This window comes from Pararhizobium sp. DWP3-4 (genome assembly GCF_049898205.1).
Lineage (GTDB): Bacteria > Pseudomonadota > Alphaproteobacteria > Rhizobiales > Rhizobiaceae > Pararhizobium.
Window position 1 is genome coordinate 56,033 of sequence record NZ_JAFCXF010000005.1, and the last position, 230,686, is coordinate 286,718.

The window sequence follows — 230,686 nt, forward strand, 5'->3', positions numbered from 1 at the left end:
GCGAATGACGGCGTGATAGCGGGAGAAGAACTCCTGCGGGCATGTGTCCAGGCCTCGTGCCCGAGCCGCCAGCATCACGTTCTGAATGAACATCCCGAGATCGAGCCAGCTACCCTTTTCCAGGCGCCGATCGATTGTGAAAATCAGCCCCACGGGCGCGTCGAAGAAACGCAAGTTCCTTGCCGTCTGCATGGCGCGCGCGGCATGGTCGTCGGACGTGATGCCAAGCGCGCCATAGAAGACGGCGCCAAATTCTTTCCGACGCGACGCGTAAGGTTCGGAAAGATCTGAAATAAGGTAAGTGTATTCCGAGGTATGTGCCGCGGGCTCCGTCTCGTGCGCTACCTCCAGCGCTTCGATCAGACGCGCCTTTGCAAGACCTGACACCACATGCACGTGCCACGGCTGCACGTTCGCCCCGGTCCCAGCATAGCGTGAAACCTCGATGATATCCCTGACCGTTGCAGGATCCACGGGACGATCGAGATAGAAGCGATTGGCAAATCGACCCCGCATGACGCCATCGACAGTCACTACCGTATCAGAAATACTTGCTGCGTCGCTGCTCATGATCGTCGTCCATCTTTGGTTGGATCAACGCATGATTGACCCCGAGAGTCGTTTCAGGAAGTGCAATGTTGACAATATGAAAATGCATGGCATGCATTATGGTTAGGCGGGACCAAAGAGACATTGCCCATGAAAAACCTGGACCTCAATCTGTTGACGGTGTTCGATGCCGTCATGCGGGAGCGGAATGTGCTGCGCGCCGGACAATCGATTGGGCTCAGCCCGTCAGCCGTCAGTCACGGCTTGTCCCGGCTTCGCGGCATCCTGCATGATGATTTGTTTGTCCGAACAGCCGCTGGGATGGTGCCGACGGCCCGCGCGAGCGAGATGGCACCTCTCATCCGAGACGCGCTCGTAACGGTCGACAGAGCTTTTGGGCCGCCGGAGTTCAGAGCCGATACATCAACCAGCACCTTTTGCCTCGCCGCTACCGACTACATAACTGCGGTTTTGCTTCCACAATTCCTGCGAGACCTCTTGGACAGCGCGCCGGGCGTTTCAATCACGATCCTGCCCGCAACGAGAATCGACCTAACGGCGCAGATTGATGTCGGACGCGTAGACCTTGCTCTTGGCTCCTTCCTCGATATTCCCCATCGCCTCCGCGCGCAGTCGCTTTTCGATGAGCGGGATGTGCTCATTATGGCTCCCGATCATGCGCTTGCTGGCGGGCCTGTCACGATCGAGCAGCTTTCCGCGCTGCCATTGTTCGTGGTGGCTGCCGGTGGCACTGAGGATGGGCACATCTCCGAGCGCGGCTTGATCCGCCGCATGGAGATGTTCGACCGAACCACGCTGGAAGCCCAGTTTGCAAAAATTGGTGCGAACCCCAACCTGCGGCTTGTCCAGCCCCATTTCCTCGCGCTGCCGGCGCTCGTCTCAGGGACTTCAGCAGTAGCGATTGCGCCGGCGAGGCTCGCGGATGTCTTTCGCAAATCGGGTCTGGTGGCGGTCTGCGAACTTCCTTGGACCGCGCCGGCTGCTTCAGTCCAGATGATATGGCACAACCGACTGAGCAAAAATCCGGCGCATCTATGGCTGCGATCCAAGCTTGCAGAAGCGGCGCGGGCAGAGGGAGATTTGGTGTAGAGGACGAACTGACCGCCGGGTTCCGAACTGGCGATCCCGATCTCCCTCTCCTACCCCCAGGATAGGCTTTCTCCATTGCAGCTACCGTCACTCCGGGCTGACAACAGCGATCAATCGCGCGGGGGTAGAGATCCAGCTCCAACAATGTCACCTCGCCCCGTCACGTGGATACGGAGGCTTGATGGCAGATTTCCGCCCCTCAATGGCAGGATCGAGCCCCTGAAGCGAATTGATCGAACACCCTAAACAGACGGAATATAGGGTTGGCGGCGATTGATCGCCCGCCCCGGCGCAGGTGTGCCGCTCACCTTTAAAAACAGGAGGTTTTCCAATGACAAACGAACCCAAGGTCGTCGCCGGCGTTAAAATCCCTGATAGCGCGATGGCGAAAGCTGCAACAGAACTGGTCCGCGACACCGAGACGGATCTTCTCTTCCATCACTCCAGCCGCGTCTTCCTTTTCGGCGCCCTGACTGGCGAACGCAATAAGCTTAACTACGATCCCGAGCTTCTTTATATCGGAGCGATGTTCCATGACATGGGGATCATGGATCAGTATGCCAGCGACACCGAACGTTTCGAAGTTGACGGCGCCAATGCCGCGCGTGACTTTCTCTCGGGCTACGCCATGTCGGAACGCGACGTCGATGACGTCTGGGACTCGATCGCCTTGCACACGACACCGGGAATTCCCCAGCATAAGCGACCGACGGTCGCGCTCGTGACCGCCGGCGTCGAAATGGACGTTCTCGGAATTGCCTATGACAGTTTCACCGATGCGCAGCGCCACGAGGTCTGCACATGCCATCCGCGCGGACTGAAGTTCAAGCACGGCATTCTGTCTTCCTTCTGCCTGGGCACGATGAGAAAGCCGGAGACCACATTCGGCAATGTGAAGGCCGACGTGCTCGGCTACATGGACCCAACCTACAAGCGCGAGAACTTTGTCGATCTCATCCTGAACTCGAAGTGGGAAAGCTGATTGGCATCGTCATTTGATCAAAAACTGATCCCGGTACTGGGTGGGCAGGATTCCGAGGCGCTTTACAAAGACCTCGCGCATGCGCTTGGGATTGCCAAATCCGCATTCGTGGGCAATGAGTTTCAAGGGTTTTCTGGTTCCTTCCAGCATGGAGCGCGCCGCATCGACGCGCGCTCTTTCAACGAACTGGGCCGGTGTGGAGCCGGTCGTTGCGACGAATGCCCTGGCAAAATTACGCTCGCTCATCGCGGTTGCAGTTGCGAGTTCGCCGACAGACAGATCTCGACCGAGGTGTCCCATGACGTAAGTAATGACCCCGGAAATTGGCGATCCGGCGTCCAAAGTGAATTCGATGTAAGGGCTGAACTGCGACTGCCCACCCAATCTCTGAGCAACTACGACAAGCCGCTTGGCTACAGCCAGTGAGACGGCCGGTCCATGATCCTCACGAACCAATGCCAGCGCCAAATCGATGCCTGCAGTCACCCCAGCCGACGTCACCAGAGGACCGTCACGCAGGTAAATCCGGTCATAATCAACATCTGCATATGGATATCGCATGGCCAGTTGTTTGGCATTTTGCCAATGGGTCGTGACTTTCCGGCCATCGAGAAGGCCTGCCGCGCCAAGCAAAAAAGCGCCGGTACACACGGAGCCATAAACCCCGCTGAGCGCTGCCAGACGCTGAATGCAATCGACAATTTCGGCCGGTGCCTCAGAGGTCGGCAATGACGGGCCACCCGGCACGAGAAACAGATCAATGCGACCCTTGGTTTCCGCATAGCCAAGGTTCGACGCTAGGATCATGCCATTCGAAGCCGTAACATACCGATCGGACGGCCCGATCGTCCTAATCTCATAATGCTGATCCGGCTCGATAAAAGCGTTGGCCTCGGCAAAGACATCCAGCGGTCCGGCAACATCCAGTGATTGGACGCCCTCAAAAACTAGCATGCCGATTGTCTTCATCGACGCGTCCTCTCGTAAAACAATCCACACGCCAATACAACCAAGCGTTCCGGCGTTCAATTTTGAATTTTGGCGACCAATATCAAGGAGGGTACGTGCGTCCCTCGATTTCTTCGCGGATTTCGAAGCCGCGTCGACCGATGGTGTCGTCGGACAAGGGCTCGGCACGGCGAGTTAAAGAGTGTCTTTGTTCAAGAGAGGGACAAAATTGGCAATCTGGTGTCCTTAAATTGGAGGCTGCCGAAGAGGCGCGTGATGAACTACAGTCCGACGGGCCCCGTCGTTTGGCTTTTGCGGGATGTCGAAACCTGGCTCATCACCAATCGACCACGCTACAGGACAAAACTCTGTTGGAATCAGGAGGGGGACGGCCGTCGGACATTAGGCGTCGCGCGTTCCCACTTGTAGCTTCAGGAGTTGAGTGGGAGTAACGACAGCGTTAGCCTGCCTAATGGCCGGGCCTGTAGCTAAGCATTAGCGAATAGAACGCGGTTAAAAGCAAGGAGGGAAATGCAAAGCAGAAGGCCCATAAGCTTCGATTTCAATGAGCTCGTTGCGCGACCCCCCCATTTTTTCATAATTTGAAGAACGGTTGGGATTTACCGCTCACGCGCTGTGCGGGCTACCTCACGTTTAGTCGAGATGGGACCGTCAGTGGCAGTGTACGCGGGCTGTGCTCCGATCCGTAGGGCAACACGGCGGGCGGGCGAGCTCTTCCGGCATCCCCCTCCCTGTGCGGAAGCGGAATTTTAAGCGCTTACCCTATCAATACGACAACAGGAGAGCTGCGAACTTGAATCATGTCGGGTTCAAACCCTATCGATGGATTTCGCAGCCAGAGCTCGTTGGTCGCATTTGCTACACAATAGCGCGATTATACTGGATTAATCCGTGACGCAATGAGGCGATACAGCCGCTCGCAGGATTTTTCCGCGTTTCTCTCGTGAACATTTGTTATGCCCAGCAGCAGACCCTTACGTCGCGTGTCGCCCATGTACCACGGTGACAGCGGTACGGGAGCGAGGCCGAAGGGCAGCGCCTCAAGTACCGCTTTCGCGTCATCGAAAGTGTCAGGCAGGTCGAGGCGAACCGACAATCCGCTTATTCGGTGTACCGGACGACCGAACAACTTATCCAGTCGGTTGGCGACGTCTATTTGTCGAAACCGGTACAGACGCTTCATCCGCCTTAGGTGACGAAGGTAATGCCCATCGGCCATAAATTCCGTGACGGCGCACTGCACAGCCGAATTAGGTGAAGGTGCCAGACAAGCGGCAACTTCACCGAACAACTCCGCTGCGCGCACTGGTACGACTAGGAATCCCAGCCGCAAGGAAGGTGAGATCGTCTTGCTGAAAGTGCCGATATGGAGGACATGTCCGTTCTTGTCAGCGGACGCTAGCGCGGGTGCCGCCCTGCCCTGAAGTTGGAGTTCGCCGAGATAGTCGTCCTCGATGATCCAGGCATCGCGTTCGCCGGCCCACTCCAGAAGCTCGTGCCTGCGAGATGCGGACATCGTAACGCCAAGAGGAGCTTGCTGCCCCGGTGTGACTAAGGCAAGTGTGGCTTCGCCAGCGACTTGCCTGCCTTTGGCCACGCTCAAGCCGTCGGCGTCTACGGGAACGGCGCGGACGTCTACGCCCAAATGGGCGAGTGCAATCCGGGTCAACGGAAAGCCAGGCTCCTCGAACCATGCTATCCTCCCTTCGAGACGCAACGCTCCGGCGATCAGACCAAGCGCTCCTGAAAATCCGGCGGTGACGATAACCTGCGACGGATTGCAATGGAGGTTCCGGGCTATAGCCAGATAGGCTGCGATCTCTTTTCTCAGGTCAATATCACCTCTTGGATCGGGATAGCTGACCGGAGACGCCGCGGCTATGCGCGCGCTTCGCGCCATGAGCCGGGACCACAGCTTAAACGGAAAGGCATCCTGTGACGGCACGCCCATCTGAAATGGCAAGGGCACGGTGCCGAAGTCGTAGAAGAGTTGTGGCAGTGGAGGACGTACCGCAGTGGGGGCACTTGGTTTCCCTCCAAATGAATGTTCCGCCACCCACGTGCCGGCAGGCCCACGGGAGACGATGAGCTGCTCGTCGATCAGTCGTTCATAAGCCACCCGCACGGTGCCCCTCGAAACGCCAAGCTGAACGGCAAGATCCTTCCAGGACGGCATCCGGCTGCCAGCCTGCATGACGCCGTCCGAGATGGCATCACGGATCCCGGAATAGATCTGGCCAGCCAACGGCGACTTCAAGGACTGATCGAGGAAGAACGGCAGCGTCGGTTTCATGTGGCGATGGTACAGGATTTCTCTCAAGTCATGGTGCTGTTTTTCGCACCCTGGAAGATTGAATGTCTCGTCACAAGATCAGCGAAAGGAACAGACAAGACATGCGTACATTCCCTAATATAATCGGGACTGCCGCCATTGCCCTGATGGCGACGACGTCGGCGCAGGCGCACGATCCTGTAGCCAAGAGCGAGACCGTCTCACCGGTGTTCAACAAGGAACTCCCTAACATTCCCGGCAAACGCATCGTTGCCGCGGTCGTGAGCTATGAGCCTGGTGCAAAGTCGCCATCCCACACTCACGCCAACTCGGCGTTCATCTACGCATTCGTCCTCTCCGGGGAGATCCGCAGCCAGGTCGGCGACGAGGCAGCCAAGGTCTACAAGACCGGGGAAAGCTTCTTCGAGAACCCCGGCAGCCATCACCGCATCAGCGAGAATGCCAGCAACGAACAGCCGGCATCCCTGCTCGCGGTGTTCGTCCTCGATGTCGACGACAACCAGCTCACAACTCCAGACAAGAAGTGAACCGACCCATGAACGCTCGTATGGACTACACGGCTATCGCCCCTGGTGGGATGAAGGCGCTCGGATCCGTCTACGGCTACGTCAGCCAGTGCGGCTTGCCGACATCGCTCGTCGACCTCGTCTACCTCCGGATTTCACAGCTCAACGGTTGCGCCTACTGCATCGACATGCATTCGCGCGATTTGATCAAGAACGGTACCACGGTCGAGAAGCTCGTCCTTGTTCCCGCTTGGGCAGAAGGTGGCAGCCTGTTCACTGAAAAGGAAAAGGCCGCTCTGAAGTGGGCCGAGACCGTCACCCGCGTCAGCGACACCCACGTTGAGGATGCCGCCTACGACGAAGCTGCCTTGGCCTTCACGGAAAAGGAACTTGTAGACCTGACGATCGCCATCGGTTTGATGAATACGTACAATCGCATGGCCATCAGCTTTCGCACGACGCCCGCTGCGGCCGAGTAGCTGATCGGGCCGGAGCCTCGGATGCCTCGTCCACAATTAGCGAGGCATCGACTACCGCCCCACAACGTGATTCTATTATTGTGAATTCACGACTGCGCTTACGCCTGTTGAGACAAGATCGTATCGACGCATTTTGCGTGGTGCCGGGGCTGCAGATGCCGGCTGCACCGAGGTTGGATCAATTTAATTCGGTCACGCTGCACGAAGCAGAAACGGGCCGAGACCAAACACTGTTTCACATTAGAAATGGGAGATTGTCATGAATGATGACCGAGCTGCCGCCCCCCAGAACTCTTTGCCTTCCAAAATCAGGGCGGTCCGCGTCCATGAGTTCGGCGGAATTTCCGCGATGAATGAAGAAGAAATCGACTGTCCTGTTCCGACCGCCGGGCAGGTTCTCGTGAAAGTAGCCGCGGCTGGCGTCGGCCCATGGGACGGTTGGATCCGAAGCGGCAATAGTGTCCTGCCGCAGCCATTACCATTGACCTTGGGTTCCGATCTCGCAGGAACCGTCGTGCAGCTTGGCCCAGACGTGACTGCGTTTGCCGTTGGAGATGAGATTTTCGGCGTGACCAATCCACGGTTTACCAACGCCTACGCACAGTACGCGCTTGCCGACGCGAACATGATATCGAAGAAGCCAGGCATACTGAGTTTTGTGGAGGCCGCGTCCGTCCCCGTCGTTGCCTCGACTGCGTGGCAGATGCTGTTTGATCGCGGCGGTGCGGTGACAGGAACGACAGTGTTAGTCCTCGGAGGAGCAGGTAATGTTGGCGCATACGCTGTGCAGTTCGCTGCCCAGGCTGGAGCGCGGGTGCTGGCATCAGCGTTGCCGGACAAGGTCGAATACGTCAAGAGGCTGGGCGCGGTCGTTGTGATCGAAAGCACCGCGGCAGGGTTACCCGAACCCATTGAACAAGTCGACCTCGTAGTTGATGCGGTCGGGGGACAGTCCCTCCCGGACAGCTTCAACTGGGTGAAATCAGGAGGCCGTATCGTCTCTGCAGTTTCCGTGCCTGATCGGGAAATCGCTAAACAGAAAAACGTGGATGCATTCTTCCACCTGGTCCGGGTTAATTCACCCGGCCTGGAAAAGATTGCCGAAATGATCGGCGGTGGCAAGATCGCAACCCGTGTCGGAGACGTCCTTGAATTGAAGAACGCTCGGCTAGCGCACGAAATGCTCGAGGGAAAGCGGCACAAGCCCGGAAAGATCGTCCTCACAATACCGCACTGACTTTAGCCTCAACATAACGATGTAACCGAAGGGAGATACCGATGAATATCCTCCTCAGATCGCTTGCAATCATGACTTTAGCGCTTTCCGGGACGGCGTTCGCCTTTTTCGCGCAGGAGCCCAAGGCCGAGACTGTGACGCCCGTCTTCAACAAGGCATTGCCAAATGTTGAAGGCAAGAACCTGACCGCGGCACTGGTGAGCTATCCTCCAGGGGCGAAGTCGCCGTCGCACAGGCATGCGAGCTCGGCGTTCATCTTCGCATACGTTCTCTCTGGCGAGATTCGCAGTCAGGTCGATGGCGGCGAAATCTAGGTCTATAAGGTCGGAGAGACCTTCTTCGAGAACCCTGGCTCCCACCACACCGTCAGTGAAAATGCGAGCGAGACGGTTCCCGCGAGCCTTCTCGCAGTGTTCATCGTCGACGCCGGTGATGCGGCGCTGACAACACCAGACGCCAGCTAGCAGTCGAACGGCCGCTCGGCACGACACTGAATCCGATGCTCGGATTGCAGGGCCGCACGGCGGGCCTGCCTTTTATGCAACAGCCGTTGGTCGGCACTGTGGGCTGCCTGCTGCCCAAATTGCCTTGAGGATCAATCCGCGGACATCCTGTTCCAACTCGGACTTTACAGTGAGGCGGCTGTGCTTCTCGAGCAGAGAACCTTCGATTCCCCCGATAAGGCATCCGCGAGACATGACTTGGCGGGCGGCGGCCTATGGTCATCTAGGCAGGATCGAAGAGGCGAAGGGGTGGTGTGGGGACGTATTTGTCCAGGCAGTGCGCACTCTGTGGATCGGTGACCCCGTCGCAGGACCAGCGGAATACGTCGACTGGCATATCGATGTGTCATATCTGCGCGAGCCGAAGGATGTGGAGCGCCTACGCGCTGGTCTACGTCTTGCCGGCTTGCCGGCCTGAAGCGGCGTGGGGGCCTTAGGACATTCACCCTTCTGCCAAAGTAGCGGAGCTCAATTCTAGCCCGCCTTGCCTGGTCTGATAGGTATATCCATAAAGACGATGTAGGGCATGAGGTCGTCGGGATAATCGTTGTAGGCGGGACAGTCGCGGAAACCGACCGACCTATACAAAGCGATCGCCTCGTTGAACAAGTTGGCGGTGTCGAGGCGCATGAGTGCGTAGCCGTCGCTTCGTGCAGCATCGATCGATGCCATGCAAAGCCGTCGCCCCGTGCCGCGACCCTGACCGCCCTTCCGAACGAAAAGCCGCTTCATCTCACACACAGTGTCGGACAGCTCCCGGTAGGCGATACACCCAACCACCTCGTCTCGTGAGAGCGCGAGAAACGCTCGGCCGCTCGGCGGACCGTAGTAGGACGACAACTCTTGCAATTCCTGCTCAAGCGACTGATGGCTGAACGCGGCGTCAACGAACCAACTATCCGCGGCATATCGTTCGCGACACCAGTCGACATACTCGCGTATCAGCGTCGCAAACTCGCGATAGTGCTGGCTCGTCGTGGCAGAGATGACTACGTCCCTCGACATTTGCATGCCTCCCCAAAAGCTCCCAACGTAGCTTACCAGAGACGCCCACGGCTGTCGTAGCGTCTCGTGAATGACCGCAATTCGCTCGGTCCGGACGTGACCGCTCGAATAGCAGACTGACTGCTTCCAGGAACTAAAGCGCGTGCTGTGGACGACCGGCATGAAGGCGCGTTTCGGACCGGCTGCTAAAGCCAGGATCGGTCGGCAAGTCTGGGGCCGTGAGGGGACCGTCCGATGTTGGAGTGCGGAAGGGAGAGAGCGGACATCCAAACATCTGGCGATGTGGTCCCAGTTCGGCCAGCAGCGGACTGGCAACTTCAGGCTGCGGATATTCAAAGAACGGACGTTCGGGTGGGCACGGACATCGTTGTAACCTGACCCTGAGTGGGCTTTACGAACGACCGCGTTGGACGCCCCGAGAGTATTACAGAGCAGTCATTGCGTGGGGCTACAACGTCGGCTGCGTCCACATGAGCCATGGCCAACTCGATCGCAACCAAGATCGCTCTGAGCAGCGGCTAAAGTTCTTTCTTGCCCTCTGTCTCCCTGCTATCGTGGAAGTTAGGAGACAGCGCCATGAGCGAGAACCGAAAGCTGGCTGCAATCCTGGCCGCGGACGTGGTTGGGTACAGCCGGCTTGCCGGCGCCGACGAGGACCTTACCCTGGCGAGGTTGCGGACACTGCGCAGCGATCTCATCGATCCGACGATCGCCGTGCACCATGGCCGGGTGGTGAAGCGCACCGGCGATGGTGCGCTGGTCGAGTTCCGCAGCGTGGTGGACGCCGTGCGCTGCGCCATTGAGGTGCAGAACGGTATGGCGGAGCGCAATGACGGCGTCCCGCAGGACCGTCGCATTGAGTTCAGGATCGGTATTCATTTGGGCGACGTCGTCGAGGAAAGCGACGGCGACCTGATGGGCGATGGCGTCAACATCGCCGCGCGATTGGAGGGCGTCGCGGCGGCGGGCGCGATCTGCCTATCCGAGGATGCCTATCGCCAAGTCAAGGCGAGGCTCGACCTCTCGGTCAGCGATCTCGGCAGCACGCAGCTCAAGAACATCGCCGAGCCGATCCGGATCTATTCGCTGCAAGTCGGCAGCGCAGGGACCAAGTTGGCCGCGACCTCGGAAACCGCGACGAGCCAGCCGGCGACGGCAGCGTCGCCGAAGCTGTCGATCGCCGTCCTGCCCTTCGCCAACATGAGCGGTGACGCCGAACAGGAATACTTCGCCGACGGCATCTCGGAAGACATCATCACAGCGCTATCGAAGCTGTCGCAGCTCTTCGTCATCGCTCGCAATTCGTCGTTCATCTTCAAGGGCAAGAACGTCCATGTGCAGGAGGTGGGCACGAGGCTGGGCGTGCGGTATGTGCTTGAGGGCAGCGTACGCAAATCGGGGAACAGGGTACGCATCACCGCGCAGCTCATCGACGCGACCACCGGCGGGCATCTATGGGCGGAACGGTTCGATCGCGACCTCACCGACATATTCGCGGTTCAGGACGATGTCACGCAGCAGATCGTCGGCGCGCTGGCGGTCAACCTGACAGAGGGCGACCGGCAAAGACTTGCGCCGGGGCAGACCCGGCACCCCGAGGCGTATGACTGCTTCTTGCGTGGCCGGGAACTGTGGCACCGGCTGACGAAGCAAACGAACAGCGACGCCCGCGACCTTTTGCAACGTGCCGTCGAACTTGATCCGAACTTCGCCTCGGCGCACGCGGTCCTCGCCCTTACCCACGCGCTCGACTACCTGAACCGGTGGAGCGCGTTGCCGCAGCGCTCGATCGAGCAAGCCGAAGAGGCTGCGACGCTGGCGGTAGCGCGGGATGATAGCGATCCCGTGGCGCACTGGTCGCTGAGTCTGGTCAACCTTTACTCGCGACAGCACGATGGAGCCATCAGCGAGGCCGAGCGTGCGATAGTCCTCAATCCGAACTTCGCCGAAGGGCAGGTCAGCCTCGGCGAGGCACTTGTCTATTCAGGCAGATCCGAGGAGGCACTCGCCTATTTCGATCGGGCGAGGGTCCTGAACCCCTACTTTCCGGATATCGTTCTTCACTTTCAGGCCTGGGCCTTGTTTCAACTGCTAAGGTACGAAGAGGCCGTCGAACTGTTGCTGCAGCGCGTGAGCCGCAACCCCGTCACCGATGTCTCGCGCGCGCTTCTGGCTGCCTGTTACGGGCACCTCGGCCGTTTCGAAGAGGCTCGCGCGACGTGGCAAGAGGTGCTCCACGTCAATCCCGACTACTCCTTGGAATACCGTCGCAAAGTCTTGCCCTTCAAGAACCCCGCCGATTTCGAGCTCGTCATGGAGGGGCTACGCAAGGCCGGTGTCGTACAATGACGGTGATTAATGTCCGATCTTGAAACTGTTGCCCATTTGCACAGAGGACGAAATAGTCAGTGCCGGCGCAACAACGACCTCCAGCGTGATCGCCAGCAAGATCTGCTTTCAGGAAGCTGCGAAACCACCCTCTATGGCCGACGTGGGGGCGCTTTCGAGCCATGACGGCAGTCGGCCGGAAGCGGGCGTTCGCCGTGCGCTTGACACCAATGCGCCCTCGCTGGATCATCCGGCCTTGGAGAATACTCATGGACATGGTTACGCTGGACTACTTCCGAGAGCCGGGCCCGCATTCCACGGCGAAGAAGAATAAGGTCGGGCTGGCAGGCGCTCCAACGGACATCGCCGACCTAGCCGCCTGGATTCAGGGAAGAATGCTTCACGAACACTGGGCGTCGAGATATGGCGAAGAGCTGACCCCGGAGCGGCGTGAACTCTCGCAAAGGAGATCGGTGGACGCCGTACTGGACGGCCTCCTTGCGGGGGGCAATTCACACCGTCCTGCTGCGGGTCGCGCGGTTGGTGTCTGCAGCCATTTCTCGCTGCTCGCGGTGTCGGCCTTGCGAGCGAACGGCCGTGCGGCTAGGTCGCGGTGCGGTTTCGGCACTTATTTTGCTCCCGACAAGGCGATCGACCACTGGGTGGTGGAGGTCTGGAATGGTGATCGCTGGCGGATGGTCGATTTTCAGATCGATGACTTTCAGCGTGCAGAACTGGGGCTGGTCTTCGACACTCTCGACTTGCCGTCGGGTGAGTTCCTGCTGGCCGCCCAGGCCTGGCAACTCTGCCGGCGTGGCGAGGACGACCCCAATCGCTTTGGCATCTTCGATGAAGGCGGCTTCTGGTTCATCTCCTCAAATATGATCCGTGACCTCGCCAGCCTGAACAAGGTCGAGATGCTGCCGTGGGACGACTGGGGGGCGATGCCATCCCCAGACGCGGAGAGCAGCACCGAGGAACTGCGACGCTTCGATCATTTGGCGGAGGTCCTGCTCGACCCCGACCGTCATAGGGAAGAGCTCCGTTTATTCTATGGCGCTCCAGGGTTCGGCATGCCTGGAGAGGTCTTCAATGCTGTCAGGCAGGTTCGTGAGACGGTTTCGGTCGCGCAGTAGGTACTCAAAGCTCGTCGGCTGAAGTTCTGCATGCTCGGGTACTATGCGACCGCAGATTCCAATGACCGCTGTGCAGACGCAATCCGGACGTTGGTCATCCGAACAACGCGGCGGATTTATTCGCCTGGAATTTAAATCGCCGAAATCCTCAGGCGGATTGAGCGAATGTTTTCGCTTCCGCAACGGGAGCCAGTCCGAAATGATCCCGTAGTGTGGTGCCTTGGTACTCCTTCCGGAACAGCCCTCGCTTCTGAAGGATAGGTACCACCTCCTGGGCGAACAGTTCCAGTTGGCTGTTGATGATCGGCGGCATAACGTTGAAACCGTCCGCCGCAGCCGAGGCGAACCAGTCTTCCACAATATCAGCAATTTCCTCCGGGGTGCCTGCGACCGCAAAATGCCCGCGCGCGCCTGCGAGCTTGCGCAAAAGCTGCCTGAGCGATAGTCCCTCCCGCAGTGAAATGTCGACGTAGCCAATCACTCTGCTTTTGGACGCCTCGACCTGGTTGGGATCCGGAAAATCATCCCGCTTCAGCGGACGATCAAGCGGTAGACCTGTGAAGTCATGCCCGCCGAATCTCGCGGACAGGCGCGCCAGCCCGACATCTGTGCTCGTGAGTGCGTCGAGCTCTTCCCAGACCAGCTCGGCTTCGCGTTTCGTAGATCCGATTGCCGCGCTGATACCTGGCAGAATGACGATATCCTGTGGGCGACGCCCATACGCCACACTGCGGTTCTTGATGTCAGAATAGAACGTCTGCGCGGATTCTTTAGTCATATGCGCAGTGAAGATCGCCTCGGCCCGTCGTGCGGCAAAGGCTCTACCGGCATCGGACTGGCCTGCCTGGATATAAACAGGGCGTCCCTGCGGACTGCCAGGAACATTCAGTGGACCCTTAGTGCGGTAATGCTCGCCTTCGAAGTTCACGGGGATGACCCGGTCTGTGTCCAGATATTGGCCGCGTTCGCGGTCATCCAAAACGGCGTCCGACGGAAAGCTCCGCCAAAGCGCATCGACGGCCTCGACGAATTCTTCGGCGAGCTTGTACCGGTCTCCATGTTCGATGTTTTGCTGCAAGCCGTAGTTTGCACCGGCTTCAGCCGCCCACGATGTGACGATGTTCCAGCCCGCCCTGCCGCCTGACAGGTGATCGAGCGTGGCGAACTGCCGTGCCAGCGTGTACGGCAAACTATATGTCGTGGACGCCGTTCCGATCAGGCCGATTTTTTGAGTTTTCGCAGACAGAAGCGAGAGGAGGACGATCGGCTCAAGCGAGCCGGATGCCGCCAACCCGCTGCTGTTGGGAGCAACAAGCGTGTCTGCGAGAAATACGGCATCGAATTTCGCGGCTTCCGCGATGTGAGCCGCCTCGACGTATAAGTCGAGGTCGGTGAGCGCCTTGTGGTTGGATGCCGGATGTCGCCATGCGCCTTCGTGGTGGCCGCGAGACATCAAGAACAGATTGAGGTGCAACTGTCGCGACATGACGGTTCCTTTCAAACAGTGTCCGCCTCGACGCCAAGACTTTTCAGCAGCTTAGCGCGAAGGGTTGAGATTTCACTTTGATAATTGCGCCGCGGGTGCGGTAGGGAGACGAGATGATCCTCGGCGATCCCGCCATCCTTCAGCACGAGGATTCGGTCCGAAAGCAAAAGCGCCTCGTCGACATCATGCGTAACCAGAATGATTGTAGGCCTGCGGCGCTCGACCAGTTTCAGCAGTAGATTCTGCATGCGAAGCCGCGTCAGAGCGTCCAGCGCCCCGAAAGGCTCGTCGGCGAGCAACAACTCTGGCTCCCGAAGAAGAGATCGCGCCAGAGATGCCCGCTGCTTTTGCCCACCCGACAATGTCGATGGCCAGACATCCACCTTGTCGGCGAGACCGACCAGGCCCAATATGTCCACTGCCGCCGATCTCGCATCTGGCCGACGGAGGCCCAGAGTGACATTGTCGATCACAGTCTTCCATGGCAGAAGCCGCGAATCCTGAAACAGAACCGATGTGCTGTCCGGCTTGGTGAAGCTGCCTTGTGTCTCGGCCTCGTCGTCCAGCCCAGCGAGCGCTCGCAACAGCGTTGTCTTGCCGGACCCCGACTCGCCGAGCAATGCGACGAACTGGCCGTGCGGTATCTCGAGCGATATCCGGTCGAGGACCATTTCTCCCTTAAAACTGCGGGACAACTCCCGCAAAACGACCGAAGGTGAATAGGGCCGATAGACGTTCATGATCCGAGCGCCCTTCGATATGAAAGCGCCCGTGTCTCGATTGCCCTGACGACGGCATCCGACACAAGCCCGAGGACGGCGTAGATGATGATGCCGACCACGATGATTTCAGTTTGACCCCAGTCGCGTGCGCGGTTCATCAAGTAGCCAATCCCGGTCTGGGTATTGATAAGCTCAAGGACGACGAGCGCCGTCCAGCACAAGGCCACGGCAAGCCTCAGCGCGACGAAGAATCCAGGCAGCGCTCCTGGCAACGCAACGTGGCGCACGAATTCGCTGCGAGTTAGCCCGAGCGTTCTTGCCAGCTCGACGTGACCGATGTCGATGCTGCGGAGCGCAGCATGCGTGTTGATGTAGACCGGGACCAGGACCGCCGTGAAAATCAGAAAGATCTTCATCGCCTCGCCGATCCCGAGCCAGATGATCACCAGCGGGATAAGAGCTAGCGTGGGGACGGCCCTTTTAATCTGGACCAGGCCGTCGATGAGCGCCTCGCCGCTGCGCGTCAAACCTGCAAGCAGCGCGAGCACGACGCCGACGACAATCCCAAGGAAAAGTCCTGCGTAGGCACGTCCGGCTGATGCGAGCAGATGAGGCAAGAGGCTGCCATCCGCAAACATCTCGTATCCGGTTTTCAACGCAGTCGACGGTGCCGCGAGCGTTGCGGGCGACAAGTACCCGAGGCGCGAAGCAGCTTCCCAAGCCAGAAGTACCAACACGGGTCCAAGCAATCTGACGCCCGCCGGAAGCCGCTTTGGTGTAAGACGGGTTCCCTTGCTGGCTCGCACGGGTTCGGCCGTCCTGACAGCGCTGTCCCAATGTTTGGCAGACGACCCTATGAAGTCCTGATTTGTCGCGTCCGTCATATCAGCTCCTGAAGTATGTCTGGAGATTACCGGGCGTCCAGAACGACCTGATCGAAATCACTTACGAATGATTGTTTCGCGTCGAACTGCTCCTTGATCGAGCCGGCCTGGTAGAGAATATCGATGAGCTTCTGATGATGCGGGATCGCCTCGATCGAGGTCTGGAACACGAGAGGCGACTGTCCCTCGAGAATGGCTGCAGTGTCCTCCGGCGACACGCGCTGGAAGTCGGTGTAATAGAACTTCGACCAGGCGGCCTCGTTATCGTTGCTCCATTTCCCGGCGCGAACAAATGCTCCGAGGAAGGCTTTGATCGCTTCTGCCTTCTGGGGATCAGCGAGCACCTCAGGCCGCGCGTAGAAGTATGAGGTACTTGGCAAAAGCTTCCGCTCCTCCGGATCAAGGACGTGGGACGCTCCGACCTGCTTGACCAGTCGGGTGACGTGCGGTTCCTGGAGAACGGCGACATCCACGGCACTGGCCCGGATCGCATCGGGCAGATCGGCGACGCGCAGCTTGACGAGCTCCACGTCCTTCAACGTCAGTCCGGCCCGGTTCAAAGCCTCGATCAGGAATACCTGCCGCCCCGACCCCTCTATGTAGCTCACCTTCTTGCCCTTGAGTTCGGAGAGCTTGTTGATGACCAGTCCGGGTCGCGTGGTGAGACGATACTGTGCGACGCCGCGCGTGAAGGTGCCAACGATCGGAAGCAGTGTACCAGCCGCGCGCGCCTGGATCGGTGGCGTGTCGCCGACGTAAGCAATATCGAGAGCCCCTGCCCTGATCGCTTCATAGATCGCTGGTCCGCCAGCGAAGTTTGGAAATTCGACTTGGAACTTCAGCTTATCGCGCTCGCCGCTTGCCTCCAGAAGATTGCGAAGAAATTCGCTCTGGTCGGCGACGATCAGCTTTGTCGTCGGGTCAACCGTTTCGGCGGCGATGGCCATATTTGCTGCCGTCGCGAAGAAACCGATCGACGCCACCAAGTGGAAGAAAATTCTACGTTTCATGTCGTCGGCCCATTTGATTTTCGTATTTCTGTCAAAACCATATAAGCCGAGAAATTGCATTTCAATGTCTATAATCACTATAGAATACATTTAGATTGACGTGCTCGAAACCGCGAAATTGCCAGTAGATTATTTCCTCAGCGATGGGCGGCTCGGATAACAAGTTCCAAATTCGATCGTCGCTTTGAGATTGCCGCATGTGCCGAAGCGCCTCAAGCCCCTGAGTTTTCCGTTTGCATTAAAGGGTCTGCCATCTACTCGTCGCCTTAACCCGCGGTTGCCGTTTTCCTCCCCCGCGAATCGTTCGAGGTTGCGCGAACGACGGGGGACACAGGCCCAAAGCGGAAAACAATTTCCGCTCTCGGCTATTGGCGGATATCCGATGCTTGCCTTCGGCATTGGCTGGCAGACCGTTCCTAGCAGCGACATACGGATGGTTCCGAACGTGGCTAAGTCAGAGAAGCGGACGGACCGCTTCCAGGAATTTCATCGGGTGGTGCGAACGACCGAAACGCGGGCGCAATGCGGAATTTATTCCGACTTGGGGCCGTTTGCTGGCCCCCAGGTTTCGGGCCGATGAGTCAATGTCATGTGACGAGCTGTCCTTCTGAACGGTTGCCCTCTGGGCGGATCGTGACGGTAGGGCGCTTTGATCGCTAGCAGTTCCATCGATCGCAGCAATCACACATGGCGCTTTCACTCGCGATTGAAGAGCCGGAAGGCGGGTTTAGCTTCAAGGCCTGACCATTATTAGAACAAGCATGAAACAGTTGTCGCACTAACGCTTCGTGCCTTATCCGGGGTAATTGCGAAGTCCTGCCACTGCAAACGAAACCAGAGCATGAGCAGATATCTTATCCGCTGTCGAAGGAGCTCCGATTAACCGTGGGTCCCACAAGGAGATGACCGAGGCGCAAAAGCAAGATGCGGCTAGATCGACATTACACGGCGCGAATTCTCCGCTTGTGACCCCGGCGCGGATCAACTTTCCCACATCGGCCTCGAGTCCCTTGAGATACTGGATGAACGACGGCCAACTTCCTTCTGCAGCGAGAACAACAAGGCTGAACATTTGGGCGTCGCCATTGCGTGCCTCCGACATCAATCGAAGTTGACCGAGAGCGGCTTCCTCAAGGCATCTCGCCGCGTCGCCTCGTTCACCAATAGCAAGTGCAGGCACGCGCAGAGAGGTCTCCAGGAAATTTCCGGCGATGGCATCCCATATCGCAGCCTTGGAGGGGAAGATTTTATATACGCGGGCCGGGGAATTCCCGAGTAGCCGGGCGATGTCCGCAACGTTTGTCTTCGACGGCCCGTACAGCCGACACGCGGCCGTGCCGGCTTGTACGATCCGGGACACGATTTCAGGCCCTGGCGGGTGTCTTGCAGTCGTGGTGAGTTCCATCGTCCTATCCCAACGAATCCTTGCCATTGGTCGCGAAGGTTCAGTACGCAATCTGCCCATCCTTGATTGGCGCACCGTCGGAGGAGAACTCCCTCTTCAGGATCTCTCGCGCCTCCGGGCTAATGACGGCGACTGGCGCCGCCACTGCAAGCCTCGTCGCCGTGCCGGCGAAATTTGCCGCAGTCACGCCGATCTGATCGGCAACGCTTGTCTTTCCGCCCTCAAGGCTCTGCCCGGCCAGCCGCCGCCCGAGCAGGCGCACGATCTCGGGGCTGTCGGCGAAGGCGTTATGCCCAAGCGCATCGTTCGTCGCGACACCGCTGGTGTCGATGACGGAAACGCCAAGTTCGTCGAGAAGAGGCGCATAGGGTCTGAGATCGGTTCCGCCCAGGCGATTGACGCCGCCCGATAGCCAGCCCGAGACCTCCAGTGCCTTGTCGCGTGTCGATGTCAGAATCACAAAGTGCGGCCGCTTAGGCCCCATCTCGGTGAACTGACGACGGAACACATCGATGTCGATGTCTGGCGATGCGAGAACGACGTTCTTGACCTTCGCCGGGACCGACTTCTCGCGCATAGCGACGCCGCGCAGCGCTTCGGCCGCAAGCCAGCCGCCCATGGAATGGGCGAGGATGGTCACGTCGGATACGTCGGGACTGTTCACAGCCTGCAGTATTAGATCCTCCAGAGCGCGACGGGAATAATTGGCGCTCTCCTTGTCGTAGAGGTAGTCAAAGGCACGTCCCCTTGAGGGCCAGGTGAAGAGGATGGGCGCGGCGTCGGTTCTCGAGTCGTGGACGATCTGCGCGAAGCGGAAGACCGCGTCGGCGTAGGTGTTGTTGAATCCATGTACGAAAATAATGACCTGATGCTTTGAATTTCGGTTCCTGCGGTACCAGTCCAGGACGTGGCTCTCGGACTGCACCTTGGCGACCTCGGTGACCGCAAACTCCTTTTGTGGGTTGGGCGGCATGCGAGACGGCCACTGGACCTCTCCGATCTTGCGGTTCCGATCGGGCGGAATGGATACGTCGACACTGTTAAGCGAGATCGCCGTTCCGCGGTCGCCCGAATAGAGCTTGCCGGGATCCTCCGACGGTTTTCGTGTCGTGGCAACGAGCATGGTGACCCGGCTCGTATCCTTCGGGGCCACGGCGAGAGGTTGGAGGACATCCTGCACCCGGCTGGCGCAACCCGATGTTACCACAGATAGGGCTAGAAGGACCGGAACGGCTCGGCCCATGCGGCCGGCAATCGCCTTGGTGAAGCCATGCCCGTTGAGACCCTGGGCAATACGCCCAAGGAAGGAGTGCAAAGTTGTCATCTCAGTTTTGCTCGACTTCACGAGGAATCCGGAACCAGGCGACGTAGAGCGCCGGCAGGAAGAGAAGCGTCAGCGCCGTGCCGACGACGATACCGCCCATCATCGCGTAGGCCATGGGACCCCAGAAAATCTCGTGAGAGATCGGGATCAGGGCCAGGGTCGCGGCCGCCGCGGTCAGCATGATCGGGCGCATGCGGTGTTCGGTCGCCTCCACCACCGCCTTCCACGCGGACATCCCCTCGGCACGCAACTCCTCGATCTGGACGATCAGAATCACAGAATTGCGTATGAGAATTCCGACCAGCGCAAGGACCCCCAGAAGTGCGACGAATCCCAGCGGAGAGTTGCTGGCGAGGAGCGCCACGACGACGCCGATCAGGGCCAGCGGCGCTACCGAGAAGACCAGGAACAGCCTGTGGAAGCTCTGAAGCTGGATCATCAGCAGCGTCGCCATGATGACGAACATGGCCGGAGCGACCTTGGCGATCGGTCCCTGTGATTTGGCGCTTTCCTCGACCGCACCCCCGACCTTCAGCGAATACCCGGCCGGCAGCGCCTGTTCGAAGGCCGAAACCTTGTCAGCCAGCGCCTTCACAACGGTCGCCGGCTGTGTCGCATCGCCGATCCCGGCCTTGATCGTGATGGTCGGAACTCTATCGCGCCGCCAGATCGTCGGCTGTTCGAGTTCGTAGCGGAAGGTTGCCACCGATGACAGCGGGACAGATTGACCGCTGCTGCTCTGCAGTTGCAGATCAAGTAGGGTGTCGATTGAGCCGCGCTCCTTTTCTGCGGCACGGCCGATGACATCGACCAGGTAGATGTCGTCCCGGACCTGCGTCACGGCATTCCCTTGAACGACGGTGTTGAGCGCCGTAGCGATGTCCTGGGAAGAGACGCCGAGCTGTCTGGCCTTGTCCTGCAGCACGTCGATCTTCACGACACGGGCCGGTTCGTTCCAATCGAAGGCAATGTTCCTGAGGGACGGATATGTGCCGACGATCGAACCCAGCTTCTGTGACAGGTTGCGCAGCGTCTGCAGATTTTCGCCGGACACACGGTACTGGATCGGCTTGCCAACCGGAGGCCCGATGTCCAGAAGCTTCACGTAAGCGTCAGTTCCCGGGAAAGTCTTCTGAAGGTAGGTCTCCATCTCGCGCTTCAGCTTGTCCCTGACATCGAGGCCCTTGGTGACAATGACCGTCTGGCCGAAAGACACATCAGCCGGCTGCACGTCGAAGGAAAGTACGAAGCGCGGCGCACCCCTGCCAACATATGTCGACCAGTGCTCAACACCAGGGTTGTCGGCCAGCATCTCATGCTCGAACTGGGCCATCTGGCGGCTCGTCTCAGTGATCGAACTATTCTGCGGCAGGTTCCAGTCGACGATCAGTTCTGGGCGGTCGGAGCTCGGGAAGAACTGCTGTTGCACCATCGATAGGCCGCCGATCGACCCAGCAAAGAGAACGACTGTTGCGATGATCGTCATCCAGCGCCAGCGCAGGCAGAACTGCAGCAGGCTCGAAAACGCCTTGGCAAACCGACCCTTGTGCTCGGCATGCTTCTTCATCGACTTCGGTAGAATGGTCACGCCGATCAGGGGCGTGAACACAACTGCGACCACCCACGAAACGATGAGTGAAACCGCGATGACGACAAAAAGGGTGAAGGTGAACTCGCCCGCGTTGCTCTTGTTGAAAGCGACGGGGATGAAACCCGCGACGGTGACAAGCGTGCCAGTCAGCATCGGGAAGGCCGTAGATGTGTAGACGTAGGTGGCGGCTTTCGTGAGACTGTCACCCATTTCCAGTCGCGCCACCATCATCTCGACGGCGATCATGGCATCGTCGACGAGGAGGCCGAGCGCGATGATCAGAGCTCCGAGCGAGATGCGCTGCAGCGAGATGCCGGTGTAGAACATGACCATGAAGGTGATGGCGAGAACGAGCGGGATCGCGATTGCCACCACCAGGCCTGCCCTCATCCCCAGACTGATGAAGCTGATCGCAAGCACGATGGCGACCGCCTCGAACAGAGCTTTTGTGAAGCCGCCGACTGCCTCCTCAACCACTTTTGGCTGGTCGGAGACCTGTTCGACGGAGACACCGACCGGAAGCTCCTGGGTGATTTTGGTCATCGTCTTTTCAAGCGATTCGCCGAAGGCAAGCACATTGCCGCCCGTCTTCATACCAATCGCGAGCCCAATGGCCGGCTTTCCGTTGAAGCGGAAGAGTGACATCGGCGGATCGACGTATCCACGTGTGATGGTGGCGACATCCGTCAGCGGGAAGAAGCGGTCATTTACCCGCAGATTGATACCACGCAACGTGTCCTCGGAGATGAACCGCCCGCCGACCCGCAACGCGACGCGCTCCGGTCCTGTTTCGACGAAGCCGGACTGGGTGACGGCGTTCTGCGCCTGCAACGTGGCGATGATGGCGGCGCGGTCGATGCCCAGGGCGGCAATCTTGCGGGTCGAGAATTCAAGGTAGATCACTTCGTTCTGCGCACCGACGATATCGACCTTGCCGACATCGGGGATGCTGAGAATCTGCGTCCGTGTGTTCTCGGCAAAGTCGCGTAGTTCCCTTTGGCTAAGTCCGTTGTCGCCCGTGAAGGCAAAGATATTGCCGTAGACGTCGCCGAACTGGTCATCGAAGAAGGGGCCGACCACGCCTTGCGGGAATTCGTGCTTGATGTCGTCGACCAGGTTGCGGACCCGCGACCAGGTCGGCTTTACGTCCTGCGCGTTCGTATCCGGCAGCAGATCGACGAAGACGATCGTCTGGCCCGCAGTCGTAATGCTTCGGCTATGCTCCAGTCTGTCGAGCTCCTGGAGCTTCTTTTCGATACGATCGGTAACCTGCTGTGTCACTTCCTCGGCTGAAGCGCCGGGCCATTGGGCCTGGATCACCATCGTCTTGATCGTGAAAGACGGATCCTCCTCGCGGCCGAGTCCGAGATAGGCAAAGGCGCCCGCTACCGCGAACATGATCATGAAATACCAGACGAGAGACCGATGCTCGAGCGCCCAGTCCGAAAGGTTGAATTTATTCACGGGCGTAGCTCCTGACCTAGTTTCACTTTCTGTCCATCGACAAGTTCATCAACACCGGCGACGACAATCTCTTCCCCTTCCCGCAACCCGGATAGAATCCTGACGGAAGGGGCATCGGATGCCGGGCCATCGAGCTCAACCGCCCTCAGGGCCACTTGGGCTGTGGAGCGATCCAGCACCCAGACCTGGCTGGCACCGCCTTCATGGCGGATGGCCGAGAGGGGTAGCGCGATCGTCTGCTTCTTTTCTTCGACAAGCGGCTTCGCGGTGACCACAGCGCCGAGACGAAAGATATCCGGAGCACGATCGATGGCGATCTTCAGCCGATAGGTGCGGGTATTGGTATCGGCTTGAGGCGAGATTTCGCGGACGGCGCCAATGATCTGAATCTTTGCATCGAGCTGGAGGGCGACGCTGAAGCGGTCGTCCAGGCGGATGTTACTGAACTGCGCTTCCGGCACGTCGACCACCACGTCGCGCTGCTCGAGGCGCGCCAGTTTCAGGATCGGCTGGCCGGCCGAGATGGTCTGGCCCATTTCCGCGGAGGTGGCGGTCACGACACCATCGAACTCAGCCCTCAGCTCCGAGTAGCCTAGCTGCTCGTGCGCCTTGGCGAGGCTGGCCGTCGCTTTTGCAGCATTGGCGGTAGCGGATTTGAGCTGCTGTTCGGCAAGATCGTGGTCGGCAATGCTCACCGCTTTGCTCTGGATGAGCCTTCGCTTGCGCGTTTCGTTCGTCGCAGCGTTCGCCAACTGCGCCTGGGCGTTGCGCAGTTCGGCTTCCGCGCTCCTGACCGCGAGTTGCAGAGCGAGAGGGTCGATCTCCGCGAGAACATCACCCTTGTGGACGAGATCGCCGACATCGACCTTGCGAGACATCATCCGTCCGAGCGTTCGGAACGCCAGGTCGGTCTCGATGCGGGCGCGCACCACGCCGGGCGAGCTTGCTACTTTGTCCTGTTCGGCCGCAGCGATGACGACTTTCACGGGACGGGGCACCGCCTGCTCTCCCGCGACAGAGTTCTGGTCGCAGCCCGCAAGTAGCGACACTGACAGAAGAAGAGGGAGAGAGGTGCATATGCGATTGAGGATCATCTCACTTGCCTTTCCAGGCGACTGCCTGGCCTTCCTTGAGGAACTTTCCGCCTTCGGTGACGATCAGGTCTTGTGCCGCGATGCCGGCGGTGACGACGAAGTCGCCCTGGCGGTATCGGCCAACAGAAATCTTCCGGAGCGAAACGGATTGGTCTTTGGTGTTGACGAGCCAGACGGCTGGTTCGCCGTCGGCTGATGCGATCGCGGTGTAGGGCAGCACGATCCCGTCACGCGGCGAGGCCCGTAGCTCGCCGACCACAGGCGTCCCAAGGGACCATGGCGTGCCCTCCTGGAGCCCCACCTTGATCCGGATCGTGCCCTCCTTCGTGTCTATGACGGGAGAGACCTCGCGTATGCTGGCGTGGATGTCGAGCGAGGGGTCGGAGACCGAAGCGACATCCACATCGCTCAGCGGCTGGCCATCCAGAAAGAACGCCTCGAAGACATCAAACACCGCATCTCTCGGACCATCGTGGGCGAGCGTGTAGGCGGACTGGGCCGCTGAGACCACCTGCCCCGCTTCAATACCGCGGGCCGTGATAATACCGTCCGCGGTCGCCTTCAATGCGGTGTAGGACAGCGCGTCCTCAGCCATCGCGAGGGCGGCCTCGGAGGCCTCGAGGGCAGCCTGCGCGCTCAGCAACTCCTGTTGCGCATCGTCAAGGATCGACCGCGGAATAGCCCCCGACTGAAGGAGCGTCCTCGCCCGGTTGAAGGCCAGGGTCCTCTGTGCGAGGACGGCCTGAGCCGACTCCTGGGCGGCGCGGGCGACGCTGACATCTGCCTGTTGTTCCGTGTCGTTGAGCCGCGCAAGGACGTCGCCGGCTTTGACATGCGATCCCACCTCCACCCTTCTCTCAAGAATTCGGCCGCCGATCCGAAAGGAAAGTTCGGTCTGGACCCGTGCCATCACCTCTCCGGTGATTTCCGCGCCCGGTTGATACCGAGCGGCGGCCGCCGCAACGGCGCGGACCTGCTGAGGCGGCGGTGCCACTTCGGCTTTCTCCTCGCAGGCAGCCAGAACTGCGCAGACGAGACCAATTCCCAGCAATCGAAAGGACTGCATTTTTGCTCCGGTATGGTTTGGGTCACAGAGAGAGCCGGGTTGTCCGGCAGCTCAAATTTGACGCGTTTAGCGAGGCATCTAATGTTGACAGCGACCACTTACGCTCCCGAGTGGACAATGTCAACATTGTTGAGCCGAAAAGTTGACAGGAGCAACACTCATTCGAAAAAACGGGTGCCGAGCCTCTTCCGACAAATCAGCGCTACAATTGAAGATCGCTCGAGATCTCCAGAACAGCGACCTTGACGACCGGCATGCCGTCGTGCTCCGTGATCCAATTTGAACGCTGATCCGTGTTGTCGAGCGGAGGTGTCGGCCAATCCGCGCGGGCTGTCCGCTCCTCGGCCGATCCTACGAATATGTCCCGCAGCAGACTGGGCGGCATTTGCCGAAGCTTGCCCGCCCCGACCAACTCCCAGCTCGGACGGATCGACGATCAGCCGTCCGCTGCGGAGGTAGGTGGTTATAAGGCGAGTGAGTTGCACATATGGGATCGGCGTCCTACCTCCGGACGCTCTTTGGGTTGCAAGCTCATAGGATCGTCGCCATCTCGTCGAACGATAACCGCGGGCTGCGAGGGTGCAGCTTGGCGTCGTTGCCGTACCCAATGTTGATAACGACGTTGGCCTTGATCTTGCCGCGGGGAAAGAATTCCTGCTCGACCTTGGCGGGGTCAAAGCCGCCGATCGGCCCCGCATCCAGGCCCAGGGCGCGTAGCGCGAGAATGAAATAGGCGACCTGAAGGGTGCCGTTTTGCCCGGCGCTTCGCGCAGCCAGGTCCGGATTTCCAGCGAACCAGCTCTTCGCATCGGCGTGCGGAAGAAGAAACGGCAGGTGTTCATAAAACTCCAGATCATAGCCCATGATCGCGACGACCGGTGCAGCCATGGTCTTTTCGACATTGCCGGGCATGAGCGCCGGACGCAGTCGCTCCTTGGCTGCCGTCGAGCGCAGAAAAAGCGCGCGTAGCGGCTGCTGGTTCACCGAGGTCGGCCCCATCTTCGCGAGGTCGAGCGCTTTGCGCAGGAGCGCGTCAGGAACGGGAAGTTCGTGAAAAGCGTTGTAGGTCCGCGCTTCTGTAAAGAGCTGGGCCATGGCGGCGGCTCCAAGCGGTTCGCCACGCCGTAGACCGTGGCTTTCGACATTGACATTCATTTTGTTTTCCTTTGCGGTTTGAGGATCCGTGAGGAGTGCTCAGTTTCCGAGGTGGTCGTAGACGACGTCACTCTCGTTGCGCGTCATGACGGATGGGGCCAGCGTGGCGGATGATTTGCAGTATTGGTCGGTAAATAATGTTGACATCGCCCACTTAATGCTTAGTGTTGGCAATGTCAACTTCGTTTGCGAAAAAAGTTGACATGAGCAACTTAGAAACATAAATGGACGGATATGACCCAAGACATTTCCACTAAGGAACAGCGGCCCTATCACCACGGCGACCTTCACAGGGTGATCGTCGAGACCGCGCTGGACGTTCTCAGCGAGTCCCAGAGCACGGAGTTTTCGCTTCGGGAGCTCGCGCGTCGGGCGGGCGTCAGTCACAACGCCCCGTACAAGCACTTCGCCGACAAGCGCGAACTGCTGGCCGCCGTCTCGGCAATTGGATTTGAATTGCTGGCGAAGCGCATGGCTGAAGCGACCAGGGAACTCGATAGTCCTCGTCAGAGACTTTCAGCAATGGCGCGAGCATATGTCTTCGGGGGCGTCAACAATCCGGCGCTCTACAGATTGATGTTCGGTGGCTACCTTGCCGGACAGGGCGAGAGCCGTCCGGTGATCGAAAGAACCGCGGCCTACAATATGAAAGCTCTCATCGTTAGCGCGATCTCCGACGGCGCTCTCGGGCATCAAATTGCTGACACCCAGGCCAATACTAACAAAATCGATGGGGCGATCCTTGTTTTCTGGTCCCAGATGCACGGTCTAACTTTGTTGCTTGTTGACCGCCTCGTCGGTCCCGGCGACAAGATGGAGGAACTCACCGAGAGCGTCTTGCAAGGAATGCTCGAAGGACTGGTGAACAGCATCCCGGCAGTGCCGGAAGGTATCTGGGTGGGGCCTCCGCTAGAAGGGTAGCAGAACCGATGTTGATCCCGTCGGCCGCGGAGCCTGCGGCGAGCGGCCTCGTCGATTTTCTGTGCCGCCGGGATCGTTCCGAGAGGAGAATTCTCATGGAAGCATACATCTCTGCCCTGACGGGTCTCGCAGGCGTCGCGATCGGCGGGCTAGCCTCGTTCGCCACTGCCTGGATGACGCATCGGTCACAGGTGAGGGAAAAGCTTCGCGAGGTCGAGGCGGCCAAGCGCGAGAAGCTGTTTTCGGATTTCATTGCCGAAGCCACGAGACTCTATGGCGATGCACTAAGCCATCAGAAGGACGATGTCTCCGATCTCGTTCTGCTTTATGCACTGGTCGCACAAATGCGTCTGATCTCGTCTCGACCAGTTGTGGACGCAGCGGAATTAGCGATGGAACGAATTGTAGAAACCTACCTGACCCCCAATCGCTCCCTCTCCCAGATACGGGACCTCGCGCGTTCCGGCGCGATGAATTTTCTTCTCGATTTCGGCGAGGCTTGCCGCGAAGAATTGACGAGTGGGCGAGCATCCTCTTCCGCGAGCTTTATTGAACCTCGCGGGCAGGAAAATGCTCGACCTCCCACGCCTTCGCTCGCATCTGCTCGTTGACGCTCCGGGATAAGAGGGCACAAGGACTCCTCCGCGGAGTTTAGCAGACTGACGGCTTCCAGGAGCTCGAGCGGATAAGGTGCATGACGGCAACAAGGGCGCATTGCGGCCTTGAAATTCTGGTGTAAGAATGCCGGGAGTTTAAAAAAGCGGAGCCCCAGGTCCGGAGCGCTCGCTCGGTTCTTCGGCCTGACCCACGGCGTCTCGTAGCTGCAGTTCAAGCGCTTCAAGCGTAAACAGACTGCGAGTCAAGGCCAATCTTATTGGACATCGACGGACTGATAGACAGCAACGACACGCATATCCGCGCCGTGCATCACACGGAGGTCTGGCCCCAGAAGAAAGATACACAAGATGGACATTAGATACCCCAAAGCACGGCCCCTTTTGTTTGAAGCGGTCCGAGTGCTAGCCTCATCTCCTGAAAGTATTCAGACCCGGCTGATCGACGCGACCGAAAGCCTGCTGAGCGTGACAATCGACGAGTTCGCTTGCGATCCTGAACTGACAATCAAGTTTGCAAGAATACTCGACCTGATCGCCGTCGATCGGGGTGACGTGGAGGCAACCGCAGTGGAAACGGCCGCCCACATGAGCGACGCCCAAGCCGGTCTCATCGCGGATCTCGTCTGCGACTTCCTTTATGAAATTGCGTAAGCCGACATCGGCCGGACAAGGGACAGCCATGTTCAGAGCTGGATTTGGGGGGGGGCCGCATGGCTAGCTAGACTAATACACGTCTCTGCGAATATCAGAGGCTTACGTCACCCGAGCGGCAGAACCTATTATCTTTCGAACAAACGAAGGGTCTCATCTATGTCGTTTTCCCGCCGCAATAACGCGAAGATTACCGGCAACGGTACCCGTACAATGGTGTTCGCTCATGGGTTCGGTTGCGATCAGAATATGTGGCGCAATGTAGCACCACAGTTTGAGGACGATTTCCGTGTCGTCACCTTCGACCATGTCGGGGCCGGCGGCTCCGACCATTCTTCCTATGATTTTCAGAAGTACGGGACGCTTGAGGGATATGCCTCCGACATCGTTGAGCTCGGGCATGAGCTAGGAATCCACGACGGCATTTTCGTCGGCCATTCCGTGAGTGCCATGATGGGCGTGCTCGCCTCGTCGAGGGCACCGATCATGTTCTCCAGGCTCGTGCTGGTCGGCCCATCGCCGCGCTATATCAACGACGGTGACTATCACGGCGGCTTTACCCAGGGACAAGTGGACGAATTGTTGGAGTTCCTGGACAGCAATCATATGGGCTGGTCGCAGGCGATGGCGCCTGTGATTATGGGCAATCCGGAGCATCCAGAGTTGTCGGAGGAATTGACCAACAGTTTTTGCAAGACTGACCCGGAAATCGCCAAGCATTTCGCACGAGCGACCTTCATGGCCGACAATCGAGCCGATCTCGACAACGTGACGGTTCCTTCCCTAATCCTGCAATGTGCTGAGGATGTGATCGCTCCCGTATCCGTCGGTCACTACCTGCATGCCAAACTGCCGGACAGTAAGCTGGTCTTGATGAAAGCAACGGGTCATTGCCCTAACCTTAGCCATCCCAAAGAGACGACTGAGGCCATTCGGTCGTTTGTGAACATCGAATGAACCAGCAGATTGGCAGCGAGGTCGACGATCTCGTCGATCTCTTCGAGAACGCGCCTTGCGGTTACATCTCGGCAGCACCTGACGGGCGCATCATGCTTGCCAACAGAACGCTGTCTTCTTGGCTCGGCCTATCCAGTGATAAGATCGTTGGCCGCAGGTTCATCGATTTCCTGACCATGCCTGGGAAGATCTACTTCGAGACCCATTTCGCGCCATTGGTGACGATGCAGGGCGCATTCAACGAAGTCGCTCTCGACATGGTAAAGGCGGATGGGACTCGCCTACCTGTGCTCGTGAACGCTGTCGCACGGATTGCAGAAGAGGGAGCTGTCCGGTTTATTCGGATTACCATCTTTAACGCTACCTACCGGCGCCACTATGAAAAGGAACTTCTCGAAGCTAGAGCGGTGGCAGAGCGCGCGGCAACGGCGCTGAAAGACCTGAACGCAAGCCTCGAGGAGCGTATCGCGAAGGCAGTGCAGGAAAAAGTCGCCGCTGAAACTGCATTGCATCAGGCTCAGAAGATTGAGGCGCTTGGTCGCCTCACCGGTGGTGTTGCCCACGATTTCAACAATATGCTCGCCGTAGTAATCGGCGGCCTTAACATGGCGCAACGCCGTATCGATCGTGGCGCGCTTGACGAAGTTCCTAAATTGTTAGCAGCCGCCCTGGATGGCGCAAACCGTGCCGCGACGCTGACACAGCGGCTTCCGGCCTTCTCGCGGCAGCAGCCACTTTCACCAGAAACCGTAGATGCCAACAAGCTGGTGGCGAACATGGCGGAGATCCTTGCCTCTACTCTTGGCGAGGTTATCCAGAAAGAGACTGTTCTGACCTCAGGACTGTGGCCCACGAAGGCCGACGCGAACCAGCTCGAAAACGCTGTGCTCAATCTCGCTGTCAATGCGCGCGACGCCATGCCAGATGGTGGCAAACTGACGATCGAAACGGCTAATGCCCATATCGATGATGCCTATGCTGCGGATCATGAAATCGAACCTGGCCAGTACGTCATGATTGCCGTTACTGACACGGGCTGCGGAATGCCGCAGGACGTTATCAAAAAGGCGATCGACCCATTTTTCACGACGAAGCCGGTGGGCAAGGGAACGGGCCTCGGCCTCAGCCAGGTATTCGGATTTGCGAAGCAGTCCGGCGGGCATATGAAGATATACTCCGAAGTGGGTATCGGCACGACGATGAAGATCTACCTGCCACGTGAATACGGCATGGACAACATTGCGCAACATGTGAGAAACGACAGCGTACCTCGTGGGTCTCCAAGCGAAGTCGTTCTTCTGGTTGAAGATGATGCCAGCGTCCGGGAGGTCCACACTCGAATGCTAGAAGAGCTCGCTTATACGGTTATTGCCGTCGACGGACCCATTGCGGCTCTCGCCACTATCGAGCAGCGCCCAGATGTGGCGGTGCTGTTCACCGACATTGTCATGGCGCAGATGAATGGCCGCCAGCTTGCGGACGAGGCAAGGATTAAGCGACTGTGACTGCCGGTGGTGTTTACAACTGGATATAGCCGCAATGCGGTCGTCCATAACGGTGTGCTGGATCCAGGAGTCATTTTCCTTCAAAAGCCGGCGACGCTTGGCGATCTTGCACGGAAAGTTCGTGCCGCGCTCCATGCGTGAAGTGAGACAGAAAGCGATCGCTGTCTCACACGACTCGATTGACAAGGTTCTCGTACTCCGCAATTAAACTCCGACAACACCCCCGCTACTTAATCGATCTGTTTGCCTCCATACCGCCGATCCTGGTAACTAGTAATCCGGCCCCATCACTCGATTCGCGCTCGTAGCGCCATCCCGCGCCAGAAGCGCGGGGACTGTGTTGAGGGGTATCCCGAGGGTTCGAGTTCTGCTTTCACCTGCGCCAGTCAGCGGCATTGACGGGCCTAGCTGTGCGTGTGGTAACAAAGATTCCACCGCAGTCGCTAGCAGAGCGGCACCGTTGACCTTGCAGGGTCAAGCTGCAAAAAAGTCCGAGATTTGTTCAACAGCGCGATGAGCCCGAAATGCAAAGTCATATCCAACCCGTAGACCTCGATCGAGGGGGCCGATTGATAAATCACGGGCCAACGGTGTTGGTCTCCGCGAGACATGACGACGTCGAGAATGTGATGTCCGTTGCCTGGTGCTGCGGGTTGGATTTCGATCCTCCGAAGCTCACGGTTGTCTTGGACAAGACCGCGCAAACCCGGACGCTTGTGGAGAATAGCGGGCGTTTCGTCGTGCAGGTGCCTACGATCGAGCAAGTTGGGTTGACCAACAAGCTGGGTACAATGAGCCTGTATGACGATCGGGACAAACTTGTGCATTCCGGCGCCTCTTTCTTCGAAATGCCTGGATATGAAATGCCATTCTTGACCGGGTGCTCAGCGTGGCTCGCATGCAGCTTGATCCCTGAGCCTCACATGCAGGAGGAGTACGATCTTTTTGTCGCAGAGGTGACGGCGGCTTGGGCCGACGATCGCGTGTTCCGCAACGGGCGATGGCACTTCGAGACGTCCGATCCGAAGTTTCGAAGCATCCACCACGTCGCAGGGGGCCAGTTCTATGCGATCGGGGAAGCAAGGAACGCGAAAGATCTGTGAGTAGTACCGAGGGCGGCTCAACAAAGCTGCAGCCGGCGCATGCGCACACTCCTCTAAATGAGTCGGGGAGGACCGCACCGGATGGAAAGAGGACCCACAATACGGGCGTTCGCGATCAATAAAATGCGTTCTTCGCGCGCGGCGATGGCCACGCGAATGGACCATTTTGAAAGAAAGCTTTCCTGCTAGTGCATAAGTTCTCGAATCAAAATCTATTTTAGAGTAAATTGGGCAGCGCACTTAAAGGGCTACAGCGTCCTTGCGCGCCGTATTCGACGCGAGGCGCTTAGAGGAAAGGTGAAGCCAATGAAAAGGTTCGCAATCTTTGCCCTGTCGATGTTGACGGCGCTGACGAGCGTCCCGCCGGCCATGGCGTTTCCCACCGTTGCCGTGCCGAAGATCGAACTCCAAGAGGCGCAGCCGGTCCAGTACAGGCGTTACCGCGGCGGTTACAACCGTGGATATCGGGGCGGCTATCGAGGCTACCGCGGGTATGGACACCACCATGGTGGTGACGATTGGGCTTGGGCACTCGGCGGGCTCGCGACTGGCGCAATCATCGGCGGATTGCTGGCACAGCCGAGGTATTATGGCCCCAGCTACTCCGATCAGGGCTACTACGGGTCGACCTATTACCGTCCGCGCTATTACGTGCCACGCTATAACCGCCAGGTCCAGTATGGCGGCAACACACATGCGCGCTGGTGCTATGCCCGCTATCGGTCCTACAGGGATTTCGACAACACGTTCCAGCCCTTCCACGGACCGCGACGGGCGTGCGTCTCCCCCTACTATTGATTTCAGGAGTAGTTGGCGGGCCACCTCGCGCTTTTCCTGCACGCGCAGGCTATCGGGTCTTCGGCTTTCTCCGGAGCTACGTCTGCTTTCGGGCGGTCGCTAAAGCTTCCGGAATGACGGAAATAAGGGCGCGAAGCGGAAATGATTTCCGCGTCGTAGGAGTCACCCAAGGATTGCCTGTGAATGTCAGTTCGGCGTGAAGTGCTCACTCCAGATCCTTCTGAGCTACCAGTCATCTTCTGCGAACACGATCTCGCGGTTTCGACAATTACCATTCAAGAGAGGTGGCCAGAAGGCCACCTCTCCCTTGACCGCAACCTGTGGAGGTTGGCACGGTCGGTAAACTCTTGCGGCATCAATAATGGATAACAGAACGGATGGATTTGCCCTCATGCATGAGGTCGAAGCCGTCGTTGATGGCCTCGATATCCATCGTATGGGTGACAAACGCGGACAGTTCAATATCGCCTCTCATCGCATCCTTGACCATTCCAGGCAATTGGGTACGGCCTTCACCCCGCCAAATGCCGTCCCTTTCCAGGTTCGACCAGTCACAAGCTGGAATGTTCGGGTCGAGATCTCCTGACCGGTGCCAGCAACACCAACGACGACCGACTGTCCCCAACCCCGATGAGTGCATTCCAGCGCAGCTCGCATGAAGCCAACATTACCGATGCACTCAAAAGAGTGATCGACACCCCATTCGGTCATATCGACGATAAGCTCCTGGATCGGCTTGGCGTGATCCTTGGGATTGATGCATTCGGTTGCACCAAAAGTCTGTGCCAGCTCGAACTTCGAAGGATTGGTATCGATCGCAATGATACGTCCTGCCTTGGCCTGTCTCGCGCCTTGAATGACAGCTAGGCCAATGCCTCCCAGACCGAACACCGCGACACTGTCCCCCTCCTGCACCTTGGCAGTGTTATGGACGGCACCAATTCCGGTAGTGACGCCACACCCTAGGAGGCAGACATGTTCGGGATTTGCCTCAGGGTTGATTTTCGCGAGGGAAACCTCGGCGACCACCGTATACTCGCTAAAGGTCGAGCATCCCATGTAGTGGTAGATCGGCTGGCCGTTGTAGGAAAATCGCGTTGTGCCGTCTGGCATCAGGCCTTTCCCCTGAGTTGCGCGTACTGCCACACAAAGGTTGGTTTTCCCCGACTTGCAAAATAGGCACTCGCGGCACTCAGCCGTGTATAGGGGGTATCACGTGATCGCCGGCCTGGACGCTCGTCACGCCCTGACCGACCTCGACCACGATGCCAGCACCCTCTTGGCCGAGTACAATGGGAAAGATGCCTTCTGGATCCGCCCCGGAAAGCGTGAAGCATCGGTGTGGCAAACCCCCGTGTGGGTAATCCTGATGAGGACCTCGCCCTTTTCCGGGGGGCAACATCCAGTTCGACAATTTGCAGAGGCTCTCCAGGAGCGAAGGCGACAGCGGCGCGTGATTTCATGATATTACCCATTCCATTCGCGAAGAGATTGGACGCTTCGCAGGTCATTGTTCGTATTTTAAAGTGGTGCCGTGCTTGCCCATAGCTTGTGGATCATGTCCTTAAGCTGAAGCGCCTCGGACCACCGATCCGTTGAATCGTTGCCGTCCCTGCCCGTAATTGCATACGGTTTGGGACCGAGCTCACAGGTAAAAACCAATTCTGCGTTACCCCTGGCGCGGGAGCGCCAGGTCCGGAAGCCTTCTTCCCACCAGCCGAGGAACAGATCGACCCAAGGGCGGTGATGTGGAAATGACAATTCGATCTGCACCTGTTCACGAGATGCAACTCGACCATGAAAGGAACGCGCATTTTGCAGAATACGGCGGATGAACCCGTGATTTTCTTCATCGACTGGAAATGAAAATTCTCGTCCGACTAGGAAATGCGAAAGGTCGGCTAGCAGCGGAAGACCGGGCCGTTGATCGAGCAGATCGAGCGTGAAAAAGAGATCGGTGGTCATGCGATCGCGATGGGTTTCAATGAAGACCGGAATGCCGGCGTCATCGGCGAGTCGCATCCATCCGTCGAGCAGCGGCAGGCAGTCCTCGATGCGACGCAACCGGACATCTGGTTGCAGATTGATATGGCTGACGGGATACTCGGCTGCCAATTCCAGAGGAAGGATCAGGTCTTCCACCTTTCGCGGGAAGCACACGCCCTCGATCTTCAAGGCGGTTCCGGCAATAGTCTGGTTCAATATCCCCACGTCTTTTCGGTTAGTGTAATGGGCACTGACCCCGTCAAATCCGGCTTTCGCGATCATGGCGATGTTCTCGTCAAGACTGCGTTCAAAGCCGTCGGTATGGCGTCGTTCCATGGCCCAGAGCGACTGGAAAACGTTCAGTTTCTGCATCATGCAGATTTCGCGGTTTTGAGCATGGTTTTCAGATTGACCCCAGGATCGGCCAGAGCGGCCGGGTCTGGGCTGACGCCAGCAGCAATCAACATCTCGGAGAGCTTGATGTCCTTCGCAACGCTGTTTCCTATCCCGAGACCGGCGGCCGCAACCAACGTTCCCTCATCGAGATAAAACTCAAGCTCTCCCATCGGCAGAGCGCGCACCACACTTTGATGATGAGGCTGCGGTAACCCAGCGACCTGAAGACCCAGATCATATTGATCTGTCCAGAACCAGGGGATGGCCGAAAATGCTTCACCGGCCCCAGCCATGTTTCGTGCAGCGGTCTGGGCCTGGCTCCTAGCATTGCGCCAGCTCTCGAACCGAACATACCCACCGCCATGCTGTTCGACCGCGGCGCAGTCTCCAGCAGCGAAGATATGGCGATAGCTCGTCTGCAGGAATGGATTGGTCAGGATCCCGTTTCCGGTCGCGAGGCCCGCTTTTTCAGCCAGAAAAATCTCCGGCTGGACGCCGATTGCGGCAACAACAACATCCGCTGGCACTTCCGCACCGTTGCTTAGAAGGACCGTGTTATCAAGAATTTCGGAAATGCCGACGCCGAGATGAAAGTCGACGCCTTCGTCAACATGACGCGTGTGCATTTTTGCGGCAAATCGCAGTGGTACGGCTCGGCCGAGCGGTTTCGGTGCTGTTTCGATGACACTGACGATCACGTCTTTGCCACGCAGCATCGCTGCGAGCTCCATCCCGATCAAACCACCTCCGATAATCGCGACCCTCTGGCTGGCGTAGGCGCTGTCGAAAATGACCTTCGCATCATCATAGGTGCGGAAGTCCAGCGCTCGTCCGGCGCCAGGGCATGACAGCTTCCGGGGACGTGCACCGGTGGCTAAGAGAAGTTTGTCATAAGCCAACGACCGGCCATCGCTCAGGATTATAGCCTGCCCCGCACCATCGAGCTCCGCTACTTCCGCGCCGGAAAGGTAGGTAATACCCGCATTCAAGAGAGCTTCGTCAGAACAAATCACCTTCATCGCTACGGCGCCGTTGTCCGGCTTTGAAAGAGGTGGGCGCTCATAAGGCAAGTGAGTTTCCGCCCCGATCAGCTTTATGGGCCCGTAATAACCCGCTTCCCGAAGCGTGAAAGCCGCTCTGGTTCCCGCTTCTCCCGCTCCGACAATAATGAAACCGCCCATAGTTTGCTCCTCTCCCGAAGGGACTGGCGCGCGAAACGCGCCAGTCAGTAATGGTTAGTTGCGGTGAGCGTACTCGTTCATGTTTGCGGGCGTGACGAGCTCAAATGGCACCATCACCTGCTGCTCCAACGGCTTTCCGCTGATGAGGGCTACCGCCGCATCAATTGCGCTCGCAGACTGGGCTTTCGCATTCTGGAACACCGTTGCATCCAGATCGCCGGCCGTCATGGCTGCCAGAGCGTCCTGCGTCGCGTCGATGCCGATGACGATGACATCGTCCATAAACACACCCGAAGATTTGAGCGCCTGGATCGCGCCAAGGGCCATTTCATCGTTATTGGCGTAAACCACATCGATCGGCCGGCCGGCCGTGATCCAGTTCGTGGTCATGTCCATTGCGTTGGTCCGTGTCCAGGCGGCCGACTGTTCATCGGCGATGGTTACACCCTTGCAGTCTCCGGCGGCCAGTGTGTCCTTGAAAGACGACGTGCGGTCGCGCGAGGCTTGATGAGAGAGATCGCCCATCAGGATATAGACCTGGGCTGTGCTCTCCTTGCCATTCTTCTTCAGAAGGTCGCACGCGGCTTGTGCTGCCTGTGTGCCAGCGTCCGTTTCCTTTGAGCCGACATAGGCTTGCTTGTCAGGAAGCTGGCCGACATTGCCGGGTTCGAGATTGAGGTAGACCAGGGGAATGTTGGCTTTCTGAGCGGCTTCACTAATCCCCGGCGCTGCAGACGCGTCTGCAAGGGTGAGAATGATTCCGTCCACGCCGGCAGCAATGAAATTGTTGATCTGGTTGAGCTGCTTGGAAATGTCGGTCTGGGCGTCTTCGAACTGAACATTTGTGCCCTTCACTTCGGAAGCTCGCGCCTGCAGGCCCTCCCGGAGCAACGTTTGAAAATTGTTATCAAAACTCTGCATAGAAATGCCGAGGGTCTCGGCCGAAACCGTACCCGTCAAAAGTCCGGCCATCACGGCCGCTGCTAAAGCTAATTTCATGTCTTCCTCCCAAATGGGCGCCGGATCACCCAGGTACGTTCCGGAGGCCCACGGGGCCCTGATGTTTCGGTGGCCTTAGTTCAAAGCCACGCGAACTTCTCCATCGACCACCTCGGCGGGAAACGTTTTCAGGTTCACACAGGCAGGCAGGCGAATGGCTTCGCCAGTGCGATAGTCGAAGGCGCCGGAATGCTTGGGACATTCCACTTCGAAATCCATCACCAAGCCGTCGGCAAGGTGGACAGCTTCATGAGTGCAAAGACCGGCGGTGCAGTAAACGCTGTCATCCGGGCCACGGTAGATCGCATAGGAGCGTCCGCCGTGATCGAAGCGAATGGCACCCTCCTGTTCGATGTCTTCGAGTTGGCACGCGGAAACCCAGCTCATTCCGCAGCCTCCCCGACACTCCCACGCGTTTTGCGTGCTGCCAGCTTCTCTTTCCGTTTGCGATAGCGATCCTGCATTTGTGCCTCACCTTCCGGCGAGCCGTCATGCCAGGTGCCGAACCACTTATCGAGCGGGATCAGCGCATCCCCGTAGTTCACCTCGAAGTACTTGTGGTGGAGGTAATGCGCATAGGCATGGCTATCGACCAGCTTGTCCCGGCCAACTTCAACCTTGTCGAACCCGACATGGCCTGGGATCGCCCCGAAGCCTGCGTAGTGAAGCTGGTACAGCAACAGGATGGGGTTAGACGGCAGTATCAGGTGGTAAAATGCCGTCCCGAAGTAGAGCAAGTGCTCGACCGGATGCATGGACAGGGACGACCATGGCGACGGATTGACCGAGTTGTGATGGACCGAATGGACCCACTTATAGAGCAGTGGCGTGTGGATCAGCCGGTGCACGCAGAAAAAGTGAAACTCATGGATGATTGGAACGACGAGCGCGACAAGAGCCAGCGTCCAGGGGTTTTCGGCCACGGTCAGCCAAGGCGCGTAGCCATTGGCGTAGGCCCAGAGCATTCCGGCTTCGATGGCTGTCCAGATGGTGACGCCTGACAAAAACGTGCGCAGAATATTGTCTTTGTTCTGATTTTCGAACCAGAATGCCTGGTTTTTATGCTCGGACGGAAATTTTCCGTTATATTTGAAGCGGTTTTCCTGCCGCTTCAGTACGTACAGATGCAGCTCAAATGCTCCGTAAAACAGGAATACGCAGACGGCATTAACGGCATACAGCCAACCGATCCAGCCGAAACCGAGCGTGCGCATGGTTTCAACTGAAGGGATAAGCCAGGCCCAATATGCGACCGCGGAAGCCGCGAAAATCGCGTTCCACGGAAAAAAATAATGGGGCAACCATTTCAGGATCGCCATGATCCGGGTTGGGAACTGAAACAGGGGTGCATATTGAACCGGCTGCGTCGGTGCCCAGTCGCCGCGCTTGTTCCGCCTTCCATACTTGAGATCATCCATTAGCTTCTCCCTGAGGCGAAATCACGTTTCCCGTGCCCGCACAAAGTTTCATTTGGAGGAGAGCGAATGACGCCTTTTGCAGTTGTTCAGATGAACTTCCTGCCCTCCTCCCTTGCGCCGTAATTAGCAGCAGGAGGGCCAAACGCCGAAGACTTCGTTGATCAGATTAGATCAAAGCCCTTCGGCCGTGATGGTGATGAAGCGGATCGGTTTTTCGTCCGGGTGGATCTTCGTCAGGCCAATTCGGAAGAGTATCCAGTCAAGCGCACGTTGAGCCTGGGCTTCAGGTGCTTGATCAAGAACGACGTCAACGAGCCCATTGCGGAGGGCGGAGCGAGTATAGTCCGTTAATTCGTGGGCGACGAAGAGTATGTCGCGGCCGCGCTGATTTCGTCCCAATACGTCAATCAGAGCAGAATTGGCGCCGCCCGCGTTATAGATCCCGACCAAATCTGGATACTGTTTGAGGGCATAAGACAGCGACTCTTTGCCGTACCGCTCTTCGTCCCTGCTGAAACCGATCCACTCGAAGCTAACGCCAGTAGGATACTCGCGAAAGTAATCAGAGAACCCCCGCATACGTTCCCGATGGACCTGATAAATCGGGTGGCAAAGTCCGATGACCGGCCCCGACTGCCGTGCCATCCGAGTTATGAAATACCCAGCCGTTCGTCCCGCTGCATAGTTGTCGATCCCGACAAATTCTCCGATCGTCTCCGACGCTCTTGTCACCACGTGCACGATCGGAACACCACGTTCTGCAACCGCTTCCACAGCGGCGCTGACCTGGAGACTATTCGGTACCGCAAGGATGAGGCCGGCACGCGAGCTATCGACGGAGAGGATTCGTTTCGCAATCTCCTCAGGGTTCATCTCGTCTGTAAAGCTTCGATGCACGAGTACGAAAGGATCGAGCGTTGCTGCAATCGCCTCGAATGCATGGGACAGGCGCCGATAGAACGTCGTCTCCGGACGCACCATGAGCACCTCGATGCGCAACATCTTGTGGTAGGCGTCAGGGATGATCCGTGGGTAATTCAACGCCCGCGCGGCCAGCGTGACCTTTTCAATAAGCTCCGATCGGACACCGCCTCTTCCATTTAAAACCCGTTCGACTGTTGCCGTGCCTACCCCGGCCAGCGCAGCGATGTCCTGATAATTCGGCCTGCCCATTTGTACTCTCACGAAGCATCGGTTGTCGCCGACATCACGCGGCGCCTAGCTTGAATTGAAACTTAGCTTGTGGTGGCAGTAATAACCAGCCGCACGTTTTTCCTCGGTAACTCCCGCCGGGTGCGTAACGCCCGCACACCAGACTGGCTGCTCTAAGGATTCGCAACGGGTAGCGTGGAAGGCTGGAATAAGGGCGCGAAGCGGAAATAATCTCCGCTCTCGGCTGCTGACAGGTGCGGGGCTGAGTTCGAACTGTCCGCACCGGCGACACTCAACAGGAACAGCTGACATCGAAGCTCTTACCGCTGAGGTCTTCTGCCGTCCTACTGGCCCGGTCATACCTTACAAACCACACGGAGTGCCACTGACGGCTGCGGCCCATGGCGGGTAAGAAAATCCTGTTATGGAACTATCCGCTGCGATATTCTCACGCCATGAGACTTACCCAGACCATAGGTTTCTGCCATTCGGCAGATGGCACCCGGATCGCCGTTGCGTCCTGCGGAAAGGGACCTGTGATCCTGCGGGCTGCGCACTGGCTCAGCCATGTCGACTACGATCTCCAGAGCCCGGTATGGCGACCGTGGGTCCATGCGCTTTCGGCCGGCAACCAGTTCGTACGCTACGATCCGCGTGGCTGCGGCCTGTCCGATCGGTATGTCGCGGACCTCTCGGTTGACGCTTGGCACAGTGACCTCGACGCCGTGGCAGCATCGATCGGGGAGCCTCAGTTCGTCCTCCTCGGCCTGTCGCAGGGCGGCGCTCTTGCCATCGCCTATGCCGCAAGGCATCCCGAGCGGGTATCGCACTTGGTACTGCTGAATGCCTACGGCCAAGGGGCCCGGACCAGGGCACAAACGGACGGGGAGCTGCTGGAAGCCGAGACCCTTGTCAATTTCATTCGTGTTGGCTGGGGACGCGACAATCCGGCGTTCGCGCAGTTCTTCACCAATCTTTTCATCCCGGACGGGACGCCTGAACAGCATCGCTGGTGGGGCGAGCTCGAGCGACAGACGGCAACAGGCGATGTTGCTGCGCAACTGCTTTGGAACATGCAGGGGATCGATGTGCTGGACGTCGCGGCGAAGCTACGCGTCCCGACCTTGATCGCGCATAGCCGTGGCGACATGCGCGTCCCGTTCGAACAGGGCTGCAAGCTCGCAGCCGCGGTTCCAGGAGTACGCTTCGTACCGCTTGAGAGCAAGAACCACGTATTGCTGCCGGACGAACCCGCCTGGATGGTTTTTCAGGCCGAACTGGCTGCCTTCCTTGGGCAGGATAAGCCCACGCGTCCACGTGCGGTCAGCGAGGCGGGTTTGACACAAGCCGAGGCGACACTGCTCGACCTGGTGGCGGAGGGGCTCGACAACCGTACGATCGCCGAGCGTGTCGGCAAGAGCGTGAAGACGGTACGCAACCAACTGTCGATCATCTTTGGCAAGCTTCGCGTTCGCAGCCGATCGCAAGCTATCGTCATTGCGCTGTCCAGATAGGGGGCGCCACGGCCGGACGTCTTTCTTCAGGTGGCGGAGCGGGACATCTGTCCCCCATGTGAACAGATTTCCTCACCAGCACGGGACTTACGCCTCATGCCATCCACCCGGATGGCGCCCATGCTCCGGTTGTGGGCGGCAGGACGCCGTCGGGAAACCGGAGGAATCCACATGACTGAACTCAACGAAGGCGCTCTCAATGAACTCGTGGGCCGCGTGCTTGGCGACCTGGGTGGGGCAGTCAGCGTGCCGCTGGTGCGGATCGGCGATGCCCTCGATCTCTACAAGACCCTCAAGGAGATCGGACCGGCGACATCGGAGAAGCTTGCCGATGCAGCGGGATGCTCGCCTCGCTATATGCGTGAGTGGCTGTCGGCCCAAGTGGCCTCGGGTTACGTGCATTACGCGGAGGGGCGGTTCTCACTGACTGCCGAGCAGGCATTCGTGTTTGCTGAACCCGATAGCCCCGTCAACCTGATCGGCGCGTTCGATACCGCTGCTGCGATGGTCGAAAACCAGCCGAAGGTGCAGTCAGCCTTTAAGACCGGGCGAGGCGTTGCCTGGAGCGAGCAGGCCGGATGCATGTTCTGCGCCGTGGCACGGCTGTTCCGGCCGGGCTATGTCAATGCCCTCGTGCAGGATTGGCTTCCGGCGATGGACGGCGTCGTCGACAAACTGAGGGCCGGGGCGAATGTCGCCGACGTGGGATGCGGGCACGGACTGTCGACGATCCTGATGGCCCAAGCCTTCCCCAACTCCCAATTCACAGGCTACGATTTTCATGCGGGTTCGATCGCTGCTGCGACCGCGCATGCCCGATCGCATGGGTTGATGAACCTGCATTTCGAAGTGGGCCGGGCCCAAAACTTCGGCGGGCGCGACTTCGATCTTATTACCTGCTTCGACTGCCTGCACGACATGGGCGACCCCCAGGCAGCGGCAACGCATATACGCAAGGCGCTGAAGGCCGACGGCACGTGGATGGTGGTTGAGCCGATGGCCGGGGATAAGCTGGAAGACAACATTAATCCCATCGGGCGACTTTACTACTCTGCCTCCACGATGATCTGCGTTCCCACGTCTCTGGCGCAAGAGACCGGGCTCGCGCTTGGTGCCCAGGCGGGTGAGAAGCGGCTGGCAGAGGTGATCCGGTCAGGTGGCTTCACACATGTTCGGCGGGCGGCTGCGACTCCACTCAACATGGTTCTCGAAGCCACCTGAGGGCAGCGATGGCGCGTGGCGGTTCCGTAGCGCGAGTTCTAATGCCCAAGGCACTTTCTGCAGCGCACCGAATCGTCTCAACGAGGCTATTTGGAGATTCCGTCCACTGCAAGGCGACGGCAGTAGCTCGGCCTCGTGGCGAACTTCCGAACCGCCAAGCTAGCATGCTTTGGGAAGGGAGCGTTTCATGGATACCCTGATCTCTGTCGCACTCATCACCGGGGCAGGCTTTTGCTTCATGCTCGCGAATCTGGTTATGAAAACGATGGGGGGCACGCCGTTTTATGTGCTCTACCCAGCAATTACCATCACTTTTGCTGCAGGCGCCTATTTCGAGGTTGAGGCACTAAAGCAAGCCCAACTCGGCTATGCCATAACGTTTATCCTCGGCTGCGAACTATTGTTGTCGCTGGCAATCGCGATCCTATTCCTTGGGGAAGCCTATTCGGCAAGCAATCTTGTCGGAATCGCCTTGGTCGTGATTGGTATCGCGTTACTGCATCTACCAAACGAACGAGACGTCGCCCAACGCGACGACCCGATCCGCTCTCAGACGTTTCCTTAAAGCCAATCCATGTCGCTGCTATTGAGTGATCGCTATTAGCGAATTGTATTGAAAAACTTGCGGGGTCGATTTTGGCTTTGTGTCTTGCGGATTGAAATTGCGGCGAGCGTGCTCGTTGCAATTTTGGCGCAAACGCTTTCCCCTAATTAAGCAGTGGAAATCTCATCCTGGATTCCAGGCTACGGATGATGTCGTTGGTCGAGCCACTCTGGATCTAGAGCTGGATGTCCGGATACTTGCGGGCAATTTTCGACAGGAATGCCGGCAGTACACCGATCGTTGCCGGATAGATCGTACCGATCCTGATTTTGCGCACTGTCTTGCCGGCGGCGGCGCCCGTTGCCTGCGCACCCATATCGATATCGCTCAGGATTCGCACCGACTTTCCATAGAAGGTTTCACCCGCAACGGTCAGTTCGACCCGTCGTGTGAAACGGACAAACAACTGCACGGCCGGAGGCTTCGCGGGGGGAAGCCGGCTTTTCCCAGAAAACGCTGGCGCTTGAGGCAGACATCGACCGCTCCTATGTGGGGCGTATCGAGCGGGGCATGGAGAACGTTACCGTTTCCGCCTTAGACGCAATGGCAGGTGTTCTTGGCGTCAATGTTTCGGAATTCTTCGTCGAGGTAGATGCGACCTCTTTGCGCCCGCATCCAATAAGGTCCGGCAGAAAACCCAAGCGATAATCACGTTACTTTTGGTGTAGTCTCACAGGTGATCGAGACAATTTGTCCAAGGACCGGCGGCAGCGATCGATCCTGACAATCTGTGTTGCCTGCGCGCCTAGAGCTGGGAGCACCGTCACGACTTCCACAATAAAACGTCGCCCCGCCAAGCTTAGATGGTCCAGCCAGTTTGGAACTGATACGCTTGAAAAACAGTCGACAATCCGCTTGACGGAATTCACCTGGATAGTAGGTATTCAACCGCCCCGCCATCGGCGTCGAATTCGCGCAAGGCCCTCCGTCAGTCTGAAAGCTCATCCATGTCAGAGAAAAGTTCCCATCGCGGGCTTGTTGTTGTCGCGGTCATGGCAAGCATGGCGATGATCGCTATCGAGGCAACGATCGTTTCCACGGCAATGCCGCAGATTGCTGCCCAACTTCGACAGATCAATCTCTATTCCTGGGTTTTTTCGTCTTTCCTGCTGACCCAAACAGCGACGACCGTCTTTTTTGGTAAGCTCGCGGATATTTATGGTCGCAAACCGATGATCCTTATCGGCATCGCACTGTTTCTGTTTGCCTCGGTACTCGCAGGGTTCGCATGGTCGATGCCGTCGATGATCGCCTTCCGTCTCCTGCAAGGGATCGGAGCGGGGGCAATTCAACCTGTCACCATGACGGTTGTTGCCGATCTCTTTCCCGGCAATCAGAGAGGCAAGGTCCAAGGCTATCTAGCTAGTGTCTGGGCGCTGTCTGCCGTTGTTGGGCCGCTTCTCGGCAGCCTCATCATCCATAATCTCCCATGGGCATGGGTTTTCTGGATCAACGTACCGGTCGGAATTTTTGCAGCCTTTGCATTCATGTTCTTTTTGCATGAAGAAAAGAGCACCCGGGTTGTATCGATCGACATCCTCGGAGCCGGACTGTTCGCCATCTCCATATCTGCCCTGATGATTGCGTTGACGGAAATGGAGACGACAGTGTCCGGTTATGCAATCGTAGCCCTTACCGTCTTTGTCATCGCTCTTGCTGCTTTCATCTGGCAGGAGCGCCGCGCAGAAGCGCCGATGGTCGCGCCGGACCTATGGCTGACGCGGCCGATAGCATTTGCGAATTTGGCTGTGTTTTTCGCGAGCATGTCGATTATGGGGTTAACGACTTTCTTGCCGATTTACGTCCAGACTGTTCTCAACCGCTCACCGCTCGTGGCAGGTTTTGCATTGACAATGCTGCTCCTAGGCTGGCCATGCGGTGCGACAATCGCATCACGCACGTTTGCACGCTTTGGCTTGCGACCGATCATGATCACCGGCAGTATCTGCATTCCTGCCGGCACGTGCTTGCTCGTCCTGCTTACTTCCTCGAGTTCGGCGTTATTGGCTGGTGCGGGTTCGCTTGTCATGGGCTTTGGTATGGGATTGCTCAATATCAGCGCCTTGATTCTCACCCAGGATAGCGTGAGTTGGTCTGAGCGCGGCAGTGCCACTGCTTCAAACGTCTTTTCCCGCAACCTTGGAAGCACGCTAGGCGCGGCAGTGCTCGGCGCGGTAATGACATATGGCCTTGCACACTCCACCAATGGCCAGCCGATAACGCCGGAGCAACTGCGAGGTCTCCTGAATGGAACTGGCGCAATCATGGCTGAAAGAGAAGCAATTCGGCTTGCCTTGCAGCACGCGCTGCATTCCACATTCGTGGTGATGCTGTTGATTGCTGTGTTGATCGTGCCCGTCTGCCTGCTTGTTCCAAGGCACGACGCCCGCCGAGGAATTCAGCAAAATGCGTGATCTCGTTCGGAAAGGGCTCCTAGAACAGCTGAAGCAGGACCCAGGCCTCTCGTGTTAGCCGAACTACGCGCCAGGCGATTTTCGCCACCTACGTTACAAGCGGCCCTTTGCTGTCAAACTCACTCGCCTTGATCCAGTTCGAACCAACGACCCGTTGTTTCTCAGCACCGAGAAAAAAGTCTAGCTCGTTGGCAAAGTATCTGGCCATTTCTGCGCGCCATAGAGGACGCAAAGACTACGGACCACTGTATCGGTAATTGCATACGCCGCGAGACCAAGTAAGTTGAGCGCCAGAAATCCCCGCTTCTCATCCTCGTTGCACGCAATATTCCAGCGTTATGGAGCAAGTGCCACAAGCTCAAATACGCGGCTCGCAATTTCGCGTTCATCCCGCGACGAACCGGTATCCCGTGCCGTCGCGCTCGACGTAACCGACGCCGGGATAGCTCCAGTGATAGCCAAGGATACGAAGTTTCTCGTTCGCTGCCTTGTCCAACAGTGCCGCACGGCTCGCGAGAGCAATTTCCTGTTCGGTGTCGAAGCCGAAGTGCCATTTTGTATTGCCGAAAGAGACAATTTCGTTCGGGATGACGTCGCCCGCTATCAGCAAGTTTCCGTTACCTGCCAGCTCCAGCGAGATGTGGCCTGGAGTGTGGCCGCGTGTGCTTACGACATTCATCCCTGACACGATCTCATCTCCCGGCTTGACGAGCGTCAGCCTGTCCCTCACGGCGAACAGGTCGCGCTGCGACCCACGGGCAAAGGCGTGCAGCGCTTCCGGTATGGACGTCTCGTAGCTCGGGTCCGTCCAGAACGACCACTCGGCTTCGCTGACGTAGTACTGGGCGTTCGGAAACAGCAGGGAGCCGTCGGGCAATGTGGTTCCCCCTGAATGATCCGGATGCGCATGGGTGAAGACTACCTTCGTAATCGACGCCGGGTCAACGCCTATCGATGCGAGGTTGGCCGCTAACTTTCCATCGGTCGGCTGGAAGTTCGTCCCCGCCCCGCTATCGACAAGGATGAGGTCATCCCCGTGTCTGACAAGAGGTATGTTCGTCTGAAGCGCGGAACTGTCGTGCGTTCCACCCAGGAGCCCGAGGACACGCTCCACCTCCTCGGCGTCGGCATCCGGCATTAGTATGCTTGATGGGAGCGTTATAAAGCCGTCGCTCAATACGGAGACGTCGAAGCTTCCGTGCTTCAACTTGTGAAAGCCGTCTGCGGGAACGCCCCGTGGAAGCGTCGTTTTCTCGGAAGTCATAAGGGTCTCCTTTGTTCACGCTCTCGGACTATGCCTGTCCACTTTTAGAAAGCCATCGCCCATCAGGGGGGTACCAAGCAAGCGGATCGCCTTTCCATGAAACTCTCACGTTGTTCCCAACTGATGTCGGAGGAGGCTATGCCCGTTGCCTGTCGAGCACCAAGGAGTTTGGATGAGAGCCTGTGAGTTGTCGTGAAAGAGCGCAAACGCATGCAGACGCCGGATCCAAACTGGGTTATCCCGGACATGATCCAGGGAGGTGGCATGGCCAAGTCTCGACAGCACGTTTCGGAGATGACGAGGTTCTCCGTGCCTGCAACGGTTTCTCCCGAGGCCGCTGCGGTTCTCAGAACGATCTACGATGCCGGGCGAGATCTCCCGCCAATTGCGACGCCTCGGTCGGCTTTCGAATTCCAGCGACTTCACGAAGAAATGGAGACCGTGTTTGGCGCGCCGAACGCGCGGCTCGCCGAGGAGCTTGGGACCCTGATCCAGCGCGGCGAACTTGGCGGCGTGCCGGTCTTGCGTCTGTATCCGGAGGGCTACAAGCCAGGTGGACGTACCCTCGTCTATCTGCACGGCGGCTCCCACGTGTTCCTGTCGGCTGCGAGCACGGTGGGCACGCCGGCGCGTGTCGCGAAGGCCACTGGCGCTGAGGTCGTGTCGGTCGACTTCACCCGCGCGCCCGCGGCACGTTGGCGGACCGTGACGAACGAGGTCCTTGCCGTCTGCCAGGCACTGATCGTTGGCGGGACTGAGCCTTCATCCGTCGGTCTGCTGGGCGAGTCGGCGGGCGGCGGGCTTGCGGCCGGCAGCGTCCTGATGCGCGAGCAAGGATTGCCCCTACCCGGCGCTCTTTGGCTTCTTTCGCCGTGGGCTGATCTCAGCGGCGCCGGAGACAGCCGCGATACGCTGCAGGACTGGGATCCCGCGCTAACCGCCGAACTGATGGCGGCATGCGCCGAGGCCTACGCCGATCCAACCGAGCAGCGGTGTATGGCGACTTCGGGGGCGCCTATCCGCCGACGCTCATCCAAGGTGGCACTCGCGAATTGCTGTTCAGCGATTTTGTGAGGCTGTATCAAGGCATCCGAGGCGCGGGACACGAAGCTGTCCTTGATATTTATGAAGGCATGCCGCACACGTTCGCGGGCATTCTCGGCGACACGCCGGAATCCAGGACGGCCATCGGAAGAGGCGCCGAATTCTTCCAACGGCACCTTGGAAGCTGATGTTCCTGTGGCAATACCCGTCACGTCAGTTCCGAGGCGTGGACAGGCCGGGTAGCTGAAAGCGGAAGGTACATCCGCGAGGGGCGTTTGGCGACGCCGTTATTCGACCGCCGTGATTTTCAACGATGGACCGGCAGATCGCCAGGCCCATGCCTATGCCATTCACCTTCGTGGTGAAGAAAGCGTCGAACACACGGTCGGCCTCCTCCGTTGCAAGGCCCTTTCCGTTGTCCGAGACGGCGACTTCAATGCGTCCCTCTTCGATGCGCTCCGTTGAAACGGAGAGGATGCGAGGAGAGCTCTCCGCGTCCATCGCCTCGATACCGTTCATGATAAGATTAAGGATCACCTGCTGGACTTGCACATGGTCGCAGCTCGCGAGACACCCCTCCTCTGCAAATGACTTCCGGAGGGATATTTCGTGTCGGTCGAGCTCGTTAGCCGCGATGGCGAGCACTTCCTTGATCACTTCGTTGACGTCGATCTCAACGAACTTAGGCGGCGCCTTCTTGGCCATCGAGCGTATGCTGGCGATGACCTCGCCGGCCCGATGTCCATCATTAATGATGCGCTCCGCGGCTTCACGCGCCTCGGCGATATCGGGCGGTGAGCCTTCGAGCCAGCGGAGGCACCCGGCGGCGTTGGTAACGATTGCCATCAGCGGCTGGTTGACCTCGTGCGCGATCGAAACCGCGAGCTCGCCCAGCGCGGTCAACCGCCCCACGCGGGAGAGAGCGGCCTGCGCCTGTTCGGCCCGCTTGATCTCTTCGATGTCCACGGTCGTGCCATGCCATCTGATGACGTTGCCGTCCTCGTCCCGCAGCGGCGCAGCCCGAGCGAGGACGTGATGATAGACGCCGTCGAACCGACGCATCCTACATTCGACTTGTCCAGGGACGCCGGCGTCGCGCAGCCGCGCGAACAGCCCAAAAACCTTCTCGCGATCGTCCGGGTGGCATGTCTCCTGATGGTTCAAGGCCTCTTCGAACGTCGTGTAGCCAGTATAGTCCCACCACTCCTTGTTCGCTGCCTCGAAGACGCCGTTCGCATCAGTGCGCCACACCTGAACCGGAGTGAGATCGAACTCCTGCTGCAGCTCGTCGCGTGCCTGACGCGCCTCCTGCTCCGCCCGCTGCAAGCTCTCAAACAAGACCGCGTTTTCGATCGCGATCGCGCCTTGCGAGGCAAGCAGATCGAGAAGCAATAGCCTTTGTTCCGTAAACCACGCAGGCTGCTTCTCGGACTCGAGGTAAATCAAGCCCACCAGCCGCTTCTGTGCGACGAGTGGCAAACAGATCGCGGCCCTCGCCGTTACGGAGGACGTAATTCCTAGCGATGTCCGGTCCGGCTGAAGATCAAGCACCGTTCTCTGTCTGGTTTCCGCGACCCGCGTCAGCACGGCGGTAGGCAACTCGGAGAGAGTACCGTCTTCAAGATAAAGAACCTGACCGGCGGAAACCTCACCCTTGGCGACCGGCTGCATCTGCCCGGCCCGCAGCAACAGCAGGCCGGCACGGCACGCTCCTGCGTGCTGCATGGCCGTCAGTGTCAGTTTTTCGACCAGACGATCGAGTACCATTTCCTGCGACAGGGCCTGCGATGCACCTATCAGGTCGCGCAGGTCGTTGTCCGTCTCGATCATTCGACGCTCCAGGCCCCCAAGACGCCGGAAACTCAACGGACCCGTCGTGCCCGCTCCTTCCGGCGAAATATTCGCGACCTTGTGCCCGAAGAAAAGCAATGTCCAGTGAGATTCCGTGAGGTTTGTCGGAAGGGCGCCGATGCTCAGGATCGACGAGCGCCAGGATGTCGGAGTTCAGCTCCTCGGCGTGCATTGACAGCATTCCATGCCAGGAGGCCTAAGCGGCGGTCGCTTTGAGGCCGACGGTCGCCTTTTCGAACGGCACGAACCCAGGAAGCATTTCGATCCTTCCGAGCCATGCCTCGACATAGGGGAATTCGATCAGGTCGATGCCGCCTTCCGGCGCGCGGGCGACATATCCATAGAGCGATAGGTCTGCCAGCGTGGGACGCCCTGCAACGAGCCAGTCCGCTTGCTTGAGCTCGGAGTCCAGCAACTTCAGCAGTCGATAGGATCGGCCCAGCACGTCCTCGGGGACCTGCTTCCTGCCGAACAGGCTGACACGCCGCGCAGCAGCGGGACCGTAGGCCACTTCCCCGGCGGCGATCGAAAACCATTTCTGAACCTGCGCGGCCCCGAGTGGATCTCCGGGGAGCCAGTCGTCCCTGCGATACTTCATCGCGAGGTAGACGAGGATGGCGTTCGAGTCCGAAACAACGGCTCCGTCGTCGACGAGTACTGGAACCTGGCCGAACGAGTTCAACTTCAGAAACTCCGAGGACTTCTGCTCGGCTTTTGCAAAATCGACCAGCACCAATTCCACAGGCACTTCGAGCAAGGAGAGCAGCAGCCTTACCCTGTGCGAGTGACCCGACCGAGGGTTGTGATAGAGTTGCATCGGCGTCCTCCAGTTAAGAGTGAGGGCGGTGTGTCGCCCTCCGGATCCCGAGTAGCTCTGGGAACGGAGACGGTCTTTCGAAAAAGTCCGTTATGAGGAAGCTGCTATGTCGTACGACGGCCCTGGTGAGGAAGGAGCCACAGGCGACGTCCGCTATCGAGTGCTGGATCTCGTCGAACCGGGCGGGCCTGCGAGTTCACGCCCAGAGTACCCGTGTCGAGGATCATCTTGGAAAGCCGGCACGCAATCGTACTTTGAGGAAGTCCGCCGTATTGCCGATAGTTCGCGTCCTGCTACGTTAAGCTTGAAATTTTCGGGTGGAACGATCATGGACAGCATTGCAGGCCTGCGGAGGCTCCGCGCCCTTTCGGCGGTCGGAGATCGCGAGACGATCGCCGCCGCTCTCGTCGAAGCATGTCTGAGCTCGGATGCCGTCAGTCAGGCGGACGTGATATTCCTTCCCGATACCTTTTCGCCTCCGGACGTGCCGACGTCAGCCCTATTGTCCCTTCGGAGCAGCCGGATGCCCGTCGTTGCAACGCTCGGCGATGCGGTGACCGTCCTGTTCGTCCCGCTCGTCGTCGGCGACACCATCCTGGCGATCTTGAAACTTCACGGCCATTCGCCATTCAGTACCGACGCCACCACCGCGTTCGAGCTCCTTGCGTCGTACGCGGCGGCGCTCCTGGAAAGGTGCGACCTCGCGCTCAAACTGGAGGAAGAAAGTGAGAAGGTCCGCATCGCCGAGCTCGAACGTCGGCGATTTTGGGACACGCTACCCGCCCACGCCTGGCATTGCGAACCCAATGGAAACCTCGTGGCGGTAAATGAGGCTTTTGCTGAGTTCTTTGGTCTGAAGGACCAGAAGGTCGCGGAGTTCGGATATCATAACATCTTTCATCCCGACGACTATGAAAGGGTCATGGGGATCTGGATCGAGGCGATATCCAAAGAGCTTCCTGGGCAAGCCGAAAGCCGCATGGTTGGTGCGGACGGTACGAGCCGTACGTTCCTGATCCGTGTCGTTCCTATACGCGACGAAGATGGGACTATCATCCGCTGGTACGGCGTCAACACCGATGTCGAGGACCTGAAGCTGGCCCAGCGCGAAATCGCCAAGACCGCGGAGGCGCTAGCGGAGGCGCAAAAGATAAGCCACACGGGAAGTTGGTCATGGCGTTGCGAAGACGATGTGTTCTCGTGCTCCACCGAGTGCGCACGCATCTTCGGGTTGGAACCGGACGACACGCCAACCTTCGAGGCGATGCTCAAAAGACTGCATCCCCACGACAGGCCGGGGCTGGACCCCGTTCAAAACTCTCTCGACCCCTCGATCGAAGAGATGGATAACGAGCTGAGGGTCGTACTTCCCACGGGGCTCACGACCATCGCGGAAAGTCGCATACGCATCGTCCGTGACGACAAGGGCCACGTCACGGATTATGTCGGGACAGTGCGGGATGTCACGGAGTACCGACTTGCTCAGAACAGACTTCGGGAAAGCGAGCGACGTTATGCGGCGACCCTGTCGAGCATTGCAGACGCCGTCATCTCCGCCGACGACCGAAATCGCCTTACCTTCATCAATCCCGTTGCCGAACGCCTCACGGGCTGGAACCACGAAGATGCGGTAGGACGCCCCGTCGAAGACGTCTTCCGGCTCGTTGACCGGGGACGGGGAACCGTCGTCGATCCGGTTTCCGAACTTCTGCGACAGGAGGTCGATCCCGCCCATGAAATTCATTACGAGCTTCGCACGAGGGCGGGTTCAAACCTCGTCGTCGAGGCCTCGGGAGCGCCCATCATCGATGGTGACGGCGAACTGAAAGGTGCTGTAATCGTGTTCCGCGATATGACTCAGCGCAACGAAATCGCGGAAGCTCTGCGGCGATCGCACGAGGATCTGGCGAGAATGGCGCGCCTGACGGCCGTTGGAGAGCTGGCTGTCTCGATTGCCCACGAAATGAACCAGCCTCTGATGGCGATCGTCACAAACGCTGCTGCCTCCCGAGCCTGGCTTCAAAACAGTGATCCGGACATCAAGGAAGCGGTGGAGGCAATCGGATCGGTCATCGAGGACGGACATCGCGCCGGGGAGGTCTTGCGCGGGATCATGACCCTCGCCCGCAACGCTCGACCCAAGATCGAAAGACTGAGCCTCAGGTCCGTGATGGACGAGGTCCTTCAATTGACAAGGAGCGAGCTACGTCAGCGGGGCGTGGAAATCCTCATCGATATCGACGACACCGCAGACGCCGTGAGCGGCGACCGCGTGCAGCTTCAGCAGGTTCTTATCAACATGATTATAAACGGCGCCGACGCCATGGCCGTCACGGGCGACAAGCGTACGATCAACGTCGCGTCAAAGGGGCGATCCGACGAGTTTACCCAGATAAGCGTCTCTGACAATGGGGTCGGGCTCGCGCCTGAAACGGCGGAGCGAGTGTTCGAGTCCTTTTTCACCACCAAGGCGACCGGAATTGGCATGGGACTGTCGATCTGTCGTTCGATCATCGAAGCTCATGACGGTCGGATCTGGGTCGATAGCGAACCTGCAAAGGGTACGACGTTCAGCTTTACACTACAGCGTCTGCCATCGGAGACAGGGCAATCCGAAGCTTCTGCAAGATAGGGGGTGGGGATCGAAACTCGTGTAGGAGAGATGGATGCGGCTGTTCAGCTCGCACACGCCGAAGCACTGCTCCTGCTCGAAACCTAGACTTACGAACGGCCCGCAGACCGATTCGAGCCGGAGCGCCGTAGTCGTGCGGAGCTGAAGCCTGCCACGGCCGACTCCTTCCGGCGGTTACCAGACTGACATCATGTCTCTAAGGTTTGGCCGCCACAGGCGTCCATCGGTCGGGCGAATTGTTGAGCGAGTGGTCGAAGCCGCATCGCGCTGTCTTCAGAATCCATAGTGACAAAGGCCCCAATGTCCGTCGGGCCTTCTGCCGAGCGGCCAATGGAATGCGCGGTCCTCGGACGCGATCGGATGCTCGTTGATCGAGGCGTGACGATAGGTCATGAGGCCGTCGGCGTTGAATTCCCAGTTTTCGTTGCCGTACGCTCGAAACCACGTACCGCTATCGACATGGAATTCGTAGGCGAACCGCACCGCAATCCGGTTTCCACGGAAAGCCCACAGCTCTTTTATGAGGCGGTAGTCGAGCTCCCTCGCCCATTTCCTGGCGAGGAAGGATTCGATGGCCGGGCGACCGTGGACGAACTCGTCGCGGTTCCGCCAGTGGCTGTCGGCGCTGTAGGCAAGCGACACCTTGTGGGGATCGCGGGAATTCCAGCCGTCCTCCGCCTGGCGGACTGCAATGTCAAATGGTCGAGCGGCGGACGCGTCATGTTCAATCCTCGCAGCTCACCTTTTGGACGCGGCAGCTTTCAACGCTGCGATCTCGGCTTCCAATTCCTTGATCCGGACGTCCCTGCTCTCCATTGCTTTCAGCACCTCGTTCGCCTCGAACCTTAACGGGATGTGCTGGGGGCAGTTCGCGTCCCAGGCGTCGACGTTGAACTGGATGACCTGTTCGGGTCGTGCCTGATAACCTTTGGGCATTAGATTGTTGATTAGCGCCTGGTCTCCCTCGACGACGCTTGCCGTTCCCCAAATTTTGACGCGGGACCGGCTGCCATAGTCGATCAGAAACAGATAGGCCTTGTCGTTGTCGGCGAGGTTCCCCTGTGTGATGTATTGCCTGTTGCCAACGTAGTCGACGAACGCGATCGTCTTATCGTTGACAACCCTGAGAAACCCCGGCGGTCCGCCTCGATGCTGGATATAAGGCTGGCAGTCCTTGTTGGCGGTCGCCATGAAGAAGCTGATCTGGCTTTCGACGAAAACCTTCAGCTCCGGCGTGATCGCCGTCGCCCATCCACCGCGTTCCTCAACACGGGCGTAGGACCGTCGCGACCCTTTTCGGGTCTGTATCTCTTTCACGGAGGGAGTGAAAGCGACGTCGCTCGAGTAGTGTGTGTCCGCGTCCATTGATCCTGCTCGTTTTACGCGCGCAGCGCAGCGCTGCGGTTCCGCAGTCTCCTATCAAACACCCCCGTAGACAAGGCGGGCGAGTTTCGGTTCGTGCTCTAACATTTCCGGCATCACGTAGCTGAGGGGCGCCACCACGCAGGGAGGATGCGTGGTGGCGTATCCTCGATCTAGTTCCGGCCGAGTTTTCGATCGAGGAAATCGTGAATGAGAGGCGCCATCACCGGAAGCTTGTCCTCGAGAGCGAAGTGGCCGGTGTCGAGAAGATGCATCTCGGCGTGCGGCAGGTCTCGCAGATAGGGCGAGGCCCCGTCGGCGGGGAAGATCTTGTCGTTCTTGCCCCATACGATCAGGGTCGGCGGCTTCTTCTCTCGAAAAAATTTCTGAAATGCCGGATAGAGAGGGACGTTGGTGCCGTAGTCGCGGAAGAGGTCCAACTGGATGTCGCGGTTGCCGGGACGATCAAGCAACGGCTGGTCATGTCCCCAGTTGTCAGGATCGATATGCGCGAGGTCGCTCATGCCGTCCGTATATTGGAACTTCGTAGTCTCAGGCTTTACCAGCACTGAAAGAGCTTCGCGGTTGGCCGGCGTATCGTCCTTCCAATACGCCTTGATAGGATCCCAGAACGCAGTCAGTCCCTCTTCATACGCGTTGCCGTTCTGAACGATCAACGCCGAGACGCGGTCAGGATGCTTGAGCGCGAGGCGGTAACCCACTGGGGCGCCGTAGTCCATCACGTACATTGCATATTCCTTGACGTTCAACTGGCCGAGGAGGCTGTCGACGATGTCGGCGTAGTGCTGGAACGTGTAGGCAAACTGCTTGTGGTCGGGAGCGTCGCTCTGGCCGAAGCCCGGATAGTCCGGAGCAATCACGTGATACTTGTCGGCAAGGATCGGGATGAGGTTTCTGAACATGTGCGACGACGTCGGAAACCCGTGCAGCAGGAGCACGACCGGCGCGTCCGCGGGGCCGGCCTCCCGATAGAAAACCTTCGTCCCGTCAACGTCGGCGGTATGGTAGGTGACCTGGGGAACGACGAGCTTTTCTTCAGCAACAACCTTCTTCGCGGCATAGGAGATAGTGGGCAGGGCCGTGGATGCGGAGAAGGCCAATGCGAACGCCAACGCTGTCCGGCTCAAGATCATGGTTTGCATAGTATCCTCCGATTTGAGTGTTTAACGATGGTCCAAACCCATCTAGTTCGTCGGTCGGCTCCGGGAGTAGGTTCTTCGGGACGCCTGTTGGATTGCTACGCTCAATGAAGCTGAAGGACGAGCAAGTTGCGGTAAGCCGACGTGAGTTCCCGTGAAGTCCTGTCGCCCGGAGTCGACCAGACAGGGAAATTCCTAGACGATGGTATAGTTTTTCACGACTTACTCCGACCTAGCATGGCCATAAGGCGAATTGTCGTGCCTCGAACGCGCGCGTACGTTTCCTGCATGACAGCAGTGCAGTGAACATTTGCAGCAGGCGGGGAGACAGCCATGCAAGTCCAGTTCGATACGCGCCGGCAGACGGCTTACGAACATTCGAACAGATCATCGGGCGAGCAGTCACGAGACGGTATGGACGGCGCGATCCAATTTGGGCGCTTCTGCGCCATTCCTCATTCCCGGCAGCTCCTGATGGATGGAAGACCTCAGGAGATCGGCGGCCGCGCCTTTGACCTACTCATGGTGCTCCTGAAATCGAACGGCGGCATAGTCAGCAAGGACGAAATCCTAAACAAGGTCTGGCCCTCGATGATCGTCGAAGAGTGCAACCTCCGCTTCCAGGTGAAGTCGCTGAGGCGGGCGCTCGGCCCCGACGGCGACAAGATCAAGACTGTCGTAAGACGGGGCTACATGCTGATCCGAGAAGACTCCGGCGACCGTAGCCCCGGAATAGAAATCGCACCCTTGCCGACGCTTTTGAAGGCCGCCCCGACCCCGGTGGCGACGCCTCACACCCCTCTAGTCGCACTGATCGAAGACGACGAAAGCGTCCGCCGCGCCATCTCCTCGCTTCTCCGGTCGGTAGGTCTGCGAGTTGGCTCGTATGAATCCGTGCAGTCGTTCCAAGATCGCGGCAAGGATGAAAGCCCGGACTGCCTGATCCTCGACGTCTGTCTTCCCGGACGGAATGGTCTGGACTTTCAAGCGGATCTTCTAAAGACGGGTTTGTTCTGCCCTATCATCTTCATCAGCGGTCACGCGGACATCCAGATGTCGGTGCGCGCGATGAAGGCCGGAGCGGTGGAATTCCTGACGAAGCCGGTTCGGCACCAGGATCTGCTGACTGCGGTGGACAGCGCGGTCGGGCGCTGACGCGACGGACAATCGGGGAGCGAAATGCAAAGGGGAGCCCGCAGCAGTTGTCGGCCGGCTCCCTTTTTGCACAGCTTCGCATTGCAACAACGCTGCACGCTTGCCCCTGCAGCGCGTTCAAGATGCACGCGCGTGGAGCGCTGATTAACGCGGCTGTTCATGCGCGTCCCCACCGGATCTCACAATGCATCGTGACAACTCACACCGATGGAATCCGACCCGTAGTAACCTCGTGGGCAGATGAGTTAGACGCCATGTCGGCTCCAAAACCAAGCGAGGTGAATGCGATGAACAAGTGGCTCACAAGTACGGCTATCCTGGCCTATCTGCTGTTTACGACGGGCGCGGAGGCTGCGTCCAAGCCGACCATTGTCCTCGTCCACGGCGCGTTTGCCGAGTCCGCAAGCTGGGACGGCGTCGCGGAGAAGCTTCTGAAGGACGGCTATCCGGTGATCGCCGTGGCAAACCCTCTGCGGGGACTGAAGTTCGATTCTGACTACGTGACGGCGGTCGTTAAATCTATCGACGGACCGATTGTTTTGGTCGGCCACTCGTATGGGGGGTCGGTCATAACGGACGTCGAAACCGAAGGTACGGGCGTCAAGTCGTTGGTCTTCGTCGCTGGGTTTGCTCCCGACGCGGGAGAAACCGCAAGCGAACTAGGCAAGCGATTTCCTACGGGGACCTTGGGCCCGACGCTTTCCACCCCCGTTCTTCAGCCGGACGGGAAGCACGACGTGTACATTCAGCAGAGTAAGTTCTGGAAGCAGTTTGCTGCGGACGTGCCGGAGGAGAAAGCGTCGCTCATGGCGGCAGCCCAACGCCCCATTACGGTCGAGACATTCGATGAGAAGTCCGGCGAACCGTCGTGGAAGCGGCTGCCGTCGCATTTCATCTACGGGACGGCCGACAACAACATTCCTGCTGACCTCCACCAATACATGGCCAAACGTGCGAAGGCCAAGAAGACCATCGCCGTCGAAGGCGCGTCACACGTCGTGATGATCTCACATCCGGACATGGTGTCGGCGATGATCGAACGCGCAGCAGAGGACAAATAGGCGCGCTACGCTGCACCCAACATCCTGAATGGAGCATGAAATGCAGACCAGTATCGCCATAAAGGTGAGCTTAAGACTGATAAGGAACGCATTCGGAACCATCGACGACTGCCTGCATGTCGAACATTTTCGCGTCCCCGATCCCAACATCTCCCTCTCGAAATTGACGCGGGAGAACGGGCACACGGCAATCACGACGTCGTTGGGGTCGGGGGCCGGGACTTTCGTGGTCGCGGCGCAGGACTCAGAACTGCGCCTCGAACAGAGGGGGCGCGTTCTGTTTCAAGGACTCATGGTCGAGGAGAGCGTGTCCTTCGTCGAAGGGCCGGCCCCTATCACCGTCGAACTTCACCCCGACGCCTGCCTCTACGTCCTGACGTTCCTCAAGACGCCGCATGGCGGACCTTGCTCCGTCACTGGCGGACGGTTCAACCTTCGCGACTTGCGTCTGGCCGAACTCGTTGCCGAGATAACTGAGTGCTCCGTAGAGAAACGGACGGAACTGACGAGAGAGTTCGCGCGCCTGGCATTCGAGCGTTACTCGTCCCTCCCTCGCGTCCATCCTCTTTCGGCGTGGAGGTTGAATCGCGTCCGGCGCTATGCGGAAACGCGTCTGGACCAGCGCATTACACTGGAGGAGTTGGCAGACGTGGCCGGTTTCTCCCGCGCGCATTTCGCGGCGACCTTCAAGGCGGCCACCTCAGTGAGCGCGCACGAGTTCCTGCTGAGAATGCGTATCCAAGCGGCGATGAGGCTGCTTGCCTTCTCGGATCTCGCCCTCGTTCAGGTGGCGCTGCAGACCGGTTTTCAAAACCAGCCGCATTTCACGACTGTCTTCAGAAGGATTATGTCGGTGACTCCTGGCAGATGGCGGGACAGCCGTCGAGGGCCAGGCCCAGCCGCCGATGGCCCGGCTCGGCGTCCCCCGCTCGTCATCGATCACCGGCGGAATGAGCCAGATGGCAAACCTGCCTCCGATCTTCACTAGAACGCACAACCCACGGAAGGAGAAAATCATGGCACGCATTCCAATCCCAGCCACCCTGGAGGCTGCACCGGAAGCATCGAAAGCAACGCTAGAGGCGGTCAGGACGCAGATCGGCTCGCTTCCAAACGTCTTCAGGATGATGTCCAACAGTCCTGCGGTCCTGGACGCCTACGTGGCGCTAAACGGAGCGCTCGGTAAAGGTAGGCTCGACAAGAAGATCCGCGAGCGGATCGCGTTGGCCATCGCGCAAAAAAACGGGTGCGAATATTGTCTTGCCGCTCATACCTACACCGGGACGCATGTCACCAAGCTTAGCCTCGAGGAGATCGCGGCCGCGAGGCGCGGCGGGTCGTCTGAGGCGAGAGCCGGCGCCGCAGTCAAGTTCGCAGTGAGGATCGCCGAGGCGCGAGGTGGCATCTCGACTGAGGACGTCGATGACGTAAAGGCAGCAGGATTCGACGACGGCGAGCTGCTGGAGATCGTCGCGCATGTCGCCGCGAACACGTTCACCAACTATCTCAACGAAGTCTTCAAGACGGACATCGATTTCCCGAAAGTGGAACGCGACGCCGCGTGACCACTCCTCCGCCAATATCTTGAAAATAGAACCCCGGCAGGCGCCCAACGCCTGCCGGGGTTTTGGCGATGGACACGATTCAGGCATATGAGATGCAACGACTCCAGACCGGTCGCAAAAGAACAGGCCCTCGCGGTGGGGGATCGCGAGGGCCTGCTTTCGGAGATCGCGGCCTGTTAGGGGATCAGGCGGTGCGTGGTTGGCGGGTTCCGCGAGCGATCTCCGTGGAGCTAGATGTTCGGACTAGACCCTTCCGGTATGTCGAAGCTGACCGTCTTCGCCGCGAGGACACGATGACTGGGATCGGCGAGTTCGACGAAAACCTTATGCCTGCCCCGCCGGAGACCGACGATGATCAAAGTCTCGCCGCTGGCGTCGACGAAGTGCCAGGGCAGATCGTCGACCTTACTTGAACGTGACCGATCCGCGGCGAGACCTGAAGGGCGGCCCTTCCGAAGACTGGGACGATACGAAGGTTTTCCGCCCAGTACTGAATGAACACCTAGCCGCGCGACAGAGGATCGGACAACGGCTGGTCGACAATGAGTTCCGGCGCTGGCTCGTCCTCGATGGGGATCAGCGGGCACGGACCGCGTATGTCGCGAGCGCTGGGTGTTGTAACTGTCTCTCGGGCCATGACGATCTCCAAACTGACTTGCCGGATCGGCGACCGCCGGGACCTTCCCTAAGCGGCAACCATCTCATGGCCGAGTGTCGTCCTTGTAGCCGTCAAAGTCGAAAGAGTTCGCGTGAGAGACCGTGGTATACGCTTGGAGACGGCTGCGACCGTCCTAAGGCCGCGATTGCCCTGTGCCGATGACTTGCCACTTGTACGTCGTGAGCCCCTCGAGTGCGACTGGGCCTCTCGCGTGGAGACGCCCGGTCGAGATGCCGATCTCGGCGCCCAGCCCGAATTCGCCACCGTCGGCGAACTGGGTCGAAGCGTTCCACATGACGATCGCGCTGTCGACACCCGACAGGAAGCGAGACGCGGCCTCCTCGTCCGCTGTGATGATCGCATCTGTGTGCTGAGATGAATGCCGCCCTATATGCGCGATCGCCCCTTCCACCCCATCGACCATCGCGACCGAACATATCGCGTCGAGATACTCGGTATCCCAGTCTTCAGACGTCGCTGGAACCATCCGGGGGTCTAGGTCGATTGACAAGTCGTCGGCGCGCAATGCACAGCCGGCGTCGGCAAGCGCGGCGACAAGCTTGCGCGCATAAGGATATCGGCGGTCGATCAACAGGGTCTCCGTTGAACCGCATACGATCGTTCTCCGCATCTTCGCGTTGACGACGATCCTTTCGGCCATGTCCGGATCGGCTGCGGCATGGACGAAGGAGTGATTGATGCCGTCACGATGGGCGAGGACCGGCACGCGCGCATCTGCCAGTACCCGCTCGACGAGCCCTTTCCCACCGCGCGGGATGATTACGTCGATGAGACCTTGTGCTCGCAGCAATGCTCCTACTATCGCGCGATCAGTCGTCGGCGCCACCTGAACCGCGTTGCGCGGCAGCCCTGCTTCGACGATGCCATCCGTCAAGGCTGCATGGAGCGCGAAATTGGTGCGCTCGGCGTCGGAGCCTCCTCTCAGCAACGCGGCATTGCCAGACATCAGGGCGAGACCACCGGCGTCCATGGTGACGTTCGGGCGACTTTCGAAAATGATGCCGACCACTCCGAGCGGAACTCTGATCCGCTTCAGCAACAGCCCGTTCGGCTGCACCTTGCTGTCGATCACCTTTCCGACGGGATCGTCGAGCGAGGCAACGGACTCGAGTGCGGCCGCGATCTGCTCGACGCGGGCTGCATCCAGCTTCAGCCGATCCCGCATAGGTGGCGTGATTCCAACCTGGTCGGCTTCGTGGACGTCTTCGGCGTTCGCGGCAAGAATATCCGACTTCGCCTCACGGGTCAGACGAGCTGCGGCTCGAAGCGCTTCCGCTTTCTGTACGGTGGGCGCTAGCGACAGGATTGCCGATGCGCCCCTTGCTCGTTTTCCCATTTCGGCAACAAGTGCGTCCGCCTCCCGATCGGAAACCGACGGTCGACGGTCCGACGCAGCCCTCGCGCCGGAAGACGGTTCACCTCTAACCATGGTTTCGCGCATCTCAAGCATTTATCGCTCCGTTGATCACCGAGACCTTGCTCCCTAGCAACGTCTCGTAGTAACTACCATAATAGTAGTTAACTCCTAGCCTTCCCACGCACGCCTTTCAAGTCTGGACTTCGCCTTGAAGCACAAGAGTTTTGAGACCATGCAATGCCCCGTCGCACGGAGCCTCGAGCAGCTTGGCGAGTGGTGGTCGATGCTGATCCTCCGCGACGCTCTGCACGGATATTCGCGTTTCGAGGAGTTCGAGCGCAGCCTTGGAATTGCACCGGGCATGCTCGCCAGACGTCTTAAATCTCTGGTCGAAGCGGGGATGCTCGAGCGCCGTCGTTACAGCGCGTCGCCGCCCCGCTACGAATACATCGCCACAGAACGATGCCGCGACTTCGAGACGGTTCTCCATGCCATGCTCGCGTTTGGCAACCGGCACTTCGCCCCCGAGGGCAAGAGCGTTGTGATCGTCGACGCCGAGACCGGAGCGGAGGCGGAACCCGTCCTTACGGACGCCGTGAGCGGTCGACCGATGTCGCACCCCAATTTCCGCTGGACGGCAGGGCCTGCGGCCGCGGAAGACGTACGCCAACGCTACGCTTTGAAGCGTTAGGCCTTATACCGGGTCGGCCTTCAATGCGACCCGGACGGCGTCAAGCAGATCGGAAGGATTGACCGGCTTGAGGAACACGTTGGTCGCGCTGGAGCTGCGAGATCGGCTTCCGTTCGCGGCGTCTGCGTGAGCGGTTATCAGGATCGATGGAATGGTGAGCGCCATGTCCGAAAGCTTGTCGAGCAGATCCAGTCCTGAAATCCCGGCAAGGTGTATATCGGTGATCAAGCAACGCGCGGCGGCCAGTTCCGCCGAGGCGAGAAACTCTTCGGCGGAGGCGAATGCGGCTACGCGAAACCCGGATGCCCGCAGCAGGCCCCTGAGGGCGTCGCGAACCGACGCGTCGTCCTCGACGCAGATTACGAGAGGCGGATTGACAGTTTCAGTCATCGAACGATCCTGTTGCCCCGATCCCCAGGGTGGGGCGCCCGCTGCCAACTCACGTGCGAGCGCACGTGGGTCGAATGCTAGTTTCCAATCGATGGGCTGCCTCTCCCGCCCAGCTCGAGAAGGTCATAGTGGCGTACGAGTTCGGGTAGCGTCTGCACATGCATCTTCTGCATGACGTTTCCGCGGTGCAACTTCACTGTCGCTTCAGTGATACCTAGCATCGATGAAATCTGCTTGTTGCGCTTTCCCTCCACGACGAGCACGAGGACCTCCTGCTCCCGCTTCGTGAGCCTGTCGAAGTTGGCGCGCGCGCCCGCGGCCGCCGCCTCTTTCTTCACCGAGCCGCTCTCTCGTCTCAGCGCGGCATGGACGGCATCAAGCAGATCCTGCTCTCTGACGGGCTTGGTGAGGAATTCCGCCGCGCCGGCCTTCATTGCGCGAACGGCGATCGGCACGTCGGCATGCCCGGACATGAAGATCACCGGCTTGAGGAAACCGCGCGAGCGCACTTCCTCGTAGAATTCGATGCCGCTCTGGCCGGGAAGCCTGACGTCCAGGATCATGCATCCCACAGATGCCAGTTGCCCCTTCGCCCAGAACTCACCCACGGAGGAAAATGCCTCCACGTCGAACCTCATGGACCGGAGTAGGCCGACGAGAGACTCGCGAACGCCCCGGTCGTCCTCGATGACGACCACCAGCGAAGAACCTTCCCCACCCTGTCTTTGGCTCATGTGTCCCCCATCGCTCCAGACACCCGGGTCGAAAGGTGAGAATGCTATGCCTGGAACGTGTTGAACGCCAGAGCGGACATCGTCGGCGTCATGCGTTTGGTATTCCATGATGCAAATGGTCCGTGGGCCGTCGAGCGAGGAGATGTTCGGCGACCTGGCCAAAGAGAAGGGCCAGGCGCCCCTTATGATCGACCAAATGATCCGACGTTTACGAGAAACTCGAGAAGCAAGCATCTCTGGAATGTAGGTCATGAGCGATCCTAGTTGGGCCTAACTTCATCATGACGACGCCCCCGACCTGCGTTTATCGAAAGCGTACGATTTCGCGCGCGTCTCCTTTCCCGGCGCATGGGCCATCATCGCACGAATTCGAAATATGCGTGCGAACTCCCACCATAGTGTGCTCGGAATGGGGTTCGGAGCCTCAGGAATGGAGATCGCTAGAACACCCCTCAAATACACGCGGTTGGAGCCGTCAGCGTGAACTCACTCTGATTCGGAGGTTAAAATGCAAAAAGCCCCAAGACTATGGATATCGTTCCTGGGCGTTTCCGCGGTCTCGATCGCCGCAGCGGCCATCGGCGGCGCGGTGGAAAACGTTTCGCCGGTCTACGGCGTCAGTCTTCCCGGAGGGTACCGGAACTGGCGCATGATCACCGTCGCCCACGAGGCGGGCAAGAACAACGACATTCGCGCTATCCTTGGAAATGACGTCGCCTATGAGGCGTTCCGCTCGGGCAAGAAGCCTTTTCCAGACGGTTCGATAATCGCCCGCCTGGCATACGTCTACAAGTCGTCGCCGGAAAACGACGCCGTATTTCCGGCGCCCCAATCCTTTGTCGCCGGCGATCCGACGAACGTCCAGATCAGCGTGAAGGACTCGAAGAAATATGCCGAAAGCGGCGGCTGGGGCTACGGACAATTCGAAAATGGGATCGCCAACCGAAGCGAGCCGCTCTTGAAGAGCTGTTTTGCCTGTCACCAGAAACTGAACGGGTCGAAGGACCTCGTGTTCAGCCACTACTCCCCGTGAGCGTGGACGCGGACGTCAATAGAGAAAGGTAGTTCAATGCGAACGAAGTACCTGCGGATCATCCTCGCCATGCTTGCCGCCGAAACCCTCTTCATCAATCCCGTCGCTGCCGAAGACGCGGTCCATGGCAGCATGGCGCACATGAATGTCAGCGGACACGAAGCGGCCTACATGGCCGAAAATGCGGCCGCGATGAGCAAGATGATGACAGAGATGGATGTGAAGCCGACGGGAGACGTTGATCGCGACTTCGTGGCAATGATGACGCCGCACCATCAGGGCGCCATCGACATGGCGGCCGCGGTCGTGAAACACGGCAAGAACCAGAGGATTCGAGAGATCGCGCAGAAGATCATCGCCGATCAGCGGCAGGAGATAGCTGCAATGAAGCTCGCAGTCGGCGACCCCGCGTCGCCTTCGGCAGAGGGCGCGACCTGCGCGACCACATGCGCGCAATCTCTCCCGTAGTGACGGATCGAAATCGCCACGCCGATTTGTAGCTGCCGGTCAGCGGTCAGGTGATGTTAGGACCGGGCCATCCTCTCGGGGTGGTTTTGATCGCGCAGGAAAGCGACGAATGCCCGCATGGAGGCATTCAGATGGCGGTGTCTGGGGTAATAGAGATGCAGTCCCGGATAGGGCGGTGTCCACTCTCCTAGCAGTTCCACCAGAGCTCCGGCTTCCAGGGCGGGTGAAGCCATCCACTTCGTCACGTATGCAAGGCCGTAGCCATGGACCGCCGCTGCAAGAATGAGCCTAGAATTGTCAAGCACGAGGCCGCCCGTTGTTTCGACGACCAGTGGTTCCCCTCTCCGTTCGAACTCCCAGCGGTACAGGCCGCCTCCGGGCATTCGTAGCTGAACGCAACGATGGTCTTGTAGGTCAGCTGGCGATCGTAACGCAGGACGGCCTGCAACATACCCTGGTGCGGCGACGACGATATGCTGCTGCATCGGCCCGACTGGGATTGCGACCATGTCCTCCGAGATGATTTCGCTGGAACGGATGCCGCAATCGAACCCGTTTTCAGCGATGTCGACAAGCCGTCGTTCACTGACGATTTCGACCCGCACGTCAGGAAACGCCGCCATGAATTCGAGCATCAAAGGAGCCAGGACCTGCTCTGCGGCCGCCGCATCCGCGTTGATCCGCAACGTTCCAGAAGGCTTGGAATTGAACTCGCCAAGTTCGTCGGCGGCGTCGGCGATCTCAGCAAGTGCTGGGCGAAGTCGGGCGAAAAATCGTCTGCCGGCGTCGGTGAGCGATACGTTGCGGGTGGAGCGGTGGAAAAGCTGCACATTGAGGCGGGTCTCCAGGCTCGCGACGCTGTGGCTGAGAGCGGAAGGACTGAGACCGCTTCGTCGAGCCGCAGCTCGAAAACCGCCGTACTCCGCGACCCCAGCGAAAGCTGCCAGCTCGGCGGGCGACAAGGCGCCTACCGTTCGAAATCTCTCAGCATGCCGTTGGTCGTTGTCCATCTAATCAGCACAATGACTAAATGCTATCTCAAACACAACCCAACGAAAGGAACTAAAATGTCTAAGCAAATTCCATTCGGCTTCACATCGACCGCATCTGAGGTTCTCGCTGGCGTCGATCTGTTCGGCAAGACAATAGTCGTGACTGGCGGGGCTAGCGGCATAGGCATTGAAACGGTGAAGAGCCTCGCTGCGGCGGGTGCGTCTGTGACCATAGCGGCAAGGCGTGTCGACGCCGCTGAGGAAGTTGCAAGCGGCCTGAGGGCGGAGACCGGCAACTCGAAAATTGACGTCCGTCCGCTAGACGTCGCCGACCTGCAGTCGGTACACAGGTTCGTGTCCGACTGGGACAAACCAATTCACGCTCTTGTGAACAATGCTGGCGTCATGATGGTGCCGGAACTCGAGCGGACCGATGAAGGATGCGAGCTTCAGTTCGGCACGAACTTCCTGGGCCACTTCGCGCTGACGGTCGGGCTACGTCGTTACCTCGCCGCCGCCAACGGCGCTCGAGTCGTATCCGTAAGCTCGAACGGCAGCCTCTTTGGCCCAGTCATCTGGGATGATCCGCACTTCCACTTCGCACAGTACAATCCGCTGCTGGGATACGCTCAATCAAAAACGGCCTGCATCCTTCTGTCGGTTGGGATCAAAGATCGATGGTCGTCCGATGGCATCGTCTCAAACTCCCTCAATCCTGGTGCCATCGCAACAAACCTTCAGAGGCACACCGGTGGTCTCAAGACTCCTGAACACCTTCGCAAGAACCCTGAGCAAGGCGCCTCGACGTCCGTGCTGCTTGCAGCGTCGCCCCTCGTCGAGGGCGTCAACGGCCGATATTTCGACAATTGCCAAGAGGCGCCCGTGATCGCTCGGCGGCTGGATGGAAAGCTCGAAGGCGTCGCGCCCTACGCGCTCGACAGCGCCAATGCGGATCGACTGTGGGAAATGGCGCTCCGGATCGTGGGGGAAGCGAAATGAGCGACGCCGTTCGGGTAGGCTTCATCGGCCTCGGCGATCAAGGTGCGCCGATGGCCATAGCGATCGCGAAGAAGTTCGATCTGCACGTCTGGGCGCGACGGGCCGTCTCCTATGACGGGCTTCGGGGCGCCCGGCACATGAAAGAGAACGATCCTGTCGAACTTGCAGGAAAAGTGGACGTTCTCTGCCTGTGCCTTCGTGGCGATTCCGACCTGCATGACCTTCTGTCTGACCCCTCCCTGCTCCCCGCATTAGGCAAGGGAGGGACAGTCGTGAGCCATGCGACCGGCGATCCCGCCGAGGCCGAAGGCTTCGAACGAATGACCGAAGAACAGGGCGTGCATTTCCTGGACGCGCCGGTCAGCGGCGGGCGTCCTGGCGCGGAGGCGCGATCCATGACCTGTTTCGTCGGCGGGCGGACCGATGCGCTGGATCGAACCCGGCCGGTCATCGAGTGCCATAGCAAGCATATCGTGGCGATGGGAGCGGCCGGATCCGGACAGATGGCGAAACTATGCAACAACGCTCTCACCGTCTCGAACATGCGAAACGTTGTCGAGGTGTTCGCAATGGCTGACAAGCTGGGCGTCTCCCTCGCTGGCCTCCGCGACGCGTTCGCGCACAGCAGCGGCGGAAGCTTCATCCTGCAGACTCTGGGCACCCGAGTGACGGTCGGGAATGCGGCACACATCGCCGAGTTGAACCGGGTGGACGTCGACGAATTCGCGGAGGCAATGCGTCGGAAGGGCGTCGATCCGACGGCGATCCAGGAATGGGCGACAAAGGGTCCGGACGCGCTGGAGGCGTTGGTGCAGAGACTGCAGTAGCAGTGCGGGGAACGAGGCGTCAGCCTCGTTCCCCGCCCGGCGATTTCTTGCACGAAATCGCCGGGCCATTGTTTTTTACTGTCCCAGCCATTGGTACTCTGCGATGGACGCCTTGCCGGACTTCTTGTCGTACAGGCAGATGAGGTTCACCACCTTCTTCGACTTACCGATCTTCTCACGAAGAAGAATCGCAATCTTGCCCGCCGCATCGTCGAAGACCACCGGCGCGGTCGTTCGGGAGACACCATTCGCGATTGGCCGATGCAGGTGCCATTCGCCTTGGCGAACAAGGCATTCCATGCGCTGTCGCTGGAAGCGCTGGCGACTTGGGTCAAAGCAACTACGGTGACGGTGGCGGCAAACGTGGTCTTCAACAAATCAAAACTCCTTGTATCATTCAGAATCACGCCTCGGCGTGGCGTGGGTGATCGCGAAAAAGCATGGCAGGATCACGACCGCTGCTTTAGGGTCGAGACTCAATCGGCCCACCATATGAAGATGGCGGCGATGTAGCATGTTGCTGTGAAGTTGGTTGCAAGCTTGTCATATCGAGTTGCGACGCGTCTTCAATCCTTGAGGCGGCAGAAGGTGCGTTCGATGATGTTTCTACGTTTGTACGCCACAGGATCGAAAGGCTGGATTCGTTTTCTGGTTGGATTGTTGGGGATCACAGGTTCGGTGCCGCGCGCGATGAGGAAGGCGCGCAGAGCGTTGCTGTCATAGGCCGTGTCAGCGGCGCATAGGCGGCTTGGCGGCAGGGTTGCGAGCAGAGGCACGGCAATGGGTGCGTCGCCTCGCTGGCCCGGAGTTATCCTGAGTGCGACGGGACGGCCGCGACTATCGACAACAGCATGAATTTTTGTCGATCTACCGCCCCGCGAGCGGCCGATTGCTTCGCCATCCGCCCCCCTTTTCCTCCTGCTGCCGATCGATGGGCCTTGGACGTGGTGCTGTCGATCATGTGGATATCCCGGTCGGTCGTTTGCACCAAGGCGTCAAACAACCGTCGCCATATTCCGCGTGCCGACCAGCGATGGAACCGGTTGTAGATTGTCGTTGGCGGTCCGTAGCAGGCAGGGCAATCCCGCCACCGGCAACCCGACCGCAGCACATGAATAATGCCACTGATGACCCGGCGGTCATCGATGCGATGAGCGCCAGGCTGGTTGATTGGAAGCAAAGGCGCAATGTTGGACCACTGCCGATCATCAAGCCAGAATTCACCTGCCATGACCAAAACTCCTCTTGTGGAGCGATTGAATCACAATTGTCAATCCAGATCAATGTGTTGAGTGGGTTCTAGCCCTAGAGGAACAGGGTAGTCGACAACGCGAGAGATGAGAATTTGGAACGGCAGCTTTCATCACTCTCCTTGTGACTATCGAAAGGATTCACAGGTCTACTGTGGCGCGATCTCAAGGCGCTGCTTCAAAAGCCAATCCCAAAGCGCAGGATCGTTTAAGGCGGCCCACTCGACGCCCGAGTGGTCCACGCCCTCCAGAACACTCAAACGAGCATTGCGCTTCAGGCCGACAAGACGCTCGTAAAGCACGACCGAATCCGACAATGGAATGACGTCGTCATTGGTGCCGTGGAACACCCAAAAGGCCGCCTTCTCATTTGTTCTGCTCAGATAGTGGCGATTGCCGCCACCAGCGATCGGAACGACAGCGGCAAATTTATCTGGAAACTGTTCCGCCCTCCCCAAAGTCCCGAAACCGCCGCGGCTGAAGCCCACGACATAGACCCGCGTGCGATCGACCTGGTATTTAGACATGACCTCGTCAAGGGCCGCTTCCACTTTCTCGATCGGATACAGCAGTTCCTCACTCGGATTCTGAGGCGAAAATAGGAAGGGGAACGTCCTTCCTTCCTCGATCAATTTCGGAATGCCGTTCGATCTAACCTTCTCGATGTCGCCGGTCGCCCACCGACTAGCGCCAGGTTCGAAAGCCAAATCGACCTCCATCCTGAGGTATCTTTCGACTGCGGAACGACACGAATTATGCCAGTTCGTCTAATAGTTTTTTGGCCAGTTTGACCCTCGGCGCAAAGAATCCCTCACTAAGACGACCATATACAGGCGCAAGGACCTCAAGAGCCTCGTCGTGTTTTTGCACAACTCGCAATCGCTCTGCCAAAGACACAGCCGCAGACAGTTCCCAGTAAACCGCTTGCTGCGCACTAGCCTGCGCCATGGATTGGCGTAGGAGACTCTCGATCAACGCCGGATCACCGGAACCCCGCAGGACGAGAAGTCCAGCTTGTACCCTAAGAATTTCAGGTACGAACCAGCGGTATTCTGTCTCGACCGCAAAGCGCAGCGCCTTGCCGATTTCCTCAAGGCTCTCATCGAACCGACCGATCGCTCCTAATGCGGCGGCAAGCTCCGTGGAAAAAAAGGGATAGAACAGAAGATAAATTGTTTGTTGCATTTCCGCGAGGCCTGAGCGGAGAGGATCGATCCCCGCCTCTGGGTTGTCACTCCTAGCCGCCAGGCTGCCTCGGATACAGAGACCTACTGCGTAGAACGGGCGCAACCCGTGTTTGTACGCGAGATGCACGAGTTCCTCGCCTAAGGTTCTTGCCTTGTCGAATTCACCAAGGCTTAACGCGACGAAGCCGGCTGCCCACGCAAGGGCTACACATAGCACGAATGGTTGATTTGTCTCACGCGCCTCACTAATCGCGCTGTCTGCCGTTCGAGACGCTGCATCCAAAAAACCTTGCGACAGAAGGTTGACGGTATTGTGCGCTCTTGCCGACGTTCGCACATCGGCGCCAAGGCGCATCATATCGCGCCGCCGCCTGGCGGAAGGATACTGGTCAATCGCCCGCTGCAGCCGCTCATTGGCCTCGCCATGCATCGCCATATAAGTTTGCGGTATTCCAATCATCCAAGCAGCCGTTGCGTGAGACTGGAGGTAATCTCCTCTGGCAACCTTCTCATACTTGCGAGCAAAGGCGAGCGCTTCCTTCAATGCCATCGAGCGAGCGGAAAATAGCCACAGTCCACCGCTGGCGCGCTGCTGGTAGTCGAAATCCTGAAATGCATGGGCAAGCGCCAGCCCCCCGAGAAGCATGTCGCGCGCGTGAGGGCTCATTCCCTGAGTATAGATCAGGGCGTAGCCGAGGCTGCATCGCAGAACCATTTCCGAGCGGGTTCCGGTGGCGTCGCCAAGCTGTCCGAGCGCCTTTCCGGCCCACTCGCCTGCCTCGGCGACCAGCGAAACACCGAGCCAGAAATCGCTTGCAGCGGCTGCAAGCGCGACTCCAAGAGCAGAGTCTCCACCAGGCGACAACGCCCAATTTAATGCCGCACGAAGATTGCCAATCTCGCGGCGGTACTCTTCAAGGTCGTCGACCATCACGGCGGACTCGCTCCCTAATGCGAGCGGTGAAAACAGCAGCAGGCAAAATTCCACGAGGCGGCGCATGGCCCGCCCATGTTCATCTAAGGCCGCAAGCTTCTCGAGCGAGTAAACTCGAACGGATTCGAGCAGCCGCCACCGTCGTGCCGCCTCCGATCCCTCCAGCACTACCAGTGACTTGGAAACCAGGCTGGAAATACCAAGTGCGACACTCGATTCCATCTCATCAACCACTGCGGTGGCCGCCTCGATCGTGAACCCCGCAGGGAATATTCCAAGGTGCCGGAGGAGCCGGCGCTCGGCCTCGGGCAGGAGATCGTAACTCCAATCCAGCGTCGCGCGTAGCGTCTGATGTCGCGGCAGGGCGGTGCGACGGCCGCCAGTAAGCAACGCAAAGCGATCGTCAAGGCGTCCTGCGACCTGCTGGATACCGAGCGTTGCCGCCCGAGCAGCTGCTAACTCTATAGCGAGTGGAATGCCGTCGAGTTGACGGCAGATCGAAGCCATCGCCGAAAGTTTCTCACCCGACGGCTCAAAATCTGTCCGCAGTGAACGCGTCCGAGCAACGAACAATTGCACGGCGCTATGATCCAAAGCGTCCTGCGAGCCCTCAAATTCCAATGCCGGCACCTCCAGTGCAAGCACGGAGTAGGCAAATTCACCGTCGATGCGAAGGAGCTCCCGGCTGGTCGCTAACACGCAGACATTCGGACACCCGCGAACGATGTTTTCGGTGAGCGCGGCTGCGGCCTCGATGACGTGCTCGCAGTTGTCGAAGACCAGCATGGCCCTCCTGTCGCCGATCGCCCTGGCCACCAATTCCGGCGAGAGATTTTCACCGTGTGTTTGCAAATTGAGGACATGAGCAACTGTCGACGGAACCAAGTCGGGATCTGATAACGACACCAGCTCAATAAATAAGACGTCGCCCTGGAACTTTGGAAACAACCTGCGTCCAACTTCCAATGCCAGCACTGTCTTTCCGATGCCGCCCGGCCCGGTCAGTGTCACTACACGATGGGCTGAGACAAGGTCGCTGAGTTGTTCGACTGCAGTCTCGCGCCCTACGAGCGGCGATGTTGCCATCGGAATATTGGTCGTGAAGGGAAACACCGGGGACTGCGCCCGCTCGTGCAGATGGTGCTGCGTGGTAGAATTTTCTTGCCGCGCGGTCCAGTCGCCGAGCAGCCGGTAGCCCCGGCCGGCAATTGTCTTGAGGATATCTCGATCGTCGGCGAGAACCTTCCGGATCGCAGAAATATGGACCTGAATCGTGTTGTCTTCGACGACGAGACCGGGCCACACCCGCTTCATCAAATCGTCCTTCGTTACCAGTTCGCCGTCCGATGCTAACAATGTCTCGATAATCTCGAAGGCGCGGCTGCCGATCGGTACCACGGAGCCAAAAGAGCGCAATTCTCGACGCGCGAGATCGACCTCCCAACCGCGGAACTCAAACACGCGTAGTTCGATCTGTCCCACCACGATGACCGTCTCAATTTGTTCAGGTCCGCCAATTTATAATTTAGGCATCGCTTACGCGCAATGGCCGCCGCTTATCGCGTGCATGGAACGGTATCGACCCCTATCGGCAACAATCAGACGGTTTCAGGATATTTCAGGTTTGCTCACGGAGCTTAAGTGGCGCCCCAATTGGACTGCGCCTACCATCTCTTCATCACGAAGACGGGCCGCCGGCCACCGACGATTCCAACGTAACCGTCTGAGAGTTGGCGATTCAATACAGGAGCGCGACATGTCATCAGTATCACTTTCAACTGTACCGCACGGGCGATTGGAGAAGTCGCCGCTTCGTGCCGCAGCAATAGAGAAGAATGTCCCGACCCAGCGAAACTTCATTGGAGCACACCGACACAGTGCTGTCTCAGCAGGAATATTGGCCGTCGCCATCATGAGTGCCAGCGCGGCCCCGGCGGTCGGCGCGGAATTGAGCGCTACCGCACTCGCTCAAATCGCGACAACCCAAGTGACGGCAAAAACTATGCCCCAAAGCGCGACGTCATCCACAAATCAGGTTCTTGTGGAGCGCCGCACGCCTTCCTACTGGCGTGTAACATTCAATAATCCGCCATTCAACATCTTCGGCCCGGAAACCATCCCGCAGCTTAACACCGTGATCACCGCGATCGAAAATGATCCGAACCTCAAGGTCGTCGTATTCGATAGCGCGGTTCCCGGGTTCTTCCTCACCCACTATGATTTTGTTCCTCCGCTGTCGGATTCCACTGGCTTGCCCTCCGGGCCTACAGGTCTTCATCCTCTCCCAGATATGTTGGTACGGTTGTCTCGGGCGCCGGTCGTATCGATCAGTTTGATCCGTGGAAGAGCGACCGGCGTCGGGAGCGAACTTGCGTTAGCGAGCGATATGCGTTTCGCAAGCCGCGAAAAGGCCATCCTGTCTCAATGGGAAGTCGGCGCGGCGCTCGTGCCGGGTGGCGGACCGATGGCAAGGCTTCCAAGATTGGTGGGCCGCGGGCGGGCACTGGAAATTCTGCTAGGCGCCGACGACATCGACGGCGAACTGGCCGAGAGATATGGCTACGTTAACCGCTCGATGCCGGATGATCAGCTTGACGGTTTCGTGAATGCGCTCGCCATGCGCATCTCGAACTTTAACGGCAAAGCGATTGCCGACACCAAGCGGCTGGTCGATTTCGCAAGCCTTCCCAGTGATCCGGAGATCGCCGCTGGATGGGATGCATTCATAACATCCGTTCAACGTCCTGAGGCGCAAGCCAAAATCACCCAACTTATGAAACTGGGTCTGCAAACCAACGGCGAGATCGAACGCAAGCTTGGTCATTACACCGAGGCCCTCACCCAAGACTAACTGGCGGTTCCTCGGACGGATCGAACCACGCAAATCAAACAGGGGAATTTCCAATGACAACCTCCAAAAAAGGTATCGCCGTGATCACAGGCGCCTCGGCGGGTATCGGAGCGATCTACGCCGATCGCCTGGCGCATCGCGGGTACGATCTCATCCTCGTGGCACGCAACCAAAGCGCGTTGGCCGACGTGGCCCACCGCCTGGTCAGCGCAACGGGTCGTAACGTGAAGACAGTCGCTGCCGACCTCAACGACAAGGCGGATCTGAAGGGAATCGAGACGCTGTTGGCCACCAATCCCGCCATCACCATGCTGGTCAACAACGCCGGCGTCGGCGCCCTGGTATCGCTGCTTGAATCAAACGTCGATGAGATGGAGGCGATGATCGCCTTGAATATCATCGCGCTGACACGGCTTACATACGCTGTTGTTCCGGCTTTCGTGGCCAGCGGACGTGGCACGATCATCAACATCTCCTCGGCCGTCGCCATCGCGCCGGAGATTTTGAACGGAGTCTATGGCGGTACCAAATCCTTTGTACTGGCGTTCGGCCAATCCCTTCACAAGGAGCTTTCCGACAGGAATATCCGTATCCAAACCGTGCTCCCCGGAGCCACCGCGACCAAATTCTGGGTCGCGGCCGGTGGCTCCTTGGAACACCTGCCCAGCAAGATGGTCATGCAATCGGATGACCTCGTCGATGCAGCACTTGCCGGCCTGGACCAGGGCGAACACGTCACGATTCCCTCACTTCCGGATGGGGCCGATTGGGACGCATACGAAGCGGCACGGCAAAGACTGATCCCGAGCCTTTCCCTTAGCACCCCGTCGGCTCGCTACCGCACCCCGGCCACCGTTTAGTGCCGATGCACATCAACCAACCAACAAGAGAAGAGGAAACGACAATGCCACAGATAGAAGAAGCCCATCAGGGAGACAAAAATTCCAAACCCACAATTGAGACCGCACACGGCCGATCTCTGGACATGAAGCTCGAGGTCGTCACCATCCCGGTTTCGGATGTGGAACGCGCCAAGACTTTCTACACAGGCCTTGGCTGGAGACTGGATGCCGACTTTACTGTCGGAGACGCGTTCAGGGTCGTGCAGGTTACACCTTCCGGCTCACCCAGTTCCGTGCACTTTGGAACGAATGCTACTTCAGCTGAGCCAGGCTCTGCTCAGGGCCTCTTTCTTATCGTCTCGGACATCGAAACGACGCGGGCCGAACTTATAGTCCGCGGCGTCGCGGTAAGCGACGTGTTTCACCGTGCAGGTCCGGGAAAGCCTGCGATCAGCGGCCGAGACCCGCAGCGGCGCAGCTACGGGTCGTTCGCCACATTCAGTGACCCGGACGGCAACACCTGGCTCCTGCAGGAGGTGACCGACAGGCTGCCAGGCCGCGTGGACACGAACACAACGAACTTCACGTCATCGACCGAGCTTGCGGCCGCGCTTCGACGCGCCGCCTCCGCACACGGCGAGCACGAAAAGCGGAACGGTGATCAACATGATGCAAACTGGTCAGACTGGTACGCCGCATACATCGTAGCGGAACAGGCCGGTCAGCCCCTGCCGCTCTGAGACAGAGCTTGGGCAACCCGCCCTCGCCGTCTTATCGGCAACATCTGAAACCTAAAAGGTAAAAACAAATGAACACTCACATGATGATCATCTCAGCCATTGCGCTGTCCATTATGCCGTTTTCGACGGTCCAGGCCCAGCAATTGCAGGTGCAGCGAACCGATCTCATCAAAAGCGACATCAGCGTCCCCGGAAAGGAAGTTGTCCAGGTCAGGGTCGACTTCGCGCCAGGCGTCTTCGCGGTCAGCCATAGGCATCCCGGAGAGGAAGTCGCCTATGTAATCGAGGGTACGCTTGAGTACGAGCTCGAGGGGCAAAAGCCTGTCACGCTCAGAGCAGGCCAGTCGCTCTTCATTCCTGCTGGAACACCGCATTCCGCCAGGAACGTCGGTGCCGCCAAGGCGTCGGAACTTGCCACCTACATCGTCAGTAAGGGCGTCGCCCTCGTCGAACTGGTCAAATAGGCCCCAACAAAAGAAGGATGGCAGCCATGACAGTACAAAAATCAAATCATGCACTGCAGATGTCCCGACGCTCTCTGTTGGTCGGCAGTGCTGCGATAGGACTGTCCACCGCCATCCTCCCACTGGTGGCAATCGCAGCTGACGCGGTCGATGCAGTGCCCGCCGCCGGGGCGATCCGGCCGTTCCAGGCTGTCATTCCTGAGACCGCACTCACCGATTTGCGGCAGCGTCTTGCCGTGACCCGCTGGCCGCATGACGAAACGGTGATCGACGGGTCTCAGGGCGTGCAATCGGCGCAACTGAGGGAGCTCGTCAATTATTGGCGGACGTCCTACGACTGGCGAAAGGCCGAAGAGCAGCTCAACGCGGTACCCCAGTTCTTGACCAACATTGATGGGCTGGACATCCATTTCATCCATGTACGTTCAAGACATGAAAACGCCCTGCCGCTCATAATGACGCATGGCTGGCCAGGGTCTGTCTTCGAACTCCTGAACGTTATCGGGCCACTCACCAATCCGACGGCGCATGGCGGCAAGGCAGACGAAGCGTTCCATCTGGTGCTCCCGTCGATACCCGGCTTTGGTTTTTCGCAGAAACCGACCAGTACGGGCTGGAATCCTCAACGCATCGCTGCCGCATGGGACATGTTGATGAAGCGTCTCGGCTATGACCGTTACGTCTCCCAAGGCGGCGACTGGGGCGCTATCATCAGTGATGCCCTTGGCCGTCACGCACCTGTTGGTCTCTTGGGCATCCACGTCAACCGGGTCGAACGCGCGACAACGTTTCCCACCGCAGCAGCACAGGCGCTCATGAACGGCGCACCAGCACCAGACACTCTCTCGCCGGAAGAAAAGATGGTTTTTGGAGAGGTTCGTGATTTCGTGAACAACGGCTTCGGCTACGCTGCCATCATGAATACTCGTCCCCAGACGATAGGCTACGGACTCGCGGACTCGCCTGTGGGCCTTGCGGCATGGCTGTACGACAAGATAGCTGACTGGGTTTTTACGGCGGGCGATCCGCAGACTGCCCTGGGTAAGGACGCATTGCTCGACAATATCACGCTGTACTGGCTGACGAATACCGGCCCTTCGAGCGGACGGATCTACTGGGAGAACACCGCGTCTGGAGCGAAGTTGACTCCCATCAAAGTTCCCGTCGGAGTCACCGTCTTTCCCGGCGAAGTCTACAAGCCACCGAAGAAATGGCTTTCCAAGGCCTACCCTCACCTCGTCTATTACAACCAGGTTTCCAAGGGCGGACACTTTGCAGCTTGGGAGGAACCCGAATTGTTTAGCCAAGAGATTAGAGCCGCATTCAAGGCTATGCGGCCTTAAGCGCCCGCAATCGACGAGTACTGGAAGCGCAAACCATTTGGCACAAAACCCCAAGCTCTTTGCTGCGCTTCGCCCCCAACAAACATGCATCGAACTGACGATGCACTCAACCTCCGTGAAAGGATCAGATTATGAGCACTGAACAGAAAATCGCCATCGTCACCGGCGCTTCGCAAGGGATCGGCGCAGCCCTGGTGCGCGCCTACCGCGACCGGAACTACCGCGTCATCGCCACCTCCCGATCCGTCGAGGCCTATTCCGACGCTGATATTCTCGCAGTGCCCGGCGATATCAGCAAGCCCGAGACTGCCGAGCGCGTTGTGCGCAAAGCGCTGGAGCACTTCGGCCGTATCGACACGCTGGTGAACAATGCGGGTGTCTTCGTTGCCAAGCCGTTCGTCGAGTTCACCCAGGAAGACTACGACAGAAACATGGGTGTCAACGTCGCCGGGTTCTTCCACATTACCCAGCGCGTCGCCGCCGAAATGCTGAAACAGGGCTCCGGCCATATCGTCACGATCACCACAAGCCTGGTCAATCAGCCAATTGCTGGTGTACCAGCAGCGCTTGCCTCCCTGACCAAGGGTGGCCTGAACGCCGTTACCAAAGAGCTTGCCATCGAGTTTGCCAAGAGCGGCGTCCGCGTCAACGCCGTCTCGCCGGGGATCATTAAGACGCCGATGAACCCGCCCGAAACGCACGCGGCCCTAGCCGGCCTTCATCCGGTCGGGCGAATGGGCGAAATCCACGATATCGTCGATGCCGTCCTCTATTTGGAGACGGCGAGCTTCGTCACCGGCGAGATCCTGCATGTCGATGGCGGCCAGAGCGCCGGACGCTGGTGAGCACCTGATGGTAGTGCGGTCAGGTGCCGAACAACACATCAAGAGTTCGAAAAGGAGACTACAATGCCTATCGTCACCGTACAGGTCACCCGCGAGGGAACTGCGCCTGGTCGCAATTCGGTATCCGCCGAGGAAAAGGCGGCCATTATCGCGGGCGTTAGTCAGGTTCTACTCGACGTACTGAACAAGCCACTTGAATCGACCTACGTCGTCATCGAAGAGGTCGAGCTCGATAACTGGGGTTGGGGCGGGCTTCCGACAGCGCAGTATCGCAAGCTGCGCGCCGCCGCCAAGCCTTGAACAGCTGTCCTGCGTGGAGCAGACACCCCACTTGAACCTTTTGCGCGAAAACCGGTGTTGCTTCGAGTGCATGGTCGGTGCGCCAGGACAGACAATGTAGTGTGATAACTTGGTCTGAAGCGAGAAGCTGCGACGAGACGCTTCCTCGAGGATCAACGTCTCGATAGTTCGGAGCACTGAGACGCAACGGTTCGATGCGATTTTCATTGGCGCTGGTCGGGCCGGCCGCGCGAATGGCCGAACGCCGTACGAAAGTTGCGCTTATTGAACGAAGGTTTCTCGGCGAAACCTGTGTCAATGCCGTTCGCACGCCTGCGAAAACGCTGGTTGCAAGCGCCCGCGCGGCATATATCAGCTGGCGCGCTCAGAGTTGTGGGTCAAAAATCGAGGGGGCAGTCTCCGTCGATATGCAAGTCCTTCGACATCGCGCAAACAAGGGTTCCTTGATGCGCGCAATGGTCTGGAAGATTGGCTCGGCAATATGGATGGCGTCACCATCGTCAATGGCCACGCTCGGTCCAAGGCAGCCGACAGTGTCAGCGTCATCGGCGAGAACCTCACCGCCCCCCAGATATTCCGCAACGACGGAGCTCACCCAGTCATTCCAGACTTCCCTGGAGACAACGACATCGACTATCTGACCAGTACTTAATCCGCGACCTCGACACCCTGCCTCCCTACCTCGCTGTCATAGGCGGCAGCTATATTGGCATGGAGTTCGCGCAGATGTATCGACGATACGGCTCGTCAGTCACCGTGAACGAGCGCGCAATCCATGTGGCTTCGCGCGAGGACGAGGACACTTCGGAAGCCTTTCGGGTAATCCTTTAGGCTGAGGAAATTCAGGTCCGCACAGAAAGGCGCATATCTGCGTTGTATCCTGTCACCGGATAAACAAGCGTTCACGCTGAGTGAAGCCGGAGAACGGGCGGGTCGCGGGTTAGCGGGCGCGGCAGACGTACTCCGCCAACACAGGTTATAGTTTTGACATGGGCAATACATCGATAACCAATTAGCGGTTCACTTGATCAGGCGCTCGACCTGGGTTTGCACGCGCGGGCCGATCAGTAGGATCGCGGGGATGACGATTACGTAGCCAATGCCCCATGAACGCAGCCACGCGAGGGCAAATTTTTCAGAGAAACCCAAATTCAATGCGAGGATGACGAACGAGATGATCCCTGTCGTCACGACGCCCATCAAAAGCGCGAAGGCAATTTTTCGTTTCAGTTGTGTGCTCATTGAATTCTCCATGACTTAGACTTGTTGAAAGGACGGGCAGTGCCATCGATCACAGCATGACGAGTGGATTCACCTCCGGTTTCGGCGGTTGCCGAAACCGATGTCATAAATAGCGCTCGTTAGCCGCATTAAGCTGGTGTGACGTATCCCGGGTATGTCAGAGCTCGCCAGTTATGTAACACATTGTAGGCAGCCAAGGCCGGGCGTCGGAGACAGCATGGCCTTGGCGCGGCGTAGTGCCCGGAATGCTTTTGGGCCGCTTGGTGCAATTCAAGCGAGGGAAGCTGCAGGGCGGGCCGCGAGGGCGCGCGATGCTAGGCGCTCATGAAAAATCCTATTGCATGAATCCTGCTAACATATAGTTCGTGGATCATCCTGAAGTCCGCAAGGTGCACGCTTAACCCATGCCCTTGATGAGATTCGATTTCGCCACCAACACACAAAACTGGTCGACAAAACAATGGGCTCTTAGCGTCCGTTGGAGCAAGTTATTGTTAAAAGGGCTTACATTGCCTTCAAGGCCTAGGGCAATATGTGCCTGGTCCGGATCCAACGGCGAACCTGAGTAGTTTGCCGCGCATCAGCTTCCGGCGGCTACGGCAGGTGTAAGGAGATGGGCGATAGCCTGCATCTTTTTAGGCAAAGTGAGCGGCGTCGAATATGGAGCCGCTGGATCTTCTCGGCCGGAATGCCCAATGCGATAAAATCCACCAATGGGTCGCGAAGGATTCCAATGATCGCCGTCAGTAAGTAGCCGTTATTTTTCTCGACATTTCCGACGTCGCACTGCGGGTAACTTGCAGCCGGGTGGGGCGGTCAGACAGGAGCACGACGGGTCTGATGATGCGGCCGCCCTCTGTATCCGACCTCGAAATCAATGCTCGACTACCTTCTTCTGAAAGCCGGTTCCTCGACGCTTGAGGCTGCGGTTGTACTTGAGGACGAAGCCCACAAGTCCTGACGGTAAAAGGGAGCGGCTTTTTCCGCAGTCGCTCCCTCTCCGGTTTCAGGTCTATCTACCCTTGAAGGCCAACGGCTGTGGCGACAGCGACCAAAGGCGATGGTTCCGGCGAGACCACGTCATAGACGCAAGGCGCTGCAAAGACGGCAAGCGCCAGCATGCCAACGATCAAGCGTTTCATCGTACACTCCATGGATTCTGAGCCTGCTCAGGCAAGCTTCAGCTCGACCGAGATGTTGCCACGCGTGGCCAACGAATAGGGGCAGGTTTGGTGGGCTTCATCCGTCAGCGCGCGTGCGAGCTCCGGATCAAGGCCTGGCAGGCTGATGTTCAAGCGTGCCTGCAGGTGGTAGGCGTCTCCGGTCATGCCGAGATCAACTTCCGCGTCGATTGCGGTCTCGGCCGGCAACCGGATCTTGCGCTTGGCTGCAGCCAGGCTCAGGGCGCCGATGAAGCATGCGGACCAGCCGGCGGCAAAGAGCTGTTCGGGATTAGTACCGGGCTTGCCGCTACCGGGAGGCGACAGCTTGACGTCAAGCTGCGCGTCGTCGCTTCTAGCCGAGCCGTCGCGACCGCCCGTGGTATGGGTCTTGCCGGTATAGAGGACCTTCTCGATCGTCGTCATGGAACACTCCTTCGTTCTGTCGCGTAGGGCGACGTTGTTGACCGGAGTGGTTTGCCGCTTTGACGTATCCGGCATGTTTTCGAAAAGGTCGGAGTTGTATCAGACCGTAGCGGCTGCGCGCCAAGCTACCTTTTCATACAAATGCCCACGAAACCGGCATTCCTCAAGGCAGCGATATCTCCGCAGCAAGTCCCCCGCCCGGGCGATTGTAGATCCGCACTGCACCGCCAACCGAGACGGAAAGCTGCTGGGCGATGGCCAGTCCAAGCCCTGTGCCCCCTGTGTCGCGATTGCGCGAAGTCTCGAGACGGTAGAACGGCTGCATGGCGGCCTCCAGCTTGTCGTCCGGAATGCCCGGCCCACGGTCGGTCACCGTAATGATGGTTTTTCCTTCACCCGTCCGTTCGACGCTGATCTCGGCAGCACCCGCAAACTTGAGGGCGTTGTCGATGAAGTTGGTCAGGATACGCCGCAACGCATGCGGTTTCGTCACGGCCGTGCCGTGGACGATGCCTGCAACCGTGACCGCCTTGCCGGTGTCCTGGTAATCGTAGGCAATGCTGTCGATGAAGGAAGCAAGATCGATACGAGATGTGTTTTCGCCATTGCCGTGCGAACTGCGCGCATAGGCGATACCGTCCTGCACCAGTCGCCCGATCTCGCGCAGATCGCTGATCAGCTTGTCCTTTTCGGGGCTATCGTCCGTCATATCGGCGCGCAGCCGCATGCGCGTGATCGGCGTCTGCAGGTCATGCGAGATCGCCGCGAGGATTTGCACCCGTTCTTCCAGGTAATGGGCGATACGGTCGCGCATGGCGTTGAAGGCGCGCGCCGCATTGGCGACCTCGCTCGGTCCACCTTCGTTCAATGGGGAACCTTTCTTGCTGGGATCGAGCGCATCGGCGGCGGCGGCGAGATCGCCAAGCGGACGAACTGCCTGACGCACGGCAAACCAGGTGCAGAAGATGAGCAGAACCATCTGTGCGGCAAAGACATAAGGCAGCCATTCGGCCAAGGGCATCACTCCGCGCGGCGTCACGTCGATCGTGAGTGGTGAACCGTCCGAAAGCGTCAGATGCCCCTGCAGCCGCTTTCCGTCACCTGGAATGGCTTCGACGCGGAGCGGGAACTTGTAGCCTGCCGCCTCCTCGATCCGGTCTGCAATCTCGGAACCACGGCCCGACAAATCCGGCACACCGGGAAGTCCCGGCCCCAGAACAAGGCGGTAGCTGCCACGGCTCAGGCGATCCAGCCATTCGGCCCGCTCGTTGGCGGGAAGCCGGTCAAGAACTGCGATCGACGTTGCCAGATCGCTTTCAAATGTCCCGAGCATGACTGCCTTGGCCGACATGTAGCGCTCTGCAAAAAGAATGCTGAAAGACAGGCCATAGGCAACCGCCAGTCCGGTAAACAGGATGACAAACAGCCGCGAGCGCAGCGTGCTTGGCCACCAGCCCGAATTGAACTTGCCGGCCTCATTCATGTCCTGGGCACCGAAATCTCGACCGGTACGGAGAACACATAGCCTTCGGCCCTGACCGTCTTGATGTAGGTCGGCTCGCGTGCGTCGTCGCCGAGCCGCTGGCGCAGACGGCTCACCAGGAGGTCGATCGAGCGGTCAAACAGTTCGGCATCGCGGCCTTGTGTGAGGTTCAGGATCTGGTCACGGTTCAGCACACGTTGGGGATGATCGATGAAAACCCGCAACAGCCGGTATTCAGCACCACTCAACGCAATCTCCGTCCCGTCCCTGTCAAGAAGATGCCGGCCCACAGTGTCGAGCCGCCAATCGCCGAACGTCAGCAGTTGCCCTGCCTCGCTGATCTGAAGGTTTGGCGGCAGCATTCGGGTGCGCCGCAGCACCGCCTTGATGCGGGCGAGAAGCTCGCGTGCCGCGAAGGGCTTAGGCAGATAGTCGTCCGCGCCCATTTCGAGCCCGATGATCCGGTCCATCTCGTCGTCTCGTGCTGTCAGCATGATGACCGGTGTCGCCTTATGCTTGCCAGCGCGAAGCTCCCGGCACAACACGAGGCCGTCATCGCCCGGCATCATCACATCGAGCACGATCAGATCGACTGTGTTGCCTTCGAGAAAGCTGCGCATTTGGCGGCCGTCGGCGGCAACCGCCGTCCGAAGACCATTCTTCGTCAGATAGCTCGATACCAATTCGCGAATTTCCCGGTCGTCATCGACGATAAGGATATGGTCGATATGCTCCATCTTTTGTCTTTCAAACAATATTACTGGCCATTTTGAAGCCGTTATTTGTGCGCGTCGGAAGCCGCGAGTAAAGGGGTTTCTCGCGGCAGCCTGACGGTTCAGAATGTTGCGACATCAAGGATGGCTTGGGCGAACGCCTGCGGCGCTTCCTGCGGCAAATTATGCCCGATACCACCCGTTACATTTCGATGCTCGTATTTTCCCGAAAACCTCTTCGCATAGGACGATGGCTGCGGATGCGGCGCGGCGTTTTCATCGGCTTCCATGGTGATCGTTGGAACAGTGATGATCGGCCCCAACGCGAGCTGTTTCTCGTAGGCATCGTATTTCGCTTCGCCTTCGGCGAGACCAAGCCGCCAGCGATAATTATGAATGGTGATGTCCACGTGGTCCGGATTATCGAATGCGGCAGCCGAACGATCGAACGTTGCGTCGTCGAACTTCCATGTTGGCGAGGCCGTCTGCCAGATCAGCTTTGCAAACTCGTGCGTGTTGGCGGCATAGCCGAGCCGGCCGCGCTCGGTGGCGAAATAGAACTGGTACCACCAGGAGAGCTCTGCTTTCGGGGCTAAAGGCTTCTTGTTGATGTCCTGGCTGCCGATCAAATAGCCGCTGACGGAAACCATCGCCTTGCAGCGCTCGGGCCAGAGAGCTGCCATGATGTTGACGGTGCGCGCGCCCCAGTCATATCCGCCGAGGATCGCCTTTTCGATGCCGAGCGCATCCATGAAGGCGATCATATCAGCGGCCAGCGCCGCCTGTTGGCCGTTACGCGGCGTCTCGTCGACAAGGAAGCGCGTCGTACCGTACCCGCGCAGGTAGGGAATGATGACGCGGTAGCCTGCATCGGCCAGGATCGGTGCGACATCGACATAGCTGTAGATGTCGTATGGCCAGCCGTGAACCAGCAGGACGACGGGACCATCCCCTGGGCCGGCTTCTGCGTATCCGATATCCAGCACACCTGCCTTGATCTGCTTCAGCGCTGCGAAGGAAGTGTGCGCTACCGCGTTGGCGGAACCCGACGTTGCGCCGGACGACTGGGCATTGGCTATCGAGGCCATGCCGAATTCGGCGGCAGCCACAGTCATCGCGGCGATACCGAAGAAGCGGCGGCGCTGGTGATTGAATTCAGGGGACATCGTTCTCTCCATCTCGATTGATCGTGATTGCAAGAAAGCCGGCCGGATGTATCCCCCACATGTTCCGTCAAGCCCGGAATTGAAAGCGGATGTAGCATCCGGCGCCCTCGATACAGTCTGATACAATCGGCCCTCCCGCTGGTCCGGGCTGCCGGCAATTTGTGTCACACTTCCATAGACCCGGCAGTTTGCTACACAGCGGTACACTTCTCATTGAAGCCGGACACATCCGGGATACGTCGCGCCGACCAGATTGGCTCCGTTGCTGGTCGTGCCCATCGCCGTCCAGAACCCGACCAACCGGTTTCAAGGAAACGTAGATGACACTTCTCATCATTGCCTATCTCGGAGGGGCGCTGACCATATTCAGCCCGTGCATCCTTCCCATTCTTCCCTTCGTCTTTGCCCGGGCGGGACAGCCCTTTATCCGAAGCACGCTGCCCATGCTGATCGGCATGAGTGTGACCTTCGCGCTGGTCGCGACGCTTGCAGCGGTCGGCGGAAGCTGGGTGATCCATGCCAATGAATACGGCCGCCTCGCCGCTATCCTGCTGCTTGCCGTCTTCGGGGTCAGCCTCTTGTCGCCACGCGCTGCGAGCATCATCACCCAGCCGGTCGTTGACTTTGGCAACAGGTTGCTGAATGCGTCGGGCAAACCCGGGTCCGTATCGACTTCAACAAGCTCTTTCATACTCGGCGTGGCGACCGGGCTGCTCTGGGCTCCCTGCGCAGGGCCGATCCTCGGCATCGTGCTTACTGGCGCGGCACTAAATGGCGCCAGTCTCCAGACAACTTTTCTGCTCGTCGCCTATGCCGTAGGTGCCGCGACATCGCTGGCCTTTGCCCTTCTTGTCGGAGGCAAGATCTTTGCCGGCATGAAGCGGTCGCTCGGCGTCAGCGAGCGTATTCGCCAGGTGCTGGGTGCCGCGGTTCTGGCCGGGGTTGCCGTCATTGCACTTGGCCTTGATACCGGCCTTTTGGCTCGGCTTTCCTATACCAGTACATCATCTCTCGAACAGGCCGTGCTTGATCGACTGCACGAGAAGCCTGCAATCGAACCATCGTCGGAGATCGCCAGCAATGGCATGGTGTCTGCTGTGGTCGATACAACACAGCCGTTTCGCAGCAATTTGCCGATCGAAGGCCGTGCACCGACTTTGAACGGCGCCGTCGAATGGCTGAACTCGCCGCCGCTGACGACGGAACAGCTGCGCGGCAAGGTCGTCCTGGTCGATTTCTGGACCTACTCCTGCATCAATTGCATCCGCACCGTGCCCTACGTCCGCGCCTGGGCTGAGAAGTACAAGGATCAGGGCCTGGTTGTGATCGGCGTGCATGCCCCGGAATTCGCATTCGAAAAGAAAGTCGAAAATGTCAAAAAGGCGGTCAACGATTTCAAGATCGGCTATCCGGTTGCGATCGACAACGACTACAAGATCTGGCGCGCCTTCGAAAACAGCTATTGGCCGGCACACTACCTGATCGATGCCAAGGGCCAGATCCGCTACCATCATTTCGGCGAAGGCAACTATCGCCAGTCCGAGCAGGCAATCCAGGACCTTTTGCGCGAAGTCGGCAGCGAGATGGGCTCAACTGCTCCAGTGACGCCGGACGCCAAAGGTGCCGAGGCAAGCCCCGACCTCAAGAACGTCCGTTCTGGCGAAACCTATCTCGGCTACAAACGCGCCGCGAGCTTCGTCTCCCCGGAAGGCCTGCGTATTGACGCCGCCAATGCGTATTCCATCGACGAACCGGGCCTGAACGAATGGGGCCTCTCCGGAACATGGACAGTCGGCGCTGAACAGGCCGTGCTGGACCAGGCGGATGGCAGCATTGTCTACCATTTCAGCGCCCGCGACCTGCATCTGGTCCTTGGACCCAGCGCCGCCGGCAAACCTATCCGCTTCCAGGTGACCATCGACGGTAGGGCTCCCGGAACCAGTCATGGCGCCGATACCGATGCCGACGGCTACGGCACGGTGACCTCAACAAAACTCTACCAGCTCGTCCGCCAGTCCGGCGACGTGGAGGAACGGACGTTCGAAATCCGTTTCCTCGATCCCGGTGTCGAAGCCTACGCCTTCACCTTCGGCTGAAACCCTCCCTTGCCCAACCACCCACAAACGACAGGAGTCAAACCCATGAACCGTCACTACATCTCGACCCTCGCTCTCGCCTTCGCCACGAGCGTGATTGCCTTCGCCGCACAGGCCGCCGAAGTCAAAAATATCGTCATCGTCCATGGCGCACTTGCCGATGGTTCGGGCTGGCGCAAGGCATCGGATATCCTCGTCCAACGCGGCTTCAACGTCACGATCGTACAAGAGCCGATCACGTCGCTTGCCGACGATCTCGCAGCCACCAATCGCGTGCTCGACCTGCAGGACGGCCCGACGCTTCTCGTCGGTCACAGCTATGGCGGCATGGTGATCACCGAAGCTGGCCACAGCCCTGTTGTCGCGGGCCTCGTCTACGTCGCAGCTTTCCAGCCGGACAAGGGGGAAAGCCTGCTCAGCCTTGCTAGCTCCAGGCCAGCTGGCGGCATGAATATCCGCGAAACGAAGGACGGGAAATATCTCTATCTCGACCCCGCCGCGTTCGCCAACGACTTCGCCGCGGACCTACCGAAAGACGACGCGTCGTTTCTGGCAAGGTCGCAGGTCTTCGCCTCGAAGGAAGCCTTTTCCGCCAAGGTCGGGGATCCCGCTTGGAAGAAAAAGCGGAGCTGGTCAATTGTCGCTTCCGAGGACCGATCCATCAATCCCGAACTGGAACGCGAGATGGCGAAGCGGGCCGGCAGCGTGGTGACCGAGATCAAGGCAAGCCACGCCGTGTTCGCGTCGCAGCCCGAGAAGGTTGCCGACGTCATCGAAACGGCGACGAAGGCACTGTAGTGCTGATCGCAAAGGGGCGGCCCGAACAACAGGCCGCCTCACACTCCGCGGTGTCCATCCGCTTCAAGTCCCGCCGAATGATCGATGACCATGCGGCCCTCGACGCCACCTACGCGACGCGGCCTAGTCCGGGTGGCTGCGGCGACGAGTACACGTCCAGAGCGCCTTGCTCGGCAGCGCAGGGCGTACGGGCAAAACCGGGCCGCTGAACCCTGCCGGCTTTTCAAAGACGTCAAATCTCCATTCGACTATCCGGCATTTAACAGCTGACGGGCAGCGCTATTGTCTATGAGGCCTGTTCAGTGGGTTCAGCTCTGGCGGAGCCTATCGAGGGGTCCGGCAACGCAGCATCTAAACCCGCTCGGATCGAAAGCGATCTGAGGGGGTGAACCAAACAAGGAGCCTAGTGCCGAGCGAACATACCTTGTGCCATACCCTTGGCGGGTCGGCTCGATAACCTTGGGGCCGTTAGTTTCAGTCCAATGCAGCGAGAACATTGGCGGGGAATGTTCTGAGATCGTCCAGACAACATTGACGCTGCCATCGTTTTCAAGGAGCGCACCGTACTTGATGGCATTCGTGATCAGTTCATGGATACAAAGAGCAATCGTCGTCGCGGCGTTTCGGCTGACGGCGACGTCTGGTCCGCTTACATGAATACGGATTAGTCCGTTGCTGTTGTATGGTGACACAATCAGATCTGTGACAGACGACAGAGAGACCTCTTCACCGCCGGCTTCAAAGACCGCCGTGTGGACGCTGGCGAGTGCTTGCAACCGGCCGGTAAAATCCTTTGAAAGATCGTCAATGGTGGAAGCACCGCGGCGCGTCATTTGAAAAATCGACGTCACGCTGGCGAGAATATTCTTGATACGATGATTGAGCTCCAGACGCAGTTCGACCTCGCGATCGATGGCATCACGAACCTGTTTCTGTCGCAACCGCACAAGCAGGTTCGATTGAATGCTGTTGACCAGCTCCAATTGCGCAATCGGGCGCATATGAAATACGAGCCGTGCGCCCGGCCACTTGCGTTCGAGCTGGCTACGGATGCGAACAACAGGGGCCGCCCGCTCCAACAAAACCAGAACCGGCACTTCAGACCAGTCGGGCTGCGCTGCCAGATGTTTAGCGATTGCCGCTACGACCCCCGGGCTCAGAGCCTCGTGAGTAATGACGATGAGGCCTGGCGAGGAAGACAGATGCGGAACCAAATCCTCGTCTGCCCTGACATGATTGACTGCCACCTTTTGCTCACGCAGGAACGCCGCGATATAGTCTGCATCCTTGCGAAACGGAGCAAGGACGAGCACCCAATCCAGCGCGTTTCCGCTTGGCGCCTCATTCATTTGGGATCGGGAAGTGGGTTGTAAGAAACGACACTGACCTTTCCGCTTTCGATCAGGAGCTCTTGGATGTTAAGGTCGTGCGGACCATGGCGTTTTTTGACCACGGTAATGTTCCGACGCAAGCGGCCTTCGTGTTCCATGATCCGCAACAGAAGAACGGTGTCTCCAAGAAAGCTGACATCGACATCGATACCGACATTCTGGCCGATCAGACCGTGCTGTGCAACGATCAGCATTGTCAGCACGCCCGAACGCGCGAGGAATTTGAGCAACGACTGTATATCGCGCACCGCTTTTTCGCGGTGCGGCAAGGAGTTCAGATATCCGGTCAGACTATCGATGACAACGACGCGGACCTTGTTCTGCGTGACGGCGTCCTGAACGATCTGGCCAAACTCACCCGGCGAGATTTCATTCGGATTGAAGTCACGCAAAATGAGCTTTCCGTCCTTGTGGAATTGCCTGAGTTGCATGCCCAAACCCTCGGAGCGGCGGAAGAATGTCTCCAGCCGCTCTTCAAACAGAAACAACGCGACACTCTCGCCGCGTTCGAGTGCGGCGGTCGCGTAGAGCGACGACATTGTAGACTTTCCGGTGCCCGACTGTCCGATCACCAGCGTCGTGGTTCCGGCCTCCTGGCCACCACCGAACATGTCGTCCAGTGCCGCGACGCCGGACTTGATCAATTCTGGCTTGATCGTTTCCGATACCATGTTGGGCATGATTCGGGGGAAAACGACGATGCCTTCTCCTTCGCGGATGGCCATGTCGTGGTAACCGTCGGCGACGGGAATGCCACGCATTTTGGACACCTCGACACGACGGCGGACGCCGCCATACTCTTCCAACGCTTTGTCGAAGCGGATGACGCCGTGGGCCAAACCTTCAACCTCCTCGCCGCTACGGTCATAGGCAGGTGTTTGCGTGTCTAACAAAAGTGCAACAACGCTGCGTTTTGCCAGGAAGGACTTGAAGCCGATCAACTCGCGGCGAAACCGCGGAGAATCACCAGTGATCAAACGGATCTCCAGAAGCGAGTCGTAGACTAGGCGACGCGGCTTGTGTTCTTCGATTGCGGCCTCGATCGCCTTACGCGTCTCGTCGAGCCGAAGGTCTGCCGTGAGGAATATGCTCTGGTCGTCGGCCTCGCTGACCGTGCCGGATGTCGCCAGCTCTTCGACACGAATACCGTCCAGCGTCCAGCCATGCGAAACAGCGATTGCTTCAAGCTCGGCTTTCGTCTGCGACAGCGTCACATAAATGCAGCTTTCGCCTGCGTCCACGCCTGCGCGAAGAAACTGCAGCGCGGCGGTCGTTTTTCCTGAGCCCGGCGCTCCCTGCAACATGTAGAGATTGGATGCCGGCAGGCCGCCGCGCAGGATCTCATTCAGTCCTGTAATGCCGGTGCTGGCGACAGCGGGAATTTTCCGTTTTGGCATGTCTCATCTTCCAAAAAGTCGTTTGCGTATTCCCGAGAGAATTCGCGCATCATCGATGATAAATGCCCCGCTGTTATATTTGGGTTTTTAAAAACATCAATGACTACGCGTGGCGCTTGCGGACGTTGGCGCTCGGTGGGGCATGATGGAGAGAGGACGGGCAGTTATAGTTCTGTTTCTGAAGATGTTCAGCATCACATGGCGACAGTTCTCACGCCGGACAACGTTGCCGCCGTGCGTTTTTCTGCAGCGCCCCTCCCCCGCTTGAACATATTTCTCCACGCGCTACATGGCGCGGGGCGAGTTGCTGATGGCAATAGTAGTGATGAAAATAATCGTGCGTTTGCGATCGACGGGGTTGCGCTTTCGTATGACGACCTGCCCAATATCAACATGTTCCTCCAATACTGACCGAGACCATTCATGAAGCAGACTAAAACGCCCGACGCTTCCAATCGAGAGTTGGGTCTGGATCCGATTGTCGCGTTCAGCCTGATGGGTGCTATCGCCTTCTTCCTGATCAGCGGGGCAGTTGCTTACCTCAATCTCCAGAGCCTGCGGGAAAACAACGCGAAGGTCGTCCATTCCCACGATGTCATTGTCGCGTTGGATGAGTTGCTATCGAAAACTCAGGATGCCGAGACGGGACAACGGGGATTTTTGCTGACAAACAACGAGCGATACCTCGAACCCTACAATTCTGCATTGGTCGCGATCCCGCAAAAACTCAATGAAATTATTGAGCTGACGCGGGACAACACCGCACAACAACGGAGGCTGGGAACGCTTCAAACCCATGTGCAGGCCAAGCTCGCGGAACTCGAGGAGACTATCAATCTTCGCCGGACCCAGAGCATTGAGGCTGCGGTCGCGGTGGTCAATTCAGACCGCGGCAAGGGCGAAATGGATGCGATTCGCGCACAACTTGCCGCTATGGGCAAGGAAGAGGCCGATTTGCGCGCGCAACGTCTTGCAGAAATGGACAGCGCCTACAGCACTGCATTCGCAAGCAGCTTTCTCTCTGGCCTCCTTGGCATTCTCCTGACGGCCGCGATCGGAGTTCTGATCCGAAGGACAACACTCGCTCGTCGGCGCGAGGAATGGCTCCAGTCCGGGCATGTCGGGTTAGGTTCGGCGATCATAGGCGATAAACGAACCGACCAGCTTGGCGACAGCATACTTGAGTTTTTGGCGCGATACACCGGGGCGATCGCCGGTGCAGTTTTCGTTGAAGATCAAGGCGTGTACCGCCGGGCGTCGACATATGGGGTTTCGCAGATTTCGACCGTCCCGGCACAATTCAAGTTGCAAGAGGGCCTACTTGGACAATCTGCTGTCGAGGCGCGGCAAGTTGTCGTCAGCGAGGTTCCCGATGGTTACATCACGTTTGGATCGGCACTTGGACAGGACAAGCCGCGCCACCTGATCATCTCTCCTGCCAGTGTGGACGGTAACGTCAATACGGTCATCGAACTCGGCTTCTTGCGTTCTGTCGATGAAAGCGTTCTCGCCCTCCTGGGCCAAGTTTCTTCGTCGATCGGGACAGCGATACGCTCCGCAAACTATCGCGTGGAGCTTCAGAACCTGGTCGAGGAAACACAGCGGCAATCCGAAGAGCTACAGGTCCAGAGCGAAGAGCTGCGTGTCTCGAACGAAGAGCTGGAGGAACAAAGCCGGGCATTGAAGGAGTCTCAAGCGCGTCTCGAGCAGCAACAGGTAGAACTGGAGCAGACAAACTCGCAGCTTGAGGAGCAAACCCAGCAGCTGGAAGGGCAACGCGATAACCTGGAGCGCGCGAACGCTTCTGTTCAACTCAAGGCTAGAGAACTCGAACAGGCGAGCCAGTACAAGTCGGACTTCCTCGCCAATATGTCCCATGAGTTAAGGACGCCGCTTAACTCATCCCTCATCCTTGCCAAACTTTTGGCGGACAATCCCGACGACAACTTGACGGCGGAGCAGGTCAAATATGCTCAAACCATTCAGTCGTCGGGCAATGACCTGTTGAATTTGATCAACGACATTCTTGATCTTTCGAAGATTGAGGCGGGCCATGTCGATATCCGGCCGGAAGCCATTTCTGTTGAGCGGTTGTGCAATAACCTCAGGCAGCTTTTCATTCCGGTCGCTGAAAACAAGCGACTTAAGTTTGACATCGACGTAGCGGCGGAATGCCCTGCCATCATCGAGACCGATCTGCAGCGGCTCGAACAGGTTTTGAAGAACTTGCTGTCGAACGCCTTCAAGTTTACTGAGGCCGGGACGGTAGGGCTATCCATCCGGAGAGCTGCTGACGGGCAAATCGCATTTGCTGTTTCAGACACGGGCATAGGGATACACGAGGAACAACAGCGCAGTATTTTTGAGGCATTCCACCAGGCGGACGGCACGATCAGCCGCAAATACGGCGGCACTGGCCTTGGCCTCTCGATTTCGCGAGAACTGGTTCGCTTGCTTGGCGGCGCGATCCACCTCAGCAGCCGTCAGGGCCAAGGTAGCACCTTCACGATCACAATCCCGCAATCATACAACCCCGCCACCGTCGCGCCGCGCAATGGCGGAAGCAGCGTTTTGGCTTTGCCGGCTGTTCCGCCTCAGGCAGAACACCACGTTGTATCGGTCGAGCGGCGCAGTTTGGTTGAGGATGACCGTGCCGCGCCTTCTGACGAAAAACGCATCCTGCTTGTTGTCGAAGACGATGAAACGTTTGCAGCAATCCTTCGCGACCTGTCCCGCGAAATGGGTTTCAGAACATTGGTGGCGGGAACAGCACATGAGGCCCTTGACCTCGCAACGCAGTTCATGCCGAGCGCGATCGTTCTGGATGTTGGGCTTCCGGACCAGTCCGGCCTTTCTGTGCTCGACAGGCTGAAACGTGACGTCCGCACGCGCCACATTCCCATACACATCGTCTCCGCCGACGATCACGCCGAAACAGCATTTTCTCTCGGCGCGGTTGGCTATATGCTCAAGCCTGTGAAGCGCGAGCAACTGACCGAGGTTTTGCAAAAGCTCGAAGCGAAGCTGTCGCAGCGCGTTCACCGGGTTCTGGTCGTCGAGGACAACGAAATCCAACGCGATGCTGTGGCAAAGCTCTTGAGCTCCCACGACGTCCAGACAGTTGTCGCCGGCACGGCTGCGGAATGCCTGACGCTTCTCAAGGAGCAGACTTTCGACTGCATGGTACTGGATCTTTCCTTGCCGGACGCGTCGGGCTATTCGCTACTGGAGACGTTGAGCAAAGAGAGTGCTTACGCTTTCCCGCCGGTCATCGTCTATACGGGCCGCGTACTCTCGGCCGATGATGAACAAAAGCTGCGGCGCTATTCCAAGTCGATCATTATCAAGGGCGCGAAATCTCCGGAGCGTCTTCTTGACGAGGTTACCCTGTTCCTCCATCAGGTTGTCGCCGAACTACCAGACGAACAGCAGAAGATGATCCGCAAGGCGAGAAACAGAGACTCCCTCCTCGAAGGGCGCCGCATTCTTGTGGTCGAGGACGATGTCAGAAACGTCTACGCGCTTACCAATATCCTTGAACCTCGCGGCGCGATTATCGAGATCGCAAGGAACGGTCAAGAGGCACTGGACGCGCTCGCAAACGCAAGGCAGCAAGGCTCCGCGATCGATCTCGTCCTCATGGATGTTATGATGCCGGTCATGGACGGACTAACCGCCACACGCGAGATTCGAAAGAATACCGATTGGAAAAAGCTACCTGTTATTGCCCTGACAGCCAAAGCCATGCCTGACGACCAGAAGAGATGCATCGATGCTGGCGCTAACGACTACATGGCCAAACCGCTGGACGTCGAAAAACTCCTGTCGCTTGTTCGTGTCTGGATGCCCCGGTGAAGGAGATCTCAACTCCTGAAAAGATAGAGGACATTGAAATCCGGCTTTTGCTGGAAGCGCTGTATGTCCGCTATCATTATGACTTCCGCAATTATGCGATGGCTTCGATCAAGCGGCGCCTCAGGCAGGCCCGCGAACAATTGGGATTCGCGACCATTTCTGCGCTACAGGAAAGAGTGTTGCATGACGAGCAAATGCTCCCCCGGCTGTTGGGGTACCTGACAATACAGGTCAGCGAGATGTTCCGGGATCCAAGCTATTTCCAAGCCATTCGGGAACAGGTGGTCCCACATCTGCGCACTTATCCTTCGTTAAAAATTTGGATTGCTGGATGCAGTGGTGGCGAGGAGGTTTACTCAATGGTTATTCTGTTCCGCGAGGAAGGTCTTGAGAGCCGTACCATCTTTTATGCCACAGACATCAGTCAGGAAGCGCTCCACACTGCCGAAGCGGGGGTCTATTCACTCGACCGCATCCAACTATTTACGGAAAACCATCGGAAATCCGGTGGTAAGTCATCATTGTCCGACTACTACAGTGCCGCTTACGGGAGGGCGTCGTTTGACAAGACATTGCGTCAGAATGTGGTGTTCTCCGACCACAGTCTGGTGACCGACGCAGTTTTTGGCGAAATGCACCTTGTGTCCTGCCGTAACGTATTGATCTATTTCGACCGGCCACTCCAAGATCGTGCAATCGGTCTGTTCAAGCATTCGCTCGCAAGGAAGGGTTTTCTGGGCTTGGGTGCCAAGGAAAGCCTGCGATTTTCTGATCATTCAGGATCCTTCAAGGATTTCGTCCGTGAGGAAAAAATCTATCAGAGGGCGGGCGAATGACCGAAGGGCGAGCCCAGGCCGTTGTAATTGGGGCCTCAGCAGGCGCGCTGGAGGCTTTGTCCGTGATCCTCCCCGGCCTGCCCGCGAGCTTCGATCTTCCAATCATCGTGGTTGTGCATATTCCGCCCGATAAACGCAGCGTCCTGGCAGAAATCCTCCAGGCAAAATGCAAAATTCTTGTTCTAGAGGCCGACGACAAGGAACCGATCTGTGGTGGCACTGCGTACTTCGCACCGCCAAATTATCATTTGCTCGTCGAAGCTAACAGAAGCCTTTCTTTGTCCAGTGACGAGGCCGTTCTCTTTTCGCGCCCTTCTATCGACGTCATGTTTGAAAGTGCGGCAGATGCCTATGGGGCTGGCCTGATTGCCATTGTTTTGACGGGTGCCAACCAGGACGGCGCTTCCGGCCTGCGTGCCGTCGTTAACGCAGGCGGAACGGCAATTGTTCAAACGCCGAAGGGCGCGTTTGCGTCCGCGATGCCGGAGGCGGCGATAAAGATGTGCCCCACCGCCCACATTATGTCGCTTGATGCCATCCTATCATTTTTGCATGAGGTTTAACCCGAAGATGAAGTCCGTATCCTTTCTCCTAGTCGACGATCTTGAGGAAAATCTCCTGTCGCTTGAAGCGCTGTTACGGCGCGAGGGTCTTGTTCTACTAAAGGCACGTTCCGGAGATCAGGCGCTTGAGTTGCTTCTTCAAAACGATGTAGCTCTGGCCCTTGTCGACGTTCAAATGCCGGGGCTGAATGGTTTCGAGCTCGCTGAACTGATGCGCGGAAACGAACGAACGCGACGTGTTCCGATCATCTTCGTTACAGCTGGCAGTACCGATGGCCAGCGGCGGTTTCGCGGCTATGAGGCCGGTGCTGTTGATTTTATCCAGAAGCCGATTGAGCCTGACATTTTGCGGAGTAAGGCCGATGTGTTTTTCGAGCTTTACCGGCAGCGCCAGCAAATCTCAGCTCAACGCGATGAGTTGGAAGCTCAAGCGGAGGCGTTGAAGCAGGCCGACCGCCGCAAGGATGAGTTCCTGGCAACCCTAGCGCACGAATTGCGAAATCCGCTCGCGCCTTTGCGCCACGGATTGGATCTCCTGCGCAGAGATCCCAATGGGCAAGGCGCTGGCGATATTCGCGATATGATGGATCGCCAGATGTTGCATCTCGTGCGGTTGATTGACGACTTGTTGGACGTCTCGCGTGTCAGTCAAGGAAAAATCGAACTTCGCAAGGGTCTGATCGCGGTTGAGGATGTCGTGCGATCGGCCATCGAGGCCAGCCGTCCCCTGATCGATGCGGCGCAGCATTCGCTTACCGTCTTTATCCCCCCACAGCGGTTGTGGCTTGACGCCGATCATACGCGTCTTTCACAAGTGGTCGCTAACCTTCTCAATAATGCCACCAAATACACACCAACCGGCGGCCGGATTGGCGTGTCGGTTCAAGCTACTGGAGGGGAGGTCGTCATTGAAGTTTCTGATAACGGCATCGGAATACCTGCCGAAATGCGATCGGAAGTTTTCCAACTGTTTACTCAGGTCGAGGATCACCTGGATCGAGCCCAGGGTGGCCTGGGAATCGGTCTTTCTCTGGTCAAACAACTTGTTAGCCTGCATGGCGGAACCGTTGAAGCAAGAGGCCGCGATAATAGCAGCGGCAGCGTCTTCAGCATCCGCTTGCCACTGTCGGTAAACCCGGGAACGGAAGCCACTTCTTCACAGGCTCCGTTAAACCCTTCATCATCAGGTGCCCGCAAGGTCCTGGTCGTCGATGATAACAGAGAGCTCGCCTTCATGCTCGGCCTGATGCTTGAAGAAATGGGACATGATTTCGAGATTGCACACGATGGGCCAATGGCCCTTCAAGCCGCACAGCGATATAGACCCGATGTCATCCTACTTGATATCGGCTTACCCGGCATGGACGGCTATGAGGTTTGCCGCGCGTTTCGCAAGGATGAGCTGTTCAAGACGACGTCGATCATCGCCCAGACGGGTTGGGGTCAAAGCCGGGACAAAGCATTAGCTGGCGAAGCGGGGTTTAACCATCATCTGACGAAGCCCGTGGCATTCGAGGATCTTGAAAAACTCCTCTCCAACGCTGCGACGGAGTCGGCGCAAGGCGAGAGCGTACCATAGAATTTGGCGGCGGATACGCTGGCAGGGACTCGCATGCCTCACGGGCCGTATACCCAAACTCCGCTTTGACGATGTAAGCGAACGCGCAAGCATTTCTTCAGCCGTCAGCCGAGCCTATTTATTAATCAATCTGCATTGTGCCACTTTTTTAGACCAATCAATATTGCGCAATCTGCTGCACTGCGGCATGAATGAGCGATGACCTATCTGGATCTCACCATTCTTGTGATCGACGAGAACACAATTCGCGCCTCGATCATTGAGGAAGGATTGCGAGAGGCCGGGCATGCGAAGGTCACTGTCGTTCACGAAGTGCACGGTATTGCCCGCATCATCGAGACGCTGCAACCGGATGTGATCTTCATCGATCTCGAAAATCCCAATCGCGACATGATGGAGCACCTGTTCCAGCTGACGCGGACGGTCGGCCGGCCGATCGCCATGTTCGTTGACCGATCGGACACAGCATCGATCGAGGCAGCGGTCGACGCCGGCGTGTCCGCCTATATCGTCGACGGCTTGAAGAAAGAGCGCGTCAAACCGATCCTCCACATGGCCGTCAGCCGGTTTAACGCCTTTTCGAGGCTACAACGGGAACTGGCCGACGCCAAGTCGGCGCTGGAGGAGCGCAAAATTGTCGAACGCGCCAAGGGCATCCTAATGAAGATGCGCGGCATTTCAGAAGAGCAGGCCTTTGCCTTGCTGCGCCAGACGGCCATGAACGAAAAGAAGAAGATGTCGGACATCGCGCAGAGTGTCGTCACTGCGGCCGGGTTGCTGACGTCATGAGCAGGCACCAGTCGGACATTTTTCGGTGGGAGGCATTGGAGTGAATATGGTCACGAAAACCACGCGTACGGCCAATGCTCCGCGCGGCGGCGACAGCCGACTTGCCGCGCCCGCAGGATTGGCTGGCGAAGGCTCGCGAACACTGCGTGCCGGCTTCATTCCGCTCGTCGATGCGTCCGTGCTGATTGCAGCCGCCGAATTCGGCTTCGCGCGGAAGGAAGGTATCGTCCTCGATCTGGTCAAGGATGTCTCCTGGGCCAATGTGCGCGACCGGCTTGCTTTCCGCCAATTTGACATTGCCCACATGCTGTCGCCCATGCCGGTTGCCTCGATGCTGGGCCTGGGCTCCAATCCGTCGCCGACGATAACGCCGTTTTCTCTCGGCGGCGGCGGCAATGCCATCACACTGTCGACGCGTCTCTACGCCCGCATGCGGCAAGAGGCGTCCTTGACCGAAACGGAGAGCGCGCTGGAAAACGCGCAGGCACTGGCAAAGGTCATCCTCGGGATGAAAGCACGCGGCGAGCCGTTGCCGACACTTGGCGTCACATATCCCTTTTCCTCGCACAACTACGAATTCCGCTTCTGGCTGGCAGCCGGCGGCATCGATCCGGACCGCGACGTCAAGCTGGTCGTCGTGCCGCCGCCGATGACGGCCGACGCGCTCGCTGCTGGCGCCATCGACGGCTTCTGCGTCGGCGCGCCGTGGAACATGGTCGCCTCAGGACGCGGCGTCGGCCGCATCGTCGCCGCCAAGCAGGATATCTGGCCATCCGCTCCGGAAAAGGTGATCGGCATGCGGCCGGAATGGGCCGAAACGCATCCGGAAACCGTCTCCCGACTGATCGTCGCGCTGGATGCAGCCGCCCGCTGGTGCGACCGCCCGGAAAATCATGATGCATTATCGGAGGCGTTGGCGGATACCCGTTACCTCGCGGCTCCCGTCGATATCATTCGTCGCGTGCTGGCCGGCGAATTCAATCTCGACGATCAAGGCAATCGACGCATCATCGATGGCTATTTCAAGTTTCATGACGGCTTTGCCAACTATCCGCGTCCGAGCCAGGCGCTGTGGATCTACAGCCAGATGATCCGCTGGGGCCAGGCCAATCTTTCGTCTACCGGCATGGCGGCGGCGGCGGCCGCCTATCGGCCCGATATCTATCGCCTGGCGCTTGGAGCGGACGCAGCACCTCTGCTGGATGACGATATTCGCGTCGAAGGCGCCGTCGATGGCGACCGGTTCATGGACGGGCACGTTTTCGATCCGGCCCGGATCGCAGACTATATCGCCGGATTTGCCGTCAAAAGCGTTATGCGCAGCGGGTCGCGCGCCGAGGAAAACTGACGGCGGCGAATTTTGCATTGCACAAAATTTCCCACCGGGATGGGAGAGCGCCAAAGCAGACGCTGAAATTTTTTGCACATGCAGGACATGATCAAAATTTACGCGCGACCCCGCGATCGATGAATAAACGTTCAATTTCAGAAGGCTAACATTTTCCTTAGAAACTGGCACAGGCTTTGCTTAGTATAATTCGCTGCGGTCAATGGCGATCGCAGTAAGCCGAGCCCAAGACAGGCGCTCGCAAAGACATCGACGTCGCAAGGGTTTTGCAGTCCGGGATTCTTAATTCCCGAAGACGCAAATCTCCGAGCGGCGTTTTTTATTGCCCAAAATTCCAACCGGCCACTGTTTAAGGGAACCTGTTCATGACGATGACTTTGAGCAACGGCATCACCCGTCGCAACCTTCTCAAGACGACCACGACCGCAGCACTCTTCACCGCCGTCAAGACGGCTTTTCCTTCCGGCGCCTGTGCCGCCACGGCCGGCCCGGAAGTGACCGGTGTAAAACTCGGCTACATCGCGCTAACAGATTCGGCGGCGCTGATCATCGCCAAGGAAAAGGGCTTTTTCGAAAAGCACGGACTGCCGGATGTCGAAGTTGCCAAGCAGGCATCCTGGGGTGCGACCCGCGACAACCTCGTGCTCGGCGGCGCAGCCAACGGCATCGATGGCGCCCATATTCTCTCGCCGATGCCCTACTTGATGCACACCGGCAAGGTGACTCAGAACAATGTTCCGGTTCCCATGGCGATCCTCGCACGCCTGAACTGTGACAGCCAGGCGATTTCCGTCGCCAAGGAATATGCCGACACCGGCGTCCAACTCGACGCAACCAAGCTAAAGGCCGCCTTTGAAAAAAAGAAAGCCGATGGCGGCGAAGTGAAGGTCGCGATGACCTTCCCAGGCGGCACGCACGATCTGTGGATCCGCTATTGGCTGGCCGCCGGCGGCATCGACCCAGACAAAGATGTCTCCACCATTGTCGTACCCCCACCCCAGATGGTCGCCAACATGAAGGTCGGCAACATGGATGCCTTCTGTGTCGGCGAACCCTGGAACGAGCAGCTCGTCAATCAGGGCATCGGCTTTACAGCAGCTTCGACGGGCGAGCTGTGGAAGGGGCATCCGGAAAAGGCCCTCGGAATGCGCGCCGACTGGGTGGAGAAGAACCCGAACGCCGCCAAGGCGTTGATGATGGCCGTCATGGAAGCCCAGCAATGGTGCGAAAGCATGGGCAACAAGGACGAGATGGCGGCGATCGTCGGCAAGCGCCAATGGTTCAACGTTCCGGTGAAAGACATCATCGGCCGGCTGAAGGGCGACATCAACTACGGCAATGGTCGGGTGGTGCACGGCACCGACCTCTACATGAAGTTCTGGGCGAACGGTGCATCCTACCCGTTCAAGAGCCACGACACCTGGTTCATGGCCGAGAACATCCGTTGGGGCAAACTGGCGCCCGATACCGACATCAAGGCGCTGGTCAATCAGGTGAACCGCGAAGACATCTGGCGTGCCGCCGCCGCCGATCTGGGCGTGGCCACCGCCGACATCCCGGCCACGACCTCCCGCGGCAAGGAAACCTTTTTCGACGGCAAGGTCTTCGATCCGGAAAATCCGGCTGCCTATCTCGATAGCCTGTCGATCAAGGCGACGTCCTGATCAAAACAATCCCGGCACATGACCGTTTGCGCCGGATTCCTCTTTACCTTCAGGAGACATTCCATGCCAGCACTGGCCCGCACGGAAAAAATCGCACCTGCCGTATCGCAAAAGAAAAGTGCAAGCGTCGTCGCCCTGCCCGGCCGGCGGGCCTCAAAATTCAAGCCGAAACAGGTCGCGCTTGCCGCTGCCCGCAACGTCCTGCCGCCGCTGACCGTGCTCACCTTCATTCTGGTGATCTGGCAAGTTCTCTGTTCGGGAGCGGGCGCTACACTGCCGCCGCCAACGCAGGTCTGGCAGGAAAGCTACGACCTGATTGCCTATCCGTTCTTCAAATACGGGTCGCAGGATATCGGGCTTGGATGGCGAGTGCTGATCTCGCTGCAGCGCGTCGCTTATGGCTTCGGGCTTGCAGCCGTCGCCGGCATCCTGATCGGCGCCCTGATCGGCCAGTCGATCTGGGCGATGCGCGGTCTCGACCCGATCTTCCAGATCCTGCGCACCGTTCCGCCGCTCGCCTGGCTGCCGCTATCTCTGGCGGCCTTCCAGGACTCGAACCCCTCGGCCATCTTCGTCATCTTCATCACATCTATCTGGCCGGTGATCATCAACACCGCCGTCGGCGTCCGCAACATCCCGCAGGATTATCGCAACGTCGCCAAGGTGCTTTGCCTCAATCAGTTCGAATTCTTCTTCAAGATCATGCTGCCGTCGGCGGCCCCCTACATCTTCACCGGCCTTCGCATCGGCATCGGCCTGTCATGGCTTGCCATCGTCGCGGCAGAAATGCTCACCGGTGGCGTCGGCATCGGCTTCTTCATCTGGGATGCGTGGAACTCGTCGCGCCTGCCCGACATCATCGTCGCGCTGGCCTATATCGGCGTCGTCGGCTTCATCCTCGACAAGCTGGTCTCAGCCGTCGGCACCATCGTAACCCGCGGCGCATCCGCATCTTGAGGGACCCGATCATGAACGCCTATTTGAAACTCGATCATATCGAAAAGCATTTCGACCGGGGCGGCCAACGCGCCGAAGTGCTTAAGGGGATCAACCTGACGATCGCCAAAGGCGAGTTCGTGTCGATCATCGGCCATTCCGGCTGCGGAAAATCGACACTGCTCAATCTTATCGCCGGCCTGACGCCGGTCTCGTCCGGCGCCGTGCTGCTGGAAAACCGCGAGGTCAATGCGCCCGGTCCGGAACGCGCTGTCGTGTTCCAGAACCACAGCCTGCTGCCCTGGCTGACTGTCTATGAAAACGTCAATCTCGCCGTCTCCAAGGTTTTCGGCAGGACCAAGAGCAAGACCGAGCGCCATGACTGGGTGATTGCCAATCTGGACCTGGTCCAGATGGCGCACGCCAAGGACAAGCGGCCATCCGAGATCTCTGGTGGCATGAAGCAGCGCGTCGGCATCGCTCGCGCCCTTGCCATGGAGCCGAAGATCCTGCTGCTCGATGAGCCCTTCGGCGCGCTCGATGCCCTGACGCGGGCACATCTGCAGGATGCGGTGATGGAGATCCACCTCCGTCTCGGCAACACCATGCTGATGATCACCCACGACGTCGACGAGGCCGTACTCTTGTCCGACCGCATCGTCATGATGACCAACGGTCCTGCTGCCTGCATCGGCGAGGTGCTCGATGTGCCGATCGCCCGGCCGCGCAACCGTATCGAGCTTGCCTCCGACCGGACCTATCTCAAATGCCGCGAGGCGGTGCTGAAATTCCTCTACGAGCGCCACCGCTTCGTCGAAGCCGCGGAGTGACCGGCATGACCCAGAAACTCGTCATCATCGGCAATGGCATGGCGCCCGGCCGGATGTTGGAGCACCTGTTCGAACAGGCACCCGGCCAATACGACGTCACGATCTTCAACGCCGAGCCCCGCGTCAACTACGACCGCATCATGCTCTCGCCTGTCCTATCCGGCGAGAAGACCTACGAGCAAATCGTCATCCATGGTGACGGCTGGTACATCGAAAACGGTATCACCCTCTACAAGGGTCACAAGATCATCGCGATCGACCGTGCCGCCAAGACCGTTACCTCTGATCACGGCGTGACCGAGAGCTACGACAAGCTGGTGATCGCCACCGGCTCCATGCCCTTCATCATTCCGGTACCCGGCAAGGATCTGCCGGGTGTCATCACTTATCGTGACATCGACGACGTGCAAGCCATGCTACTGGCCGCCCAGTCGCGCGAAAAGGCCATCGTCATCGGCGGCGGCCTTCTCGGCCTCGAAGCGGCGGCAGGCCTCAATTCGCGCGGCATGGACGTCACCGTGCTGCATGTCATGCCGACGCTGATGGACCGCCAGCTCGATCCGGCGGCCGGTTACCTGTTGCAGCGCGCCTTCGAGGAACGCGGCATCAAGGTCGTCACCAAGGCCAACACCAAGCAGATCGTCGGCAACAGCAAGGTCGAAGGCATCGAGCTGGACGATGGTACGATCATGCCGGCAAGCCTCGTTGTCATGGCCGTTGGTATCCGCCCGAATGCGGCAATTGCCAAGGAAGCAGGCCTTGCGGTCAACCGCGGCATCGTCGTCGATTCCGGCATGCAGACCTCGGATGGCGATATCCTGGCGCTTGGCGAGTGCGCCGAAGTCGGCGGCATGGTCTACGGTCTCGTCGCGCCCCTCTACGAAATGGCGCGTATTGCCGCATCGCATCTGGCCGGCGACCGCACGCCCGCCTTCGTCCATTCGGACACGCCGACGAAACTCAAGGTCACCGGCATCAACCTTTTCTCGCTTGGCGACTTTTCCGAAGGCGAAGACCGTGAGGAGATTGTGCTGCGCGACGCCGCCGCCGGCGTCTACAAGAGGCTTGTACTGAGGGACAACCGTATCATCGGCACGGTGCTCTACGGTGAAACCGCCGACGGCGCCTGGTTCAACGACCTGAAGAAAAAAGCCACTGATATCTCCGAAATGCGCGAAACGCTCATTTTTGGCCAGGCCTACCAGGGAGGGTCCCCGCTGGACCCTACGGCGGCCGTTGCAGCCTTGCCGGATGATGCGGAAATCTGCGGCTGCAACGGCGTCTGCAAGGGCAAGATCACATCGACAATCGCCGGCAAGGACCTGACATCGCTGGACGAGGTGCGCGCCCACACCAAGGCGTCCGCCTCCTGCGGTTCCTGCACCGGCCTCGTCGAACAGCTGATGAGCATCACGCTGGGCGACGCCTACAATCCGAAGGCCGTGCAACCCATGTGCGGCTGCACCGATCTCGGCCATGACGACGTGCGCCGCCTGATCATGGCCAAGGGGCTGAAAACCATTCCGGCGGTCATGCAGGAACTGGAGTGGAAGACCTCCTGCGGCTGCGCCAAATGCCGACCGGCGCTCAACTATTACCTCGTCTGCGACTGGCCGAATGAGTATGCCGACGACTATCAGTCGCGTTTCATCAACGAGCGCGTCCATGCCAATATCCAGAAGGACGGCACCTATTCCGTCGTGCCGCGCATGTGGGGCGGCGTGACCAATGCGGGCGAACTGCGGGCGATCGCCGATGTCGTCGACAGGTTCGAGATCCCGATGGTGAAAGTCACCGGCGGCCAGCGTATCGATCTGCTCGGCATCGAGAAGGAAGATCTGCCCGCCGTCTGGGCTGATCTCGGCAAGGCCGGCTTCGTCTCCGGCCAGGCCTATGCCAAGGGCCTGCGCACGGTAAAAACCTGCGTCGGCTCCGACTGGTGCCGCTTTGGCACGCAGGATTCGACCGGGCTCGGCATCCGCATCGAGAAGTTCATGTGGGGCTCCTGGACACCGGCGAAGCTGAAGCTGGCCGTCTCTGGCTGTCCGCGCAACTGCGCCGAGGCGACCTGCAAGGATATCGGCGTCATCTGCGTCGATTCAGGCTTCGAGATCCATTTCGCCGGTGCCGCCGGTCTCGACATCAAGGGCACGGAAGTACTTGGCCTCGTCAAAACCGAGGACGAGGCGCTGCGCTACATCGTGGCGCTGACGCAGATGTACCGCGAGCAAGGACGCTATCTCGAGCGCATCTATAAATGGGCTAAACGCATCGGGCTGGACGAAATCCGCCGCCAGATCATGGGCGATGCCGACAAGCGCCAGGCCTATTACGAGCGCTTCGTATTTTCCCAGAAGTTCGCCCAGGTCGATCCCTGGTCGGAGCGCGTCTCCGGTAAGGACAAGCATGAATTCCGGCCGATGGCGACGGTCGGCTATCCGGAGGCGGCGGAATGATGGAGATGGACATGAACTGGGTTGGTATCGGCGATATCACCGAAATCCCGCTGCGTGGCGCGCGCTGCGTCAAGACCCCGCAAGGCAAGATCGCCGTATTCCGTACGGCCGACAATGAAGTGTTTGCCATCGAGGACCATTGCCCGCACAAGGGCGGGCCGCTCAGCCAGGGTATCGTTCACGGAACGGCTGTCACCTGCCCGCTGCACAACTGGGTCATCTCGCTCGAAACCGGCAAGGCGCTAGGCGCCGATCAGGGCGAGGTACGAACGATCCGGGTGCGCAACGACAATGGTGCTCTCTCCATCGCGCTCGAAAGCCTGATGATGGCGGCGGAATAGGCCTATGTCAGAGTTTGCGGCAGCCCCCTCCTCCATCAGTTTCGCTGACATCTGCCCCACAAGGGGGGAGATCATTCTATTCCCTCTTGGTCTAGTAAGCGAGGGACGCAAGAAGCGTACGGTCAATCTCGCCCCTTGTGGGGGAGATGTCCCGGAGGGACAGAGGGGTGTAACGCACCTCAACGTCGAAATGCGGATACGGGGCACCTCTCATGTCCACTGAGACCAAGACCACTTGCCCCTATTGCGGCGTCGGTTGCGGCGTCATCGCAAAAATCGACGCCAACGGCACGGTCAGCGTCAAGGGTGACCCGGATCATCCAGCCAATTTCGGAAGGCTCTGTTCCAAGGGTTCGGCGCTGGCCGAAACCGTCGATCTTGACGGACGGGTTCTTCACCCGCAAATCAGTGGAGAGCGTGCAAGCTGGGACAAGGCGCTGGATCTGGTGGCCTCGCGCTTCTCGGAAACCATCGCAGAACATGGCCCGGATTCGGTGGCCTTCTACGTCTCCGGCCAGTTGCTGACCGAAGATTATTATGTCGCCAACAAGCTGATGAAAGGCTTCATCGGCTCGGCCAATATCGACACAAATTCCCGGCTCTGCATGTCCTCCTCCGTCGCGGGCCATCGCCGTGCTTTCGGCGCCGATACCGTGCCGGGCACCTACGAGGATATCGAGCTTGCAGATCTCGTCATCCTAACCGGCTCCAACCTCGCCTGGTGCCATCCGGTGATCTACCAGCGCCTCGCCGCCGCCAAGGCCGCCCGCCCATCGATGAAAGTCGTGGTCATCGACCCGCGCCGCACGATGACGGCCGATATCGCCGACCTGCATCTGGCCATCCGACCGGATGGCGACGTGTCGCTGTTCATGGGCCTGCTGGCCCATCTGGCCGGCACTTCTGCGATCGATCAGAACTATATCGGAACGCACACCAACGGTTTTGCCGAAACCTTTGCTGCTGCATCGGCCCTCGGCATCGCAGACCTGATGGAGCGCACAGGCCTGCCCTCCATGCAGTTGCGCCAGTTCTTCCGGATGTTTCAAGAAACGCAGAAAGTCGTCACCTGCTATAGCCAGGGCGTCAACCAGTCGGCATCGGGCACCGACAAGGTCAACGCCATCATCAATTGCCACCTGGCGACAGGACGCATCGGCCAGCCAGGCATGGGCCCGTTCTCGCTGACCGGCCAGCCGAACGCTATGGGCGGTCGCGAGGTCGGCGGTCTGGCCAACATGCTGGCCGCCCATATGGCGATCGAAAGTCCTGAAGATTGCGACCGCGTCAAGCGCTTCTGGAAATCGCCAGACATTGCCCGCAAACCCGGCCTCAAGGCCGTCGAGATGTTCCGCGCCGTGGCCGATGGCAGGATCAAGGCGCTCTGGATCATGGCCACCAACCCGGTTGTCTCGATGCCTGACGCGGATGCGGTGGCCGCTGCAATCGCTGCCTGTCCCTTCGTCGTGGTCTCGGACGTCCTTCAGGAAACCGACACGACGCAATACGCCCATGTCCTTTTGCCTTCTCTCGGCTGGGGCGAGAAGGACGGCACGGTCACCAATTCCGAACGTCGCATTTCCCGCCAACGTACGTTTCTTCCCGCGCTTGCCGAAGCCAAGCCCGACTGGTGGCAAATGGCCGAAGTCGGACGTCGCATGGGCTTTGCCGACCCCTTTTCCTTCCCCGCCGCAGCCGATGTCTTTGCCGAGCACGCTGCCCTCTCGGCTTTCGAAAACGACGGCAGCCGGGATTTCGATATCGGCGCTCACGCGAGGACCGATACTGCTACCTACGACGCCTTGGCACCGTTTCAATGGCCGCAGCAGGCAGACACAGACGCGCGGATCACGCGTTTCTTCAGTGATGGCGGCTTCTTCCACGCCGATCGTAAGGCGCGCTTCATTGCCGTTAGCGCTCCCGTTTCCGATCGAACCAATGCCGACTTCCCGCTGACGCTCAATACCGGCCGCATCCGCGACCAGTGGCACACGATGACGCGGACCGGCAAAAGCGCCCGCCTCTCCGCCCATATCGCCGAGCCCTTCGCCGAAATCCACCCGCGCGACGCAATGGAGATCGGTGTCTCCAGCGCGTCGCTCGTCGAGATCGAAAGCCCCTACGGGAAGGCCGTAGTGCGTGCCCTGGTCACCGACCGGCAGGCGCGCGGCAGCCTGTTCGTGCCGATGCACTGGAACGACCAGTTTGCCGCGAAAGCCCGTATCGACGCGGTCGTCGCGCCAGTGACAGACCCTATATCCGGCCAGCCGGCTTCCAAGAACGTCGCCATCGCTGCCCGGCCGCTGAAGGTGGAAAGCTACGGCTTTGCCGTCTCCTTCGCCAAACCGCAAAACCTCGACACCGCTTACTGGGCTCTGGCGAAGGCGGTCGGCGGCTGGCGGCTGGAGCTTGCATTCAATGCTGCACCAAGCAGCTGGACCGAATGGTGCCGTGCCCATTTCGGCATTCCCGATCATATCGAGCCGCTCGGTTATGCGGACGCCCAATCCGGCGACCTGCGCCTTGCCTTCTTTGACGGCGACCAGCTGCTCGCTGCCTTCTTCCTCGCCCGCCGCCCCGTCGCCGTCGCCCGCAACTGGGCGATCGAACAGCTCACCGTCCAACATGCCGAACTCGCCAAACGCTTCGCCGTCGTTGCCGGACGTCCGGGCGCCGGACGCGTGGACCCGGGCGCCACCGTCTGCTCGTGTTTCGGCGTCGGCGTCAACCAGATCGTCGCCGCTGTGCGGAGCGGCTGTCACAGCGTCGAGGCGGTCGGCAAGGAATTGAACGCCGGAACCAATTGCGGCTCGTGCCGCGCGGAAATCAGGGGGATCATCGATGGATGTCTTGCAGCTGCTGCCGAGTGACCGCAACGCCACCCCGTCCCGCATGGCGCCGCTTGCCAAGCTGCCGGTCTTCTGGGCGCTCGACGGAAAACGCGTCCTTGTCGCCGGCGGATCGGACGCCGCCGCCTGGAAGGCGGAGCTGCTGGCCGCCTGCGGCGCCGAAATCCATGTCTATGCCGAAGACCTGAGCGAGACGTTTTCGACCCTCATCGCTCAGGGTTCGGAATCCGAAAACGGGCGTTTCGTTCATCACGGCCATGAGTGGAATGCTGCCGCGTTCGACGATACAGCCATTGCCATCGCCGACTGCGAAGACGGTGAGGCAGCCGCGGCCTTCTTCGATGCCGCCTGCAAGGCCGGCGTCCCGGTCAACGTCATCGACAAACCAAGATACTGCCAGTTCCAGTTCGGCGCGATCGTCAACCGCTCCCCTGTAGTCGTCGCCATCTCTACCGACGGCGCGGCCCCGATCCTCGCCCAAGCCATCCGCCGCAGGATCGAGACATTGTTGCCGCCGTCGCTAAAATCATGGGCGGCGCTGGCGCATTCTATCCGCGACAAGGTTAATGCTAAGGTAAGCCCCGGAGCGCCAAGACGCGCCTTCTGGGAAAGCTTCGTCGATCGCGCTTTCGGCGCGCCGCCAGAGGCAAGCACGGAGGCCAATCTGATCTCCAACGCTCGCCGCAGTGTCCACAACATGAAATCGCCCATCGGGCGCGTGACCCTCGTCGGCGCCGGTCCCGGCGATGCGGAACTTTTGACGCTGAAAGCTGTGCGCGCCCTTCAGGCCGCCGACGTCATCTTGTTTGATGATCTGGTCTCCGATGAGGTGTTGGAACTCGCCCGCCGCGAGGCAAAGCGAATGCTAGTAGGAAAACGCGGCGGCCGGACGAGCTGCAAGCAGGAAGACATTAACGCCATGATGGTCACGCTTGCCAAGGCCGGCAAGCGCGTCGTGCGGCTGAAATCCGGCGACCCAATGATCTTCGGCCGCGCTGGCGAGGAGATCGCCTGTCTCGAAGAGGCGGGCATCCCCGTCGATGTCGTACCCGGCATCACCTCGGCTAGCGCCATGGCAGCAAGGCTCGGCGTCTCGCTGACGCACCGCGACCATGCGCAGGCGGTCCGTTTCGTCACAGGCCACTCGCGGTTCGGCTCCTTGCCAGCCGACATGAACTGGCACGATCTCGCTCATGCACGGACAACGACGATCTTCTACATGGGCGGTCGTACCGCAGGCCAGATCCGGATCCGGCTGTTGGAAGCCGGGATGAATGCTGACACACCCGTTGTAGTCGTCAGTGCAGTGACCCGCAACAATGAAGCCCGATGGTGTGGACGATTGAACGATCTGGCTTCAGCCGTCGTGGGCATGGGCGTCGACCATCCGATCCTGATCGGAGTGGGGCATGTATTCGCTCAGCTAGAATCCGCGCACAAGGCGTCAACGAAGCACCGGCGATCGGGAAAATACAAAGTCGTGGGGGAGCGCGCATGATCCTCTTGGACACTGTTGCCCCCTTCGCCCTGAGCTTGGCAATCGGGTTGAGCTGGGGAGGTTTTCGTCCAATTTTCTCGCGCGCGACCAGCGAAGCCACGCTGCGCTCGCCGGTGACAACGCTGGCGAGTGCAATCTGCGTAACTTCATTAGGAATGGCATTCAATGCTGAATCTACTGGACTTATGGGAATTGTTGCAGCAAGCGGTTTGTTTTTGGGAGTACTACTCGAAAAGTCTCCCGTGCACCCACCAAAGGTCTTCGCCCTGAGCCTAGCTGGCGCCCTTTTGGTTTTCCACCTGTCCATTATGGCTTGAGTATTAGAAATGTTCAATCCTGGGATGTCCTACCAAGTGGGTACCTTAACCGGTTTCCAGGCAACGGAACACATTTGCCTGTCACTGTTCCTTGTTTGCAGGCCCGGGCTCTTGGCGAGGTAGGTCGATATGAGCAATGCGGCAATTGCTGAGGCGACCGTGTTTGTGACGGCGAACACGTATGACCCGAAGGAATTTCTATCGCTTTCTCCGACTGAATCTCGAAAAGCCGATGACATACCGCTTCCGAGCCCTAGTTCACGCTGAACACCATGGCCACCGGCATCGACTTGCCCGGCCATTCGAAAGGAAAGGGAGAAAACAATGGCAAGCAATGCTTTGAAAGCACTTCTCGGCGTATTAGCCGTCGCTGGCTACCAAAACCGGGACAAGATCACGGAAATACTTCGCGGCCTTCGTAATCCATCGCAACTAGGCCCCGACGGCCAAACTCAATCGGGGGGGCTTGGGGATATTTTGGGCGGTCTGTCCGGAGGCAGTTTGGGTGGGCTGGGCGACCTTTTCCGAGGTGGTGCGAGTGGCGGATCGCTAAGCGGCGGACTGGGCGACCTCCTCAAGCAATTTGAACAAAAAGGTCAGGGCGAAACGGCAAAGTCGTGGGTCGAGCCCGGCCCAAACAAAGACATCGACGACAGCCAGCTTTCCGAAGTCCTCGGGCCGGAGATCTTGGATGACCTGGCGGCCAAGACGGGGTTGTCGCGCGACGAAATTCTCAGCCGCCTGAGCCGCGATCTGCCCAAGGCAGTGGACGACATGACGCCCGGTGGTCAACTGCCGGCAGACGACGTAGACGATTTGAATCCGACAGCGATGACGTCCGTCCCTCCCATAAAGCCGCAAATGGTTTGACCAGGCAACTCATCGCGGAAATCTCCACCGAGCGGGTATTGCTTGCAAAACAACAGTCTGCGCCGGGTCATTGACCCGGCGACACTGCAACATACTGGTAATAAGCCCATACGATAAGCACGACCGCGATCGCAGCGAGCCAGATCAGCGTCTTTTTCTGTCCGGAAGAGACTGTTCTCGGCTGCTTTTTCGGTTTCGGGCGCTGGAATTTTACAATGTTATCGTCGTTCATGCTGGTTCCTCTCGAAGATCGCTTTTTCGATAGCATGGGAACGGGTGGCGACGATACGCACTCTCCACACAGCGTTCCCTTGTTCCGTCGTGGCGGCTCCTTGGTCCGTGCGGTTTCAACGCGCGCCCTCCAAAGCGACGTCGCGCCCAGGGTTGGACGCTCTGCAAGGCAATGGTCTGCCTGATCATCGGCGACGACGGTGTGCAAGGTCGGCCTGGTGGAAAAGCGCCGTTGAAACCACCAGCACAAACTGCTCTACGCCGCCTCGTCAGCGCCGTGCTTTAACATGATTGCAGGGGAGATCGGGCCAGCCAGATAAAACGCAGAGCCGGCCTTATTGGTCGCTTCTCAGGTACTCCCAACGCATCTCAATGAACGCGATTTGGATGCGCATCAGTCAAGTAGAAGCGTTGCTGCGTCGATGCGCAATAAAGCGTGGGCGCCATCTGCTCGAACCACTGCCCGCATCATCAAATAGCCCCGTTTGGTAGAGGATAGTGAAATTCGAACGGCAGCACCTATGTCTGCCAAGCGAACACCGACGTGAGGGATAGATGTCAGCGGAAGTCAGACGACGCGCTGCGGAGAACGCGTTTCAACGTGCGCAGCAGGCCGGCCATGTTATTGAGCAGGATCAAAGGTTCCACACGTGGATCGAGGAATGGATTTCCGGACGAATGACGATGCCGGAAGTTGCAATGCGGTACCGTGCCTTAGTCATCGAACGATCGGCCGCCCGTCGTGCTGGCACCGCTCCTCACCTGTCTGAGATCTTGCAAAAAACAAAGACGGCGAGCGGAGCGGAGCCTGAACAGCCCTTCGACCTGGAAACCGAGATCAACCGCCTCATGGCGGAAGACCAGCGATAGCCAACGGTTTGACGTGGTATCGGGCCGATTTTGCAACGTGGCTTGACGGCAGCCATACGGGCGAGGACGTCAATGAAGATGTTCAGGTCAAGGGCTACCAGCGTGGGCGCGCTGGCACTCTGGGTTCGCCTCTTTGGGCCAAGTCGAACTAACCCAAAACAGCTTAGGCTGATCTGCGAACCCTAGACACAATGCCAAGATTTGATTGTGACAGTTAAATGACATTTTCTTCTCAGAACAAGCATGAAAAAAATTGTGAAAGTGTCGGACAACACGAATTAAATCCATCACGCGCTGGTCGATGGCGCTCAGGCTGGGCGGAGTGACAAAGCCCTATTTCAACACGTTGTTGAAGAGTGTCCCAAGGCGACAAGCAAGAAGATCGTGAAGGCGTCGCTGCTGGCGTTAAGTGACCCTATTTGAAAGACGCGAAGATACTTCACACAGTTTATGCGCTTGCCATCAAGCACCGTCTCGATCCCTGGTCGAAGGACGATATGGAGGAGCCGGATACAGGCATGGTCGGCGCCCCCAAAGCAAGCAAGCGATCATCGTAAAAAGCAGTTGGGGATCGGGTAACATCAGTCTGGACTCGCTGCGTGGAAAGAGCGGTCGCCGCTGTCCTTGGTGTGAGGAAAGCGTGAATATTGTCTGCGGTGGTTTGAATACCCGCCACTTTGCCCCGCGCATGCTAATTTCGACGGCCTGCGGACGGTAATCTCAGCGTTCCCGGGAGCGGAGGCCGTAGAGGCCGGCGCTCTGCCGTAAAGATTGCCCAAAAGCCCGCCGATCGTGCCGCCATTGTCATCGAAGTACGGAACCATGAACCTTATAGTGGTCGTGAGCGTTCCAATGCCGATAACAGGAAGGTGCGAATATGACCGAAACAGAGTTAAAACTCGAATTCCTCCCGGCCGACATTGAAAGATTGCTAGGATCCGACCTGCTCGGCGAACCAGCCGACAGCATCAGGCAGGATTCAACTTACTTCGATACGGGTGACTACCGTCTTCGCGCCGCTGGGTTTAGTCTTCGTATTCGCCGTTCGGGAGGCCAAAGCGTGCAGACGGTGAAGGCGACAGGGCCAGGTGCCTCCCTGTTTGCCCGCAGTGAATGGGAGACGTCTATCACACGCGACATGCCAGTCTTTGATCACTCCACTCCACTCCTTAACGAATTCGGACCGGTCGCTGCGGATTTATCACCGCAGTTTGAAATCTCGATCCACAGGCGCGTCTGGAGCTTGACTGAGGATGGGTCTAATATCGAGGCTGTTATCGACACGGGGCACGTCGATGCGTGGGATCGTCAGACATCCATTCTCGAATTAAAGCTTGAGCTTAAGGATGGCAACGCACGTGATCTCTTCACTTTCGCACGGAAAATAGAAGCGGTCGCATCGTTCAAATTCGCCGTGCTTTCCAAAGCAGAGCGAGGCTATCGATTGCTGGAGGCGCAGCTGTCCGTTTACAAAGTCGAGCCAATCGAGCTGGAGCCCGGCTCATCAGTGACCGAAGCGTTCCAAGCGATCGCCGCGTCGTGTTTCAGACAGTTCCGTTTAAACGAGACCCTATTGCTGGAAAGAAAGAATGCCGCGGCGCTTCACCAAGCGCGCGTGGCGCTCAGACGTTTGCGCTCGGCAATTTCTTTGTTCACGCCGATCTTTACAGATGACACAGCAAAACGGATGTCGGACGAATTCCGCTGGCTCGCTGGCGTGCTTGGCGAAGCCCGCAACCTCGACGTCCTGACTGCGCAGGCACACGAGCTGCGGGATCGGCTTGTTGAAGCCGGCACAGCCGCCTATGCGGATGTTGAAGACGCTCTGTCCTCCTTTCGTGCTAGGGCACTCATGGTGGATTTCAACGAATGGCTGCAATGCGGCGAGTATCTAGCCTCCGCCGCTGTGCTAGAGGCGCCGCGCAGCTCAGCGACCGATTTTGCGTGCGAGGCGATGGACAGGCTACGCAGGAAACTGAAGAAACGTGGACGCAATCTTGCAGGGGGGGAAGATGAACACCGGCACGAGGCGCGAAAGAATGCAAAGAAACTTCGTTACGCCGCCGAGTTTTTCGGCTCCCTGTTTGCCGGCAAGCGGGCAGCTCGTCGATACAAGCGTTTTATTGATGCTGTGGAAAAGCTCCAGGACCAACTTGGCGCGTTGAACGATCTCGCCACTGGACCCGACGTTCTGGACAAGTATGGATTGCGCGATCACCCAGAGGCCGATCGGCTTGTCTCTCATGCTGATAAGTCAGCACTCATTCATAAGGCTCAAGACGCGCTCGACGACGTGCTCGACGCCAAGAGGTTCTGGAAGTGACAGTCACCCGTCATTGAGCGGTCGCAAATACGCGGTAAATTCAAGGGGAGCACATCCCCTTCATTGTGCCATTCATTTGGACCTCGCGTTTGCGAGGTCTTTTTTTGGATAGCTGTTAAAGTCCGAATAGCCCTTCTCGGAGAGGGCGAGAAGGGCTGAAGGTTTTCGTGCTGAAAAGGCCACGCTTACAAAGGTCCGCCCTAGGCCACATTCAATATTACTAATTTATGTGAATGCCTGATGTCAGCCTGGTGTGATGCGACAACAACGCCGCAAGGTAGCTAAGGCCGGAGGCTTGGAGTCACCAAAGAACGCTTAAAAGTCGCTGTGAACTCAGTTCCGGTGTGCGTCTCCCGCTCATCTGTTCACCGTCCTGTGGATTGAACATCTTGCTACAATTTGTAAGATAATCGCGACTACGCACGTTCCGCACGACTTCAGCTCAATCTCGGTCTATGGCCAGTCTAATATTCGTCCAAGGCGTTGTTCTGCAAAGGTTCAGCTTCGGGGCTGACGCAGTCGGCGCCTACCACACCGGCTTTGCCCGGAGCAGAGGGAGCGGTCAATCAGCGCGCCAACACGAGATCGAGCGAGGTGCGGCCGTGAGGAGCTTGAGAGCTTCACCTATTAGGTAGATATCATTACGGACGTTGCCGACCATTTCGGTCGGTACCGCCTCAAGCGTCGGGAAAGCGGCGACCTCCGCAAACCACAACGGCGGGAACGGAAGTTTATTTTGTTCCCGAGGATCATTTTCCGTCACCCTGCGTTGTACCTGTTGGGATTCTGTACCTTTGGTGGTCTACAGAAGCCGAGACATTCGTGCAGCGCGTGGATTTTTCAAGCGGTTGAGAAGCAACCGCAAGATTCCCGCTGGGTTTGAATAACGCGCAGGTGCTGCCGCAAAACTCCTTTGTGCGCTGCCACAGATTGCCTGGGCAGCTTGGCAGCACTTACCGAGAAGGGATCATATGACGATGTCGAAATCCGAGGCACACCAGCCTGTAAAAGATGGTTGGCTTGCCGAGCGCCAGTTGCTCAGGGCCATGATCGACCAGGTGCCTGATTACCTTTTCGTCAAGGACCTAGATGGCCGCTTTGTCATGGTGAACCAAGCCGTCGTTCATATCCACGGCTTCGACACGCCTGAGCAGTTGATCGGCAAAAATGACTTCGATCTGCATGATGCCGGAAGTGCCGCGATATTTTTCGACATAGAGCAAAACGTCATTCACTCGACCCACGCGATGATCGACATGGAAGAGCTTGTCGTCGATGCCAACACCGGCGCAAAAAAGTGGCTTTCGACAACGAAAGTGCCCATGCGCAACGAGAACAATGTTGTCGTTGGCCTCGTTGGTATTTCCCGCGATATCACCGCCCGCAAGAAGGACGATTTTTTAAGGGACGAGCAAGCGGCGGTCCTCGAAATGATCGCCTTGAACTTGCCGCTGGAGGCAATTTTAGACCGGCTCGTTCTTTTGATGGAAAGCCAGCTAGAAGGTATTCTCGGCGCGATTTCGTTGGTGGACGAATCGGGCAAATATCTAAGGCACGGGGCAGCACCAACGCTGCCAATGGCGTACTGCCGAGCGTTTGATGGCAACGAAATCGGCTCGGGCATCGGCGCAACGTTCGCACCTCACCGCGAAAGCGTGGTTACATCGGACATTGCCGACGATCCACTCTGGACGGATCTTCGGAACCTGGCCCTACGGCCTAATCTGCGATCCTGCTGGTCGAGCCCCATCCTGTCGCATCATGGAGCGGTGCTGGGTACCTTAGCGATGTACTCCGATGTTGCCCGTCATCCCGGAACAACAGAGAAAAATCTTCTCCAAATGACAACGCGGATTGCCGCCATTGCTATCGAACGGCAGCATGCGGAAGATCGGATCAGCTTCATGGCACATCACGATATGCTCACCGGACTTCCCAACCGCAGTTTGCTCACGGATCGTCTCACTCAAGCCATGCTGCAGACCGAGCGCCATAATCCGTGGGTTTCGGTCGTCTTTGTCGATCTCGACAATTTCAAACTCGTGAACGATAGCCTTGGTCACAACGTCGGTGATAAAGTCCTGAAAACAGTTGCCCAACGCATGTTGGATTGTGTCCGTTCAACAGATGCCGTGGTCCGCCTCGGCGGTGACGAGTTCATTATCTTGCTGACTGACATGCCCGCCAACACGGACGCAATTTCTGCGAGCCTGCATCAGATCAAGATGGCGATAGCAGAACCGATCAGCATCAACGACCAAGTCTTACATGTCACCTGCAGCATGGGCGTTGCAACCTTTCCACATGACGGAACCGAGGCGGAAATGTTGATCGCGAACGCAGACGCCGCGATGTATAAGGCCAAGGATGCCGGCCGCGACAACTTCGAGTTCTTTACCGCCGAAATGAACACGCGGGTACATGAGCGTTTGGCACTACAGGACGGTATCCGCCAAGGCATTGCGCGCTCCGAATTCCATTTGGTCTATCAGCCCCAGGTAGACTTGAAATCTGGAAAGATGTTCGCGGTGGAAGCTCTCGTCCGTTGGCACCATCCCACCCTCGGCATCATATCTCCAATCCAGTTTATTCCCCTTGCCGAGGAGACGGGGCTAATCGTGCCGCTAGGGAATTGGGTGCTGCATGAAGCATGTCGGCAGAACAAACAATGGCAGGATGAGGGTCATGCGCCCATCACGGTCTGTGTCAACGTGTCGGCGCGCCAGTTTCAGGACGAGAACTGGACAGATCGTGTACTGCGCACCTTGTCCGAGACCGGACTGGATCCAAAATACCTTGAGCTGGAGCTGACGGAGAGCCTTGTCATGCGTGACGTTGAACGGGCGATAGCAACCATGAAAGATCTTCAGGTCGCCGGAATTGCTTTCGCCATCGATGACTTTGGGACGGGTTATTCCAGCTTAAGTGCGTTGAAGAACTTACCAGTCTCCCGGCTTAAGATCGATCAGTCGTTCGTACGCAATCTGGTCGAGGACGAAGACGACAGGACGATCGCCGCTGCGGTCATCTCGCTTGGGCAGAAGCTCAATTTGAAAGTCATTGCCGAGGGGGTCGAGACGGATGAACAGTTGGCGTTCCTGCGCGAAAACCAATGCGACGAAATCCAGGGTTACCATTTCAGCAAGCCGGTAGACGCAAAGGCAATCGAGGCGTTGCTCGCTGTACAAGCATCAGGGCGACCGCAGGTTGATACCGAGGCTTCAGAATGACGGCCTCAGCGCTAAACAGAACGGGCTTTGCGGTCGCTGTGATCGATGCCCTTTCGGCGCACATTTGCGTCTTGGATCGCCAAGGGGTGATCATGGCAGTCAATCGGGCCTGGCGAAAGTTTGGCGCGGAAAACGCGCATGGGGTCGAATTTTCCGATATCGGGCAGGATTACCTGCAGATTTGTCGAAACTCATCTGGGCCAGGCGCTATAGAGGCAGACGACTTTGCAGTTGGCGTGCGAGCGGTCCTTGACCGTAGAACTCCGCTTTTTCAGTTGGAGTATCCGTGTCATTCGCCGACAGCCTTCAGATGGTTTTTGGGTCGCGTGACCCCGCTGAACTTGCCAGACGGGGGCGCGGTCATTTCGCATGAGAACATCACCAGTCGCCGGGTTCTGGAAATCGAACTCGCCAAGCTCGCGGACACGGATCCTTTGACCGGGCTTCCCAATCGACGCTATTTTCTGGACAGGGCCAACATCCAGCTCGAGAAAGTGCACATGTTTTACACAAAGGCCTCGCTTGTTATGATCGATGTCGATCATTTTAAAACGGTCAATGATACCCACGGCCATCCGGCTGGGGATGAGGTCCTGAAATCTATCAGCCGTGGCTGCTTTGAACGTCTGCGGCAGAGTGATGTCATGGCTCGGTTCGGAGGGGAGGAGTTTATCATCCTGCTGCCCGAGACCGGTGTGATGGACGCTGCCGTCCTCGCAGAGAAACTCCGCAAATCGGTAGAGGAAAACGTTATCGAGATTGACGGCGGGGTAGTTTCCGTCACTGCTAGCTTTGGCGTCGCTGAAATCAGAATTGAAGATCTGACGATAGATACGGCATTGGCCCGCGCGGACAGGGCCCTTTATAAAGCTAAGCGCGCTGGCAGAAATTGCGTGAGGCAGGAGGACTTGCGGACGTCTTCAACGACCTGAAGTGGAAGTGGTGAGTTTTCTGATACTTAGTAAACAATCTTGGCATCTGCGTCGCGGAGGGCATCGGGCCGAACAGTTGCTTGGAATGGGTTGTTCTTGGCAAGGGTACCGATGCTCCAACGCCGTCGATCGAAAGGCTGAAACTGCGCTCCTGAGCAGTTCGGTCAACTGGAGTTGTCCGGAGACGGACGTCAGAAATCCGGAAGCTAAGCAAGAGTTATTGACCAAGATATCATTGCGGGCGGATTAAAGCGGCGCTGGTAGTCCTCTTATCAACCCTTGTAGAATGGGCCTTGAGCTTTGGGGTTATCGAACCATTAACCATTTCCAATGACTGTATTCGTTGGGCGGTTTTCGCCTGCTCCAGAGGAATACGACCATGTCGCCATCGTTCGGCTCGCTGATTTTTAGAGGTGCAATGCTGTGGGTGTCTATGGGCGCTGTATTCCCTGCGGCAGCGAGTTCTCTGACGCCAGAAGCGATCAATACTGCACCATTGGATGTTTTTCCCGCGATCTACACGCCAATGTCAAAAGAGATCGATCCGGTGGTTACGGCCGGCATAACGCCGGTATCTGTCGATGCGGATGCAGTTGCACTACCGTTCGACACGAACACGCCATCCGCGTCTGTCGCGCGTCTTCAGGTCCTGCTTGACCGCGCCGGAGCGTCTCCGGGCATCATCGATGGGCTGGATGGGGGGAACTTGCGGAGTGCGCTTTCAGCATTCGAAGCCATGCACGGTCTTTCTGCAGATGGCAAAATCGGGTCGCAGGTAATTGCTGCCATCGATGACCCCAACCAGGTGATCGGCAGCTATGTCATTACAAGCAAGGATATTTCTGCGGTTGTCGGTCCGATCCCCAAGGACTATGCGCAAATGGCAAAGATGAAATATCTCGGCTATGCAACCGTGACCGAGGGGCTGGCCGAACGGTTTCACATGGGAGAAGATCTTCTGACGGCACTCAATTCAAGCGCTCGATTTGTCGAAGGCGAAACGATATTCGTTGCTGATCTTGGGGGAAACAAAACGGGCAAGGCGGTCAGGCTTGAAGTCGACAAAGCCCGAGGCCAGGTTAGAGCCTACGCGGCTGACGGATCGTTGCTGGTTGCATATCCCGCGACAATCGGCAGCGAAACCAACCCTTCGCCATCCGGAACGCATACGGTTAAGACAGTCGTCGTGAACCCTGACTATACGTACAATCCCAAAATCAACTTTCAACAGGGAAACAACGACACTGTCCTGACCCTTCCTCCTGGTCCCAATGGCCCGGTTGGAACCGTGTGGATCGACTTGTCTGAGCCAACCTTCGGAATTCACGGTACACCGGAGCCGAGCCGTATCGACAAGACAGGCTCGCACGGATGTGTTCGTTTGACCAATTGGGATGCGGAAGAGCTTGCCAAATTGCTGACAAAAGACGTTCCGGTTGAATTTATGTGAGCCTAAGCCGCGGACCGCTGATCGGGACGATCCCAGTTGCGGTTCTGAGGCGAAAGAACGACTGCTCGCCCTGAAAGTATATGAACCGCAGACACACCAAATCCCACAGCTCCATCAAGGTGCACTAAACTGAATTACTTGCCCAATCTTCATGCCCGTGGCGAATTCGTACTACAAAAATTGTCTCATCGTCATCGATCCGATAAATGATTAGATGCGCTTTGAAGGGATGAATTCTGACGGGCGGATCAATCTCATCCCGTTCGCGCGCGATGCTTGGATTGACAGATATCAGATCAAATAATGCGAAAAGTTCATCGTGATAGCGCTTTGCCTGGTCTACTCCGAACATGCGGGCACCTTGCTCGGTGATCGCAATAATGTCCTCTTCCGCCTCGACAGAAAGCTTAAAACTCATGACTTGCTGGCACGAGCCATCGCCTCAGCAAAGAGTTCATCCTTTGATCGAATGCCAACGCCGCTTTGGAACCCGGCCTCCACGAAACTTTGCATGGCGGCAATCTTGTCGTTTCGTGTCTGGTCGCGTCGGATCAGGTCGCGCACGTAGTCGCTAGCGTTGGAATATCGCCCGGTCCTGGCTTGGGCCTCTACCCAGTCCTTCATCGGTTCTGGAAGAGATACGTTCATCGTGGCCATCGATAACCTCCATTTGAAGACACCATTATCGATTTTGGCAAAGTTTGTCAAAAAGTTCGAATGGCTCAACATACCAACGCCTTAACGCTTACCGCTGTGATGATGGATCGGACATCAAATCACACCAGCTTTCCCGAGCACCTTAGGCGTAGTCGGAGATCATAGGGCACACGTTCGGGACGACACCAAGCGGAAATGCGCTGGATGGGAGAACCTCACGCGCGTTGACGGGGAGATCGCCAAAGGAACAAAAAATTGCTGCCAGCGGCCGCAGAGAAGGCCGCTTCGATATTCCTCCCGCCATCGAGCCGGCTATGATCGCGACAGTCCGTAGCGGCCCGCATCGGAGAACCTTTCTGAGAACTCCGAGCGGGTGGAATGAGTCTTAGTGCATAAGCCATGACCCAGGCTAATCAGGCTGCTTTCGGCGGTGGGATGGATCGTATGGCTGCGCGACATTTATCAGTCGGGTCGCGATCGTTGTTAACGTCGCCGCAATGTCCGTCCAGCTTAGATTTCGTGATGGATCTGACCTAAAGTCGCGACATGCCCGAAGTCGAAAACTGCCGCCAACATTGTAGGCTGGAGAGACCAGACCACTAACAGGCAGCTTTGATAGCCGCTCCGACCTCATCAAAAAGCGACAAGCGGAGATCGTCGATACGAATTCCCACTGTCTCGCCAATGCCGTAGACGTTATCAGCTGGCGCGCTGACATTGATCAAGCCAAGCTTGGGATTACGCACGAACACGGAAGTCGTGCCGCCAAGATATTCGCTTGCCTCGACTGTTCCACGGCAGTGGCCGCTTTCTGGGGCAACCAGCGACAAATGTTCGGGTCGCGCCCCGAGTTGCACCGGAGCCGCATTGCTTGTCAGAGGCACCTCCATCAGACCTTCGCCAGACAGATCAATCTGGCCATGGCCGTTTCGACGGCAGGGCAGAACGTTCATCTTGGGGCTACCGATGAATTGAGCGACAAACAGATTGGCCGGCTTTTGATACAGCTCGTTTGGAGTTCCCTGCTGCATGACACTGCCGTCTTTCAGTACGACGATACGGTCTGCCAATGTCATCGCCTCGACTTGGTCGTGGGTGACGTAGATCATGGTCGCACCAAGCGTCCGGTGAAGCTTGGCGATCTCAAGCCGCATATCGACGCGAAGGGCCGCATCAAGATTGGACAACGGTTCGTCGAACAGAAAGCCGACCGGTTCGCGCACGATCGCCCGCCCGATGGCAACGCGCTGGCGCTGGCCGCCGGAAAGCTCTTTCGGATAACGGTCTAGCAGCGGAGTCAACTTTAGCGTATCGGCTGCCGCATCCACTTTCGCCTTGACAGTGCCGGCCGGAAGCTTGGCGAGTTTCAATCCAAATCCCATGTTCTGACGAACGGTCATGTGCGGGTAAAGGGCGTAGGACTGGAACACCATGGCGAGCTTGCGCTCGACCGGTGAGGCTGCGGTGACGTCGTCGCCGTCGATGAGGATCTGGCCGGACGTCGTCTGCTCCAACCCCGCAATCATCCGCAGAAGGGTGGATTTTCCGCAGCCGGATGGGCCGACGATCACGACAAACTCACCATTGGCAATCTCCAAATCGAGATCCCTGATGATCTCAACGGTGCCGTATTGCTTGCCAGCCTTGCGCAGCGAAATCGTACCCATGGTTATCTCCTAAAGAAACAAGTCAGCCCTTGACCGCTCCGGCCGTCATCGACCCGCTGATCTGGCGATACATGATGAGGCCCAAAAGGACCGGGGGCAGTGCGCCGACGATCATGACTGCAGACGCAACACCCCATTGCACGCCGCCGCCACTGGCGGCGAAGAAGAACGAGGCCCCAACGGTAATTGGCACAGCCTTGGAGGTGGTAAGCATCAGGCCGAACAAAAATTCGTTCCACGCGGTGATGAAACCGAAGATCAAGCTGGTGACGATGGCTGGGCGGCAAACGGGCGCGATTACGTGTAGAAGAATCTGCGTCCGGCTGGCCCCGTCCATCAGGGCTGCTTCGTCGAGTTCGCCGGGCAGGTCGCGAATGGCGTTGACCAGGATAACAAGTGCCAGTGGCAGATTGACGATCGTAAGGATCAGTCCAAGGCCAAGGCGGGTATCCAGCAGCGCCAGCCACTGGAACATCATGTAGAGCGGAATGGCAAAGATGATGAGCGGCATGGCGCGCAAATTGACGATGAAGGGCAAAAGCGTTCGTTCGCCGATCCTGCCACGGGCAATCGCATATGCTGCCGGGAGAGCGAGAAAAACCGCTAGCGTAGTGCCAATGAAGGCAACCGTGATGCTATTAAACAGGTAGAGGAAGATATTCAACCTGTCGGACACCTGAAAGACTGCGAGATAATTGTCCAGTGTCGGTGCCTCCACCCACAGGCCCGAATTGGCCGATAGTTCGCGCGTGCTTTTGAAGGACGTGACAACCGTAACCAGGATCGGAAAGTTCATCGCAAAAGCAGCAACGGCGAAGACGAGCCAGCGAAGAGCATTGATCATTTGAGCGCTCCCTTACGTCGGCTGGCAATAATATTCAGGCCGTAAAGTACTGTGAAGGAGACCGCAAACAGGATGACCGAGGCGGCCACTGCTTTGCCGATGGCGCCCTGCTTGAAGAAAGCTTCATAAATATAGATTGAAAGTGAAGCTGTGGAGCCGCCGGGACCGCTGCCGGTCAAAACATAGACGTTGTCGAAAACACGGAAACCATCGATGAAACGGATGAGGAGGGCAACGACGATCGTCGGCGCCATCAGCGGCAGTTCGATATACCACAGCAAATGGAAGCGGCGGGCTCCGTCCATTGCAGAGGCTTCGACGACCTCGGTCGGGATCGCTCTATAGGCCATGTAGAACAGCAACAGGGCAAACGGCGTCCACTGCAAGGTTTCCACGATGATGAGGGTCCAGAATGCCGAGGTTGGGCCGAGGAAGGAAACACTGGCGCCGAACCACGCCCAGAGATAGTAGGGCACCGGGCCAGCGAATTCGTGCAGCACAAGGCGGTACATCAGGCCGATGAGTGCTGGTGCCACCATTAACGGCATCATCAGGATCGCCATTAACCAGCTCCGCTTTTCGATCAGCGGGGAGAGAAAGATGGCTAGAAACAGCCCGAGCGTGCATTCGAGCAGAGCTGTCAGCGCGCCGAAGCGCAGCGAAAACCAGCTTGCCTGCCAAAACGCGCTGTCGTTCCAAACAGCGGCGAAGTTGGACAGGCCGGTGATCTTGGGCTGCCGTAGCGTTTCAAACGACACGTCAGAGATCGAATAGATCAAGTTGACGATCGCCGGAAAGCCGAGAAATAGCAGCAAGAACAGCACCAACGGAGTGGCCAGCAGTCTAAACTCGGAAATATTGGCGCGTTGTGTGGTCATCAAACCGGTCTGCATCTGATGGCAACTGGATAAGCGATCATCTGGACTTTTCCATTCGGTAAGAGATTGCCTGCTCGCCCAACGCCGCTACGCCGGCGTCCGGCCGGGGGGATAGCGGCGATACCGCCGCTATCCGTTTTGGCTATTTGAGCAAACCGGCCATGCCCTGTTCAGTGTGAGCAAGGGCCTCATCCAGAGATTGTTGGCCGGACCAGTAACCGGTGAACTCCTTGGCCTGCAGTTCGTAGACGGAGAGCGCCTTGGCTGAGGTGCCACCATTCATGACATAGCCGTATTTTGAGGCGAATTCGCCGAGCTTGACGAGGTCAGGGCGCTCCTTTGCGACTTGGGTAACGACTTCCGGCGTTAGTGCTGGGGCGCCGTTATGCCTCGCGTAGGTCAGAGCTGCTTCCTTCGAGGAGAGCCACTTGATGAAGGCCTGCGCGCCAGCCTTGTTTTCGGCGTTTTTGTTCAGGCCGAAGCCCAGGCCGTGAATGTGCGTGAAGCGGCCTTCGGGGCCGGCCGGTGGGGCGACAGTGTCGGTCACATCGGCAACGGCAGGTGACTTTTCCTTGTTTGTCAGATCAGAGGCCGCGGCGTTCCATTGCATCATCGCGGCAACCTGGCCCGACGTATAGGCGGCGTTGGCTTCGGCAAACTCATAGGACAGTGAATCGCGTGGCGTGGCGCCGGCATCATAGAGAAGCTTGTATGTTTCAAGGCCTTTGCGATAGGCATCGGAATTGACCGTGATCTTGCCGGCATCGTCCATCCAGTTGCCGCCATAAGCGCGTGGTATGGACTGGAATACCATCATGTTGAACAGCAGGTTTTTGAGCTGCAGGACCGTGCCGTAGCGCGTTGGGCTATCCGGATTGACGGACTGGCTAAAATACAGCGCGGTCGCTGCATAGTCGTCCCAGGTCCATTCGTCCGGGGTTTTCGGCTCAAGCTTCTTGCCCAGGTGCTTTTCAGAAATCTCTGCGTACTTGGCCTTGCCCGCGTCGTCCTTCATAAGGCCGTCAATCAGGTCCTTGCGATAATACATGAAGTGCAGCGAGAGGTCGGTCGGGACGCCGAACTGCTTGCTTTCGTATTGCATCGTCTTGAGCACGGCATCGCCATAAACGGACGCAGCCTCCTCTGACAACGCGACCGGCTCCATGAACGGCGCGTAGCGGCCAATGGAATAGGTTGCGAGCAGATTGACGTCGAAGGCCTTGGAGCCGGCGGCAAGGTCTGCCTGAAGTTTGTCCCAGAAGCCATCGCGGTTGAAGAACAACAGCTCGACCTTGTCATTTTCGGAGACTCCGGGTTTGGCGTTGTAGACATCTGCGGCGGCGCGCAATGCTGTTTCTTCGGGGCCGCCGGGCCAGCCGAGTACTGTCACCTTGGCGAATGCGGGGCCTGCAAGAAGCCCGGCGATGGCGACTGCGAGAAGGCCGCCCTTTCTGATCCTCGAAAATATCATTTTAGTTCTCCTCTATGGTGATTTTTCTGTTGGTTTTTTGCAAGATCGGCGATGCCCACGACGCCAGCGCTTTCCCCAAGTGCGGCGGCGTGGAGTTTCGGTGTAAGCCGCGGCGGCAGGCCTTCAAGTGCGTGCCGGACGGTGTCGAGATAGTTAGGTGCAAGCCCGATGCCGCCGCCGATGACGATGCGCACGGGGTCGAGTGCAAGGTGGACATTGCGGCAAAGCTGGGCTGTTTGGCGTGCAGACGCATTGATAATATTTTTTGCCCATTCTTTACCAGCGGCTGCAGCTTCGAATACCTCGCGTGCAGTGGCATCCGGCTGATGATCTGCCGCTTGGCTGGCAATCCAGCGGCCGGAAACCTGATCTTCCAGTGTGCCGGCAACATTGTCGGCGACGCGGAACTGTCCGAAATGACCGGCGAGCCCAAACATGGGTTTGCCATTGACGACGAGTCCACCGCCGATTCCTGTCGAGATTGTCAGGAAGACCATGTCTTCGTTTCGGCCAGCACCGAAACGGTACTCGCCCCAGGCTGCGGCCTGAGCATCGTTGGCCGTAAGTACCGGCATTCCGCCTGAAAGCTGCATGATTGTCTCTCTCAGCGGAAACCGATCGGGTATGTCGAGCGTGTTTCGGTTGAGCGCCGACCAATGGCCGTCATCGATGATACCAGTGACGGCGGCACCGATAGTGGCGTATCGACCCTGCCAGGATATGATCGCTGCAAAAAGCGCCTCAAGCCACAGTGCGGGATCGCCACTACGCGGTGTGGGTAGCGTGTGGGCGTCCAACACCGTGCTGCCGCGTACCAGTGCAGCGAGCATCTTGGTGCCGCCTATATCGAGTGCGAGAACAGTGTCAGGGGACGCCATACCGGTCATGCCTTGATGGTAGTGAGGGTTTCGTCGAGGGCGGCTCGGAACCATGAGGTCACGTATTCCGGCCGGGTGATGGCCGAGCCGACAACAACCATGAAAGCGCCGCTCGCAAGCGCCTTGGACGCCTGCTCGGGCGTGCGAACATTGCCTTCGGCGATGACGTGAGGCGTAAGCTTTGAAGCTTCAGCGATCAGCGAGAAATCCGGTTCCGTGGGTTCAACCGGCCCAGTATAGCCGGCAAGCGTGGTGCCGACGATCTCGGCGCCCTCGGCGATCGCCTGTTCAGCGTCCGGCAGAACCGAGCAATCTGCCATGGCGATGCGGCCGTGTGCATGAATTCGGTCGACCAGTGTCTTGGTATCGATCGGACGGATGCGTTGCGTCGCGTCGTAGGCAATGATATCGGCGCCGGCTGCTGCCAAAGCATCGACATCCTCAAGCCAGGGTGTGATGCGCACCGGCGTGTCTTCAAGGTCGCGCTTGACCAAGCCGATAATCGGCTTGTCGGTGGCCGCACGGACAGCCCGGACATAATCTGCCGATTCGATACGCAGCCCCGCAGCGCCACCATCCAGCGCCGCCAGCCCGAATCCGACGACCATTGCGGCGTTGTCCATCGCGCCGCCCTTCACCGGCTGGCACGATACGATAAGTCCATTTTTCAAGGCCTGAATGTCAAGCGCCACGTCCGGCTCTCCTGTTGTGCCATCACGGTAACAGGACAAGACCAGATTGCAACAGGACTTTAACTGGTATTATCGCATTAGCTCGATGACGAAGTCGTAGACATCACCGCGATATTTGGTTTGCGTGAATTCGACAATCTGGCCATCGGCAAGGAAGCAACGGCGCTCCATGATCAACAAACTCGCATCTTCGGGCGTACCGAGCAGACGGCGCTCCTCTTCGCTTGCGGGCTTTGCCTGCATGCGCTGCAGGGCGCGAACGGGGAGCGCGCTATTGGCTTCCAGGTATTCATAAAGCGAGTCCTGGATCGAATGCGGATCCGGCACAAAGCGAGCCGGCAAGGTCGCTGTCTCGATGGCGATAGGGACGTTGTCCGCTGTACGCAGGCGCCGGAGACGAACGATCTTTTCGCTGCCGGAAATACCCAGCGCCATCATTTCGGCCGGCGATGGGCGTGAAATATCGCGCGAAATCCACCTGCATCCGGGCTCGAGGCCGCGCGAGCGCATGTCTTCTGAAAAGCTCGTCATCGTAGCCAGGGACTTTTCGAGGCGCGAAGAAACCACCGTCTTGGCGCCTTGGCGGCGATCGAGAAAGCCGTCGGAGACCAGGCCATCTATTGCTTTGCGTACCGTGACACGCGAGATATTCAACGCCTCACATAACATGCGTTCGCTCGGGATAACGGCGCCGTGCCTAATCTGTGCCGCCCCGATGGCCGCCTTGATGCCGTCTTCCAGCTTGCGGTAAAGCGGCTCATTGCTTTCGATCGCGAGCGCCTGTTTGAGAAGATCAAATGTTGTCTGGTCACCCATTGGAATACTCACTTAAAAGAGAGCACTCTTATGCAAATTTTTTTTCTACAGGTAAACTGGTATTGTTCTTGTCGTCTCTTCGAAAATTAATTCGCAGCGCGGTCACATTGGTCCGGCATTGTCGATGGGAGATTTGGCCAGATTGGCCAATGCCATTCAAGGCGTTCAATCGCACTCTTCGAAAGCCTTGCCCGGGTCACGCTGTTTTTGATTTGCTACTAGACCGGACTTACCCGCGCCAAACCAGTGACACAATATGACCTTAGCATGAAACGTGCGGAGGCATCCCGGGAGGCCTTCGGATGCAAGATCCGTCCAATCCGCGTAAGCAGCCGTAATACAATACTCCTCCTGGAGCGGCTCTGCTGCGCGACGGGAACTGGCGTCATAGACCTGCGCTGGTCTTCAAACCCGCCGATGGTGGGCGCGGCACGCCAAAGAGTGAAAGAATCTCGTCCAGAAGATCGTTTGCACTGTCCTCGTCAATTTCGACACGCGCCTGCCCTTTGTCGGTATCCATGACCAGCAAACCGCGCAGTGGATCGTTCGACAGCAGTGTCAATTGCGACTTGATCAGCTTGGGGTTATTCACATCTACAATCATTTGAGACATCCGTTGAAACAAGGCTGAACTACCAAAAAAATATTTTAGACACACCTAATTAACACGTGGATCGGGTGAGAATTTCAATCCGAGTAACTGCAAGGGATCTGTCCTGTCCTGCAGCCAGCGAACGCTGGTAAAGGCGCCATAACGCAATGGAGTAGCGGCTAAACACTGAAGTCGGACTTACCCTGATCATTAGAATTGTACTCATGGGAAAGACACGGCAATATATATTAACATTTTCTAAAATAAAATGGAACAATCCGCACTTTTCGGCGTTTGCGCCTCAACCGGAGGGGGTGCAGTTATGGCGCAAAAGTTTTTTTTCCATCTGAGAGATGGCGAGAGTTTTGACGAAGATACCGTAGGTGTCGATTTGCCGAACTCCAATGAGGCACGTCGCCAGGGAAGGCTGGCACTGCACGAATTGATCATCGAAGAAATTGCCACCGGCTTGCCCGTTGGTGATCGGTCATTCGAGGTGACCGACGAGGAAGGCTTTATGCACTTCAAGTTGGCATTCCGCGACATCGTGCATCGCTGAGGCGGCCCGTGCCGATCAGGCTGGGCAATCCACGGAACATTCCCGACCGTAGAACAGTTCATGGCGAACACGGTAAGGAGTGACCCATGCCAATGTTCTACTAGAACCTACGCTCCGGCGATTACCTCGCGGAAGGCACAGTAGGCGTACATTCACCGGACATGGAATCAGCTCGGAAATCCGCCATAATTGCTGCTCGGCACGTGCTGAACCAGTCGGCTGCGATGCGCTTACCTGCGAACGGCGGAATAGTCGAAGTCTGCGACGATCAAGGCTCTACCCTCTTCAGCATTAGCCTCAAGGACGTGCTGCATAGTTGATTGTCAGCGTTCCTAATCTGCATCGGTTCGCGCATTCGGTAGCCTGAGCTGGAATTCCCGTTGACCCCATGGTCGGCTATCCTCTTGAACGACCGATTTCAGGCGCAGGCTGAGACCTTGGCTTCCTTGATGCGGGGATAATCATAGGCGTTTACTTTCGAGGTCGTATAGCCGGCACCAACCAGTGCCTCCGCAAGTTTTATGGCCGCCGTCACGCCGTCAATGACCGGTATGCCTGTCGCGTGTCTCAGCCGGTCGCACAGGGTCGACATACCGGCGCAGCCGAGGATGATGGCCTCCGCCCGGTCCACGCGTTTGGCCGCTTCGATCTCGATTGTCAGCAGACGCTCCGCCTCGACAGGATCCTCCTCCAGCCCAAGTACTGGGAGGTTGATGGCGCGCACGTTGCGGCAATGGCGCTCCGCCCCATAGTTGCTCACCAGATCCTCGATGATAGGGATCGAGCGTGGTAGCGTGGTGACGATTGAAAACCGGCGGCTGATGGTCATGGCGACCTGAACGGCTGCCTGGCAAATACCAATGACCGGTCCGCGCGCCACTTCGCGCGCAGCATGCAAACCTGGATCATCGAAACAGGCCACCACATAGGCATCGATGCCCAGGCGTTCACCCCTTCGGATTTCGTCCAGCATGCCCGGCACCGCTATGGCCTCGTCGGCGCCGCCTTCGATGCTAACAGGCGTGCCAAGCGGATTGACGGCGGAAACATCCGTATCCCCATGCTTGACGCGCAGCGCGCTCGCCAGTGCCTGAGCGGTCATGGATGCGGTTGAGTTGGGATTGATAAGACGGATATGCATGGAATGGAACCTTTCAGCGCCCCTCAATCGCCCTGCGGCTTGATGAAATCGGCAATTGACGGAGCCTTCAGAACGAACTGGCGGTCCGAGGTGATGTAGTTGTCGGCATGCAGCCGGGCGATCGGCTGGTACTGTTCCGGGTCGACATAATGTCCCTCGCGATCCAGGCATTCGCGCCGGACGTGCATATGAACGACTTCGCCCAGAACCAGGGTGCGGCGCGGGTAGTCGATAAAGCGCTCGACCCTGCATTCAAAAACGCAGGGCGATTGCGCCGCATAGGCTGCGTCGATACTGGTGCATGGGGCCGCGGTGAGACCGGCCATGGACAGCTCATCCACCTCGCTGTCAAAGCCAAGGCCGCAGACCAGCATCTGCTGCGAGAGAGCCATGTCCACCATGTTGATGGCGAATTCCTTACTGCGGCGGATATTTGCCGTCGTATCCTTTTCCTCGCCCGTAAGGCGCGGCTGGATGCCGAGAACAACGATAGCCGGATCATGGGAGAATACGTTGAAAAAGCTCATCGGCGCTGCATTGTTATGTCCGGCCCGAGAGCGTGTCGTCACCAACGCGATCGGCCGCGGTCCGATGAAGTTCGTCAGCAAGCGGTAGCGGCTTTGCGGATCAAGGTGGGTGAAGTCAAATTCCATCGCGCCGTTCCAAATGAATAATCAACAATATCATTTCATATTGTTGACAATCCTGCAATCAAAATTCTGCTGTTACGGTTGACTTTTTCTGCCGTTTCACGCTTGTCTAACCCCAATGGGGAGTGAATTTGATGACCGAACAAAGCGGCCCTTCTACGCAGCAGATTGTCGAGAAAGTCTGGCTCTCCATTGCCGAGCGGAGGCTGCGGCCAGGTGTCCAGCTCAAGGAAGAGCAACTGGCTACAATTTTCAATGTCAGCCGCGCCAGAATTCGCCAGGCTCTTTCGGTTCTTGAACGAGACGGGCTCGTTACGATTATTCCAAATCGGGGCGCCTTCATTTGCAAACCCTCTGTCGAAGAGGCCCGGGATGTGTTCTTCGTGCGAAGAACGGTAGAACGCTGCGTCATCGAGCGGTTGTGCGTATCGGTCTCCAAGCCCAATCTGAAGCGTCTGCGCGAGCATGTCGCCAAGGAGCGCATCGCCAACGCCCAGGATGTCACTACCGACATTATCAAACTCTCGGGCGGTTTTCACCTGCTACTCGCCGAGACCGTCGGCTCCGACTTCCTATTTACGACCATGCGGGACCTGATCTCCAGATCGTCGCTGATTACAGCCGTCTACCGCAATACCAACCGCTTCAACTGCGGACCGGACGAACATGCCGAGATCGTCGAGGCGATCGCCAGCAATGATGTTGAAAAGGCAACCCATCTGATGGCCCATCATCTGGACCACGTGGAATCCGAACTCGATCTCAGCGAAATCCGCGACCTTTCCCACGACCTGCGCGCAGCGTTGAGCTGAGCCACCGGTCAGGCGCTCGCCGTTGCATCGGTCGCAAGATGGCAGGCGACGCGCGTACCGTTGGCAAGTGCCCGAACGGCCGGCACTTCCGCCGAACAGCGCGCCGTTGCGATCGGGCAGCGTGGGTGGAAGGTGCATCCGGAGGGCGGTTTGAGCGGGCTTGGCACTTCGCCGGTTGCCAGTTCCCGGTCGCGCTGCGGCGCGTCGATGTTGGGAATGGTCTGCAGCAGAAGCTGCGTGTAGGGATGACGAGGGCGAGCAAAAAGCTCCTCGGTATCGCCCTCTTCGACGATGCGGCCCAGATACATGACCGCGATGCGATCCGACATGTGTCGCACCACGCTCATGTCGTGGCTGATGAAGAGGTAGGTGAGGCCCAATTCATCCTGAAGACGCCGCATGAGGTTGAGAACTTGAGCCTGAACCGAGACGTCGAGCGCCGAGGTCGGTTCGTCGCACACGAGAAATTCCGGCTCGCCTGCCAGAGCGCGGGCAATCGATATACGCTGGCGCTGACCACCGGAAAACTCGTGCGGAAATTTATCTCCGTCGGACGCAGAAAGCCCGACAGTCAGGAGAAGCTCCTCGACGCGCTCGGTGACTTCGGCAGCAGTGTCGCGCAGCTTCAGTTCGCGCAAGGGCTCGGCGATGATGTTCTTTACCCGCCAGCGCGGATTGAGCGAAGCGTAGGGATCCTGGAAAATCATCTGGGCGGAGAGTGGTGCCCCTGTCCGGCCAGGCGCAAACCTGATCTCTCCGGCGCTTGCCTTGTGCAATCCCGTGACCAACCGGGCAACTGTTGATTTGCCGCAGCCGCTCTCTCCGACGATGCTGAGGCAGCCGCCGGCGGGCACGGTAAAATCGATATCGTTGACCGCCTGCACGAACTGGCGCGGCTTACGCTCAATCACCCGGTTGAGCCAAGGGGCGGAAACGTCGAAAGTCTTGACCAGACCGTTGACGGTCAAGGCCGGCTTTTTCTGAGCAGATACGGTCATGTTGTTCCTCCCGCGTTAAGCCAGCAGGCGCTGGCGCCATCGCCAATGGCTATGAGTTCGGGTCTCTGGCGCAGACACCGCGAGCCGACGGAAACGCAACGCGGATTGAAGGCGCAACCTGCGGGAATGGCGTCCAGGCGCGGCATCGAGCCGTCGATCTGATTGAGCTTTTCAACGCGTGCGCCAAGCGATGGGATCGATGCCATCAGCCCTTGCGTATAGGGATGACGCGGTGCATGCAGCACTTGTTCGACCGGCCCAATTTCGATGAGGCGGCCAGCATACATGACAGCGACGCGGTCTGCGGCTTCGGCAATGACTCCCATGTCATGGGTCACCAGCATGACTGCCGTCCGCTTCTCCTTGCAGAGCCTGCGAAGCAGCGAAATGATCTGCGCCTGGATCGAGACGTCGAGCGCGGTGGTCGGCTCGTCGGCAATAATGAGCTTGGGCGACGCCGCGAGGGCGAGCGCGATAACCACGCGCTGTCGCATACCGCCTGAAAACTGGTGCGGATAATGGTCAACCCGCAGCTCAGGCGCCGGAATGCCGACATCGCGCAAAAGCTGCACGGCTCGGGCGCGCGCCTCGACCTTACCCATTGAAAGATGCAGGCGGATCGTTTCCGTAAGTTGCGAGCCGACAGTGAACAACGGATTGAGCGACGTCAGCGGATCCTGAAAGATCGCCCCGATCTCCCGGCCTCTGATCTGCTCCATGGCGCGATCGTCGAGCGTGTCGATCCGGCGGTCGCCGAGCCAGATTTCACCGCCGCTAATCCGGCCAGGTCGCTCGAGCAAGCCCTGAATCGCCAGACCCGTCATCGATTTACCGGCGCCGGATTCACCGACGACGCCGAGGATCTCGCCTGCACGGATGGACAGGCTGATATCCGACAGCGGTGTCACGGCGCCACGGCGGCCTGGAAACTCCACCTGAAGATTGCGGACGTCAATGACCGATTTTTCTACTTCACCCATGGGTATCAACCTCGATCGGATAGCTCGGCGAGAAGATTTCGGAAACTGGCGGATTGTTCCAGCTCCGTTCCGGATATTTGGCGATCAGCCCCTCATACTGCGTCTGCGCCTCGACGCGGGCTTGCTCCATGTCGATGCCTGCAAGCTTGCGGTTCAGCATCGAGACACGGCCATCGACGAAGACGGCGCGGGTGACCTTGCCGGAGCCGCCGGTTACCAGCGTCGTGATGGGGTCGATGGACGGCGCCATAATGGTATCGTCGAGATCGAAGACCGCAATGTCGGCGCGGGCACCCGGCGAAAGATGGCCTAGATCCGGACGCCCGAGCGCACGGGCACCGCCAAGCGTTGCAGCGTTGTAGAGGTCGGCCGACCTCACATGATCTGGTGTACCGTCGTTGATGCGGCAGGTGATAAGCCCGACGAGCAGGTTCATCAGCATGTCCGCAGGTGCCGTATCCGTGCCCATGGCAATGTTGATGCCACGCTTGCGGCAGGCAGAGAAGGAATTCAGCGTGCTGCCGCCACGGCTGGAAACCAGCGGACAGTGCACGATTGAAACACCATTTTGCGCATAAAGCTCCAGGTCTTCCTCGGTGGCGTTCGTGGCATGCGGGGCGATCAGCCGGTCGCTGAGGAGGCCAGCCTTGGCGAGCCATACCGGTGCGGTCGAACCGTGCAGCATGCGGACTGTATCCACCTCCATGGCGCCCTGCGCCATGTGCAGGCGAAACTTGACGCCCAGATCGCGTGCGGCGGCGTCTGTCCGTTGCAGAAGGTTTAGCGTCGATGTCTCGACCCGATCCGGCGCCAGCATTCCGCGCACGAGATCCCCATGGCTTCCGTGCTGCCGTTCGATATAGGCGATGGCGCCGTTCAGCCCGTGGAAGCCTCGCTCCTCGTCGAACACCGGAACTATCTTGCCGGGCTTTTCCAGAACCATGCCGCCCGAGCGATAGGCCGGGCTCAGATAGACACGCAAGCCGAGCTCGCCGGCGGCATCTGCTGCTGCGTCAAATTCAGCGGCAGTTTCGCCCCATTCGCGATAGAACAGCGAGGCGATGGGTGCCGCTGTCGTGATGCCGTTAAGGAGCAGTTGGCCGAAAGCAAAACGCTTCTGGAAGGCCAACTCGTCCTGGCTGTACATTTCATAAGGGCCTGCCTCGACATAGGAGCGCGGCCAGACGCGGCCTTTGGTCCAGCCGGGATGATTGTCGATGCCCAGAATGGTCGTGTCGAGGTCGGACAACGCATCGAGATCGATCAGACCGGGGCTGATCAGCGCGTTGCCGAAATCGATGCGGCGGGCTACCTCTCCGGCAAAACGGTGACCAACGAAAAGGATCTCGCCATTTTCGAAAACAACTTCACCGTTCTGCAGAAGCCGGTGATTGCCATCCTTATAGCCAACCACCCAGCTTGCGGTAATAAGCGTGCGGCGTTCCGGACGGCTGCCAAGCGCGAGGGATGCAAGGTCTTTCCTCATCACGGCATCTCCACCAAGGCTTCGCCTTGACGGGCAGTGACCTTGCCTGCCTTCAGGACCAATGGCCGAGGCGCGATATCAACCACAGCATGGGCGAGCGTCTCGCCGGTCAAGAGGGTCAAATCGGCATTGCATCCAATCTGCAGGCCGTAGTTTTCCAGCCGCATCACGTCGGCTCCCCCTTGGGAGACGACATGCAGAACATGAGCAAGCTCGATGTCGGAACGCAGCCCGTTTTTCATGCCTATGACCTTGGCGCGGTCCAGCATATCCGGCTGACCCCACGGACCCCAGGTGTCGCGGATACCGTCACAGCCGCCGCCAACGCGCACACCGGCCTCCTTCAACCGCATGATGGAAGGCACGTTGGCCGAGGGCGCTCCGGTCGTCAGAATCGCGACATCGAGCCGGGCGATCTCGTCGATCAGCTTGCCGACGCGCAGATAGTCATTCATGCCGAGTGCGAAGGCGTGGCTGATCGCAACTTTGCCTTCCATGCCATGGGCACGGATGCGCTCGAAAATCAGCTCCATGGTGAAGGCGCCGAGATCGGCTGCTTCATGCAGGTGAATGTCGATCGGAACGCCATGCTTGACGGCAAGGGCAAAGAGGATGTCGAGCTGGCCCTTCGGATCGCGGTCGATGCCGCACGGGTCGATGCCACCCAGCACTTCGCAACCCTGGCGCAGGGCTTCGTCCAGAAGCTCCACCGTACCGGCCATGACCATCACGCCGGACTGTGGGAAGGCAACGATTTCGATATCGATGACACCCTTCAGCTTTTCGCGGGTTTCCCAGACACCTTCGACAAGCGAAAGGCCGTGGGTTGGATCAATATCGACATGGCTACGGATATGCGTGCCGCCGTTAGCGGCGAGCCCGATCGCGTGGCGCATGGACTGGCGATGCGGATCCATGCCGATTTCAAGCCGGTTTTCCCGTTCGAAATCGATCCGCTCGCGCAGGACTGCGGCGCGGTTGTTTACATGCCAGGGCATGCCCCAGGTGGTCTTGTCGAGATGGGTATGGGCATCGATCAAACCGGGAACTGCGATGGCGTTGCCGCCGTCCTCGACGGACATGCCGGGCTCGGGCTCAAACGTTCCAAAACCTGCAATCTTCCCGGCCTTGATCAGGACATCGCAGCTTTCACCGGCCTTCGGCCTGACATTGCGGAGCAAGAGATCGTGCATGGAACTTACCTCAGTTTCGGATTGAGCGCATCGCGCAGCCAATCGCCGAGCACATTGACGGTGACGACCAGCAGGCAGAGTTGAGCGACGGGGAACAGGACGATCCACCAGGAACCAGAAAACAGGAATTGATTGCCGATGCGGATCAGCGTTCCAAGCGAAGGTTGACTTGGCGGCATGCCTATACCCAGAAACGACAGCGTCGCCTCCGTCAGGATAGCCATGCCGAAATTCAGCGTGGCAGCGACCATGATCGGTGTCAGCGTATTGGGCAAAATATGGTGAGCCATGATGCGCCGGGACGGTACGCCAATGAGTTTGGCCGCCTGCACGTAGTCCTTGCCGCTCTCAACAATCGCCTGGGCGCGCACCGTTCGGGCATATTGCACCCATGCCGAAAGAGCGATGGCGAGGACGAGCACGGCCGATGCGCCGATCTCGCGCAGGCTTTCTGGCAGCATCTGGCGCACGACGGTCGAAACGAGGATCGCAACGAGGATCGTTGGAATAGAGAGCATAATGTCGCCGATGCGCATCAATAGATTGTCGATGAACCCGCCGAAATATCCGGCAATCAGACCGGCGGTCAAACCGATGACCAGGGACAGTGCCACGGAGGCGATGCCGATGACGATCGAAATGCGCGTGCCGTAGAGAATGGCCGAGAGCATGTCGCGGCCCTGCGTGTCGGTTCCCAGCAAATAGGGCCACTCGCCGCCGTCCTGCCAGATCGGCGGCAGCTCAGCTTTCCACATATCGAGGAGTGCCCCGTCATACGGGTTCTGCGGCGCGATCAACGGCGCAAAAATTGCCGTCAGGATGAGTACCGCCAACAGAATGGCGCTGATCTGCGCTGATCTGCTCTGACTGAAAGACCAACAGAGATCGCTGTTGCGGATACGTTTGAACAGAGACGGACGGACGGCCTTGGCCGCTTGCGAAACTTCAGTGGTCATCGAACAGGCCCCGTTTCTCAGTGTGCGTTGCGCAGGCGGGGATCAATCACCGCGTAGGCGATATCAACCAGCATGTTGAGGACAACAAAGATGAAGGAAATAATGCAGAGATACGCTGCCATGACCGGGATATCGAGAAAGGTCACAGCCTGGATGAAGAGCATGCCCATGCCAGGCCACTGAAAGACTGTCTCGGTGATCAGCGCGAAGGCAATCAGCGCCCCGACATTCATGGCTGTCATCGTGACAACCGGCATGAGACAGTTACGCAAGGCATGACGGAAGTAGATGCGCCAGCGCGGGATACCGCGTGCCCGGGCAAACTTGACATAGTCGGAGCGTAGCACTTCGAGCATTTCCGCCCGCACCAGCCGCATCACCAGCGTGATCTGATAGAGCGACAAGGCGATCGAGGGCAGGATCAGCGCCGCCAGACCAGAGGAGGTCAGGAAGCCGGTGGACCACCATCCGATCTGCACCACTTCGCCGCGCCCAAAGGCGGGCGCCCAACCCAGGATCACCGAAAAGACAAGGATCAATAGGATGCCGACAACGAAGCTCGGCAGGGATACCCCGACAATGGACAGGAATTGCAGACTTTCCGTGTACCACTTGCCGCGCTTGATCGCGGTCAGGATGCCCAGCGGAAGACCGAACAGCAAGGAGAGGACCGTCGCGACCAGAACCAGTTCCAGCGTCGCCGGAAACCGCTCGGCAATCACGGGCAGTACTTTTTGGCCATTGCGGTAGGACACACCGAAATCACCCTGCACCGCGTTGGTGACGAAACGGATATATTGCGTCGGCAGGCTGTCGTTCAGGCCGAGACGTTCGCGAAGAGCCGCGCGGTCGGCCTGAGACGTCTGCTCCCCCACCATCAACTCGACGGGGTCGCCGGCAAGCCGGAAGATCAGAAAGGCGAGCAAGGCGACGGACAGCATCACCAGAACGGCATTCCCGAGACGTTTGATGATGAAGACTAGCATGGTGACCTCTCCGCTTCGCTTCAGCCACGGGCAGACCCTGCCCGGATGATTCGATCAATGACGCTTACAGACAGGGATGGCCGCTTGGCAGCAAATGCAAAGCTGATCGGCGTGCCCTTCAGTATCCGGGACGCAAGTCAGCACCACCACGAGACGTACGCTCCTCACGTACAACCTCCCCTGTTCTCGTCGCACCCCCATTAAGACAAGGTTTCAAAAGTTGTCAACGTAATTGTAGACAATTTTGTGGATTTCGAACGTCGTCACCTCTACATTTTGCCGACGCCACCCGGCCGCAACGGATAGCTTGGCGTAAACTGGGCCTTAACCGGCATATGGCCCCGCCCGGGCGGCACCGAAGTTGATCCGGCGAACAAACTCGCGGAGAAGCGAGAGACCGGCAAAATTACGGCTCCCTCTTCCATGACGATCGCGCCATGTGGCACGAGATGAGGCGTACCGTTACGCCAGGCGAGAACCCGACCCGCGGTCAAATGGGTACGGCCTGACGGCGGTTGGCCGAGCGCCGGCCCGCGTAGGAGACCAGCTGTGCTGGTAGTTATGAAAAGAGCGCTTCATGGGTCCATGAAGCGCTCTTTCCTGTTAAAACTGGTCTTTGGCCGACTATTTGCCCATCATCGTATGCCAATGACGCGGCTTGTTGTCGGCGCGGAAATCGACGCTCTTGACCGTGCTCAGCATGGCCCAGGCAATCGGCTGCTGATGCAGAGGAATAAGCATGGTCTCATCCTTGGCGATCTTCAGGGCCGCTTCTTCCAGCGCCAGGCGCTTGGTATTGTCCGGCTCGTGGGCTGCCTGATCGACTAGCTTGTCGATTTCCGGATTTGACCAGCTGCCATAGTTGGAGACGCCCATCGCGCCCTTGCGGGTCGAAAGGACCTGCGACAGCAGCGAGTAAGCGTCGAGCGTCGGCTCGTTTGCCCAGCTGAGATTGAACACGTCGGCCTTACCGTTGCTGCGTTTTGGCGTCTGGACGGCGCGCGGAGCGATATCCATGGTCGGCTGGAAGCCGCCGCGCTTTAACATGTTGACGATACCCGAGCAGATATCTTCTTCGTTGATGCTTTCGTCGTTCATGCACATGTAGGTGAAGGCGAGATCCTTCATGCCGGCGTCAACCAGCAACTGCTGGGCGCGCGCCGGATCGGCGGGGCTGTAGGTATCGAGCGACTTGGCATAACCGGAAATTTCCGGGGCGATGAGCGAACCGGAAGGACGCGCAAGACCGCGCATCACCTTTTTATTGATGAGATCACGGTCAACCGACGCTTCGAATGCTTGGCGCACACGCAGGTCGTTGAACGGGTTCGGACGACCGTCTTCGAGCTTTTCCTGGCGGTTGAACGCGACGAACACTGTACGCAGTTCCGTGCGCTTCTTGACGGTGATCCCCGGCGAGGATTCCAGACGCGGCAGATCCTGGATCGGCGCGGAATCGATCACGTCGATCTCACCGGAGAGAACGGCAGCCACACGCGTCGCAGCCGACGAGATCGGCATGAACTCGATGCGATCGAGATTGTGCTTCTTTTCATCCCACCAGCCATCATTGACGACGAGAACGGTCTTGCTGTCCGGGACGCGGCTTTCCAGCTTGAAGGGGCCTGTGCCATTGGTGTGCTGCGTGGTGTAGCCTTCAACCTTTGATGCAAAATCAGTGGGCTTTTCGCTGTTGTTGTCCTTTAGCCACGTCGCATCGAATATGAAAATATTGGTGATGTCGTTGAGAAACAGCGAGGTCGGTGCAGTCACTTCGATATCGACAGTGTGGTCATCGACTTTGCTGACGCCGGCGAACAGCGGGATATTGCCGCGCAGCGGCGAGGTCGCATCCGATGCGCGCTTGAAGGAGGCCACCACGTCGTCGGCGGTGAAATCGGCGCCGTCATGGAACTTCACACCCTTGCGCAGGGTGAAGCGCCAGTGTTTGTCATCGATGAGCTTCCACTCGGTGGCGAGCGCCGGCTCGATCTTGAAGTCCGGATCGTAGCGCACCAGCCCCTCATAAACATGGTTGAGGAAGGCGAGGTTCGACGTCGATGGAACCGAATAAGGATCAAGCGAGAAGATATCGGCTCGCCCGCCCCAGCGAAGCGTTTCTGCGCTGGCAGGCGCAGCAATGGCAGCCGCAGTCAGCGCGGCAAGAATGAAGCTTTTCACATGGGACATGTTTCCCCCCTTATTGATCGTTGATGCGCCTGCATATCCAAGCACCCAGGCAGAAGGGAGTATTGTTTCACCTATTTCTATTGTCAATGATATTGTTGACAATTATCGTAGCCAAAAGTCGCCCCTCCGGTCAGAGGGGCGGCGGTTATGAAAATAGGGGGAAACGGGATGGGAAATTTTCTACTGCTTCACGGCACGATTGTCACAGTCGATCCGGAGCGTCGCATTATTGAAGACGGAGCGCTGGCCTTCGCAGGTGACAGAATTGTCGACATCGGCACAGCAGAGGCGCTTGAGCCCCGTCACACCGATAAGACAGTCATAGACTGCCGCGGCAAGCTGATCATCCCAGGGCTGATCGACGCCCATGGCCACGCGGGGCATGCCCTCATCCGCAGCGTTGCGGCCGACACCAATGCGATGTGGATGCGCGTGGTCACACCGACCTATTATCACTATGTTACCCGCGACTACTGGTATGCCGACGGCCTTGTCTCCGGCCTCGAACGGCTTCGTGCCGGCGTGACCACCGGTGCCAGCATCATCACATCGATGCCGCGCGCCGACGATCCGATCTTTGCCATCAACCATGCCCGCGCCTATAGCGAAATCGGACTGCGCGAGATCATCTGCGTCGGCCCTTCGGGTCTGCCCTGGCCACATCCGGTAACACGCTGGGAAAGCGGCAAGCCCGAACGACGCCACATCGCTTTCGAAGAGATGATCGAGGGCAGCGAAGCCGTCATCGAGGCGTTGAACGGCAGCTCCGATGGCCGCATCAGTGTTTTCCTGACGCCTTTTACCATCGTTCCGTCGGTCGAGCCGTCGAATGCATCCTCACCGGATCAGGCGGTAAAGCTGACGGCAAATGACCGGTACCAGGCGCGCCGCGTGCGTGAAACCGCCCGCAAATGGGGTGTGCGCCTGCATTCCGATGCCTTTGCCGGACAGATCCGCATGGCCTTTCAGGACAAGGAAAATGCACTGCTGGGACCTGACATTCACCTCCAGCATTGCTGGGGCATCTCGCACGAGGAAATGGCATCCTGGCCGAAACCGGCACTCACGTCTCTCACGCGCCTCCCGGACGCTCGACGCCGATCATGGAAATGATGTCCAAGGGAATCCGGGTGGCAATCACCACCGATGGAGCAGCCCCCAACCGGCATTTCGACATGCTCCAGACCGCACGATTGGCGCAGTTTACCCAGCATCTCCTCCACAACCATGACCGCTACCTGCTGCCGCCAGGTAAGATCTTCGAGATGATCACCATCGATGCGGCCCGCGCCATCGGCATGGAGCATGAGATCGGATCCCTCGAAATCGGCAAGAAGGCAGACATGGCCATTATCGACATGCGCAAACCGCACCTGATGCCGATGTGGATGCCGGTCCACCGGCTCGTCCATCAGGTGTTGGGAAGCGATGTTGATACCGTCATCGTCGACGGCAAAATCCTCATGAAAGACGGCAAGGTGCTGACAACCGACGTGGAGGCGGCGATCACTTTTGGACAGGAGGAGGCGCTGGCACTGGCCGCGCGTGCCGGGCTGCACGCCCATATGCACGAACCCGGCTGGGGAAAACTCCAGCGCACCTTCGACGAACCCGTCATTCCGCCCCAACCGCCAGAATGCTGAGGAAAAATGGATGCGGCGTCCGTATTTGCTGCCGACTTTAGTAGCCGGTTCACAAGGGAAATCGCCACCGACCCTGCCTTGGTACCGACGTCGGAATTCCAAACGGCATGCAATGCCGACGCCGCCCTCCAATCCCGCCTTCAGCTTGAGGTTCTGTCCATCACAAACTGCGCCGGGAACACGGTGCCATGGTCATCTCTACCAAGGTGATATGTCACGACCAAGCCGCTTTAGATGGACATTTTCTCGCGCCGGTGAAGGCATTATGGGCTGCACAAGCAGAACCTGGCGGTGTGCACGCGAATGGCGTTACGGATTTTACGCCGCCAGATGTTCAAACAGCCGCGCCACCGCCTCCGCACCCGGATCGATATGGCCCTTGAGTTGCTTTGCATTGATGTAAGCGGCACGGCCGGCCTTAGCCTTGACCATTGTTGCCGTAAGGTTTGCACCAGCGCGTGCGGCCGCAGCCGCCGTTTTAATGCCTTTTTCAAGCGTATCGAGAGCCGGTGAAAGTGCATCCACCATCGTCCGGTCGCCGAGGTTGGCGCCGCCGATTTCCTGCATGCGGGCAAGCCCCGCCTTCAGGGAATCTGCCATCGGCAAACCGCTTGAGGCTGCGTCTCCTGCGGCTGCAAAGAAGATGGCAAGCAGGACACCGGACGATCCGCCCATTGTCTGGCTTAATTCCTGGCCGATGGCGCGATAAAGCTGGGTATGGTCTGAAAGCGGCAACCGGTCGATCGCATTGATGAGCGCACGCGCGGCACCTGCAAGCGTTGACCCAGTATCGCCATCGCCCGATTTGGCATCCAGTGCATTCAGGTCCTCTTCCGCAGCGATCAATACCTTGCAGCAATTGATGAGGAAGTCCCGCGTCTCCTGGTGATTGGACGGCTGCGGCGTGATGGGCGTCAAGCCGTCCGGTAGAACGTCAATCACGATGGGCTTGACGGCGGACAATCCGGGCCAGGCCGCGATCGAGACCGGGGAGCCCAACGACTGGATATCAGCTTCATCCGCCGGATAGAGGGAGATGGAAAAGCCCTGCATGTCGAGCGACGTCATCATCGGCGCCGGTCCGACAACATGGGAAATCCGGTTTCCGATCGACGAGGCTATCAGCTCGTGCGTAAGCACCGACATTTCAAGCGCCGAAGTACCGCCAAGATTGTTGATTAGCGCAACATGCGGCCGGTCCTCGATGGCGGCGGCCAATTTGCTCACCACGGCCTCCATTGCCGTTCTTGCGTCGAAGAACGCGATCTGATCAACACCGGCTTCGCCGTGGATGCCGAGCCCAAGCTCGGCCATGCCGGCGGGAATACGATCTTCCTTCGGCGATCCCGGAACCGTACAGGTATCGAGCGACATGCCGATGCTCTTTGCCCCGGCAATCACCCGCTTGGCGGCTGCCGTTACTGTTTCAAGATCGGCGCCAGCCTGCGCAAGCGCGCCCGCGATCTTGTGGACGAAGAGCGTTCCCGCCACGCCACGCGCTTGCGGCAGCTCTGGCAGAGCAACGTCATCGCCAACGATGACCATGTTAACATTGAGGCCAAAGGCACGCGCGCGCTCTGCCGCCAGGCCGAAGTTCAACCGGTCGCCGGTATAGTTCTTGACGATCAAAAGGCATCCGGCCGGACCTGTAACGGCCAGGATACCGGCGAGAACCGCATCGACACTCGGAGAGGCAAAGACGTCGCCGCACACCGCTGCAGTCAGCATTCCCTTACCGACGAAACCGGCGTGAGCCGGCTCATGGCCGGAGCCGCCGCCGGAAACCAGCGCCACCTGCGACTTGTCCCAATCGCTACGCAATACCACGCGAATATGCGGGTAGCCGTCAAGACGCACCAAAGAACCGCCGCTGATGGCCAGCAGGCCATCGATCGCTTCGGTGACCACGTTTTCCCGCTTGTTGATGAACTGTGCCATTTCTGCTCCCTTAACCTAAGCGCATGCCGTCCGCGTCAAAATAGAGCGGCTTGTCGGGCTGGATTTTGACGATGTCTCCGCCCTTCAGCCTGGTATGGGCGTCGGTTACGGTGACGATGTCGTTTTTCTTGAATTCCAAATGAAGACGCGTCTGATCACCGAGATGCTCGACACGTTTGACCAGTGCCTCCTGCCCCTCGCCTTGGGTGATATGTTCGGGGCGCATCCCAATGTTCACCGCCTTGGGCGGCGAGCCGGGAAAGGTATCGGCGGCGAGAACATTGATCCGAGGCTGACCAAGCCTTGTCGCGGTATAGAGGCTCACCGGCCGCTCATAGATTTCGCGCGGCGATCCGAACTGCACCAGCCTGCCCTCATGAAGGACGCCGATATGTGTCGCCATCGTCATCGCCTCGATCTGGTCATGGGTGACGTACAAGAGGGTGGCGCCGGAATTGGCCTGAATACTCTTCAATTCGATGCGCAGGTCGGCCCGCAGCTTGGCGTCGAGCGAGCTGAGCGGCTCGTCCATGAGGTAAATCTGCGGATTGCGCACCAAGGCCCTGCCGATCGAGACACGCTGCATCTCGCCGCCCGAAAGATTGGTGGCCTTATTGTCGAGCTTGTGGGAAATCTGGAGCATCTCCGCGACCGACGTCACCTTGCGGTCGATATCCGCCTTCGGCGTCCGCAGCAGTGGTGACTTCAGCGGGAATTCGAGATTCTGGCGCACGGTCAAATGCGGATACAGGGAGTATTGCTGAAACACCAACGCAACATTTCGCTCGGCAGGCGCAAGATCCCTGACAGAGCGGCCGGCGAAATAGATGTCGCCACTATCCGGCTTATCCAGTCCCGACACCATGCGCAGCGTCGTCGTCTTTCCCGCGCCGGTCGGCCCCAAGAGTACGACGAAGGAACCGCTCGGGATCGTCAGCGACAGGTTGTCGAGCGCAGCACGGCCGGCGAAGGTCTTCGTCACGTTTTCGAGGATGACGTCAACCATGGCGCAGGATTCCCTCATTGGCCTCAGACAGCATCGCCTGCCCCTTCACGCCATCGAAGATGGTCAGCGTCTGCGTATCGAATTCAAGCCCGATGGTTTCGCCAGTGTTCACCGATTGCTTGGCGGAAGTGCGTGCCTTGATCTCGCCGTTGGGCGTTGCAATTGTGACGATCTGCGTCGTGCCGAGATATTCCGTGGCGAGCACCCGTCCGCGATAGGTCGACGCATCGGAGAAGCGGATATGCTCGGGCCTGACACCCATTGTCAGCTTGCCGCTGGCACCCTGCCGCGACACAGGAACAGCAACCCGGTGTCCGGAAAGCTCGATAGCATCGCTTCCGATACCGATCATGCCGTCAAAATCGAAGAAATTCATTGCCGGGGAACCGATGAATTTGGCGACGAATTTGGTCGCCGGCCAATCATAGATGTCCTGTGGCTTTCCAAACTGTTCAACGACGCCATGGTTCATGACGACGATTTTGTCGCCCATCTGCATGGCTTCCAGCTGGTCATGGGTGACATAAACCGTTGTCGCACCAATGCGATCGTGGAGTGCGCGCAGTTCCTCGGCCGTATGCTCGCGAAACTCCGCGTCAAGCGCACCCAAAGGCTCGTCCATGAAGAAGGCTTTCGGACGGCGCACGATGGCACGGCCGAGCGCGACGCGCTGCCGGTCACCGCCCGACAATCCCCCAACCGGGCGGTCGAGGATACCCTCGATCTTGAGGATGCGCGCCACCTCTTCCACCCGTACCCTCGCCTCGGCGCGAGGCATCCCTTGGCTGAGCAGTGGATAGGAAATATTCTTGCGCACGTTCATATGCGGGTAGAGGGCGAACATCTGGAAGACGAAGGCGATATCGCGCTGGCTCGCCGGCTTCATGCCGACTTCCTCTCCATCGATATAGATTTCACCGCTGGTCGGTAGTTCGAGGCCCGCCATCATGCGCAACGTCGTCGTCTTGCCGCAACCGGACGGTCCAAGCAGCATGAAGAACTCGCCGTCCTCCACGGTGAAAGATGAGGACTGGACGGCGGTGAATGCTCCGAACTCCTTACGCACATTCTGAATTCTGATCTGTGCCATGGTTACTCCGGAAAATGACTGACGATGATGAACATCACTGTGCCCACCAGGGTGACGATGAAGGATGCGGAGTACAGTGACAGGGAGAACGGCTGCATCAGCATGAAAACGCCGAGCGCGATGAGAATCGATGCGACCATCTCCCAGGCGCCGCGACGGAAACCACGCAGTCCGTTTACGAATTCCGTCATTTGCGGACTGCTCCAAAAGTTATGCCACGCAGCAGATGCTTGCGAAGGACAATTGTAAAAATCATCACGGGAACGAGAAACAGCGTCGCGCCTGCGGCAACGGCCGGCCAATCCTGGCCGCCGACACCGATGATGGTGGGAATGAAAGGCGGCGCGGTCTGGGCGGTGCCTGAGGTCAAAAGAACCGCAAAGGCATATTCATTCCAGGCAAAGATCAGGCAGAAGATCGCTGTCGATGCGATGCCGGTCATCGCCTGCGGCAGCACGACCTTGTAAAACGCCTGGAAGCGCGTGTAGCCGTCGATCAGCGCCGCCTCTTCGTACTCGATTGGGATCTCGTCGATGAACCCCTTGAGGAGCCAGACCGCCAGTGAAAGGTTGACGGCCGTATAGAGCAGGATCATGCCGGCATGGGTGTCGTTGAGCCCGAGAGACCGGAACATCAAGAAGATCGGGATGGCAACGGCAATCGGCGGCATCATGCGCGTCGACAGGATGAAGAAAAGCAGGTCGTCCTTGAGCGGGACTTTGAAACGGGAGAAGGCATAGGCTGCCGCCGTGCCAAGCACGATGCAAAGAATGGTCGAGCCGAAACCGATGATCATGGAATTGGAGAACCGTTCCAGGAAGCGCGACGGTCCGGCTATGATGAAACCATCCTTGCGCACGATCCGGTCATACCAGGTGTTCGGCTCGCCGAGTTCCTTCAAGTCCTGCTCTGTCGCCCGGGTGCGGGTGGTGAACAGGTTGACATAGCCTTCCAGGGTCGGCTCGAAGAGGGTCTTGGGCGGATAGGCAATGGCGTCCGACGGCGACTTGAAGCTCGTCGCGATGATCCACAGTAGCGGCAGGATCGTGATCAGGGCATAGAGGACGACAAGCGTTCCGGCAGCCCATTTCTGACGAGCCGAAGGTTCTGTAGCGGAATAGCTGCTCATCTTTGTTTCACCTTGTTCAGGGCTTTGACATAGATCGAAGCGAGGCCGAAGACTGTTACGAAAAGGATGACCGCGTAGGCCGACGCATATCCCGTGCGCCACTTCTCAAAGGCTTCTCGCTTGAGATTGATCGACGTCAGTTCAGTGATCGACCCCGGCCCTCCCCCGGTCAGCTGAACCACGAGGTCGAACATCTTGAAGTTTTCGATGCCGCGGAAAAGCACCGCCAGCATCAGGAACGGCAACACCATCGGGATGGTAATTGTCCAAAACTGCCGCCATTTGCTGGCGCGGTCGCACTCGGCCGCTTCATAGATACTGCTGGGAATGGAACGCAGGCCCGCCAGGCAGATCAGCATGACGAACGGTGTCCACATCCACGTATCGACGATGATGATCGCCCAGGGCGCGAGGGAGACGTCGCCGATCATCGAGAAGGCGGAAGGATCCGTTCCGGTGAGGTAGCCGACCGCGTAGTTGAACAGGCCGATTTGCGGTTGGTAGAGGAATGTCCAGAAGTTTCCGACGACTGCCGGGCTCAACATCATCGGCAGGACGATAATCGTCGTCCACATGTCGTTGCCGCGGAATTTCTTGTTGATGAGGTAGGCGAGTGCGAAGCCGATCAGGACCTGGAGGACGATCGTCCAGATCAGGAAATGGGCCGTCGCCTGCATCGTCTGCCAGATATCCCCGTCGGTGAGGACGCTGATGTAATTTTTCAACCCGACGAACTGGACCTCGGCATTGGGGCGATTGACGCGGAAATTGGTAAAGCTCAGCCGTACTGTCCAGATCAAAGGGAAGATGTTGACGGCGAGCAGCAGAAAGATCGATGGCGCTACGAACAGCCAGGCGATCGCTCTGTCCGAAAGCCCTTGACTGCGCTTGGACACGACAGGCGACTTTTCGCCCACGGCCCGATCAGCCGGTGAATCGAGCATCTTATTCCCCTAAGTCAGAAGAAGCATAGTTCGCAGGACCGGCTGCTATCGGCCGGTCCTGCACAGACACCCCGCAGGGAGGTCACGCGGTCAGTGTCTAGTATTTGCCTTCGTCTTCGAAGATCGTCTTCCAGTCGGCGGCAAGCCCGTCAAGCGCGTCCTTGGCCGTGTCTTGCCCGGCGACTACGTAGTTGTGGAAGCGTTTTTGCGATGCCTGCAGCAGCGAGGCATAGGACGGCTCGGCCCAGAAGTCCTTTACGATTGCCATGGAATCGAGGAAGGTCTGGGCGTAAGGCTGACTTTTGGCAAAGCCTGGATCCTCGACCACCGCACGCAAAGCCGAATAACCACCCAACTGCCACCATTTGGCCTGGACGTCAGGCTGGGCAAACCACTTGATGTATTCAAGGGCTGCATCCTGCTTTTCGGAAACGGCGACCACCGAAATGCCCTGGCCGCCGAGTTGGGCAAACTGCTTGCCATCCGGGCCTGCGGGATTGGGGAAATAGCCGGACTTGTCGCCGCCGACATTGGGGTCGGCATTGATGCCAGGCCAGGTAAAAGCAAAGTTCATCTGCAACGCTACCTGACCGGATTTATAGGCGTCGATGTTTTCTGACATATAGGCGTCGGACGAGCCGGGAGGAGCGCAGCAATTGTAGAGCTCCTTGTAGAATTCCAGGCCCTTTACCGACTTGTCGGAATTGACGTATCCTTCGAGTTCGTAAGGCTTGTCGGGGTTCTGGTATTCGAAACCATAGCTGTAGAGCACGTCCATCGCGCCCATGGTGATGCCTTCGGAGCCGCGCTCGGTATAGATCGCGGCGCCATAGACCGTCTTGCCGTCAATCACACGACCTTGGAAGAATTCCGCAATATGCTTCAGCTCTTCGAAGGTTTTCGGGACGGCGAGCTCGTGGCCATATTTCTGCTTGAACTCCGCCTGTAGCTCGGGCCGCGAGAACCAGTCCTTGCGGTAGCTCCAGCCGACGACATCACCGAAGGCGGGAAGCGCCCAATAGTTCGGTGTTCCCTTGGGCCATTCGGAATAGCCGGTAACCGTCGCCGGAATGAAATCGCTCATCTTGATGCCTTCTTTGTCAAAGAAGTCATTGAGCTTTACATATTGACCGTTTTCGGCGGCGCCGCCGATCCACTGGCTGTCACCGATCATCAGATCGCACAGCTTGCCGCCGGAGTTCAGCTCGTTGAGCATGCGGTCTGCGAAGTTTGGCCAGGGCACGAATTCGAAACTCATTTTGTGGCCGGACTTGGCCTCAAAATCCTTGCTGAGCGAAACCAGGGCATTGGCCGGATCCCAAGCTGCCCAGCACAAAGTCAAATCTTCCGACTGCGCCGAAGTTGTGGCTCCCAGTGACACAAGCCCGGTCACGACGCCTGCCGCAAATGCCGATTTCAGAAATGAACGTGGCATGAAATCTCCTCCCTAGTGACACTCCGACCTCCATCGGCACGTGCCTGAGCGCTCTTGACGAGCACGATGCAAAGGCCGGCCCTGCGACCAAACCTTCCCTCCAACACCAGCTTTGCGGCCAGTCGGCCCTCTTTGCCGCCGTCGTTGTCATGGTATAACTGAGGTGCGCACCTCAACGCAAGTCGATTTTGAGGTGCGCACTTCAATTTCTTGCTTTTTTGCGCGGACTGTTGGAAAACGAGAACGGTCAAAGCGTAGGAACGGAAGGCATCAGATGATACGACCCACCGCGAAGGATCTGGCAGAAGCCGCCGGTGTCAGCCTGGCAACTGTCGACCGGGTATTGAACGACAGGCCGAATGTCAGTGCCAAGGCCGCGCGCAGGGTGCATGAGGCCATTGAAAAAATTGGCTTTGTCCGCAATCTTGCTGCGGTGGCTCTTGCCCGCAATAAAATCTACCGGTTTCGCTTCGTCTTACCGAGCAAGGGAGATCAGTATCTGCAGGAATTGCTGCACCGTGTCAGCGAAGCCCGCCGGACGCTCAAGTCCGATCTGACGGAAATTACCGTTGATCAGATTCCAACCGACGATCCCTACCAGCTGTCGCGGCATCTGGCGGCGATAGAAACCGATGAAGTGGATGGCGTCGCCGTCATGGCGCCGGAATCACCGCAGGTGCGCGACGCTTTGAGCCGTCTGATGACGCGGGGAATTCATCTTGTGCAGTTTCTGTCCGGCCAGGAAAAGTTGAAGACGGCCGATTTTGTCGGCGTCGACAATTTCGCTGCCGGGGCGACGGCCGGCCGGATCATCGGACGCTTCCTCGGCAACGAGCCCGGAAAGATCATGATTGTCGCCGAAACCATGGTGGCACGAGACAGCATCGAACGCCGTCGCGGTTTCGACAGCATCATTAACGAGCAGTTCCCGCACCTGCGCGCCTTGCCATCGCTTGAGACCTATGGTGACCAGGGCCGGGCTGCGGCAATCATTCAAAATGTCGTCGAACGCCATCACGACATCAGGGCTGCCTATGTGCTCAGTCCGGAAAGCCGGATTCCGGTCTCGGCCATCTCGCAACACGCCGACCTGCAAAAAGTCACTGTCGTCGTTCACGAACGCACACCTTTCAGCGAGGAAGCCCTGCGCACAGGCCGCATCGACGCCATCATTGCGCAGGACCCCGGCCATGCCGTGCGCAGCGCTGTCCGTATCATGCGCGCCCGCGCCGACCTGCGCGACCCGATTGCCGCCCAGGAAAAAATCAGGATCGAAGTCTTGCTGAAGGAGAACCTCTGAGATTGCCGTGCCGCTCACCGTTGAGCCGATTGTTACTGCCGGCGACGCCTGCCCCTGATTGCCGGCCGAATTCGCCTTTGTCCAAATGCGCTCCGAAAACCTCAAACTTCGCATCTCCAGTTCGGTCCTTGCGTTAATGGCTCTGCGTCCCGCACCAGACTGGCTGGCTCATTGCAGTCCCTGCGCTTGTTTCCGGGTGGTGTTGCACAAAATCGCCCAGTTTTGCGCACCATTCGAGAAGCGCGTCGCCCCTCACGCACCCACCGTCTTAAGCTTGTGCTCGGCCTGCAGCTCGCGCCGCTTGACCGCCTCGATGTCGCGGTAGCCGTCGGCCGGATGGGTCTTAGGCAGATAGGGGCCCTCCCCGAAGAGCTTTTCTCTCAGTGTTCCCGGCTTATAGACTGTCGGGTATGCACCGCGCTTTTGCAGTTCCGGCACGATATGGCCGACGACATCCTCGAAGCTGTCCGGTGTCACAGCATAGGCGATGTTGAAGCCATCTACGCCGGTATCCTCGACCCATTCCTGCAAAATATCGGCAATCCGCTCAGGCGAGCCGACAAAGACGGGGCCCATGCCGCCGATACCGCCGAACTGCGCGAGTTCATCGATCGTCCACGATTTGTCACCGCCGGCAATGTGCTCGACGAAGGAATGAATCGCGTTTGTCTCGATCTTCTCCACTACATCCGTCGGCGCATACTGGCCAAAATCGATGCCGCTCCAGCCAGACATGAAGGTCAGCGAGCCATCATAGGAGACGTAGCTCTTGTATTCCTCGAACTTTCTCTGCGCCTTCTCTTCGGTGTCGTCGGTAATGATGGTAATTAGCGTGTAGATGAACACTTTGTTCGGATCGCGGCCCGCCTGAGCGATGCGTTCGCGAATGTCGGCGACATAGCCCTTGAGCACCGATTTCGTCGGGGCCGCGACGAAGATGCATTCGGCATGGCCAGCGGCGAAAGTCTTGCCCGGTCCCGACGCTCCGGCTTGATAGAGAACCGGTGTCCGCTGCGGTGAAGGCTCGCTGAGGTGATACCCGGGCACATCAAAATACTTGCCCTTGTGGCCGATCTCGTGAACCTTGGTCGGGTCTGTGAATATCCGCTTGTCCCGGTCGCGCAGAACCGCGCCTTCCTCCCAACTGCCTTCGAACAGCTTGTAGAGCACCTCAACATATTCGTTGGCGACCTCGTAGCGATTGTCATGGCCACGCAGCCCGCCTTGGCCGATATTCTTGGCGCCGCTCTCCAGGTAGGACGTCACGATGTTCCAGCCGACCCGGCCCTTGGTGTGGTGGTCGGCCGTCGCCAACCGGCGGGCGAAGGTGTAGGGGTGTTCGAACGATGTCGATGCCGTGATGCCGATACCGAGGTGCTCGGTGGCGAGCGCGATCGGTGCAGCGAGCTGCAGCGGATCGTTCACCGGAATCTGGGCCGCCTGGTGGATCGCGTGATAGTTCGAGCCCTTGTAGACATCGTAGTAGCCGATGACGTCGGCAATGAAGACACCATCAAAGATGCCGCGCTCAAGCGTGCGGGCCAGATCCTGCCAATAGTCGAGATCCTTGTATTTCCACGACTTGTCGCGCGGATGCGACCACAATCCCGGCGATTGGTGGCCAACGCAATTCATGTCGAAGGCGTTGAAGCGGATTTGACGGGCCATGGATATCTCCGGTTTCCAAAGGCAGCATTCGAATGCAGCCACAACCGGACAAAATAGCCACAAACGTCCATCAATACAGACACTCTATGTTTTTTATGCTCTAATAAGTGAAATCGATTTCCAGTTCACCCTGACCTCATTCAAAGCGGCAAGCTCAGGAGGCCGAGCCGCCGGCGCATCAGTGCTGTCGTGCCGCATAAACGATAAGAGGATGGCAAGCTTCAAGGCTCGCGAATGGCGGTGTCCAGCCCGCGCAGCAGGGGATACAGGAAATAGGAAATAACCGTACGGCTCCCGACCTTGAGCTCGGCCGTGACGGTCATGCCTGGCAAAAGCCGGACAGGTTCGCCGGGGGCCTGCAGAAGCGTGCTGGAAAGCAAGACCCGCGCTTTGAAAAATGTACCTGCAGGCTGGTCGGCGCCAGCTGCTTTTTCAGGCGGAGGGAAAGCATCGCGGCTGATGGTCCTGACCGTGCCTGTGACGGTACCGTATTTCTGGAATGGATAGGCATCCAGCTTGACCCGCGCCTCCTTGTCGACGGCGACCCGGCCGATATCCTGCGAACTGATAGAGACCTCCGCCTCGAGTGGAACGTTCAGTGGAACGAGCGTTACGATCGGTTCGGCTTCGCGCACTACGGAACCGACCGATCGTTGCGCAAGGTCCAGGACGACGGCGTCTTCAGGCGCCGTTAACGTGACCATGTTGCGGCGCAGTTCCATCTTCTTTAGTTCTTCGCCCACCGTATCGCGCTGGTTGCGCAATTCAACGAGCTTGTCCATCGATGCGCGCCGGAAGTCTTCAATGAACGCTTGCCGATCGGCTGTCAGCTTGGCCAGAGAATGCCCCGCCTCCGCAGCCTTGCCGTGCAGCGCGGAGATATCCGTATCGACATCAAGCCGGGCATCGCGCGATACGAGGAACGCCACGAGGGACCCTGTGTCGTTTTTGTAGAGCGTCTCGCGGGCGTTTTCGATCAGGATCAGGTTTTCGCGGCGGCTCGTAAGGACCGTCTCTTGGTTCTTACCGGCTTCAATCGCGGCAGCCTGCCCAGCGATTTGCTGATCGAAATTCTGCAATTGGGCGGTGTAGAAGGCGTGGCGCTGGGCAAAAAGCTGGACCTGCAGCTGTTCGTCAGGGGAGCCTCCAGCCAATTTCGCGTAGTCCGCATGGCCGATCTCGGCGGTGATCCGCTTGACCTGGGCATCAAGGGCCGCATATTGGGCACGCCGCTGATCGACGTCGGATTGGCTGAACGTTGCGTCCAGCGTTGCCAGCGTCTGACCCGCCTTGACGATCTCGCCGGTGGTGACATCGATCGTGCGGATGATCGAGGTTTCGAGCGGTTGAACGATGATGGTCGGACGGGTGGTAATCAACTTACCGGGCGCGATCACCACCTCGTCGATCTTGGAGACGGATGCCCAGGTGACGGCAGTGCAGATCAGCGCTGTGATGCCATAGAGCGTCATTCGAGCAATTTTCGGAGGGACGCGCTCCTCCAGTTCGACCGCGTCGGACTGGAACTCAGCGAAAGCGGGCGGCAGTGGCTGTTTGTTGACGATTTCCCTGCCCGGCTTTGGGACCGGAACAGGGAGATTCTCATGGAGCTTTTCCGGGCGCGCGTTCATGCGGATTGCCTTGTTTGCTGCGACCAAAGGTGGCGATAGGTTATGCAGCGAGAAACGAGTTGATCGTGGCGGCCGATATCGGCGATCTTCCCGCGATCGACCACCAGAATCGCATCGGCATCGACGAGCGTCGATAGGCGATGCGAGACGATGATCACGGTACGACCCTCGGCGATCTTGCTCAAATTCTGCCGCAATATCGCTTCGCTGTCTGGGTCTAGCGCGCTGGTCGCCTCGTCCAGGATCAGCAGTTTTGGATTGGTAATCAGTGCGCGGGCGATGGCCAAGCGCTGCTTTTGACCACCGGAAAGGTTCGAGGCATTTTCCTCCAACATGGATTCAAAGCCTCGCGGCAGCCGTTCGATGAATTCTTCGGCGCCGGCAATGCGCGCGACCTCGATGATCTCTTCGATGCTTGCATCGGGCTTGGCGGCGGCGATGTTTTCGCGAACAGATCCACGGAAAAGGAAATTGTCCTGTAGCACTACGCCGATGCTGGAGCGCAGATGGACCAGATCGATTTCCCGGCTGTCATAGCCGTCGATCCGGACCAACCCCTGCTGGTTCTGATACAGGCCCTGGATTAAGCGGGTGACGGTCGTTTTTCCGGATCCGCTTCTTCCAACGATGCCGAAGACCGAGCCGGCGGGAACCGTGAAAGACACGTCGTCAAGCGCCGGCGCGCCATCCGGCCCGTAGCGGAACGTCACCTTGTCAAACTCGATGCGGCCCTTCAGTTGGGGCCTGATCCCCCGGCCTCGCCCGAACTGTTCGGGGCGCTGATTCATGATTTCACCGAGCATGCGCACTGAGAGTGCCACTTCCTGATACTCGTGCACCATCGTGACGATCTGGACGAGCGGACCGGAAACCCGTCCGGCAAGCATGTTGAAGGCGACCAGCGCGCCGATCGTCATGGTGCCGCTGAACACGTCAAGCGCGCCAAGGCCGATGATGGCGACGCTCATCAATTTCTCCAGAAGCCCCGTCAGTGCCTGTGCGACGGTCGAAATCTTATCGACGCGAAAGCGCACGGAGATCGCCTGGGCGGAACGGTCATCCCACACCTGGCGCTGACGCGGTTCAAGCGCCAGAGACTTGACGGTGCGCATTCCGTGGACGGTTTCGACCAACAGCGCCTGCCGCTCGCCTTCGGCCTGGTAGAGAGCCTGGAGACGCCGCTGAAACGGTCCGACAAGCAACATGACCACAAGGCCGACAAGCGCAGCGAAACCCAGCACGACAAAGGTCAGCTTGACGCTGTAGAGAACCAGGATCGGTATGAAGACCAAAAGCGAAAGCGCGTCGAGAAGCGTTAGAAACAGGCGGCCCGTGAGAAATTCACGGATACGTCCCGTCTGTTGCATATGCTTCACCAGTACCCCGGCCGAGGCGTGCTCGAACAGCGCGATCGGAAGATTGAGGAGGTGGCCGAAGGTGCGTGTCGCGATCCTGATGTCGATCTTGTTGGTGGCATAAAGCAGCAGATAGCGGCGCAGGAAAGTGAAGGCTGCGTCGAAGACGAGAGCAATGGCGATGCCGATGGTCAGAACTGCAAGCGTCGCGTAGCTCTGATGGACGAGAACCTTGTCGATGACGAGTTGAAAAAAGATCGGTGTTGCAAGACCGAGCCCGTAAAGGACGAACGCGGCCAGCGCAACATCGCGAAGCAGGCTGCGCTGACGCACGATTTCCGGAACAAACCAGCGAAAGCCAAATGGCTGATCGGTGTCGGACAGACGATAGTTGCGTTTGACCAGAATTGCTGAGCCGCGCCAGTGTTTGAGAAATTGCTCCTGGTTCAGCAAGAGGAATTCCGGACGTTGTGCCAACGGGTCGAGAACACGGACCATCTCGTCCTCGCCGCTGCCCGTCGCGCCGGCGATAACGACCCAATTGCCGTTTTCTAGCTCGGCAAGCACCGGAAAGGCGTCGCCGAGTTGAAACAGCGACCGCCAGGTCATTTTGAGGTTTTTTGCTTTCAGCCCGGCATCTTTCGCCATCCGCAGGAGTTGCCGCATGGGCACCGCCTGTTCGCCGACGGCGTAGTCGTGCAACAACCTTTCGGGTGAAAGATCGACCCCATGATGGCGGCCAACCAGTGCCAAGCACTGGAGATTTGTGTGCGCGAGTGTACTCATGGCCTCACTTGAGCGATGGCTCTGTTACCGGTCAGTTGAAATTAGGGGACGCGTTTGCCGACAGCGGCGGTTGTTGCGCGGCATCGCTCTGCGGAATTTGCGCGATGTCTGCAACCCTGCGAACCGCACCCGCCTCGACCAGACCGCCCAATGCTTTCTGCATGAGGTCGACGGCATTGGCGAAAGCGTCTACCGGCATGATGATCCGCTGGCGAAAGACGGGTTTGGGATTGTTGTTGGCATCGCGTTCGGTCGGTGAAAGCGACATCAGGTCGATCCGCACAATCGTTCCGGTAACGGTGATTTCACCGATGCCATCGGCATATAGTTCGTTGTTCATTGTCGTCTCCCAGGTTGAGGGTTAGGTCCTTCAGGCGGCGTGAGCGTGCTCCCAAGGCGGGAACGGGTCGTGGAGATCGTGCGCGGCCTGCGGATCAAATCCATTCTCTGATCCGATCAGGCAGTCATCGAGCGCAGCGCGGATGGCACTTTCGCAAAGACCCGCTCCTATGAAGACAAGCTCCTGCCGGCGGTCACCCCAAAGGGCGCTCCAGTTCTTGTCCAGCAACGCAAGAAATTGCGGATGACGAGGCCAGTGCCCCTTCGGAACTGTCGCCCACCATAGCCCCTTCGATTCGATCCGATGTTGCACGCCTGCGATCGACAACAGGCCGATCCAGTCGGGCCGGGTGGCGAGCCAGAAGTGTCCCTTAGCCCGGATGAGGCCAGGCCATTCCCGGCCGAGGAAATCCTTGAGTTTGGACGGATCGAAAGGCCGGCGGGCCCTGTAGACAAAGCTCGATATGCCATATTCTTCAGTTTCGGGCACGTGGTCTCCCCACCCGTAAAGCTCCTTGTGCCACAGCGGATGGCGGGCCGATTTGGCCTCGCTGAAAAGGCCAGTATCGAGAATCACCGACAGCGGCAGATGGCCGAAGTCCGTTTCGATCACGCGCGCATCGGGATTGAGCGCCGCAACGACGCGGCGAAGAGCGTTTCGCGTCTCTTGGGTCACCTCGGAAATCTTGTTTATAATGACGACATCCGCGAATTCGATCTGTTCGACCAGAAGATCGACCAGCGTTCGCTTGTCGTCATCAGCGCGCGTTTCGCCGCGATCGCTGAGGAGGTCGGCGCTGGAATAGTCTGTCATCAGATTGACCGCATCGACGACCGAGACCATCGTGTCGAGGCGGGCGATATCGCTAAGTGCCGCACCCGTTTCATCTCGGAAGGAGAAGGTAGCCGCGATCGGCAAGGGTTCCGCAATGCCCGTTGCCTCGATTAACAGGTAGTCGAACCGGCCCTCCACCGCGAGCCGGCGGACTTCACTCAGCAGGTCATCGCGTAGAGTGCAGCAAATGCAGCCGTTCGTAAGCTCGACCAATGTCTCATCCGTTCGCGAAAGTTCAGCACCGCCGTCGCGAACAAGGTCTGCATCGATATTGATCTCGCTCATGTCGTTGACCAGAACCGCCACACGCAGGCCATCGCGATTGCGCAAGACATGATTGAGGATGGTGGTCTTTCCTGCGCCAAGAAAGCCTGCAAGGACGGTCACAGGCAGCCGGTTATCACCGTTCATCCGAGCCCGTTCCTCTCTCGTTTCGCCGCCCGCTTCGGTCGGAAGGTGGCATAAACGTGGGTCCGATTTGCAATATTTGCCCGCCTTGAACAGGCCGGCTGCTCCATAGGCGGACACACGATTGCCGCCGAGAGATGACGAAAGCCCGCCCGGATTGACGGTTGTGGTTCAGGAGGTGAAAAAGCTGTCCCGGCATTACCGACATACTCAGACGCTTGTCACTCTTCACGTGGCTTCTCAACATGTGGAACCGCCCCCTGGTCCGTGTGAGACTGATTTACTTCGCCTATCTTGCCAACTTTCTCGCGTTCGCGAACCGCACCAATCGGGAGTAGTCTCTACCGTGTAGGTATCCCCCGATGTGATGAGGGTTGCCAGCTTAACAACGATGGCAAACCAGCCCAGGCGAGAAACCCGGCTTTGGCACACGTCAAATCGCCGCCGGAAAGGCAGCGTTCGAACACGCGTCGATTCGAGGAACTGCGGGCTAGTTGATACCCCATGCCAGCTTCAGTTCCCGGGGTCGGCGCTCGTATCCGTTCCGCCGGAAAGAAAGCCCGGAATGACGAGATTTTTTTGAACGCCTGCCAAGGCCGATTTTGCAGCAAAAGGGCCGTAAGCGATGGCTCTGATGACAGCGTCGAAAGAGACCGCGCAATATCTCGTTAACCTTCCGTTAACCACTTTCTCACTACACCGGAGCAACAGAAAATTTACCAAGTTGAATGATGTGTTAACAGAACCCCGACCGATCCGTCTCAAGGGACGTTCCTTCCTCGCGCTTGCGCTGACACCCGAACTGCCGCTTGACGCCTGGCTGGTCCAGCTCGACCACCTAGCCGCCCGTTCCGCCGGATTCTTCTTGCGCCGGCCGATTGTACTCGACGTGCAAGGACTGGAGATCGAGCGCGCCGAGCTACGAGATCTCGTCAATCAGCTTGGTATGCGGAATGTCCGAATCATGGGGATCGAAGGCGCTCGATCCTCATTACTCGGCCCGGACCTACCGCCCGCGATGACGGACGGGCGCCCGGCTTCAGACGTCGAAGTACCTGCCAGCGAAAACGCTGAAAAGGAAGATCCTCCCGAAAACCCGCTCACCTGTGCCCCGATATTGCCCAAAGCGATGCCGTCGATTGTTGTCAGTCAACCGGTGCGCTCGGGACAATCGCGCCACTACCCTGAAGGGGACGTGACCATCGTTGGTTCGGTCGCCTCGGGCGCAGAAGTGGTCGCGGGCGGATCAATCCATATTTACGGCGCACTGCGTGGACGTGCGATGGCGGGGACCATGGGCAATTCTTCTGCGCGCATCTTTTGCCGGAAACTTGAAGCTGAGCTGATTGCAATCGACGGTTTTTATCTAACTGCCGAGGACATGGAGCCAGGGCTGCGCGGAAAAGCAGTCCACATCTGGCTCGAAGGCGAAACGATCAAAGCTGAAGCTCTCAGCTAATCAAAGACGTATTCCTACTGAATTGGAGAGGTAAATGGGCAAGGTAATCGTGGTGACGTCGGGCAAGGGTGGCGTCGGCAAGACGACATCGACTGCTGCATTGGGCGCAGCACTGGCACAGAGTGGCGACAAGGTCGTGGTGGTCGATTTCGACGTCGGGCTACGCAATCTTGACCTGGTGATGGGGGCGGAAAGACGCGTGGTTTATGACCTCGTCAACGTCATCCAGGGCGAAGCCAAGCTGACGCAAGCGCTGATCCGGGACAAGCGGGTGGAAACACTCTATCTGCTGCCGGCGTCGCAAACCCGTGACAAGGAGAATCTCACTGCTGAAGGCGTCGAGAAGGTTATCTCCTCACTCAGAAGTGCTTTCGACTGGGTTATCTGTGACAGCCCTGCCGGCATCGAGCGTGGCGCAACCCTTGCCATGCGTCATGCTGACGTGGCGATCGTCGTAACCAACCCCGAAGTTTCTTCGGTCCGCGATTCAGACCGTATCATTGGTCTGCTCGATTCCAAGACGTTGAAAGCCGAGAATGGCGAGCCGATGGAGAAACACCTGCTGCTGACCCGCTACGACTCGGCGCGCGCAGATCGTGGCGACATGCTCAAGGTGGATGACGTGCTTGAGATTTTGTCGATCCCGCTCCTCGGTATCATCCCAGAGAGCATGGATGTCCTGCGCGCCTCCAACGTGGGCGCTCCTGTTACTCTGGCGGATGGGCGTAGCGCCCCGGCGATGGCCTATTTCGAGGCCGCCCGGCGGCTGAAAGGTGAAACACTGCCGGTCACCATTCCGGGAGAGAAGCGAGGTTTCTTCGGCAAGATCTTCGGAAGGAAAGCGGCATGAACCTTTTCGGATTGTTTTCCCGATCGCAATCTGCACCTGCCGCTCGCGAGCGGCTCCAAGTGCTTCTTGCCCATGACCGTGCCTCAACCGGAGATTCAGACCTCGTCACCAAGTTGCGCGACGAGATCCTTCGTGCGATCTCCAAGCATATGCAGGTCGACAGCGACAAAGTCAGCGTCAAATTGGAGCGCGGCATCCAGGTCTCGACGCTCGTTGTCGATGTCGAAATTCCGTTTGATGCAGCAAGGAAGGCGGCCTGACGGCCGCCGACTACACTGTCCACCGGCGCGCTGAAACGCTGAAAAATTCCTGAAAATGGCAGCTTTCCAAAAGGCGCCGTCCAGTCGCATTTACTTTTTCAGCTAGATTCCGTCGCTGCAGACAAAGCGCTCCCTCGCGGCCTGGGACACAGCTGGATAGCGAAATTTTAACATACCGCATTTCTGCGGCGTCAATCGCGCCGTGCCCCGAGCATGCCAGGCAAGAACAGTCTGCAAAGCACCCGCAGGGCGCTTTGCAGTTATCGACCTCAGCTCCAGGCGTGGAGGGGGGCTTTTCACCGTTGAGGGGTCCCACGCGCCGCGTTGCCGTTCTTTCAAGCCTCCCCCATTCAGCATCTTATTGCTGCCGCGCCGCGCGCAACGCACGAGCCAGCGGCTCATACTCCTGTCGCCCTGATTTTTCGAACTGCGCCGACAACAGGCCGTTATCGCAAGGCCGCTCGTCGTCCCATCCAAGATGACTGATAATGGGGTAAAGACATATGCCTTCGATTGGGACCCCGGCCTTCATCGCCGCACGGACCTCGGCGTAGACGTAGGTAATCCAGCTTGCACGCCGCTCCGCCTCGATCCCTGTCTCCGCGATAAAGACCGGCTTGCCATACCGGGCGTAGGTTTCGATCAAGATCGTCCGCAGCGGCTTGTAAAGCGGGTGATCCATGTCGATAGGCGGCCCGCCATGAATCCATTGGTTGTTGTGGTAGTAGTTGACCCCAACGATATCGAGATATTTTTCCGCACCCCCGATCTGCGGCCACATCCGGCCGGCGATCAGGTCCCAACCTTGATATTGGGATTGACGGTGACCTTCGGCAACGCGCCGCTCCCATTGACGGGCCGGATCGGTGACGACGTTGATGACCGGGTCGCAGTGAACGAACCGGGCTCTCGGATCGACCGCAAGAACAGCCTCCATAGCAGCAACCGAACCGCGCGCCAGTTGAACCTTCAATTCGAAACCGCGTCCATTGGCAAATGGATTGAGGTAACCGGCATCCCCGCCGCCCCAGGAGAAAAATGAGATTTCGTTGACGGGAGAGTAAAACGGCACCGCATCGCTATTGTCGCGAACGACCCTTGCTGCAGCCCCGGCAAAATGCGCAAAACGCGCGATGAAATTCGGTGACCAGACATCGACGTCGTCAGGCCAGCCGTAATGCAGCAGATCCCAGATCACCTGGGTTCCGGTCTCGTTTGCCGCCTTAAGCATGGGCAGGAAGCTCGACCAGTCGTATTCTCCAGCGCTCGTTTCGATCAGATGCCAGCGCAGCCCGTCTCGAACGGTGCGGATTGAGTGCCGGGCAAGCTGCGAATAGTCGCTTGCGGCGTAGACGTCATGGCCGGTTGCCGCGATCACATCCAGCCGCTTTCCGACCGTCTCGCCCTCACGTGCACGCAGCCGGTGCGTGGAACACTCGAATCCGCCTTGCAAAAAGGACTTGAAAAGCCCGGTTGGCCCACCCTGTTTTCGCTCTGACGCAACCTGCTCAATGAGCCTCTCCCACTGTGGTACGACGGCGCCAGCACTGTAATAGGTTTCCACTTTGGAACGTAAAGTCTGGCCAAGCCTGCTGCGCAACGCGGCCGACGAAATCAACTTTTTCATAGCCGCAGCCACGGAGTCCGGATCTCCATAGGGTACAAACAAACCGGATACGCCGTCGTCAATCTGTTGCAAGGCGCCATTGTCTGGCGTTGCGATCACTGGCAGGCATGCAGCACCAGCCTCTGCGATCACATGCGGCATGCCCTCGCCCCTCGACAGCCAGGTGAAAATATCAGCGGCCGACAGTAGGGCCGGAATGTCCTTGCGGTCCCCCAGGAAAGTCAGCACGCCGGCCAATCCACGGGCGACTGCGAGCGATTTCAATTTCACGGCATAGTCCGGCATGAATGCGTCCGGTCCGCCGACGATCATGAATCGCGCATTTACATCTTGGACATGCACGATCGCCGCAGCTTCGATGAAATCCTCAACGTTTTTCTTGGGGTCGAGACGGCCCACCCATGCGATTAGGATGTCGCTTTCCGCAATGCCCAGCGACGCGCGCATGCCAGCCCGTTGAAAAGGATCGAACTCCGACAGATCGACCATCGAAGGGATTTCGATAGCGTCGTTCTCCCGCCCCCGCATCCCCGAGGCTGCGGCGTCGCGGATGGACCGGCATACACCGACATAGCGATGGGTAAAATGCTTCGGCCCTGCGAGGGCTTCCGACACAAGGCCGCCATGCTCTATCAAAGGCGGGCGCAGGTGAATGCGTTCGAGCGCCGGATAGATGTCGGCAACATTCTGACAGGAAACGACAACATCGTATCCCGATATCTTGCTTGCAAGATAGGACACCGTATCCTGGAACGACAGTTCGTAGGGCGTCGTGTCCACGTCAACACCGAGTGCCTGCAGTTGTGCATGTGTTTGTTCCGGCATGTTTGGTTTGCGGAAACACGCCACAACATCGAGCTTGTAGCGGGCACGGTCGAGGTTGCGGGCGAGGAGGCGGACCTCGGTTTCCTCGCCGCCGACCACCAACCATGCGAAGACGAACAGGATACGAATGGGCGGATCGATCGGACTCATTCCTGGACCTTGAAAACGATCTGCAAAAATTCGGGCCGGTTTTCTACAAGATCGGCGAGGAATCTTGGACCGTCGTCGAATGGCACGATATGGGTAATCATATGTTCACGGATCAGGCTACCGTGGCTCCTCATAAGTTGCACGGTTTCTCCTGAGAGCCGGCGTCTGTCCCAAAGCGGCGCCAGACCACGCGGCACGCGATTGATCTGGGCGCAGCGAATGTTAAGGCCGTTGTGATGAAATTCCTCGCCCAGCCGCAGCGCATCGGCCCCATCCTGATAGAAGGCAAGATCGATTACGGTACCCTGGGGACGCAACGCTTTCAGCGCCACATGCAGGCTGCGGGAATGGGCGCGCGTCTGGAAGACGACATCGGCGCCTCGGTCACTGCCACCGTTGTGCCAGCTTGCTTTCGCGTGCTGCCAGACGTCCTCCTCACTCATGGCCATCAGGCCCATAGCCTTGGCTTTGCCGCGTCGAAACTCCGAAGGGTCGGCGATGATGACACCTGACGCGCCCAGTTTCTGTGCGAACAGCGCCGTCATCAAACCGACCGTGCCGGCACCGAGGACCACCACCTGACGGCCCGCAATACCGGCTCCGAGACTGTGAACGTTGCTCCCGAGCACATCCGCATCGGCATGCAGAATGCCATTGGCCGCAATCGGCCCCATCTGCGCGACGAAAACGCCGAGAATGGGATCGACGTCGGCCGGCAGCGGCACGAGCATGTCATGGAACGGATCGGCCGTGTGGCCGCTCTTGTGCGCATAGGTCGTGGCAAGAACGCCACCGTTTTCAAAACCGGTGGCTTTCGATTCCGATACCCGGGCCACTTCCATATAGCCAAGGAATGGAACGGGATAATGCAGATCAGGCTGGTTTTCGATGAATACGCCACGGCCGCCGTCGAAACGGGAGTGGAAATATGGGTTGGTATTCTTCATGAAGGTCAATTCGGTTCCAGCGGAAAAACCGGTGTAGAGCGTATCCAGCCGGACCTGGCCGTCGGCGGGTGGCCCCTCTTCGTACTCTGTAAAGAATGCCCTTCCCGGGCTTTGGATCCCCAGCGAGCGAATATGACGATGGCCGGGCGGCAGCCCTCGAGGAGCCTGCGTTTGTACCTGGTGCTGAAGCGGCGCGGTCGAGTTGCGGCCCACGACAGGTGCGTCGAGCCTGATCGGCTCGCCGCTGCGTGCTGAAGTTTCAACTGCGAGCGCCAGCCGGTGTGTTGCCAGCGCATCTTCGTAGGTGCAGCGAATGTGATTTTCTCCACCGCGCACGGCATCGATGAAATCGCGATCTTCGCGCCAGACCGGATCGCCTTCGGCATGCCTCACGGGCCTGCCGGAACCCACATCGACCATGATATCATGGTCGGTCAGTTCTATTGCCAGCCGGTCGGCAAAGATATTCAAGCCAACCTTGTGGCTCCAGCCGAGGAGGCATGTCGAGGATATGTTGGCAATAACCCCGGACTGAAAGGTGAGGCTTGCCGTAGTGACGGCTGGTACATTGAGGCCGGGGAATTCAGGGCGGTCCTTGAACCCTACGCGACCATAAACCTCCGTCACTTCTCCGATCAGATAGCGCGCAAGATCGACGATATGCGTCGTCTGCTCGACCATCTGGCCGCCGGACCGATCGGACTTCCACCACCATTGCGGCGGGGGGGTCTGGTCCAGCCAATAGCCAGAAAGAAGCTGGGCAGGGTTGTCGGCCAAAAGCGTGCGCGCCTCTTCGACGGTATCGAGGTATCGCCAGTGGTATCCCACAGCTGTGATCAGCGTTGCCTTTTGGATCGCGGCCGACAATTCTTCTGCCAGGCCGATATCGAGCGTGATCGGTTTTTCGACAAAGAACGGGATACTGCGGGCAATCAAATCCCGTTCGGCTTCGCCATGGGCGAAGGGCGGAATGCAGATATAGACCGCGTCGAGAACCTCTTGTTCCAGCATCGTGCCATGGCTTTCGAATGCCTTCGCGCCAAATCGAGATGCGGCTTGTGCGGCACGCCCGAAGTCCGGGTCGGCAAAGGCCACCAGTGACACATCCTCGAAACCGGCCAGAATATCGAGGTGCCGCTGGGCAATGCCACCGACGCCAATGAAGCCGATGCGTATCTTGTTCATGGAAGCATGTCCTTGTGTTTCGTCTTCTTGGTCTGACAGAAAGCGCCGGTAGACAGTGGCGGTCTGATCCGCCATCCGCTGCGCTGAAAATTCGGTCTGGAAACGCTGCCGGGCGTCTTGCGCTGCTGTCTTCGCCTGATCGGGGTGATCTAGAGCCTTAATGATCGCACCAGCCAAAGAAGCGGGATTTCCGCTGTCCGCAAAGAACGGATAATCCGGTCCCAGTGCCTCGACAGTACCGCCAATCCGGGTTGCAACGACAGGCAGTGCGAGCGACATCGCTTCGAGCAGCGCCAACGGTAGTCCCTCAAATTGCGATGGGAGGACAAAGAGATCAGCACTGGCCATCAGCTCGGCGATATCGGTGCGATGCCCCAGAAACCGGACATGCGGATCGAGTCCCAAATCCTCGACGAGCGCCTGAACAATCTCCATTTCCTCGCCCCTCCCGACAAGAAGCAGGACGGCTGAAGGGCATCTTGCAAGAACCGTTGGCATTGCCCTGATCAGAGTAGCGTGATCCTTCTGCTTGGAAAAACGCGCGACCGTAAGAAGCACCGTTTTTCCAGCGAGCTCCGGCGCGGCCTTTTCTGGCCTGCCGTCTGCTTCCAATGCGAAAATCCCGTTCCGAACGACGGTCATGCGACGAGGGTCGGTACCATTATTTGTGAAACTTGAACGCGATGCGTCTGAAACGACGATATGGTGCGAGAGAATCTGGCTTTCGCGCTCGTAGTCTGCCTTCTGGTCGCTATCGGTCAGAAGATAGGGAAGATGGTCCGTGCGGATGACAGGGATACCGCCCGCAGCCCCAGCTCTGGCGACCTCGTGGCCTTCCCAACCAATGCCGGCGTGGACGTGGAGCAAAGATGCGCCATGGGAGCGCAGCCAAGCCGTGAAGGTGTCATTGTCGTCGATAGCTTTGATCGTAAGCCCGCAACGAGCGGCTCGGCTGAGCAATTCGGCGTCAACGCCCGCCAGCGTTACGTCGAATTGCAGTTGAAGCGCCCGCCCAAGCAACAGCATGTGCTCGCCCATGCCGGATGGATCGAGGCTATCCGTCGCAAGAACAATCCGGGGACGTGTGCTGATCATTGGACGTTGGCAGCCACGGCATCGCTTGACACGGCCTTCGTCATCCGGCGATACGTCGCCAGCGCCTGGCCCACAACCTGATCCATATTGTAATATTTATAAGTTCCCAGCCGGCCGACAAAAGTGACGTCACTGCGCTCACGAGCCAACGCCTCGTATTGCTTGTAGAGTGCCTGGTTTTCCGGCCTGGGGATCGGGTAGTAGGGATCTCCGTCAGCACAGGCGAATTCATAGCAAATACTGGTCTTCGGATGAACCTGCCCTGTCAGGTGCTTATACTCGGTTATCCGGGTGTAGGGTACGGACTCGGAGGGATAGTTGACGACGCCGACCGGCAGTATGCGCCGGGTGTCGCGTGTTTCGTGCTGGAACTTCAGGCTGCGATAAGGCAATCGGCCGAAACGATAACCGAAATACTCGTCGATCGGTCCGGTAAAGATCGTATGTGCCGCCAGATTTTCTCTGCGGATGTCCACATATTCCGTGCCGGTCATGACCGTAATGTTCTCGTGGTCGAGCATTTTTTCGAACATGTGGGTATAACCATGAAGCGGCATAGCCTGATAAGTATCGAGAAAATAGCGGTCATCCGTACTGGTCCGTGTCGGCACCCGCGCCGTCACGGCTTTGTCGAGCTGCGAGGGATCTAGCCCCCATTGCTTGCGGGTGTAACCCTCGAAGAACGTCCGGTAGAGATCGCTGCCAACCTGCGACACCACCACATCCTTCGACGTCACGATCGGATTGCAGGGCTCGGCCCGGCCGGCTAGAAACTGTGCTGCCTGCTCCTCGTCGCGGAGATCGACGCCGTAAAGCTCATTCAGCGTCGTTCTGTTGATAGGCACAGGCAGTTGACGACCGCCAACATCGGCGAGCACCCGGTGCTCGTAGGGTCTCCAGGCAGTGAAGCGCGATAGGTAATTGAAAATCTCTTCGCTGTTGGTGTGGAAGATATGCGGACCATATTGGTGAATGAGAATGCCGTCGTCATTGTGGAAATCATAGGCATTACCGGCGATGTGCGGGCGCCGGTCGCAGACAAGCACCCGCTTGTTGTCGGCGGACGCAAGCCTCTCGGCCAGGACCGAACCGGCAAACCCTGCCCCGACAATCATGTAATCGTAATTGGCTGCAGGCTTGGTCCCGGATCGATCGCGATAGTTCCGTTTTGCAGGTTGCTCCGGTACGAGGCGCCGCGTCACGGCCTCGTCAATCAACGCATTCATTGCCAAAAACATTTGGTCCCAGGATGAACCTGTCAGCATGGTATCGACCGATGCAAGCCAATCGGTACCGGACGTCTTCAGAGCAAGCGCCTCATCGCACGCAGCTGCAAAGCTATCCGCATCTTCAGCAATGAACACGCCTTCACAACTTGCGTAATGGCGCACGACGTCCCTAATCGGGGTACTGACGACCGGACGTCCGGCAGCAAGATATTCAGGAGTCTTGGTCGGGCTGATGAACTTTGTCGCTTCGTTCATGGCAAACGGCATCAGGGCGGCATCCCATCCCGAAAGATAGGCCGGCAATTCATCATACCTCTTTTGGCCGAGATAATGAATGTTCGAAGCCTTGGGCAGGTCCTCGGAAGCAATCTTGGCGACGGGGCCGATGAGGATGAACGACATGTTAGGTCTGGATTTCGCCACGGCACCGATCAGGGCAAGATCGAGGCGCTCGTCGATGACACCATAGTAGCCAAGCTTCGGGCCTGTGACGGATCCTTGATCGGATGGCTCCTTGCGGTCACGTCTGGCCGCTTGAAAATGGTTGACATCGACGCTCGACGGAAAAGGGTGAATGTTGTCGTGCAGATGGCGCTTGGCCTCGTACAGACTGTGTCCTCCGGTGAAAACCACATCGGCGCGGGCAATCAAGGCCGCTTCTGTTTCCTTCAGGCGGAGCGGTGCGAATTTGAAGTTTGCCAATTCGTCCATGCAGTCGTACACGACCGCCGCCGCATCCACATGACGGGCAAAATTGTACATCATCGGCGTATAGAACCACAGGATCGGACGTGTCGCGTTGTTCAGCGTCAGCAGGTCATCAAGGAGTTTACTCAGCGCCTTTTCACGGTCGGATTCGTTCCACCCATGCGGAATACGCGGACGAACGGCCTTGACAGTCGTACCTTCGAAAGGGTGGATTTCCAGATAGGCAAGATGATGGTCTGTCGGAATGAACTCTTCAAAGAAGAAGACCTGGCGATCGCTGGCAAAGCGACCCATCAGATGTTGCGGACGCTGCAACACGAAGTCCCAGCGTAAATGAGAGAAACAAATCAGCGGCGCGTTGCGGTCAGATTCTGCGTGCGACGCTTGAAAAAACGAACTGGAGAGATTCATTGCACATCCGCTGTTGAGAGACGGAGACAAACTGTATTTCCGGAGCTTTGTTCCGCGTTTTTCTTAAAACATTTCTAATGTGCTTCAAAACCGATCAGCGCCTGCAACTTTCGCACCGAATGCGGCCAGGTCCAGTTGTCGATGACCATCTGTCTTGGCGAAAACACGGAGAGTGTCGCCAGCATTTCCGAAATACTCTCGTGAAATTCATCAGACGAGGCCGCTCGCCCGGTCTGTGGCGTAATATATTGCAGTCCACAACTGAGCGCGCTGTTTGCAAGGACTGGCAAGCCGGCGAGCATATACTCGGTCAAGATCGCGGGCGCCCCATCGTCGATACCGCAGACGACGCCGATCTTAGCCTGGTTCATCAAGCGGTTGACTTCAACGAATGGCACTCCGGGTGGACCGATAAAGTCGACGTTAATCTGCATGTCGCTCGCGCGCGCCCGCAAATCACTGGCCATTTCCCCATAGCCAAAGACGCACAGCGCGCGAACGGAACGCGGCAGCCTTGCCAAGGCGTGAAAGAGGATGTCGTGGCGCTTGTAGTTTTGCGCCGCCGCCACATAAATGATGTCGTAGGGCTTTGGACCATCAATCGGGAAGAACATAGTGTCAGATGCGAATTCCGGTCCGATCGGCAGAATAGCGGTCTTCATCCCCGGGTGCCGGCTACTTACCTCGTCTGACTGCCACGCGGCACCGGTGAGCACCAGATCGAAATGTCGACTGACCTCAGGCGGAATTCGCAATGCCGGCGCATCGATGGAGTTATAGATTTTGAAACTGTTTTTGCAGGCCGTGAGGAGGTCTTGCGAAACACCAAGTCCCCAGACGCAAAGGATATCCGGTGGCCCGAATGTCAGGATGTGAGCCATCATGTCGTTGGAAGAAATCGGTTCTTCCGGGCCATTCATCTGAAACGAGCGCCGGATGAGGCGCGGCGCGGCGCGCAGATCCGCCTGTGGAGCGTGATCTCCGCGCCAATGCGTCCATACCTCGACCGCATCCACGATGCCTGCTTTCAGGCAAGCCAGAGGCAGGCGCTCGATATATCCGCCCTCCACTGCGAAACCATGGCGCTCATTCACAGTATCGACAGGCTGGCCGCGGGCACCGCTCCCCCATTGATGGCAAAATTCTTCGATTGTTGGCACGCTTGCAGAAAACGTGTCCCCTGCCTGAAAATCGCTGATGACGACAAGCCGTCTGAGTTTCGTACTGTGCGTCATGATAAGGTTCGGACCTCCCGCTTGTCGCTCTTTCGACCCAGCGCGACCGCGTCGATCGGCAGCCAGCGATTTGTAAATTTCACTACGACCGGAGCCGAGGATCGCAATGCTGGCAAGCTTGCAACTGGCGACTTGACGTCGGGGCAATTGGCGATGGTCACAGCCTGGGAATTTCATCGGCTTTAGAGCCGATCGATCCAGTTTGATCAAGCTCGCGCTCCTCGTCGATGGCGGCCATCCGGCTGGTGGCGGCCTCGACGATCGCAGTGAGGAACTCTACGCGCGTCCAGCCGACAAGGTGTGCTTCTTCGACGAGAAGCTGCACTGCGTAATCCACGGTTTGATCGAGTTCTACCTTCCGCTCTGGGTGACCCGTCTGCTGGCTCGGAGGATCGATCATCATATCGCCTTTCGAAACTTGGATAAGGGCGCAAGCTTACCGGTTGGACACTCAACACCAAGAAAGATCTCGTCTTCACCGTCACATCATTGGCCGCGCGGGGCGCAGGTCTTGCCTCATGAAACCGGCGCTCGAACAAATTGTTCCACGGTCTCCGCCCGCCCGCGCCTAAGGCTCTCGCACACCGAAATTGAGAACGGAACCGACCGCCCCGTGGAACGTTGAGGATGGCGGCGCGGCCCGCCAATTTCCTCAGCGCCGCAGGGACAAAAAATGACCAGGAAGAACTTTCTGACAGCAGCTGCGTTGTCCATGCTCATGGTAGGACCCGCACTTGCACAAACGGCCGAGGACCCGGCGGTGACGGCATGTCGATCTACCGGGCTGGTCGCTCTACAAGCCCAATCATCAGAGATCACAGGGCTGGTCTTCGATGCTGAAAGTCTCGCCATAAGCGCAGCAGATACAAATGTCGAGGACGTTGCCATCAAGACCGTCATCCTCGGAGAGGCCTATATCGAGCGGAAGGGTGTCGCCGGGAAGGCCGATCGTTTCGTCTGCCTCGTCGGTGAAAAAGGCAAGGTGCTGCTCACCTTCTTTACGGCGAAATAGCAGCCTTCGTGCGTGGCCGGGTGCGGAACATTTAGCCGCCGTCAACGGTTGCGCCACAGTATTTAGAAAGGAATGACGATGGCAACTTACAAGGACGAACGCGGCGATACCGTTTCAAGTGCGCAAACGGAAAAGGTCGTACAGGCAACTCCCGTGCAGGCGCGTCAGGGGCTGCTTGGAAGGCCGGTATTGATGGTGTTGATCGGCGGCCTTCTTTTGGCGGTGATAGCGTGGGCGGTGGCAGGCAGCTACGGCGAGGCGATCGACAACGACGCCGCCACCGACAGCAAGCAGACCACGACGGGCGATATCAACGCGGTCGTGACGCCAAAGGATCAAACTGTCATCGATAACACGCCGCCTGCCGGAGAGAAAATGCAGCCTGCGCCGACTGATAGGGATCCCACGCCGGAATCCGGTTCAGGTGGCGAATCGCAATCCACTGCCCCGGCGGGCACCGAAAAAACACAGTAGAAGGTCTTCAGCATGGACGATAAATTCACACCTGATCCGAACGTAGAGCCAGCGCCGCTCGTAGACGAAGCGCTCGCAGCAACCGGCCGCACGGCCGATGACCACGAAGAGTTTACAGCGTTGCGGGTGGAGGTGGCACGCTTGAAAGAGGCGGCGCGGGAAACCGCATCTGGAGCGGGACGTTTGGCGATGGAAGACGTTCGCGAACGCGTCAGGGCGCAGCCGCTCACATCGGCTATCATCATTGGCTTTCTTGCTTTTGTCTACGGAGCTACGCGATAAGTGTGCTGTCATTTGATGCGATGATCGCCTGGTAGCTGGCCAAAGCTCTCTTTGTACCTACGGGCAAAATGCGAACGCGAAGAGTAGCCGGCTGCCTCGGCGGCGGCAAAGCTGGACGCTCCCGAGGCAAGGGCGCTTTGGCCTGCCCGAAGCCGCTCGTTTAGCACAATCGTGCGGAAGGACGTGCCTTCGGCTGCAAGCCTTCGGCGAAGGGTTGAGGCCCCAAGCCCAAGATGGGCGGCGACGCGCTCCACTGTCCAAGCTTCTGATGGAGCGCTGCCGATCAACCAGGCCACCTCGTCTGGCACGCTCGCTTCAAACAGAGGCCGGGCAGCGGGCATTGGCCGCAGGATTGTCAGCACTTCCGTAAGCCGCACTGCCTTGACCGCTTCTCCCAGTGTTTCGCTGGCGATCGCCGTGGCCGCGTGAGCCAGCGTATCTACAAGATCCTGGTCTAATGAGATGCGGAACTGCCTGTCGCCATTGCGCATGCTTTTCTTCTCGTCTCCCAAAAGTGGTGCCATGCCCGCTGGTAGTGCCGGCACTTCGAGCAGCAAGGACTCATATGGCGCGCTCCGTCCCGCCGGTATATTGACGACATCCATCGGCACCCGTCCGGGCAAAACGAAGACGGTGCCTGGTTCGAACACATGGGTCGTATTGCCGAGCCAGACCTCCTTCAGGCCGCGCAACAGGATACCAATGATAGGGCAAGGCAGTTCAATCGCCTTCAGCCGTTCCCGGTCCAGCGTGCAATACGAAAAGAGCTGCCGGCCGTGCGCGTATCGCCCCGCGATTCCGTTCGGAGCCATCATTGGTCTCAAACGCTCTACCAGCATGGAACGCAGATAGGTGTCATCAGCATGTTTGTCATGAACGTTCATGACCGGAACGATACCGCAGGACCAATCGGAAAAAAACCGCATCCTCGAGCGTTTCGGGCTCACAATCGATCGAACCGGAGCCTCCGCCGTCGGCAGGATACGTCACAACCTATCTGTACAGTTAATGGAGTCTGACATGAACACAACTGCCACGATCCTATTCGGCGCCTTTGCCGCCATGGCCTCAACCGCCCATTCCGCTGATGTCGAACTTTGGCGGCTTGATTGCGGCGAGATCGAGGTCCGCGACCTCTCGCTATTTTCCGATACCTTCAATCATGCCGGGGAGAAGCGGACTCTAACCGACAGCTGCTACCTGATCCGACATGATCAGGACTACATGCTTTGGGACGCCGGACTGCCGGCAGCCCTCCTGGGAGCGAAGCTGGATCCGACCGCGGTCCTGGCGCCAACGCTTGCCCGGGATATTCCCGCCCAACTCGCCGAGATCGGTGTGAACGCCGGACAGATCGGCCGGGTCGGCATCAGCCACAACCATTTCGACCATGTCGGCCAGGCGGCGGCGTTTCCACAGGCGACCTTGCTGATGGGCGCCGCGGACCTCGCTCAGTTCAAAGCTGATCCCCTTCCGTTTGCTGTCGATCCTGCATTCATCAAACCCTGGCTCGACGGCGCCTCGAAGATCGATGCCATCTCCGGCGATCGTGACGTCTTCGGCGACGGGACCGTCACCATTCTGTCCACCCCTGGTCACACACCCGGCGAGACGAGCCTTCTCGTTCGCCTGGCAAAGACCGGTGCCGTTGTGCTCTCTGGTGATGTCGCGCACTTCGAGGAGCAGTTTGAGAGCCGGGGCGTTCCAACCTTCAACCACGACCGTGCGGAAACACTCGCTTCGATGGAGCGGCTGACAGGCATTGCCAAGGCACTCAACGCCACCCTCATCGTTCAACACGATGCACGCGATATCGCCAAGCTGCCGATTTTCCCGAAAAGTGCCAAATAGACATTCGAAACCCCGGCCAGCCGACGCGCTGGCCGGGTTGGCTACCAGGCGTTGCGAATGGGTTAAGCATTCTCGGTTCCTTCAGCTGAAATCGGTTTTAAACACGGGTTTATTGCTCGATCTTGAGACCGACCCTGACCTCCGCTGAGGCAAGCAGTTCCGTTTTTCGCACTCCATAGTCTTTCTTGCCGGCGGCTGGCGCAGTGGCGGATCGCTGAAGACCCATTCAGATGACGACGAAATCATTCGCGGTCAGTGCCAGGCCCGCGGTAAGCGTCGCGAAATGTACCCCGCTATAGGACCCGCCGTTTCCGTCCCCGTCATAATAAAGTTTGCCTGTACAGGTTTCGTAGACGACGCGGTCGGAGGTGTCACCGGCCAGTCCGGTTGCATTCGCCGCAAACGCTGAGGCTTGAAGCACACCGGTGCTGGTTAGCGCGGTGAAGACTGCATTTTCCAGCTGAATCGTATCGTTGATCACATTATAGTCGGTGATTACATCAGTGTTGGTTGCAGCATCCACCACCGTGTTGAACAAAAATGTGTCACTGCCGACGCCGCCGGTCAGGATATCGTTGCCGGCTAGGCCCTTGATAATGTCATTGCCAGCGCCACCGTTGAGATCGTCGCTGCCGATCCCACCGGTCAGTTTGTCGTTGCCATTTCCGCCGCTCAAGGTATTGCCTGAACCGCCGAAAACGGTGAGTTGGTCATTGCCAGCGCCGCCGGCGAGGACGCTTGATCCAAACGAGCCGGGGGCGACCGTTGCCACCAGCACATCATCGCCAGCACCGCCATCCAAACGGTTCTCGGCGAGGGAACCATCTGCGGTGAACGGCGCGGATATGATCGACAGGAAGGCGTCGAGCGTGTCGTTGCCGATACCGCCGCTGAGTAGATTGACCACATTATACAGGCTGAGGCCAAGAGAACTGGGGCCGCCATGGGCATCGGCCACTATGCGCGCCGTCAGGACATCTTTTCCGTCGCCGCCAGTCAAGTCGTTCAGGGCAGAGACAAAGCCGCCAAGGGCCGTGGCATCCGCCTTTAAATGATCGTCTTCGGTGCCGCCGTCCAGCCGGTTGACGACGTTGGTGACCACATTTTCACCATCGGTCGTCTGCGTCGCCTCCAAGGTATCGTTGCCCGCATCGCCCCACAGGCTGTTGATCCCGACCGGGGAGCGGGAATTGGAATCTGTGAAACTAAAGGCACGCAGCACATCGTCACCGCCGCCACCATTGAGCCAATTCGACACCAGTTCCGTGGAGTTGGAGACACCTCTCGCCGTGGCTTCAAGAATATCGTTTCCGGCGCCACCACTTAGAATATTGATGGCAGTGGCCGTCGATCCGTTAAACTCGGTTTCGGCGAGAGCGGTGATGTGGTCGTTTCCATCTCCCCCATCGACCTCGTTCTTGGCGTAGTTGTCGTCCAGGGTGTTTCGTGTGCTGGCGATGACTTTGATCGTGTCGTCACCACTGCCGCCAAGAACATGGGTTATGGCTGCCACGTTGGCAAAGACCGGTTGCGCCACTTTGGCAACTGCGTTGATCGTATCGTTGCCGGCGCCGCCATCGGCCAGAACCTCGGCGCGCAATTGCCGGTCCAGCACAGTCGTGACCCCGCCTTGCAGCGTCACGATAGCGCTCATATTGTCTTTACCGGCACCACCGAACTGGACTGAAAGACCTTCGACTTCGTTGTCACCGTTTATCGGCACGAGCACATCCGTGACCAGGGTATCATTGCCGCCGCCGGCAATCAGCGCCGTCCGGTTGAAGGTGCTGTTCAAGCGATCGTTACCATCAAACGCGAAGATCAATGTCCCCTCGGTCGCAGCACTGAAAATCTCGTTGCGGCTGCTGCCGATCATCACAGCGTTGACGGGTGCTGTCCGCGCAAGCCAATCAAGCGTGGTCAGATTGTCAGTACCTTGGACAATAGTCGCTGCCCACTGCGCAACTTGAGTTTCCGTCGGTTCGAGAAATGCCATTTTCTCCTCCTTGCAATGGTTGCAAGCACGCCGAAGATCTTGGACTGTTAGTGCGGTCGTGCCATGTGTCCGCCTTCGAATCCACTGGAGCGTGTTTTCGACCCTGCCATATTGTGCAAAGGGACAGCATAGGTCCACGCCTTCTAATTCATGCGCGACATTTCAAGTGCCCTCCGCCGAAAGGCTTACCTGTTGCCCGGGCAAATCGTATTTGGGAAAAAGGAAGTTGTCCGGCGGGTTAAAAAAGGTCATCCGCCGCGCCGATATCGAGGAGCTGTCGCGCCGACAATAAATTTGTGCACCGCAGCAACAAGTTCTGTGTCCGCGCGTTACCTTATTATACGTCAATAAGACGTCGGAAGCCGGAGCGAATTTTATGAGATCGATGGCCGATACGCTGGAGCGCCTTGCGCGGCTTCGGGGAAAGCAAGCTGGGCCAACTCCCGCTTCGCGCCTGAAGCGACTTGATGGATTTGGGTCAAATCCCGGAGCGCTCTCCGGGTGGTGCCATGTGCCGTCTCAATTACCGAAAGCGCCAGCACTCGTCGTCGTGCTCCATGGTTGCACACAGACCGCCGCTGGCTATGACACGGGGTCCGGTTGGTCGAAGCTGGCCGACGATTTCGGTTTTGCGGTGCTGTTTCCGGAGCAAACTCGCGCCAACAATGCCAATCTTTGTTTCAATTGGTTCAATCGGGACGATATCGCAAGAGACAGCGGCGAGGCGCTTTCGATACGGCAGATGATCGCTGCTATGATAGCGGCTCACGCGATTGACCAGAGACGGGTCTACGTCACCGGCTTGTCGGCGGGCGGCGCAATGGCCAACGTCCTGCTTGCCTGCTATCCGGATCTGTTCGCAGGCGGGGCCATCATTGCAGGTCTGCCGTATGCCATCGCCGAAACGGTTCCGGAGGCATTCGACCGGATGAGAGGGCATGGTCTTCCAGGGACTGCCGTTTTGCAGGAGCGACTGAAGAGTGCATCGACGCACCAGGGGCCCTGGCCAACCGTTTCGATCTGGCATGGCTCCAGCGATCAGACCGTTGCGATGGCGAATGCGACAGCGACCGTTGAACAATGGCGCGGCGTTCATGGCGCGGCCGCAAAACCGGCTGCATCCGAGTCGATCGGCGGTCATAAGTGCACAACGTGGCGCGATCACGGTGGCGAGGATGCAATCACACTCTATCAGATTACAGGAATGGCGCACGGCACCCCGATCGATGGAAAAACGGGCTACGGCACCTCCGCTCCGTTCATGCTCGACGTGGGCTTCTCATCGACCTTGCACATCGCGCGATCCTGGGGGCTGATAGCATCCTTCGATCGTATGGAAACAAGCACCAACGACGGCCGTAACGAGGGTTCTGCCGATGTTGCGCAAACGTCTCCACCGGCAAGGACTGACGCTATCACGTCAGTTATAGAACGTGCGCTGCGCTCGGCTGGACTGATGCGCTAACGCCCGGATGTTATTCCGATCGACGCCACCTGCGTGGTGAGCTTCTGGACGGAATAACAGGGCGAACCCAGACAGGGAGGATTCCGGGGACTTGCTGCCTGTATCTTAAGAGCACGTCGGGACGCAGTTAACCTTGCGCAGTCGACCTATAAGCCACTTGAACCTGCTCAAAAATCAGATGGGCAGGCCTTGCTCAGATTGCCGGCGCCTGATTTCCCGATGCTTGGCGATATCTGCGTCCTTGACCTGAAAGTGGTCCAGGATGAGTTGGACATTTCGCTTGTGGGATTTGAAATAGACATCGAAGACGTCGCCAACGACAGGCACGGCTCCAAAGACCGTGTCGATGCCGAGATTATACACCATTCTGGCCAGCGTCGTCCTCGGTAGTCCGAGATCCCGGGCCTCGTTGACGATGTAAAGGCCAATCAGCGCACCGGCGGCGTCGCCGATCCCCGGCAGCAACCCGAGGATGGAATCCGCGCCGACCCGGATACCGGTGCCTGGAATTTGTATAGCCGTATCCATCACCCTGGCAATAGCGGCGAGACGCACGATGCGTGGCATTATGATCGTTTGGTCGTGATTGATTTTGGTCATGTTTAAGTCACGGCCCTTGCGTCTGTTTCACTATTTTCAGGCAGCAGGATCTCACCTGGGCCTGTCGGTACGTTTCCCAGCGCCGGTTGGTCCGCCGGGGTAATTCCCATGCGCTTCACTTTTGCTTTTCCGCTTTATACCAGTGTTCCTGGTCAAAGCGGTCCATCATCGCGTTTCTCCTCTTCCTGGAGAACCAGAAAGTTCGAGCAATGTTCCTCTTCAGGTGAGGAATGCTTCGGCGAACCGGATGAAACATCGGTGACGGAAACAGATCCGGTGGTGTGTAAAAGGGAACCAAGGGTAATCTGCATCGTTCTCCGATCAGCAAAAGGAGATTTAGATGTCGGATCCGAAACGCCCCCTGCCCCCTCAGCCCGAGCAAGAGCAATCTCCACCCGGCCTGACCTCGCTCATGAGACCGGTTCCCGATCACGGCGAGAAAAGCTATAAAGGCAATGGCAAGCTTGAAGGAAAGGTTGCGCTGATTACCGGCGCGGATTCCGGCATTGGACGCGCTGTGGCCATCGCCTTTGCTCGCGAAGGCGCCGATATCGTCATTTCCTATTTGAGCGAGGATGAAGACGCCGAAGAAACGGCAAAATGGGTGGAAGAAGCGGGCAGTAAAGCCATTGTCGTTCCTGGCGACATCACGTCGGAGAGCCATTGCAACGCAATCGTCGAGCAAACCTTGCGGGAGCTGGGCGGGATTGACATTCTGGTCAACAATGCCGCCTTCCAGCGGACCTATTCCTCCATTACAGAAATCACGGCGGATGAATGGGACGAAACATTCCGCACCAACATCTATGCGCCCTTCTTTCTTTGCAAAGCCGCAATCCCCCACATGAAAGCCGGTGCATCCATCATCAACACAACATCAATCCAATCCCGTCAACCTTCCTCGCATCTGCTCGCCTATGCGGCCACCAAGGGTGCTGTGTCGAATTTCACGGCTGGCCTTGCCGAAATGGTCGCGGAGAAGGGCATACGTGTGAACGCAGTTGCGCCCGGGCCGATTTGGACACCATTGATCCCTTCGACGATGCCGCCGGAGAAATCCGCATCGTTCGGTGAAAAAACGTTGATCGGCCGCGCTGGACAACCTGCCGAACTTGCCGGAGCCTACGTCCTGTTGGCGTCAAAAGAAGGAAGCTACATGACCGGTGCCGTCATTCCAGTCACGGGCGGGGAGATCATGATTTAAGCTGCCATTCAACATTGGCGCCCTCATGCTACCAGCCTTGACCCGACGTGCGGTCAGGAAAACCTGATAGCCGTGGAGACGGCCATCAGATGAAGCTGGATGGGATGGCGACGACAATGCGAAGCGCTCATCTCGATAAGGAGGCCTTGGAACCATTCGCCTCTGATTTCGGCTTAGCCAACCGAAGGCGCTCAAGTCTGGTAGCGCCATATTCCCTGGCTTCATCTTCTGTGCGAAACGATTTGTGCTCAGTGTGATTGCCGGCGAAGATCACAACCTCCCAAACTCCATTGACGAAGCTGACGTCGAGCTTGAGCTTTGATGGCTTTGTTGCGTTCATGGCATCCTCCGCCTGCGGCACTATTGCCAAAATAATAGCTAGGCTCGTTTGTCCCGGCATTTAAATTTCTCTATGGGCCAAGCAATCGCTTCGCAGGCCTCTTGATTTTCCCTCGTCGGCGATCGGGATCCTTCAAGAAGAACTCCACCATCGTCGACGTCTTTGCTGATGTCGTCACCCGTATGGGCCATAAGCGTAATAATTAGGTACGACCTTGGCAGGAAAGCCGGACCGACGCCGGCCCTCAGGGACATGACGCGAGGATCGCTCCCGGCCAAAATAATGGTGCTTAAGGGATTGTCCGCAGGAATCTCCAAGCCTGGGCCGGCTCACCGTCCATCGTCCGCTCGGAGGAGCTCTTCAACGCGATTGCTGTGGAAAACACACGATGTCTGGCTATAGGCTAGATTCAACATATTGCAGCCTTTCTAAAGGGCCGACACACTGTTGTAACATTTGGTAGGGGGCGGCATGGACCATCGTATTCTGTCGGATAGTGATATCGATATGCTCAAACGCGCACTCATTCATCGCTGCAAATATCTCGGAATAAGCCCCGACGGCGCTGCGGCTCATACCGCCGCCGGAGAATTGCTGGAAATGTTTCAGCTCGGCTGGAGCGACGAACGGCAATTGGCAACGGGACCGATCGCTATCCCCATCGGCAACAATTCTCACTGACTTTGGGCGATGAGCCTCTGATATCTGGTGGGCGCTTTTGGAAGTGTTTGCCCGCCACACTTTATATTCCGCCTTGCCTGGGAGTGAGCCAGAGCAAACGGCTGTCGTGCCACCTCCAAGACCGATCGTTATGGCAAGCAAAGCCCCGAAAACGAGGGCTACGCTTCAATGCCGGTCAGGATACGGCTCGCTGCCGAGCAACATCGCTGACCCCTTCCGCATCCGGCGCATGGCCGTAGCTCATCTTGCGCATCTGTTCGATCACCCGCGCCATTTCATCGTCGGGCAGCACCGGCGGCTCACCGAGCGTCAGGACCTGCACATACATGCGCGACAGGGTCTCGATCTCGATAGCCAGCCAAAGTGCGGATTCCAATGTCTTGCCAAGCGATATCTGACCATGCTGGCCCAAGAGGCAGGCCAGCCGGTCTTTCAACGCCACCAGCGCATGATCCGACAGCGCCTGCGTGCCGAACGTGGCGTATTCAGCGCAGCGTACCGTCGTGCCGCCGGCAACACCTGTCATGTAGTGAAAGCTCGGTATCGTCTTGTGATGGCAGGCCAATGTCGTGGCATAGATCGAATGGCAATGCAGCACGACATTGATATCCGGCCGGTTCTTCAGGATGTCGCGATGGAAGCGCCATTCCGACGACGGACGGCGGCCGGTATAGCTGCCGTCGAAATCCATCTCCACCAGATCGTCCGGGGTCATCGTGTCATAGGCCAGCGAGGACGGCGTGACGAGGAAACCATTTTGTGTGCGCACCGACAGGTTTCCTGCCGTTCCCTGGTTGATGCCGCTGGAATTCATCCTGCGGCAGGTTTCGACCATATCGCCGCGTAGCGCCGCGATATCCGTATGGTGAGAGCTCATTGGGAGGACCTTTCATATATCGTGCTGAAATAAGTGGCCTGACTGGCCTTGTCCCGCCAATGACGGGTATAAGCCGCCAGATCGGCGGATGGATGCTGGAAAACCGGCGGCTTTTCGAGTGCGATCGCCGCACGCGCTGACCGGGTTCCGTGGCTGGCAAGAAGCGCGGTGCCGGAGGCAACGCCATAGGTGTCGAGATTGGAAACCGTGTCGCCCTGCGGCCGCAAGGCTGCCACCAGCCCCGCATAGAGCGGATCGCGCAGGAAACTGCCGTCTAGGATGACGCGTCCGCCGCTTCCCAGCGCATCGAGGCATTCGACCGTCAAAAGCGCGGTGTAGAGAACCGCCAACGCCTTGCGCCCGGCCGCATCGGCAGGCGGCGGACCGGCAATATGCCCCTCGCCGGCCCTGCCGGGAAACAGGCCGTCGTCATCGCCAAAGGATGGCAGCGCCATGGTGCCCTGCGTGATCATCAGGCTGACCAGTGCGGCATCGGCGTTGAGATGATCGTCGTCACCGGCGACATGGGTGAATTCGCGTCCACCCATCGTCAAGATGCCGCCGATAGGGTTGCCGTTGACGTCGCTGTTGCAGGTCATGCCCCGGTGTTCATTCAGCCGGTCAAGCGGCGTCTTTCCGCTGAGCGCAACGATCCAGGTGCCGGTGGAAACCACGGTCGCCTCATCGAACCCGGCCGCCTGGTAGCGATAGAAATTGGCGCTGCTGTCATGAATGCCTGCAAGAACCTTGATACCGGCCGGCAACCCATAGCGATCGGACAGGACCGGCCGGATCGTCCCGACCGTTGCCCACGCCTTGGCAAACGGCGGCAGCAGGTCTCTCCACCGCTGCGAGTGAACAATCGGCGACCAGCGCCGTTCGACCACATTCCACAGATGCGACTGCGCGCCAAGCACAGTCGCCTCCGACACCGCCACGCCCGACAGACGCCAGGCCCAGTATTGCGGCACGCCGAGAAACCAGCGCGCCCGGGAAAAGCCTTGCGGCTCCGCCTGCTGCATCCAGAACATCTGGCGGGCATGGTGGGTGGCGCCGTGCATCATCGCACTGCCCTTGTCAAAAAACGAACCGGACAACGCCGAGTAACGCATGCGGATATCGTCCGGAAGCGGCTGCTCGTAGTCGATCATCGGCAAGGCGGTGCCATCGCCCGCATCGGGATCCGGTCCCACGAGAACTCCCCCGGAGCCATGGCCCGATGAGACGAAGGTCGTCAGCGGATGGCGTTTGGCAAGACCTGCGAGATTGTCGAACACCCAGTCACCGAGCGCATCCAGATCATGATGACGCCACGGCCCGTCCGGGAGCACGGGATTGGGAATGGACAAAGTCTCAAGGATCGTGCCGGATGCCGTGACGGCATTAAGCTTCACATTGGTCTTGCCAACATCGAGGACAGCGACAGTCGCCGGCTGCAAGCCATCCCTTCGATCGTTCCGTAGCCCGTCCGCCATGTCCGTATCCCGCGCCCGCATACCCGTGCGGCTGTCCTCGCGATTGCGCGAACAGCCTCGATCGTCATATCAAACCGTATTGCCGCGCCTTATTGCGCAGGAACGGCAGGCCGTTGCCCATCACTTCGGCTTCGTCCTTGGCGACCGGCCGCCAGACGGCGAGGCCATAGGCCACCTGCGGCGGCATGTTGATGAAGCTTTCCATGGCAAGACCGCCCTTGAAGCCGATAGCGGCGAGCGCTGCATAGATTTCGTCCCACGGCACGTTGCCGTAGCCGGGCGTCCCCCGGTCGCTTTCTGAGAGGTGGATATATCTGATGTGGTCGCGGGCATCGAGAATGCCGTTGGCGGCACCCTTCTCCTCGATATTCATGTGATAGGTATCGAGATGCACAAAGACATTGTCGGCGCCGACGCGCTCGATCATGTCGACGGCCTGCTTGGCCGTGTTGATCAGGTGGTTCTCGTAGCGGTTGACCGCCTCGACGCCGAGTTCAATGCCGCGGGTCTTGGCATGTTTCGCCGCCGCCTGCAGGGCGCGGGCGATGTTGTCATATTCCTTTTCGGTCGGCGGAACGCCGGTGCGCTCGCCGATGCCGCCGAAGATGACGCCGGACAAGGCTTCGGCACCCATGTCCGCCGTCTTGTCGATCGCGACCTTGAGATATTCGACGGCCTTTTCGGGATGCACCGAGGCCCAGGCATGTTCCGGCAAGCCAAGCGAGCAGACAGAACGCAGCTTATGTTTCTCCAAGAGCTTGCGGCTATGCCCGGCATCGACGGCCGGCGCATCGAGAAGCGCGATCTCGATGAAATCCATCTCGTATTTGACGGCGGCGGCAATCGCCTTTTCCGCCCCTGCGTGGTCCCATGTCATGGTCCACATGCTGGTATGAACGCCAAAACCTTCCATGGTTTTATCCTTTTTTTCGCTTGAGAGATTTGAAGTGGCCTGCGGCAAAACGCAGGATCATCACCGTGATGAGCAGGATGCCCCAGACGGCTGTCGCCAGGTGCTGGTTGGCACCGAGAATGTTGAGGCCGGAGGACAGGAGCTGCAGGACCAGCAGCGCCACGGCCACCGGAATGACCCGGCCAAAACCGCCGAACGGATTGACACCGCCAAGGAAGCAGGCAAGCACCGTGATCAGCAGATAGGATTCGCCGTGGCCGACGCGCACCGAGTTGAAGCGGGCAAGCATAATGATGCCGGCAATCGCGCACATCGCGCCTGAAAGCGCATAGACAAGCACCAGCACCTTGCGGGTATTGACACCGGAATAGCGCGCCGCCTCGATATTCGAGCCGATCATATAGGTGTTGAAACCGAGCTTCATCCGCGTCAGCAGAAGATGCCAGATCAAGACGCAGCTGAAGAAGACAAGGAGCGGGATTGGAAAGCCGAAAATGCTGCCATGGCCAAGCGGCTGCAGAAATGCTGGAAACCCGGAGACGTCGCCGCCCCGCGTCAAGAATTCGCCGAGCCCGCGCAGAAAGATCATCATCGACAGAGAGACAAGGATCGGGTGGGCGCGGGTATAGGCGATCACCAGCCCCATGACCAGGCCACTCAACGCCCCGACGCCGATCCCAAGGACGGAGCCGAGGAAGAAGGCGAACGGGCCGGCATCGGCACCGCCATTCTGCTGCAGCACCCAGGCAACCGTCAGTCCGGCAATATTGGCGGTGAAGGTGATGGCAAGGTTGAGGCCACCGGTCAGCACCGGCAAAAGCATCGCAAGGGTCAAAAGACCGAGTTCCGGCAGCTGGAAAGCGACGGAGCCGAAGGTTGCCCAGCTGAAGAATTGCGGCGAGGCAAGACTGAAAACCACCAGCACGGCGATCAGCGCAAATCCCGGCCCGGCCATGTCCGGCCCCAGCGCCGTCCTGATGCGATTAAGGATTGCGGTCATTTGCGGCCCTCCTCCTGGCGCATGAACGGCAGCAGTTTTTCGATGCTGGTATTGGACAGGGTGATGGCGACGAGGATGATGGCGCCGACGATCATCTTGAACGCATAGGGGGAAACACCCGCCAGATTGAGCCCGTTCTGGGTGATCGAGATCAAAAGCACGCCGAGCACGCAGCCGAGCACCGATCCCTTGCCGCCGCCGAGCCGGGCACCGCCCAGAACTACCGCCGCCAACACATCCAGTTCGCGGCCGTAAAGCGCATTCGGAACCACTTCCTGCGCATAATGCGCCTGGATCAGCCCGCCGATCCCGGCCATCAGGCCAAGCCACCCAAAGGCAATGAACTGCATCGCGCCGATGTTGATGCCGAAACGGCGCGCGCCCTCCGGATTGTCACCGAAGGCATAGAGCTGGCGCCCGGTCGTGGTGCGGGTGATGAACACCCAGGTGGCGACCACGCAGATCAGCATGACCAGCACCGGCAGGGTGATCTCGATCCAGCTGCCATCGGCCATTTCGTGCTCGAACAGCACGACGCGCGACGTCAGCCAGTCCGGCAGATTGTAGATCGACACCCCGCGGGTGAAAAACATCAACAGGCCGAAATAGATATTGAAGGTGGCGATGGTCGCGACGATCGAGATGATCCGGAATTTATGGATCAGGAAGGCGTTGATGGCGCCTAGCAGCACGCCGAGTGCTCCGGCGATCAAAAGTCCGCTGATCCAACCTCCTCCGTCCATCCAGCCGAGCGCGAGGGCTGCGATATACTGGACAACGGAGGCGGCCACCGCAAATGAAATGTCGATGCCGCCGGCAATCAGCACAACCAGTAGGCCGACGGCGAAAATGATGTTGACCGAACTGGTATTGAGCAGATCGAACGCGTTGCCGAGCGAGAAAAACCGGTCGGTGATGACGGACAGAATGATGCTGATGATCGCGATGACGGCGAGCAGCGCGAATTCCGTCGCATGGGATTGAACGGCCTTACGCATAGACAGCTGCCTCTATATCCGCGAGCAAGCAGTCCGCTGGCATGAACTGGTTGACGACCCGCCCTTTTGCCATGTGCAGCACGCGGTCGGCATTGAAATAGACTTCCGGCACCTCGTCGGAGATCAAGACGATCGCGAGACCGGTCTCGGCGAGCTTGGCGACAATATCGAAAATGCCCGCCCGCGCGCCGACATCGACGCCGACGGTCGGCGCATCAAGGATGAGCAGCTTCGGATCGGTCGCCAGCCATTTGGCGATGGCAATGCGCTGCTGGTTACCACCAGACAAAGTAGAGATCGCATCGCCTTGCTTGCCGATCTTGACACCGAGATCGGCGATCCAACGGGCGACAAGATCGCGCTTGCGGCTGTCGGACAACAGCCCACCGGAGGTGATCTTGTCGAGCGAGGCAATGACCAGATTGTCGGCGATCGATTGCGGCTGGATCAGCCCAAGCGACAGCCGGTCCTCGGAGAGATAAGCGATCCCCGCCTCGATGGCGTCGCGGTTGGACGAAAAATGAACCGGCTTGCCTTCGAGTTTGACGGTACCGGACCGCGGTTTCAGCATGCCGAACAGAGACAGGGCCAGTTCGGTGCGCCCGGCCCCGAGCAATCCGGTAATCCCGAGTGTCTCGCCCCGCCGCACGGTAAAGGAAATGTCCTCGAACTGGCCGGGCCGGGACAGCCCCTCGACCTCCAGCACCACCGGATTGGCGCTGACATTACGGGCGCGCACCGTCTGGTCGAAAGTCTTGCCGGTCATCAATTCGGTAATGCGCGACTGGGTCATGCCTTCGGTCGAATAAGCCCCGACCAGCGCACCGTCGCGCAGCACCGTCAGCCGGCTGGAAATCTCCAGCACCTCGGCCAGCCGGTGGCTGACGAAAACGACGGCGACGCCGGAGGCAGAGAGCGTGCGAACGATTTCAAGAAGATGGTCGGTCTCCGACTGGGTCAGCGATGCCGTCGGCTCATCCATGAAGACGAGCTTTGCCTCGCCGACCAGGGCGCGGGCGATCGCCACGATCTGGCGCTGGGCGATGGCATAATCTTTGAGGGGCCGATCGACGTCGAGCGTCACGCCGAGCCGCGCCAGAGCCTTGATCGCCTTCTCTCGCATGCTGCTATAATTGACGAAACGCGGCCAGCGGCCGAGCAGCGTCTGGAATGCAATGTTTTCGGCAACCGTCATTTCCGGAAACAGCGCCAGGTCCTGCCAGATTACCTGGATTCCGGAATTCTGCGCCGTCACCGGCGACATATGCGAATAGGTCTGCCCGTCGAACTCGATCACCGCGCCATCCTGCGGGCGGTAAACGCCGGTGATGATCTTGATCAGCGTGCTCTTGCCCGAGCCGTTTTCACCGGCCAGGCAATGCACCTCGCCCGGCAGAACATCGAAGCTGACATCCTTCAAGGCTCTGACGCCACCGAACGTCATGTTGATGTTGCGCAGGGACAGAAGCGGCTTTTGGCCACTCTTAGCGCTCTCGCGTCCAGTCATCGGATCAACCTGTGAAAATGCGGATCTTTTAGAACTTCCGGGCACCGCCGAGCCGACCGAAGTCAGCCCAGCAGCCCGGGAGAACCTTTTTGGAAAAATTACAGGCCCATGCCTGCAAGCTCGTCCACGGTATCCTTGTTGATCGGCAAAAGCTGATCGACGATGATGTCGTTTCCGGCCGGCTTGATCACGCCGAGACCAGGAATGTCGTCGCCTTCCTTGACGCTTTCGCCCTTGATCAGGCGATCGGCCATGGTGACGAAGACTTCACCGGCCTGTTTTGGATTCCACATGAACCCGCCGGAGATTGCTCCGGACTTGATCAATTTCTGGCCCTGGCCGGGCGAGAATGGACCGAGCACGAAGATTTCACCGGTCTTGCGGCGCTCTTCGACGGCACGGCCGGCCCCGATCGGACCTTGGCTGCCGAAGGCAAGGAAGCCTTTCAGATCCGGATGAGCGGAGATCAGGTCGAGCGCCGTCGATCGGCTCTTGTCGACATCCTCGGCGACGCCGTAGCGTTCGCCGACGAGCTTCATGTCGGGATAGTTGGCCTTGAGATAGGCCACTGCTGCATCGGCCCAGGCATTGTGCAGGGGAACGGTCAGTGAGCCGACGAAGACGGCATATTCGCCCTTGCCGCCCGTCTTTTCGGCCAGAAGCTTGGCATGCGCTTCGCCGAAACCGGTCGAAGAGGCCAGTTCGAAATTCCAGTCCGCACCTTTCTGGCTCGGCGATTCATGGGTAATGACGAAAATGCCGGCTGCTTTTGCCTTGGCAAGAACCGGCTCAAGCACCTTGGCATCGTTCGGCACGACGCCGATGACCTTGACGCCTTGCGCGATCAGATCCTCGATGGCACGCACCTGCAGCGCCGGGTCGGCGCTGGTCGGACCGACCATGAAGGCATCGAGACCGAGCTTGGCACCCTGCTCCTTGATGCCTGCATCCATGGCGTTGAACCAAGGAATACCACCGATCTTGACGACGACGCCCACCTTGTCGGCGGCCAGCGCCGCAAACGACACGCCAAGCGACAGCGATGCAGCAAGCGCTGCAATCATAAACTTTTTCATGCTCTTCCTCCTCCAAACGTTTTCCGCGCAGGCAACAGGACCAGGCCGTGAAATGGCGGTCGCAGTTTCACCTCAGGTCGGCGCTGGAAATCGCATCCTCCACGTTGCCGCCTCCTCAAGCGGACCTCGCTGCACAATCGATATTTCTTTTTGCACAATCGATGGTGCAAATAATATGTTTTGGTTTTAAACTTTCGTCAAGGGGAAATTGGCACTAAGCAGATGAACGGAGGATTGGATGAAGCACCAGGGCAAAAAGAAGGCGACGATCTACGATCTTTCGGTCCTGTCCGGCTGTTCTGCCTCGACCGTCAGCGCCGTTCTCAACGGCACATGGCGCAAGCGGCGGATCAAGGAAAGCACGGCAGAACTGATCCAGGACCTTGCCGAACAGCACCAGTATACCGCCAACCTGCAGGCAAGAGGCCTGCGCAGTTCCCGCTCCGGCCTAGTCGGCCTGCTTCTACCCGTACACGACAACCGCTATTTCTCCTCGATGGCGCAGACCTTCGAGGCGCAGGTGCGCAGCCACGGCAAATGCCCGGTCGTCGTTAGCGCCTCGCGCGATCCGCAGGAAGAACTGGCAACAGTCGCAACGCTGATATCCTATTCGATCGACGAACTGTTCATCGCCGGCGCCACCGATCCCGACAGCGTTCATGACCTCTGCGATGCCGCCGGCATTCGCCACATCAATATCGACCTTCCCGGGACCAAGGCGCCGTCGGTGATCAGCGACAACTACCAGGGCGCGCGAATGCTGACGCAGGCAATCATCAAGCGGTTCGACGATGCTGCCATGCCGCTGGAGCCGGAGGAGCTTTTCCTGTTCGGCGGGCGCAACGACCATGCCAGCCGCGAGCGCATCAAGGGTTTTCGCGATATCAAGACCGAACTGCTCGGCCATGACAGCGACGCCTGTATCCAGCCGACCGGCTATTCGCCGAACATGACGCAGAAGGCTTTCGAGGCTTTCTACGAGCGCGAAGGAAAACTGCCGCGCGGACTGTTCATCAACTCTTCAATTAACTTCGAAGGCCTGCTGCGCTTCATGGCGCAGCACCCGCACGAGACCTTCGCCGACATCGTCGTCGGCTGCTATGACTACGATCCCTTCGGCTCTTTCCTGCCCTTCCCGGTCATCATGATCCGACAGGACAGCGAAAGCATGCTGGCCAAAGCCTTCGAACTCATCGAAGAAGTTCGTCCTGCCGTGAAGATCCACCTGATCCAGCCCGAACTTGTCCATCCCCGCACGGCCCTCAAGGGGCCGCTCGATTCCATCCGTGACATCGACGCCTGATCCGCCGCCGCCATAAAAAGCGGTGCCTTATCGTTGGAAGGACCTCCCTTGGTGAACATCCTGGAGGGGTCCGAGCGGACGCAAGAATGCGCGTTGCGAAAAGGCCCCGTGCTCGGATCGCCGGCCTGATGGCACGGATCTTAGTCTGCGGTGACCTCCCAATGATCGTCTGGATTGAACGTTTTAATGCCGGCCGCCATCGATTCCGTTTTCTCACCAAGGTTGGCCTGGTACACCGTCCCGTTCGCATTCACCGTGAAAGTGTGCACGCCGGTCTCGCCGTACCGGATCGGCCAGGCGATCAGGGCAAATCCGGCGATCATATTGCCGTTGATCACGTAGTCGAACTTGCCACCGGCGATGTTCGGTCCCTGGCTCTCGATGATCCTGTAGCGGTAGCCGTAATAGCCTTCCCCGGCCTTGGCTTTATCGAGCGCGGCATTGCCGTCGAGCGCATTGCCGGCCGGACTTTCGCCCTCACCGAGGTCTGGCGACCAGAATAACCCGTCGGTCTTGCCCGGGCTGCTGATTAGTTTTCGCGCGTATTCCAGCACGCCGTCCCCGTCGTGGTCGGCGGCGGCATATTCCTTCTGTGCGTCAACATAGGCCCGCATCGTTTCGATCGTCTGCAGTTCGTTCTCGCCGACGCGGCGGTTGATTATCTCCTCGAAGCCGGCATAGGTGTCGAACGACCACTTGCCGTCCTTGCCCTTGACGACCGGGAACGGCAGCGGCCAAAGCTTCTCGCCGATCTCGACGATCTTCCGGCCATCGATCTCTTGGATGATTGACTTGATCTTCGCGCCGTCGCGTATCTCCGCATAGGTGTCCAGAACGCCCTCACCCGCCTTCAACTTGGCTGGGTTAAGGCCGAGCAGCGCCGCGAACCTGTCGAAATCGTCGGCCGTGAGCGCGGCCTTCAATGCATCGACAGCTTGTTCAGGTGTATCGAACACGGGTGGATCGGTCGGAGAGGCAAAGGATGAAATGGATGCTGCGTCCGATGGTTCGGCCGCTGCCGAAACGGCTGCCGGCCCGAGCAGGATCACCGAAAATATCGGACCCAGGACCACGTTTCTGAAGGACATTGTCATGGCTGTCTTCCTTGTTTGTGCGGTCAGCGGCGACGGCCACCGCCTCGGTGGACCTGGCGATTGCCGCCGCCGCGGTTGCCGCCACTCATGGCCTGCCTGCCGCGGTTGGACTGGATCTGCGCGCGCCTGCCGCTGTCCACATTTCCAAGGGCGGGGGGTCTCCTTGCTCGGTTGTCTACCCGGGCTGCGGGCTTGGCCTTAGCCACCGGGCGCTTGGCGTTTGGCTGCGGCTTGATTTTTCCGGAGGCCTTGTTGACCTTGGCTTCCGGCCTGCGGTTTTGAGCTGCTTGAGCCGCTTTCTTCTCCGGCCGGTTCCGGTTGATCCGGTCGGCGTCGATTTTGCTCTTGCGGACGTCGTTGACGCTGATGTTGCCCGGCTTGTTACGGGTGTTCGTCAGGCGGTCATTGCCGATGATGTTGCCCTTGTTGCGGTTGCCGTCGGCCTGGATGTTGTTACGGAAGGCCGTTCGATCGATGTTGTTGAACTGGTTCTTGTCGAACTTGATCTTGCTGCGATCGACGTTCTTCCAATCAAGATCGTTGATGTTCACCTTGCCGTTGATGTTGTTGAAGCAGTTGTTGCAATCGATATCGACATTGCCGTTCCAGCGCCCCCCCGCGACGCCCCAGCGGTTCCAGTCAACGGCTGCGACCCAAACCGCTCCTGTCACTACCCCCGCGAAAAAGGTTGCGGTCGGGTAGTAGTAGTTCGGATAGGGTTCCGGATAATAGGCGATCGGCGCTGCGACGTAGCCCGGCTGGTAGAGCATCTCGGGCTCATATTGCGGGACGTAGATCTTCTCCGGGTTCGCCGCCACGATAACGACGTTGTCGTTTTCCTGGCTGACCTTGATCTTGTCATCGGTCTTGATGATGCCATCGGCGACAGCCTTGTCGCGCAATTGCTGGATCGCGATCAGCACGTCCTTTTGCTGGTAGGACAGCGCATCTCCGAGCGACTGCGTCCAGTCCAGATCATCGCTCATCATAGTGACGATCTGCGGATAGTTCAAAAGCGAGACGATACTGCCATCCCATGTCGACTTCGGCTTTAGCTTGGCGTTCTTTTTAAGCTGGCCTTGAAAGCGGGCCGCCTCAACGATCTGCAAGGGATAGAGCGAGGCTGATGAAATCAGTGCAACAAGTTCGTCTGGATAAAGCGCGATCCGCGCGACGAGGATCTCGAGTTCGTCCTCGGTCAGCGGAGCCGGGGTGTCATCCTGCGTGGCGTCCGAAACGGCTGCAGCGGTATCCTGGGCGAAGGCCGACGGCCATCCGAAGCGTTCAATCGGTATTCCGGCCAGAGACAGGCACAGTCCCGTGGCGATTAGCAGTCGATACCGTCCGGTCATCTCAAATGCTCCTATTCTGCTCCAGCCGATCAAGCCGCAATGGCCCTCGATCGACGCTGCGTTTTCGGACGGCGATCCGGTTCCCCAGGCTCCCCCCGTGATAAATCCAGGTGCTGACATCGTGTCCGAAATGCGAAAAGCGAAACGTGTCTCTGCCACTGGATGTTCAAAAGCATCCTCCGATGCTGCCAACCGTCAGGCAATTCCTTTTCCGGGCGTGTGTCAATGCCATATCGGGCATTGGTGAAGTCCTTCATTCAGCCCCTTTGAGGCGCGGCTGGATACCCAGGACCACGTTGTGCCACCATTGTTCAATCGCGCGGATGGCTGATCCATCTGCCAGTTCGGGTGTTCCAGATGGAGACCTGATGACGAAGGCTTGAAAGCAATCCGGGAACATTGCATTACCGGCACCGATACGATCGAACCCGGAACGCACCATGAAGACCCTAGAGAGCCGGCCCATCCAGGCCAATCCGCTTGTTTTCGCAATCGCGCTTGGTACGGGTGGGTTGCTGAGCTTGATGGTGCATTTGAATGGCGAGCTCGCCCAATTCGGCAATCCGCTTTTTTCATCCTGGGTTGCTCATGGGACCGGAACGGTTGCAGCGCTTGTGCTTCTTGCCGTGTTTTACCGGATTGCGAGAAAAAGCGGGATGAACCCCCCTGCGCCCTTCTGGGCTTATCTTGGAGGCATATCGGGCGCTGCGACCGTCATCCTGTCTTCTCTTACCGTCAATTCGCCGGTCGGACTTCCGGGCACCCTGGCCCTTGGCCTTGCCGGTCAGCTGGCCTTCAGCTTTTCCGCAGACAAATGGGGTCTGTTCGGCTTGCCGAAACGGCCGTTGGCAGGGCGGGATTTCGTCGCGCTCGCCCTTGTTCTTTCAGGCAGCACGCTCATCATTTTTTCGAGTTCGATATGACCCTGTTCGTTTTCTACGCCTGTATGGCCGGCATCCTCATCGGTCTCAGCCGGCAACTCAATGGGCGGCTCAGCTTGTCCACGTCACCCCTCATTGCATCCTTCTGGAACCACGCCGTCGGCTTCGGGTTTCTGACGATTATCGGGCTTTCCATCGGCGGGCTCATACCCGGCGGCGCCTTTGAGGCCCCGTGGTATGCCTATCTTGGCGGCCCTGTCGGCGTTGTCTTCGTTGCCTCCGGCAGCTGGTTGATCACGCGCATCGGCGCCACGAATACCGCTCTCATGATCATCGGAGGTCAAATGTCTGGTGGGGTGGCGATAAACCTGCTGCAGTCGGCGACATCGGCATTCTGGCTGGCAAGCCTTGGGGTCGTCCTCATCATGAGCGGTATGGTCATCTCGCAACGCCGGACCAAGGGTTGACAAGGGGGTCTGCGGCGATGGCCGGACGAAAAGACAATCCGTGCGAGGCGGGTCCATCAGGCTCCGCTACCATGTCGCAAAAGGTAAATTTGTTTCCCGAAGACCCCATCTAAGAAACAGAATTACTCTACAATTGATGTGGACCATATCAAACTGATGGCGCGCATCCGATAACTTTACTCCCACCTTCACAGGAGCATGGCGCCGGACCGCTCTCCTTGGCCGGACAGGGATGGTCGGCTGCGCGCGCGGCAGAACGGATTACTGAAGTGAAGGCAGCGACAGTCTGACGAACGGCTCCAAGCGACCGCGGGTGCTCCGGTGCCCTGCTTCCGGGAAGCCGTCGTCACATCACCACGCATAACCGTTCATTCGAAAGACAAAGTCGATGCCAACCCGCCAGCTTCACCTCGGCGCCTTCATGCGGCCGGTCAGCCTTCACACAGCCGCTTGGCGCTATCCCGGCGCGTATCCGGATGCCAACTTCAATTTCCGTCATCTGAAGGTTTTTGCGGAAACGCTGGAACGCGCGAAATTCGACGCCTTCTTCATGGCTGATCACCTCGCCGTTCTCAACATGCCGATCGATGCGTTACGGCGCAGCCATACGGTCACATCTTTCGAACCTTTCACCCTGCTATCGGCATTGGCGACAGCCACCAGCCGGATTGGGCTCGTGGCGACGGCATCGACGACGTTCGATGAGCCGTATCATATCGCGCGCCGCTTCGCTTCACTCGACCATATCAGCGAGGGGCGCGCCGGCTGGAACATCGTCACGACATCGAACCCGGATGCTGCCCTCAATTTCGGGCTTGAGGATCATGTCGAGCACGCGGAACGTTATCGTCGTGCCCGCGAATTCTACGATGTCGTCACCGGTTTATGGGACAGTTTTGCCGACGATGCTTTTATCCGCAATGCGGCTTCCGGGCTCTATTTCGACCCGGAAAAACTGCATGTCCTCGACCACAAGGGCGACTACCTTTCAGTGCGCGGTCCGCTCAATATCGCCCGGCCGCCGCAGGGTTGGCCGGTGATCGTCCAGGCCGGAGCATCCGAGCCGGGCCGCCAGCTTGCAGCCGAAACGGCAGAGGTGATCTTCGGTTCTTCGCCGGATCTGGAGGTGGGCAAGAGCTTCTATGCCGATGTCAAAGGCCGCATGGAGAAGATCGGACGCAACCGCGATCATCTGAAAGTGCTGCCGGGTGCCTTCGTGGTCGTCGGCGATACCATTCACGAGGCAAAGGCCAAACGCGCCCATCTAGACAGCCTGGTGCACTACGAGAGCGCCATTGCCTCGCTGTCCATCGCGCTTGGACACGATGCTTCAAGCTTCGATCCCGACGCACCATTGCCGCGCGACATTCCCGATACCAACGCCAGCAAGACCGGGCGCGCGCATGTTCTGCAGCTGGCGGAGCGGGAGGGCCTGACCGTGCGGCAACTCGCGCAGCGCTACGGCGGCTATTCGGGCCTTTCCTTTGTCGGAACGCCAGCCAGCATCGCCGACGAGATGGAGACTTGGCTTTTCGAAAACGGTTGCGACGGGTTCAACGTGGTATTCCCGTATCTCCCACAGGGGCTGACCGACGTTGCCGAAAAGTTGGTACCCGAACTGCAACGGCGCGGCCTGTTCAGACGCGAATATGAAGGTACGACGCTGCGCGAACATCTCGGACTGCCCCGGCCGGCCAACCGTTTCTTCGATAAGAGAGGCGCCGCACAGGCTCCGGGCTGAGGGCCTGCCAACCACCCTGTCGCACCATCAAGAATGCCCCCAGGAAAGGATCTTCACCATGGCAACCAAGCCAACCACCCTAACGGTGCTGAAGACCGACACTTGGCCGGCCGTGCACCGGCTGTGGGAAGCTCTATGCGAAGAGGCGACGGCGGCGGCAAAAAAGGACGCGGCGCTGGTGCGGCCGATGAACTCCGCCGTGCTCTATCATTCCAGCTTCGCCTATGCGCTTGCCCACCGGCTGGCATTGAAACTCGCCAATCACGATATGGACCAGGAAGAGCTCCTGTCTTTGATCCATCAGGCGTTCCTGACCGATCCGGAGCTGCTCCACGCGGCGGCGGCTGATCTGGAGGCTGTAAAAGATCGCGATCCGAGCAATACTGAAATTCTGACGCCATTTCTTTATTTCAAGGGATTTCTGGCCCTGCAGGCGCATCGCGTGGCGCATGGGCTTTGGCTTGGCGATCGGCCTCATCTGGCCCGCCATATGCAGAGCCGTATCTCCGAAGTCTTCGGTATCGACATTCATCCCGCCGCCAAGATGGGCAAGGGCATCATGCTTGACCACGGGAACGGCCTGGTGATCGGCGAAACGGCCGTAGTCGAGGATGATGTGTCCATTCTCCAGAACGTCACGCTCGGCGGTACCGGCAAGGACACCGGAGACCGTCATCCGAAGATCCGGCGCGGCGCGTTGATCGGCGCGGGTGCCAATATTCTCGGCAATATCGAGATCGGGACCGGCGCCAAGGTCGGAGCCGGCAGCGTCGTGGTATCGCACGTGCTGCCCTATACCTCCGTGGTCGGCGTCCCGGCCCGCCCAATCGGCCAGCGCCATTCCGTTCTGCCGGGCGTGACCATGGATCAGGCCCTGCCGGAGCCGGAATACGTGATCTGAGCGTGGCTGCAGTACTTGTTTATGGTAACGCTCGGCGATTCCCGCACCCAGTAGCTGCGCCAATCTCGACAGCGGTACTTTTCGTGCCTGACACGGATATCCGGCACTGCGGCTATTTCCCAGAACTGCCCGGACGGCAACGCGCTGACATCTGTAGTAAACTTGCTGTCGCTCCGGAGCGGTTGCACCGTTCCTGCCAGTTCAAGCTTCTCACTTCGCGAATCGAGATTCTCCCCCAGGCCGTAGTAGGCCTGGGGGAGAATTGCAGAGTTTACCTCAGGAACGACCCGGCAAATCCTGTCTGCAAATCGACTAGGCAGCTGCCAGTGCCTTTTCGATATCCTGTATGGAATGGCCGGTCAGGTCCTTGTCGATCTCGCCGACAAGGATTTCGGACAGGGATTTGTGGTAGCCCTTGCGAAGTTCGCCGAGTGTCCGCGGCGCTGCGATGATGACAAGGTTTTTGATCTTGCCGTCCAGAACCTGCTTGTTCAGCATTTCAGCAATGCCCCTGCCGAAGCCATCTTCCTCCTGCTGGCTGTCATCCGGGTTGGCCGCGCTGCTGGAATGGCGACCACCGGAGGATATTTTCGAGCTGTCGATATCAGGCTCCGCCATTGCCCTGAGCTTGATATTGGAAGCGTCGCCCTCGTTTTGAAACAGGCTAAACTTTTCTCCGTCTGCCACGGCGATAACGGTGTTCTCGGGAAGGTTCATTTTGGTCTCCACGTTTTGCCGGCTTTATGCTGGCGGGACGGCCGAATATTTTTTCAGCTCTGCGTCAACCGTTTCAGCCGGACTAATGTTCCGAGATAATTCGATCGTTCAGCGGCATGATGCGACCGCCGGCGGCTTTCACCCGGGCCGTGCACTGGCACAGGTGGGTCCTGCAGCGTTTTCTCTGCCAAGCTCAGGTCAGTGCAAACTGTTGCCCCCGCGGCGATCTATTGAAGGCTGCTTACCCTTCGTAGCGGCCAGCGCGCAGCGGCGTGCACGACGAGGCAGGTGCCAGACACTCATCGCAGATGCCGCAACCATCGTCGTCTATCAATTCGCTCGGGCGCTGGCAGCATATACAAGTACGCGTATGAGCCCGGTCGCCAGAATGTTTCGGAGGAATGATCTCGACTGCCGCGTCGAACACAAAATCAGCTACAAGTTCCGCCATCTCGCCGCTCCATCAGTGTGGTGCAAATGAGATAGGAGCGCCAATTGCTGACGACAAGGTCAGGCCATTGAATGCCTTGTTAAAATCCGTAGTCCGTTCACTTGGCCAGTCTCTCGCCACTCAACTTCAAAACGACCACGACACCCTTGGGCGACCAGTCGTATGCAATCGATCCTCCCAACTGTCCGGAGACACTTCGGTTGAGCAGCCTGCTTCCATAGCCCTGCGCGCCGTCTGGATCTTCAACGGCAGGCCCGCCGCGTTCCGTCCAGGTCAACATCACTTCGTCGTCCTCGGTCGAGCCCGAAAGATCCAACGTCCCCGTGTCGACGGAAAGCGCACCATACTTCATGGAATTGGTCGCGAGTTCGTGGAAAACCAGTGCCAATGCGGTTGCAGCGGCTTCGCCCACGCCCATGCGGGGCACGGCGACCCTGATACGTCCTTTGAACGCCCCCAGATCCTCATAGGGCGACAGCAGGACGGACAACAGGTCGCCCAGCAAGGTGGCGTGCCCCTGCCCGCCCGGAATTGGGCGTACGAGATCATGCGCCCGGCCAAGGGCAGCCAGTCGTCCGGTAAGCTCCTTCGCCATTTCCTTGGCGGTGGTGGTCGATTGCGAGGTGATATTGGTGAGACCCATGGCGATGGCCAAAAGGTTCTTGACCCGATGGCTCATCTCGCCGGCGAGCAGTTCGTTGCCCTCTTCAGCTTGCTTGCGTCCGGTGACATCCAAGAACACCCCGAACATCTGGCCGTTGTGGAGCGCGGCGTCGTCGCCCAGACCGCGTGCGGAAATCCACCGAATTTCGTCTGCCACCAGAATGCGGAAATCGATCTCGTAGGCGCCAACGATCCCGCGCGTCGCTGTAAATGCAGCCCGTACGCGATCCCGGTCGGAAGGATGAATGTGGGCCGAGAGGTCTTCGAATTTCACTTCACCGCTTTTGACAAGACCCCACAGCTTGAAGGCCTGCTCGTCCATTGCAAAACGATCGTTGGTGACGTCCCATGACCAAAGCGCCACCCCCGCCGCATGGATGGCGCGACGCAGGTTCTCTGGTTTCCAAAGAGGATGGTGTGGGTCGCTGAATGGCATCGCGGCGTCTCCAAGAATATTTGTTTCACTTACTATCCCAGGAGCCAAAAGACTATCCTTTCTCGTCGATTTCAAAGCGAGATCGACTGTGTTCAGACGAGTGCGACAACGGCCATTTTCGCGACTTCACTCCAGATCTAAGCGAGAGAGGCCGCCTGAGGCTTGGACTGCTGGTCCAGCGCTCTCGAAGGGGAGCGTCTATTATGCCGTTGCTTCTTCTAACCCGCCGCCACCATCTCCCTGATGGCATTAATAACGCGGGCGTGATCGTACGGCTTGCTGAAGAACCGGCCATGAACTGGCAGCAGTTCGTCGCTCAACTGCCGGTGGCCTGATGTTACGATAATCTGCACCGGTGGCCACCGATCGCGCACCGCCGCTGCCAGTTTTAACCCATCCATTGTGCCCGGCATGTCAATGTCGGTAAACATGAGCTTGATGTCCGGGCTGGAATTCAGCAGAGCTATAGCTTCGTCCGCATTCGATGCTTCGTGCACCTTGAAGCCCTCGTCCTCCAAGAATGCGGCAATATCCATTCGGATGAGCAACTCATCTTCGACAACAAGCACCGTGATCCCATTATAAGCCATCCCTCACCATCCCATGCCCTTTTGTGCCGCAGTATGTCTTTTTTTAATAAGCTGGACGAACACGGGTAACGCGCGGGACCTTAAAATGATCCGGCGGTCCGGCGATGTTTCGATGAAACCGGACCACCGCGCTCAATGAAGGATGTTGTCACGCAGAATAGTACATGCCGGTGCATTGCCTTGGCGTGCGGCAATATGCACCGCAACCACTATGAAGACGGGAGAAGCGCTAGCATTTGAGCCACATCCGTTCGTGGAGTTTGGCCTGTGCGAAAACTAAAAGTTGACGGGCTCCGATAAACAGCGTATGTCTGTGTTCGTCGATATTTTCTTGCTGAGCTTTGGTTATTGCGCGATTAGCACCGCGCCCTGAACGAACCCTCCCTTTAAAACAATCGCTATCATCATCCGCAGCGTTTTCGCGCCGCGGTCACTTATATTGCTATGAAAGGGTTCATCATGACCACTGGCACAGTTAAATGGTTCAATTCCACCAAAGGCTTCGGCTTCATTCAGCCTGACAACGGCGGCGCTGATGCCTTCGTTCACATTTCTGCCGTCGAGCGCGCTGGAATGCGCGAAATCGTAGAAGGCCAGAAGATCGGCTTCGACCTCGAGCGCGACAACAAGTCGGGCAAGATGTCTGCTTGCAACCTGCAGGCCGTATAATCGGTTACTGCTTTCCTTTGACCACGGATGTACTGGCACTGTTGAAAGCAAACGACCAAGCGAGGTCAGGCAGATTGCCTGGCCTTTTTTTGTGCCTGACCGCCGTGCGGTACGCGCTGGCTGGCGATACAGCCGGCTGTGACAGGAGGATTCGATGACGGACCAAGCCAACGAGCTTCAAGCAATCAATACCGCATGGCAGATCGCCATTCAGGAAATCCTGAGGATGGTCGTCCGGGACCTGTACAAGTCTGGAGACGAGGCGTCTTTCAGTGCGCATATCAAACGCATCGAAGAGGCAGCAGTCGATAGCATCTACACTGGGCTGATGCTGCGCGGCACGGACGAATGGACCGAAGTTCTGGTCAAGGAAAAGGCGAGCAATTTCGTGACGACGCTCTTGACCTCGTTCACCTACGATCGGGTCTGACGGGCTCGCTGGCGCCTTGCCGTCGCTTGCCGCCGATGATCGCGCATAGGCCGGCAGGCTCTCAGGCCCGGCTTCAATCGCATTCCGGGGATGCTGCAGACCCGCACCTCCGAAGCGGGGTAAATCTAGGTCCCGCGCCCTATATGAGAACGTGTTCCTCACGCCAACGTCAATTCGATCGAGGCCGACAGATCCGCAGCGCGTCACGCTTACGATGTTCTCGATACGACCCGGCAGTTCTTCAAGGCGGAGGTCGGTCTCGGCGTCCGATCGACACCGCTTGAGACGGCGTTCCGTTTCCACGCCCTGCGTGAAGACGACATGCTGGTCATTCTCGATGCGGCCAAGGATGCCCGGCTGGACTGCAACTGACGCCCGTCAGACTACCGTTCCCAGCAGGCTTTATGGAAAACAGACACTTACACGATTTGTCACCCGAGTTTTTTTCGGAAAACCTCAGACTTTCGTGGTCAACTTTGCAAAATCATCCGTTAGCTCTTTTGAGGGAGCGGGGCACCGCAGGTCGACAACTCCGGAGCGATTTAGCATCTCCATGAAAGGATGTTCACGCCTAAGGAGGCTCCACCTTCCATGCTCCGCCTCAAAAGTGATTGCTGCCGCGGCACGGCTCCTTATCGCCTCGTAGCGCTCGCCGAAATTTCCGCGTGTCACGTTGGCGAAAATGGGGTCCGAAATTTCGAATCCCAGCTGGAGTTCAGGTATTGCTCCGCATTCCTCGTCAAAAAGTAGTGATTCCGACTATGTCGTTCAAACGTTCATCGTCCGCATCGCGGCGTTCGCCAGCGGGACGTTGCGTTCTAACCGATGCTGTTTGGGACATTGTCATCTTAATCGTTTCAAGAGTGACGGATGATATGGCCGGCGCAAGTTAGCGTTGTCTGCTGCGGTTGGCCGCAAGTACCGGGTCGCCCGCTCAGCATTTCGGGGACCAAACACGAAGGGCGCTCGATCCTTTTCTGGAGAGCACCCTTCGCAGACCGGATAGCATGGCGCGCGACGAAGTCACTGCGGCAAGCCATCGAAACGGGTGATGGCCCGTAGATGTGATCGCATCACCCCGATTTCACGGCCTTTGGTGAACATTCGTCAGCCCGTAACAGAGGCTATGTGATATCGGACTGATGACATCCTGTTCTCTGGTTCGACGAGGTTTCCATCCGGTAGGGCTAGAAAGTAGGCCCGCCCGCCCTCAATGTCGGCTGCGATATAGCGACTCAGGGAGGCGCTTTGTCTTTTACCAGGAGTTCCAGCGTCCGCGCATCGGCCTCGCCGCCAAAATAAAGTTCGATCGCCGTCCGGAACGGCTCGGGATCGTTGGCCGTCTCCCGAAACAGCGTCATTGACGAGTGCAGTTTCACATCGTCGGGAGAACCGAATATCTCATGGGCAGTCCGATTTCGCACAGCGTTAATCGTGCGGGTGCAGTGGACAAGACGGTCGCCGAGCAACGGGTGGGCGAGATATGCATGGGCCTCGTCCAGCCCGGATATGGCAAACCGGATCGCGGTTGGAGAATGGCCCAGACCAGCGAGCTGCGGGAAGATGAACCACATCCAGTGGCTTTGTTTGCGGCCCTTCTCCAATTCGCAAAGGGCTGTGTCATAGGCAGATGCCTGTGCCTCGATGAAGCGTAAGAGGTGATAGGGGTCGCTCATGGGTTTACTCCAAGCCCGATAAAGAGCTGTGCAATGCTACGGCGCGCGGTCCGCAGATACTACCATTTCTAATGTATCTCGGAGAATTGAATCAAGGAAACATCCAAGTGCATTGCGCTCCGAGGCCGCCAAGGGGAGGCCTCGGGCTGCCAGAATTACAAACCGCGCTTAGGGTAACCGTTGGAGGACGATGTCGTAACCGCACAAGCGGAGATCCGGCATCGGAGGCGTGACAGGGCCGTGACATCTCTGATTTCCAAAATTCATCAAGTTGCGTCATGATGGTATCTGACAGCCTGGAAATTTAGCGAAAGCAAAAACAGGGGAAGGTTTTTAGGATGCCGAATACAAAAGAGGCCGAACTTTCACGGCTTGCTGAAGATTTCTACCAGGCCGCTTTGGATGGCGGGAGATGGAAACCGGCCATGGCGAGGCTGAGAAAGATCGCCAACGGCTCGAAGGTTCATTTTGCGCGCGTACGCTCCAACGGTGATTGGCAACACTTTCACAGGGACTGCGATCCTTACTACCAGGCGACGTTCCTTGAACCGCAGCTCAAAAATCCCTTTCTGCCATATCTGACCGAGGTTGGTTCACTGACTGTATTCACCGACCAGTCGGTGATGCCAAAACATGAATTCCGCAAGACGGCGCTGTTCAACGAATGGTACCTGCCTCAAGGCGACCATAGCAGCATCGTCTGCAAGGTCTCCGTTGCCGGCAACCTTGGTGTCCTAGCCGTTCAGCGAGGTGGATCACAGCCGGACTTTGACGACCGGGACATATCCCTTTTTCGGGCACTGGCCCCCGTCATGGCCCGGGCAGCCGAATTTCATGTCCGGTTCGGCCACATAGCGAACAAGAACGAGACACTCGGCGGCGGCGCGGTGGGTCAAATCGTGGTCGATGGCTTGGGCAGGGTGTTGACCATGAACGCCAGCGCCGAGACACTTCTTGCCCGACCCGGGAATGATCTGGTACTGGCACACGGGCGTCTTTCGGCCGCCGGCTCTGCGAGCGGGGAAGCCTTGCGAAAAGAGATCTCTCTTGTTTGTGGAGCCGGTGGACAAAACCAGCGCACGAGTGGCGACATCCTGATCCGATGCCTGGCCACGGGACTACCGCGCCTGGCTTTGACGATCGTTCCCTTTGTTTCGGAAATGTCGTCGGATCTGCCGGTTGCGCGAGCGGCCCTTATCCTCGTCCAAGACCTTTCTCCAAGCGTGGCACCAGGCTTCTCGCAGCACCTGCGTGGGTTGTTCGAACTGACGCAAAAGGAAGCCGAACTTGGAGCGGTCCTCGTGTCGGGACATTCCCTGCAACATTACGCGTCTGAGCACCGGGTATCGTATGAAACCGCCCGCACCCACTTGCGCAATATCTTTCTGAAGACAGCCACTTCGCGCCAGGGCGAACTCGTGGCTCTCCTCAACCGCGTCATGCGGGTCTCCCACTACGCCACTTGAGGATGCAGTGCGGGCCGAACCGTCCCCCAGACATTGCCGCATCTGTGTCCTCATCTCTGCAAAAGCGTGAGCCTAGTCTGCGCGTCAAACAGATGCGGCAGGTCGTTGACGGTCTTGCCACCGATAATCACATCGCCACCGGAACTATCTTCAAGCGCGGCGTCAAATCTCCCCATCATTCATCAGAATCTGCAGTTTCACGTCGGAGGGAATGGCCGCCACCGCGCGATCGAACGCCTTGATACTGTCCTTGAAATCGAATGTGCCGGTAATCAGCGGCTTTAGGTCCACTTTTCCCGATGCGATCAGGGCCAAAGCCCGATCGAAGATGTTGGCATAGCGGAATACCGTTTCGATCCGGACCTCCTTGGAGATCGCACCGGGCACGTCGAATGCGACCGGTTCGACCGGCAATCCGACCAGAACGACCGCGCCACCGGGCCGGACGAGATCGAAGATGCCGTTGAACGCCTTGGGGCTGCCGCTTGCCTCGAACACCAGATCCGCACCCCAGCCTGCGGTTTCCCGCTGCACGACGTCCGCGAAGGATTGATCCGCGATATTGACCGGCGCGATGCCTGGATATCGGCCAGCGATGGCAAGCTTTTCGGCACTGAAATCCGCTATCAACACCCGGCTGCAGCCGCCGGCCAGAGCCGCCAGCGCCACCATGATGCCGATCGGCCCGCAGCCGATGACGGCGGCAACATCCCCCGGCGCAATACGTGCCCGCGCCGCCGCCTGCATGCCGATGGCAAAAGGCTCGACCATCGCACCTTCCGCAAAGGAGACATTGTCCGGCAGCCTGTAGGTGAAGGCAGCCGGATGCACGGCATAGGGCGTTAGGATGCCGTGGATCGGGGGCGTCGCCCAGAAGCGGACATCCGGATCGACATTGTAGAGGCCGAGCTTTGACGCCCGTGAGGACAGATCCGGCACGCCGGGTTCCATGCAAACGCGGTCCCCGACGGCCAGATCGCGGACATTGCTGCCGATCTCGACGATCGTTCCGGCCGCCTCATGGCCAAGCACCATGGGTTGGCGCAGCACATAGGGACCGATGGCACCATGCGTATAGTAGTGCACGTCGCTGCCGCAGACGCCGACGGTGTGAATGGCGATCTTGACGTCATCGGCACCTACATCCAGTGGAAGATCGATCTCCCGCAGTTTGAGCACGCCTTTTTGCTCGAGAACCAACGCTTTCATTGTATATTCCTTTGAATTTTCAGGATGTCTTGCGCTTGAAGATACTGTTGAGCATGCCGCTGAGACCGCCGATGAACAGAGGCGGTATCGACAATAGCACGACCGGGGCATTGAGAATGCCCCATGGCACGTTGCGCCCCAGTTGGGTGAGCTTCGAAGCCACGATCGGAAGCGTCTCGGACGCGGTCAGCATCAGCGCAATCAGGAAGCCGTTCCAGACCGAAACAAAGCTGAAGGCGACCGCCCCGATCAGCGCCAGCAAGGTGATCGGCAGGGCGATGAGGAAGGTGGATTGGCCAGCGGACCGCCCATTCGGTAACGTGTAAAGTGGGATAGGCAGCAGGTCCGACGGCTGCCGTGCCGCCTCAATTGATTGCCTGGGCGGCCCTCGGGAAAGGGGCAGGCTTTCGCGTTCTAGCTCCGCTTCTCGCCGACACGGGCGAGAACAAAATCGTGCTCGACCTCCCAGAAGTCCCCGCCGAATTGGTAAGCAATGGCGCGATCCGGATCGTGCGTGCGCTTGAAGTCGGCCAGCAGGCTTTCCTTGACGCCGAACACCGCGTCCGAATTGATATAGGGATCGTCAGGATCGAAGATGTGGGTGATCAGCGTTTCGAAGCCATCGGCCTTGATGATGTAGTGCAGGTGGGCGGGCCGGTTCGGGTGGCGGCCAAGATGATCGAGCATCTGGCCGACCGGGCCGTCGTTAGGGATTGGATAGTATTTCGGTTTCACGGCACGGAACCAGTAATGGCCGTCGGTGCCGGTGCGGAAGACGCCGCGCAGGTTGAAGTTGGGCTGGATGCCTTGCTGCTGCACATCGTAGAAGCCCTCGTCATTGGCCTGCCAGACGTCGATCACGGCGTCCTTGATCGGTTGCCCCGCCGTGTCGAGAATGCGGCCGCCGATCACCATGTCTTCGCCTTTGGCATCGAGGCAGATATTGGCGCCCATCTCCAGCTCCGGCGCGCCGTCGACATGGAATGGCCCAAGCACCGTGCTTTCGGATGCTCCCGATGGCTTGCGGTTGTTGATGGCGTCCACCAGCATCGAGACACCCAACGAATCCGACAGCAGGATGAACTCCTGCCGCCACTCGTTGCACATCTGTCCGGTGCGTGTCAGGAACAGGATCGCCTGCATCCATTCGTCCTGGGTCGGCTCGATCTCCTTGACCGCCTCATGCAGCTTGCGCGTCACCACTTCCATGATCTGCTTCAGCCGTGCATCCTGGGCGTTCTTGTTGCGGCCGGTGACGACCTCGACGGAGTTCTGTTCGGTGAAGAAACCGTTTTCGTGTGCGTCGATCATCGTCCTACTTCCCCAGAACAGCGGTCAGCACGCGGCGCAGTTCGGCGGCCGGATCATCGACCATCGCCACGCTGCGCCAGGCAACGTGATGATCCGGGCGGACCAGCAGCAATCCACCGTCGCGGATTTCACGGATATTGGCCCAGTCACCGGTAAAATCCTGCCACTGCTGGCGCGGCCCGATGAGATGGGCGGCGATATCGATCCCGAACTCCTTGCCAAGGCTGCGGGCCGCATCGATCCAGCCCCGGCCGCCGATGCCGGTCAGCACCGTGAATTTGCCATGGCCGGCGAGATCGAGCGTCGAGACCTTCTCGCCGGTGACAGAGAACACCCAGGCATGCGGTAGCCGCGCGCCCGGCCAGCTCGTCTGCTGGCAATGCAGCTCCGGATCCTTGGTGAAGGCCGGCTCCTCCTGCCCGTCGGTGATCGCCGCAGCAGAGCGGTAGCGCTGGTTCATCTCGACGCCGTGACAATCGAACTCGTAGACCTTGTCGGCAATGGCCTTGCGGATTGCCGCACGCTGCTCTTCGGAGGCGACCGTGTTATTGCAACGGGCATCCATGTTCTGCTGCATCTTCACCGGGTCGATGGAATCCAAGAGACCGAGTGCCTTGAAGATCGGGCCGAACTCCTCGATCGACTTGTTGGCGCGGGTAACGATCTGCTTGGCGACCGGGGCGCGTTCGGCCTGATAGCTGTCGAGCAGTTTGGGGCCAGCGGTCCCCTTGAGGACGAAAGCCAGCTTCCAGGCGAGGTTGAAGGCATCTTGGATCGAGGTGTTGGAACCGAGCCCGTTCGACGGCGGATGGCGGTGGATGGCATCGCCCATGCAGAAGACGCGGCCGTTGGACAGCGTGGTTGCGTACATGTTGTTGACGGTCCAGGTCGAGACCGACTTGATGGTCATTTCGAGATCCGGGTCGCCGACGAGATCGCGCACCACCTTTTTCGCATGGGCTTCATCGACTGCAGGGGCCGGCTGGTTGATGTCATAGCCCCAGACGATCAGCCACTCGTCCCATGGCCGCACCATGCGCACCAGCCCCATGCCGATGCCGCCGACATCGGCGCCAGGCTGCAACACCCAATAGAGCACCGACGGCCGGTGGGCGACGAGGCGCGAAAGGTCCGCCTTGAACAGGATGTTCATCGAACCGGCGACACCCATCTTGCCCTCGAACGACAGGCCCGCATGTTCCGCTACCTTGGAATTGCCGCCATCGGCGCCGACAAGATATTTTGAGCGGACGGTGAACGCCTTGCCGGTCAACCGGTCGAGGCAGGTCGTCGTCACGCCCACTTCATCCTGCACATGGCTCAGATATTCCGTCGACATGCGCGGCTGGCTGCCGCGCGAGCAAGCCGTCTTGAACAGGAGTGGTTCCATGAAGGTCTGCGGCAGGTCGTTCATATGGGTCGGTGACGACAGCTGGTGCTCAGCGCGCGATAGCGGGTGTTTGCCCCAGCTCTTCATCCGGCCGATTTCCTCGCCGGTGAGCGAGGTGCAGAAGACGTTCTCGCCCATCAGATCCTGTTCGGCGGCGAACATATAGGCTTCGTCCTCCACGTCGCGTCCGAGATCGCGCAACACTTCCATGGTACGCTGGTTGGTGATGTGGGCACGCGGGGTGCTGGCGAGCCAGCGGTAGCGGTTGATCACCAGGTTTTCGATCCCATAGGAGGAAAGCAGGGCGGCGGTGGCAGAGCCCGCCGGGCCGGTGCCGATGATGAGGATGTCGGTGGTAATGTCAGCCATGAGGCCCTCCCTTATGCGTGAGATTGAGCGGTCCGCCCTTGAGAACGCGGCGAACCGGGAAAAGCTGGATGCCGGTGCGAGTGGAGAACAATCCCCAGAGGCCGCGCGGTGCAAAAAGCATGATGGCGATGCCGAGCAGACCCAGCACCAGCAGATACCAGGAGCCATAGTCGGCGAGCAGATTCTGCAAGAGAAAGAAGATGATGACGCCGAGGATCGGGCCTTCAATGGTGCCAATGCCGCCGATCACGACGATGAAGATGACATAGGCTGTCCAGTCGGTAACCGAGAAGGCGGCGTCCGGAGAGATGCGCGCCTTCTGCACGTAGATCAGCGCCCCGGCGACACCTGTGATGAAGGCGGTTGCGAGATAGACAAGTGTCTTCATCCGCCGCGCATCGACACCGACGGCCCGGGCCGCCTGTTCGTTGTCACGGACGGCGGCAAGCCCGAGACCCTGCTTGCTGCGCAGCAGTCCATAGATGAAGCCGATGGTGGCAATGACGAGGATCAGCGCCAGCCAATAGGTCAGGGCGTCGCCTGCCTGTGACGCCTTCATGCCGAAGAGATCACGCATCCATGCGACACCCATCATGTCGCGGGTCGCATCGCGCGGCAGCGATGTGCCTGTGCCGCCGCCAAGCGCCTTCCATTGCGCCAGCAGCAAGCGCACCACTTCGGCCACCACCCAGGTGCCGATGGCGAAATAGGGGCCATAAAGCCGGAAAGTGAAGAACGCGGTCGGGATGGCAAGCGCGACGGAAAACAGCCCGGCGATCAGAATGGCCACGACCGGATCGGCGCCAAAGAGGATGACGGCGCCGAACATCGTATAGGCGCCAAAACCGACGAAAACCTGCTGACCGACCGAGATCAGCCCGGCATAACCGGCGAGCAGGTTCCAGTTCTGCGCCAGCACCAGCATGGTGAGGATGAAGAACAGGTCCTGAATGACGCCGCGTGACACAATGAAGGGCGCGGCAAAGGCTAGCACCAGGAGAGCGGCGACAGCTATAGCCGAATATGCGGATGTCCGAGTTCGCGTCTCGACGGTGAAGGAGGGAATGGCCATGGTCATCGTCGCACCTCAATCGACCGCGCGCGGGAAAAGGCCGCGCGGCTTGAACAGAAGAACGGCAAGGAATGCCAGATGTCCGGCAAGGATCTGCCATTCGGGATTGATCGCCGCCCCCACCGTCTGCGCCACGCCGAGGATGATGCCACCGGCCAGCGTGCCCCAAAGAGAGCCGAGCCCGCCGATGATCACCGCCTCGAAGGCATAGATCAGCCGCGAGGGTCCGGAGGTCGGATCGAAGTTGGCGCGCGTGCCGAGATAGAGTGCGGCTATCGTCACCACGACCATGGCAAGCCCTGTTGCCATCGCGAAAATGCGCTGCGGCCGGATGCCCATCAGCCCGGCCGTGACCGGATCGTCCGACGTCGCCCGGAACGCCCGGCCAACGGAGGTACGGTAGATCAGCTGGTTGAGACAGACGATGACGGCAACGGCCGAAAAGAAGGTCATTAGAGGCATGATGCCAGCGGTGACGGGGCCGAGATTGACCGAGGCGCTCTCCAGACTGCCAGCGAAGATGCGGCGGCTATCGGCGGAAAAACTCTCGAGCAAGCCATTCTGGATGACGATCGACAGGCCGAAGGTAACGAGAAGTGGCGGCAGGATGTCCTTGCCCAGGGTGCGATTAAGCAGGAAATACTGCAGGCCCCAGCCAATGGCGAACATCAGCGGCATAGCGACGAGTGCGGCGATGAACGGGTTGAGCCCGAGTGTCGTCACCAGCACCAAAACGAGGAAGGCGGCAAGGACGATCAGGTCGCCATGTGCGAGATTGACCAGCCGCATGATGCCGAAGACGAGGCTCAAGCCTGCCGCGAACAGGGCATAAAGCCCGCCGAGCAGTACGCCCTGGAGAATGGTATCAAGCCAATTCATGATGGTCCGTCCCAAAATAGGCCCTGTGGATGTCGTCGCGGCTGAGATCGGCAGCACGGCCGGAGAGCGTCACCCGCCCCTCCATCATGCAATAGACACGGTCGGCCACCCTCAGTGCCTGTGCAATATCCTGCTCGACGATGACGATCGAGGCGCCGGTGTCTCGGATGCGCGGAAAGGCCGCGTAGATATCGCGCACCACAACCGGTGCCAGCCCGAGGCTGATCTCGTCGCAGAGCAGCACTTGCGGATTGGACATAAGCGCGCGGCCGATCGCCACCATTTGCTGCTGCCCGCCGGAGAGCGCCGTGGAGGGGTTGTTGCGCCGTTCCTTCAGGATCGGAAAGAGCGCGAAGACACTGTCAAGCGTCCACGGCCCGTCGATCCTTCGGCCATACCTTCCGATCAGCAGGTTTTCCTCGACGCTGAGAGACGGAAAGAGTTTTCGCCCTTCCGGCACCATCGCGATGCCGCACGCGAGGATATCCGGCGCCGCCAGCGCTCCGATCGGCTCGTCGCGAAAAAGGATCGACGCCGGTGCATTGGCAAGCACGCCCGAGATCGAGCGCATCAGCGTCGTCTTGCCCGCGCCGTTTGCACCGATGATGGCGATGGTTTCGCCGGCGCCGACCATGATATCGACGCCGAACAGCGCCTGGAAATCGCCGTAGGAGGCAGTCAGCCCTTTAGTCTCGATCAGTGCCATCAGATCTCGATCCCCAGGTAGATTTCGCGGACATCGCGCGATGCCATGATATCGTCGGGCTTGCCGATGCCGATGACCTTGCCGAAATGCAGCACCAGCAGACGTTCGACGACTGAATTCAATGCGTGCAGCACATGCTCGATCCAGATGACGGCGACGCCGCGGGCGTGAATGGCGCGGATGGTAGCGACCAGCGAGCGGCATTCGCCCTCGGTCAGTCCGCCGGCAATTTCATCGAGCAGCAGCAGCTTCGGCTCAGTCGCCAGCGCGCGGGCCAATTCCAGCCGCTTGCGCTGCAGAAGCGATAAGCCGCCGGCCAGCACATTCGCCTTGTCGATCAGCCCCGTATCCACGAGAATTTCGGCGCATCGGTCCGAAACGGCGGCCTCAGTCTGTCGCGAGCCGAAAGCCCCTGCCACCAGCAGGTTTTCAAACACCGTCAGTTTCTCGAACGGCTGCGGGATCTGGAATGTCCGGCCCATGCCGGACAGACAGCGCGCCATCGGCGGCGTGCGCGTCACATCGCTGCCGAGAAACCGGATGCTGCCGCTGTCGGCGGAAATATTGCCGGTGATCAAGTTGAACAGCGTCGATTTGCCGGCGCCGTTTGGCCCGATGATGCCCAACGCCTCGCCTTCGTTGACGGCAAAGCAGATCTGCTCGGCGACTGTCAGCGCGCCGAACTTCTTCGAGATCCCTTCAAGTTCAAGAATAGCCATGGTTCCGTTCCAGTCCGTTTGCCGCATTGCCTCTCACTTCCCGCTTTTCTCAGGAGATCAAATGGGAGTGGGGAGGCGCCGCTTCGTCGCTTCTCCCCGCAAGCGGGGAGAAGATGGCTGCCCTCTTGTTCGAAGGAGAGCCGGATGAGGGCTATGCGCTCACCCGATCGCTTCCATCTTTCCGCCGACCGGAATGTTCGGCGCCGTCTTGTTGTCGGTGATCACAAGATCATACCCGCCGCCGTCCTTCAGCCGCCATTGGCCGCCGACAAGCGGGGTCTTGGCGATGTTTTTGGCAGCAAACGGCGGCAGACCCTTGCCGTCCCACGCAATCGGTCCGACCAGCGTATCGAGCTTGGTGGCGGCGATCGCCTGCGCAACGACATCACCGTCGGTCGGATCGCCAGCGCGCTTCATCACGTCCACCGCCAGTTCGAAGAGGGCATGGGCAAAGCCGATCGGCTGCGTCCAGGGCCGGCTTGTCGCCTTGGTGAAGGCTGCCGCCACCTGCGCAGCGCTCTCCCCCGTCAGCGACGACTTGAAGGGATGGCTCGGGGTCCACCAGACTTCCGACGAGAGATTATGTCCGGCATTGCCCAGCGCTTCCACCGTCTGCGGGAAGAGCAGTGCCTTGCCGATCGAGGCGATTTTTGGCGCAAAGCCCTGCTGCTTGGCCTGGTTCCAGAAGGTGGTGAAATCCGGCGGGATGACGACGCCGGTGATGATCTCGCACTGGCCGGACTTGAAGGCGTTGATCTGCGCGGAAAAATCGTCGGTCATGTTCTGGTAGCGCCCAGGATCTACCAGGCCGTAACCCATCTTTTCCAGGACAGGCGGGAAACCAACGGTCTTGTCGCCCCAGGCATTGCCGTCGCCGTCGTTGGGGAACAGCCCGCCGACCTTTTTGTTGGTCTCGATCTGCGCCCACATATTGGTGAAGACGGCGATGACGTCCTCCAGGCCCCAGAAAAAGTGATAGGCGTAGTTGAATGGTTTCCACGAGGCCGGGTCGCCCGGATTGCCCTGCTGGCCTATGAACCATGGCTGCCAGGGGGCGACCGTAGAAATGCACGGCATTTCCTCAGCCTCGCAGGTGGTCGCTACCGGATTGGTTGTTTCCGGCGTCGAGGCGACCAGAACGAGGTTTACCTCGTCATCGACGATCAGTTCTTTGGCGACCTCCGCCGCCCGGTTCGGATTGGACTGGCTGTCCTTGACGACGACCTCGTATTTGAGGCCCTTCGACTTGGTGGCTGCCAGGAAGCTGTCGATGACGAACTTGTCGGCCTCGCCGAACGCTGCAAGCGGTCCAGTCTGCGGACTGACATAGCCGAGCTTGATGGCCGCGCCTTGAGCGATCGCAGGGGCGGCAAGCCCGGATGTCGCTGCCAGTGCACCGGTTGCAGCCGTCGTCTTCAGAAAATCGCGTCTCGTAAACATGTTTCCTCCTCCCATTGTCCTCTCCTCCCAGAGATTGACGTGTCTGCGTTCAGTCTATTCCGGCCGCCTGCCCTCCCAGGCATCCTGCAGCAGGGCACGAATGGATTTCCGGTCGATCGGCCGTGGATTCCAATAGGGATTTTCCGTGGCGATCTCAGCCGCCCGGTCGAGGTCGGCCTCGGTGAGCCCCAGATCCCGCAAGCCCAGCGGCGCGCCGATCTCCCTGGCAAAGTCCCACAGTCCGCCGCCCACCGAACCGCCGAAGATCCCGGCGACAGGCGCCAGCAGATCGGACACCGAAACGGCGTTGTAGGCGGCCGTGTGCGCCAGCATGATCGCGTGCGTATCGGCATGCGGCGTATCGAACGTGCCGCCGAGCGTGTGGCAGATCTTGTGGTGCAGCGCCATGCCGACTGTGCCGAGCACCGTGCCGCAAAGCCATGCACCATAGAGCGCATCGCCGCGCAGATCCGGCGCCGCTGGCGTCGCGATGATCCCCGGCAGGCTGGTCTTGAAGGCGCGCAGCCCCTCGACCGCCATCAGCGTCGAAATCGGGTTTCGATCCTGGGCATAGAGCCCCTCGACCGCATGGGCCATGGCGTTCAGGCCCGACGTGACGCTCATGCCGACCGGCAGGCCCAGCGTCAGCGCCGGGTCATAGATCACCACTTCCGGCAGGATGCTTTCATGCCGCACGGTGGTTTTGCGCCCGCCTTCGGTTTGACCCAGGATCGCCGTCACTTCCGATCCGGCATAGGTTGTCGGAATGACGATCTGCGGCATGTCTGTCCGGTAGGCGATCGCCTTGCCGAGCCCGGTGGTCGATCCGCCGCCGAGCGCCACGACGCAATCCGCCCTGGTCTCGGCCACGACCTTCATTGCCGTTTCGGTCACATCGACCGGCGTATGCATGACGGCACCGGCAAAGACGCCGGCAGCCAGCGGTCCGAGCTTTGCGGCGAGTGCTTCCGCATCCCCCTTCTGTTGCGGCGTCGACAGGACCAGCGCCCGGCTGCATCCAAGTTTGTTTACCCAATCAGCGGCGGTGGCGCTCTTGCCTTGGCCAAAGACGATATGGGCTGGACTGCCGCCATAGGTGAAATCCCGGCTCATGTTTCGGTCCCCTGTCTGGCGCGAACCATCACGAAGGTCAGGTCCAGCTTCCATGCCGGTGCGCCCTTGCCCTGTCGCTCGAAACTGTGCACCAGCTCGGGTTTGACACCGAAGATCGCATCCTCGGCCAGGTGCGGATCGCTGCCGTCATAGATATGCGTGACGATCGTTTCGAAGCCCGGTGCCTTGATCATGAAGTGAAGGTGCGCTGGGCGGTGCAGCGGATAGCCCGCCTGCCGCAAAAGCTCGCCGACAGGCCCATCGTCCGGCACGCCGTAGCCGCAGGGTTTGATGGTTCGATAGTGGAAACGTCCCTCCGTATCCGTGCGGAACAGTCCGCGCAGGTTGAATTCCGGCTGCAGGTCCGGTTGCTGGTTCTCGTACAGGCCTTGAGCGTTGGCCTGCCAGGTGATGATCTCCGCGTCTGCAATGGGATTGCCATCGAGATCCCGTACGCCTCCGGACACGTCCAGCCTTTCGCCGATACCATCGAGCGAGATGGTGCTGCCAAGGGCCAGTTGCGGAATATCGGCGCGAAAAAAAGGGCCGCGCACGGTGTTGGGCGTCGCCGCTTTTGGCCGGCGCGAGTTAATTTCCTCGACCAGGGCCGAAGCACCAAGCAGATCCGACAGTAGCACCCATTCCTGGCGCCGATCGTCGCTGGCGTGGCCGACCTCGGTGAGAAACGCGATCACCTTGCGCCAGTCCGAAGGGGTTGGGCGCAATTCGCGGATCAAGGCATGCAGATGCGACACGGCCACCGCCAAGACTTTCGGCAGGCTGTCATCTTTCGATTGCGAAAGTCGTTGCGCGAAAATGTCGTGCGAGGTTCTCTCGCTGAAATTCAGCGCCGTCGGACCCAACATCGTGCGTCTCCTCCAAGGCGTAGCTGGTAAGATCAATCTAACCCGGATGCGATATGTCTTTGATGATTTTATTCGAAATTAGTATACCATATCGCTATGAAGATAGATGAACGCCATCTTGTCCAGCTTGCTGCCGTGGTCAAAACCGGTGGCGTCACCGAGGGGGCGGCTCTGCTTGGCCTGTCGCAACCGGCTGTCTCGCGGACGCTATCCATGCTGGAAGCCCGGATCGGCGAGGCGCTGTTCGTCAAGGGCCGAAGACCACTGCAGCCGACGTCGCTGGGAAGAGCCTTGGCCGATCACGGCCAGACCATGCTGTCTGCATCGCGCAAGGCTTCCGATGTCGTCGAAAGCTTTCGGGTCGGCAAAAGCGGCGTCGTGCGGGTTGGAGGCACGCCGTTCTTTATGGATGCGTTGATTGCCGGCATGATCGCCGAGTTCCAGAATCTGCATCCAGACGTGCGTATCGACCAGACCTATGGCTATTTCCCGGACCTGCGGGCAGCACTCAACGCCGACCAGATCGATTTGGCCATCTGCCCGACCGATATTCTCGACGAAGGCTCCGGGCTTGAATTCCAGCAGATCCTCCCGGGCCGCAATGTGATCGCCTGCCGCGTCACCCATCCCCTGCTCATGAAGCGCAAGCCGCAGCCGGCGCACCTGCTCGATTTCCCCTGGGTCGCGCCGCCCCCGGGCAGCCCGCTGCTCGCCGACCTACGCAGCATGCTGCTCTCATTCGGCGCAACCGAAATCAAGATCCGTTATTCCGGCGGTTCTCTGATGAGCGTCGTCAACTATATGAGGGCCGCCGACGCGCTGACGATCATGCCGCACAGTGTCGTGTTTGGCTTGCGCAACGAAAAGTCGATTACAGCCCTCCCCGTCTCAATCCCGCATCCGGAACGCGCCCTTGGCCTGCTCAAGCGGGCCGACGCCGCCCGCGCACCCGCAGTCGATCATTTCGCCCGTCATATCCGCACCAGCTTCGATAACCTCAAGCATCTGATCAAGCGGCACGAGCAGTCGGTGGTGTGGGAATCGTAGTCCTCGGCGAAAAATTGCCAATTCGCCTTGGCGGGGCCTAAGACCCGTCTGGCGTGCCGTCGCCTGATCGGAAAAGCGGCCATGGCGAGCCTGGTGGTGACAGCTGCCCTTGCTGGCGCGTGGTTCAGGCCGCGATGGGAGAGCTGCCCGCTCTGCCGAAAATATAGGTAAAAAGACTATGGTCCTGCATATCACGGATCGGCTTGTCTGATGCGGCGCGGTCCGGACAGCTTCAACTGTCCTCGATGCGATAGGGGAGAACCGTGCGCATATCGTGATCGACATGGAGTTTTCTCATGAGCGGTGGGACGGCCCGTTGGAAACATTGCGTCCGCTCGCAGATACGGCAGGAAATTCCGATCGGGTCGAAGCTCGAACGCTGCGAAAGATCCAGATCGTCGGCATAGATGAAAGCCGGGGCATAGGAAATTTCGCAGCCAAATGCGATCGCGTATTGAGGCTGGGAACTCTTGAAGCCGCCGCCACCCTTGGTGATCTGGGTCGCCAGGCACAGAAAGCGCGCACCGTCCGGTGTTTCCGCCAGTTGCCTGATGATCCGCCCGGGGGCTTCGAATGCCTGATGGACATTCCACAACGGACAGGCTGCTCCAAATCTGGCAAATTGCAGTTTTGTCGCGCTGTGCCGCTTGGTGATGTTCCCCGCCCTGTCGACCCGTGCAAAGAACACCGGGATACCCTTCTCTCCTGGCCTCTGCAATGTGCTGAGCCGGTGGCAGACCTGCTCCAAACTGGCGCCGAAGCGCGAGGCAAGCAGTTCGAGATCGTGGCGCAGCAACGTCGCCGCAGCCTGGAACGCCCGGTAGGGAAAGAGCAGGGCGCCGGCAAAATAATTGTGCAGGCCGATGCGACAGATGTCTGCGGCTTCCTTGGTCCGGAAGTTCCCCGTCTTGACCACCCGATCGACCGTATCGGCGGCCTGCAATTGAGCGATCTGCAATGCCAACTGGAAATCCCGGCTGGTCGCTGGAATATAGGCGTTGAGAGACAGGACCCGCGTCGCCGGATCGAAATGGCGCAGAATGTCCCGTCCGGGTTCTGCCCGGGCAATTTTGACGTTGTGCACCCTTTGAAGGTAGCTGGTGAGCGCGGCATGGCGATCGTCGTGTGCCAGCCCCAGCTCGATCGAAAGCTCTTCGGCCTGCACATCCAGGTCGTGAATATAGTTGTCGACGAAATGAAAGAAGTCCCGGACTTCTTCGTATGGCGTCGCTTCCGCAGCCTGTGTCGATCGTCCCATGCTGTCATTGAGGCTCGCAAGCTGCTCGCTGTTTCGCCTGTAGGCTTGGTGGGCCCGCACCAGCGCATGCGCCAGAGACGGGGCGTTCTGGGTAATGAGCTTGAGCTCCTGCAGATTGGGGTTGTACGATTCGAACAAGGGATCGGTCAGTGCTTCCGAGAGCGCCGACAGCAGCCGATCGCCCTCGCCCGCCGAAAGCTCGCCCAGATCGATCTGAAACTTGTCGACCAAGGCCAGCAGAACGGAGGCCGAAACCGGCCTTTGGTTGTTTTCGATCTGATTGAGATAGCTTGTTGAAATGCCGATCCGGTCCGCAAATTGGCTCTGGGTGGCCTTGTGGGCTTCACGCAGGGACCGGATTTTTCGGCCGATAAAGAGCTTCCGCATCGCCATGTTGCACTTTCGCAAAAGAGAGTTTGCAACAACCTAAATTAAGCAATGCCACACGATCAACCGTTTTCTAGAGCATGACAAGGCCGTATGAACGGTGACGTTGAAGCAGCTGGATGGAGTGAGAATGCGTTCAATACTTGACCAACTCGGTGTGCGCCGCACTGAAGCGCGTCTTGGCGGCGGGCAGAAGCGCATCGATGCCCAGCATGCCAAGGGCAAGCTGACGGCGCGCGAGCGCATCGAGGTGCTGCTCGACGAAGGCTCGTTCGAAGAATACGACATGTACGTCACCCACCGCGCCGTCGATTTCGGCATGGCCGAACAGAAGGTGGCCGGCGACGGCGTCGTTACCGGCTGGGGCACGATCAACGGCCGCCAGGTCTATGTCTTTTCCCAGGATTTCACCGTGCTCGGCGGCTCGCTGTCTGAAACCCATGCGCAAAAGATCTGCAAGATCATGGACATGGCGGTGCGCAACGGTGCGCCGGTGATCGGACTGAACGATTCCGGCGGTGCCCGCATCCAGGAAGGCGTCGCCTCGCTTGCCGGCTATGCCGAAGTGTTCCGCCGCAATGCCGAGGCGTCCGGTGTCATCCCGCAGATCTCCGTGATCATGGGACCTTGTGCCGGCGGTGCGGTCTATTCGCCGGCGATGACCGACTTCATCTTCATGGTGCGCGACAGTTCCTACATGTTCGTCACCGGCCCGGATGTGGTGAAGACCGTCACCAACGAGATCGTCACGGCCGAGGAACTTGGCGGCGCCGGTACCCATACGAAGAAATCCTCGGTCGCCGACGCGGCCTATGAAAACGACATCGAGACCTTGGAACAGGTCCGCCTGCTGTTTGATTTTCTGCCGCTCAACAACCGCGAAAAGCCGCCGGTCCGCCCGTTCCACGACGATCCGGCCCGCCTTGAAAACCGGCTCGACACGCTGATCCCGGACAGCTCGGCAAAACCCTACGACATGAAGGAGCTCATTCATGCGATCGCCGACGAAGGCGATTTCTTCGAGCTGCAGGAAGCCTTTGCCCGTAACATCATCACCGGCTTCATCCGGCTCGAGGGCCAGTCGGTCGGCGTCGTCGCCAACCAGCCGATGGTGCTGGCCGGCTGCCTGGATATCGACTCATCGCGAAAGGCTGCCCGCTTCGTGCGCTTTTGCGATGCCTTCTCGATCCCGATCCTGACGCTGGTCGACGTGCCCGGCTTCCTGCCCGGCGTGGCGCAGGAATATGGCGGCGTCATCAAGCACGGCGCCAAGCTTCTGTTCGCCTATAGCCAGGCGACGGTGCCGATGGTGACGCTGATCACGCGAAAAGCCTATGGCGGCGCCTATGACGTGATGGCCTCCAAGCATATCGGCGCCGACGTCAACTATGCCTGGCCGACCGCCGAAATCGCCGTGATGGGCGCCAAGGGGGCGACCGAAATCCTCTACCGCTCCGAACTCGGCGACGCAGACAAGATCGCCGCCCGGACGAAGGAATACGAGGAGCGCTTCGCCAACCCGTTTGTCGCCGCCGAACGCGGCTTCATCGACGAAGTGATCATGCCGCACTCTTCCCGCCGCCGCCTTTCCCGCGCCTTTGCCTCGTTGCGCGGCAAACGGAAAGAGCAACTGTGGCGCAAGCACGACACGATACCGCTATAGCCTTCGCAGGCGTTTGACCCCACAATCGTCATCCTCGGGCCAACCGTATTCGGGCTTGACCGGGGGATGACGGAAACAAGAGCAAGATCGAACAGATCGAGAAGCAAATGATCCAGAAAATCCTAATCGCCAATCGGGGCGAGATCGCCTGCCGGGTGATCAAGACGGCCCGGAAGATGGGCATCGCCACCGTTGCCGTCTATTCCGATGCGGATGCCGATGCGCTGCATGTGAAGATGGCCGACGAGGCCGTGCATATCGGGCCGTCGCCGTCGAGCCAGTCCTATATCGTCATCGACAAAATCCTCGAGGCGATCAAAAAGACCGGCGCCGATGCGGTGCATCCGGGCTATGGCTTCCTGTCGGAAAATGCCATGTTTGCGCAGGCGTTGGAAAAGGCAGGGGTCGCCTTCATCGGCCCGCCGGTCGGCGCCATCCAGGCGATGGGCGACAAGATCACCTCCAAAAAGCTGGCAGCAGAGGCCGGCGTCTCCACCGTGCCCGGCCATATGGGCCTGATTGCCGATGCCGAGGAGGCAGTGACGATTTCGGCCTCCATCGGCTATCCCGTGATGATCAAGGCGTCTGCGGGTGGTGGCGGCAAGGGCATGCGCATCGCCTGGAACGATGCTGAGGCCCGCGAGGGTTTCCAGTCCTCGAAGAACGAGGCCAAGGCTTCGTTCGGCGACGACCGCATCTTCATCGAAAAGTTCGTCACCCAGCCGCGCCATATCGAAATCCAGGTGCTGGGCGACAAACACGGCACCGTGCTCTATCTCGGTGAGCGTGAGTGCTCGATCCAGCGGCGCAACCAGAAGGTCATCGAGGAAGCCCCGTCACCATTCCTCGACGAGGCCACCCGTCGCGCCATGGGCGAACAGGCCGTGGCGCTATCCAAGGCGGTCGGCTATCATTCTGCCGGTACCGTCGAATTCATCGTCGATGGCGAGCGCAATTTCTACTTCCTCGAGATGAACACCCGCCTGCAGGTCGAGCATCCCGTCACCGAGCTGATCACCGGCGTCGATCTGGTCGAGCAGATGATCCGCGTCGCTTCCGGCGAAAAGCTGGCCTTCGGCCAGGACGAGATCAAGCTGAATGGCTGGGCGATCGAAAGCCGGCTCTATGCCGAGGATCCCTATCGCAGCTTCCTGCCCTCGATCGGGCGTCTCACACGCTACCGGCCGCCGGTCGAAGGCAAGACCGCCGATGGCACCATCGTGCGCAACGATACCGGCGTCTTCGAGGGCGGCGAAATCTCGATGTATTACGACCCGATGGTGGCAAAGCTCTGCACGTGGGCACCGGAAAACGACGGGTCACCCGCCCGGCTCACGGCCATCGACGCCATGTCGGCGGCACTCGACGATTTCGAGGTCGAGGGCATCGGCCATAACCTTCCTTTCCTGTCCGCCGTGATGCAGCACGAGCGGTTCCGCTCCGGCAACATCACCACGGCCTTCATCGCCGAGGAGTTCCCGGATGGTTTCCACGGTGTCGAGCCTGATCCGGCATCGGCGCGGAAACTGGCGGCCGTCGCGACGCTGGTGCATCAGGTGCTGCAGGACCGCGCCGTGCAGATTTCCGGCACCATCGGCAATCATCGCCGGGTAATCGGCAAGGACTGGGTCGTCACATTCGCCGGACAGGAGCATGCCGTGACGCTCGACACATCCCCCGGCGGCGCCACTGTCCGGCTGGCCGATGGCAGCGTCTTTACTGCTGCGGGCGACTGGACGCCCGGCCGCAGCCACGCCACGTTCGATGTCGACGGCACGGCCATGGGCGTCAAGATCGACCTTTCGGGCACCGCCATCCGCCTGCGCTGGCGCGGCATCGATATCGCCGCCCATGTGCGCAGCCCGCGCATTGCCGAGCTTGCCCGGCTGATGCCGAAGAAGCTGCCGCCGGACACCTCGAAAATGCTGCTCTGCCCGATGCCGGGCGTCATCACCACCATCACGGTTGTTCAGGGCGAGACCGTGGAAGCTGGCCAGGCACTGGCGACGGTGGAAGCGATGAAGATGGAAAATATCTTGCGCGCCGAACGGCGGGGCGTGGTCAAACGGGTGGCCGCCGCCGTCGGCGCCAGCCTAGCCGTGGACGAGCTGATCCTGGAGTTCGAATAGGGGCAATAAATACCCCTCACCTGCAGACGGAGAGGTACGATGCAGGAAGCTTTGCGTTCTACCTCTCCCCTTGCGGGAGAGGATACAAAATCAAGATCTTAGCTTTAGCTAAGTCTTAGAGTTTGTTGGTGAGGGGTAGGAGGGAGTTCTACCCGTTCTCGAAAAACGGATATCTTAGAGAAAACCGAATGGCTTTTTTTCCCCGTCCAAAGCACCCGTGCCATACTCGTTCCCCGTCATCGGATACGCTGCCAGGCGTGGCAGTGAGGCGGGACTGGCGCTTGGTGCAAGGGGATGACGTAAACCCTGACATCGGGGGTCTGCTGAAAATGGTCTCCCTCCGGCGACAGGGGAGAAGCGGACAGGCTGCGGATCGGCCTTTGCGCTTCGGATGCCCGAAAGAGCGCGCCGGGCGTGCCTGTGCGGCACACAGGGTGGCAGACGGAATGGTTTCGCCGGACGTGCCGAACGTCCGTCCGATTCCTCAGCTGCGTCTCGGGTTGATCCTCGGATCTACCCCGGCGACGGGGAGATCGGAGACACCGGCGGCGGCCGTGTGGAGTGTTGCCGATAAATTGGTTCGGCCGGGCTCCATCAGGTCAGACGAACGCCATTCTGGCGAGCCACCTCATAGCGACCCAGGTCGCAGGCAAAAACCGCTGAACGGGGCGCTAAAGGGTGCCATCTATTCTACTCACTCGCGGCAGCCTCCAGCGCCCCGTCCGAGTATCGTTCCAGCAAACCCACGGCGAGTGCTTCGCACGTGGTCAAAGCCGGTTGAGGCATGTTTCTACCTCCCCCTTGAGGGGGGAGGTCGCCGCAAAGCGGCGGGTGGGGGTGACGGTCAGGGACGTTTCAAACGTCACCCCACCCCGGCACTGCGCGCCGACCCTCCCCCTCAAGGGGAGGGTGTACGTCCGATCGATGCAAGGAGACTTTCCAATGTCCGATAAAAAAACCCTCGCCGACTGGGCAGCGCTTGCCGAACGCGAGCTCAAATCCTCGCCCGACAGTCTCACCTGGCAGACGCCGGAGGGCATTGCCGTCAAGCCGCTCTATACCGAGGCCGATCTCAAAGCCGCCGGTCATCTCGGCTCGCTACCCGGCCTCACGCCGTTCACCCGCGGTCCGCGCGCCACCATGTATGCAGGCCGCCCCTGGACCATCCGGCAATATTCCGGCTTTTCCACTGCCGAAGCCTCGAATGCCTTCTACCGCAAGGCGCTGGCCAGCGGCCAGCAGGGTGTTTCGGTCGCCTTCGATCTCGCCACCCATCGCGGTTACGATTCGGATCATCCGCGCGTCGTCGGCGATGTCGGCAAGGCCGGCGTGGCGATCGATTCGGTCGAGGACATGAAGATTCTTTTCGACGGCATTCCGCTCGAAGAGATTTCGGTATCGATGACCATGAACGGCGCCGTCATCCCGATCCTCGCCGCGTTCATCATCGCGGGCGAGGAGCAGGGCGTGCCGCGCGCGCAGCTTTCCGGCACGATCCAGAACGACATCCTCAAGGAATTCATGGTCCGTAACACCTATATCTATCCGCCGGAACCCTCGATGCGGATCGTTGCCGACATCATCGACTACACCGCCCGCGAAATGCCGAAATTCAACTCGATCTCGATCTCCGGCTATCACATGCAGGAGGCCGGCGCGACACTGGTCCAGGAGCTGGCCTTCACGCTCGCCGACGGCCGTGAATATGTTCGTGCCGCCATCGCCAAGGGCTTGAGCGTCGACGAATTCGCCGGCCGCCTGTCGTTCTTCTTTGCCATCGGCATGAACTTCTTCATGGAGGCCGCCAAACTGCGCGCCGCACGGCTGTTGTGGACGCGGATCATGGAAGGCTTCCACCCGAAGAAGCAATCCTCGCTGATGCTCAGAACGCATTGCCAGACATCCGGCGTCTCTTTGCAGGAACAAGACCCCTACAACAACATCATCCGCACCGCTTTCGAGGCGATGTCGGCGGTGCTCGGCGGCACCCAGTCGCTGCATACCAATTCTTTCGACGAGGCGATCGCGCTGCCGACGGAATTCTCCTCGCGCATCGCCCGCAACACCCAGCTGATCCTGCGGCACGAGACCGGCGTCACCAGGGTGGTCGATCCCTTGGCCGGTTCCTATTATGTCGAGAGCCTGACGGCGGAGCTTGCCAACAAGGCCTGGGCGCTGATGGAAGAGGTCGAAGCGCTGGGGGGCATGACCAAGGCGGTGGCCGACGGCCTGCCGAAGCGGCTGATCGAGCAGGCCGCCACCCGCCGCCAGGCTGCCGTCGACAAGGGCGAGGAGGTCATCGTCGGCGTCAACAAATACCGGCTGGAGACCGAGGACGATCTCGACATTCTCGATATCGACAATGCCGCCGTTCGCGTCGCCCAGATCAGCCGCATCGAGGAGACCCGCAAGCGCCGCGACACCGCCGAGGTGACGGCAGCACTGGAAGCGTTGACCAAGGTCGCCCGTACCGGCGACGGAAATATCCTCGAAACGGCCGTGAGAGCGGCCCGCGCCCGCGCCACCGTCGGCGAAATTTCCGATGCGATGCGCATCGTCTTTGGCGATCACACTGCCGTGCCGGAAGTCGTCAGCGATATCTATGGCGAAGCCTATAAGGACGAGCCAGAACTGGCGACGCTGTCTGCCCGGCTCTCCGACTTTTCCCGCACCACCGGCCGCAAGCCGAAGATCATGGTCGCCAAGCTTGGTCAGGACGGCCATGACCGCGGCGCCAAGATCATCGCCTCGGCCTTTGGCGATATCGGCTTCGACGTCTTGGCCGGTCCGCTGTTCCAGACGCCGGAGGAAGCAGCCGGCATGGCGGTCGATGCCAAGGTACACGTCATCGGCATGTCGTCGCTGGCCGCCGGTCACAAGACGCTGGCACCGCAACTGATCGAGGCGCTGAAAGCCAAGGGCGGAGGCGATGTGATCGTCGTCGTCGGCGGGGTCGTGCCGCGCCAGGATTACCAGTTCCTGCTCGACAATGGCGTCGCTGCCGTCTTCGGTCCCGGCACCAATGTCATGGAGGCTGGCCGCGCCGTGCTCGACCTCATGGAAGGCAAGCTGCGCAATGCGTGAGGATTCGGTTTCGAACGCAGCCCGGGTCTGTCATTGCGCGCGGTCACAGCCGGCCCCTTCCCTGCGGCATTGGAAGTACAGCGCGTAGCGCACGTATCGCAGCTGCCTGTAATTTTCCCTTATTGTGACGACCGGAGTTCGAACGACTGCCACCTTCCAGACACCCAGACGGCGAACTGAGCCTGCGAACATTGGCCATGCCGGCGGACGCCAATGCCGCAGGCGACATTTTCGGGGGATGGGTCATGGCCCAGATGGACGTTTCCTGAGGCATAAGGGCGGCGGAGCGTGCCCGGGGTCGCGGTCTCGGCCGCCGTCCAGGAGATGGCCTTCGCGCTACCGGTCAAGATCGGTGATACGCTGTGGATCTACACCGAGGTCATTGCCGTCGGTCGCGCCTCGATGAATTTGAAGGTGGAAGCCTGGGCTCGCCAATATCTCTCCGACCGAATCGACAAAGTAACCGACGCCATTTTCGTTATGGTGGCGCTGGACTACAACGGCCGTCCGACAGCCGTTCCAGAAGCAGGGGATGCCGTCAGCCAGGACCCATCGTTTACGGATGACAGTCCCGTTCGATCGATGAACGCAGAAATTACGGGGCCATCGTCGGTGGCATCCGATCACAAGGCAAACACAACCAGGAGGCGATTTTGGAAACAGATCACGACACGACGCAGCTCGAGATGGTTGTCCTGATGACGCCGGACATGGCGAATTTTAGCGGCAAGGTCCATGGCGGTGCCCTCCTCAATCTGCTTGATCGGGTGGCTTTTTCCTGTGCGTCGCGGTTTTCGCAGGAATATGCCGTGACCCTGTCGGTCGATCAGGTGGTTTTCCGTCAACCCATCCATGTCGGCGAACTTGTCACGTTTCGGGCCTCGATCAATTATGCCGGTCGCACGTCCATGGAAGTCGGCATCAGGGTCGAAGCCGAAAACATTCGGACTGGCGAGCGCCGGCATACCAATTCCTGTTATTTCACCATGGTCGCCGTCGACGCCGAAGGGCGCCCGACCACTGTCCCCCTGCATCAACCGGACAGTGCAGTCGGAAAACGCCGTGAGCAGGCCGCGCAGGTGAGGCGCAACTTGCGTCGCGAATTCGAGGCTCGCTTCCAGGCGGCAGGCTCTGGCTCAGGCGACGGAAATTCCTGAGCATGGTTTTTGAACCGCTCCCACGAAACTTGCGGCCCCTTGGGCCTGCAACGCCGCGTGGCACTCGGTTCGGTTGGGAACCATCATCCACCCGGTGCTGCGCGCCACCGGTCATCACAACCGGAAAGCCGTCACCAACCCATTGGGTCGGTGCGCTGCTATATGTGCCGACAACTGCTCTCAACACGCTCTCTTGGACGCCCGTTGCAATTCGTCCTTGGCAACGGCCCGCGTAAGTCCTGTTGTTGGTTTTGTGAAAGGACCGTAAATCTGGTGTAGGCCGGCCGTAGATCGGCAGTATGCTAGATACGACATGGCAGACTTGAACGATCTCAGCTTGTTCGTCGAAATCGTCGAGCAGCATGGTTTCTCTGCTGCCGCCAGAAGCTGGACATGCCGCGTTCGCGACTGAGCTGCGGGATAACGCACCTGGAAGACAATCTCGGCGTCAGGCTTATCCAGCGCACCACCCATGCTACATTTCCCGCCGCGGCCTGTTACCTTCGGTGCGCAGGTTGCTGAATTTCCTTGCGGAAGAGTATGCAATTCTCTCGGAGCTGGAACATCGCGACCACTCTTAACCTTTGTTCGATATTTCGCCGCGGCATGAACGTCTTGCAATGCCGGCTTCACCGTGACTCAAAATCTGCATATCCAAAGACAATAGGCAGGATAGCGCGGACGGGACCTCTGCTCCCATCTGGTTTGACCTTGCGACCTCAGGCCGGCATTCATCTCTGATCTCTGCTGAACGCGTCGTTGATGCTAACCGGCACAGGTTCCCAGTATCGGTGTCATCAAGCTCACATGGGCGTCGATTCGCTCAAGCACCTGCTCGGGAATGACTGTGCGCTCGGGCAGGGTCCACCAATGCTGGTTCACGCGTTCGGTAACGTCGACCACCGCGTTGAGAACGGCCGGCTCCGGTAATCGCGCACGATTGGCAAAAGCCTTCCACCGTTGCGCGGTCAGTGCCTTAAATGAGCGCTCAGCTGCCAGCGACAGTGCCATGGCATCGGCCGGAATATAGGGGATCGTCGAGAGCACATCATACACCGGCGCGAGCGCCGGCTTGTTGCCGATGCCGCGGTAGATCAGGGACCAATTCTTTAGGTGCATGTCGCCATTACCGGTAATGACCGCGAGAGCCAGTCGGCGCACGAATTCAAGCGACGCGGCAGAAGAGACGGCAATGCCAAGTGCCGAGGCGATATCATGATAGGCGGCACCGTCATATTTGCGCGAGGGATAGATGCCGAATACCTGAGCGAAATCCTCGATGTGGATGCGCTCGCCCGTGATAGCACGGTCAAAGCGTCTGACGAGAAGTACCTTGCCGTCCGACAGCGTTCGGAATTCTTCCGGGATCCCCTCAAACTCGGTCTGCGCAACAAGTTCACGCTCCGGCACTTCCATTCCGATCGCTTCGGCCAGAGCGAGATTGGCATATTCGTTCTCGGAGACCCCAGGAAACGAGGTCGATGGGAATTTGGCGATGTACGCTCCCTCCCCATCGCCCATTGGCAGGGTCAAGCCACCGCCCTTGCCGGTATTTTTGATCACAGAGAGCTTCATCTGAACACCTGCGAGCGAGAACCGGGCTTTCGGCTTTGGGCTGGAGGCTTCTCTCAAAGAAGTTATGGTGCCCTCGCTCGGCACGGCACGGACAGCACCGGGCAGATCGGACCCGAGTGCAGCCAACAGATCGAAATCATTTCCGGTGCGTACATTGCCTGCATGATGTTTCTCCATCGCCTCGCGCAATTTGTCCTCGGGAAGAAGGTTGGCAAAAAATGCCGGCAGGGCTCCAGCAACAGGCTTGGGATTCTTGCGTAAGTCTCCTGTTGCTGCCCGAAAGGACAGGCTGAGAACGGGGAAGCCGCCTGTCTTGCGGTACGTTTCGTCAAAGCTGAACGCGTTGAAATCCCCAGGTGTCCTCACTATCGTGCCAACCTTCCGATTATTGAGCAGCACGTCCAGCGATGATATGGTTTTAGGAGCCTGAAACATCTCAGCCATGATCGTTATCTTCGGCTGTGGAAACAAACGCGGGCAAATCGTCATCGTCATATGGGCGCATCAACGCCTCGACGGCTGGGACCATTACCTTGGGGATCAGCATCATCTCCAGTCCGAGCGCGCGCGCGATATTGATCAGAGTTGTCGTGCGCGCTGCCGCGGACCCTGTTTCTATGTCGCGGTATCGAGGGCGCGATATTCCGGCCATGTCGGCGACCTGTTCCTGGGTCATTGCCGCTGCGATGCGCGTTCTCCTCAACAGGCGCCCGATCTCGAGCAAAGCTTCTGACTCGGATTTCACAAAAAGATCCCCAAACGGTTCATTTACTGAAGTATGATACGTAGAGATATCTTTTACAATCGTTAATCGGGACTATGATGCGTAAAAGTATCAATATCGGTGAAAAGATATGTTTAAGGATCACGCTTGTTAAATCAAAGTGGAGTGAGGCGCCTGGAGACCCTTTCTTTCATCGCCTCTTCGACCAAGCGGGAGCCACTTCAAGGGAGTTATTGCGGTTCCAGTCAGAACGCTTCATATGTGCCTGCATTGCGCCGCACAAAATGGCTCTGAATGACCTGGAGACAACATGATCTCGTCCGCCGGCCAGGCGCCTGGCCTCATAACAGACACGCGAAAGTTTCTTGTCCTTTTTCTCGGATCGGTGGGCGTTGTCTATGGCGACATCGGCACCAGCCCGCTTTACGCGTTCCGAGAAGCTCTGCGGCCGTTTGCTCACGACGGCGTGACGCATGACGAGGTTATTGGCGTCATCTCGTTGATGATCTGGACGCTGACGATCATCGTGACGTTCAAATATGTCCTGTTTTTGCTGAGAGCAGACAATGATGGCGAAGGCGGCACATTGTCGCTGCTGGCCCTTCTCATGAAAAAGACCAGCCGTTACACGACGATACTGTTTTTCGCGGGGATCATCGGCGCAGCGCTTTTTATCGGTGATGCGATGATAACCCCCGCCCTCTCGGTATTATCTGCGGTCGAGGGTCTGAAGCTTGTAACGCCTACACTTGCCGACTACGTATTGCCAATCTCTGCCACGATCATGATCGTGTTGTTCGCCGTTCAATCCCGGGGAACGGCGGCAGTTTCCAATTTTTTCGGTCCAATCACGGTGCTGTGGTTCCTGGTCATGGCTGCCGGTGGCATTGCGCATATTGCTGACGACCTCACAATACTAAACGCGCTAAATCCCATCTACGCCTTTTGGTTCGTGTGGAAGGCAGGCTTCGTCGGATTGGTTGTGCTTGGCGCGGTCTTTCTGACCGTCACCGGCGCTGAGGCACTTTACGCCGACCTTGGCCATTTTGGCAGACGGCCGATCCAATGGGCATGGTTCATCATCGTTTTTCCGGCTCTTGCACTAAACTATCTCGGCCAGGGGGCCTTGGTGCTTTCTAACCCATCCACGGCAAGCAATCCGTTCTATCTCATGTTCCCGGAATGGGCGTTGCTGCCCGTGGTGATTTTGGCGACTGCTGCGACAATCATCGCCAGTCAGGCAGTGATCACTGGCGCCTTTTCGCTCGCCCGTCAGGCAATTCACCTAGGGTTCCTGCCGCGCCTGGAAATTTGCTTCACGTCTGAAACAAATACGGGTCAAATTTACGTCCCGGCCGTGAATACGCTTCTGCTTTCCGGTGTCCTCCTTCTCATCTTCGTTTTCGGCGATTCTGAATCTCTCGCGACCGCCTATGGCATTTCGGTAACGGGCGCCATGGTGGTCACGACGCTGCTGGCCTTCCAGTTTGTTCGAGTACTGTGGGGCTGGTCTGCACTGACGTCAGTGGTGATTCTGCTTCCGCTTCTCCTGCTCGAGTGCATATTCCTGGGAGCAAACCTCCTCAAGATTCACGACGGCGGCTATGTTCCGGTGATGATTGCGGCCACGATCATGGTAATGATGTGGACATGGCGAAAGGGCTCTTTGCTGTTGCGCGACAAATCCGCACGCAACCATGTTCCTCTCGACAGGTTCATCGCGTCCATCGAACGCAAGTCGGAGCACGCCCCCATAGCAGTGCCCGGCACGGCCGTTTTCCTGACGAGCGTTCCCGACAAGGTGCCAGGCGTGCTACTTCACAACATCAAGCACAACCACGTGCTTCACGCGCAAAATGTCATTTTGACAATCAAGACGGCCGGCATTCCCGTTGTTCCCGACGAACAGCGCTTCGTCATTACCAAACTTTCCGAGCGCTTCAGCAAGCTGGAGCTCACATTCGGGTTCATGGAGACGCAGAATGTCTCGAAAGCGCTGGGCCTTTGCCGTAAAGCCGGCTTCAAGTTCGAGATTATGTCGACATCGTTCTATCTAGGTCGGCGCAAGCTGGTCAGCGACCCCAATTCCGGACTGCCTGGCTGGCAGGACCGGCTGTATATCGCGATGGCCGAGACGGCTATCGACCCGTCCGACTATTTCTATCTGCCGACGAATAGGGTGGTGGAGATTGGCGAACACGTTACCATATAGGAGCGCCGCCGCTGGGAAGGCATAGGTTGAATGCCTTCGTAGTTCCAAAAAAGAGTGTTTTGGCCTCGGGACAGGACACTGCGCCGCCATCCCGACCGCAGCGGCTATTTCAACATCCGACGGCGGGAAGGATGGTTCGGGTGCTCGCTGTGCAGGCCCATCATGGCAGAACAATCAACAGTGTCTTAAAGGCCCGTCGCACTTCAAACACCAACCGGCGAGAAATCCGCCATCGCACCCGCATAGTGCTTGGCGAATGGCGTGACGTAAGAGCCGCGCTTGCTGGTGGTCAGGCGCTGGGCGACCAGTGCTTCCGCCTGCTTGACCGCTGCCGAAACGCCATCGACGACGGGCACGCCATATTCCCCTTGCAGCGCATAAGCGAGATCGGCCATGCCGGCACAGCCGAGAACGATCGCTTCGGCGCCATCCTCAGCAAGTGCTCGCTCAATCTGCCTTCGCAACTTGCCAAGCGCTCCGGAAACGGGATCTTCCAGTTCAAGTACGGGAATATCTGCCGCCCTAACCCGTACCCGCGCGCCAAAACCGTAGTGGCGCACGAGGTTTTCCAACAGGGCGCGCGAGCGCTCCAACGTCGTTACGACGGTGAAGCGCTGGGCCAGGAAGCCTGCCGTCACAAGCGCTGATTCGCACAGGCCCAGCACCGGAAACCCGGCGAGCGAGCGGGCCGCATCCAGTCCCGTATCGTCGAAGCACGCGATGACGGCAGCATCAATTTTCTCCGCTGCGGCAATCTCTTTGAGCAAGCCCGGCAATGCGAGAGCGCCGTCATAATGGCCTTCGATTGAAGCTGGTCCCATCTTTGCGGTGGCCGTGATGATTTCCGTACCGCTGCCGGCGACGGCACGGGCCGCTTCGGCCGCCTTGTCCGTCATGGATCGGGTGGTGTTGGGATTGACGACGAGGATGCGCATGCGGATCAGATCACTTTCGCCTGCCGTCGGCGCAGAGCGAGAATGATCGCGAGCGCCAAAAGGATGATGGAGAAGGAAAACAGCGTGGTGACGGTGCCCAGCGCATAGAGCACCGGCGTCGTGACGTTGGTCGTCATGCCGTAGATCTCCAGGGGCAGCGTGTTGTAAGTTCCGGATGTCATCAGAGTACGGGCGAATTCGTCATAGGAGAGCGTAAAGCCGAACAGGCCGACGCCGATCAGGCTTGGCGCAATCATCGGCAGGACGACATGGGCAAAGGTCTGCCAGGATGTCGCCCCGAGATCGCGCGCCGCCTCCTCATAGGCCGGCGAAAAGCGGTTGAAGACCGCAAACATGATCAGCACGCCGAACGGTAGCGTCCACGTCAGGTGCGCTCCAAAGCCGGAGGAGTACCAGGCGGGTTTCAGGCCGAATTGCTGGAAGACGACGCCGATGCCGAGGGATATGATGATCGATGGCACGACAAGGCTGGCGACCGTCAGATAGAACAGCACCGTCGAGCCACGGAACTTGCGGCGGAAAGCCAAACCCGCCAGAAGCGATACCGCCACATTGACGACCATCACCATCAGCCCGAGGGTGAAGGACCGCTTGAACGACGCTCCGAAATCACCGACAGCTTGCTGCTCGAACAGGTTGAAGAACCAGTGCACCGAGACACCATTGAGCGGAAAGGTCAGACCGCCA

192 protein-coding genes and 16 pseudogenes (2 of these 208 cut by a window edge) are annotated in these 230,686 nt (G+C 58.7%); 94 read left to right on the forward strand and 114 right to left on the reverse strand.

Annotated elements, in window-relative coordinates; genetic code table 11:
• Positions 1–570 carry the 5' portion of a nitroreductase gene (locus tag ACP7E6_RS14290; RefSeq protein ID WP_426230390.1) on the reverse strand. Its footprint begins 156 nt before the window's first position, so the window shows 570 of its 726 coding nt (coding positions 1–570); its start codon is at positions 568–570; its stop codon lies off the left edge, out of view.
• Between the two features lie 129 nt (positions 571–699).
• Here ACP7E6_RS14290 and ACP7E6_RS14295 point away from each other — a divergent pair, with 129 nt between their 5' ends.
• Both ACP7E6_RS14295 and ACP7E6_RS14300 read left to right on the forward strand, forming a co-directional pair.
• Positions 700–1,659: a LysR family transcriptional regulator gene (locus ACP7E6_RS14295; RefSeq protein WP_426230391.1), complete on the forward strand. Its 960-nt coding sequence runs from the start codon at positions 700–702 to the stop codon at positions 1,657–1,659.
• A 331-nt stretch (positions 1,660–1,990) separates the two neighbouring features.
• Positions 1,991–2,641, forward strand: a complete 651-nt coding sequence (locus ACP7E6_RS14300; protein ID WP_426230392.1) for an HD domain-containing protein — start codon at positions 1,991–1,993, stop codon at positions 2,639–2,641.
• Positions 2,642–2,650: 9 nt separating this feature from the next.
• Here ACP7E6_RS14300 and ACP7E6_RS14305 read toward each other — a convergent pair whose 3' ends face one another.
• Entirely contained in the window at positions 2,651–3,610 is a 960-nt protein-coding gene (locus ACP7E6_RS14305; protein ID WP_426230393.1) for a GlxA family transcriptional regulator, read from the reverse strand.
• An 874-nt stretch (positions 3,611–4,484) separates the two neighbouring features.
• Positions 4,485–5,903, reverse strand: a complete 1,419-nt coding sequence (locus tag ACP7E6_RS14310; protein WP_426230394.1) for a PLP-dependent aminotransferase family protein — start codon at positions 5,901–5,903, stop codon at positions 4,485–4,487.
• A 101-nt stretch (positions 5,904–6,004) separates the two neighbouring features.
• Here ACP7E6_RS14310 and ACP7E6_RS14315 point away from each other — a divergent pair, with 101 nt between their 5' ends.
• The 4 genes and pseudogenes from ACP7E6_RS14315 to ACP7E6_RS14330 all read left to right on the forward strand — a co-directional run bounded on the left by ACP7E6_RS14315 (position 6,005) and on the right by ACP7E6_RS14330 (position 8,589).
• The gene (locus tag ACP7E6_RS14315; protein WP_426230395.1) at positions 6,005–6,430 is read left to right on the forward strand and encodes a cupin domain-containing protein; all 426 of its coding nucleotides are present in this window, start codon (positions 6,005–6,007) and stop codon (positions 6,428–6,430) included.
• Between the two features lie 8 nt (positions 6,431–6,438).
• Positions 6,439–6,888 (forward strand): carboxymuconolactone decarboxylase family protein, encoded by a 450-nt coding sequence (locus ACP7E6_RS14320; protein WP_426230396.1) that lies wholly within the window; start codon positions 6,439–6,441, stop codon positions 6,886–6,888.
• A 259-nt stretch (positions 6,889–7,147) separates the two neighbouring features.
• Positions 7,148–8,125: an NADP-dependent oxidoreductase gene (locus ACP7E6_RS14325; RefSeq protein WP_426230397.1), complete on the forward strand. Its 978-nt coding sequence runs from the start codon at positions 7,148–7,150 to the stop codon at positions 8,123–8,125.
• A 47-nt stretch (positions 8,126–8,172) separates the two neighbouring features.
• Positions 8,173–8,589 (forward strand): annotated as a pseudogene (locus tag ACP7E6_RS14330) (cupin domain-containing protein).
• Between the two features lie 513 nt (positions 8,590–9,102).
• Here ACP7E6_RS14330 and ACP7E6_RS14335 read toward each other — a convergent pair.
• Positions 9,103–9,633 (reverse strand): GNAT family N-acetyltransferase, encoded by a 531-nt coding sequence (locus ACP7E6_RS14335; protein WP_426230398.1) that lies wholly within the window; start codon positions 9,631–9,633, stop codon positions 9,103–9,105.
• Between the two features lie 576 nt (positions 9,634–10,209).
• Here ACP7E6_RS14335 and ACP7E6_RS14340 point away from each other — a divergent pair.
• Both ACP7E6_RS14340 and ACP7E6_RS14345 read left to right on the forward strand, forming a co-directional pair.
• Positions 10,210–11,982 (forward strand): adenylate/guanylate cyclase domain-containing protein, encoded by a 1,773-nt coding sequence (locus ACP7E6_RS14340; RefSeq protein WP_426230399.1) that lies wholly within the window; start codon positions 10,210–10,212, stop codon positions 11,980–11,982.
• Positions 11,983–12,230: 248 nt separating this feature from the next.
• Positions 12,231–13,097 carry a transglutaminase-like domain-containing protein gene (locus ACP7E6_RS14345; RefSeq protein WP_426230400.1) on the forward strand — a complete coding sequence of 289 codons (867 nt, stop codon included), beginning with the start codon at positions 12,231–12,233 and terminating at the stop codon, positions 13,095–13,097.
• Between the two features lie 148 nt (positions 13,098–13,245).
• On the opposite strand, the gene ACP7E6_RS14350 is transcribed toward ACP7E6_RS14345, so the two are convergent.
• The 10 genes from ACP7E6_RS14350 to ACP7E6_RS14395 form a co-directional block, all read right to left on the reverse strand.
• Positions 13,246–14,583 carry an LLM class flavin-dependent oxidoreductase gene (locus tag ACP7E6_RS14350; RefSeq protein WP_426230401.1) on the reverse strand — a complete coding sequence of 446 codons (1,338 nt, stop codon included), beginning with the start codon at positions 14,581–14,583 and terminating at the stop codon, positions 13,246–13,248.
• Positions 14,584–14,594: 11 nt separating this feature from the next.
• Positions 14,595–15,323 carry an ABC transporter ATP-binding protein gene (locus ACP7E6_RS14355; RefSeq protein WP_426230402.1) on the reverse strand — a complete coding sequence of 243 codons (729 nt, stop codon included), beginning with the start codon at positions 15,321–15,323 and terminating at the stop codon, positions 14,595–14,597.
• The gene (locus tag ACP7E6_RS14360; RefSeq protein WP_426230403.1) at positions 15,320–16,189 is read right to left on the reverse strand and encodes an ABC transporter permease; all 870 of its coding nucleotides are present in this window, start codon (positions 16,187–16,189) and stop codon (positions 15,320–15,322) included. The genes ACP7E6_RS14355 and ACP7E6_RS14360 overlap by 4 nt, the downstream gene beginning before the upstream one ends.
• 26 nt (positions 16,190–16,215) lie before the next feature.
• Entirely contained in the window at positions 16,216–17,199 is a 984-nt protein-coding gene (locus ACP7E6_RS14365; RefSeq protein ID WP_426230404.1) for an ABC transporter substrate-binding protein, read from the reverse strand.
• A gap of 793 nt (positions 17,200–17,992) precedes the next feature.
• Positions 17,993–18,604, reverse strand: a complete 612-nt coding sequence (locus tag ACP7E6_RS14370; protein WP_426230405.1) for a TetR family transcriptional regulator — start codon at positions 18,602–18,604, stop codon at positions 17,993–17,995.
• Between the two features lie 40 nt (positions 18,605–18,644).
• Positions 18,645–19,928, reverse strand: coding sequence for an alpha/beta hydrolase (locus ACP7E6_RS14375; RefSeq protein ID WP_426230406.1), 1,284 nt, complete (start codon positions 19,926–19,928; stop codon positions 18,645–18,647).
• 1 nt (position 19,929) lies between these two features.
• On the reverse strand, positions 19,930–22,983 hold the full coding sequence (locus tag ACP7E6_RS14380; RefSeq protein ID WP_426230407.1) for an efflux RND transporter permease subunit: 3,054 nt from the start codon (positions 22,981–22,983) through the stop codon (positions 19,930–19,932).
• Positions 22,980–24,077 (reverse strand): efflux RND transporter periplasmic adaptor subunit, encoded by a 1,098-nt coding sequence (locus ACP7E6_RS14385; RefSeq protein ID WP_426230408.1) that lies wholly within the window; start codon positions 24,075–24,077, stop codon positions 22,980–22,982. Before ACP7E6_RS14385 ends, ACP7E6_RS14380 begins: the two co-directional genes overlap by 4 nt.
• Position 24,078: 1 nt before the next feature.
• A complete protein-coding gene (locus ACP7E6_RS14390; RefSeq protein ID WP_426230409.1) occupies positions 24,079–25,143 on the reverse strand; it encodes an efflux RND transporter periplasmic adaptor subunit in 1,065 nt (354 codons plus the stop codon).
• 531 nt (positions 25,144–25,674) lie between these two features.
• A complete protein-coding gene (locus ACP7E6_RS14395; RefSeq protein WP_426230410.1) occupies positions 25,675–26,298 on the reverse strand; it encodes a malonic semialdehyde reductase in 624 nt (207 codons plus the stop codon).
• A 234-nt stretch (positions 26,299–26,532) separates the two neighbouring features.
• Here ACP7E6_RS14395 and ACP7E6_RS14400 point away from each other — a divergent pair, with 234 nt between their 5' ends.
• The 7 genes from ACP7E6_RS14400 to ACP7E6_RS14430 all read left to right on the forward strand — a co-directional run bounded on the left by ACP7E6_RS14400 (position 26,533) and on the right by ACP7E6_RS14430 (position 32,850).
• Positions 26,533–27,219 carry a TetR/AcrR family transcriptional regulator gene (locus tag ACP7E6_RS14400; protein ID WP_426230411.1) on the forward strand — a complete coding sequence of 229 codons (687 nt, stop codon included), beginning with the start codon at positions 26,533–26,535 and terminating at the stop codon, positions 27,217–27,219.
• Positions 27,220–27,314: 95 nt separating this feature from the next.
• Positions 27,315–27,830, forward strand: coding sequence for a hypothetical protein (locus ACP7E6_RS14405; RefSeq protein ID WP_426230412.1), 516 nt, complete (start codon positions 27,315–27,317; stop codon positions 27,828–27,830).
• 354 nt (positions 27,831–28,184) lie between these two features.
• Positions 28,185–28,487, forward strand: coding sequence for a hypothetical protein (locus ACP7E6_RS14410; RefSeq protein WP_426230413.1), 303 nt, complete (start codon positions 28,185–28,187; stop codon positions 28,485–28,487).
• Between the two features lie 159 nt (positions 28,488–28,646).
• Entirely contained in the window at positions 28,647–29,444 is a 798-nt protein-coding gene (locus ACP7E6_RS14415) for an alpha/beta fold hydrolase (protein WP_426230414.1), read from the forward strand.
• The gene (locus ACP7E6_RS14420; RefSeq protein WP_426230415.1) at positions 29,441–30,949 is read left to right on the forward strand and encodes an ATP-binding protein; all 1,509 of its coding nucleotides are present in this window, start codon (positions 29,441–29,443) and stop codon (positions 30,947–30,949) included. The genes ACP7E6_RS14415 and ACP7E6_RS14420 overlap by 4 nt, the downstream gene beginning before the upstream one ends.
• A gap of 524 nt (positions 30,950–31,473) precedes the next feature.
• Positions 31,474–32,052, forward strand: a complete 579-nt coding sequence (locus ACP7E6_RS14425) for a flavin reductase family protein (RefSeq protein WP_426230416.1) — start codon at positions 31,474–31,476, stop codon at positions 32,050–32,052.
• 306 nt (positions 32,053–32,358) lie between these two features.
• Complete coding sequence (locus ACP7E6_RS14430) at positions 32,359–32,850, forward strand: BA14K family protein (protein ID WP_426230417.1); 492 nt, start codon at positions 32,359–32,361, stop codon at positions 32,848–32,850.
• A gap of 355 nt (positions 32,851–33,205) precedes the next feature.
• Here the strand turns inward: ACP7E6_RS14430 and ACP7E6_RS14435 are convergent.
• From ACP7E6_RS14435 to ACP7E6_RS14465, 7 genes and pseudogenes are all read right to left on the reverse strand, one after another.
• A pseudogene (locus tag ACP7E6_RS14435) lies at positions 33,206–34,313 on the reverse strand (S-(hydroxymethyl)glutathione dehydrogenase/class III alcohol dehydrogenase).
• A 58-nt stretch (positions 34,314–34,371) separates the two neighbouring features.
• Complete coding sequence (locus tag ACP7E6_RS14440; protein ID WP_426230418.1) at positions 34,372–35,211, reverse strand: sugar phosphate isomerase/epimerase family protein; 840 nt, start codon at positions 35,209–35,211, stop codon at positions 34,372–34,374.
• Positions 35,208–36,413 carry an NAD(P)/FAD-dependent oxidoreductase gene (locus tag ACP7E6_RS14445; protein WP_426230419.1) on the reverse strand — a complete coding sequence of 402 codons (1,206 nt, stop codon included), beginning with the start codon at positions 36,411–36,413 and terminating at the stop codon, positions 35,208–35,210. The genes ACP7E6_RS14440 and ACP7E6_RS14445 overlap by 4 nt, the downstream gene beginning before the upstream one ends.
• A 54-nt stretch (positions 36,414–36,467) precedes the next feature.
• The gene (locus tag ACP7E6_RS14450; protein ID WP_426230420.1) at positions 36,468–37,412 is read right to left on the reverse strand and encodes a substrate-binding domain-containing protein; all 945 of its coding nucleotides are present in this window, start codon (positions 37,410–37,412) and stop codon (positions 36,468–36,470) included.
• A gap of 75 nt (positions 37,413–37,487) precedes the next feature.
• Positions 37,488–37,799, reverse strand: coding sequence for a MocE family 2Fe-2S type ferredoxin (locus ACP7E6_RS14455; protein ID WP_426230421.1), 312 nt, complete (start codon positions 37,797–37,799; stop codon positions 37,488–37,490).
• Positions 37,796–38,830: a sterol desaturase family protein gene (locus tag ACP7E6_RS14460; protein WP_426230422.1), complete on the reverse strand. Its 1,035-nt coding sequence runs from the start codon at positions 38,828–38,830 to the stop codon at positions 37,796–37,798. The genes ACP7E6_RS14455 and ACP7E6_RS14460 overlap by 4 nt, the downstream gene beginning before the upstream one ends.
• Before the next feature lie 171 nt (positions 38,831–39,001).
• Entirely contained in the window at positions 39,002–40,003 is a 1,002-nt protein-coding gene (locus tag ACP7E6_RS14465; protein WP_426230423.1) for a LacI family DNA-binding transcriptional regulator, read from the reverse strand.
• 434 nt (positions 40,004–40,437) lie between these two features.
• Between ACP7E6_RS14465 and ACP7E6_RS14470 the strand changes: the two genes are divergently transcribed.
• The 3 genes from ACP7E6_RS14470 (at position 40,438) to ACP7E6_RS14480 (ending at position 43,282) form a co-directional block, all read left to right on the forward strand.
• Positions 40,438–41,496, forward strand: coding sequence for an alpha/beta fold hydrolase (locus ACP7E6_RS14470; protein WP_426230755.1), 1,059 nt, complete (start codon positions 40,438–40,440; stop codon positions 41,494–41,496).
• A gap of 171 nt (positions 41,497–41,667) precedes the next feature.
• A complete protein-coding gene (locus ACP7E6_RS14475; RefSeq protein WP_426230424.1) occupies positions 41,668–42,717 on the forward strand; it encodes a class I SAM-dependent methyltransferase in 1,050 nt (349 codons plus the stop codon).
• 187 nt (positions 42,718–42,904) lie between these two features.
• Positions 42,905–43,282 carry a hypothetical protein gene (locus ACP7E6_RS14480; protein ID WP_426230425.1) on the forward strand — a complete coding sequence of 126 codons (378 nt, stop codon included), beginning with the start codon at positions 42,905–42,907 and terminating at the stop codon, positions 43,280–43,282.
• Between the two features lie 217 nt (positions 43,283–43,499).
• Here ACP7E6_RS14480 and ACP7E6_RS14485 read toward each other — a convergent pair.
• A pseudogene (locus tag ACP7E6_RS14485) lies at positions 43,500–43,733 on the reverse strand (LysR family transcriptional regulator); the annotation flags it as partial.
• Between the two features lie 20 nt (positions 43,734–43,753).
• Between ACP7E6_RS14485 and ACP7E6_RS14490 the strand changes: the two are divergent.
• A pseudogene (locus ACP7E6_RS14490) lies at positions 43,754–43,969 on the forward strand (helix-turn-helix domain-containing protein); the annotation flags it as partial.
• Between the two features lie 299 nt (positions 43,970–44,268).
• Positions 44,269–45,735, forward strand: coding sequence for an MFS transporter (locus ACP7E6_RS14495; protein WP_426230426.1), 1,467 nt, complete (start codon positions 44,269–44,271; stop codon positions 45,733–45,735).
• 385 nt (positions 45,736–46,120) lie between these two features.
• Here ACP7E6_RS14495 and ACP7E6_RS14500 read toward each other — a convergent pair whose 3' ends face one another.
• Positions 46,121–46,999 (reverse strand): MBL fold metallo-hydrolase, encoded by an 879-nt coding sequence (locus tag ACP7E6_RS14500; RefSeq protein WP_426230427.1) that lies wholly within the window; start codon positions 46,997–46,999, stop codon positions 46,121–46,123.
• 192 nt (positions 47,000–47,191) lie between these two features.
• On the opposite strand from ACP7E6_RS14500, the gene ACP7E6_RS14505 reads away from it, so the two are divergent.
• On the forward strand, positions 47,192–48,073 hold the full coding sequence (locus tag ACP7E6_RS14505; RefSeq protein ID WP_426230428.1) for an alpha/beta hydrolase fold domain-containing protein: 882 nt from the start codon (positions 47,192–47,194) through the stop codon (positions 48,071–48,073).
• Between the two features lie 183 nt (positions 48,074–48,256).
• Here ACP7E6_RS14505 and ACP7E6_RS14510 read toward each other — a convergent pair whose 3' ends face one another.
• Positions 48,257–49,873, reverse strand: a complete 1,617-nt coding sequence (locus ACP7E6_RS14510; RefSeq protein WP_426230429.1) for a GAF domain-containing sensor histidine kinase — start codon at positions 49,871–49,873, stop codon at positions 48,257–48,259.
• A gap of 217 nt (positions 49,874–50,090) precedes the next feature.
• On the reverse strand, positions 50,091–50,711 hold the full coding sequence (locus tag ACP7E6_RS14515; protein ID WP_426230430.1) for a glutathione S-transferase family protein: 621 nt from the start codon (positions 50,709–50,711) through the stop codon (positions 50,091–50,093).
• A 328-nt stretch (positions 50,712–51,039) separates the two neighbouring features.
• On the opposite strand from ACP7E6_RS14515, the gene ACP7E6_RS14520 reads away from it, so the two are divergent.
• The gene (locus tag ACP7E6_RS14520) at positions 51,040–53,343 is read left to right on the forward strand and encodes a PAS domain S-box protein (protein WP_426230431.1); all 2,304 of its coding nucleotides are present in this window, start codon (positions 51,040–51,042) and stop codon (positions 53,341–53,343) included.
• A 273-nt stretch (positions 53,344–53,616) separates the two neighbouring features.
• Here the strand turns inward: ACP7E6_RS14520 and ACP7E6_RS14525 are convergent.
• The 3 genes and pseudogenes from ACP7E6_RS14525 to ACP7E6_RS14535 form a co-directional block, all read right to left on the reverse strand.
• A pseudogene (locus tag ACP7E6_RS14525) lies at positions 53,617–54,065 on the reverse strand (DUF1348 family protein).
• 16 nt (positions 54,066–54,081) lie between these two features.
• The gene (locus ACP7E6_RS14530) at positions 54,082–54,708 is read right to left on the reverse strand and encodes a pyridoxamine 5'-phosphate oxidase family protein (RefSeq protein ID WP_426230432.1); all 627 of its coding nucleotides are present in this window, start codon (positions 54,706–54,708) and stop codon (positions 54,082–54,084) included.
• A gap of 170 nt (positions 54,709–54,878) precedes the next feature.
• Positions 54,879–55,868, reverse strand: a complete 990-nt coding sequence (locus tag ACP7E6_RS14535; protein WP_426230433.1) for an alpha/beta fold hydrolase — start codon at positions 55,866–55,868, stop codon at positions 54,879–54,881.
• Positions 55,869–56,198: 330 nt separating this feature from the next.
• On the opposite strand from ACP7E6_RS14535, the gene ACP7E6_RS14540 reads away from it, so the two are divergent.
• The 4 genes from ACP7E6_RS14540 (at position 56,199) to ACP7E6_RS14555 (ending at position 59,646) form a co-directional block, all read left to right on the forward strand.
• Entirely contained in the window at positions 56,199–57,020 is an 822-nt protein-coding gene (locus tag ACP7E6_RS14540; protein WP_426230434.1) for a response regulator, read from the forward strand.
• Positions 57,021–57,307: 287 nt separating this feature from the next.
• Positions 57,308–58,081 carry an alpha/beta fold hydrolase gene (locus ACP7E6_RS14545; protein ID WP_426230435.1) on the forward strand — a complete coding sequence of 258 codons (774 nt, stop codon included), beginning with the start codon at positions 57,308–57,310 and terminating at the stop codon, positions 58,079–58,081.
• Between the two features lie 40 nt (positions 58,082–58,121).
• Positions 58,122–59,069: a helix-turn-helix domain-containing protein gene (locus ACP7E6_RS14550; RefSeq protein ID WP_426230436.1), complete on the forward strand. Its 948-nt coding sequence runs from the start codon at positions 58,122–58,124 to the stop codon at positions 59,067–59,069.
• Between the two features lie 28 nt (positions 59,070–59,097).
• Positions 59,098–59,646, forward strand: coding sequence for a carboxymuconolactone decarboxylase family protein (locus ACP7E6_RS14555; RefSeq protein ID WP_426230437.1), 549 nt, complete (start codon positions 59,098–59,100; stop codon positions 59,644–59,646).
• Between the two features lie 230 nt (positions 59,647–59,876).
• On the opposite strand, the pseudogene ACP7E6_RS14560 reads toward ACP7E6_RS14555, so the two are convergent.
• Both ACP7E6_RS14560 and ACP7E6_RS14565 read right to left on the reverse strand, forming a co-directional pair.
• A pseudogene (locus ACP7E6_RS14560) lies at positions 59,877–60,283 on the reverse strand (DUF6130 family protein).
• A 154-nt stretch (positions 60,284–60,437) separates the two neighbouring features.
• Complete coding sequence (locus tag ACP7E6_RS14565; protein ID WP_426230438.1) at positions 60,438–61,775, reverse strand: glutamate-5-semialdehyde dehydrogenase; 1,338 nt, start codon at positions 61,773–61,775, stop codon at positions 60,438–60,440.
• Positions 61,776–61,890: 115 nt separating this feature from the next.
• On the opposite strand from ACP7E6_RS14565, the gene ACP7E6_RS14570 reads away from it, so the two are divergent.
• Complete coding sequence (locus tag ACP7E6_RS14570) at positions 61,891–62,373, forward strand: winged helix-turn-helix transcriptional regulator (protein WP_426230439.1); 483 nt, start codon at positions 61,891–61,893, stop codon at positions 62,371–62,373.
• 3 nt (positions 62,374–62,376) lie between these two features.
• On the opposite strand, the gene ACP7E6_RS14575 is transcribed toward ACP7E6_RS14570, so the two are convergent.
• Positions 62,377–62,763, reverse strand: a complete 387-nt coding sequence (locus ACP7E6_RS14575; RefSeq protein WP_426230440.1) for a response regulator transcription factor — start codon at positions 62,761–62,763, stop codon at positions 62,377–62,379.
• 77 nt (positions 62,764–62,840) lie between these two features.
• Positions 62,841–63,497: a response regulator transcription factor gene (locus ACP7E6_RS14580; protein ID WP_426230756.1), complete on the reverse strand. Its 657-nt coding sequence runs from the start codon at positions 63,495–63,497 to the stop codon at positions 62,841–62,843.
• Between the two features lie 508 nt (positions 63,498–64,005).
• On the opposite strand from ACP7E6_RS14580, the gene ACP7E6_RS14585 reads away from it, so the two are divergent.
• Entirely contained in the window at positions 64,006–64,530 is a 525-nt protein-coding gene (locus ACP7E6_RS14585) for a cytochrome P460 family protein (protein ID WP_426230441.1), read from the forward strand.
• A 69-nt stretch (positions 64,531–64,599) separates the two neighbouring features.
• On the forward strand, positions 64,600–64,998 hold the full coding sequence (locus tag ACP7E6_RS14590; protein ID WP_426230442.1) for a DUF305 domain-containing protein: 399 nt from the start codon (positions 64,600–64,602) through the stop codon (positions 64,996–64,998).
• 56 nt (positions 64,999–65,054) lie between these two features.
• Here the strand turns inward: ACP7E6_RS14590 and ACP7E6_RS14595 are convergent, their stop codons facing one another.
• Positions 65,055–65,960 carry a LysR family transcriptional regulator gene (locus tag ACP7E6_RS14595; protein ID WP_426230443.1) on the reverse strand — a complete coding sequence of 302 codons (906 nt, stop codon included), beginning with the start codon at positions 65,958–65,960 and terminating at the stop codon, positions 65,055–65,057.
• 105 nt (positions 65,961–66,065) lie between these two features.
• Here ACP7E6_RS14595 and ACP7E6_RS14600 point away from each other — a divergent pair, with 105 nt between their 5' ends.
• A complete protein-coding gene (locus ACP7E6_RS14600) occupies positions 66,066–66,989 on the forward strand; it encodes an SDR family NAD(P)-dependent oxidoreductase (RefSeq protein WP_426230444.1) in 924 nt (307 codons plus the stop codon).
• A complete protein-coding gene (locus tag ACP7E6_RS14605; RefSeq protein WP_426230445.1) occupies positions 66,986–67,816 on the forward strand; it encodes an NAD(P)-dependent oxidoreductase in 831 nt (276 codons plus the stop codon). The genes ACP7E6_RS14600 and ACP7E6_RS14605 overlap by 4 nt, the downstream gene beginning before the upstream one ends.
• 75 nt (positions 67,817–67,891) lie before the next feature.
• Here the strand turns inward: ACP7E6_RS14605 and ACP7E6_RS14610 are convergent.
• Positions 67,892–68,193 (reverse strand): annotated as a pseudogene (locus ACP7E6_RS14610) (hypothetical protein).
• Here ACP7E6_RS14610 and ACP7E6_RS14615 point away from each other — a divergent pair.
• On the forward strand, positions 68,096–68,329 hold the full coding sequence (locus ACP7E6_RS14615) for a hypothetical protein (protein ID WP_426230777.1): 234 nt from the start codon (positions 68,096–68,098) through the stop codon (positions 68,327–68,329). The pseudogene ACP7E6_RS14610 and the gene ACP7E6_RS14615 overlap by 98 nt on opposite strands.
• Here the strand turns inward: ACP7E6_RS14615 and ACP7E6_RS14620 are convergent.
• The 3 genes and pseudogenes from ACP7E6_RS14620 to ACP7E6_RS14630 form a co-directional block, all read right to left on the reverse strand.
• Positions 68,293–69,047: pseudogene (locus ACP7E6_RS14620) on the reverse strand (IS5 family transposase). The gene ACP7E6_RS14615 and the pseudogene ACP7E6_RS14620 overlap by 37 nt on opposite strands.
• A 168-nt stretch (positions 69,048–69,215) precedes the next feature.
• A pseudogene (locus tag ACP7E6_RS14625) lies at positions 69,216–69,734 on the reverse strand (prolyl oligopeptidase family serine peptidase); the annotation flags it as partial.
• Positions 69,735–69,819: 85 nt separating this feature from the next.
• Positions 69,820–72,669 (reverse strand): ATP-binding protein, encoded by a 2,850-nt coding sequence (locus ACP7E6_RS14630; protein ID WP_426230446.1) that lies wholly within the window; start codon positions 72,667–72,669, stop codon positions 69,820–69,822.
• 274 nt (positions 72,670–72,943) lie between these two features.
• On the opposite strand from ACP7E6_RS14630, the gene ACP7E6_RS14635 reads away from it, so the two are divergent.
• The 8 genes and pseudogenes from ACP7E6_RS14635 to ACP7E6_RS14670 all read left to right on the forward strand — a co-directional run.
• Complete coding sequence (locus ACP7E6_RS14635; RefSeq protein WP_426230447.1) at positions 72,944–74,038, forward strand: enoyl-CoA hydratase/isomerase family protein; 1,095 nt, start codon at positions 72,944–72,946, stop codon at positions 74,036–74,038.
• Between the two features lie 53 nt (positions 74,039–74,091).
• Positions 74,092–74,898 (forward strand): SDR family NAD(P)-dependent oxidoreductase, encoded by an 807-nt coding sequence (locus ACP7E6_RS14640; protein ID WP_426230448.1) that lies wholly within the window; start codon positions 74,092–74,094, stop codon positions 74,896–74,898.
• A 125-nt stretch (positions 74,899–75,023) separates the two neighbouring features.
• On the forward strand, positions 75,024–75,620 hold the full coding sequence (locus ACP7E6_RS14645; protein ID WP_426230757.1) for a VOC family protein: 597 nt from the start codon (positions 75,024–75,026) through the stop codon (positions 75,618–75,620).
• A gap of 80 nt (positions 75,621–75,700) precedes the next feature.
• A complete protein-coding gene (locus ACP7E6_RS14650; RefSeq protein WP_426230758.1) occupies positions 75,701–76,084 on the forward strand; it encodes a cupin domain-containing protein in 384 nt (127 codons plus the stop codon).
• Positions 76,085–76,110: 26 nt separating this feature from the next.
• A complete protein-coding gene (locus ACP7E6_RS14655; RefSeq protein ID WP_426230449.1) occupies positions 76,111–77,427 on the forward strand; it encodes an epoxide hydrolase family protein in 1,317 nt (438 codons plus the stop codon).
• Positions 77,428–77,558: 131 nt separating this feature from the next.
• Positions 77,559–78,272, forward strand: a complete 714-nt coding sequence (locus ACP7E6_RS14660) for an SDR family NAD(P)-dependent oxidoreductase (protein ID WP_426230450.1) — start codon at positions 77,559–77,561, stop codon at positions 78,270–78,272.
• 63 nt (positions 78,273–78,335) lie between these two features.
• Positions 78,336–78,572: a tautomerase family protein gene (locus tag ACP7E6_RS14665; protein ID WP_426230451.1), complete on the forward strand. Its 237-nt coding sequence runs from the start codon at positions 78,336–78,338 to the stop codon at positions 78,570–78,572.
• A gap of 163 nt (positions 78,573–78,735) precedes the next feature.
• Positions 78,736–79,400 (forward strand): annotated as a pseudogene (locus ACP7E6_RS14670) (FAD-dependent oxidoreductase); the annotation flags it as partial.
• 192 nt (positions 79,401–79,592) lie between these two features.
• Here the strand turns inward: ACP7E6_RS14670 and ACP7E6_RS14675 are convergent.
• From ACP7E6_RS14675 to ACP7E6_RS14700, 6 genes are all read right to left on the reverse strand, one after another.
• Positions 79,593–79,814, reverse strand: a complete 222-nt coding sequence (locus tag ACP7E6_RS14675) for a DUF2798 domain-containing protein (protein WP_426230452.1) — start codon at positions 79,812–79,814, stop codon at positions 79,593–79,595.
• A 1,016-nt stretch (positions 79,815–80,830) separates the two neighbouring features.
• Positions 80,831–80,956 (reverse strand): hypothetical protein, encoded by a 126-nt coding sequence (locus tag ACP7E6_RS14680; RefSeq protein WP_426230453.1) that lies wholly within the window; start codon positions 80,954–80,956, stop codon positions 80,831–80,833.
• Positions 80,957–80,983: 27 nt separating this feature from the next.
• Complete coding sequence (locus ACP7E6_RS14685; RefSeq protein WP_426230454.1) at positions 80,984–81,400, reverse strand: organic hydroperoxide resistance protein; 417 nt, start codon at positions 81,398–81,400, stop codon at positions 80,984–80,986.
• Positions 81,401–81,563: 163 nt separating this feature from the next.
• Positions 81,564–82,883: an ATP-binding protein gene (locus ACP7E6_RS14690; RefSeq protein ID WP_426230455.1), complete on the reverse strand. Its 1,320-nt coding sequence runs from the start codon at positions 82,881–82,883 to the stop codon at positions 81,564–81,566.
• A complete protein-coding gene (locus ACP7E6_RS14695) occupies positions 82,880–83,620 on the reverse strand; it encodes a response regulator (protein WP_426230456.1) in 741 nt (246 codons plus the stop codon). The genes ACP7E6_RS14690 and ACP7E6_RS14695 overlap by 4 nt, the downstream gene beginning before the upstream one ends.
• Before the next feature lie 98 nt (positions 83,621–83,718).
• Positions 83,719–84,762 carry an alpha/beta fold hydrolase gene (locus tag ACP7E6_RS14700; RefSeq protein ID WP_426230457.1) on the reverse strand — a complete coding sequence of 348 codons (1,044 nt, stop codon included), beginning with the start codon at positions 84,760–84,762 and terminating at the stop codon, positions 83,719–83,721.
• A gap of 320 nt (positions 84,763–85,082) precedes the next feature.
• Here ACP7E6_RS14700 and ACP7E6_RS14705 point away from each other — a divergent pair, with 320 nt between their 5' ends.
• Both ACP7E6_RS14705 and ACP7E6_RS14710 read left to right on the forward strand, forming a co-directional pair.
• Positions 85,083–86,858, forward strand: a complete 1,776-nt coding sequence (locus ACP7E6_RS14705; protein ID WP_426230458.1) for a cytochrome c biogenesis protein DipZ — start codon at positions 85,083–85,085, stop codon at positions 86,856–86,858.
• Between the two features lie 45 nt (positions 86,859–86,903).
• Positions 86,904–87,656 (forward strand): alpha/beta hydrolase, encoded by a 753-nt coding sequence (locus tag ACP7E6_RS14710; protein WP_426230459.1) that lies wholly within the window; start codon positions 86,904–86,906, stop codon positions 87,654–87,656.
• 308 nt (positions 87,657–87,964) lie between these two features.
• Here the strand turns inward: ACP7E6_RS14710 and ACP7E6_RS14715 are convergent, their stop codons facing one another.
• Both ACP7E6_RS14715 and ACP7E6_RS14720 read right to left on the reverse strand, forming a co-directional pair.
• A complete protein-coding gene (locus tag ACP7E6_RS14715) occupies positions 87,965–89,005 on the reverse strand; it encodes a sensor histidine kinase (RefSeq protein ID WP_426230460.1) in 1,041 nt (346 codons plus the stop codon).
• Complete coding sequence (locus tag ACP7E6_RS14720; RefSeq protein WP_426230461.1) at positions 89,002–90,444, reverse strand: ATPase domain-containing protein; 1,443 nt, start codon at positions 90,442–90,444, stop codon at positions 89,002–89,004. Before ACP7E6_RS14720 ends, ACP7E6_RS14715 begins: the two co-directional genes overlap by 4 nt.
• Positions 90,445–90,642: 198 nt before the next feature.
• Here ACP7E6_RS14720 and ACP7E6_RS14725 point away from each other — a divergent pair, with 198 nt between their 5' ends.
• From ACP7E6_RS14725 to ACP7E6_RS14800, 16 genes are all read left to right on the forward strand, one after another.
• Entirely contained in the window at positions 90,643–90,855 is a 213-nt protein-coding gene (locus ACP7E6_RS14725) for a hypothetical protein (protein ID WP_426230462.1), read from the forward strand.
• A gap of 12 nt (positions 90,856–90,867) precedes the next feature.
• Positions 90,868–94,299 (forward strand): response regulator, encoded by a 3,432-nt coding sequence (locus ACP7E6_RS14730; protein ID WP_426230463.1) that lies wholly within the window; start codon positions 90,868–90,870, stop codon positions 94,297–94,299.
• Positions 94,296–95,135 carry a CheR family methyltransferase gene (locus tag ACP7E6_RS14735; protein ID WP_426230464.1) on the forward strand — a complete coding sequence of 280 codons (840 nt, stop codon included), beginning with the start codon at positions 94,296–94,298 and terminating at the stop codon, positions 95,133–95,135. Before ACP7E6_RS14730 ends, ACP7E6_RS14735 begins: the two co-directional genes overlap by 4 nt.
• Positions 95,132–95,698 (forward strand): chemotaxis protein CheB, encoded by a 567-nt coding sequence (locus ACP7E6_RS14740; protein WP_426230465.1) that lies wholly within the window; start codon positions 95,132–95,134, stop codon positions 95,696–95,698. The genes ACP7E6_RS14735 and ACP7E6_RS14740 overlap by 4 nt, the downstream gene beginning before the upstream one ends.
• Positions 95,699–95,705: 7 nt before the next feature.
• Positions 95,706–97,277: a response regulator gene (locus tag ACP7E6_RS14745; protein ID WP_426230466.1), complete on the forward strand. Its 1,572-nt coding sequence runs from the start codon at positions 95,706–95,708 to the stop codon at positions 97,275–97,277.
• 198 nt (positions 97,278–97,475) lie between these two features.
• Entirely contained in the window at positions 97,476–98,066 is a 591-nt protein-coding gene (locus ACP7E6_RS14750) for an ANTAR domain-containing response regulator (protein WP_426230467.1), read from the forward strand.
• Between the two features lie 46 nt (positions 98,067–98,112).
• Positions 98,113–99,414, forward strand: coding sequence for a CmpA/NrtA family ABC transporter substrate-binding protein (locus ACP7E6_RS14755; protein ID WP_426230468.1), 1,302 nt, complete (start codon positions 98,113–98,115; stop codon positions 99,412–99,414).
• A gap of 365 nt (positions 99,415–99,779) precedes the next feature.
• Positions 99,780–101,078: a CmpA/NrtA family ABC transporter substrate-binding protein gene (locus ACP7E6_RS14760; RefSeq protein WP_426230469.1), complete on the forward strand. Its 1,299-nt coding sequence runs from the start codon at positions 99,780–99,782 to the stop codon at positions 101,076–101,078.
• Between the two features lie 63 nt (positions 101,079–101,141).
• A complete protein-coding gene (gene ntrB / locus ACP7E6_RS14765; protein ID WP_426230470.1) occupies positions 101,142–102,035 on the forward strand; it encodes a nitrate ABC transporter permease in 894 nt (297 codons plus the stop codon).
• Between the two features lie 11 nt (positions 102,036–102,046).
• Complete coding sequence (locus tag ACP7E6_RS14770; protein ID WP_426230471.1) at positions 102,047–102,844, forward strand: ABC transporter ATP-binding protein; 798 nt, start codon at positions 102,047–102,049, stop codon at positions 102,842–102,844.
• 5 nt (positions 102,845–102,849) lie between these two features.
• Entirely contained in the window at positions 102,850–105,300 is a 2,451-nt protein-coding gene (nirB, locus tag ACP7E6_RS14775; protein WP_426230472.1) for a nitrite reductase large subunit NirB, read from the forward strand.
• Positions 105,301–105,305: 5 nt separating this feature from the next.
• The gene (nirD, locus tag ACP7E6_RS14780) at positions 105,306–105,641 is read left to right on the forward strand and encodes a nitrite reductase small subunit NirD (protein ID WP_426230759.1); all 336 of its coding nucleotides are present in this window, start codon (positions 105,306–105,308) and stop codon (positions 105,639–105,641) included.
• Between the two features lie 212 nt (positions 105,642–105,853).
• Positions 105,854–108,511 (forward strand): molybdopterin-dependent oxidoreductase, encoded by a 2,658-nt coding sequence (locus tag ACP7E6_RS14785; RefSeq protein ID WP_426230473.1) that lies wholly within the window; start codon positions 105,854–105,856, stop codon positions 108,509–108,511.
• Positions 108,483–109,988 (forward strand): siroheme synthase CysG, encoded by a 1,506-nt coding sequence (cysG, locus tag ACP7E6_RS14790; RefSeq protein ID WP_426230474.1) that lies wholly within the window; start codon positions 108,483–108,485, stop codon positions 109,986–109,988. Before ACP7E6_RS14785 ends, cysG begins: the two co-directional genes overlap by 29 nt.
• Positions 109,985–110,305, forward strand: a complete 321-nt coding sequence (locus ACP7E6_RS14795; RefSeq protein WP_426230475.1) for a hypothetical protein — start codon at positions 109,985–109,987, stop codon at positions 110,303–110,305. The genes cysG and ACP7E6_RS14795 overlap by 4 nt, the downstream gene beginning before the upstream one ends.
• A gap of 324 nt (positions 110,306–110,629) precedes the next feature.
• Positions 110,630–111,175 (forward strand): YidB family protein, encoded by a 546-nt coding sequence (locus tag ACP7E6_RS14800; RefSeq protein WP_426230476.1) that lies wholly within the window; start codon positions 110,630–110,632, stop codon positions 111,173–111,175.
• A gap of 67 nt (positions 111,176–111,242) precedes the next feature.
• Here ACP7E6_RS14800 and ACP7E6_RS14805 read toward each other — a convergent pair whose 3' ends face one another.
• Positions 111,243–111,407: a hypothetical protein gene (locus ACP7E6_RS14805; RefSeq protein WP_426230477.1), complete on the reverse strand. Its 165-nt coding sequence runs from the start codon at positions 111,405–111,407 to the stop codon at positions 111,243–111,245.
• Between the two features lie 554 nt (positions 111,408–111,961).
• Between ACP7E6_RS14805 and ACP7E6_RS14810 the strand changes: the two genes are divergently transcribed.
• From ACP7E6_RS14810 to ACP7E6_RS14835, 6 genes and pseudogenes are all read left to right on the forward strand, one after another.
• Positions 111,962–112,276: a hypothetical protein gene (locus ACP7E6_RS14810; RefSeq protein WP_426230478.1), complete on the forward strand. Its 315-nt coding sequence runs from the start codon at positions 111,962–111,964 to the stop codon at positions 112,274–112,276.
• Positions 112,277–112,558: 282 nt separating this feature from the next.
• Positions 112,559–112,833: pseudogene (locus ACP7E6_RS14815) on the forward strand (hypothetical protein).
• A 320-nt stretch (positions 112,834–113,153) separates the two neighbouring features.
• Positions 113,154–114,599: a CHAD domain-containing protein gene (locus ACP7E6_RS14820; RefSeq protein ID WP_426230479.1), complete on the forward strand. Its 1,446-nt coding sequence runs from the start codon at positions 113,154–113,156 to the stop codon at positions 114,597–114,599.
• Positions 114,600–115,570: 971 nt separating this feature from the next.
• On the forward strand, positions 115,571–117,829 hold the full coding sequence (locus ACP7E6_RS14825; protein WP_426230480.1) for a sensor domain-containing protein: 2,259 nt from the start codon (positions 115,571–115,573) through the stop codon (positions 117,827–117,829).
• Positions 117,826–118,761 (forward strand): diguanylate cyclase, encoded by a 936-nt coding sequence (locus tag ACP7E6_RS14830; RefSeq protein WP_426230481.1) that lies wholly within the window; start codon positions 117,826–117,828, stop codon positions 118,759–118,761. Before ACP7E6_RS14825 ends, ACP7E6_RS14830 begins: the two co-directional genes overlap by 4 nt.
• Positions 118,762–119,140: 379 nt before the next feature.
• Positions 119,141–120,211, forward strand: a complete 1,071-nt coding sequence (locus ACP7E6_RS14835) for a L,D-transpeptidase family protein (protein ID WP_426230482.1) — start codon at positions 119,141–119,143, stop codon at positions 120,209–120,211.
• Between the two features lie 124 nt (positions 120,212–120,335).
• On the opposite strand, the gene ACP7E6_RS14840 is transcribed toward ACP7E6_RS14835, so the two are convergent.
• The 9 genes and pseudogenes from ACP7E6_RS14840 to ACP7E6_RS14880 form a co-directional block, all read right to left on the reverse strand.
• Positions 120,336–120,629 carry a type II toxin-antitoxin system RelE/ParE family toxin gene (locus ACP7E6_RS14840; protein ID WP_426230483.1) on the reverse strand — a complete coding sequence of 98 codons (294 nt, stop codon included), beginning with the start codon at positions 120,627–120,629 and terminating at the stop codon, positions 120,336–120,338.
• Complete coding sequence (locus tag ACP7E6_RS14845) at positions 120,626–120,868, reverse strand: type II toxin-antitoxin system ParD family antitoxin (protein ID WP_426230484.1); 243 nt, start codon at positions 120,866–120,868, stop codon at positions 120,626–120,628. Before ACP7E6_RS14845 ends, ACP7E6_RS14840 begins: the two co-directional genes overlap by 4 nt.
• A 599-nt stretch (positions 120,869–121,467) precedes the next feature.
• Positions 121,468–122,535: an ABC transporter ATP-binding protein gene (locus ACP7E6_RS14850; protein WP_426230485.1), complete on the reverse strand. Its 1,068-nt coding sequence runs from the start codon at positions 122,533–122,535 to the stop codon at positions 121,468–121,470.
• Positions 122,536–122,557: 22 nt separating this feature from the next.
• Positions 122,558–123,379, reverse strand: a complete 822-nt coding sequence (locus tag ACP7E6_RS14855; RefSeq protein WP_426230486.1) for a carbohydrate ABC transporter permease — start codon at positions 123,377–123,379, stop codon at positions 122,558–122,560.
• Entirely contained in the window at positions 123,376–124,272 is an 897-nt protein-coding gene (locus tag ACP7E6_RS14860) for a carbohydrate ABC transporter permease (RefSeq protein WP_426230487.1), read from the reverse strand. Before ACP7E6_RS14860 ends, ACP7E6_RS14855 begins: the two co-directional genes overlap by 4 nt.
• A 127-nt stretch (positions 124,273–124,399) precedes the next feature.
• A complete protein-coding gene (locus tag ACP7E6_RS14865) occupies positions 124,400–125,728 on the reverse strand; it encodes an ABC transporter substrate-binding protein (RefSeq protein WP_426230488.1) in 1,329 nt (442 codons plus the stop codon).
• Positions 125,725–127,229, reverse strand: a pseudogene (locus tag ACP7E6_RS14870) (putative N-acetylmannosamine-6-phosphate 2-epimerase). The gene ACP7E6_RS14865 and the pseudogene ACP7E6_RS14870 overlap by 4 nt, the downstream one beginning before the upstream one ends.
• A 138-nt stretch (positions 127,230–127,367) precedes the next feature.
• Positions 127,368–128,114, reverse strand: coding sequence for a GntR family transcriptional regulator (locus tag ACP7E6_RS14875; RefSeq protein ID WP_426230489.1), 747 nt, complete (start codon positions 128,112–128,114; stop codon positions 127,368–127,370).
• Between the two features lie 385 nt (positions 128,115–128,499).
• Positions 128,500–128,718 carry a hypothetical protein gene (locus ACP7E6_RS14880; RefSeq protein WP_426230490.1) on the reverse strand — a complete coding sequence of 73 codons (219 nt, stop codon included), beginning with the start codon at positions 128,716–128,718 and terminating at the stop codon, positions 128,500–128,502.
• A gap of 310 nt (positions 128,719–129,028) precedes the next feature.
• On the opposite strand from ACP7E6_RS14880, the gene ACP7E6_RS14885 reads away from it, so the two are divergent.
• Positions 129,029–129,265, forward strand: coding sequence for a DUF6894 family protein (locus ACP7E6_RS14885; RefSeq protein WP_426230491.1), 237 nt, complete (start codon positions 129,029–129,031; stop codon positions 129,263–129,265).
• A gap of 119 nt (positions 129,266–129,384) precedes the next feature.
• Positions 129,385–129,585 (forward strand): annotated as a pseudogene (locus ACP7E6_RS14890) (DUF6894 family protein); the annotation flags it as partial.
• A gap of 98 nt (positions 129,586–129,683) precedes the next feature.
• On the opposite strand, the gene ACP7E6_RS14895 reads toward ACP7E6_RS14890, so the two are convergent.
• Positions 129,684–130,406 (reverse strand): aspartate/glutamate racemase family protein, encoded by a 723-nt coding sequence (locus tag ACP7E6_RS14895; protein WP_426230492.1) that lies wholly within the window; start codon positions 130,404–130,406, stop codon positions 129,684–129,686.
• Positions 130,407–130,429: 23 nt separating this feature from the next.
• The gene (locus ACP7E6_RS14900) at positions 130,430–131,059 is read right to left on the reverse strand and encodes a flavin reductase family protein (RefSeq protein ID WP_426230493.1); all 630 of its coding nucleotides are present in this window, start codon (positions 131,057–131,059) and stop codon (positions 130,430–130,432) included.
• A 131-nt stretch (positions 131,060–131,190) separates the two neighbouring features.
• Between ACP7E6_RS14900 and ACP7E6_RS14905 the strand changes: the two genes are divergently transcribed.
• Positions 131,191–131,868: a GntR family transcriptional regulator gene (locus ACP7E6_RS14905; protein ID WP_426230494.1), complete on the forward strand. Its 678-nt coding sequence runs from the start codon at positions 131,191–131,193 to the stop codon at positions 131,866–131,868.
• 8 nt (positions 131,869–131,876) lie between these two features.
• Here the strand turns inward: ACP7E6_RS14905 and ACP7E6_RS14910 are convergent, their stop codons facing one another.
• From ACP7E6_RS14910 to ACP7E6_RS14940, 7 genes are all read right to left on the reverse strand, one after another.
• The gene (locus tag ACP7E6_RS14910; protein ID WP_426230495.1) at positions 131,877–132,866 is read right to left on the reverse strand and encodes an ABC transporter ATP-binding protein; all 990 of its coding nucleotides are present in this window, start codon (positions 132,864–132,866) and stop codon (positions 131,877–131,879) included.
• The gene (locus ACP7E6_RS14915; RefSeq protein WP_426230497.1) at positions 132,863–133,846 is read right to left on the reverse strand and encodes an ABC transporter ATP-binding protein; all 984 of its coding nucleotides are present in this window, start codon (positions 133,844–133,846) and stop codon (positions 132,863–132,865) included. Before ACP7E6_RS14915 ends, ACP7E6_RS14910 begins: the two co-directional genes overlap by 4 nt.
• A complete protein-coding gene (locus ACP7E6_RS14920) occupies positions 133,839–135,332 on the reverse strand; it encodes an amidohydrolase family protein (RefSeq protein WP_426230499.1) in 1,494 nt (497 codons plus the stop codon). The genes ACP7E6_RS14915 and ACP7E6_RS14920 overlap by 8 nt, the downstream gene beginning before the upstream one ends.
• Entirely contained in the window at positions 135,332–136,525 is a 1,194-nt protein-coding gene (locus tag ACP7E6_RS14925) for an amidohydrolase family protein (RefSeq protein WP_426230500.1), read from the reverse strand. Before ACP7E6_RS14925 ends, ACP7E6_RS14920 begins: the two co-directional genes overlap by 1 nt.
• Positions 136,526–136,530: 5 nt before the next feature.
• Positions 136,531–137,481: an ABC transporter permease gene (locus ACP7E6_RS14930; protein WP_426230501.1), complete on the reverse strand. Its 951-nt coding sequence runs from the start codon at positions 137,479–137,481 to the stop codon at positions 136,531–136,533.
• 17 nt (positions 137,482–137,498) lie between these two features.
• Positions 137,499–138,467 carry an ABC transporter permease gene (locus ACP7E6_RS14935; RefSeq protein WP_426230502.1) on the reverse strand — a complete coding sequence of 323 codons (969 nt, stop codon included), beginning with the start codon at positions 138,465–138,467 and terminating at the stop codon, positions 137,499–137,501.
• Between the two features lie 624 nt (positions 138,468–139,091).
• The gene (locus ACP7E6_RS14940; RefSeq protein WP_426230503.1) at positions 139,092–140,657 is read right to left on the reverse strand and encodes an ABC transporter substrate-binding protein; all 1,566 of its coding nucleotides are present in this window, start codon (positions 140,655–140,657) and stop codon (positions 139,092–139,094) included.
• Positions 140,658–140,825: 168 nt separating this feature from the next.
• Here ACP7E6_RS14940 and ACP7E6_RS14945 point away from each other — a divergent pair.
• Positions 140,826–142,300: pseudogene (locus tag ACP7E6_RS14945) on the forward strand (amidohydrolase family protein).
• Positions 142,301–142,618: 318 nt separating this feature from the next.
• Here the strand turns inward: ACP7E6_RS14945 and ACP7E6_RS14950 are convergent.
• The 7 genes from ACP7E6_RS14950 to ACP7E6_RS14980 form a co-directional block, all read right to left on the reverse strand.
• Entirely contained in the window at positions 142,619–144,238 is a 1,620-nt protein-coding gene (locus ACP7E6_RS14950) for a dihydroxyacetone kinase subunit DhaK (RefSeq protein WP_426230504.1), read from the reverse strand.
• Positions 144,239–144,248: 10 nt separating this feature from the next.
• Positions 144,249–145,244 carry an ABC transporter ATP-binding protein gene (locus ACP7E6_RS14955; protein ID WP_426230505.1) on the reverse strand — a complete coding sequence of 332 codons (996 nt, stop codon included), beginning with the start codon at positions 145,242–145,244 and terminating at the stop codon, positions 144,249–144,251.
• Entirely contained in the window at positions 145,237–146,334 is a 1,098-nt protein-coding gene (locus ACP7E6_RS14960) for an ABC transporter ATP-binding protein (protein ID WP_426230506.1), read from the reverse strand. The genes ACP7E6_RS14955 and ACP7E6_RS14960 overlap by 8 nt, the downstream gene beginning before the upstream one ends.
• Before the next feature lie 2 nt (positions 146,335–146,336).
• Positions 146,337–146,525: a hypothetical protein gene (locus ACP7E6_RS14965; protein ID WP_426230507.1), complete on the reverse strand. Its 189-nt coding sequence runs from the start codon at positions 146,523–146,525 to the stop codon at positions 146,337–146,339.
• Positions 146,522–147,463, reverse strand: a complete 942-nt coding sequence (locus ACP7E6_RS14970) for a carbohydrate ABC transporter permease (RefSeq protein WP_426230508.1) — start codon at positions 147,461–147,463, stop codon at positions 146,522–146,524. The genes ACP7E6_RS14965 and ACP7E6_RS14970 overlap by 4 nt, the downstream gene beginning before the upstream one ends.
• Positions 147,460–148,407, reverse strand: coding sequence for a carbohydrate ABC transporter permease (locus tag ACP7E6_RS14975; RefSeq protein WP_426230509.1), 948 nt, complete (start codon positions 148,405–148,407; stop codon positions 147,460–147,462). Before ACP7E6_RS14975 ends, ACP7E6_RS14970 begins: the two co-directional genes overlap by 4 nt.
• A 97-nt stretch (positions 148,408–148,504) precedes the next feature.
• Positions 148,505–149,842, reverse strand: a complete 1,338-nt coding sequence (locus ACP7E6_RS14980; protein WP_426230510.1) for an ABC transporter substrate-binding protein — start codon at positions 149,840–149,842, stop codon at positions 148,505–148,507.
• 277 nt (positions 149,843–150,119) lie between these two features.
• Here ACP7E6_RS14980 and ACP7E6_RS14985 point away from each other — a divergent pair, with 277 nt between their 5' ends.
• Positions 150,120–151,142 (forward strand): LacI family DNA-binding transcriptional regulator, encoded by a 1,023-nt coding sequence (locus ACP7E6_RS14985; RefSeq protein WP_426230760.1) that lies wholly within the window; start codon positions 150,120–150,122, stop codon positions 151,140–151,142.
• Positions 151,143–151,394: 252 nt separating this feature from the next.
• Here ACP7E6_RS14985 and ACP7E6_RS14990 read toward each other — a convergent pair whose 3' ends face one another.
• The 5 genes from ACP7E6_RS14990 to ACP7E6_RS15010 form a co-directional block, all read right to left on the reverse strand.
• Positions 151,395–152,810, reverse strand: a complete 1,416-nt coding sequence (locus ACP7E6_RS14990; protein ID WP_426230511.1) for an LLM class flavin-dependent oxidoreductase — start codon at positions 152,808–152,810, stop codon at positions 151,395–151,397.
• 221 nt (positions 152,811–153,031) lie between these two features.
• Entirely contained in the window at positions 153,032–154,441 is a 1,410-nt protein-coding gene (locus ACP7E6_RS14995) for an HlyD family type I secretion periplasmic adaptor subunit (RefSeq protein ID WP_426230512.1), read from the reverse strand.
• Positions 154,438–156,582, reverse strand: coding sequence for a peptidase domain-containing ABC transporter (locus ACP7E6_RS15000; RefSeq protein WP_426230513.1), 2,145 nt, complete (start codon positions 156,580–156,582; stop codon positions 154,438–154,440). Before ACP7E6_RS15000 ends, ACP7E6_RS14995 begins: the two co-directional genes overlap by 4 nt.
• Positions 156,583–156,613: 31 nt before the next feature.
• Entirely contained in the window at positions 156,614–156,922 is a 309-nt protein-coding gene (locus ACP7E6_RS15005) for a hypothetical protein (RefSeq protein WP_426230514.1), read from the reverse strand.
• A gap of 30 nt (positions 156,923–156,952) precedes the next feature.
• The gene (locus ACP7E6_RS15010; RefSeq protein ID WP_426230515.1) at positions 156,953–158,167 is read right to left on the reverse strand and encodes a GTP-binding protein; all 1,215 of its coding nucleotides are present in this window, start codon (positions 158,165–158,167) and stop codon (positions 156,953–156,955) included.
• Between the two features lie 721 nt (positions 158,168–158,888).
• Here ACP7E6_RS15010 and minC point away from each other — a divergent pair.
• From minC to minE, 3 genes are read left to right on the forward strand one after another with little or no spacing between them, the layout of a single operon-like run.
• Complete coding sequence (gene minC, locus ACP7E6_RS15015) at positions 158,889–159,623, forward strand: septum site-determining protein MinC (RefSeq protein WP_426230761.1); 735 nt, start codon at positions 158,889–158,891, stop codon at positions 159,621–159,623.
• A 34-nt stretch (positions 159,624–159,657) separates the two neighbouring features.
• Positions 159,658–160,473, forward strand: coding sequence for a septum site-determining protein MinD (gene minD / locus ACP7E6_RS15020; RefSeq protein WP_426230516.1), 816 nt, complete (start codon positions 159,658–159,660; stop codon positions 160,471–160,473).
• The gene (minE, locus tag ACP7E6_RS15025; RefSeq protein WP_426230517.1) at positions 160,470–160,733 is read left to right on the forward strand and encodes a cell division topological specificity factor MinE; all 264 of its coding nucleotides are present in this window, start codon (positions 160,470–160,472) and stop codon (positions 160,731–160,733) included. The genes minD and minE overlap by 4 nt, the downstream gene beginning before the upstream one ends.
• 358 nt (positions 160,734–161,091) lie before the next feature.
• On the opposite strand, the gene ACP7E6_RS15030 is transcribed toward minE, so the two are convergent.
• From ACP7E6_RS15030 to ACP7E6_RS15050, 5 genes are all read right to left on the reverse strand, one after another.
• The gene (locus tag ACP7E6_RS15030) at positions 161,092–163,335 is read right to left on the reverse strand and encodes a glycosyltransferase (RefSeq protein ID WP_426230518.1); all 2,244 of its coding nucleotides are present in this window, start codon (positions 163,333–163,335) and stop codon (positions 161,092–161,094) included.
• Positions 163,332–166,559, reverse strand: a complete 3,228-nt coding sequence (locus ACP7E6_RS15035; RefSeq protein ID WP_426230762.1) for a glycosyltransferase — start codon at positions 166,557–166,559, stop codon at positions 163,332–163,334. Before ACP7E6_RS15035 ends, ACP7E6_RS15030 begins: the two co-directional genes overlap by 4 nt.
• Positions 166,559–168,910 carry a UDP-galactopyranose mutase gene (glf, locus tag ACP7E6_RS15040; RefSeq protein WP_426230519.1) on the reverse strand — a complete coding sequence of 784 codons (2,352 nt, stop codon included), beginning with the start codon at positions 168,908–168,910 and terminating at the stop codon, positions 166,559–166,561. The genes ACP7E6_RS15035 and glf overlap by 1 nt, the downstream gene beginning before the upstream one ends.
• A 74-nt stretch (positions 168,911–168,984) precedes the next feature.
• Positions 168,985–170,355, reverse strand: a complete 1,371-nt coding sequence (locus tag ACP7E6_RS15045) for a glycosyltransferase (RefSeq protein ID WP_426230520.1) — start codon at positions 170,353–170,355, stop codon at positions 168,985–168,987.
• Complete coding sequence (locus tag ACP7E6_RS15050) at positions 170,303–170,548, reverse strand: hypothetical protein (protein ID WP_426230521.1); 246 nt, start codon at positions 170,546–170,548, stop codon at positions 170,303–170,305. The genes ACP7E6_RS15045 and ACP7E6_RS15050 overlap by 53 nt, the downstream gene beginning before the upstream one ends.
• A gap of 270 nt (positions 170,549–170,818) precedes the next feature.
• Here ACP7E6_RS15050 and ACP7E6_RS15055 point away from each other — a divergent pair, with 270 nt between their 5' ends.
• The 3 genes from ACP7E6_RS15055 (at position 170,819) to ACP7E6_RS15065 (ending at position 171,913) form a co-directional block, all read left to right on the forward strand.
• Entirely contained in the window at positions 170,819–171,157 is a 339-nt protein-coding gene (locus ACP7E6_RS15055; protein WP_426230522.1) for a hypothetical protein, read from the forward strand.
• Between the two features lie 78 nt (positions 171,158–171,235).
• Positions 171,236–171,631: a hypothetical protein gene (locus ACP7E6_RS15060; RefSeq protein ID WP_426230523.1), complete on the forward strand. Its 396-nt coding sequence runs from the start codon at positions 171,236–171,238 to the stop codon at positions 171,629–171,631.
• A gap of 12 nt (positions 171,632–171,643) precedes the next feature.
• Positions 171,644–171,913, forward strand: coding sequence for a hypothetical protein (locus ACP7E6_RS15065; RefSeq protein WP_426230524.1), 270 nt, complete (start codon positions 171,644–171,646; stop codon positions 171,911–171,913).
• Between the two features lie 8 nt (positions 171,914–171,921).
• Here the strand turns inward: ACP7E6_RS15065 and ACP7E6_RS15070 are convergent, their stop codons facing one another.
• Positions 171,922–172,797 (reverse strand): helix-turn-helix domain-containing protein, encoded by an 876-nt coding sequence (locus ACP7E6_RS15070; RefSeq protein WP_426230525.1) that lies wholly within the window; start codon positions 172,795–172,797, stop codon positions 171,922–171,924.
• Between the two features lie 136 nt (positions 172,798–172,933).
• On the opposite strand from ACP7E6_RS15070, the gene ACP7E6_RS15075 reads away from it, so the two are divergent.
• Positions 172,934–173,764, forward strand: coding sequence for an N-acyl homoserine lactonase family protein (locus ACP7E6_RS15075; protein WP_426230527.1), 831 nt, complete (start codon positions 172,934–172,936; stop codon positions 173,762–173,764).
• A 226-nt stretch (positions 173,765–173,990) separates the two neighbouring features.
• On the opposite strand, the gene ACP7E6_RS15080 is transcribed toward ACP7E6_RS15075, so the two are convergent.
• Positions 173,991–175,760 (reverse strand): calcium-binding protein, encoded by a 1,770-nt coding sequence (locus ACP7E6_RS15080; RefSeq protein ID WP_426230528.1) that lies wholly within the window; start codon positions 175,758–175,760, stop codon positions 173,991–173,993.
• Between the two features lie 376 nt (positions 175,761–176,136).
• On the opposite strand from ACP7E6_RS15080, the gene ACP7E6_RS15085 reads away from it, so the two are divergent.
• Positions 176,137–177,225, forward strand: coding sequence for an extracellular catalytic domain type 1 short-chain-length polyhydroxyalkanoate depolymerase (locus tag ACP7E6_RS15085; protein ID WP_426230529.1), 1,089 nt, complete (start codon positions 176,137–176,139; stop codon positions 177,223–177,225).
• Positions 177,226–177,399: 174 nt separating this feature from the next.
• Here the strand turns inward: ACP7E6_RS15085 and ACP7E6_RS15090 are convergent, their stop codons facing one another.
• Positions 177,400–177,825, reverse strand: coding sequence for a DUF4112 domain-containing protein (locus tag ACP7E6_RS15090; RefSeq protein WP_426230530.1), 426 nt, complete (start codon positions 177,823–177,825; stop codon positions 177,400–177,402).
• Positions 177,826–178,165: 340 nt separating this feature from the next.
• Here ACP7E6_RS15090 and ACP7E6_RS15095 point away from each other — a divergent pair, with 340 nt between their 5' ends.
• Positions 178,166–179,029 (forward strand): SDR family oxidoreductase, encoded by an 864-nt coding sequence (locus ACP7E6_RS15095; protein WP_426230531.1) that lies wholly within the window; start codon positions 178,166–178,168, stop codon positions 179,027–179,029.
• Positions 179,030–179,156: 127 nt separating this feature from the next.
• Here the strand turns inward: ACP7E6_RS15095 and ACP7E6_RS15100 are convergent, their stop codons facing one another.
• On the reverse strand, positions 179,157–179,369 hold the full coding sequence (locus ACP7E6_RS15100; RefSeq protein WP_426230532.1) for a hypothetical protein: 213 nt from the start codon (positions 179,367–179,369) through the stop codon (positions 179,157–179,159).
• Positions 179,370–179,840: 471 nt separating this feature from the next.
• Here ACP7E6_RS15100 and ACP7E6_RS15105 point away from each other — a divergent pair, with 471 nt between their 5' ends.
• Positions 179,841–180,050, forward strand: a complete 210-nt coding sequence (locus tag ACP7E6_RS15105) for a hypothetical protein (protein WP_426230534.1) — start codon at positions 179,841–179,843, stop codon at positions 180,048–180,050.
• Between the two features lie 175 nt (positions 180,051–180,225).
• Here ACP7E6_RS15105 and ACP7E6_RS15110 read toward each other — a convergent pair whose 3' ends face one another.
• The 7 genes from ACP7E6_RS15110 to ACP7E6_RS15140 all read right to left on the reverse strand — a co-directional run bounded on the left by ACP7E6_RS15110 (position 180,226) and on the right by ACP7E6_RS15140 (position 187,896).
• Positions 180,226–180,927, reverse strand: coding sequence for a class II aldolase/adducin family protein (locus ACP7E6_RS15110; protein ID WP_426230535.1), 702 nt, complete (start codon positions 180,925–180,927; stop codon positions 180,226–180,228).
• Complete coding sequence (locus tag ACP7E6_RS15115) at positions 180,924–182,402, reverse strand: FGGY-family carbohydrate kinase (protein ID WP_426230537.1); 1,479 nt, start codon at positions 182,400–182,402, stop codon at positions 180,924–180,926. The genes ACP7E6_RS15110 and ACP7E6_RS15115 overlap by 4 nt, the downstream gene beginning before the upstream one ends.
• A gap of 64 nt (positions 182,403–182,466) precedes the next feature.
• Positions 182,467–183,315 carry a sugar phosphate isomerase/epimerase family protein gene (locus tag ACP7E6_RS15120; RefSeq protein WP_426230539.1) on the reverse strand — a complete coding sequence of 283 codons (849 nt, stop codon included), beginning with the start codon at positions 183,313–183,315 and terminating at the stop codon, positions 182,467–182,469.
• A gap of 4 nt (positions 183,316–183,319) precedes the next feature.
• Positions 183,320–184,315 (reverse strand): ABC transporter permease, encoded by a 996-nt coding sequence (locus ACP7E6_RS15125; RefSeq protein WP_426230540.1) that lies wholly within the window; start codon positions 184,313–184,315, stop codon positions 183,320–183,322.
• Entirely contained in the window at positions 184,312–185,313 is a 1,002-nt protein-coding gene (locus ACP7E6_RS15130; protein WP_426230542.1) for an ABC transporter permease, read from the reverse strand. Before ACP7E6_RS15130 ends, ACP7E6_RS15125 begins: the two co-directional genes overlap by 4 nt.
• Positions 185,306–186,820: a sugar ABC transporter ATP-binding protein gene (locus ACP7E6_RS15135; RefSeq protein WP_426230543.1), complete on the reverse strand. Its 1,515-nt coding sequence runs from the start codon at positions 186,818–186,820 to the stop codon at positions 185,306–185,308. The genes ACP7E6_RS15130 and ACP7E6_RS15135 overlap by 8 nt, the downstream gene beginning before the upstream one ends.
• Positions 186,821–186,918: 98 nt before the next feature.
• Positions 186,919–187,896, reverse strand: coding sequence for an autoinducer 2 ABC transporter substrate-binding protein (locus tag ACP7E6_RS15140; RefSeq protein WP_426230545.1), 978 nt, complete (start codon positions 187,894–187,896; stop codon positions 186,919–186,921).
• A gap of 238 nt (positions 187,897–188,134) precedes the next feature.
• On the opposite strand from ACP7E6_RS15140, the gene ACP7E6_RS15145 reads away from it, so the two are divergent.
• A complete protein-coding gene (locus ACP7E6_RS15145; protein WP_426230547.1) occupies positions 188,135–189,199 on the forward strand; it encodes a LacI family DNA-binding transcriptional regulator in 1,065 nt (354 codons plus the stop codon).
• 140 nt (positions 189,200–189,339) lie between these two features.
• Here ACP7E6_RS15145 and ACP7E6_RS15150 read toward each other — a convergent pair whose 3' ends face one another.
• Together ACP7E6_RS15150 and ACP7E6_RS15155 are read right to left on the reverse strand one after the other, a co-directional pair.
• Positions 189,340–190,293, reverse strand: a complete 954-nt coding sequence (locus ACP7E6_RS15150; protein ID WP_426230548.1) for a DUF2950 domain-containing protein — start codon at positions 190,291–190,293, stop codon at positions 189,340–189,342.
• A 23-nt stretch (positions 190,294–190,316) separates the two neighbouring features.
• A complete protein-coding gene (locus tag ACP7E6_RS15155) occupies positions 190,317–191,645 on the reverse strand; it encodes a DUF3300 domain-containing protein (RefSeq protein WP_426230549.1) in 1,329 nt (442 codons plus the stop codon).
• 440 nt (positions 191,646–192,085) lie between these two features.
• Between ACP7E6_RS15155 and ACP7E6_RS15160 the strand changes: the two genes are divergently transcribed.
• The 4 genes from ACP7E6_RS15160 (at position 192,086) to cysE (ending at position 195,635) form a co-directional block, all read left to right on the forward strand.
• Complete coding sequence (locus ACP7E6_RS15160) at positions 192,086–192,568, forward strand: DMT family transporter (RefSeq protein ID WP_426230551.1); 483 nt, start codon at positions 192,086–192,088, stop codon at positions 192,566–192,568.
• On the forward strand, positions 192,565–192,993 hold the full coding sequence (locus ACP7E6_RS15165; RefSeq protein WP_426230552.1) for a DMT family transporter: 429 nt from the start codon (positions 192,565–192,567) through the stop codon (positions 192,991–192,993). The genes ACP7E6_RS15160 and ACP7E6_RS15165 overlap by 4 nt, the downstream gene beginning before the upstream one ends.
• A 388-nt stretch (positions 192,994–193,381) precedes the next feature.
• Positions 193,382–194,734, forward strand: a complete 1,353-nt coding sequence (locus ACP7E6_RS15170) for an LLM class flavin-dependent oxidoreductase (protein ID WP_426230553.1) — start codon at positions 193,382–193,384, stop codon at positions 194,732–194,734.
• A gap of 58 nt (positions 194,735–194,792) precedes the next feature.
• Complete coding sequence (gene cysE / locus ACP7E6_RS15175) at positions 194,793–195,635, forward strand: serine O-acetyltransferase (RefSeq protein WP_426230555.1); 843 nt, start codon at positions 194,793–194,795, stop codon at positions 195,633–195,635.
• Positions 195,636–195,947: 312 nt separating this feature from the next.
• Here the strand turns inward: cysE and ACP7E6_RS15180 are convergent, their stop codons facing one another.
• The 3 genes from ACP7E6_RS15180 to ACP7E6_RS15190 form a co-directional block, all read right to left on the reverse strand.
• Positions 195,948–196,352, reverse strand: a complete 405-nt coding sequence (locus tag ACP7E6_RS15180; RefSeq protein WP_426230557.1) for a host attachment family protein — start codon at positions 196,350–196,352, stop codon at positions 195,948–195,950.
• A gap of 548 nt (positions 196,353–196,900) precedes the next feature.
• Entirely contained in the window at positions 196,901–197,902 is a 1,002-nt protein-coding gene (locus ACP7E6_RS15185; RefSeq protein WP_426230763.1) for a sensor histidine kinase, read from the reverse strand.
• Between the two features lie 218 nt (positions 197,903–198,120).
• Positions 198,121–198,492: a response regulator gene (locus ACP7E6_RS15190; protein WP_426230558.1), complete on the reverse strand. Its 372-nt coding sequence runs from the start codon at positions 198,490–198,492 to the stop codon at positions 198,121–198,123.
• A 459-nt stretch (positions 198,493–198,951) separates the two neighbouring features.
• Between ACP7E6_RS15190 and ACP7E6_RS15195 the strand changes: the two genes are divergently transcribed.
• Positions 198,952–199,161: a cold-shock protein gene (locus ACP7E6_RS15195; RefSeq protein ID WP_027687039.1), complete on the forward strand. Its 210-nt coding sequence runs from the start codon at positions 198,952–198,954 to the stop codon at positions 199,159–199,161.
• A gap of 154 nt (positions 199,162–199,315) precedes the next feature.
• Complete coding sequence (locus ACP7E6_RS15200; protein ID WP_426230559.1) at positions 199,316–199,591, forward strand: hypothetical protein; 276 nt, start codon at positions 199,316–199,318, stop codon at positions 199,589–199,591.
• A gap of 1,235 nt (positions 199,592–200,826) precedes the next feature.
• On the opposite strand, the gene ACP7E6_RS15205 is transcribed toward ACP7E6_RS15200, so the two are convergent.
• Positions 200,827–201,267 carry a DUF1810 domain-containing protein gene (locus tag ACP7E6_RS15205; RefSeq protein ID WP_426230560.1) on the reverse strand — a complete coding sequence of 147 codons (441 nt, stop codon included), beginning with the start codon at positions 201,265–201,267 and terminating at the stop codon, positions 200,827–200,829.
• 338 nt (positions 201,268–201,605) lie between these two features.
• On the opposite strand from ACP7E6_RS15205, the gene ACP7E6_RS15210 reads away from it, so the two are divergent.
• Complete coding sequence (locus tag ACP7E6_RS15210) at positions 201,606–202,733, forward strand: helix-turn-helix transcriptional regulator (protein WP_426230562.1); 1,128 nt, start codon at positions 201,606–201,608, stop codon at positions 202,731–202,733.
• Positions 202,734–202,895: 162 nt separating this feature from the next.
• On the opposite strand, the gene ACP7E6_RS15215 is transcribed toward ACP7E6_RS15210, so the two are convergent.
• From ACP7E6_RS15215 to ACP7E6_RS15265, 11 genes and pseudogenes are all read right to left on the reverse strand, one after another.
• Complete coding sequence (locus ACP7E6_RS15215; RefSeq protein WP_426230563.1) at positions 202,896–203,942, reverse strand: NAD(P)-dependent alcohol dehydrogenase; 1,047 nt, start codon at positions 203,940–203,942, stop codon at positions 202,896–202,898.
• A gap of 19 nt (positions 203,943–203,961) precedes the next feature.
• Positions 203,962–204,228 (reverse strand): annotated as a pseudogene (locus ACP7E6_RS15220) (carbohydrate ABC transporter permease); the annotation flags it as partial.
• A 128-nt stretch (positions 204,229–204,356) separates the two neighbouring features.
• A complete protein-coding gene (locus tag ACP7E6_RS15225) occupies positions 204,357–205,250 on the reverse strand; it encodes an intradiol ring-cleavage dioxygenase (RefSeq protein WP_426230764.1) in 894 nt (297 codons plus the stop codon).
• Positions 205,251–205,257: 7 nt separating this feature from the next.
• On the reverse strand, positions 205,258–207,012 hold the full coding sequence (locus ACP7E6_RS15230; RefSeq protein ID WP_426230565.1) for an FAD-dependent oxidoreductase: 1,755 nt from the start codon (positions 207,010–207,012) through the stop codon (positions 205,258–205,260).
• Complete coding sequence (locus ACP7E6_RS15235) at positions 207,005–208,090, reverse strand: branched-chain amino acid ABC transporter permease (RefSeq protein WP_426230566.1); 1,086 nt, start codon at positions 208,088–208,090, stop codon at positions 207,005–207,007. The genes ACP7E6_RS15230 and ACP7E6_RS15235 overlap by 8 nt, the downstream gene beginning before the upstream one ends.
• Positions 208,091–208,099: 9 nt before the next feature.
• Positions 208,100–208,963: a branched-chain amino acid ABC transporter permease gene (locus ACP7E6_RS15240; RefSeq protein ID WP_426230568.1), complete on the reverse strand. Its 864-nt coding sequence runs from the start codon at positions 208,961–208,963 to the stop codon at positions 208,100–208,102.
• Positions 208,950–209,669 (reverse strand): ABC transporter ATP-binding protein, encoded by a 720-nt coding sequence (locus tag ACP7E6_RS15245; protein ID WP_426230570.1) that lies wholly within the window; start codon positions 209,667–209,669, stop codon positions 208,950–208,952. The genes ACP7E6_RS15240 and ACP7E6_RS15245 overlap by 14 nt, the downstream gene beginning before the upstream one ends.
• Positions 209,669–210,388 carry an ABC transporter ATP-binding protein gene (locus ACP7E6_RS15250; RefSeq protein WP_426230572.1) on the reverse strand — a complete coding sequence of 240 codons (720 nt, stop codon included), beginning with the start codon at positions 210,386–210,388 and terminating at the stop codon, positions 209,669–209,671. Before ACP7E6_RS15250 ends, ACP7E6_RS15245 begins: the two co-directional genes overlap by 1 nt.
• 159 nt (positions 210,389–210,547) lie before the next feature.
• Positions 210,548–211,828, reverse strand: a complete 1,281-nt coding sequence (locus ACP7E6_RS15255; RefSeq protein ID WP_426230574.1) for an ABC transporter substrate-binding protein — start codon at positions 211,826–211,828, stop codon at positions 210,548–210,550.
• 54 nt (positions 211,829–211,882) lie between these two features.
• Entirely contained in the window at positions 211,883–212,941 is a 1,059-nt protein-coding gene (locus ACP7E6_RS15260; protein ID WP_426230576.1) for a maleylacetate reductase, read from the reverse strand.
• Positions 212,938–213,807: a dioxygenase gene (locus tag ACP7E6_RS15265; protein WP_426230578.1), complete on the reverse strand. Its 870-nt coding sequence runs from the start codon at positions 213,805–213,807 to the stop codon at positions 212,938–212,940. Before ACP7E6_RS15265 ends, ACP7E6_RS15260 begins: the two co-directional genes overlap by 4 nt.
• A 96-nt stretch (positions 213,808–213,903) precedes the next feature.
• Between ACP7E6_RS15265 and ACP7E6_RS15270 the strand changes: the two genes are divergently transcribed.
• A complete protein-coding gene (locus ACP7E6_RS15270; protein WP_426230580.1) occupies positions 213,904–214,854 on the forward strand; it encodes a LysR family transcriptional regulator in 951 nt (316 codons plus the stop codon).
• A 232-nt stretch (positions 214,855–215,086) separates the two neighbouring features.
• Here ACP7E6_RS15270 and ACP7E6_RS15275 read toward each other — a convergent pair whose 3' ends face one another.
• The gene (locus ACP7E6_RS15275) at positions 215,087–216,505 is read right to left on the reverse strand and encodes a helix-turn-helix domain-containing protein (protein WP_426230582.1); all 1,419 of its coding nucleotides are present in this window, start codon (positions 216,503–216,505) and stop codon (positions 215,087–215,089) included.
• Positions 216,506–216,629: 124 nt separating this feature from the next.
• Here ACP7E6_RS15275 and ACP7E6_RS15280 point away from each other — a divergent pair, with 124 nt between their 5' ends.
• The 5 genes and pseudogenes from ACP7E6_RS15280 (at position 216,630) to ACP7E6_RS15300 (ending at position 224,532) form a co-directional block, all read left to right on the forward strand.
• Complete coding sequence (locus tag ACP7E6_RS15280) at positions 216,630–218,162, forward strand: acyl-CoA carboxylase subunit beta (RefSeq protein ID WP_426230584.1); 1,533 nt, start codon at positions 216,630–216,632, stop codon at positions 218,160–218,162.
• A gap of 107 nt (positions 218,163–218,269) precedes the next feature.
• Positions 218,270–220,291, forward strand: a complete 2,022-nt coding sequence (locus ACP7E6_RS15285) for an acetyl-CoA carboxylase biotin carboxylase subunit (RefSeq protein ID WP_426230586.1) — start codon at positions 218,270–218,272, stop codon at positions 220,289–220,291.
• A 942-nt stretch (positions 220,292–221,233) separates the two neighbouring features.
• Entirely contained in the window at positions 221,234–223,375 is a 2,142-nt protein-coding gene (gene scpA, locus ACP7E6_RS15290) for a methylmalonyl-CoA mutase (RefSeq protein WP_426230588.1), read from the forward strand.
• 197 nt (positions 223,376–223,572) lie between these two features.
• Positions 223,573–223,897, forward strand: a pseudogene (locus tag ACP7E6_RS15295) (acyl-CoA thioesterase); the annotation flags it as partial.
• 164 nt (positions 223,898–224,061) lie between these two features.
• Positions 224,062–224,532 (forward strand): acyl-CoA thioesterase, encoded by a 471-nt coding sequence (locus tag ACP7E6_RS15300; protein ID WP_426230765.1) that lies wholly within the window; start codon positions 224,062–224,064, stop codon positions 224,530–224,532.
• 765 nt (positions 224,533–225,297) lie between these two features.
• On the opposite strand, the gene ACP7E6_RS15305 is transcribed toward ACP7E6_RS15300, so the two are convergent.
• On the reverse strand, positions 225,298–226,551 hold the full coding sequence (locus tag ACP7E6_RS15305; protein WP_426230590.1) for a type II toxin-antitoxin system HipA family toxin: 1,254 nt from the start codon (positions 226,549–226,551) through the stop codon (positions 225,298–225,300).
• The gene (locus tag ACP7E6_RS15310; protein WP_426230592.1) at positions 226,544–226,783 is read right to left on the reverse strand and encodes a helix-turn-helix domain-containing protein; all 240 of its coding nucleotides are present in this window, start codon (positions 226,781–226,783) and stop codon (positions 226,544–226,546) included. Before ACP7E6_RS15310 ends, ACP7E6_RS15305 begins: the two co-directional genes overlap by 8 nt.
• Positions 226,784–227,141: 358 nt before the next feature.
• Between ACP7E6_RS15310 and ACP7E6_RS15315 the strand changes: the two genes are divergently transcribed.
• The gene (locus tag ACP7E6_RS15315; protein ID WP_426230594.1) at positions 227,142–229,043 is read left to right on the forward strand and encodes a potassium transporter Kup; all 1,902 of its coding nucleotides are present in this window, start codon (positions 227,142–227,144) and stop codon (positions 229,041–229,043) included.
• Between the two features lie 203 nt (positions 229,044–229,246).
• Here ACP7E6_RS15315 and ACP7E6_RS15320 read toward each other — a convergent pair whose 3' ends face one another.
• Entirely contained in the window at positions 229,247–229,978 is a 732-nt protein-coding gene (locus ACP7E6_RS15320) for an aspartate/glutamate racemase family protein (RefSeq protein ID WP_426230596.1), read from the reverse strand.
• Between the two features lie 5 nt (positions 229,979–229,983).
• Positions 229,984–230,686, reverse strand: the 3' portion of a protein-coding gene (locus ACP7E6_RS15325) for an ABC transporter permease (RefSeq protein WP_426230598.1). The gene runs 119 nt beyond the window's last position; 703 of the gene's 822 nt are visible here — the last part of the coding sequence; the start codon falls outside the window, past its right edge; its stop codon occupies positions 229,984–229,986.

Coding starts and splice junctions, on each gene's coding strand:
- ACP7E6_RS14770 (WP_426230471.1), top strand. CDS start 102,047: ATGAACGCCTATTTGAAACTCGATCATATCGAAAAGCATTTCGACCGG.
- ACP7E6_RS15190 (WP_426230558.1), bottom strand. CDS start 198,492: ATGGCTTATAATGGGATCACGGTGCTTGTTGTCGAAGATGAGTTGCTC.
- ACP7E6_RS14470 (WP_426230755.1), top strand. CDS start 40,438: ATGAGACTTACCCAGACCATAGGTTTCTGCCATTCGGCAGATGGCACC.
- ACP7E6_RS14355 (WP_426230402.1), bottom strand. CDS start 15,323: ATGAACGTCTATCGGCCCTATTCACCTTCGGTCGTTTTGCGGGAGTTG.
- ACP7E6_RS15270 (WP_426230580.1), top strand. CDS start 213,904: ATGAAGATAGATGAACGCCATCTTGTCCAGCTTGCTGCCGTGGTCAAA.
- ACP7E6_RS14530 (WP_426230432.1), bottom strand. CDS start 54,708: ATGGACGCGGACACACACTACTCGAGCGACGTCGCTTTCACTCCCTCC.
- ACP7E6_RS15115 (WP_426230537.1), bottom strand. CDS start 182,402: ATGGCGGACGGGCTACGGAACGATCGAAGGGATGGCTTGCAGCCGGCG.
- ACP7E6_RS14540 (WP_426230434.1), top strand. CDS start 56,199: ATGCAAGTCCAGTTCGATACGCGCCGGCAGACGGCTTACGAACATTCG.
- ACP7E6_RS14690 (WP_426230455.1), bottom strand. CDS start 82,883: ATGAATGAGGCCGGCAAGTTCAATTCGGGCTGGTGGCCAAGCACGCTG.
- ACP7E6_RS14795 (WP_426230475.1), top strand. CDS start 109,985: ATGATCCTCTTGGACACTGTTGCCCCCTTCGCCCTGAGCTTGGCAATC.
- ACP7E6_RS15110 (WP_426230535.1), bottom strand. CDS start 180,927: ATGAGCTCTCACCATACGGATATCGCGGCGCTACGCGGCGATATGGTC.
- ACP7E6_RS15310 (WP_426230592.1), bottom strand. CDS start 226,783: ATGACCCAGGAACAGGTCGCCGACATGGCCGGAATATCGCGCCCTCGA.
- ACP7E6_RS14785 (WP_426230473.1), top strand. CDS start 105,854: ATGTCCACTGAGACCAAGACCACTTGCCCCTATTGCGGCGTCGGTTGC.
- ACP7E6_RS14480 (WP_426230425.1), top strand. CDS start 42,905: ATGGATACCCTGATCTCTGTCGCACTCATCACCGGGGCAGGCTTTTGC.
- ACP7E6_RS15300 (WP_426230765.1), top strand. CDS start 224,062: ATGGTTGTCCTGATGACGCCGGACATGGCGAATTTTAGCGGCAAGGTC.
- ACP7E6_RS14805 (WP_426230477.1), bottom strand. CDS start 111,407: ATGAACGACGATAACATTGTAAAATTCCAGCGCCCGAAACCGAAAAAG.
- ACP7E6_RS14410 (WP_426230413.1), top strand. CDS start 28,185: ATGGACATTAGATACCCCAAAGCACGGCCCCTTTTGTTTGAAGCGGTC.
- ACP7E6_RS15140 (WP_426230545.1), bottom strand. CDS start 187,896: ATGAAAAAGTTTATGATTGCAGCGCTTGCTGCATCGCTGTCGCTTGGC.
- ACP7E6_RS14675 (WP_426230452.1), bottom strand. CDS start 79,814: ATGAGCACACAACTGAAACGAAAAATTGCCTTCGCGCTTTTGATGGGC.
- ACP7E6_RS14640 (WP_426230448.1), top strand. CDS start 74,092: ATGACAACCTCCAAAAAAGGTATCGCCGTGATCACAGGCGCCTCGGCG.
- ACP7E6_RS14315 (WP_426230395.1), top strand. CDS start 6,005: ATGCGTACATTCCCTAATATAATCGGGACTGCCGCCATTGCCCTGATG.
- ACP7E6_RS14335 (WP_426230398.1), bottom strand. CDS start 9,633: ATGTCGAGGGACGTAGTCATCTCTGCCACGACGAGCCAGCACTATCGC.
- ACP7E6_RS14535 (WP_426230433.1), bottom strand. CDS start 55,868: ATGCAAACCATGATCTTGAGCCGGACAGCGTTGGCGTTCGCATTGGCC.
- ACP7E6_RS14385 (WP_426230408.1), bottom strand. CDS start 24,077: ATGATCCTCAATCGCATATGCACCTCTCTCCCTCTTCTTCTGTCAGTG.
- ACP7E6_RS14405 (WP_426230412.1), top strand. CDS start 27,315: ATGGAAGCATACATCTCTGCCCTGACGGGTCTCGCAGGCGTCGCGATC.
- ACP7E6_RS14395 (WP_426230410.1), bottom strand. CDS start 26,298: ATGAATGTCAATGTCGAAAGCCACGGTCTACGGCGTGGCGAACCGCTT.
- minD (WP_426230516.1), top strand. CDS start 159,658: ATGGGCAAGGTAATCGTGGTGACGTCGGGCAAGGGTGGCGTCGGCAAG.
- ACP7E6_RS14345 (WP_426230400.1), top strand. CDS start 12,231: ATGGACATGGTTACGCTGGACTACTTCCGAGAGCCGGGCCCGCATTCC.
- ACP7E6_RS15230 (WP_426230565.1), bottom strand. CDS start 207,012: ATGGCTGACATTACCACCGACATCCTCATCATCGGCACCGGCCCGGCG.
- ACP7E6_RS15265 (WP_426230578.1), bottom strand. CDS start 213,807: ATGTTGGGTCCGACGGCGCTGAATTTCAGCGAGAGAACCTCGCACGAC.
- ACP7E6_RS14705 (WP_426230458.1), top strand. CDS start 85,083: ATGACACTTCTCATCATTGCCTATCTCGGAGGGGCGCTGACCATATTC.
- ACP7E6_RS14980 (WP_426230510.1), bottom strand. CDS start 149,842: ATGCCACGTTCATTTCTGAAATCGGCATTTGCGGCAGGCGTCGTGACC.
- ACP7E6_RS15000 (WP_426230513.1), bottom strand. CDS start 156,582: ATGAGTACACTCGCGCACACAAATCTCCAGTGCTTGGCACTGGTTGGC.
- ACP7E6_RS15130 (WP_426230542.1), bottom strand. CDS start 185,313: ATGCGTAAGGCCGTTCAATCCCATGCGACGGAATTCGCGCTGCTCGCC.
- ACP7E6_RS14585 (WP_426230441.1), top strand. CDS start 64,006: ATGCAAAAAGCCCCAAGACTATGGATATCGTTCCTGGGCGTTTCCGCG.
- ACP7E6_RS14645 (WP_426230757.1), top strand. CDS start 75,024: ATGAAGCTCGAGGTCGTCACCATCCCGGTTTCGGATGTGGAACGCGCC.
- ACP7E6_RS15075 (WP_426230527.1), top strand. CDS start 172,934: ATGAACACAACTGCCACGATCCTATTCGGCGCCTTTGCCGCCATGGCC.
- ACP7E6_RS15170 (WP_426230553.1), top strand. CDS start 193,382: ATGCCAACCCGCCAGCTTCACCTCGGCGCCTTCATGCGGCCGGTCAGC.
- ACP7E6_RS14830 (WP_426230481.1), top strand. CDS start 117,826: ATGACGGCCTCAGCGCTAAACAGAACGGGCTTTGCGGTCGCTGTGATC.
- ACP7E6_RS15180 (WP_426230557.1), bottom strand. CDS start 196,352: ATGAACCTTCCCGAGAACACCGTTATCGCCGTGGCAGACGGAGAAAAG.
- ACP7E6_RS14710 (WP_426230459.1), top strand. CDS start 86,904: ATGAACCGTCACTACATCTCGACCCTCGCTCTCGCCTTCGCCACGAGC.
- ACP7E6_RS14340 (WP_426230399.1), top strand. CDS start 10,210: ATGAGCGAGAACCGAAAGCTGGCTGCAATCCTGGCCGCGGACGTGGTT.
- ACP7E6_RS14740 (WP_426230465.1), top strand. CDS start 95,132: ATGACCGAAGGGCGAGCCCAGGCCGTTGTAATTGGGGCCTCAGCAGGC.
- ACP7E6_RS15320 (WP_426230596.1), bottom strand. CDS start 229,978: ATGCGCATCCTCGTCGTCAATCCCAACACCACCCGATCCATGACGGAC.
- ACP7E6_RS14820 (WP_426230479.1), top strand. CDS start 113,154: ATGACCGAAACAGAGTTAAAACTCGAATTCCTCCCGGCCGACATTGAA.
- ACP7E6_RS14840 (WP_426230483.1), bottom strand. CDS start 120,629: ATGAGTTTTAAGCTTTCTGTCGAGGCGGAAGAGGACATTATTGCGATC.
- ACP7E6_RS15150 (WP_426230548.1), bottom strand. CDS start 190,293: ATGACAATGTCCTTCAGAAACGTGGTCCTGGGTCCGATATTTTCGGTG.
- ACP7E6_RS14855 (WP_426230486.1), bottom strand. CDS start 123,379: ATGATCAATGCTCTTCGCTGGCTCGTCTTCGCCGTTGCTGCTTTTGCG.
- scpA (WP_426230588.1), top strand. CDS start 221,234: ATGTCCGATAAAAAAACCCTCGCCGACTGGGCAGCGCTTGCCGAACGC.
- ACP7E6_RS14865 (WP_426230488.1), bottom strand. CDS start 125,728: ATGATATTTTCGAGGATCAGAAAGGGCGGCCTTCTCGCAGTCGCCATC.
- ACP7E6_RS14850 (WP_426230485.1), bottom strand. CDS start 122,535: ATGGGTACGATTTCGCTGCGCAAGGCTGGCAAGCAATACGGCACCGTT.
- ACP7E6_RS15255 (WP_426230574.1), bottom strand. CDS start 211,828: ATGTTTACGAGACGCGATTTTCTGAAGACGACGGCTGCAACCGGTGCA.
- ACP7E6_RS14720 (WP_426230461.1), bottom strand. CDS start 90,444: ATGCCAAAACGGAAAATTCCCGCTGTCGCCAGCACCGGCATTACAGGA.
- ACP7E6_RS14800 (WP_426230476.1), top strand. CDS start 110,630: ATGGCAAGCAATGCTTTGAAAGCACTTCTCGGCGTATTAGCCGTCGCT.
- ACP7E6_RS14575 (WP_426230440.1), bottom strand. CDS start 62,763: ATGACTGAAACTGTCAATCCGCCTCTCGTAATCTGCGTCGAGGACGAC.
- minE (WP_426230517.1), top strand. CDS start 160,470: ATGAACCTTTTCGGATTGTTTTCCCGATCGCAATCTGCACCTGCCGCT.
- glf (WP_426230519.1), bottom strand. CDS start 168,910: ATGAATCTCTCCAGTTCGTTTTTTCAAGCGTCGCACGCAGAATCTGAC.
- ACP7E6_RS15005 (WP_426230514.1), bottom strand. CDS start 156,922: ATGAACAACGAACTATATGCCGATGGCATCGGTGAAATCACCGTTACC.
- ACP7E6_RS14325 (WP_426230397.1), top strand. CDS start 7,148: ATGAATGATGACCGAGCTGCCGCCCCCCAGAACTCTTTGCCTTCCAAA.
- ACP7E6_RS14730 (WP_426230463.1), top strand. CDS start 90,868: ATGAAGCAGACTAAAACGCCCGACGCTTCCAATCGAGAGTTGGGTCTG.
- ACP7E6_RS14590 (WP_426230442.1), top strand. CDS start 64,600: ATGCTTGCCGCCGAAACCCTCTTCATCAATCCCGTCGCTGCCGAAGAC.
- ACP7E6_RS15080 (WP_426230528.1), bottom strand. CDS start 175,760: ATGGCATTTCTCGAACCGACGGAAACTCAAGTTGCGCAGTGGGCAGCG.
- ACP7E6_RS14810 (WP_426230478.1), top strand. CDS start 111,962: ATGTCAGCGGAAGTCAGACGACGCGCTGCGGAGAACGCGTTTCAACGT.
- ACP7E6_RS14305 (WP_426230393.1), bottom strand. CDS start 3,610: ATGAAGACAATCGGCATGCTAGTTTTTGAGGGCGTCCAATCACTGGAT.
- ACP7E6_RS15235 (WP_426230566.1), bottom strand. CDS start 208,090: ATGACCATGGCCATTCCCTCCTTCACCGTCGAGACGCGAACTCGGACA.
- ACP7E6_RS14455 (WP_426230421.1), bottom strand. CDS start 37,799: ATGAGCTGGGTTTCCGCGTGCCAACTCGAAGACATCGAACAGGAGGGT.
- ACP7E6_RS15085 (WP_426230529.1), top strand. CDS start 176,137: ATGAGATCGATGGCCGATACGCTGGAGCGCCTTGCGCGGCTTCGGGGA.
- ntrB (WP_426230470.1), top strand. CDS start 101,142: ATGCCAGCACTGGCCCGCACGGAAAAAATCGCACCTGCCGTATCGCAA.
- ACP7E6_RS14880 (WP_426230490.1), bottom strand. CDS start 128,718: ATGATTGTAGATGTGAATAACCCCAAGCTGATCAAGTCGCAATTGACA.
- ACP7E6_RS15205 (WP_426230560.1), bottom strand. CDS start 201,267: ATGAGCGACCCCTATCACCTCTTACGCTTCATCGAGGCACAGGCATCT.
- ACP7E6_RS15145 (WP_426230547.1), top strand. CDS start 188,135: ATGAAGCACCAGGGCAAAAAGAAGGCGACGATCTACGATCTTTCGGTC.
- nirD (WP_426230759.1), top strand. CDS start 105,306: ATGGACATGAACTGGGTTGGTATCGGCGATATCACCGAAATCCCGCTG.
- ACP7E6_RS14665 (WP_426230451.1), top strand. CDS start 78,336: ATGCCTATCGTCACCGTACAGGTCACCCGCGAGGGAACTGCGCCTGGT.
- cysG (WP_426230474.1), top strand. CDS start 108,483: ATGGATGTCTTGCAGCTGCTGCCGAGTGACCGCAACGCCACCCCGTCC.
- ACP7E6_RS15105 (WP_426230534.1), top strand. CDS start 179,841: ATGGACCATCGTATTCTGTCGGATAGTGATATCGATATGCTCAAACGC.
- ACP7E6_RS15155 (WP_426230549.1), bottom strand. CDS start 191,645: ATGACCGGACGGTATCGACTGCTAATCGCCACGGGACTGTGCCTGTCT.
- ACP7E6_RS15070 (WP_426230525.1), bottom strand. CDS start 172,797: ATGAACGTTCATGACAAACATGCTGATGACACCTATCTGCGTTCCATG.
- ACP7E6_RS14450 (WP_426230420.1), bottom strand. CDS start 37,412: ATGAAATTAGCTTTAGCAGCGGCCGTGATGGCCGGACTTTTGACGGGT.
- ACP7E6_RS15100 (WP_426230532.1), bottom strand. CDS start 179,369: ATGAACGCAACAAAGCCATCAAAGCTCAAGCTCGACGTCAGCTTCGTC.
- ACP7E6_RS14565 (WP_426230438.1), bottom strand. CDS start 61,775: ATGCTTGAGATGCGCGAAACCATGGTTAGAGGTGAACCGTCTTCCGGC.
- ACP7E6_RS14600 (WP_426230444.1), top strand. CDS start 66,066: ATGTCTAAGCAAATTCCATTCGGCTTCACATCGACCGCATCTGAGGTT.
- ACP7E6_RS14310 (WP_426230394.1), bottom strand. CDS start 5,903: ATGAAACCGACGCTGCCGTTCTTCCTCGATCAGTCCTTGAAGTCGCCG.
- ACP7E6_RS14440 (WP_426230418.1), bottom strand. CDS start 35,211: ATGATGCAGAAACTGAACGTTTTCCAGTCGCTCTGGGCCATGGAACGA.
- ACP7E6_RS14475 (WP_426230424.1), top strand. CDS start 41,668: ATGACTGAACTCAACGAAGGCGCTCTCAATGAACTCGTGGGCCGCGTG.
- ACP7E6_RS14910 (WP_426230495.1), bottom strand. CDS start 132,866: ATGACCGTATCTGCTCAGAAAAAGCCGGCCTTGACCGTCAACGGTCTG.
- ACP7E6_RS15275 (WP_426230582.1), bottom strand. CDS start 216,505: ATGGCGATGCGGAAGCTCTTTATCGGCCGAAAAATCCGGTCCCTGCGT.
- ACP7E6_RS14845 (WP_426230484.1), bottom strand. CDS start 120,868: ATGGCCACGATGAACGTATCTCTTCCAGAACCGATGAAGGACTGGGTA.
- ACP7E6_RS14360 (WP_426230403.1), bottom strand. CDS start 16,189: ATGACGGACGCGACAAATCAGGACTTCATAGGGTCGTCTGCCAAACAT.
- ACP7E6_RS14825 (WP_426230480.1), top strand. CDS start 115,571: ATGACGATGTCGAAATCCGAGGCACACCAGCCTGTAAAAGATGGTTGG.
- ACP7E6_RS15095 (WP_426230531.1), top strand. CDS start 178,166: ATGTCGGATCCGAAACGCCCCCTGCCCCCTCAGCCCGAGCAAGAGCAA.
- ACP7E6_RS14655 (WP_426230449.1), top strand. CDS start 76,111: ATGACAGTACAAAAATCAAATCATGCACTGCAGATGTCCCGACGCTCT.
- ACP7E6_RS14520 (WP_426230431.1), top strand. CDS start 51,040: ATGGACAGCATTGCAGGCCTGCGGAGGCTCCGCGCCCTTTCGGCGGTC.
- ACP7E6_RS14555 (WP_426230437.1), top strand. CDS start 59,098: ATGGCACGCATTCCAATCCCAGCCACCCTGGAGGCTGCACCGGAAGCA.
- ACP7E6_RS14635 (WP_426230447.1), top strand. CDS start 72,944: ATGTCATCAGTATCACTTTCAACTGTACCGCACGGGCGATTGGAGAAG.
- ACP7E6_RS14700 (WP_426230457.1), bottom strand. CDS start 84,762: ATGTCCCCTGAATTCAATCACCAGCGCCGCCGCTTCTTCGGTATCGCC.
- ACP7E6_RS14745 (WP_426230466.1), top strand. CDS start 95,706: ATGAAGTCCGTATCCTTTCTCCTAGTCGACGATCTTGAGGAAAATCTC.
- ACP7E6_RS14350 (WP_426230401.1), bottom strand. CDS start 14,583: ATGTCGCGACAGTTGCACCTCAATCTGTTCTTGATGTCTCGCGGCCAC.
- ACP7E6_RS15065 (WP_426230524.1), top strand. CDS start 171,644: ATGGACGATAAATTCACACCTGATCCGAACGTAGAGCCAGCGCCGCTC.
- ACP7E6_RS15315 (WP_426230594.1), top strand. CDS start 227,142: ATGATCTCGTCCGCCGGCCAGGCGCCTGGCCTCATAACAGACACGCGA.
- ACP7E6_RS14605 (WP_426230445.1), top strand. CDS start 66,986: ATGAGCGACGCCGTTCGGGTAGGCTTCATCGGCCTCGGCGATCAAGGT.
- ACP7E6_RS15050 (WP_426230521.1), bottom strand. CDS start 170,548: ATGATGATCGATCCTCCGAGCCAGCAGACGGGTCACCCAGAGCGGAAG.
- ACP7E6_RS14950 (WP_426230504.1), bottom strand. CDS start 144,238: ATGGCACAGTTCATCAACAAGCGGGAAAACGTGGTCACCGAAGCGATC.
- ACP7E6_RS14650 (WP_426230758.1), top strand. CDS start 75,701: ATGATGATCATCTCAGCCATTGCGCTGTCCATTATGCCGTTTTCGACG.
- ACP7E6_RS14975 (WP_426230509.1), bottom strand. CDS start 148,407: ATGCTCGATTCACCGGCTGATCGGGCCGTGGGCGAAAAGTCGCCTGTC.
- ACP7E6_RS14920 (WP_426230499.1), bottom strand. CDS start 135,332: ATGAGGAAAGACCTTGCATCCCTCGCGCTTGGCAGCCGTCCGGAACGC.
- ACP7E6_RS14990 (WP_426230511.1), bottom strand. CDS start 152,810: ATGGCCCGTCAAATCCGCTTCAACGCCTTCGACATGAATTGCGTTGGC.
- ACP7E6_RS14760 (WP_426230469.1), top strand. CDS start 99,780: ATGACGATGACTTTGAGCAACGGCATCACCCGTCGCAACCTTCTCAAG.
- ACP7E6_RS14900 (WP_426230493.1), bottom strand. CDS start 131,059: ATGGAATTTGACTTCACCCACCTTGATCCGCAAAGCCGCTACCGCTTG.
- ACP7E6_RS14725 (WP_426230462.1), top strand. CDS start 90,643: ATGGCGACAGTTCTCACGCCGGACAACGTTGCCGCCGTGCGTTTTTCT.
- ACP7E6_RS14955 (WP_426230505.1), bottom strand. CDS start 145,244: ATGGTTGACGTCATCCTCGAAAACGTGACGAAGACCTTCGCCGGCCGT.
- ACP7E6_RS15160 (WP_426230551.1), top strand. CDS start 192,086: ATGAAGACCCTAGAGAGCCGGCCCATCCAGGCCAATCCGCTTGTTTTC.
- ACP7E6_RS14500 (WP_426230427.1), bottom strand. CDS start 46,999: ATGACTTCCGAGAAAACGACGCTTCCACGGGGCGTTCCCGCAGACGGC.
- ACP7E6_RS14930 (WP_426230501.1), bottom strand. CDS start 137,481: ATGACCACTGAAGTTTCGCAAGCGGCCAAGGCCGTCCGTCCGTCTCTG.
- ACP7E6_RS14885 (WP_426230491.1), top strand. CDS start 129,029: ATGGCGCAAAAGTTTTTTTTCCATCTGAGAGATGGCGAGAGTTTTGAC.
- ACP7E6_RS14365 (WP_426230404.1), bottom strand. CDS start 17,199: ATGAAACGTAGAATTTTCTTCCACTTGGTGGCGTCGATCGGTTTCTTC.
- ACP7E6_RS14445 (WP_426230419.1), bottom strand. CDS start 36,413: ATGGGCGGTTTCATTATTGTCGGAGCGGGAGAAGCGGGAACCAGAGCG.
- ACP7E6_RS14465 (WP_426230423.1), bottom strand. CDS start 40,003: ATGGGCAGGCCGAATTATCAGGACATCGCTGCGCTGGCCGGGGTAGGC.
- ACP7E6_RS14390 (WP_426230409.1), bottom strand. CDS start 25,143: ATGCAGTCCTTTCGATTGCTGGGAATTGGTCTCGTCTGCGCAGTTCTG.
- ACP7E6_RS14715 (WP_426230460.1), bottom strand. CDS start 89,005: ATGAATGAGGCGCCAAGCGGAAACGCGCTGGATTGGGTGCTCGTCCTT.
- ACP7E6_RS14940 (WP_426230503.1), bottom strand. CDS start 140,657: ATGTCCCATGTGAAAAGCTTCATTCTTGCCGCGCTGACTGCGGCTGCC.
- ACP7E6_RS14875 (WP_426230489.1), bottom strand. CDS start 128,114: ATGGGTGACCAGACAACATTTGATCTTCTCAAACAGGCGCTCGCGATC.
- ACP7E6_RS14515 (WP_426230430.1), bottom strand. CDS start 50,711: ATGCAACTCTATCACAACCCTCGGTCGGGTCACTCGCACAGGGTAAGG.
- ACP7E6_RS14960 (WP_426230506.1), bottom strand. CDS start 146,334: ATGGCACAGATCAGAATTCAGAATGTGCGTAAGGAGTTCGGAGCATTC.
- ACP7E6_RS14460 (WP_426230422.1), bottom strand. CDS start 38,830: ATGGATGATCTCAAGTATGGAAGGCGGAACAAGCGCGGCGACTGGGCA.
- ACP7E6_RS14545 (WP_426230435.1), top strand. CDS start 57,308: ATGAACAAGTGGCTCACAAGTACGGCTATCCTGGCCTATCTGCTGTTT.
- ACP7E6_RS15245 (WP_426230570.1), bottom strand. CDS start 209,669: ATGGCACTGATCGAGACTAAAGGGCTGACTGCCTCCTACGGCGATTTC.
- ACP7E6_RS14755 (WP_426230468.1), top strand. CDS start 98,113: ATGGTCACGAAAACCACGCGTACGGCCAATGCTCCGCGCGGCGGCGAC.
- ACP7E6_RS15010 (WP_426230515.1), bottom strand. CDS start 158,167: ATGAACGGTGATAACCGGCTGCCTGTGACCGTCCTTGCAGGCTTTCTT.
- ACP7E6_RS15055 (WP_426230522.1), top strand. CDS start 170,819: ATGACCAGGAAGAACTTTCTGACAGCAGCTGCGTTGTCCATGCTCATG.
- ACP7E6_RS14370 (WP_426230405.1), bottom strand. CDS start 18,604: ATGGAACTCACCACGACTGCAAGACACCCGCCAGGGCCTGAAATCGTG.
- ACP7E6_RS14495 (WP_426230426.1), top strand. CDS start 44,269: ATGTCAGAGAAAAGTTCCCATCGCGGGCTTGTTGTTGTCGCGGTCATG.
- ACP7E6_RS14415 (WP_426230414.1), top strand. CDS start 28,647: ATGTCGTTTTCCCGCCGCAATAACGCGAAGATTACCGGCAACGGTACC.
- ACP7E6_RS14835 (WP_426230482.1), top strand. CDS start 119,141: ATGTCGCCATCGTTCGGCTCGCTGATTTTTAGAGGTGCAATGCTGTGG.
- ACP7E6_RS15135 (WP_426230543.1), bottom strand. CDS start 186,820: ATGACTGGACGCGAGAGCGCTAAGAGTGGCCAAAAGCCGCTTCTGTCC.
- ACP7E6_RS14295 (WP_426230391.1), top strand. CDS start 700: ATGAAAAACCTGGACCTCAATCTGTTGACGGTGTTCGATGCCGTCATG.
- ACP7E6_RS14300 (WP_426230392.1), top strand. CDS start 1,991: ATGACAAACGAACCCAAGGTCGTCGCCGGCGTTAAAATCCCTGATAGC.
- ACP7E6_RS14680 (WP_426230453.1), bottom strand. CDS start 80,956: ATGAAACGCTTGATCGTTGGCATGCTGGCGCTTGCCGTCTTTGCAGCG.
- ACP7E6_RS15285 (WP_426230586.1), top strand. CDS start 218,270: ATGATCCAGAAAATCCTAATCGCCAATCGGGGCGAGATCGCCTGCCGG.
- ACP7E6_RS15090 (WP_426230530.1), bottom strand. CDS start 177,825: ATGACCAAAATCAATCACGACCAAACGATCATAATGCCACGCATCGTG.
- ACP7E6_RS14320 (WP_426230396.1), top strand. CDS start 6,439: ATGAACGCTCGTATGGACTACACGGCTATCGCCCCTGGTGGGATGAAG.
- ACP7E6_RS14915 (WP_426230497.1), bottom strand. CDS start 133,846: ATGGGTGAAGTAGAAAAATCGGTCATTGACGTCCGCAATCTTCAGGTG.
- cysE (WP_426230555.1), top strand. CDS start 194,793: ATGGCAACCAAGCCAACCACCCTAACGGTGCTGAAGACCGACACTTGG.
- ACP7E6_RS14860 (WP_426230487.1), bottom strand. CDS start 124,272: ATGCAGACCGGTTTGATGACCACACAACGCGCCAATATTTCCGAGTTT.
- ACP7E6_RS15185 (WP_426230763.1), bottom strand. CDS start 197,902: ATGCCATTCAGCGACCCACACCATCCTCTTTGGAAACCAGAGAACCTG.
- ACP7E6_RS14935 (WP_426230502.1), bottom strand. CDS start 138,467: ATGCTAGTCTTCATCATCAAACGTCTCGGGAATGCCGTTCTGGTGATG.
- ACP7E6_RS14750 (WP_426230467.1), top strand. CDS start 97,476: ATGACCTATCTGGATCTCACCATTCTTGTGATCGACGAGAACACAATT.
- nirB (WP_426230472.1), top strand. CDS start 102,850: ATGACCCAGAAACTCGTCATCATCGGCAATGGCATGGCGCCCGGCCGG.
- ACP7E6_RS15250 (WP_426230572.1), bottom strand. CDS start 210,388: ATGGCTATTCTTGAACTTGAAGGGATCTCGAAGAAGTTCGGCGCGCTG.
- ACP7E6_RS15120 (WP_426230539.1), bottom strand. CDS start 183,315: ATGGAAGGTTTTGGCGTTCATACCAGCATGTGGACCATGACATGGGAC.
- ACP7E6_RS14695 (WP_426230456.1), bottom strand. CDS start 83,620: ATGGAGCATATCGACCATATCCTTATCGTCGATGACGACCGGGAAATT.
- ACP7E6_RS14995 (WP_426230512.1), bottom strand. CDS start 154,441: ATGAACGCGCGCCCGGAAAAGCTCCATGAGAATCTCCCTGTTCCGGTC.
- ACP7E6_RS15210 (WP_426230562.1), top strand. CDS start 201,606: ATGCCGAATACAAAAGAGGCCGAACTTTCACGGCTTGCTGAAGATTTC.
- ACP7E6_RS15030 (WP_426230518.1), bottom strand. CDS start 163,335: ATGAGTCCGATCGATCCGCCCATTCGTATCCTGTTCGTCTTCGCATGG.
- ACP7E6_RS14580 (WP_426230756.1), bottom strand. CDS start 63,497: ATGAGCCAAAGACAGGGTGGGGAAGGTTCTTCGCTGGTGGTCGTCATC.
- ACP7E6_RS14905 (WP_426230494.1), top strand. CDS start 131,191: ATGACCGAACAAAGCGGCCCTTCTACGCAGCAGATTGTCGAGAAAGTC.
- ACP7E6_RS15060 (WP_426230523.1), top strand. CDS start 171,236: ATGGCAACTTACAAGGACGAACGCGGCGATACCGTTTCAAGTGCGCAA.
- ACP7E6_RS14375 (WP_426230406.1), bottom strand. CDS start 19,928: ATGACAACTTTGCACTCCTTCCTTGGGCGTATTGCCCAGGGTCTCAAC.
- ACP7E6_RS15280 (WP_426230584.1), top strand. CDS start 216,630: ATGCGTTCAATACTTGACCAACTCGGTGTGCGCCGCACTGAAGCGCGT.
- ACP7E6_RS14685 (WP_426230454.1), bottom strand. CDS start 81,400: ATGACGACGATCGAGAAGGTCCTCTATACCGGCAAGACCCATACCACG.
- ACP7E6_RS14400 (WP_426230411.1), top strand. CDS start 26,533: ATGACCCAAGACATTTCCACTAAGGAACAGCGGCCCTATCACCACGGC.
- ACP7E6_RS14425 (WP_426230416.1), top strand. CDS start 31,474: ATGCAAAGTCATATCCAACCCGTAGACCTCGATCGAGGGGGCCGATTG.
- ACP7E6_RS15165 (WP_426230552.1), top strand. CDS start 192,565: ATGACCCTGTTCGTTTTCTACGCCTGTATGGCCGGCATCCTCATCGGT.
- ACP7E6_RS15215 (WP_426230563.1), bottom strand. CDS start 203,942: ATGAAAGCGTTGGTTCTCGAGCAAAAAGGCGTGCTCAAACTGCGGGAG.
- ACP7E6_RS15260 (WP_426230576.1), bottom strand. CDS start 212,941: ATGAGCCGGGATTTCACCTATGGCGGCAGTCCAGCCCATATCGTCTTT.
- ACP7E6_RS15200 (WP_426230559.1), top strand. CDS start 199,316: ATGACGGACCAAGCCAACGAGCTTCAAGCAATCAATACCGCATGGCAG.
- ACP7E6_RS14550 (WP_426230436.1), top strand. CDS start 58,122: ATGCAGACCAGTATCGCCATAAAGGTGAGCTTAAGACTGATAAGGAAC.
- ACP7E6_RS15240 (WP_426230568.1), bottom strand. CDS start 208,963: ATGAATTGGCTTGATACCATTCTCCAGGGCGTACTGCTCGGCGGGCTT.
- ACP7E6_RS14660 (WP_426230450.1), top strand. CDS start 77,559: ATGAGCACTGAACAGAAAATCGCCATCGTCACCGGCGCTTCGCAAGGG.
- ACP7E6_RS14895 (WP_426230492.1), bottom strand. CDS start 130,406: ATGCATATCCGTCTTATCAATCCCAACTCAACCGCATCCATGACCGCT.
- ACP7E6_RS14925 (WP_426230500.1), bottom strand. CDS start 136,525: ATGCACGATCTCTTGCTCCGCAATGTCAGGCCGAAGGCCGGTGAAAGC.
- ACP7E6_RS14430 (WP_426230417.1), top strand. CDS start 32,359: ATGAAAAGGTTCGCAATCTTTGCCCTGTCGATGTTGACGGCGCTGACG.
- ACP7E6_RS15305 (WP_426230590.1), bottom strand. CDS start 226,551: ATGGCTGAGATGTTTCAGGCTCCTAAAACCATATCATCGCTGGACGTG.
- ACP7E6_RS15195 (WP_027687039.1), top strand. CDS start 198,952: ATGACCACTGGCACAGTTAAATGGTTCAATTCCACCAAAGGCTTCGGC.
- ACP7E6_RS14965 (WP_426230507.1), bottom strand. CDS start 146,525: ATGACGGAATTCGTAAACGGACTGCGTGGTTTCCGTCGCGGCGCCTGG.
- ACP7E6_RS14420 (WP_426230415.1), top strand. CDS start 29,441: ATGAACCAGCAGATTGGCAGCGAGGTCGACGATCTCGTCGATCTCTTC.
- ACP7E6_RS14970 (WP_426230508.1), bottom strand. CDS start 147,463: ATGAGCAGCTATTCCGCTACAGAACCTTCGGCTCGTCAGAAATGGGCT.
- ACP7E6_RS14510 (WP_426230429.1), bottom strand. CDS start 49,873: ATGATCGAGACGGACAACGACCTGCGCGACCTGATAGGTGCATCGCAG.
- ACP7E6_RS15125 (WP_426230540.1), bottom strand. CDS start 184,315: ATGACCGCAATCCTTAATCGCATCAGGACGGCGCTGGGGCCGGACATG.